The sequence below is a fragment of the Rhizobium leguminosarum genome (genome assembly GCF_004123835.1).
GTDB classification, from domain to species: Bacteria; Pseudomonadota; Alphaproteobacteria; order Rhizobiales; family Rhizobiaceae; genus Rhizobium; species Rhizobium leguminosarum_M.
In genome coordinates this window covers 1-224120 of sequence record NZ_MZMU01000003.1, presented here as the reverse complement: position 1 = coordinate 224120, position 224120 = coordinate 1, and the positions used below count along the sequence as shown (strand labels likewise).

223 protein-coding genes, 1 tRNA gene and 4 pseudogenes (1 of these 228 running past the window's edge) are annotated in these 224120 nt (G+C 61.9%); 135 read left to right on the top strand and 93 right to left on the bottom strand.

Going from position 1 to position 224120, the window contains the following annotated elements; all coding sequences use genetic code 11:
* Nucleotides 1–266, bottom strand: partial view of a globin-coupled sensor protein gene (locus B5P46_RS04795; RefSeq protein ID WP_129417717.1) — the beginning only. The gene continues 1231 nt to the left of window position 1, outside the view; the window shows 266 of its 1497 coding nt (coding positions 1–266); the start codon lies at nucleotides 264–266; its stop codon lies beyond the left edge, outside the window.
* 206 nt (nucleotides 267–472) lie between these two features.
* Here B5P46_RS04795 and B5P46_RS04790 point away from each other — a divergent pair, with 206 nt between their 5' ends.
* The 3 genes from B5P46_RS04790 to B5P46_RS04780 all read left to right on the top strand — a co-directional run bounded on the left by B5P46_RS04790 (nucleotide 473) and on the right by B5P46_RS04780 (nucleotide 5480).
* The gene (locus tag B5P46_RS04790; protein ID WP_129417716.1) at nucleotides 473–1699 is read left to right on the top strand and encodes a DNA recombination protein RmuC; all 1227 of its coding nucleotides are present in this window, start codon (nucleotides 473–475) and stop codon (nucleotides 1697–1699) included.
* A 194-nt stretch (nucleotides 1700–1893) separates the two neighbouring features.
* Entirely contained in the window at nucleotides 1894–2793 is a 900-nt protein-coding gene (locus B5P46_RS04785) for a ribokinase (RefSeq protein WP_129417715.1), read from the top strand.
* A 347-nt stretch (nucleotides 2794–3140) separates the two neighbouring features.
* Nucleotides 3141–5480, top strand: a complete 2340-nt coding sequence (locus B5P46_RS04780; RefSeq protein ID WP_129417714.1) for a methyl-accepting chemotaxis protein — start codon at nucleotides 3141–3143, stop codon at nucleotides 5478–5480.
* A 72-nt stretch (nucleotides 5481–5552) separates the two neighbouring features.
* Here B5P46_RS04780 and ptsN read toward each other — a convergent pair whose 3' ends face one another.
* The 7 genes from ptsN to lptC form a co-directional block, all read right to left on the bottom strand.
* Entirely contained in the window at nucleotides 5553–6017 is a 465-nt protein-coding gene (ptsN, locus tag B5P46_RS04775) for a PTS IIA-like nitrogen regulatory protein PtsN (RefSeq protein ID WP_017995882.1), read from the bottom strand.
* 70 nt (nucleotides 6018–6087) lie between these two features.
* Nucleotides 6088–6663 carry a ribosome hibernation-promoting factor, HPF/YfiA family gene (hpf, locus tag B5P46_RS04770; RefSeq protein ID WP_011650214.1) on the bottom strand — a complete coding sequence of 192 codons (576 nt, stop codon included), beginning with the start codon at nucleotides 6661–6663 and terminating at the stop codon, nucleotides 6088–6090.
* Between the two features lie 292 nt (nucleotides 6664–6955).
* On the bottom strand, nucleotides 6956–7879 hold the full coding sequence (locus tag B5P46_RS04765) for a DMT family transporter (RefSeq protein WP_129417713.1): 924 nt from the start codon (nucleotides 7877–7879) through the stop codon (nucleotides 6956–6958).
* Nucleotides 7880–8006: 127 nt separating this feature from the next.
* The gene (gene rpoN / locus B5P46_RS04760; RefSeq protein WP_129417712.1) at nucleotides 8007–9566 is read right to left on the bottom strand and encodes an RNA polymerase factor sigma-54; all 1560 of its coding nucleotides are present in this window, start codon (nucleotides 9564–9566) and stop codon (nucleotides 8007–8009) included.
* Nucleotides 9567–9739: 173 nt separating this feature from the next.
* A complete protein-coding gene (lptB, locus tag B5P46_RS04750) occupies nucleotides 9740–10516 on the bottom strand; it encodes an LPS export ABC transporter ATP-binding protein (protein WP_003556077.1) in 777 nt (258 codons plus the stop codon).
* 40 nt (nucleotides 10517–10556) lie between these two features.
* Nucleotides 10557–11186, bottom strand: coding sequence for an LptA/OstA family protein (locus B5P46_RS04745; RefSeq protein WP_129417711.1), 630 nt, complete (start codon nucleotides 11184–11186; stop codon nucleotides 10557–10559).
* Nucleotides 11187–11201: 15 nt separating this feature from the next.
* A complete protein-coding gene (lptC, locus tag B5P46_RS04740; protein ID WP_129417710.1) occupies nucleotides 11202–11867 on the bottom strand; it encodes an LPS export ABC transporter periplasmic protein LptC in 666 nt (221 codons plus the stop codon).
* Between the two features lie 225 nt (nucleotides 11868–12092).
* On the opposite strand from lptC, the gene sppA reads away from it, so the two are divergent.
* From sppA to B5P46_RS04725, 3 genes are all read left to right on the top strand, one after another.
* Nucleotides 12093–13043 carry a signal peptide peptidase SppA gene (gene sppA / locus B5P46_RS04735; protein WP_129417709.1) on the top strand — a complete coding sequence of 317 codons (951 nt, stop codon included), beginning with the start codon at nucleotides 12093–12095 and terminating at the stop codon, nucleotides 13041–13043.
* Between the two features lie 29 nt (nucleotides 13044–13072).
* Nucleotides 13073–13372 (top strand): integration host factor subunit beta, encoded by a 300-nt coding sequence (locus B5P46_RS04730; RefSeq protein WP_003544934.1) that lies wholly within the window; start codon nucleotides 13073–13075, stop codon nucleotides 13370–13372.
* 160 nt (nucleotides 13373–13532) lie between these two features.
* Nucleotides 13533–13865: a LapA family protein gene (locus tag B5P46_RS04725; protein ID WP_129417708.1), complete on the top strand. Its 333-nt coding sequence runs from the start codon at nucleotides 13533–13535 to the stop codon at nucleotides 13863–13865.
* 51 nt (nucleotides 13866–13916) lie between these two features.
* On the opposite strand, the gene B5P46_RS04720 is transcribed toward B5P46_RS04725, so the two are convergent.
* Complete coding sequence (locus B5P46_RS04720; protein ID WP_129418830.1) at nucleotides 13917–14351, bottom strand: GNAT family N-acetyltransferase; 435 nt, start codon at nucleotides 14349–14351, stop codon at nucleotides 13917–13919.
* Nucleotides 14352–14388: 37 nt separating this feature from the next.
* Nucleotides 14389–14844, bottom strand: a complete 456-nt coding sequence (locus tag B5P46_RS04715) for an SRPBCC family protein (protein WP_129417707.1) — start codon at nucleotides 14842–14844, stop codon at nucleotides 14389–14391.
* Between the two features lie 112 nt (nucleotides 14845–14956).
* Between B5P46_RS04715 and B5P46_RS04710 the strand changes: the two genes are divergently transcribed.
* From B5P46_RS04710 to B5P46_RS04680, 7 genes are all read left to right on the top strand, one after another.
* Nucleotides 14957–15547: an NUDIX hydrolase gene (locus B5P46_RS04710; RefSeq protein ID WP_129417706.1), complete on the top strand. Its 591-nt coding sequence runs from the start codon at nucleotides 14957–14959 to the stop codon at nucleotides 15545–15547.
* A gap of 185 nt (nucleotides 15548–15732) precedes the next feature.
* Nucleotides 15733–16830 carry a class I SAM-dependent methyltransferase gene (locus B5P46_RS04705; RefSeq protein WP_129417705.1) on the top strand — a complete coding sequence of 366 codons (1098 nt, stop codon included), beginning with the start codon at nucleotides 15733–15735 and terminating at the stop codon, nucleotides 16828–16830.
* A complete protein-coding gene (locus B5P46_RS04700) occupies nucleotides 16827–17687 on the top strand; it encodes a TrmH family RNA methyltransferase (RefSeq protein ID WP_129417704.1) in 861 nt (286 codons plus the stop codon). The genes B5P46_RS04705 and B5P46_RS04700 overlap by 4 nt, the downstream gene beginning before the upstream one ends.
* Nucleotides 17684–18187, top strand: a complete 504-nt coding sequence (gene lspA, locus B5P46_RS04695; protein WP_129417703.1) for a signal peptidase II — start codon at nucleotides 17684–17686, stop codon at nucleotides 18185–18187. Before B5P46_RS04700 ends, lspA begins: the two co-directional genes overlap by 4 nt.
* A 55-nt stretch (nucleotides 18188–18242) precedes the next feature.
* A complete protein-coding gene (locus B5P46_RS04690) occupies nucleotides 18243–20525 on the top strand; it encodes a PAS domain-containing hybrid sensor histidine kinase/response regulator (protein ID WP_129417702.1) in 2283 nt (760 codons plus the stop codon).
* A 108-nt stretch (nucleotides 20526–20633) separates the two neighbouring features.
* Nucleotides 20634–21512: a GNAT family N-acetyltransferase gene (locus tag B5P46_RS04685; RefSeq protein WP_129417701.1), complete on the top strand. Its 879-nt coding sequence runs from the start codon at nucleotides 20634–20636 to the stop codon at nucleotides 21510–21512.
* A 183-nt stretch (nucleotides 21513–21695) separates the two neighbouring features.
* Nucleotides 21696–22328: a bleomycin resistance protein gene (locus B5P46_RS04680; protein WP_129417700.1), complete on the top strand. Its 633-nt coding sequence runs from the start codon at nucleotides 21696–21698 to the stop codon at nucleotides 22326–22328.
* Between the two features lie 32 nt (nucleotides 22329–22360).
* Here the strand turns inward: B5P46_RS04680 and B5P46_RS04675 are convergent, their stop codons facing one another.
* The 3 genes from B5P46_RS04675 to B5P46_RS04665 form a co-directional block, all read right to left on the bottom strand.
* The gene (locus tag B5P46_RS04675) at nucleotides 22361–22750 is read right to left on the bottom strand and encodes a type II toxin-antitoxin system VapC family toxin (RefSeq protein ID WP_129417699.1); all 390 of its coding nucleotides are present in this window, start codon (nucleotides 22748–22750) and stop codon (nucleotides 22361–22363) included.
* On the bottom strand, nucleotides 22747–22989 hold the full coding sequence (locus B5P46_RS04670) for a type II toxin-antitoxin system Phd/YefM family antitoxin (RefSeq protein ID WP_062943825.1): 243 nt from the start codon (nucleotides 22987–22989) through the stop codon (nucleotides 22747–22749). Before B5P46_RS04670 ends, B5P46_RS04675 begins: the two co-directional genes overlap by 4 nt.
* 216 nt (nucleotides 22990–23205) lie before the next feature.
* Complete coding sequence (locus tag B5P46_RS04665) at nucleotides 23206–25488, bottom strand: NADP-dependent malic enzyme (protein WP_129417698.1); 2283 nt, start codon at nucleotides 25486–25488, stop codon at nucleotides 23206–23208.
* A 113-nt stretch (nucleotides 25489–25601) separates the two neighbouring features.
* Between B5P46_RS04665 and mutS the strand changes: the two genes are divergently transcribed.
* From mutS to murJ, 4 genes are all read left to right on the top strand, one after another.
* Nucleotides 25602–28328 (top strand): DNA mismatch repair protein MutS, encoded by a 2727-nt coding sequence (mutS, locus tag B5P46_RS04660; RefSeq protein ID WP_129417697.1) that lies wholly within the window; start codon nucleotides 25602–25604, stop codon nucleotides 28326–28328.
* A 12-nt stretch (nucleotides 28329–28340) separates the two neighbouring features.
* Nucleotides 28341–28616: a hypothetical protein gene (locus B5P46_RS04655; protein ID WP_003544896.1), complete on the top strand. Its 276-nt coding sequence runs from the start codon at nucleotides 28341–28343 to the stop codon at nucleotides 28614–28616.
* Between the two features lie 154 nt (nucleotides 28617–28770).
* Nucleotides 28771–31677 (top strand): [protein-PII] uridylyltransferase, encoded by a 2907-nt coding sequence (locus tag B5P46_RS04650; RefSeq protein WP_129417696.1) that lies wholly within the window; start codon nucleotides 28771–28773, stop codon nucleotides 31675–31677.
* A gap of 24 nt (nucleotides 31678–31701) precedes the next feature.
* The gene (gene murJ, locus B5P46_RS04645; protein WP_129417695.1) at nucleotides 31702–33282 is read left to right on the top strand and encodes a murein biosynthesis integral membrane protein MurJ; all 1581 of its coding nucleotides are present in this window, start codon (nucleotides 31702–31704) and stop codon (nucleotides 33280–33282) included.
* A gap of 27 nt (nucleotides 33283–33309) precedes the next feature.
* Here the strand turns inward: murJ and B5P46_RS04640 are convergent, their stop codons facing one another.
* Nucleotides 33310–33714 carry a nuclear transport factor 2 family protein gene (locus B5P46_RS04640; protein WP_129417694.1) on the bottom strand — a complete coding sequence of 135 codons (405 nt, stop codon included), beginning with the start codon at nucleotides 33712–33714 and terminating at the stop codon, nucleotides 33310–33312.
* Between the two features lie 195 nt (nucleotides 33715–33909).
* On the opposite strand from B5P46_RS04640, the gene B5P46_RS04635 reads away from it, so the two are divergent.
* Nucleotides 33910–34503 (top strand): TetR/AcrR family transcriptional regulator, encoded by a 594-nt coding sequence (locus B5P46_RS04635; RefSeq protein WP_245456105.1) that lies wholly within the window; start codon nucleotides 33910–33912, stop codon nucleotides 34501–34503.
* Nucleotides 34504–34584: 81 nt separating this feature from the next.
* On the opposite strand, the gene B5P46_RS04630 is transcribed toward B5P46_RS04635, so the two are convergent.
* Entirely contained in the window at nucleotides 34585–35013 is a 429-nt protein-coding gene (locus tag B5P46_RS04630) for a YcbK family protein (protein WP_129417692.1), read from the bottom strand.
* 187 nt (nucleotides 35014–35200) lie between these two features.
* Between B5P46_RS04630 and B5P46_RS04625 the strand changes: the two genes are divergently transcribed.
* The 16 genes from B5P46_RS04625 to trmB all read left to right on the top strand — a co-directional run bounded on the left by B5P46_RS04625 (nucleotide 35201) and on the right by trmB (nucleotide 49354).
* Entirely contained in the window at nucleotides 35201–35599 is a 399-nt protein-coding gene (locus tag B5P46_RS04625) for a VOC family protein (protein ID WP_129417691.1), read from the top strand.
* 130 nt (nucleotides 35600–35729) lie between these two features.
* Nucleotides 35730–36794: a tryptophan--tRNA ligase gene (gene trpS / locus B5P46_RS04620; RefSeq protein WP_129417690.1), complete on the top strand. Its 1065-nt coding sequence runs from the start codon at nucleotides 35730–35732 to the stop codon at nucleotides 36792–36794.
* A gap of 107 nt (nucleotides 36795–36901) precedes the next feature.
* Entirely contained in the window at nucleotides 36902–37393 is a 492-nt protein-coding gene (locus B5P46_RS04615) for a universal stress protein (RefSeq protein ID WP_003544884.1), read from the top strand.
* 219 nt (nucleotides 37394–37612) lie between these two features.
* A complete protein-coding gene (locus tag B5P46_RS04610) occupies nucleotides 37613–38179 on the top strand; it encodes a NifU family protein (RefSeq protein WP_012755783.1) in 567 nt (188 codons plus the stop codon).
* A gap of 88 nt (nucleotides 38180–38267) precedes the next feature.
* Nucleotides 38268–38930 carry a tRNA (adenosine(37)-N6)-threonylcarbamoyltransferase complex dimerization subunit type 1 TsaB gene (tsaB, locus tag B5P46_RS04605; RefSeq protein WP_129417689.1) on the top strand — a complete coding sequence of 221 codons (663 nt, stop codon included), beginning with the start codon at nucleotides 38268–38270 and terminating at the stop codon, nucleotides 38928–38930.
* Nucleotides 38927–39427: a GNAT family N-acetyltransferase gene (locus B5P46_RS04600; protein ID WP_003556053.1), complete on the top strand. Its 501-nt coding sequence runs from the start codon at nucleotides 38927–38929 to the stop codon at nucleotides 39425–39427. The genes tsaB and B5P46_RS04600 overlap by 4 nt, the downstream gene beginning before the upstream one ends.
* An 82-nt stretch (nucleotides 39428–39509) precedes the next feature.
* Nucleotides 39510–39938, top strand: coding sequence for a Fur family transcriptional regulator (locus B5P46_RS04595; RefSeq protein WP_003544875.1), 429 nt, complete (start codon nucleotides 39510–39512; stop codon nucleotides 39936–39938).
* A 27-nt stretch (nucleotides 39939–39965) separates the two neighbouring features.
* Nucleotides 39966–40763, top strand: coding sequence for a lysophospholipid acyltransferase family protein (locus B5P46_RS04590; RefSeq protein WP_129417688.1), 798 nt, complete (start codon nucleotides 39966–39968; stop codon nucleotides 40761–40763).
* Between the two features lie 49 nt (nucleotides 40764–40812).
* Nucleotides 40813–42234: a tRNA (N6-isopentenyl adenosine(37)-C2)-methylthiotransferase MiaB gene (miaB, locus tag B5P46_RS04585; protein WP_129417687.1), complete on the top strand. Its 1422-nt coding sequence runs from the start codon at nucleotides 40813–40815 to the stop codon at nucleotides 42232–42234.
* Between the two features lie 18 nt (nucleotides 42235–42252).
* Entirely contained in the window at nucleotides 42253–43302 is a 1050-nt protein-coding gene (locus B5P46_RS04580; RefSeq protein WP_003544862.1) for a PhoH family protein, read from the top strand.
* On the top strand, nucleotides 43302–43817 hold the full coding sequence (ybeY, locus tag B5P46_RS04575) for an rRNA maturation RNase YbeY (protein ID WP_029873916.1): 516 nt from the start codon (nucleotides 43302–43304) through the stop codon (nucleotides 43815–43817). Before B5P46_RS04580 ends, ybeY begins: the two co-directional genes overlap by 1 nt.
* Nucleotides 43814–44959, top strand: a complete 1146-nt coding sequence (locus tag B5P46_RS04570) for a hemolysin family protein (protein ID WP_129417686.1) — start codon at nucleotides 43814–43816, stop codon at nucleotides 44957–44959. The genes ybeY and B5P46_RS04570 overlap by 4 nt, the downstream gene beginning before the upstream one ends.
* 94 nt (nucleotides 44960–45053) lie before the next feature.
* Nucleotides 45054–46658 (top strand): apolipoprotein N-acyltransferase, encoded by a 1605-nt coding sequence (gene lnt, locus B5P46_RS04565; RefSeq protein WP_129417685.1) that lies wholly within the window; start codon nucleotides 45054–45056, stop codon nucleotides 46656–46658.
* A gap of 152 nt (nucleotides 46659–46810) precedes the next feature.
* Nucleotides 46811–47227 carry a helix-turn-helix domain-containing protein gene (locus B5P46_RS04560; protein WP_129417684.1) on the top strand — a complete coding sequence of 139 codons (417 nt, stop codon included), beginning with the start codon at nucleotides 46811–46813 and terminating at the stop codon, nucleotides 47225–47227.
* Nucleotides 47228–47405: 178 nt separating this feature from the next.
* Entirely contained in the window at nucleotides 47406–48644 is a 1239-nt protein-coding gene (gene metK, locus B5P46_RS04555; protein WP_003544852.1) for a methionine adenosyltransferase, read from the top strand.
* Nucleotides 48645–48652: 8 nt separating this feature from the next.
* Nucleotides 48653–49354 carry a tRNA (guanine(46)-N(7))-methyltransferase TrmB gene (trmB, locus tag B5P46_RS04550; RefSeq protein ID WP_129417683.1) on the top strand — a complete coding sequence of 234 codons (702 nt, stop codon included), beginning with the start codon at nucleotides 48653–48655 and terminating at the stop codon, nucleotides 49352–49354.
* Here the strand turns inward: trmB and B5P46_RS04545 are convergent.
* Complete coding sequence (locus B5P46_RS04545; protein ID WP_245456104.1) at nucleotides 49330–49767, bottom strand: hypothetical protein; 438 nt, start codon at nucleotides 49765–49767, stop codon at nucleotides 49330–49332. The genes trmB and B5P46_RS04545 overlap by 25 nt on opposite strands.
* Before the next feature lie 438 nt (nucleotides 49768–50205).
* Here B5P46_RS04545 and B5P46_RS04540 point away from each other — a divergent pair, with 438 nt between their 5' ends.
* Both B5P46_RS04540 and B5P46_RS04535 read left to right on the top strand, forming a co-directional pair.
* On the top strand, nucleotides 50206–50472 hold the full coding sequence (locus B5P46_RS04540) for a DUF2277 domain-containing protein (protein WP_129417682.1): 267 nt from the start codon (nucleotides 50206–50208) through the stop codon (nucleotides 50470–50472).
* 101 nt (nucleotides 50473–50573) lie between these two features.
* Nucleotides 50574–51062, top strand: coding sequence for a GNAT family N-acetyltransferase (locus B5P46_RS04535; RefSeq protein ID WP_129417681.1), 489 nt, complete (start codon nucleotides 50574–50576; stop codon nucleotides 51060–51062).
* Between the two features lie 215 nt (nucleotides 51063–51277).
* Here B5P46_RS04535 and B5P46_RS04530 read toward each other — a convergent pair whose 3' ends face one another.
* Together B5P46_RS04530 and B5P46_RS04525 are read right to left on the bottom strand one after the other, a co-directional pair.
* Nucleotides 51278–51535, bottom strand: coding sequence for a DUF1150 family protein (locus B5P46_RS04530; RefSeq protein ID WP_003544838.1), 258 nt, complete (start codon nucleotides 51533–51535; stop codon nucleotides 51278–51280).
* A 47-nt stretch (nucleotides 51536–51582) separates the two neighbouring features.
* A complete protein-coding gene (locus B5P46_RS04525) occupies nucleotides 51583–52008 on the bottom strand; it encodes an Hsp20 family protein (RefSeq protein ID WP_129417680.1) in 426 nt (141 codons plus the stop codon).
* Between the two features lie 280 nt (nucleotides 52009–52288).
* On the opposite strand from B5P46_RS04525, the gene B5P46_RS04520 reads away from it, so the two are divergent.
* Nucleotides 52289–53233, top strand: a complete 945-nt coding sequence (locus tag B5P46_RS04520) for a nucleoside hydrolase (protein ID WP_129417679.1) — start codon at nucleotides 52289–52291, stop codon at nucleotides 53231–53233.
* A gap of 42 nt (nucleotides 53234–53275) precedes the next feature.
* On the opposite strand, the gene grpE is transcribed toward B5P46_RS04520, so the two are convergent.
* Both grpE and hrcA read right to left on the bottom strand, forming a co-directional pair.
* On the bottom strand, nucleotides 53276–53908 hold the full coding sequence (gene grpE, locus B5P46_RS04515) for a nucleotide exchange factor GrpE (RefSeq protein WP_018244488.1): 633 nt from the start codon (nucleotides 53906–53908) through the stop codon (nucleotides 53276–53278).
* A 110-nt stretch (nucleotides 53909–54018) separates the two neighbouring features.
* Nucleotides 54019–55107 carry a heat-inducible transcriptional repressor HrcA gene (hrcA, locus tag B5P46_RS04510; RefSeq protein ID WP_003556035.1) on the bottom strand — a complete coding sequence of 363 codons (1089 nt, stop codon included), beginning with the start codon at nucleotides 55105–55107 and terminating at the stop codon, nucleotides 54019–54021.
* Nucleotides 55108–55235: 128 nt separating this feature from the next.
* On the opposite strand from hrcA, the gene rph reads away from it, so the two are divergent.
* The 4 genes from rph to hemW are packed head-to-tail and all read left to right on the top strand — an operon-like array spanning nucleotide 55236 to nucleotide 58234.
* Nucleotides 55236–55955, top strand: coding sequence for a ribonuclease PH (gene rph, locus B5P46_RS04505; protein ID WP_011650181.1), 720 nt, complete (start codon nucleotides 55236–55238; stop codon nucleotides 55953–55955).
* Entirely contained in the window at nucleotides 55952–56377 is a 426-nt protein-coding gene (locus B5P46_RS04500; protein WP_129417678.1) for a VOC family protein, read from the top strand. Before rph ends, B5P46_RS04500 begins: the two co-directional genes overlap by 4 nt.
* Nucleotides 56378–57022: an RdgB/HAM1 family non-canonical purine NTP pyrophosphatase gene (gene rdgB / locus B5P46_RS04495; protein ID WP_129417677.1), complete on the top strand. Its 645-nt coding sequence runs from the start codon at nucleotides 56378–56380 to the stop codon at nucleotides 57020–57022.
* A gap of 9 nt (nucleotides 57023–57031) precedes the next feature.
* Nucleotides 57032–58234 (top strand): radical SAM family heme chaperone HemW, encoded by a 1203-nt coding sequence (hemW, locus tag B5P46_RS04490; protein WP_129417676.1) that lies wholly within the window; start codon nucleotides 57032–57034, stop codon nucleotides 58232–58234.
* 67 nt (nucleotides 58235–58301) lie between these two features.
* Here the strand turns inward: hemW and B5P46_RS04485 are convergent, their stop codons facing one another.
* The 5 genes from B5P46_RS04485 to mutM form a co-directional block, all read right to left on the bottom strand.
* The gene (locus B5P46_RS04485) at nucleotides 58302–59384 is read right to left on the bottom strand and encodes a saccharopine dehydrogenase family protein (RefSeq protein WP_003556030.1); all 1083 of its coding nucleotides are present in this window, start codon (nucleotides 59382–59384) and stop codon (nucleotides 58302–58304) included.
* Nucleotides 59385–59521: 137 nt separating this feature from the next.
* Nucleotides 59522–61072, bottom strand: coding sequence for a chromosomal replication initiator protein DnaA (gene dnaA, locus B5P46_RS04480; RefSeq protein ID WP_129417675.1), 1551 nt, complete (start codon nucleotides 61070–61072; stop codon nucleotides 59522–59524).
* 854 nt (nucleotides 61073–61926) lie between these two features.
* Nucleotides 61927–62205, bottom strand: coding sequence for a 30S ribosomal protein S20 (gene rpsT / locus B5P46_RS04475; RefSeq protein WP_129417674.1), 279 nt, complete (start codon nucleotides 62203–62205; stop codon nucleotides 61927–61929).
* Nucleotides 62206–62397: 192 nt separating this feature from the next.
* The gene (locus B5P46_RS04470; RefSeq protein ID WP_017966711.1) at nucleotides 62398–63171 is read right to left on the bottom strand and encodes an enoyl-CoA hydratase; all 774 of its coding nucleotides are present in this window, start codon (nucleotides 63169–63171) and stop codon (nucleotides 62398–62400) included.
* Between the two features lie 38 nt (nucleotides 63172–63209).
* Entirely contained in the window at nucleotides 63210–64115 is a 906-nt protein-coding gene (gene mutM / locus B5P46_RS04465; protein WP_129417673.1) for a bifunctional DNA-formamidopyrimidine glycosylase/DNA-(apurinic or apyrimidinic site) lyase, read from the bottom strand.
* Between the two features lie 149 nt (nucleotides 64116–64264).
* Here mutM and ubiE point away from each other — a divergent pair, with 149 nt between their 5' ends.
* The 10 genes from ubiE (at nucleotide 64265) to B5P46_RS04415 (ending at nucleotide 75094) form a co-directional block, all read left to right on the top strand.
* Complete coding sequence (gene ubiE / locus B5P46_RS04460) at nucleotides 64265–65041, top strand: bifunctional demethylmenaquinone methyltransferase/2-methoxy-6-polyprenyl-1,4-benzoquinol methylase UbiE (protein ID WP_129417672.1); 777 nt, start codon at nucleotides 64265–64267, stop codon at nucleotides 65039–65041.
* Between the two features lie 62 nt (nucleotides 65042–65103).
* Complete coding sequence (gene ubiB / locus B5P46_RS04455) at nucleotides 65104–66678, top strand: 2-polyprenylphenol 6-hydroxylase (RefSeq protein WP_129417671.1); 1575 nt, start codon at nucleotides 65104–65106, stop codon at nucleotides 66676–66678.
* A gap of 89 nt (nucleotides 66679–66767) precedes the next feature.
* Nucleotides 66768–68354 carry an aromatic amino acid lyase gene (locus B5P46_RS04450; RefSeq protein ID WP_129417670.1) on the top strand — a complete coding sequence of 529 codons (1587 nt, stop codon included), beginning with the start codon at nucleotides 66768–66770 and terminating at the stop codon, nucleotides 68352–68354.
* Between the two features lie 123 nt (nucleotides 68355–68477).
* Entirely contained in the window at nucleotides 68478–69857 is a 1380-nt protein-coding gene (locus tag B5P46_RS04445) for a dihydroorotase (RefSeq protein ID WP_129417669.1), read from the top strand.
* Complete coding sequence (locus tag B5P46_RS04440; RefSeq protein ID WP_129417668.1) at nucleotides 69854–71134, top strand: Zn-dependent hydrolase; 1281 nt, start codon at nucleotides 69854–69856, stop codon at nucleotides 71132–71134. Before B5P46_RS04445 ends, B5P46_RS04440 begins: the two co-directional genes overlap by 4 nt.
* A complete protein-coding gene (locus B5P46_RS04435) occupies nucleotides 71115–72212 on the top strand; it encodes a DUF917 domain-containing protein (protein ID WP_129417667.1) in 1098 nt (365 codons plus the stop codon). The genes B5P46_RS04440 and B5P46_RS04435 overlap by 20 nt, the downstream gene beginning before the upstream one ends.
* Before the next feature lie 3 nt (nucleotides 72213–72215).
* Nucleotides 72216–72545: a TfoX/Sxy family protein gene (locus B5P46_RS04430; protein WP_129417666.1), complete on the top strand. Its 330-nt coding sequence runs from the start codon at nucleotides 72216–72218 to the stop codon at nucleotides 72543–72545.
* A 202-nt stretch (nucleotides 72546–72747) separates the two neighbouring features.
* Entirely contained in the window at nucleotides 72748–74409 is a 1662-nt protein-coding gene (locus B5P46_RS04425) for a urocanate hydratase (RefSeq protein ID WP_129417665.1), read from the top strand.
* Between the two features lie 53 nt (nucleotides 74410–74462).
* On the top strand, nucleotides 74463–74705 hold the full coding sequence (locus B5P46_RS04420; RefSeq protein ID WP_129417664.1) for an antitoxin: 243 nt from the start codon (nucleotides 74463–74465) through the stop codon (nucleotides 74703–74705).
* Nucleotides 74702–75094, top strand: coding sequence for a type II toxin-antitoxin system VapC family toxin (locus B5P46_RS04415; RefSeq protein ID WP_129417663.1), 393 nt, complete (start codon nucleotides 74702–74704; stop codon nucleotides 75092–75094). Before B5P46_RS04420 ends, B5P46_RS04415 begins: the two co-directional genes overlap by 4 nt.
* 27 nt (nucleotides 75095–75121) lie before the next feature.
* Here B5P46_RS04415 and B5P46_RS04410 read toward each other — a convergent pair whose 3' ends face one another.
* Together B5P46_RS04410 and B5P46_RS04405 are read right to left on the bottom strand one after the other, a co-directional pair.
* Entirely contained in the window at nucleotides 75122–75508 is a 387-nt protein-coding gene (locus B5P46_RS04410) for a VOC family protein (RefSeq protein ID WP_129417662.1), read from the bottom strand.
* A complete protein-coding gene (locus B5P46_RS04405) occupies nucleotides 75505–76755 on the bottom strand; it encodes an MFS transporter (protein WP_129417661.1) in 1251 nt (416 codons plus the stop codon). The genes B5P46_RS04410 and B5P46_RS04405 overlap by 4 nt, the downstream gene beginning before the upstream one ends.
* A 91-nt stretch (nucleotides 76756–76846) precedes the next feature.
* Between B5P46_RS04405 and B5P46_RS04400 the strand changes: the two genes are divergently transcribed.
* Nucleotides 76847–77725, top strand: a complete 879-nt coding sequence (locus B5P46_RS04400; RefSeq protein ID WP_129417660.1) for a LysR family transcriptional regulator — start codon at nucleotides 76847–76849, stop codon at nucleotides 77723–77725.
* Here the strand turns inward: B5P46_RS04400 and B5P46_RS04395 are convergent.
* A complete protein-coding gene (locus B5P46_RS04395) occupies nucleotides 77720–78631 on the bottom strand; it encodes a LysR family transcriptional regulator (protein WP_129417659.1) in 912 nt (303 codons plus the stop codon). The genes B5P46_RS04400 and B5P46_RS04395 overlap by 6 nt on opposite strands.
* 126 nt (nucleotides 78632–78757) lie before the next feature.
* On the opposite strand from B5P46_RS04395, the gene B5P46_RS04390 reads away from it, so the two are divergent.
* Nucleotides 78758–79522 carry an SDR family oxidoreductase gene (locus B5P46_RS04390; RefSeq protein ID WP_129417658.1) on the top strand — a complete coding sequence of 255 codons (765 nt, stop codon included), beginning with the start codon at nucleotides 78758–78760 and terminating at the stop codon, nucleotides 79520–79522.
* 420 nt (nucleotides 79523–79942) lie between these two features.
* A complete protein-coding gene (gene coaBC, locus B5P46_RS04380) occupies nucleotides 79943–81148 on the top strand; it encodes a bifunctional phosphopantothenoylcysteine decarboxylase/phosphopantothenate--cysteine ligase CoaBC (protein WP_129417656.1) in 1206 nt (401 codons plus the stop codon).
* A 46-nt stretch (nucleotides 81149–81194) separates the two neighbouring features.
* On the opposite strand, the gene B5P46_RS04375 is transcribed toward coaBC, so the two are convergent.
* The gene (locus B5P46_RS04375; RefSeq protein ID WP_129417655.1) at nucleotides 81195–82007 is read right to left on the bottom strand and encodes a class II glutamine amidotransferase; all 813 of its coding nucleotides are present in this window, start codon (nucleotides 82005–82007) and stop codon (nucleotides 81195–81197) included.
* A 522-nt stretch (nucleotides 82008–82529) separates the two neighbouring features.
* Between B5P46_RS04375 and B5P46_RS04370 the strand changes: the two genes are divergently transcribed.
* The 4 genes from B5P46_RS04370 (at nucleotide 82530) to B5P46_RS04355 (ending at nucleotide 86571) form a co-directional block, all read left to right on the top strand.
* Nucleotides 82530–83207 carry a FadR/GntR family transcriptional regulator gene (locus tag B5P46_RS04370; protein ID WP_129417654.1) on the top strand — a complete coding sequence of 226 codons (678 nt, stop codon included), beginning with the start codon at nucleotides 82530–82532 and terminating at the stop codon, nucleotides 83205–83207.
* Complete coding sequence (locus tag B5P46_RS04365; RefSeq protein ID WP_129417653.1) at nucleotides 83204–84496, top strand: CynX/NimT family MFS transporter; 1293 nt, start codon at nucleotides 83204–83206, stop codon at nucleotides 84494–84496. Before B5P46_RS04370 ends, B5P46_RS04365 begins: the two co-directional genes overlap by 4 nt.
* A gap of 101 nt (nucleotides 84497–84597) precedes the next feature.
* Nucleotides 84598–86130 carry a S10 family peptidase gene (locus tag B5P46_RS04360; protein WP_129417652.1) on the top strand — a complete coding sequence of 511 codons (1533 nt, stop codon included), beginning with the start codon at nucleotides 84598–84600 and terminating at the stop codon, nucleotides 86128–86130.
* Nucleotides 86131–86169: 39 nt separating this feature from the next.
* The gene (locus tag B5P46_RS04355) at nucleotides 86170–86571 is read left to right on the top strand and encodes a GFA family protein (RefSeq protein ID WP_129417651.1); all 402 of its coding nucleotides are present in this window, start codon (nucleotides 86170–86172) and stop codon (nucleotides 86569–86571) included.
* 26 nt (nucleotides 86572–86597) lie between these two features.
* On the opposite strand, the gene B5P46_RS04350 is transcribed toward B5P46_RS04355, so the two are convergent.
* The gene (locus B5P46_RS04350; protein WP_129417650.1) at nucleotides 86598–87179 is read right to left on the bottom strand and encodes an Lrp/AsnC family transcriptional regulator; all 582 of its coding nucleotides are present in this window, start codon (nucleotides 87177–87179) and stop codon (nucleotides 86598–86600) included.
* Nucleotides 87180–87206: 27 nt separating this feature from the next.
* On the opposite strand from B5P46_RS04350, the gene B5P46_RS04345 reads away from it, so the two are divergent.
* Nucleotides 87207–87587: a RidA family protein gene (locus B5P46_RS04345; RefSeq protein ID WP_129417649.1), complete on the top strand. Its 381-nt coding sequence runs from the start codon at nucleotides 87207–87209 to the stop codon at nucleotides 87585–87587.
* A 45-nt stretch (nucleotides 87588–87632) separates the two neighbouring features.
* Here the strand turns inward: B5P46_RS04345 and B5P46_RS04340 are convergent, their stop codons facing one another.
* The gene (locus B5P46_RS04340) at nucleotides 87633–88340 is read right to left on the bottom strand and encodes a glutathione S-transferase family protein (RefSeq protein ID WP_129417648.1); all 708 of its coding nucleotides are present in this window, start codon (nucleotides 88338–88340) and stop codon (nucleotides 87633–87635) included.
* Between the two features lie 114 nt (nucleotides 88341–88454).
* Between B5P46_RS04340 and B5P46_RS04335 the strand changes: the two genes are divergently transcribed.
* Nucleotides 88455–89345 carry a LysR substrate-binding domain-containing protein gene (locus B5P46_RS04335; RefSeq protein WP_129417647.1) on the top strand — a complete coding sequence of 297 codons (891 nt, stop codon included), beginning with the start codon at nucleotides 88455–88457 and terminating at the stop codon, nucleotides 89343–89345.
* Nucleotides 89346–89348: 3 nt separating this feature from the next.
* On the opposite strand, the gene B5P46_RS04330 is transcribed toward B5P46_RS04335, so the two are convergent.
* Nucleotides 89349–90932: a peptide chain release factor 3 gene (locus B5P46_RS04330; protein ID WP_129417646.1), complete on the bottom strand. Its 1584-nt coding sequence runs from the start codon at nucleotides 90930–90932 to the stop codon at nucleotides 89349–89351.
* Between the two features lie 95 nt (nucleotides 90933–91027).
* Here B5P46_RS04330 and dut point away from each other — a divergent pair, with 95 nt between their 5' ends.
* Nucleotides 91028–91501: a dUTP diphosphatase gene (gene dut, locus B5P46_RS04325; RefSeq protein ID WP_129417645.1), complete on the top strand. Its 474-nt coding sequence runs from the start codon at nucleotides 91028–91030 to the stop codon at nucleotides 91499–91501.
* Nucleotides 91501–92400, top strand: coding sequence for a GNAT family N-acetyltransferase (locus tag B5P46_RS04320; RefSeq protein WP_129417644.1), 900 nt, complete (start codon nucleotides 91501–91503; stop codon nucleotides 92398–92400). The genes dut and B5P46_RS04320 overlap by 1 nt, the downstream gene beginning before the upstream one ends.
* Before the next feature lie 229 nt (nucleotides 92401–92629).
* Here B5P46_RS04320 and B5P46_RS04315 read toward each other — a convergent pair whose 3' ends face one another.
* Both B5P46_RS04315 and B5P46_RS04310 read right to left on the bottom strand, forming a co-directional pair.
* Nucleotides 92630–92905, bottom strand: a complete 276-nt coding sequence (locus B5P46_RS04315) for a hypothetical protein (RefSeq protein ID WP_129417643.1) — start codon at nucleotides 92903–92905, stop codon at nucleotides 92630–92632.
* 208 nt (nucleotides 92906–93113) lie between these two features.
* Nucleotides 93114–93602, bottom strand: coding sequence for an Lrp/AsnC family transcriptional regulator (locus tag B5P46_RS04310; RefSeq protein ID WP_129417642.1), 489 nt, complete (start codon nucleotides 93600–93602; stop codon nucleotides 93114–93116).
* 99 nt (nucleotides 93603–93701) lie between these two features.
* Here B5P46_RS04310 and B5P46_RS04305 point away from each other — a divergent pair, with 99 nt between their 5' ends.
* Nucleotides 93702–94616: a DMT family transporter gene (locus B5P46_RS04305; RefSeq protein WP_206735308.1), complete on the top strand. Its 915-nt coding sequence runs from the start codon at nucleotides 93702–93704 to the stop codon at nucleotides 94614–94616.
* A gap of 42 nt (nucleotides 94617–94658) precedes the next feature.
* On the opposite strand, the gene B5P46_RS04300 is transcribed toward B5P46_RS04305, so the two are convergent.
* Nucleotides 94659–95177, bottom strand: a complete 519-nt coding sequence (locus B5P46_RS04300) for a Dps family protein (protein WP_129417640.1) — start codon at nucleotides 95175–95177, stop codon at nucleotides 94659–94661.
* A gap of 274 nt (nucleotides 95178–95451) precedes the next feature.
* On the opposite strand from B5P46_RS04300, the gene B5P46_RS04295 reads away from it, so the two are divergent.
* From B5P46_RS04295 to B5P46_RS04285, 3 genes are all read left to right on the top strand, one after another.
* Nucleotides 95452–96069: a LysE family translocator gene (locus B5P46_RS04295; protein WP_129417639.1), complete on the top strand. Its 618-nt coding sequence runs from the start codon at nucleotides 95452–95454 to the stop codon at nucleotides 96067–96069.
* 145 nt (nucleotides 96070–96214) lie between these two features.
* Complete coding sequence (gene cysK / locus B5P46_RS04290; protein WP_097617054.1) at nucleotides 96215–97177, top strand: cysteine synthase A; 963 nt, start codon at nucleotides 96215–96217, stop codon at nucleotides 97175–97177.
* A 275-nt stretch (nucleotides 97178–97452) separates the two neighbouring features.
* The gene (locus B5P46_RS04285) at nucleotides 97453–98520 is read left to right on the top strand and encodes a DUF4037 domain-containing protein (RefSeq protein ID WP_129417638.1); all 1068 of its coding nucleotides are present in this window, start codon (nucleotides 97453–97455) and stop codon (nucleotides 98518–98520) included.
* Nucleotides 98521–98710: 190 nt separating this feature from the next.
* Here B5P46_RS04285 and B5P46_RS04280 read toward each other — a convergent pair whose 3' ends face one another.
* The 5 genes from B5P46_RS04280 to rsmI form a co-directional block, all read right to left on the bottom strand.
* Nucleotides 98711–100243, bottom strand: a complete 1533-nt coding sequence (locus B5P46_RS04280) for a YifB family Mg chelatase-like AAA ATPase (RefSeq protein ID WP_129417637.1) — start codon at nucleotides 100241–100243, stop codon at nucleotides 98711–98713.
* Between the two features lie 178 nt (nucleotides 100244–100421).
* Nucleotides 100422–101369 carry a glutathione synthase gene (gene gshB / locus B5P46_RS04275; RefSeq protein ID WP_129417636.1) on the bottom strand — a complete coding sequence of 316 codons (948 nt, stop codon included), beginning with the start codon at nucleotides 101367–101369 and terminating at the stop codon, nucleotides 100422–100424.
* A gap of 95 nt (nucleotides 101370–101464) precedes the next feature.
* On the bottom strand, nucleotides 101465–101968 hold the full coding sequence (locus tag B5P46_RS04270) for a cupin domain-containing protein (RefSeq protein ID WP_129417635.1): 504 nt from the start codon (nucleotides 101966–101968) through the stop codon (nucleotides 101465–101467).
* Nucleotides 101969–102085: 117 nt separating this feature from the next.
* A complete protein-coding gene (locus B5P46_RS04265; RefSeq protein WP_129417634.1) occupies nucleotides 102086–102454 on the bottom strand; it encodes a YraN family protein in 369 nt (122 codons plus the stop codon).
* Nucleotides 102444–103361, bottom strand: a complete 918-nt coding sequence (gene rsmI, locus B5P46_RS04260) for a 16S rRNA (cytidine(1402)-2'-O)-methyltransferase (RefSeq protein ID WP_129417633.1) — start codon at nucleotides 103359–103361, stop codon at nucleotides 102444–102446. Before rsmI ends, B5P46_RS04265 begins: the two co-directional genes overlap by 11 nt.
* A gap of 259 nt (nucleotides 103362–103620) precedes the next feature.
* On the opposite strand from rsmI, the gene dnaN reads away from it, so the two are divergent.
* From dnaN to B5P46_RS34280, 8 genes are all read left to right on the top strand, one after another.
* The gene (dnaN, locus tag B5P46_RS04255; protein WP_129417632.1) at nucleotides 103621–104739 is read left to right on the top strand and encodes a DNA polymerase III subunit beta; all 1119 of its coding nucleotides are present in this window, start codon (nucleotides 103621–103623) and stop codon (nucleotides 104737–104739) included.
* Between the two features lie 54 nt (nucleotides 104740–104793).
* Nucleotides 104794–105705 carry a DUF72 domain-containing protein gene (locus B5P46_RS04250; RefSeq protein WP_129417631.1) on the top strand — a complete coding sequence of 304 codons (912 nt, stop codon included), beginning with the start codon at nucleotides 104794–104796 and terminating at the stop codon, nucleotides 105703–105705.
* 95 nt (nucleotides 105706–105800) lie between these two features.
* A complete protein-coding gene (gene pmtA / locus B5P46_RS04245) occupies nucleotides 105801–106400 on the top strand; it encodes a phospholipid N-methyltransferase PmtA (protein ID WP_129417630.1) in 600 nt (199 codons plus the stop codon).
* 1 nt (nucleotide 106401) lies between these two features.
* On the top strand, nucleotides 106402–106983 hold the full coding sequence (locus B5P46_RS04240; protein WP_129417629.1) for a histidine phosphatase family protein: 582 nt from the start codon (nucleotides 106402–106404) through the stop codon (nucleotides 106981–106983).
* Nucleotides 106984–106989: 6 nt separating this feature from the next.
* Nucleotides 106990–107697 (top strand): orotidine-5'-phosphate decarboxylase, encoded by a 708-nt coding sequence (gene pyrF, locus B5P46_RS04235; protein ID WP_129417628.1) that lies wholly within the window; start codon nucleotides 106990–106992, stop codon nucleotides 107695–107697.
* 26 nt (nucleotides 107698–107723) lie between these two features.
* Complete coding sequence (locus B5P46_RS04230; protein WP_003544731.1) at nucleotides 107724–108011, top strand: DUF1330 domain-containing protein; 288 nt, start codon at nucleotides 107724–107726, stop codon at nucleotides 108009–108011.
* 218 nt (nucleotides 108012–108229) lie between these two features.
* On the top strand, nucleotides 108230–109210 hold the full coding sequence (locus B5P46_RS04225) for a complex I NDUFA9 subunit family protein (protein WP_129417627.1): 981 nt from the start codon (nucleotides 108230–108232) through the stop codon (nucleotides 109208–109210).
* A gap of 304 nt (nucleotides 109211–109514) precedes the next feature.
* Entirely contained in the window at nucleotides 109515–109667 is a 153-nt protein-coding gene (locus B5P46_RS34280) for a hypothetical protein (RefSeq protein ID WP_003544729.1), read from the top strand.
* A gap of 247 nt (nucleotides 109668–109914) precedes the next feature.
* On the opposite strand, the gene B5P46_RS04220 is transcribed toward B5P46_RS34280, so the two are convergent.
* A complete protein-coding gene (locus B5P46_RS04220; RefSeq protein WP_017962915.1) occupies nucleotides 109915–110712 on the bottom strand; it encodes an undecaprenyl-diphosphate phosphatase in 798 nt (265 codons plus the stop codon).
* Nucleotides 110713–110942: 230 nt separating this feature from the next.
* Here B5P46_RS04220 and B5P46_RS04215 point away from each other — a divergent pair, with 230 nt between their 5' ends.
* From B5P46_RS04215 to B5P46_RS04205, 3 genes are read left to right on the top strand one after another with little or no spacing between them, the layout of a single operon-like run.
* The gene (locus B5P46_RS04215) at nucleotides 110943–111635 is read left to right on the top strand and encodes a glutathione S-transferase family protein (RefSeq protein WP_003544722.1); all 693 of its coding nucleotides are present in this window, start codon (nucleotides 110943–110945) and stop codon (nucleotides 111633–111635) included.
* A 12-nt stretch (nucleotides 111636–111647) separates the two neighbouring features.
* Entirely contained in the window at nucleotides 111648–112805 is a 1158-nt protein-coding gene (gene queG / locus B5P46_RS04210) for a tRNA epoxyqueuosine(34) reductase QueG (protein WP_129417626.1), read from the top strand.
* Nucleotides 112805–113674, top strand: coding sequence for an SDR family oxidoreductase (locus B5P46_RS04205; RefSeq protein ID WP_129417625.1), 870 nt, complete (start codon nucleotides 112805–112807; stop codon nucleotides 113672–113674). The genes queG and B5P46_RS04205 overlap by 1 nt, the downstream gene beginning before the upstream one ends.
* 229 nt (nucleotides 113675–113903) lie before the next feature.
* Here B5P46_RS04205 and B5P46_RS34275 read toward each other — a convergent pair whose 3' ends face one another.
* Nucleotides 113904–114140 (bottom strand): hypothetical protein, encoded by a 237-nt coding sequence (locus B5P46_RS34275; protein ID WP_164986446.1) that lies wholly within the window; start codon nucleotides 114138–114140, stop codon nucleotides 113904–113906.
* Between B5P46_RS34275 and B5P46_RS04200 the strand changes: the two genes are divergently transcribed.
* The 6 genes from B5P46_RS04200 (at nucleotide 114082) to B5P46_RS04175 (ending at nucleotide 121267) form a co-directional block, all read left to right on the top strand.
* Nucleotides 114082–114444, top strand: coding sequence for a septal ring lytic transglycosylase RlpA family protein (locus B5P46_RS04200; protein WP_018244428.1), 363 nt, complete (start codon nucleotides 114082–114084; stop codon nucleotides 114442–114444). The genes B5P46_RS34275 and B5P46_RS04200 overlap by 59 nt on opposite strands.
* A 144-nt stretch (nucleotides 114445–114588) precedes the next feature.
* Nucleotides 114589–115878: an RsmB/NOP family class I SAM-dependent RNA methyltransferase gene (locus B5P46_RS04195; protein WP_129417624.1), complete on the top strand. Its 1290-nt coding sequence runs from the start codon at nucleotides 114589–114591 to the stop codon at nucleotides 115876–115878.
* A 341-nt stretch (nucleotides 115879–116219) separates the two neighbouring features.
* Nucleotides 116220–117497 carry an imelysin family protein gene (locus B5P46_RS04190; protein WP_129417623.1) on the top strand — a complete coding sequence of 426 codons (1278 nt, stop codon included), beginning with the start codon at nucleotides 116220–116222 and terminating at the stop codon, nucleotides 117495–117497.
* Between the two features lie 47 nt (nucleotides 117498–117544).
* A complete protein-coding gene (locus tag B5P46_RS04185; protein ID WP_129417622.1) occupies nucleotides 117545–119083 on the top strand; it encodes a di-heme oxidoredictase family protein in 1539 nt (512 codons plus the stop codon).
* A complete protein-coding gene (locus B5P46_RS04180) occupies nucleotides 119083–120183 on the top strand; it encodes an imelysin family protein (RefSeq protein WP_129417621.1) in 1101 nt (366 codons plus the stop codon). The genes B5P46_RS04185 and B5P46_RS04180 overlap by 1 nt, the downstream gene beginning before the upstream one ends.
* 4 nt (nucleotides 120184–120187) lie before the next feature.
* Entirely contained in the window at nucleotides 120188–121267 is a 1080-nt protein-coding gene (locus B5P46_RS04175; protein WP_129417620.1) for a DUF1513 domain-containing protein, read from the top strand.
* 16 nt (nucleotides 121268–121283) lie between these two features.
* Here the strand turns inward: B5P46_RS04175 and B5P46_RS04170 are convergent, their stop codons facing one another.
* Nucleotides 121284–122360 carry a DUF2252 family protein gene (locus tag B5P46_RS04170; protein ID WP_129417619.1) on the bottom strand — a complete coding sequence of 359 codons (1077 nt, stop codon included), beginning with the start codon at nucleotides 122358–122360 and terminating at the stop codon, nucleotides 121284–121286.
* Between the two features lie 267 nt (nucleotides 122361–122627).
* Between B5P46_RS04170 and B5P46_RS04165 the strand changes: the two genes are divergently transcribed.
* Together B5P46_RS04165 and B5P46_RS04160 are read left to right on the top strand one after the other, a co-directional pair.
* Nucleotides 122628–123077, top strand: coding sequence for a PaaI family thioesterase (locus B5P46_RS04165; protein ID WP_003544704.1), 450 nt, complete (start codon nucleotides 122628–122630; stop codon nucleotides 123075–123077).
* Entirely contained in the window at nucleotides 123074–123712 is a 639-nt protein-coding gene (locus tag B5P46_RS04160; protein ID WP_003544703.1) for a 5'-methylthioadenosine/S-adenosylhomocysteine nucleosidase, read from the top strand. Before B5P46_RS04165 ends, B5P46_RS04160 begins: the two co-directional genes overlap by 4 nt.
* A gap of 261 nt (nucleotides 123713–123973) precedes the next feature.
* On the opposite strand, the gene B5P46_RS04155 is transcribed toward B5P46_RS04160, so the two are convergent.
* From B5P46_RS04155 to B5P46_RS04145, 3 genes are all read right to left on the bottom strand, one after another.
* Complete coding sequence (locus B5P46_RS04155; RefSeq protein ID WP_018069980.1) at nucleotides 123974–124756, bottom strand: ATP-binding cassette domain-containing protein; 783 nt, start codon at nucleotides 124754–124756, stop codon at nucleotides 123974–123976.
* Nucleotides 124749–127004: an ABC transporter permease gene (locus B5P46_RS04150; RefSeq protein ID WP_129417618.1), complete on the bottom strand. Its 2256-nt coding sequence runs from the start codon at nucleotides 127002–127004 to the stop codon at nucleotides 124749–124751. The genes B5P46_RS04155 and B5P46_RS04150 overlap by 8 nt, the downstream gene beginning before the upstream one ends.
* 84 nt (nucleotides 127005–127088) lie before the next feature.
* Nucleotides 127089–128171 (bottom strand): substrate-binding domain-containing protein, encoded by a 1083-nt coding sequence (locus B5P46_RS04145; RefSeq protein ID WP_129417617.1) that lies wholly within the window; start codon nucleotides 128169–128171, stop codon nucleotides 127089–127091.
* Between the two features lie 284 nt (nucleotides 128172–128455).
* Between B5P46_RS04145 and guaA the strand changes: the two genes are divergently transcribed.
* Nucleotides 128456–130018, top strand: coding sequence for a glutamine-hydrolyzing GMP synthase (guaA, locus tag B5P46_RS04140; protein ID WP_129417616.1), 1563 nt, complete (start codon nucleotides 128456–128458; stop codon nucleotides 130016–130018).
* Nucleotides 130019–130520: 502 nt separating this feature from the next.
* Here guaA and B5P46_RS04130 read toward each other — a convergent pair.
* From B5P46_RS04130 to B5P46_RS04110, 5 genes are all read right to left on the bottom strand, one after another.
* Nucleotides 130521–133694 carry a sacsin N-terminal ATP-binding-like domain-containing protein gene (locus tag B5P46_RS04130; protein WP_129417615.1) on the bottom strand — a complete coding sequence of 1058 codons (3174 nt, stop codon included), beginning with the start codon at nucleotides 133692–133694 and terminating at the stop codon, nucleotides 130521–130523.
* Between the two features lie 132 nt (nucleotides 133695–133826).
* Nucleotides 133827–137042 carry a DEAD/DEAH box helicase gene (locus tag B5P46_RS04125; protein ID WP_129417614.1) on the bottom strand — a complete coding sequence of 1072 codons (3216 nt, stop codon included), beginning with the start codon at nucleotides 137040–137042 and terminating at the stop codon, nucleotides 133827–133829.
* The gene (locus B5P46_RS04120; protein ID WP_129417613.1) at nucleotides 137023–137574 is read right to left on the bottom strand and encodes an RNA polymerase sigma factor; all 552 of its coding nucleotides are present in this window, start codon (nucleotides 137572–137574) and stop codon (nucleotides 137023–137025) included. Before B5P46_RS04120 ends, B5P46_RS04125 begins: the two co-directional genes overlap by 20 nt.
* A gap of 773 nt (nucleotides 137575–138347) precedes the next feature.
* On the bottom strand, nucleotides 138348–138947 hold the full coding sequence (locus B5P46_RS04115) for an NADPH-dependent F420 reductase (RefSeq protein WP_245456103.1): 600 nt from the start codon (nucleotides 138945–138947) through the stop codon (nucleotides 138348–138350).
* 215 nt (nucleotides 138948–139162) lie between these two features.
* Complete coding sequence (locus B5P46_RS04110; RefSeq protein ID WP_129417611.1) at nucleotides 139163–139897, bottom strand: SDR family NAD(P)-dependent oxidoreductase; 735 nt, start codon at nucleotides 139895–139897, stop codon at nucleotides 139163–139165.
* Nucleotides 139898–140189: 292 nt separating this feature from the next.
* Here B5P46_RS04110 and B5P46_RS04105 point away from each other — a divergent pair, with 292 nt between their 5' ends.
* Entirely contained in the window at nucleotides 140190–141086 is an 897-nt protein-coding gene (locus B5P46_RS04105; RefSeq protein ID WP_129417610.1) for a LysR family transcriptional regulator, read from the top strand.
* Nucleotides 141087–141165: 79 nt separating this feature from the next.
* Here the strand turns inward: B5P46_RS04105 and B5P46_RS04100 are convergent, their stop codons facing one another.
* The 3 genes from B5P46_RS04100 to B5P46_RS04090 form a co-directional block, all read right to left on the bottom strand.
* Entirely contained in the window at nucleotides 141166–141696 is a 531-nt protein-coding gene (locus tag B5P46_RS04100) for a dihydrofolate reductase family protein (protein WP_129417609.1), read from the bottom strand.
* Between the two features lie 254 nt (nucleotides 141697–141950).
* The gene (locus B5P46_RS04095) at nucleotides 141951–142832 is read right to left on the bottom strand and encodes an AraC family transcriptional regulator (RefSeq protein ID WP_129417608.1); all 882 of its coding nucleotides are present in this window, start codon (nucleotides 142830–142832) and stop codon (nucleotides 141951–141953) included.
* 222 nt (nucleotides 142833–143054) lie between these two features.
* Nucleotides 143055–143897, bottom strand: coding sequence for an SDR family NAD(P)-dependent oxidoreductase (locus B5P46_RS04090; protein ID WP_129417607.1), 843 nt, complete (start codon nucleotides 143895–143897; stop codon nucleotides 143055–143057).
* A 192-nt stretch (nucleotides 143898–144089) separates the two neighbouring features.
* Here B5P46_RS04090 and B5P46_RS34805 point away from each other — a divergent pair.
* A pseudogene (locus B5P46_RS34805) lies at nucleotides 144090–144294 on the top strand (GNAT family N-acetyltransferase); the annotation flags it as partial.
* Nucleotides 144295–144380: 86 nt separating this feature from the next.
* Here B5P46_RS34805 and B5P46_RS04080 read toward each other — a convergent pair.
* Nucleotides 144381–144926 (bottom strand): YbhB/YbcL family Raf kinase inhibitor-like protein, encoded by a 546-nt coding sequence (locus B5P46_RS04080; RefSeq protein ID WP_129417606.1) that lies wholly within the window; start codon nucleotides 144924–144926, stop codon nucleotides 144381–144383.
* Between the two features lie 38 nt (nucleotides 144927–144964).
* The gene (locus tag B5P46_RS04075) at nucleotides 144965–145819 is read right to left on the bottom strand and encodes a helix-turn-helix transcriptional regulator (RefSeq protein WP_129417605.1); all 855 of its coding nucleotides are present in this window, start codon (nucleotides 145817–145819) and stop codon (nucleotides 144965–144967) included.
* 221 nt (nucleotides 145820–146040) lie between these two features.
* Here B5P46_RS04075 and B5P46_RS04070 point away from each other — a divergent pair, with 221 nt between their 5' ends.
* Nucleotides 146041–146316 carry an AbrB/MazE/SpoVT family DNA-binding domain-containing protein gene (locus B5P46_RS04070; RefSeq protein WP_129417604.1) on the top strand — a complete coding sequence of 92 codons (276 nt, stop codon included), beginning with the start codon at nucleotides 146041–146043 and terminating at the stop codon, nucleotides 146314–146316.
* Nucleotides 146303–146692, top strand: a complete 390-nt coding sequence (locus B5P46_RS04065; protein WP_129417603.1) for a type II toxin-antitoxin system VapC family toxin — start codon at nucleotides 146303–146305, stop codon at nucleotides 146690–146692. Before B5P46_RS04070 ends, B5P46_RS04065 begins: the two co-directional genes overlap by 14 nt.
* A gap of 13 nt (nucleotides 146693–146705) precedes the next feature.
* On the opposite strand, the gene B5P46_RS04060 is transcribed toward B5P46_RS04065, so the two are convergent.
* Nucleotides 146706–147602, bottom strand: a complete 897-nt coding sequence (locus B5P46_RS04060; RefSeq protein ID WP_129417602.1) for a LysR family transcriptional regulator — start codon at nucleotides 147600–147602, stop codon at nucleotides 146706–146708.
* A 105-nt stretch (nucleotides 147603–147707) separates the two neighbouring features.
* Between B5P46_RS04060 and B5P46_RS04055 the strand changes: the two genes are divergently transcribed.
* The 3 genes from B5P46_RS04055 to B5P46_RS04045 are packed head-to-tail and all read left to right on the top strand — an operon-like array spanning nucleotide 147708 to nucleotide 149781.
* Nucleotides 147708–148082, top strand: a complete 375-nt coding sequence (locus B5P46_RS04055; protein WP_129418829.1) for an Atu4866 domain-containing protein — start codon at nucleotides 147708–147710, stop codon at nucleotides 148080–148082.
* A 58-nt stretch (nucleotides 148083–148140) separates the two neighbouring features.
* Nucleotides 148141–148989, top strand: a complete 849-nt coding sequence (locus B5P46_RS04050) for an oxidoreductase (RefSeq protein ID WP_206735307.1) — start codon at nucleotides 148141–148143, stop codon at nucleotides 148987–148989.
* A 57-nt stretch (nucleotides 148990–149046) separates the two neighbouring features.
* A complete protein-coding gene (locus B5P46_RS04045; protein WP_129417600.1) occupies nucleotides 149047–149781 on the top strand; it encodes an SDR family oxidoreductase in 735 nt (244 codons plus the stop codon).
* Nucleotides 149782–149865: 84 nt separating this feature from the next.
* On the opposite strand, the gene B5P46_RS04040 is transcribed toward B5P46_RS04045, so the two are convergent.
* The gene (locus tag B5P46_RS04040) at nucleotides 149866–150429 is read right to left on the bottom strand and encodes a methylated-DNA--[protein]-cysteine S-methyltransferase (protein ID WP_129417599.1); all 564 of its coding nucleotides are present in this window, start codon (nucleotides 150427–150429) and stop codon (nucleotides 149866–149868) included.
* Between the two features lie 274 nt (nucleotides 150430–150703).
* On the opposite strand from B5P46_RS04040, the gene B5P46_RS04035 reads away from it, so the two are divergent.
* The 4 genes from B5P46_RS04035 (at nucleotide 150704) to ybaK (ending at nucleotide 153440) form a co-directional block, all read left to right on the top strand.
* Nucleotides 150704–151303: a 2'-5' RNA ligase family protein gene (locus B5P46_RS04035; protein WP_129417598.1), complete on the top strand. Its 600-nt coding sequence runs from the start codon at nucleotides 150704–150706 to the stop codon at nucleotides 151301–151303.
* 103 nt (nucleotides 151304–151406) lie between these two features.
* Nucleotides 151407–152468, top strand: coding sequence for a succinylglutamate desuccinylase/aspartoacylase domain-containing protein (locus B5P46_RS04030; protein WP_129417597.1), 1062 nt, complete (start codon nucleotides 151407–151409; stop codon nucleotides 152466–152468).
* A gap of 117 nt (nucleotides 152469–152585) precedes the next feature.
* Nucleotides 152586–152936 (top strand): ArsC family reductase, encoded by a 351-nt coding sequence (locus B5P46_RS04025; protein ID WP_129417596.1) that lies wholly within the window; start codon nucleotides 152586–152588, stop codon nucleotides 152934–152936.
* Between the two features lie 30 nt (nucleotides 152937–152966).
* On the top strand, nucleotides 152967–153440 hold the full coding sequence (ybaK, locus tag B5P46_RS04020) for a Cys-tRNA(Pro) deacylase (RefSeq protein ID WP_129417595.1): 474 nt from the start codon (nucleotides 152967–152969) through the stop codon (nucleotides 153438–153440).
* 49 nt (nucleotides 153441–153489) lie between these two features.
* On the opposite strand, the gene B5P46_RS04015 is transcribed toward ybaK, so the two are convergent.
* Nucleotides 153490–153933: a MarR family winged helix-turn-helix transcriptional regulator gene (locus B5P46_RS04015; protein WP_129417594.1), complete on the bottom strand. Its 444-nt coding sequence runs from the start codon at nucleotides 153931–153933 to the stop codon at nucleotides 153490–153492.
* 83 nt (nucleotides 153934–154016) lie between these two features.
* On the opposite strand from B5P46_RS04015, the pseudogene B5P46_RS04010 reads away from it, so the two are divergent.
* From B5P46_RS04010 to B5P46_RS04000, 3 genes and pseudogenes are all read left to right on the top strand, one after another.
* A pseudogene (locus B5P46_RS04010) lies at nucleotides 154017–154696 on the top strand (glutathione S-transferase family protein).
* Nucleotides 154697–154822: 126 nt separating this feature from the next.
* On the top strand, nucleotides 154823–156076 hold the full coding sequence (locus tag B5P46_RS04005) for an aminopeptidase (protein ID WP_129417593.1): 1254 nt from the start codon (nucleotides 154823–154825) through the stop codon (nucleotides 156074–156076).
* A gap of 543 nt (nucleotides 156077–156619) precedes the next feature.
* A complete protein-coding gene (locus tag B5P46_RS04000; RefSeq protein ID WP_003544648.1) occupies nucleotides 156620–156916 on the top strand; it encodes a GIY-YIG nuclease family protein in 297 nt (98 codons plus the stop codon).
* A 265-nt stretch (nucleotides 156917–157181) separates the two neighbouring features.
* On the opposite strand, the gene B5P46_RS03995 is transcribed toward B5P46_RS04000, so the two are convergent.
* Together B5P46_RS03995 and xseA are read right to left on the bottom strand one after the other, a co-directional pair.
* Entirely contained in the window at nucleotides 157182–157775 is a 594-nt protein-coding gene (locus B5P46_RS03995) for an NAD(P)H-dependent oxidoreductase (RefSeq protein ID WP_129417592.1), read from the bottom strand.
* A 2-nt stretch (nucleotides 157776–157777) separates the two neighbouring features.
* Entirely contained in the window at nucleotides 157778–159358 is a 1581-nt protein-coding gene (gene xseA, locus B5P46_RS03990) for an exodeoxyribonuclease VII large subunit (RefSeq protein WP_129417591.1), read from the bottom strand.
* 341 nt (nucleotides 159359–159699) lie between these two features.
* Here xseA and B5P46_RS03985 point away from each other — a divergent pair, with 341 nt between their 5' ends.
* Nucleotides 159700–159945 (top strand): hypothetical protein, encoded by a 246-nt coding sequence (locus B5P46_RS03985; protein WP_020052485.1) that lies wholly within the window; start codon nucleotides 159700–159702, stop codon nucleotides 159943–159945.
* 64 nt (nucleotides 159946–160009) lie between these two features.
* On the opposite strand, the gene B5P46_RS03980 is transcribed toward B5P46_RS03985, so the two are convergent.
* Nucleotides 160010–161857 (bottom strand): hypothetical protein, encoded by a 1848-nt coding sequence (locus tag B5P46_RS03980; RefSeq protein WP_129417590.1) that lies wholly within the window; start codon nucleotides 161855–161857, stop codon nucleotides 160010–160012.
* 159 nt (nucleotides 161858–162016) lie between these two features.
* Here B5P46_RS03980 and B5P46_RS03975 point away from each other — a divergent pair, with 159 nt between their 5' ends.
* Nucleotides 162017–163024 (top strand): glycosyltransferase, encoded by a 1008-nt coding sequence (locus tag B5P46_RS03975; RefSeq protein WP_129417589.1) that lies wholly within the window; start codon nucleotides 162017–162019, stop codon nucleotides 163022–163024.
* Entirely contained in the window at nucleotides 163021–163398 is a 378-nt protein-coding gene (locus B5P46_RS03970) for a GtrA family protein (RefSeq protein ID WP_129417588.1), read from the top strand. The genes B5P46_RS03975 and B5P46_RS03970 overlap by 4 nt, the downstream gene beginning before the upstream one ends.
* Here the strand turns inward: B5P46_RS03970 and B5P46_RS03965 are convergent, their stop codons facing one another.
* On the bottom strand, nucleotides 163399–164385 hold the full coding sequence (locus tag B5P46_RS03965) for a Gfo/Idh/MocA family protein (protein ID WP_129417587.1): 987 nt from the start codon (nucleotides 164383–164385) through the stop codon (nucleotides 163399–163401).
* Between the two features lie 178 nt (nucleotides 164386–164563).
* On the opposite strand from B5P46_RS03965, the gene B5P46_RS03960 reads away from it, so the two are divergent.
* Both B5P46_RS03960 and B5P46_RS03955 read left to right on the top strand, forming a co-directional pair.
* Nucleotides 164564–165511, top strand: a complete 948-nt coding sequence (locus B5P46_RS03960) for an aldo/keto reductase (RefSeq protein ID WP_129417586.1) — start codon at nucleotides 164564–164566, stop codon at nucleotides 165509–165511.
* 14 nt (nucleotides 165512–165525) lie between these two features.
* Nucleotides 165526–165969: a GNAT family N-acetyltransferase gene (locus tag B5P46_RS03955; protein WP_129417585.1), complete on the top strand. Its 444-nt coding sequence runs from the start codon at nucleotides 165526–165528 to the stop codon at nucleotides 165967–165969.
* On the opposite strand, the gene B5P46_RS03950 is transcribed toward B5P46_RS03955, so the two are convergent.
* Nucleotides 165959–166576, bottom strand: coding sequence for a hypothetical protein (locus B5P46_RS03950; RefSeq protein ID WP_129417584.1), 618 nt, complete (start codon nucleotides 166574–166576; stop codon nucleotides 165959–165961). The genes B5P46_RS03955 and B5P46_RS03950 overlap by 11 nt on opposite strands.
* A 150-nt stretch (nucleotides 166577–166726) precedes the next feature.
* Between B5P46_RS03950 and B5P46_RS03945 the strand changes: the two genes are divergently transcribed.
* Nucleotides 166727–167224: a ferritin-like domain-containing protein gene (locus B5P46_RS03945; protein WP_072639965.1), complete on the top strand. Its 498-nt coding sequence runs from the start codon at nucleotides 166727–166729 to the stop codon at nucleotides 167222–167224.
* Nucleotides 167225–167258: 34 nt separating this feature from the next.
* On the opposite strand, the gene B5P46_RS03940 is transcribed toward B5P46_RS03945, so the two are convergent.
* Nucleotides 167259–168167 carry a LysR family transcriptional regulator gene (locus B5P46_RS03940; RefSeq protein WP_129417583.1) on the bottom strand — a complete coding sequence of 303 codons (909 nt, stop codon included), beginning with the start codon at nucleotides 168165–168167 and terminating at the stop codon, nucleotides 167259–167261.
* Nucleotides 168168–168296: 129 nt separating this feature from the next.
* Between B5P46_RS03940 and B5P46_RS03935 the strand changes: the two genes are divergently transcribed.
* Together B5P46_RS03935 and B5P46_RS03930 are read left to right on the top strand one after the other, a co-directional pair.
* Nucleotides 168297–169292: an aldo/keto reductase gene (locus tag B5P46_RS03935; RefSeq protein ID WP_129417582.1), complete on the top strand. Its 996-nt coding sequence runs from the start codon at nucleotides 168297–168299 to the stop codon at nucleotides 169290–169292.
* A gap of 92 nt (nucleotides 169293–169384) precedes the next feature.
* Entirely contained in the window at nucleotides 169385–169744 is a 360-nt protein-coding gene (locus tag B5P46_RS03930; RefSeq protein WP_129417581.1) for a nuclear transport factor 2 family protein, read from the top strand.
* Between the two features lie 54 nt (nucleotides 169745–169798).
* Here B5P46_RS03930 and pheT read toward each other — a convergent pair whose 3' ends face one another.
* The 5 genes from pheT to infC form a co-directional block, all read right to left on the bottom strand.
* Nucleotides 169799–172222, bottom strand: coding sequence for a phenylalanine--tRNA ligase subunit beta (gene pheT / locus B5P46_RS03925; protein WP_129417580.1), 2424 nt, complete (start codon nucleotides 172220–172222; stop codon nucleotides 169799–169801).
* Between the two features lie 16 nt (nucleotides 172223–172238).
* Entirely contained in the window at nucleotides 172239–173321 is a 1083-nt protein-coding gene (gene pheS, locus B5P46_RS03920) for a phenylalanine--tRNA ligase subunit alpha (RefSeq protein ID WP_129417579.1), read from the bottom strand.
* A 150-nt stretch (nucleotides 173322–173471) separates the two neighbouring features.
* Nucleotides 173472–173876 (bottom strand): 50S ribosomal protein L20, encoded by a 405-nt coding sequence (gene rplT / locus B5P46_RS03915; RefSeq protein WP_003544622.1) that lies wholly within the window; start codon nucleotides 173874–173876, stop codon nucleotides 173472–173474.
* A 38-nt stretch (nucleotides 173877–173914) separates the two neighbouring features.
* Nucleotides 173915–174118 carry a 50S ribosomal protein L35 gene (gene rpmI / locus B5P46_RS03910; protein WP_003544621.1) on the bottom strand — a complete coding sequence of 68 codons (204 nt, stop codon included), beginning with the start codon at nucleotides 174116–174118 and terminating at the stop codon, nucleotides 173915–173917.
* Nucleotides 174119–174443: 325 nt separating this feature from the next.
* Nucleotides 174444–174980: a translation initiation factor IF-3 gene (gene infC, locus B5P46_RS03900; RefSeq protein WP_075225634.1), complete on the bottom strand. Its 537-nt coding sequence runs from the start codon at nucleotides 174978–174980 to the stop codon at nucleotides 174444–174446.
* Between the two features lie 178 nt (nucleotides 174981–175158).
* On the opposite strand from infC, the gene B5P46_RS03895 reads away from it, so the two are divergent.
* On the top strand, nucleotides 175159–175983 hold the full coding sequence (locus tag B5P46_RS03895) for an alpha/beta hydrolase (protein ID WP_129417577.1): 825 nt from the start codon (nucleotides 175159–175161) through the stop codon (nucleotides 175981–175983).
* Nucleotides 175984–176148: 165 nt separating this feature from the next.
* Complete coding sequence (locus tag B5P46_RS03890) at nucleotides 176149–176748, top strand: transglutaminase-like cysteine peptidase (RefSeq protein WP_129417576.1); 600 nt, start codon at nucleotides 176149–176151, stop codon at nucleotides 176746–176748.
* Nucleotides 176749–177336: 588 nt separating this feature from the next.
* Here the strand turns inward: B5P46_RS03890 and mbfA are convergent.
* Nucleotides 177337–178320 (bottom strand): iron exporter MbfA, encoded by a 984-nt coding sequence (mbfA, locus tag B5P46_RS03885; RefSeq protein ID WP_129417575.1) that lies wholly within the window; start codon nucleotides 178318–178320, stop codon nucleotides 177337–177339.
* Nucleotides 178321–178490: 170 nt separating this feature from the next.
* Here mbfA and B5P46_RS03880 point away from each other — a divergent pair, with 170 nt between their 5' ends.
* On the top strand, nucleotides 178491–178958 hold the full coding sequence (locus B5P46_RS03880) for a group III truncated hemoglobin (protein ID WP_129417574.1): 468 nt from the start codon (nucleotides 178491–178493) through the stop codon (nucleotides 178956–178958).
* Between the two features lie 2 nt (nucleotides 178959–178960).
* Here the strand turns inward: B5P46_RS03880 and B5P46_RS03875 are convergent, their stop codons facing one another.
* From B5P46_RS03875 to B5P46_RS03865, 3 genes are all read right to left on the bottom strand, one after another.
* A complete protein-coding gene (locus B5P46_RS03875) occupies nucleotides 178961–179872 on the bottom strand; it encodes an EamA family transporter (protein ID WP_129417573.1) in 912 nt (303 codons plus the stop codon).
* A gap of 72 nt (nucleotides 179873–179944) precedes the next feature.
* Nucleotides 179945–180520, bottom strand: a complete 576-nt coding sequence (gene recX, locus B5P46_RS03870) for a recombination regulator RecX (RefSeq protein ID WP_129417572.1) — start codon at nucleotides 180518–180520, stop codon at nucleotides 179945–179947.
* A 9-nt stretch (nucleotides 180521–180529) separates the two neighbouring features.
* Nucleotides 180530–181555: a histone deacetylase family protein gene (locus B5P46_RS03865; RefSeq protein WP_129417571.1), complete on the bottom strand. Its 1026-nt coding sequence runs from the start codon at nucleotides 181553–181555 to the stop codon at nucleotides 180530–180532.
* A gap of 133 nt (nucleotides 181556–181688) precedes the next feature.
* Between B5P46_RS03865 and B5P46_RS03860 the strand changes: the two genes are divergently transcribed.
* Nucleotides 181689–182300 (top strand): HAD-IA family hydrolase, encoded by a 612-nt coding sequence (locus B5P46_RS03860; protein WP_129417570.1) that lies wholly within the window; start codon nucleotides 181689–181691, stop codon nucleotides 182298–182300.
* Nucleotides 182301–182315: 15 nt separating this feature from the next.
* Here the strand turns inward: B5P46_RS03860 and B5P46_RS03855 are convergent, their stop codons facing one another.
* A complete protein-coding gene (locus tag B5P46_RS03855) occupies nucleotides 182316–182834 on the bottom strand; it encodes a GNAT family N-acetyltransferase (protein ID WP_129417569.1) in 519 nt (172 codons plus the stop codon).
* A gap of 24 nt (nucleotides 182835–182858) precedes the next feature.
* Complete coding sequence (locus B5P46_RS03850; protein WP_129417568.1) at nucleotides 182859–183425, bottom strand: helix-turn-helix domain-containing protein; 567 nt, start codon at nucleotides 183423–183425, stop codon at nucleotides 182859–182861.
* A 138-nt stretch (nucleotides 183426–183563) separates the two neighbouring features.
* On the opposite strand from B5P46_RS03850, the gene tenA reads away from it, so the two are divergent.
* The 3 genes and pseudogenes from tenA to B5P46_RS03835 form a co-directional block, all read left to right on the top strand.
* Complete coding sequence (gene tenA / locus B5P46_RS03845; RefSeq protein WP_129417567.1) at nucleotides 183564–184262, top strand: thiaminase II; 699 nt, start codon at nucleotides 183564–183566, stop codon at nucleotides 184260–184262.
* A gap of 76 nt (nucleotides 184263–184338) precedes the next feature.
* Complete coding sequence (gene lepA / locus B5P46_RS03840; RefSeq protein WP_129417566.1) at nucleotides 184339–186171, top strand: translation elongation factor 4; 1833 nt, start codon at nucleotides 184339–184341, stop codon at nucleotides 186169–186171.
* 58 nt (nucleotides 186172–186229) lie between these two features.
* Nucleotides 186230–186340, top strand: a pseudogene (locus B5P46_RS03835) (type II toxin-antitoxin system CcdA family antitoxin); the annotation flags it as partial.
* Between the two features lie 34 nt (nucleotides 186341–186374).
* Here the strand turns inward: B5P46_RS03835 and B5P46_RS03830 are convergent.
* The 6 genes from B5P46_RS03830 to B5P46_RS03805 form a co-directional block, all read right to left on the bottom strand.
* Nucleotides 186375–187124, bottom strand: a complete 750-nt coding sequence (locus B5P46_RS03830; RefSeq protein WP_129417564.1) for a ribonuclease activity regulator RraA — start codon at nucleotides 187122–187124, stop codon at nucleotides 186375–186377.
* Nucleotides 187125–187145: 21 nt separating this feature from the next.
* Nucleotides 187146–188309, bottom strand: a complete 1164-nt coding sequence (locus B5P46_RS03825) for a mandelate racemase/muconate lactonizing enzyme family protein (RefSeq protein ID WP_129417563.1) — start codon at nucleotides 188307–188309, stop codon at nucleotides 187146–187148.
* Between the two features lie 33 nt (nucleotides 188310–188342).
* Nucleotides 188343–189440 (bottom strand): ABC transporter ATP-binding protein, encoded by a 1098-nt coding sequence (locus B5P46_RS03820; protein ID WP_129417562.1) that lies wholly within the window; start codon nucleotides 189438–189440, stop codon nucleotides 188343–188345.
* Between the two features lie 10 nt (nucleotides 189441–189450).
* On the bottom strand, nucleotides 189451–190341 hold the full coding sequence (locus B5P46_RS03815; RefSeq protein WP_129417561.1) for a carbohydrate ABC transporter permease: 891 nt from the start codon (nucleotides 190339–190341) through the stop codon (nucleotides 189451–189453).
* Nucleotides 190338–191297 carry a carbohydrate ABC transporter permease gene (locus tag B5P46_RS03810; RefSeq protein ID WP_129417560.1) on the bottom strand — a complete coding sequence of 320 codons (960 nt, stop codon included), beginning with the start codon at nucleotides 191295–191297 and terminating at the stop codon, nucleotides 190338–190340. Before B5P46_RS03810 ends, B5P46_RS03815 begins: the two co-directional genes overlap by 4 nt.
* Nucleotides 191298–191374: 77 nt before the next feature.
* A complete protein-coding gene (locus B5P46_RS03805; RefSeq protein WP_129417559.1) occupies nucleotides 191375–192853 on the bottom strand; it encodes an ABC transporter substrate-binding protein in 1479 nt (492 codons plus the stop codon).
* Nucleotides 192854–193059: 206 nt separating this feature from the next.
* Here B5P46_RS03805 and B5P46_RS03800 point away from each other — a divergent pair, with 206 nt between their 5' ends.
* From B5P46_RS03800 to B5P46_RS03785, 4 genes are all read left to right on the top strand, one after another.
* Nucleotides 193060–193770 carry a GntR family transcriptional regulator gene (locus B5P46_RS03800; RefSeq protein ID WP_129417558.1) on the top strand — a complete coding sequence of 237 codons (711 nt, stop codon included), beginning with the start codon at nucleotides 193060–193062 and terminating at the stop codon, nucleotides 193768–193770.
* Between the two features lie 54 nt (nucleotides 193771–193824).
* Nucleotides 193825–194991 (top strand): mandelate racemase/muconate lactonizing enzyme family protein, encoded by a 1167-nt coding sequence (locus tag B5P46_RS03795; RefSeq protein ID WP_129417557.1) that lies wholly within the window; start codon nucleotides 193825–193827, stop codon nucleotides 194989–194991.
* A 68-nt stretch (nucleotides 194992–195059) separates the two neighbouring features.
* On the top strand, nucleotides 195060–196421 hold the full coding sequence (locus B5P46_RS03790; protein WP_129417556.1) for a mandelate racemase/muconate lactonizing enzyme family protein: 1362 nt from the start codon (nucleotides 195060–195062) through the stop codon (nucleotides 196419–196421).
* 17 nt (nucleotides 196422–196438) lie between these two features.
* A complete protein-coding gene (locus B5P46_RS03785; protein WP_129417555.1) occupies nucleotides 196439–197638 on the top strand; it encodes a mandelate racemase/muconate lactonizing enzyme family protein in 1200 nt (399 codons plus the stop codon).
* A 148-nt stretch (nucleotides 197639–197786) separates the two neighbouring features.
* Here B5P46_RS03785 and B5P46_RS03780 read toward each other — a convergent pair.
* The 4 genes and pseudogenes from B5P46_RS03780 to B5P46_RS03765 all read right to left on the bottom strand — a co-directional run.
* Nucleotides 197787–197936, bottom strand: a pseudogene (locus B5P46_RS03780) (IS6 family transposase); the annotation flags it as partial.
* Nucleotides 197937–197989: 53 nt separating this feature from the next.
* On the bottom strand, nucleotides 197990–198442 hold the full coding sequence (locus B5P46_RS03775; protein WP_129417554.1) for a GFA family protein: 453 nt from the start codon (nucleotides 198440–198442) through the stop codon (nucleotides 197990–197992).
* A gap of 89 nt (nucleotides 198443–198531) precedes the next feature.
* Nucleotides 198532–199080 carry a sugar O-acetyltransferase gene (locus B5P46_RS03770; protein WP_129417553.1) on the bottom strand — a complete coding sequence of 183 codons (549 nt, stop codon included), beginning with the start codon at nucleotides 199078–199080 and terminating at the stop codon, nucleotides 198532–198534.
* Nucleotides 199081–199091: 11 nt separating this feature from the next.
* Nucleotides 199092–199829 carry a type 1 glutamine amidotransferase gene (locus B5P46_RS03765; RefSeq protein WP_129417552.1) on the bottom strand — a complete coding sequence of 246 codons (738 nt, stop codon included), beginning with the start codon at nucleotides 199827–199829 and terminating at the stop codon, nucleotides 199092–199094.
* Nucleotides 199830–199958: 129 nt separating this feature from the next.
* On the opposite strand from B5P46_RS03765, the gene B5P46_RS03760 reads away from it, so the two are divergent.
* Nucleotides 199959–200252, top strand: coding sequence for a SelT/SelW/SelH family protein (locus B5P46_RS03760; protein WP_003544579.1), 294 nt, complete (start codon nucleotides 199959–199961; stop codon nucleotides 200250–200252).
* Nucleotides 200253–200261: 9 nt separating this feature from the next.
* Here B5P46_RS03760 and B5P46_RS03755 read toward each other — a convergent pair whose 3' ends face one another.
* Nucleotides 200262–200684: a BA14K family protein gene (locus tag B5P46_RS03755; RefSeq protein ID WP_129417551.1), complete on the bottom strand. Its 423-nt coding sequence runs from the start codon at nucleotides 200682–200684 to the stop codon at nucleotides 200262–200264.
* Between the two features lie 168 nt (nucleotides 200685–200852).
* On the opposite strand from B5P46_RS03755, the gene B5P46_RS03750 reads away from it, so the two are divergent.
* Nucleotides 200853–200939: transfer RNA gene (locus B5P46_RS03750), tRNA-Leu, on the top strand.
* Nucleotides 200940–201180: 241 nt separating this feature from the next.
* A complete protein-coding gene (locus B5P46_RS03745) occupies nucleotides 201181–201462 on the top strand; it encodes a poly(hydroxyalkanoate) granule-associated protein (protein WP_129418828.1) in 282 nt (93 codons plus the stop codon).
* 474 nt (nucleotides 201463–201936) lie between these two features.
* Here the strand turns inward: B5P46_RS03745 and B5P46_RS03735 are convergent, their stop codons facing one another.
* Both B5P46_RS03735 and B5P46_RS03730 read right to left on the bottom strand, forming a co-directional pair.
* On the bottom strand, nucleotides 201937–202269 hold the full coding sequence (locus tag B5P46_RS03735) for a hypothetical protein (RefSeq protein WP_129417549.1): 333 nt from the start codon (nucleotides 202267–202269) through the stop codon (nucleotides 201937–201939).
* Nucleotides 202270–202430: 161 nt separating this feature from the next.
* Nucleotides 202431–204038: a GumC family protein gene (locus tag B5P46_RS03730; RefSeq protein WP_129417548.1), complete on the bottom strand. Its 1608-nt coding sequence runs from the start codon at nucleotides 204036–204038 to the stop codon at nucleotides 202431–202433.
* A 135-nt stretch (nucleotides 204039–204173) separates the two neighbouring features.
* On the opposite strand from B5P46_RS03730, the gene B5P46_RS03725 reads away from it, so the two are divergent.
* From B5P46_RS03725 to B5P46_RS03670, 12 genes are all read left to right on the top strand, one after another.
* Nucleotides 204174–205223, top strand: coding sequence for a glycoside hydrolase family 5 protein (locus tag B5P46_RS03725; protein WP_129417547.1), 1050 nt, complete (start codon nucleotides 204174–204176; stop codon nucleotides 205221–205223).
* Between the two features lie 2 nt (nucleotides 205224–205225).
* Nucleotides 205226–206518: a hypothetical protein gene (locus B5P46_RS03720; RefSeq protein WP_129417546.1), complete on the top strand. Its 1293-nt coding sequence runs from the start codon at nucleotides 205226–205228 to the stop codon at nucleotides 206516–206518.
* Nucleotides 206519–206677: 159 nt separating this feature from the next.
* The gene (locus tag B5P46_RS03715) at nucleotides 206678–207697 is read left to right on the top strand and encodes an acyltransferase family protein (RefSeq protein ID WP_129417545.1); all 1020 of its coding nucleotides are present in this window, start codon (nucleotides 206678–206680) and stop codon (nucleotides 207695–207697) included.
* Nucleotides 207698–207913: 216 nt separating this feature from the next.
* Complete coding sequence (gene purU, locus B5P46_RS03710; RefSeq protein WP_012759747.1) at nucleotides 207914–208798, top strand: formyltetrahydrofolate deformylase; 885 nt, start codon at nucleotides 207914–207916, stop codon at nucleotides 208796–208798.
* 113 nt (nucleotides 208799–208911) lie between these two features.
* Nucleotides 208912–211833, top strand: coding sequence for an aminotransferase (locus tag B5P46_RS03705; RefSeq protein WP_129417544.1), 2922 nt, complete (start codon nucleotides 208912–208914; stop codon nucleotides 211831–211833).
* Between the two features lie 522 nt (nucleotides 211834–212355).
* The gene (locus tag B5P46_RS03700; protein WP_003544544.1) at nucleotides 212356–212550 is read left to right on the top strand and encodes a hypothetical protein; all 195 of its coding nucleotides are present in this window, start codon (nucleotides 212356–212358) and stop codon (nucleotides 212548–212550) included.
* Between the two features lie 232 nt (nucleotides 212551–212782).
* Nucleotides 212783–213778, top strand: a complete 996-nt coding sequence (locus B5P46_RS03695; RefSeq protein ID WP_129417543.1) for a P1 family peptidase — start codon at nucleotides 212783–212785, stop codon at nucleotides 213776–213778.
* A 109-nt stretch (nucleotides 213779–213887) separates the two neighbouring features.
* Nucleotides 213888–214808, top strand: coding sequence for a LysR family transcriptional regulator (locus B5P46_RS03690; protein WP_129417542.1), 921 nt, complete (start codon nucleotides 213888–213890; stop codon nucleotides 214806–214808).
* Nucleotides 214809–214956: 148 nt separating this feature from the next.
* Nucleotides 214957–216483 (top strand): ABC transporter substrate-binding protein, encoded by a 1527-nt coding sequence (locus tag B5P46_RS03685; protein WP_206735334.1) that lies wholly within the window; start codon nucleotides 214957–214959, stop codon nucleotides 216481–216483.
* A gap of 398 nt (nucleotides 216484–216881) precedes the next feature.
* The gene (locus tag B5P46_RS03680; protein WP_129417540.1) at nucleotides 216882–217829 is read left to right on the top strand and encodes an ABC transporter permease; all 948 of its coding nucleotides are present in this window, start codon (nucleotides 216882–216884) and stop codon (nucleotides 217827–217829) included.
* A gap of 3 nt (nucleotides 217830–217832) precedes the next feature.
* Nucleotides 217833–218696 carry an ABC transporter permease gene (locus B5P46_RS03675; RefSeq protein ID WP_129417539.1) on the top strand — a complete coding sequence of 288 codons (864 nt, stop codon included), beginning with the start codon at nucleotides 217833–217835 and terminating at the stop codon, nucleotides 218694–218696.
* A gap of 36 nt (nucleotides 218697–218732) precedes the next feature.
* Nucleotides 218733–220124 (top strand): amidase, encoded by a 1392-nt coding sequence (locus B5P46_RS03670; RefSeq protein WP_129417538.1) that lies wholly within the window; start codon nucleotides 218733–218735, stop codon nucleotides 220122–220124.
* On the opposite strand, the gene B5P46_RS03665 is transcribed toward B5P46_RS03670, so the two are convergent.
* The 3 genes from B5P46_RS03665 to B5P46_RS03655 form a co-directional block, all read right to left on the bottom strand.
* Entirely contained in the window at nucleotides 220125–220982 is an 858-nt protein-coding gene (locus tag B5P46_RS03665; protein WP_129417537.1) for an NlpC/P60 family protein, read from the bottom strand.
* 11 nt (nucleotides 220983–220993) lie between these two features.
* Nucleotides 220994–221344: a MarR family transcriptional regulator gene (locus B5P46_RS03660; protein WP_129417536.1), complete on the bottom strand. Its 351-nt coding sequence runs from the start codon at nucleotides 221342–221344 to the stop codon at nucleotides 220994–220996.
* 162 nt (nucleotides 221345–221506) lie between these two features.
* Nucleotides 221507–222898: a leucyl aminopeptidase family protein gene (locus B5P46_RS03655; protein ID WP_129417535.1), complete on the bottom strand. Its 1392-nt coding sequence runs from the start codon at nucleotides 222896–222898 to the stop codon at nucleotides 221507–221509.
* A gap of 144 nt (nucleotides 222899–223042) precedes the next feature.
* Here B5P46_RS03655 and B5P46_RS03650 point away from each other — a divergent pair, with 144 nt between their 5' ends.
* Nucleotides 223043–223879, top strand: a complete 837-nt coding sequence (locus B5P46_RS03650) for a tetratricopeptide repeat protein (protein WP_129417534.1) — start codon at nucleotides 223043–223045, stop codon at nucleotides 223877–223879.
* Nucleotides 223880–223988: 109 nt separating this feature from the next.
* Here the strand turns inward: B5P46_RS03650 and B5P46_RS03645 are convergent.
* The coding region (locus tag B5P46_RS03645) for a transposase (protein ID WP_164986452.1) at nucleotides 223989–224120 on the bottom strand (132 nt) is incomplete at its 5' end.

Sequence of the window (224120 nt, the reverse complement as noted above, 5' to 3'; positions counted from 1 at the left end):
ACATAGCTCTCGTCGAACGCGCCGCCGGCGAGATTGGCCCAATGGTCCTGCTGGCGCTTCTTGGCATGGCCGACATGGTTTTTATCGGCGAAGAAGCCTGCGACAGCCGGGGTCTTGGCGATCTTGGCGTAGAATTTATCGAGGGCGCCGCCGATCAGCTCTGATATGACAGGGCGCAGATCCCGCATCGACTTGCGCGCTGCCTCATCCAGTTCGATGAAATCGAGGCGCTGCCTGAGGGCACTGTCGGTCTGCTGGGCGGTCATGGAGATCTCTGTACTTGGCGCGACGCACGCGGGAAGGAATTTCTGCGCCGCAGGTTTTGGCCAATATGGTTGAGCAATCGTTAAATCGGACGGCGATTTCTTCTCCCCGAGCGAGGAAGAGCGATCGCTTGGAAGGATATTGAGGGCGGCTCATTCCGTTCACGTTTTGATCTATATCTCACCGTTTCTTCTGTTATGCTTGCGGCATGACCATTCATGCCGAATCGCTCGCCCTTGCCCTTGCCTCAATCAGCCCGGCCATGCTGGCGCTTGTCGGCGGCGTTCTCGCCGCCCTCGCCCTGCTGGTGATCGTGCTTCTGCTGCGCGGCGCCAGCCTTCGCCGCGAGCAGGCGGAGGAAGCGAGCTTTCGTGCTCAGGAAAACGAAGCGCGCATGGCCGAGCTTTTGAAGATCCAGGCGGAGATGCAGGGCCGCATCGCGGCGATGACCGAGGTCTTCGGGGCGCGGCAGAGCGAACTCAACCAGACGATCAGCCAACGCCTCGACGGTATGTCGCAGCGCGTCAGCTCGACGATCACCGAGCAGACGAAGTCGACGTATGAGAACCTCCAGCGGCTGCAGGAGCGGCTGGCGGTCATCGATGCCGCGCAGAACAATATCCAGACGCTCGCGAGGGATGTCGTCGGGCTGCAGGCCATTCTGTCCAACAAGCAGACGCGCGGCGCCTTCGGCCAGTCCAGGATGGAAACGATCGTCGCCGACGGTCTGCCGATGGGCGCCTACGCCTTCCAGCAGACGCTGTCCAACGGGTCGCGGCCGGACTGCACGATCCGTATGCCGAACGGCGCGCCGCCGCTTGTCATCGACGCGAAATTTCCGCTCGAAGCCTGGAACGCGATCCGCGACGCCGGCAGCCCCGAAGCCGGCAAGATAGCCGGCCAGCAGTTCCGCCGCGACATGGAGGTCCATATACGGGACATTTCCGAGAAATATCTGATCCAGGGGGAAACCCAGGATACGGCCTTTCTCTTCGTGCCATCCGAATCGATCTTCGCCGAGATCCACGAGCACTTCGAGCCGGTGGTGCAGAAGGCCCACCGCGCGCGCATCGTCATCGTCTCGCCGTCGCTGCTGATGCTGTCGATCCAGGTCATCCAGGCCGTGCTCAAGGACCAGCGCATGCGGGCGCAGGCGCATCTGATCCAGGGAGAAGTGGCGTTCCTGATGGACGATCTCAGCCGCCTCGACGAGCGGGTGCGCAAGCTGCAGGGCCATTTCGCCATGGCGCAGAAGGACATCGACATGGTGGTCACGTCAGCCGACAAGCTCACCAGGCGCGGCGCCAAGATCGAAGCGCTGGAATTCGAGGCAGGCGGCGGCGATGCCAAGCCCGCCCGCGACAGCGAAGCCGCGGCCAAATCGGTGGAAAGCCGCACCGGTCTTCTGAAGCTCCGGGTGGTTGACGAGGAGTGACCGCTTCGGGCAGTGTCTCGCCGGCATGAAACATGCAGGAGCATGATGTCACTTGCAGGCTCTAGAACAGGATGATTTTAGGCCGGATCGACCTAAAATCTGAATCCTGTTCTACATTATATAGTTAGAGCATGATGTCGTCCGAAAACCGATCACACTTTTCGGCATCATGCTCTAGAAGACGGGACACATTCATGATCACGGTTTTCGGGTCCATCAACATGGATCTCATCGCCACGACCGAGCGCCTGCCGAAGCCCGGCGAGACGGTGGCCGGCAACGGCTTTGCCACGGCCGCCGGCGGCAAGGGCGCCAACCAGGCGCTGGCAGCGCGCCGCGCCGGCCGCTACGTGCATATGGCCGGCGCCGTCGGCAAGGATGCTTTCGCTGCGGAGGCGCTGGCCCTGCTCGATGATGCAGGTACCGACCTTTCTCTGATCAAACATGTCGACGGTCCCACAGGCACGGCGCTGATCCTTGTCGGCGGCGACGGCGAAAACATGATTGCCGTCGTTCCCGGCGCCAATGGCCAGGTCACGCCTGCCGATGCCGAGACGGCGATCGGCCGCATGAATGACGGCGATATCCTGATGCTGCAGCTCGAAGTGCCGGCTGCCGCCGTCGAAGGCGCGCTGTCGGCCGCCCGCGCCAAGGGCGTCACCAGCATCCTCAACCTCGCGCCGCTGATCCCCGATGCGCCGCGTCTCGGCCGGCTCGCCGATATCGTCATCGCCAACGAGACCGAGTTCGAGCGGCTCGCCGGGCAGGAGGGCATGGACGCGCAGGCGCGCGAGGCAGCCCTTGTGCACCTGCATGCGGAGACGGGCCAGACGCTGATCGTGACGCTCGGCGCCGACGGGGTCATCGCCATTCGCGACGGGTCGATTTCGAGGGCGCAGGGTCTCAAGATCGAACCTGTCGATACGGTCGGCGCCGGAGACACTTTCTGCGGCTATTTCGCTGCCAGCCTCGACGACGGCCTCGATTTTGTCTCGGCGCTGCGCCGTGCGGCGGTTGCCGGTTCGCTCGCATGCCTCAAGGCCGGAGCACAACCTTCGATCCCTTTGAGCGAGGAAGTCGCAGACAGGATATAGTTCGCGTCTCTTTGCGAAGCCGCCGGCAAAACTCTCTGTAATTCAGGGCGTTCCGGCGATTTTCCTTGTCTTGATCGATCGAGTTTCATTCAAATTTAAGAGATCTCCGGCGATGTTGCCCGTGGTCGCTGGTTCCTTGCGCTTTTGGAATCCAGCTGTCCTCTGCATAATTCCTTAAATCGGAATCGATTTAAGGGGGAAAATTATGCAGCCATTCAAAGTGCTACAGCGTCCTTTGCGCGTCTCACAAAGACGCGCGGCGCTGTAGGCGGCTGCCTCATGATGGGGCGAGCCTTTGCTCCTGCGCCGGAGAATGCCCGTTCGGCGCATCCTTGCCCGAGGACCCCATGTTCATTTTTCGCATGAAATCGCTTGCCGCGAAACTCATCGTCATCACCGGCATCGCCATCGCGCTTGTTCTTATCGTCTCGAACTTTTTCCTCATCGGCCAGACCCGGGATCGCGTCCAGACGCTGACGATGGATCAGGCCAACCTCGAGGCAAAATCGATCGCCAATGAAATCGCCGCCAATGTCGGCGAACTCGCCAGCGCCGCACGCACCATGTCGGGCGTCATCGGCCGCGGCCATGAAGGCAAGTCGCTCGATCGCAAGGGCATGATCAACGTGCTGAAGGCCAATCTCGAGCAGAATGCCTTCGCCTTCGGCAGCTGGTTCTGCGAGCAGCTCGGCGCGCTTGACGGCAAGAGCACCGAGATCGCCAACAACAATGACGAAGGCACGAACAAGAACGGCGCCTTCACGCCTTACTGGTCGAAGACCAAGGACGGCGGCATCCAATATTCGACCTTCGACAATGATTATACCGCCGCATGGTGGAAGCTCGCCGCCGACAGCGGCAAGGGCGCGATCACCACGCCCTATATGGCCGAAGGAACCGACGTGCCGACGCTGCTGACCTCGATTGCCTATCCGGTCATGTCTGATGGTAAGATGATCGGCGTCGGCGGCGTCGACATTTCGCTGAAGTCGCTGACCGACAAGCTGCAGGCGCTGCATCCTTTCGGTTCGGGCCGCGTCACGCTGCTGTCGCAGGCCGGCAACTGGATCGTTGCGCCGATCCCCGACCTGATGACCAAGGAATATGACGGCGAGGGCGCCGACATCGTCAAATCGGCGCTGTCGAGCAAACAGCCTGGCCTCGTCCGGAACCTTACCTATGACGGCCTCGATCCCTTCGATCGCGTCGTCTATCCGTTCGCGGTTCCCGGCGTCAACGCCACCTGGGTCGTGCTCGTCGACGTGCCGCACGCGGCGATCAACGCGCCGGTGCGAGACCAGACCTACATGATGATCCTCAACGGGCTGATCGTGCTTGGCGCCGTCATGCTGGCGCTCTATTTCGCCGTCCGCTCTTTCGTGCAGCGGCCGCTCGGCGGGCTGGTCGCCAGCGTCAAGGCGCTGAGCGACGGCCAGTATGGCGAACCGGTCGCCGCCCAGGACCGCAGCGACGAAGTCGGTTCGGTCGCCAAGGCGCTGGAAGGCTTCCGCTTCACCCTCGCCGACAGCCGCCGCCTCGAAGACGAGGCCGCTGACCAGCGGCGGGCCGCCGAGACCGAGCGCAGCCGCTCGGAATCGGAGCGCCAGGAATCGGTGTCGCTGCAGCGCCATATCGTCTCGATCGTCGGCGCCGGCCTTTCCGAACTGTCGCAGGGCAATCTCAGCCACCGCATCACCGACGAGTTCCCCGGCGAATACGGCAAGCTGAAGCAGGATTTCAACGCCGCGCTCGCGAGCCTCGAAGAGACCATCAACACGATGAACCTCAGCGTCGCCAATATCGGCTCAGGCACCGGTGAAATCAGCAACAGCGCTTCCGACCTCGCCAAGCGCACCGAGCAGCAGGCTGCCAGCCTGGAAGAGACGGCGGCCGCGCTCAACGAACTCACCGCGCAGGTCGATTCCAGCGCCGAGAATGCGCGCACGGCGGCCGACAACGTCAACCTCGCCTGCCAGGACGCCGAAAAATCCGGCGAAGTGGTGCAGAAGGCGATCGCCTCGATGCAGGGGATCGAACAGTCCTCGACGGAGGTTTCGCGGATCATCGGCGTCATCGACGAGATCGCCTTCCAGACCAACCTGCTCGCCCTGAACGCCGGCGTCGAGGCGGCCCGTGCCGGGGAAGCCGGCAAGGGTTTTGCCGTCGTCGCCCAGGAGGTGCGTGAACTCGCACAGCGTTCGGCCAATGCCGCCAAGGAGATCAAGACGCTGATCAACAGTTCGGCCGTCCAGGTCAAGGAAGGCGTCGATCTCGTCGGGCGCGCCGGCGGCACGCTGCACAAGATCGCCGAACAGGTGATGGGCATCAACGAACTCATCCGGCAGATCTCGGCATCGGCCAGCGAACAGGCTGTCGGCCTGAAGGAAATCAACCAGGCCATGAACCAGATGGACCAGGTGACGCAGCAGAATGCAGCCATGGTAGAGGAAGCGACCGCTGCCAGCGTCGCACTCAACGACGAGGCACAAACGCTGAAGGCGCTCGCCACGCGCTTCAACGTCTCGGGTTCGGGCAACGCCGCGGCCCTTGCCTCCGTCGCGCAAAAGATGCGGGCACCGGCGACTTCAGCCCTTTCGCATCGCACGGCCGCCCCGGCGGTCCGCCGCGCGGCTGTCCCGTCGCGCGGATCCGCTGCCGTGGCGCAGGACAGCTGGGAAGAGTTCTGATCGTTCAGCCCCTCATAATGCAAAAGGCGCCTGGGATATCAGGCGCCTTTTCACATTCGGGGATAATACAGCTCAGGCAGCGTTCGACGTCTGCTCTTCGTTGAGGAAGGCGTAGATCGCCGAGGCGGAATCGGTGGCGCGCAGCTTGGCGACCAGATCGTGATCGCGCAGCACGCGGGCGATACGCGACAGAGCCTTGAGATGATCAGCGCCCGCGCCCTCCGGCGCAAGCAGCAGGAACACGAGATCGACAGGCTGGTCGTCCAGCGCCTCGAAATCGACCGGCTGCTCCAGCCGGGCGAAGATGCCGACGATCGAATGGATGTTTCCCAGCTTGCCGTGGGGAATGGCGATGCCGTTGCCGACTCCTGTCGAGCCCAGGCGTTCGCGCTGCAGGATGACGTCGAAGATCTCCCGTTCGGAAAGCCCGGTGATCCTGGAGGCTCTTGCAGCCAATTCCTGAAGCAACTGTTTCTTGGAATTTACTCTGAGGGCGGGAATGATCGCATCCTGATGGAGCAAATCTGCCAATGCCATTTCTTTTTCCTTCTGTCGCCGGGATCAAATGCAAGGAGCGGCGGCAATACCGCCGCTCTCCACCCTGATCTCAGCCTTTGATACTGGCTGAATCGATCCAGCCAATATTTCCGTCGTGCCGACGGTAAACGATGTTCAGATGTTCCTTGCCGGGGCTGCGGAACAGGAGAAGCGGCTCGTCGGTCATGTCGAGCGCCATCACTGCGGTGGCGACCGACATGGTCTTCAGCTGCTTCGTGCTTTCAGCGACGATCGCCGGAGCGAAATCGTCAGCGATTTCATCATCGTGATCAGGAACGGAATCCATGACCGTGTAGGAGACCTCTGCAAAACCATTCAGATGGCTTCCGGCGTGATGGTCCTTCAGCTTGCGCTTGTATCGCCGCAGCCGCTTTTCGATCCGCTGGGAGGCGGCGTCGAAAGCCAATTGCGGGTCGGTCGCCTCGCCGGCCGCATGCAGCACCACCCCGCTGTCGAGATGCAGCTTGCAATCCGCCGAGTAACGAGAACTCGCCTTTTCCACGGTCACCTGGCCGGAATATCCCCCGTCGAAGTATTTCGTGATGGCCATACCAATTTGGTCCTCGATCTTTTGACGGAACGATTCACCAATTTCCATATGTTTCCCGGATACACGCACACTCATGGAGTTTCCCTTCTTATGGTCGTTTGCGGGTATCAGTTTACGCCAAGCCTCAGGTTCATCCAAGCACTTCGCACAATCTCAAGCAAGATCGGCTTAGGCCTGCGGGTCCTTAGTGCCCTTCTGATGCTGGGGATAACTCCAGACGCCGTTCACGGCATCGATTGCGGCGGGCTTCTAGCCAGAGCTTGCCGAAAAGTCAATAGGGCGCCGAATCACCCTCGGCGGTACCCGGTCAACGTGTGCCGAACATCTTGTCGGGCAAGGCATGCCGCCGATCGCCGCCCCATCCACTTTACGCGTTTCGCGCTTGCGTTGCGCCCCTTCTTGCGGGGATCGTCATGGCGGCGACACCTGATATGACGCAGACGAGTCCGATCCAGGCCGTCGGGCTCAGTCTTTCGCCGAGAAAGACGATGCCGATCGCAACACCGATCGGCACTCTGAGATAGGCTTGCGCGGTGGTTCCGACCGAACCCAGCGTCTGGACGAGACGGAAATAGATCACAAAGGCAAGCGCCGTCGAAAAGGCGGAGAGGGCCAGCAGCGCCAGCATCGATGCCGCCGAGGGATCGAGTTCCCACGGCCGATCGACGACGAGGCTCGTCGGCAAGAGAATGACCGCGCCTGAGATCAACGAGCCGGCCGCCGGCACTGCGGGATCGAGCCCCTTGAAGTTCTTGCTGAAAATCGCGGCACCTGCATAACAGATGGTCGCCAGGATGATGGCAAGCTGCGCCATCAGATTTTCACCGAGACCACTGAGCGCTTCGACGCCGATAACGAGGCAGATGCCGGCAAGCCCGGCCATGACGCCGAAAAGCCTTCGCAGCGTCACCTGCTCATGGCGGGTGATCAGCACGGCCAGCAGGAAGGTGAAAATCGGCGTTGCCGAATTCAGGATCACCGCCAATCCAGCATCGACGGACTGTTCCGCCCAGGCGATCAGCGTGAAGGGGACGACGCTGTTCAGGCAGGCCTGAACGAAAAACCGCCGCCAGGTGGCACGATCGCGCGGCAGACGGACACGCCGGTGGTGCAGGACGGCCAGCAGAATGCCGCCGGCAATCAGCGTGCGGGCGGCGATCAACGTTATCGGCGGGATCGTCTCGACGCCGATCTTGATGAAGCTATAGGAGGAACCCCAGAGGGTCGCCAGCACCAGCAGCAGGAAAAGTTCCCTGGCAAGATTGGAATTTTGCGGCGTCATCGTCGGCATTTCGATTTTCGTTGAAGACAATTCAAAGGGTTGCAGCCGTTGCGCGTCTGAAAAGACGCGGGACGCTGGAGAGGAATAACGGGATTTGCGGGCCGGATGCTTCGATCGAGGTCGAAGCATTGCCGCGTCAGAAGCCCGCGACCTTGGCGAGCGCCCGCTTCTCGCGGCGCCGCTGGACCGAAGAGGCGATGTTCATTGCCTCCCTGTATTTCGCAACGGTGCGGCGGGCGAGATCGACGCCGCCCTTCTTCAGCATGTCGACGATATCGTCATCGGAAAGCACCGCCTCCGGGCTCTCCTGCAGGATCAGCGCACGGATCTTGTGACGCACGGCCTCGGCCGAATGGCTGTCGCCGCCGGCGACGGCGCTGATCGAGACGGTGAAGAAATATTTGAGTTCGAAAAGGCCGCGTGGCGTCAGCATATATTTGTTCGACGTGACGCGGCTGACGGTGGATTCATGCATCTTGATCGCCTCGGCGACCGTTTTCAGGTTCAGCGGGCGCAGGTGATCGACGCCGTGCAGCAGGAAGGCGTCCTGCTGGCGGACGATTTCGCTTGCCACCTTCATGATGGTTTTTGCCCGCTGATCGAGGCTGCGGGTCAGCCAGTTGGCGCTCTGCAGGCAATCAGAGAGGAAGGCGTGATCCTCTCCATTCCGGGTCACGCGGGAAAAATAGGACTGGTTGACCAGCACGCGCGGCAGCGTATCCGGATTGAGCTCGACCAGCCAGCCGCCATCCGAGGCGGCTCTGACGACCACATCGGGCATGATCGCTTCGGAAACACCCGCCTCGAAACCGCTGCCGGGCTTGGGATTGAGCTGGCGGATCTCGCCGAGCATGTCGAGAAGATCTTCCTCGTCGACGCCGCAGAGCCGCTTCAGCGTGGCAAAATCGCGCCGCGCCAGCAGTTCGAGGTTTTCGACCAGAGCCTGCATGGCCGGGTCGTATCGGTCCTTCTGCCTGAGCTGGATCGCGAGGCATTCGGCCAGGCTGCGGGCGAAAACACCCGGCGGATCAAGGCTCTGAAGGGTGGCGAGCACGCGCTCGGCCTGTGCGAGACTCGTGCCCAGCCTCTCGCCCGCCTCGACGATATCGGCCTGCAGATAACCGCAGTCGTCGAGCTGGTCGACGAAATTCTGCGCGATCAGCCGGTCGGCCATGTCAGGCAGGACGAAGGGGATCTGCTGGGCGAGATGATCGCGCAGCGACACCTGGCCGGCGACGAAATCGTCGAGATCATAGTCGGCGCCCTCGCCGCTGCCCGGCATCGACTTCCACTGGCTGAGGAGCTCCGGCGCATCGAGGCGCTGCGGGGCACCGTCATCAGGAAAGACATTGGTGTAATTGGCGTCGAGTTCGTCATTCAGCCGGCTAGTGCTGGCGCTGCCGCCGTTGTCATACCAGTCGCTGGAGAGCGCCTCGGCGCGGTTGTCATAGCCATCGTCGGAGCCGGCATCCTCGGGCTGATGAGCATATTCTCCATCTTCGGCATCGCCGCGTTCGCCGCCCGCCTCACCGTCATTCGACGGAAATTCGAGCAGCGGGTTCTTCTCCACTTCCAGGGCGATGAACTGGTTGAGTTCGAAATGCGTCATCTGCAGCAACTGGATGGATTGCATCAGTTGCGGTGTCATCACCAAAGACTGGGTCTGGCGCAGGAAAAGATTGGCGGACAGTGCCATGACGGACGCGAAACTCCCCTCGATTCCTCCGGGAAACCGCGTCCGATCAAGGCTTCAGGCCACGGAAATCCAAGTTGGCCCAAAAATTGCTTTTTTATTGTATTTGGTCAAGCGGAACTATGATGGCACGGTGAATTTCTGCCGATCCGGCCTAAAATCATCCGGATCCGGCGTCAGAGGCTGAAATTGTCGCCGAGGTAGAGCCGGCGCACTTCCGGATTGTTGACGATGTCGTTCGCCCGGCCATGGGTCAGCACCTCACCGGCATGGATGATGTAGGCGCGGTCGATGAGACCCAGCGTCTCGCGCACATTGTGGTCGGTGATGAGCACGCCGATGCCGCGTGCCGTCAGGTGGTGAACGAGATTCTGGATGTCGGCGACCGAGATCGGGTCGACGCCGGCAAAGGGCTCGTCGAGCAGCATGAAGGTCGGGTCGGTCGCAAGCGCACGGGCGATTTCGAGGCGGCGGCGCTCACCGCCGGACAGGGCGACGGCGGCACTCTTGCGCAGCTTCTGGATATGGAATTCCTCCAGCAGCTCATTCAGCTTCTGCTCGCGCTCGGCCTTGTCCTTCACATGCACTTCGAGGACGGCGCGGATATTCTCTTCCACCGTCAGGCCGCGGAAGATCGAGGCTTCCTGCGGCAGGTAACCGACGCCGAGGCGCGAGCGGCGGTACATCGGCATGGTCGTGACATCGTTGCCGTCGATCTCGATCGTGCCTTCATCGACCGGCACCAGGCCGGTGATCATGTAAAAACAGGTGGTCTTGCCGGCGCCGTTCGGGCCGAGCAGGCCGACGGCCTCGCCACGGCGCACCACCAGCGAGACGCCGTTGACGACGCGCCGCGTCGCATAGGTCTTCGTCAGACCCCGTGCGATCAGCGTTCCCTGATAGCGGCTCTTGTCGGCGGCGCCCGCAGCTTGTGGCCCGGGCTTGCCGAACATGGTGGATAGCGATGATAATTTCACGTGGGAGGCCGGCTTCTCAGTTCTGCTTCTGCTGCTGCGATTTCGGATCGAGCTGAATCTGGACACGCCCGCCGCAGCTTTCAAGCTGCGCCTGGCCGGTCTGCATATGAACCGTCAGTTTGCAGCCGGTAAAGACGTTCGGCCCGTCCGACAGAATAACCTTGTTCCCCTCATTCGCCGTGAGGATGAATGTCTGCGAGGCCATGTCGAAATTGCCATCATCGGCAGTCGCCGTCTGCGTGCCCGAGCTCAGGAAGACCTTGTCCGTCACCAGGATCTTGTCGATATCGGCGCTTCCCGATGCCAGCGAGGCCGACTGCTCCGGTTGCGCTGCGGGCTGCGCGCCGTCAGCGGCCGGCTTTGCCGCCTTATCCTTGTAATAGACGGTCATCTTGCCGGACTGCATCGTCGTCGTGCCCTGGACGACCTTGACGTTGCCGGTGAAGAGCGCGGTGTGTTCCTGGTCGTGGATCTCGAGCTTGTCGCTTTCGATCTGGATCGGCTGGTCGTTGGACAGCTTCATGCCCGGCATCGTGGCCGACGCCTGCTGCGCGCCGGCGCCCGTGGCCGTCAGAATAAGGGCAAATGCGCCGGCAATGAATGCCATGCCTGTCTTGCAAGTGGAAATGCGACAATCTTTTGTCATGGATGACCCGGCTGGTTAAGTGCCCTGTTTATGGATGGTGGATGGATCGACATTCATGCGAACATTCCCCTCGAATGTGATCACCCGTCCCTTATCGGTTATCTGAAGCGTCTTCGCAACAATGGAGGCATTGTCCTTGGTGATGGTGACAGGGTCGTCGCTCCGCATGTTTCCGCCCTTGATGTCGAGTTGCGCGGACTGGAAATTCGCATTGAGGCCGCTGCTCAGCACCAGGGTGAAGGGGGCCGTCATATGCAGGTTGTCGGTGGCGCGGTTGTAATCGGCGGTCGAGGCGACGACGCGGGCGATCAAACCGTCATTCATCGGCACCGCGGCCTTGATGGTCTCAAGCGTGATGAGATCGGGATTGCGGATATCCTGCAGCGCCCTTTCGGCCAGCATCGAATAATTGATGCCGTCGGAATTGCGACCTGATATCGCCGGCTTTTCCATCACGACCTTGCCGTTCTCGATCTTGGCGCCTTCCATCTTGATGTTCTCGGGCAGATAGATGCTGACCAACGCCACCGCGGTGAGGCTCGCCGCGATGATGAGGGCCGCCACCGGCAGCAATATCTTCAGGCGCCGCACGCGGGCGGAATGGAACAACGCATCGCCATAGGCATTCTTGCCGGACCCTGAATAGGCGGCATGTCCGTTGTTCTTCAGGGTATCGAGCATAGGCCTCGTCCATGTGCGGTGATCGCCGCGCCTTCATAACAAAGCCGGCCGCCAATCACAGTTCGTTTCGCATTATTACATTGGCTTGCCAATATGGAATTTTTTCTGCAACAAGCAACAAAACGGAAAAACATTGAAAAGTGGCATTCGTACGGGCCGCTGCCACCCTATTTCACCGGATCGATCGGCGGCATGCCGAAGCCGGTGCCAGCGCTGGAGGTTTCTATGGACAGTTCGATCATCTCGGATCGCCGGCGGCTGCGCCGCAAGCTGGGCTTCTGGCGCCTCATCGCGGTGGCCCTCATCGTGGCACTTGGTTTCGCCTTCTACCGCTTCGCCCTCGGCGATGCCGGGACGCAGCGCCCGCACATCGCCCATGTGACGATATCCGGACTGATCGTCGACGACGACGAGCTTCTCGAGCGGTTGAAGAAGGTCGAGACCAGCGACCAGGTGAAGGCAGCGGTGATTTCGATCTCCTCGCCCGGCGGCACGACCTATGGCGGCGAAAAAGTCTTCAAGGCGATCCGTGCGATATCAGCCAAGAAGCCTGTCGTCTCCGACGTGCGCACGCTTGCCGCCTCCGCCGGCTACATGATCGCCACCGCCGGCGATACGATCATTGCCGGCGACAGCTCGATCACCGGTTCGATCGGCGTCATCTTCCAGTATCCGCAGATCCAGCCGCTGCTCGACAAAATCGGCGTCTCGCTGCAGGAGATCAAGTCCTCGCCGCTGAAGGCCGAGCCCTCGCCCTTCCACGAGGCGAGCGAGGAAGCCAAGGCGATGATCCGCAACATGGTGGTCGACAGCTATAACTGGTTCGTCGACCTGGTCGCCGACCGGCGCAAGCTGCCGCGCGACGAGGTGCTGAAACTGGCCGACGGCACGATCTATACCGGCCGCCAGGCGCTAAAGGTGAAACTCGTCGATGCGATCGGCGGCGAGGCCGAGATTCGCGCCTATCTGACGTCACGCGGCGTTAACGCCGATCTGCCGATGGTGGACTGGGACAAGAAGAGCAATACGCCCTTTCTGCTCGCTGGGGCTGTTTCGCGGTTGATTACGATCTTCGGTTATGATGATCTCATGAAAACCCAGGATATCAATGGAATCCTGCCCCCAAAGTTGCTTCTTGACGGGCTGCTTTCAGTTTGGCAGGTTGGCCACGATTGATAAGAAATCAATAATTTAAGGGGGCGAAAGTGATCAAGTCCGAATTGGTGCAGATTGTTGCGGCACGCAACCCGCATCTCTATCATCGCGACGTCGAGAATATCGTCAACGCGGTTCTCGACGAGATCACGGATGCACTGGCTGCGGGTAACCGAGTCGAATTGCGCGGCTTTGGCGCCTTTTCGGTCAAGAACCGCCCTTCGCGCTCCGGCCGCAACCCGCGGACCGGCGATACCGTCTTCGTCGAGGAGAAGTGGGTTCCCTTCTTCAAGACCGGCAAGGAGCTGCGCGAGCGGCTTAATCCCGGCCAGGCCGACGAAGAGGATTGAGCCGTCGCTGCCTGCGGCGAAACCGCACTTGAACTCGAGGGCCGTTTTCCTATTCTGGTAATGCATCGTGCTTTACACGTCTTACAAGGACGCGTGGCGCTGCAAGCATGAAACGCGCCCTTCAAAAAAACTGGCGCAATCTGCCGCGTGGAGACCTCAAATGGCCAAGAAGATCGTCAACCTGTTGATTCTGCTGCCGCTCGGCGTCATTCTCATCGTCTTCTGCGTCGCCAACCGGCAAAGCGTTACGCTCGCCTTCAATCCGTTCCGGCCGGAAGACCAGGTGCTTGCAGTGTCCGCACCCTTCTTCGTCTTCCTGATCATCGCGCTGATATCAGGCATGCTGATCGGCGCGGCCGCCACCTGGTTCAGCCAGGGCAAACACCGCAAGCGCGCCCGCACCGAGGCCAAGGAAGCCATTCGCTGGCAAAGCGAGGCCGACCGCCACAAGAACCGCGCCGAGGAAATCGCCGGGCAGCTGCCGGCGCGGTAAAACCTGATTCGCTATTTCGATTGGCTCGATATTTCGACGGCCGGCTGCCCGTCAAACCGGAAAAAAGCTCAGTTCCTCATAGTCGCCCTCGGGCGAGGCGCCGTTGCCGGTCACCTGGAAACCGTGGGCAAGGTAGAACGCCTTAGCCCGCCGGTTCTTCACCAGACATTTCAGGCGGTACCGGTGTTGCGGCCATTCCGGCAGGGCGTGCAGCAGCGCCGTGCCTGCTCCCTGGCCCTGGAACTCCGGTTTTAGGTACAGCATGTGGACGAAATCGTCCTCCGGCCAGAGCGACAGGAAGCCGGCGACGCTGCCGCTTTCATGCGCGCAGACGAAGACCGTCTCGCCATGGGTATGGGCGGCGAAATCCTCGCGGTGGAATTTGCCCGGATCGACCCAGACGAATGTTTCGCGGCGCACGGAAAGATAAATCTCCGCGAGCATTTCCTGATCTTCCGCCCGCGGCGGCCTGATAGTCCACGTCATCATGCCGATTTAAACGAAGCTTCAATCTGCGCCAAGCCTAACCCGCTGCCATCTTCGCGACGACCGCGGCATTGAAATCCGAAAAGAAACCTTCGGCAAGCTTCTGCGAGGTCGAATCGAGCAGGCGGGCGCCGAGCTGGGCGAGCCTGCCGCCGAGTTCGGCCTTCGACCGGTAGTGCAGGATGGTCTCGGCACCCCTTTCCTCAAGCACGATATCGGCACTGCCCCTGGCGAAGCCGGCAAGACCGCCCTTGCCTTCGGCCGACAGCGTGTAACTCTTCGGCGCATCGACATTGGAAAGCGTCAGCAGCCCGTGGAAGGTGGCAGACAGCAGGCTGAACCTGACCTTGATCGTCGCCTCGAAGACATCAGGCGACAGCCGCTCGATGCTCTGGCAGCCCGGAATGCAGCCGCGCATGATCTCGGGATCGTTGAGTGCTGCCCAGACGATGTCCCGCGGCGCGGCGATGCGTTCTTCGCCGGTGAAATCCATTCGATGGCCCCATCTTCGATTCGCTCATCTTATCCTAGCGGGAAAGCGCTTTGCCAAGGCGGGACGGAATGTTATCTGCCGGGTTCCGATCTGGCAGACAAGGGATGGGCCGATGAACGACGAACTGAAGCCCTGGAGCGTGACGGCCAGCCGCATCACCTATGAGGACCGGTGGATCCGGGTCCGGAGCGACGATTGCGTCACCGCCGATGGAATCGTCGTCGCGCCCTTCCATGTGCTCGATTATCCCGACTGGATCAACGTCATCCCTGTGATGCCTGACGGGCGCCTGCTGCTGACGCGGGAATACCGGCACGGCCGCGGCGAGATCGTGCTCGGTCTGGTCGCCGGCAGCGTCGAACCCGGCGACAGCAAGACCGGCGATGCGGCGACGGCGGCGGCCAAGCGCGAACTCCGGGAGGAGACCGGCTATGAAGCCTCGACCTTCGTCAAGCTGCTCACCTCCTATCCGAATGCCGCCAGCCACAGCAACGTGGTGACGAGCTGGCTGGCGCTCGGCCTCAGCCGAGCCGGCGAACCGTCTTTCGACCCCGGCGAGAAGGTCGAGCTGCTGTTTGCGGATCTTGCTGCCATCCTCGGCGAGCTGCAGTCCGGCGCGGTCATTATGCAGTCGATGCATGTCGCAGCCCTCTATGCGGCGGAAAGCTGGCTTCGCACACAGGCCTCCGAGGGCCTGAAATAGGCGCCGCGCCAGGAAAACCTCTCCTCTTGCCCAGGCTTGCCCGGCGGCGCAGTTGATCCGCCCGGCTTTTCTGGGCTACTGCATATTCAAAGTGCCGCAGTGTGCTTTGCGCGTTTCAAAGACGCGCGGCGCTGCAGCGGACGCAACGCCGATAAGACACCCCGACAGAGACGCGGAAGAGCACGTTGAAACAGAGAGAAGGCCGGCCGGGCCAGAAGAAAACATCGGGTCCTTCCGGTGAAAGCCGCAGGGACGATCGGGCAGGCCGGCCGCCGAAGCCGGTCGCGCGGCCCGCGGCAACCCGTGAGGCGGCAAGCGAGGCTGCTGTGCCTGCCGCCGGCGTGCGTCCTCTGATGACACGCAGCGGCGAGCGTCCGACCGAGCGCGTGCCCGTCATCCTCGAATCGCTCGGGGCCGGCGATTTCCACCTGATCGACAGCGGCAACGGCGAAAAGCTCGAGCAATACGGCCCCTATCGCATCATCCGTCCGGAAGCCCAGGCGCTGTGGCGGCCGTCTCTGGCGCCCCAAGTCTGGGAAAAGGTCGATGCCGCCTTCACCGGCGACACCGACGAGGAAGGCACCGGCCGCTGGCGCTTCCCGAAGGAGGCGCTCGGCGAAACCTGGCCGCTCAATCTGCTCGGCGTCGATTTCCTCGGCCGCTTCACCTCCTTCCGCCATGTCGGCGTCTTCCCCGAGCAGATCGTCCACTGGAGCTGGATGAAAGAGCAGGTCGAAAAGGCCGGACGACCGCTGAAAGTGCTGAACCTCTTCGGTTATACCGGCGTCGCTTCGCTGGTTGCCGCCGCAGCCGGCGCCGAGGTCACCCATGTCGACGCCTCGAAGAAGGCGATCGGCTGGGCGCGGGAAAACCAGGCGCTCGGGCGCATGGAGAAGCTGCCGATCCGCTGGATCTGCGAGGATGCGATAAAATTCATCCTGCGCGAGGAACGCCGCGGCAGCCAGTACGACATCATCCTCACCGATCCGCCGAAATTCGGCCGCGGCCCCAATGGCGAAGTCTGGCATCTTTTCGAGCATCTGCCGTTGATGCTCGATGTCTGCCGCGAGATCCTGTCGCCGAAGGCAGTGGGCCTGGTGCTGACGGCCTATTCGATCCGCGCCAGCTTCTATTCGATCCACGAGCTGATGCGCGAGACGATGCGGGGCGCCGGCGGTGTGGTCGAATCCGGCGAGCTGGTGATTCGCGAAGCCGGCACCGACGGCAGGACGCAGGGCCGCGCGCTTTCCACCTCCCTCTTTTCCCGCTGGGTGCCGAAATGAGCAAGGACTTCCACGATCAGGGGCCGCGCAGGGTCGGACAGGTGAAGGAAGTCACCTCGCTCGCCAATCCGATCATCAAGGACATCAAGGCGCTGACGAACAAGAAGTCGCGCGAGGAAAGCGGGACTTTCCTGGCCGAAGGACTGAAGCTCGTCATCGATGCGATCGAACTCGGCTGGGCGATCCGCACGCTGGTCTATGCCAAGGCCGCCAAGGGCAAGCCGCTGGTCGAGCAGATGGCGGCAAGGACCGTCGCCTCGGGCGGGCTGGTGCTCGAGGTCAGCGAAAAGGTGATCGCCTCGATCACCCGCCGCGACAATCCGCAGATGGTCGTCGGCATCTTCGAGCAGCGCTGGACGCCGCTCAAGAGTATCCGACTGAGCGAGGGCGAGACATGGGTGGCGCTCGACCGGGTGCGCGACCCCGGCAATCTCGGCACCATCATCCGCACGGCCGATGCGGCTGGGGCTTCCGGCATCATTCTTCTCGGAGAAACGACCGATCCCTTCTCGCTCGAAACGGTGCGGGCCACCATGGGCTCGGTCTTTGCCGTTCCGGTCGCGCGGGCGACGCCTGAGGAATTCATTGCCTGGCGGAAAACGGCCGGCGTTTCCGTCGTCGCGACGCATCTCGCCGGCGCGGTCGATTACCGGACGATCGACTACCGGAAAAAGCCCGTCGTGCTGTTGATGGGCAACGAACAATCCGGCCTGCCCGAGCAGCTGGCCAGGGAGGCCGACGCGCTTGCCCGTATTCCGCAGCAGGGCCGCGCCGATTCGCTGAACCTCGCCGTCGCCACCGCCGTCATGCTTTTCGAGGCACGCCGCCATCTCCTCTCACTTGCCGAGGGCAAATGACCGAACAGACGCATGCGCGCCCGGCGCTGTTTTCGCGCCCGGCACCAATCCTCTTCTTCATCGTCGTCGCCGTTCTCATCGACCAGGTCGTCAAGATCGCCGTCGATCATTATCTGCCGCTGCAGCAGGTCGTGCCGGTCATTCCGATGCTGGCGCTCTACCGCACCTACAATCTCGGCGTCGCCTTTTCGATGCTGTCCGGCATGGACGGCTGGTTCATCGTCGGCATGCGGCTCGTCATCGTCGCCTTCGTCATCTGGCTGTGGTACCGCACGGCGAAGGATCGCTGGATCGCTCATCTCGGTTATGCGCTGATCATCGCCGGGGCGATCGGCAATCTCGTCGACCGCTTCGCCTATGGACATGTGATCGATTACATTCTTTTCTACACCGAGAGCTGGTCCTTCGCGGTCTTCAATCTCGCCGACAGTTTCATCACCATCGGGGCCGGCTGCGTCATTCTCGACGAGCTGCTGCTGCCGAAAAAGGCAGGCCGCTAAAATCTTATCGAAATCCTGAAGGCATTCGGAACGGGCCTCATGTTAGCCAGATAGCATGCAGAACCTGGGACAGTTGCAGGAAAGATTGTCCGCCGCCTTCGGTGGACCCGCCGCCAAGCCGCATGAGAAGCGGATGGAGACGGCCTTCTCACGGCCGAACTCAGCGGCACCGCGGGGCACCGATGACCGCCAGGGCGGACCTGCACCGACACGGCGCCTGCTGTTCTACTGGCTGGGCGGCGCCGGCCTTCTGGCCGCAACGATCCTGATGCTGCTAGCCCATGCCGGCGATCCGCTGCTGCTTTCGGGTGGCCTCGTCATTCTTGGCCTTGCCGTCATCGCCAGTTATGCCCTGCTGATGGTTCGCTCGCGCAGGGCCGGGCAGCGTCCCGGTCAACCCATGCCGGATTGGAACGCCGGCGCAAAGCTGTTCGCCGACGTGCACGACGTGCTCGGCGACATCACGGTCGGCCGCACCATGGACCGGCGCATCATCTCCGCCAACGATACTTTTCGCCGTCTGACCGGACGGCTGCGTCCGGAAGGACGCACCTGCGAGGAGATCGGGCTTGCCTTCCGCCCCGGTCCGGTACCGCATTGCTACGATGTCGAGATTTCGACGCCGGAGGGCCAGCGCATCTTCCTCTGGCGCGATGTCGTTACCCGCGACCCGGCGAACGGCCGCCTGCTGCTGCAGAGCGTTGCTCGCGACGTGACCGACGAGCGGCTCATCGCGCAGGGCCGCGAGGAGGCCCGCCAGAAGGCCGAATATAACAGCGCCGCCAAATCGAGGCTGCTTGCCACCGTCAGCCACGAGGTGCGCACGCCGCTTTCCGGCATCCTCGGCATGACGCATCTGCTCGCCGAGACGCGGCTGACGCAGGAACAACAGAACTATCTCGCGAGCATCCGCCAGTCCGGCCATGCATTGACGCAGCTCGTCGAGGATCTGCTCGATTTTTCCACCATCGAGGTCGGCCGCTTCGCGCTGCACCCGCGCTCGGAATCGCTGCGCAAGCTTCTGGAAAGCGTCGTCGAGATGCTCGCCCATCGGGCGCATGAAAAGGGTATCGAGATCGGCGCCACTGTGTCATCCGACGTGCCCGAAAATATGAGCTTCGACCCGGCGCGGCTGCGCCAGGTTCTGTTCAACGTCATCGGCAACGCCGTAAAGTTCACCCAGGTCGGCGGCGTGTTCATCCGCGTGTCGCTCGACGGCGACCACCTCTCGATCACCGTGACTGACAGCGGTCCCGGGATGACGGCAGAGGAGCAGGCGCGCGTCTTCGGCGAGTTCGAGCAGGGCGGGAGCGTTGCCGACAAGAGCAGCGGGACCGGGCTCGGCCTTGCCATCTCCGCCCGCATCATGCGTGAATTCAACGGCGCGCTGACGGTTGCCAGCGAAAAGGGCAGAGGCAGCGAATTCACCATCCGCTTCCCTGTCGATATCGGCAGCGAGCGCCCCGACCGGCGAAACACGCTGCTTGCCGGCAACAGCGTCGTGTTGCTGGCGCCGGCAGGTGCGGCGCGCACTGCCATCGCGGAAACGATCACTGCGCTCGGCGGCCTCTGCCATCTCGTCGGCGACGGCGAGACGGCGCGGGCAACACTGCTCGAGCTGGGGAAGGGCGGACGGCGGCCGACCGACATCATCATCGACCACCGGATGTCGGCGGAATTTTCCGCTCATATTGCCGATCGCGCCGAAATCGCCGCACTTGGCCTGCGCAAGGTCCTGCTCGTCAATCCGGAAGAGCGCAGCGCCCATCCGCTCGACCTCTTCGATGCCTGGCTGATCCGGCCGCTGCGCGAACAGTCGCTGATCGACGTGCTGCGCGGGCGCATGCGCGGGATGGAGAAGCGCGACGCACTGAACGACAACCAGCCGGGCTTCGGCCTTTCGGTGGCGGAGACGCTGATTGCCGCCAGCGGGCTCAGCATCCTGCTCGGCGAAGACGATCCGATCAATGCCATGCTGGTGCGTGTCGTTCTGGAAAAGGGCGGGCATAAGGTCCGCCATGTCGAAGATTTCGAGACGCTGCTCGACTGCGCGCTCTGCGAGGCCAATGCCCGGCCCGATATCATCATCAGCGATCTCTCGATGCCTGGCGGCAACGGTATCGAGATGCTGGGACGCCTGCGCGGCCACGAGCGGCGGCTCGATCTCGCTTCGGTGCCGGTGATCGTGCTGACTGCCGACAAGAGCGACGAATCACGCCGCCAAGTCTTGCTCAACGGTGCCAATCGCGTCATGATAAAGCCGGTCGATCCGGTGCGGCTGCTGACCGAAGTTCAGGCGGTTGCCGCCCTTTCCGCCCGCCGGGCAGAGGCGCGGTGAGCGCCTCAGAAACCGGCACGCTTCTTGCGCTTGGAAATTCAAAATGTCACTTTCCTGTCGTAGAGAAGTGTTTTATGGCGTCGATAAGCCGGCAACGGGAGAATCGTCATGTCCGCCATCGACATCCTGAATCGTGACACCACGGCGGAGGCTGCACGGCCCTCGACGGCTGCTGTACAGAAGGACGGCGATATCCTCGGCCGCATCGGCAATCTGGAGACCCGCCTTGCCCGCACGGCACGCGAGATCGATGCGGCACAGGCCGTGCGCTACCGCGTCTTCGTCAACGAAATGAAGGCGCAGCTACCGCTGGACGCCATGCGCCGCCAGCGCGATGTCGACGCCTATGACGCTGTTTGCGATCATCTTCTCGTTCTCGACCGCTCGATCGAGGGTGACCCGGAAGACCAGATCGTCGGCACCTACAGGCTGTTGCGCCAGGATGTCGCCATCGCCAATGGCGGTTTTTACTCGGCTTCCGAATTCGAAATCGAGGGCCTCATCGCCAAACATCCGGACAAGCGCTTCATGGAACTCGGCCGCTCCTGCGTGCTGCCGGAATACCGCACCAAACGCACCGTCGAGCTCCTGTGGCAGGGCAACTGGGCCTACGCGCTGAAGCACGGCGTCAGCGCCATGTTCGGCTGCGCCTCGTTCCCCGGCGTCTATCTCGAAAGCCACGCGCTGGCGCTGTCCTTCCTTTACCACAATGTGCTGGCGAAGAACGAATGGGCCGTCGGCGCCCTGCCGCATCTGGCCCGCAACATGGACCTGATGCCGGTCGAGGCCATCAACCCGAAGCGGGCGCTGATGGCCCTGCCGCCGCTGATCAAGGGCTATATGCGCCTCGGTGCGATGGTCGGCTCCCACGCGGTCGTCGATCATGCCTTCAACACGACCGACGTGCTGATCGTGCTGCCGATCTCCAGCATTTCGGACCGCTACCTGAATTATTACGGCGCCGACGCCGGCCGCTTCGCGAGCTAAACGCCGAGGACCGCCGGCAGTTCAAAGTGTTGCAGCGTCCTTTTGCGCGTCTGAAAAAACGCGCGGCGCTGTAAAGCTTGACGATCCCCCGCCATCCCTTCATCCTGACATCGCGTTTTCCGTGGGGCGCATCGGCATTGTGCCGGCTGGGCTATGCCCGCCCACACATCTCAACCATGCGCCATGTCGAATTTCGAAAACCTCCGCAAGAGAGCCAAGCTCTATAAACGTTGGCATCAGAACAGGTATCATCCTGTCGCCGCCGAAATCCGGCGGTGGCTCCCCCGTTACGGCGGCCTGAACGATCGGCAGATTCTCGACTGCGCGTTCAAGCTCGCCGATGCGCAGGAGCTCGTTGCGGCAAAGGAAGGTTTCGAAAGCTGGACGGCGCTGAAACAGGGACTGACCTTGATGAACATGCCTCAACAATCGAAAGCTTCGACACCGACATTCATCGACGCGCAACCGCAACTCTTCGTCCGGGACATCGGCAGCTCCTGCGATTTCTATATTGGCAAGCTCGGCTTTGAGCTTGCCTTCACCTATGGCGAGCCCGCCTTCTATGCTCAGGTCTTCCGGGGTGCGGCGCGGCTCAATCTTCGCTCAGTCGACATGCCTTTTCTCCATCCGGATTTCCGGCTTCATGAGGAAGACGCGCTTTCGGCGACCATCACGCTTGACGACGCCAAAGCACTGTTCCTGGAATATACGAGAGCTGAAGTCCCGCTCCATCAGGGGTTGAGAATCGAGCCATGGGGTGCCCAGACCTTCATTGTTCGCGACCTCGACGGCAACCTGATCGCCTTCGCCAGCTGAGCGGTACGCCGTCCGGCCGGACTGGACGGGCGCTAACGGAAGAGCCGGATCGAACCGGGATAGAGCGCGACGGTCTCATCCGTCGTCAGCAGCTGAATGCCTTCGACGATCGACTGTGCGACCAGGATCCGGTCGAAGGGGTCGGCGTGGATCGTCGGCAACCGATGCACCGCCAGCGTATGCATGACAGTGATCGGCAATTCGGAATAGTCGTTGTCGATGAGGGCACGGTAGAAGAGCAGCGGATCGAGATTGAAATCGTCGCGGCCGACGGCGTGCTTGGCGCTGAGTTCACCAAAGCTTGCGGGACTGAAGAAAAGCTGGTTGAGCGGATCGGCGACCAGCTCCCTTGCCGCAGTCGGCAGTTTCGGCGAATCCTCCGCAAGCCAGATCAGCAGCAGCGTGTCGAGAAGGAGCTTCATCGCGGCTCTGAAAACCTTGCGACGTCCTGCAGATCCATGCTGTCGAAATCATCCGGCACGGAGATCCGCCCCTTCAGGAAACCGACGCGGCGGATCTGCTGCGCACCGCCGGCATCGAGCGGCACCACCTTGACCAGCGGCTTGCCGGCCTTGGCGATCACGAAGACCTCACCGTTCGCGGCGTTTTCGACGAGCCGCGACAGATGAGTCTTTGCCTCATGGATGTTGATGATTCGCATCTCGCTTCGGCATCCATAAACTTAGTTCAATCAACTTAGTTTATGGATGCCGATTTCGCAAGAAGCAATAAGGACGCTGAATCACTTCATTATCAGCAGTTTAGCCTAAACCGCCGCCTATGAGAAGCCGGGTAAGGATAATCCACAAAAAGTGCCCGACCGACGCACGGTCGACCGGGCACAAAATGCCGTCTCATAATGTCGGCCCAGAGGAGTTTACGAACCGCCGTAGGCGGCGATCGCCGCCATGTTGACGATGTCGGAATCCTTGGCGCCCATCGAGGTGATCTGCACCGGCTTGTCGAGGCCGACGAGGATCGGGCCGATCACCGTGGAGCCCCCGAGCTCCTGCAGCATCTTGGTTGAGATCGAGGCCGAGTGGAACGCCGGCATGACCAGCACGTTGGCCGGGCCGGAGAGGCGGCAGAAGGGATATTGCTCCATCACCTTGCGGTTCAGAGCGACATCGGCCGCCATCTCGCCGTCATATTCGAAATCGACGCGGCGCTTGTCGAGGATCTTCACCGCCTCGCGCACCCTCTCGGAACGTTCGCCCGAGGGATGGCCGAAGGTGGAATAGGCCAGCATGGCGACCCGCGGCGGATAACCCATGCGCCGCGCCAGACCGGCGGCCTCTTCGGCGATATCGGCAAGCTCCTCGGCCGTCGGCATGTCGTGCACCGCCGTATCGGCGACGAAGACCGTGCGGCCGCGGCAGAGCGCCAGCGACACGCCGATGACGCGGTGACCGGGCTTTTCGTCGATGCAGCGGCGCACATCCTCGAGCGCCGTCGAATAGTTGCGGGTGATGCCGGTAACCATGCCGTCGGCGTCGCCCAAGGCCACCATGGTGGCGGCGAAGTGGTTGCGGTCGTTATGGATCAACCGCTGGGCGTCGCGATGGAGATAACCATGCCGCTGCAGCCGGGCATAGAGATAATCGATATAGGCCTCGACGCGGGTCGAGATACGGGCATTGACGATCTCGAAGCCGGGCCGGTTGAGGTCGATGCCGGCGCGCTCCGCCGTCGCCCGGATCAGGTCCTCGCGGCCGAGCAGGATGGCGGTGCCGAGTTGCTGGTTGGCGTAGGACATCGCCGCACGCAGGACCTGTTCTTCCTCGGCCTCGGCAAAGACGATGCGCTTCGGACGGCGGCGGACGCGCTCGTAAAGGCTGGCGAGCGTCGAGGCGATCGGATCGCGGCGCGCCGAAAGCTCGCGGGCGTAACCGGCCATGTCGGTGATGACCTTGCGGGCGACGCCGCTTTCGATCGCGGCTTGCGCGACTGCCACCGGGATCGCCGAGATCAGCCTGGGATCGAAGGGAACGGGGATAATGTATTGCGACCCGAAACGCGGCCGGTTGCCCTGGTAGGCGGCAACGACGTCATCAGGCACGTCCTCGCGGGCAAGGTTTGCCAGCGCGTTAACGGCGGCGATCTTCATTGCGTCGTTGATTGTGGAGGCGCGGACATCGAGAGCGCCGCGGAAGATATAGGGAAAGCCGAGGACGTTGTTGACCTGGTTCGGATAGTCCGAGCGGCCGGTCGCCATGATGGCGTCATCGCGGATGCGGGCCACCTCTTCCGGCGTGATCTCCGGATCTGGATTGGCCATGGCGAAGATGATCGGCCGCTCCGCCATCGAGCGAATCATCTTGGCCGAAAATGCGCCCTTCTGCGACAGGCCGAAAACGACGTCCGCGCCTTTCATCGCCTCTTCCAGCGTGCGCGCGTCGGTCTTTGCCGCATGCGCGGATTTCCACTGGTTCATGCCCTCGGTGCGGCCCTGGTAGATGACGCCCTTGGTGTCGCAGAGGATGACGTTCTCAGGCGCAAAACCCATCGCCTTGATGAGTTCGACGCAGGCGATCGCCGCAGCACCCGCACCGTTGCAGACGAGCTTCGTCGTTTTCAGGTCGCGGCCGGTCAGCTCCAGCGCATTGATCAGGCCGGCGGCGGCGATGATCGCCGTTCCATGCTGGTCGTCATGGAACACCGGAATGTCCATCAGCTCGCGCAGCCGGCTTTCGATGACGAAACAATCCGGCGCCTTGATATCCTCGAGGTTGATGCCCCCGAAGGAAGGACCGAGGAAGCGCACGCAGTTGATGAACTCGTCGACATTTTCCGTATCGATCTCGAGGTCGATGGAATCGACATCGGCAAAGCGTTTGAACAGCACCGCCTTGCCTTCCATGACGGGCTTGGACGCCAGCGCGCCGAGATTGCCGAGGCCGAGGATCGCCGTGCCGTTGGAAATGACGGCAACCATATTGCCGCGCGCCGTATAATCGTAGGCGGTCTGCGGATCGGCGGCGATTGCCTTCACGGGCACGGCAACACCCGGCGAATAGGCAAGCGAAAGGTCACGCTGCGTCGCCATCGGCTTGGTCGGGTTAATCTCCAGCTTGCCGGGCCGGCCCATTGCGTGAAATTCGAGCGCCTCCTGGTCGGTAACCGAGGTCACCGGCCGGTCCTTCTTATCGATATCGGGCATAAATCCTCCAACGTCCTGTGGGCGACGCTTTGCTCTTCCTCAAATGCTGTTGTCATCTATAGCGGCGCGCGGATAGGGTTGGCACCTGTTTTTTTGGGAAAAACTCCACCTCCGTGAACGCACGAATAGACACAGGGAATGAAGCCTTTTCGGCTGCCGAGCTCGCCACGGCGGAAAGCCGTGCCTCGGCGACGCCGATGATGGAGCAATATATCGAGATCAAGGCGAACAATCCGGATTCGCTTCTGTTCTATCGCATGGGCGATTTCTACGAGCTGTTCTTCGAGGATGCGCTGGAAGCCTCACGCGCACTCGGCATCACGCTGACCAAGCGCGGCCAGCACATGGGCCAGGATATCCCGATGTGCGGCGTTCCGGTGCATGCGGCCGACGATTATCTGCAGAAGCTGATTTCGCTCGGCTTCCGCGTCGCCGTCTGCGAGCAGATCGAGGATCCGGCCGAAGCAAAGAAACGCGGCGCGAAATCCGTCGTCAAGCGTGACGTCGTCCGCCTCGTCACACCCGGCACGATCACCGAGGAAAAGCTGCTTTCGCCCTCGGAATCCAACTATCTGATGGCGCTGACCCGCATTCGCGCCAGCGGCGAGGTCTTGCTGGCGCTTGCCTGGATCGATATTTCCACCGGCGTCTTCCGGCTTGCCGAGACCGAAGCCTCGCGACTGCTTGCCGATATCCTGCGCATCGATCCGCGCGAACTCATCCTGCCTGACACGATCTTCCACGATCCCGAACTCAAACCGGTCTTCGACGTGCTCGGCCGCACAGCAGTGCCGCAGCCTTCCGTGCTCTTCGACAGCGCCAGCGCCGAAGGCCGGATCGCGCGGTATTTCGGCGTCGCGACGCTCGACGGCTTCGGCACCTTCTCGCGCGCCGAGCTGGCGGCAGCGGCCGCCGCCGTCGCCTATGTCGAGAAGACGCAGATCGCCGAGCGGCCGCCGCTTGGAAAGCCGGAGCGGGAAAGTGCCGCTTCGACGCTGTTCATCGACCCCGCCACCCGCGCCAATCTCGAACTTGCCCGCACGCTATCCGGCGATCGCAACGGTTCGCTCTTGAAGGCGATCGACCGCACCGTTACCGGCGGCGGCGCCAGGCTTCTTGCCGAGCGGCTGATGTCGCCGCTGACCGACCCCGCCCGCATCAATGCGCGGCTCGATTCGATCGGCTTCCTGATCGACGAACCCCTGCTCTGCGGCAATCTGCGCGACACGCTGAAACATGTGCCCGACATGCCGCGCGCTCTGTCGCGCCTGGCGCTCGACCGCGGCGGCCCGCGCGATCTCTGGGCGATCCGCCAGGGCCTCGAAGCGGCGGGCGGAGTTGCGGCCATGCTCGGCAAGGCGATGCTGCCCGAAGAGCTCGGCCAGGCGCTGTCCGGGCTGCAGGCCCTTCCCGCGGCACTGGAAAAGCTGCTTGCCGAAACGCTCGCCGACGAATTGCCGCTGTTGAAACGCGATGGTGGCTTCCTGCGCGACGGCGCCAGCGCCGAGCTCGACGAGGTCCGGGCACTGCGCGACCAGTCGCGTCGCGTCATCGCCGGCCTGCAATTGCAATATGCCGAGGAAACCGGCATCCGGTCGCTGAAGATCAAGCACAATAACGTCCTCGGTTATTTCATCGAAGTCACCGCCGGCAATGCCTCGCCGATGACGGAGACGGCGGACGCGAAGGCCCGCTTCATCCACCGCCAGACGATGGCGAACGCCATGCGCTTTACCACGACCGAACTTGCCGACCTCGAAAGCCGCATCGCCAATGCCGCCGATCAGGCGCTGACCATCGAACTCGAAGCCTTCGACAGGATGACGGCCGCCGTCGTTGCAGAAGCCGAGGCGATCAAATCCGGCGCCCGGGCGCTTGCCGTGATCGACGTCGCCGCAGGCCTGGCGCTTCTCGCCGAGGAGCAGGCCTATTGCCGCCCGCAGGTCGACGGCTCGAAGATGTTTGCCATCGAGGGCGGGCGCCATCCGGTCGTCGAGCAGGCGCTGCGGCGGCAGGCGGGCGGCCCCTTCGTCGCCAATCATTGCGATCTCTCGCCAAAGACCGGCGACCGGGACGGGGCGATCTGGCTGCTGACCGGCCCGAACATGGGCGGTAAGTCGACCTTCCTGCGCCAGAACGCGCTGATATCAATCCTGGCGCAGATGGGCTCCTTCGTGCCGGCGGCATCGGCCCATATCGGCATCGTCGACCGGCTTTTCTCGCGCGTCGGTGCCTCCGACGATCTGGCGCGCGGGCGCTCGACCTTCATGGTCGAGATGGTGGAAACGGCGGCAATCCTCAACCAGGCGAGCGACCGTTCGCTCGTCATCCTCGATGAGATCGGCCGCGGCACCGCGACGTTCGACGGTCTTTCGATCGCCTGGGCTGCCGTCGAGCACCTGCATGAGGCCAATCGCTGCCGCGGCCTCTTCGCCACGCATTTCCACGAACTGACCGTTCTTTCGGAAAAGCTTGGCCGGCTATCGAACGCGACGATGCGCGTCAAGGAATGGGACGGCGACGTGATTTTCCTGCACGAGGTCGGGCCGGGTGCGGCGGACCGCTCCTACGGCATCCAGGTCGCGCGTCTTGCCGGACTTCCGGCCTCGGTCGTGGCGCGCGCCCGCGACGTGCTTACCCGTCTGGAAGATGCCGACCGCAAGAACCCGGCGAGCCAGCTGATCGACGACCTGCCGCTTTTCCAGGTGGCGGTGCGCCGCGAGGAAACGGCCCGTGGGGCCTCCAAGGTCGAGGAGGCGCTAAAGGCGATGAGCCTTGACGACATGACGCCACGCGAGGCAATGGATGCGCTTTACGACCTCAAGAAAAAGCTGAAATAGGAGCGGCGCGCCATGTTCATGGAAAAACTGGTTCGCGAAACCGAGCGCCTCTCGCTCATCTGCTCCATGCTCGATACGATGCGGCGCGCCGATAAGGACCGCAATGCCCGCGGCTGGACTTCGCCGATCGGCATGCTGAAAATCACCCGCTGCTGCGCCGTGATCTCAGAGCTCGGCACGTCGATTGCCAAGGCCGGCTATCGCGAATGCGACAGGCAGGCGCTCGAGGAGATCATGCGCGAGACACGGCAGGTGCTGCATTTGCTGAATGCGCGGGCCGCCGGCTGAAGATTTCGGGAAAGCCTGGGGATTTCCGAGAAAGCCGGCGCCTTGTGTCAAAGCGCCGTCGCCTCTTGCGGCGAACCAACACCATTTCGCCAAATTTAAAGGTTCTTGCAGTATGAAAGCCCGTGTCAATCGCCGGGCAAAGGGGCTATAGCGCATGCAGACGAAACAAGCGGCAGGCCGTGAACCGGCAGTCCGGCATGAACAGGAAACCGCCCCGGCGACAGCGATGCGCGACCTCGATTTCTCCAATATCCTCGACGTCGAGCTCTTGCAGAAGCAATGTGACGCCATTGCCGAGGCCAACCGGAACCGGCCCGACGTCCTTCGCGCCGATCTTCTGGCGGTACTGAAGAAGGCGAGCACCGAAGGCCGGCAGAAGGCACGCGAGGCACTGATGGCCGACGGCGGCGGGCTCAACTGCGCCTACCGGATTTCCTGGCTGCAGGACCAGATCACCACCGTCCTCTACAATTTCGCCACCGCCCATATCTTTCCGCAGCAGAAGGACAAGTTCGCGGTCACCGCCGTCGGCGGCTACGGCCGCGACACGCTGGCGCCCGGCTCGGATATCGACCTGCTGTTCCTCTTCCTGCCGAGGCCGGCGGAAGAGACGCACAAGGCGGTCGAATTCATGCTCTACGTGCTCTGGGACATGGGCTTCAAGGTCGGCCATGCCACCCGCACGGTGGAAGAATGCATTGCGCTTTCCAAGTCCGACATGACGATCCGCACCGCCATCCTGGAGATGCGCTACATCTGCGGCCTGCAGCGGCTGGAAACCGAGCTCGAGACCCGCTTCGACAAGGAGATCGTCACCGGAACCGGTCCCGAATTCATCGCCGCCAAGCTTGCCGAGCGCGACGAGCGCCACCGCAAGGCGGGCGACACGCGTTATCTCGTCGAACCGAACGTCAAGGAAGGCAAGGGCGGGCTTCGCGACCTGCACACGCTGTTCTGGATCTCGAAATATTATTATCACGTGCGCGACCAGGCGGAACTGGTCAAGCTCGGGGTGCTCTCCAAGCACGAATACCGCCTGCTTGAAAAAGCCGATGATTTTCTCTGGGCGGTGCGCTGCCATATGCACTTCCTGACCGGCAAGGCCGAGGAACGTCTGTCCTTCGATATCCAGCGCGAGATCGCCGAAGCCTTCGGCTATCATAGCCGCCCGGGCCTTTCGGCCGTCGAGCGCTTCATGAAGCACTATTTCCTCGTCGCCAAGGATGTCGGCGATCTCACGCGCATCCTCTGCGCCGCGCTTGAAGACCAGCAGGCGAAGTCGATCCCGGGCCTCACCGGCGTCATCAGCCGCTTCACCCACCGCAACCGCAAGATCGCCGGCAGCGTCGAATTCGTTGAAGACCGCGGCCGCATTGCGCTGGCCGACCCCGAAGTCTTCAAGCGCGATCCCGTCAACATCATCCGGCTCTTCCACGTCGCCGACATCAACGGGCTGGAATTCCATCCGGACGCGCTGAAACGGGTTACCCGTTCCCTCGCCTTGATCGACAACAGCTTGCGGGAAAACGACGAGGCGAACCGGCTGTTCATGTCGATCCTGACGTCGAAGCGGGATCCGGCGCTCATCCTGCGCCGGATGAACGAGGCCGGCGTGCTCGGCCGCTTCATCCCCGAATTCGGCAAGATCGTCGCGATGATGCAGTTCAACATGTATCACCACTATACGGTCGACGAACATCTGATCCGTACCGTCGACATTCTCTCCGAGATCGACAAGGGGCGCGCCGAGGATCTGCATCCGCTCGCCAACAAGCTGATGCCCGGCATCGAGGACCGCGAGGCGCTTTATGTCGCCGTTCTCCTCCACGACATCGCCAAAGGCCGCCAGGAGGATCATTCGATCGCCGGCGCCCGCGTCGCCCGCAAGCTCTGCGCCCGCTTCGGCCTGTCGCAGAAGCAGACGGAAATCGTCGTCTGGCTGATCGAAGAACATCTGACCATGTCGATGGTGGCGCAGACCCGCGACCTCACCGACCGCAAGACGATCACCGATTTCGCCGACCGCGTGCAATCGCTCGACCGGCTGAAGATGCTGTTGATCCTCACGATCTGCGATATCCGCGCCGTCGGTCCGGGTGTCTGGAACGGCTGGAAGGGCCAGTTGCTGCGCACGCTCTATTATGAAACCGAGCTGCTGCTCGCCGGCGGCTTTTCGGAGGTCTCCCGCAAGGAACGCGCCAATGCCGCCGCCGAGGCGCTGCATTCAGCACTCGCCGACTGGAGCCAGAAGGACCGCAATACCTATACCAAGCTGCACTACCAGCCCTATCTGCTCTCCGTGCCGCTGGAAGACCAGATCCGCCACGCTGATTTCATCCGCCAGGCGGATAAAGCGGGCCAGGCGCTCGCCACCACGGTGCGCACCGACAGTTTCCACGCGATCACCGAGATCACCGTGCTGTCGCCCGACCATCCGCGGCTGCTCGCCGTCATTGCCGGCGCCTGTGCCGCGGCCGGGGCCAACATCGTCGACGCGCAGATCTTCACGACGTCGGACGGGCGGGCGCTCGACACGATCCATGTCAGCCGCGAATTCACCGACGATGCCGACGAACTGCGCCGGGCCGCGACGATCGGCCGGATGATCGAGGACGTGCTGTCCGGCCGCAAGCGGCTGCCCGAGGTCATCGCCACGCGCGCGCGCAACCGCAAGAAAAGCAAGGCCTTCGTCATTCCGCCGTCGGTCAACATCACCAACAGCCTGTCGAACAAGTTCACCGTCATCGAGGTCGAATGCCTCGACCGGCCGGGGTTGCTGTCGGAGATCACCGCCGTACTTTCCGATCTGTCACTCGACATCCAGTCGGCCCGCATCACCACTTTCGGCGAGAAGGTGATCGATACCTTCTACGTCACCGATCTGGTCGGCCAGAAAATATCAGGCGACAGCAAGCGCGCCAACATCACCGCCCGGATGAAGGCCGTCATGGCCGAGGAAGAAGACGAGCTGCGCGAGCGCATGCCCTCCGGCATCATCGCACCCGCCGCCACCGCCCGGACCCCGCCTGCCAGCGAAAAGAAGGCTGGTTCCCCCATATGAGCCTGAACGCATGAGCCCAAACGCATGAGCCTCGTCAAGAAATTCGCGACCGTCGGCGGCGCCACCCTCGGCAGCCGCATCTTCGGCTTCGCCCGCGAAACACTGATGGCGGCGGCGCTGGGCACCGGACCGATGGCCGACGTCTTCTACGCCGCCTTCCGCTTTCCGAATCTCTTCCGCCGGCTGTTTGCCGAGGGCGCCTTCAACGCCGCCTTCGTGCCGCTCTTTGCCAAGGAGATCGAGGCGAACGGCACCGATGGCGCCAAGCGCTTTTCGGAAGAAGTCTTCGGCGTGCTGTTTTCGGTGCTGCTCCTCATCACCATCGTGATGGAGCTTGCCATGCCGCTGCTGGTGCGCTTCGTCATCGCGCCGGGCTTTGCCGACGATCCCGAAAAGTTCTCGATCACGATCCGCATGGCCGCCGTGATGTTTCCCTATCTGATGTGCATGTCGCTGACGGCGATGATGAGCGGCATGCTGAATTCGCTGCATCATTTCTTCGCCGCCGCCATCGCGCCCGTCTTCCTCAACGTGGTGATGATCGGGGCGCTGTTTTATGCGCTTTACACCGGCGCCGATCCGTTGACGACCGCTTGGTATCTCTCCTGGGGCGTTCTTGCCGCCGGCGTCCTGCAGCTCGCTGTCGTCTATGTCGGCGTGCTTGCGGCCGGCATGAGCATCGGCTTCCGCTTCCCGAAGATGACGCCGAACGTCAAGCGGCTGCTGATCCTGGCGGTACCGGCCGCGGTGACCGGCGGCATCACCCAGATCAACCAGCTGATCGGCCAGGCGATCGCCTCGTCGCGCGACGGGGCGATCGCCGCGCTGCAATATGCCGACCGCATCTATCAGCTGCCGCTCGGCGTCGTCGGCGTCGCCGTCGGCGTGGTGCTTCTGCCGGAACTTGCCCGGGCGCTGAAGGGCGGCAACCTGCGCGAGGCCGGAAACCTGCAGAACCGCTCAATCGAATTCGTGCTGTTCCTGACGATCCCCGCCGCTTTCGCGCTCTGGATCCTCTCCGACGAGATCATCCGCGTGCTCTACGAGCGCGGCGCCTTCCATCAGGAAAACACCGCCGTCGTCGGCTCGATCCTGGCGATTTACGGCATCGGCCTGCCGGCCTTCGTGCTGATCAAGGCGCTGCAACCGGGCTTCTATGCCCGCGAGGACACCAAGACGCCGATGCGATTTTCGGCCATCGCGGTTGCGACCAACTGCGCCACGGCCCTGACCCTTTTTCCCTATATGGGCGCGCCCGGCATCGCCGTTGCCGAAGCCACCGCCGGCTGGATCAGCACCGTGCTGCTGTTTGCCACGCTTTTGCGCCGTGGCCACCTGACATGGGAATGGGCGCTGGCAAAGCGCACCGCCCTGCTGATCATCGCCGCGGCCGTCATGGGTGCGGCCATCGTCTTCCTCAAGCAATATTGGGCGCCGTGGCTTGCTTCCGGCGCGCCGCTTCTCACCAAGATCGGCACCCTTGGGCTGCTGATTGCAATCGCCATGCTGATCTATTTCGCCGCCGCCTTCCTGGTCGGCGGGGCAAATCTTGGCATGATCCGACGCAATCTGAACCGAAAGCCGGCGCCGGCAAAGGACGGGTGAGGCCAGTCGTAACCACCGTGACGCTGGCTACTTTATGGCTGTGGCTTGCGACCAGATAACCATCCATCGTTCGTCATGCCGCTCATACGTGTCAGTGTGCCAGTAATCGTTGAGGGCGACTTTGTGGCCACCGAAGACAACCTCAAGCTGAGCGCGATATCGAAGAACGGCAACCCCGTCATAAAGGCGCACGACAATGTCGGCCGGCTGCCAGGTCAGGTACTTGATCTGCCCGGAGGCGATCGCACCGAGATATTCTTCCTTTGAAAGCGCGGCACCGATTGGCGTGATCAGCTGGAAGTCCGGAGCGTGAAGCTGATGTGCCCGAACAATATCGGCGTTGACCAGGGCACGCAGCCTCGCGCGCTCCGTTTCGCGAAGAAGGTTGGCCTCACTGGCCGGTGAGGATGCGTCGACGGTCGGGATGGTCATGTCCGTTCTCCAATTGAAAGCCAAGGATCAATCAATTCGGGATAGGCGGCGACGTGGCATCGTTAGAATTATCTGACGTATAGTCACGGGTATCTCCTGACTGCGCACCGATGCGCCTTCATCGACTTAGACAGATAAACACTATTTGTCTACTCGTCTTTTGACAGAATGGTCATGAAGTGTCAGCGTGTCCTAATGATGCAGAATGACCGGAAAATCGCTCAAATCCTGGATGCTGCCCTGCCGGTGTTCGTGCGGTTTGGCTTTCGCAAGACTTCCATGGCCGACATTGCGCGCGCCGCAGGAATTTCGCGAGCATCGCTCTATCTGAGCTTCAACAGCAAGGAAGAGCTTTTCCGAGCCGGTTCCATGCGAGCGCATACTCGCGCACTGGATGAGGTGGGAGCGGTTCTGGCAGGACAGGGGAACACGTTTGACCGCATGGAAATGGCCATAGCGGTGTTTCAGCGGGAGTTAATCGCCCCTTTTGGCGGCAGTTCCGATGCAGAAGAACTGTTTGCCGCCAATATGGCCTTGGCTGCGGATATCACCCTCGACGCGCGGACACGGCTATTGACTATGCTGACACAGACGCTGAATGCCGCTGCGGAAACCAAGGAAATCGATCTCGAACCACTGCAGGCCTCGCCTGTTCAACTGGCCAATATCATGATGGCTGCAATGGATGGGATCAAACACGCGCAATGGAATGGTTCCAGCCTCGATGACGATACAAAACTATTCATGCGCCTCCTGCGGGTGGCGGTGACGCCGCGGAGCGGCCAATAGAGGTGGTCGCGGTAGGTCTTTTCGCCGCCACTGAATCGGCGATCCTTAAACCGGAATGGGAAAGGCGGGCCGGATGATTCCTCAGCAGTCGACCCATCGTCGCTGCGGTCCGACGTCGACATGAATGATGCCGTTGCAATAGCTGCCGATGCCGCCGATGCCCGGCGCGCTCCTTGCGGCAGCAATGATCGTGCGCTCCGACAGGCCAGGTATCCTGATATCGGCCGCCAGACATTTCCCGTGCAGGGACCCATGGCGGCGGGGATGCGGCCTGTGGCCCGAGGTTATCACAGGGCGGCGGCCGGTCTTCGCAGCAATATGCGACAGGACCGCTCGCAGGCGCCCTGGAAAGCAGCCGGCACGAACGCTGACGGTCTGGACCGTGTAGGCGAGACGTGCCTGATGTTTTGCAAGATGAACAGCATGCCTTTTCATGTCTTGACCGACGGCACCCGTTGCTGATTGAAAGGCGAAAAGGCCTGCCATGGCGAGCAAAATTGCGTTCTGCATGGTCGCTCCGATCGGCTATCCAGCGACCCCAACGGCGCCGGCACCAGGCGCAGGATTTTCGGTTCAAAAAAAGCTTTTTTGTGAAATTTTATACTCAATTATGAGTAAGGCGGTTGATCAATTCGGCTTAAAATCCTGGGAATTGCCGTTCAAAACTGGAATAAACATCTCAAACGCGAGGCAGTACATGACGATCCAGTCTCTTTTCCTCGTCACCCTCGTGGTCGACGACTACGACCGCGCCAAGGCTTTTTATTGCGATGGTCTCGGTTTCGATTGCCTTCAGGACGAGCTGCAGCCGGAGGGCAAGCGCTGGGTGGTGGTGAAGCCGAGGGGCGGGGATGGAGCCGCCTTTCTGCTGGCGCAGGCGGCAGGCGAGACGCAGCGCGCGGCCATCGGCAATCAGACCGGCGGGCGTGTCGGCTTCTTTCTGAGGACCGACGATTTCGCCCGCGACCATGCCGCGATGCTGGCAGGTGGCGTGCGTTTTCTGGAAGAGCCGCGTCACGAGGTTTACGGCACGGTGGCGGTGTTTGCGGATCCCTACGGCAACACTTTCGATCTGATCCAGCACACTGCCGCCTGAACCCCTTGATTGCGACCGGTTGCCCGTGCATAAGCCGCGGCGTTAACAACATGGGCGAAAAGCCCTGCTGCATTCTGCAGCAATTTAAACTGTGACAGCGTGGGCCCTCCACCAGCCTATTGAGGACGACATGAACGAATTCAAGAAACTCGTATTCTCCGGCGTGCAGCCGACCGGCAATCTGCATCTCGGCAATTATCTCGGCGCGATCCGCCGGTTCGTGGCGCTGCAGGAAGGCAATGACTGCATCTACTGCGTCGTCGACATGCATGCGCTCACCGCCCAGCTCGTGCATGAGGATATGCCGAGCCAGACGCGCTCGATCGCCGCCGCCTTCATCGCCGCCGGCATCGATCCGGAAAAGCATATCGTCTTCAATCAGTCGGCGGTGCCGCAGCATGCCGAACTCGCCTGGATCTTCAACTGTGTCGCCCGCATCGGCTGGATGAACCGGATGACGCAGTTCAAGGACAAGGCCGGCAAGGACCGCGAGCAGGCCTCGCTCGGGCTCTACGCCTATCCGAGCCTGATGGCTGCCGACATTCTCGTCTATCGCGCCACCCATGTGCCTGTTGGTGAGGACCAGAAGCAGCATCTGGAGCTTGCCCGCGACATCGCGATGAAGTTCAACCTCGATTATGCCGAGCATATCAGCAGGACCGGCTACGGCGTCGACATCACCGTCGGCAACGAGCCGGTGCATGCCTATTTCCCGATGGTCGAGCCGTTGATCGGCGGACCGGCACCGCGCGTCATGTCGTTGCGCGACGGCACCAAGAAAATGTCGAAGTCGGACCCCTCCGATCTCTCGCGCATCAACCTGATGGACGACGAGGACGCGATCTCGAAGAAGATCCGCAAGGCCAAGACCGATCCTGACGGCTTGCCGAGCGAGATCGACGGGCTGCAGGGCCGTCCGGAAGCCGACAATCTGGTGGCGATCTATGCCGCACTCGCCGACAAGTCGAAGGCGGACGTGCTTGCCGAATTCGGCGGCCAGCAATTCTCCGTCTTCAAGCCGGCGCTGGTCGACCTGGCGATCAACGTGCTCGCGCCGATCACCGGCGAAATGCGCCGGCTGATGGACGATACCAGCCATATCGACGCGATCCTGCGCAAGGGCGGCGAGCGCGCAAGGGGACGCGCAGAGGTGACGATGCGCCAGGTGCGCGACGTCATCGGCTTCCTCTATTGAGATAGATCTCCCCTTTTCCCCGCCAGGGGAGTAAGGGGATTTCTTCTGGGGCATCAGAGCAAAACTGGACTTGCAAATTTTCCGCTTCGGGTGTCAGAGTCCGCGCCATGGTATCGAAGCGACTCTCACGGCTCGAAGGTCATCGCCGCAAATTCATGGCGGTGATTGACGGCACACCCGAATGCCAACGCGCCGTTCATTATGCCGGCCGGCGGGCGAAGAATTCCAATGGCGGGCTGGTGCTGCTCTATGTGATCCCCGATGGGGATTTCCAGCAATGGCTCGGCGTCGAAGAGATCATGCGGGCCGAAGCGCGTGAGGAGGCCGAGGCGGTCGTTGCCAAGATCGCCCAGATCGTGCGCGAGACGATCGGCATCGAGCCTGAGGTCGTCATCCGCGAGGGCGGTGCTGCCGAACAGATCAACGCCGTGATCGAGGAAGACCGCGATGTGGCGATCCTGGTTCTGGCCGCCGGTTCGGCGAAGGAAGGTCCAGGGCCGCTGGTCTCCTCGGTCGCCGGCCGCGCGGCGGCGTTTCCGATCCCGGTCACCGTGCTGCCGGATACGCTGACCAACGAGGAAATCGACGCCCTCTGCTAGAGCATGATGCCGAAAAGTGTGAGCGGTTTTCGGACGACATCATGCTCTAACTATATAATGTAGAACAGGATTCAGATTTTAGGCCGACCCGGCCTAAAATCATCCTGTTCTGGCTTTTCTTGAGTGCAAGTCTCTTGATTAGAGCCGTCAATCGGCTTATCTTCTTTTGAAGCATTCTAAAGACGGCCGAGACCATGGGCCGGCCGCATGGAGAACCAGATGTTCATTCAGACCGAAGCCACACCGAACCCCGCCACGCAGAAGTTCCTGCCGGGCAAGGTGGTGATGGAAAACGGCACCGCCGAGTTCCGCAGCACTGAGGAGGCTCAAGCTTCGCCGCTCGCTGCCCGCCTGTTCGAAATATCAGGCGTCACCGGCGTCTATTTCGGCTATGATTTCATTTCCGTCTCCAAGGACAATGCCGACTGGCAGCATCTTAAGCCGGCTATATTAGGCTCGATCATGGAGCACTTCATGTCCGGCAAGCCGGTCATGGGCGATGCCTCCATCCTTTCCGAAGACGCCGATGCCGGCGACGAATTCTTCGACGAAGGCGATGAATCGATCGTGCTGACCATCAAGGAGCTTCTGGAGACCCGCGTGCGCCCGGCCGTTGCCCAGGACGGGGGCGACATCACCTTCCGCGGCTTCAAGGATGGCAAGGTCTATCTGAACATGAAGGGTTCCTGCGCCGGCTGCCCGTCTTCGACGGCAACGCTGAAGCACGGCGTCCAGAACCTGCTGCGCCATTTCGTTCCGGAAGTGCAGGAAGTGATTGCCGCTTAAAAATCCTGAATTCGTCCAGCCGTTCATCTCAGGTTCGGCCGAACGGATTTATCGATAGGCGACACTGGTTTATTCGGAAATTGATGGCATGATCATTCTGGCGCTCGACACGGCGGGTGTGGACTGCGCTGCCGCCGTCTATGACAGCGGCGGGGATACGATGCTGGGGGAGGCATCGGACATGATCGGCAAGGGGCATGCTGAACATCTGATTGGTATCGTCGATCGTGCACTCGATCAGGCGGGACTGGCCCTTTCGGATATTGATCGCCTTGCCGTCACCATCGGTCCCGGCTCCTTTACCGGTATCCGCGTCGGCGTTGCCGCAGCCCGCGGTTTTGCGCTTTCCCTCAATGTGCCGGCCGTCGGCGTCACCACGCTCGAAGTCATGGCATCAGCCCAGCGCGACAAGACGCCTCATCGCGCCGTGCTGGCGGCGATGGATGCCAAGCGGGACGAGATCTACCTCCAGTCCTTCGCGGCCGACGGTTCGCCGCTCGACGCGCCACGGGTAGTCAGCGTTGCGGAAGCGCAGGCATATGCTGCCGGCTTCGACGGCGAGATCACCGGTTCGGCGACGCCCCTTCTCAAGGCCGACGCCCTCGGCGATCACACCAACAGGTTCCCGATCTCCGTCGTGGCGCGCCTGGGCGCTGCCGCCTCCCCCGATGCCGGAAAGCCAAAGCCTCTTTATCTGCGCGGACCCGATGCCAAGCCGCAGGCCGGATACGCGATGGCGCGACGAGTATGACGATGCTGGAAGCCTATCTGACGCTGAAACCGGAATTCGAGATCATCGCCATGGAGCGCGAGGATTGCCGCGATGTCGCCGTCCTGCACGGTGAGCGGTTCGCCCGGCCCTGGGGCGACGGTGAATTTCACGGACTGCTGATGCAGGATACCGTCTTCGGCTTCGTCGCGCGCCAGACCAATGCCATCCTGAAAAAGCCGCTTCCGGGGTTCATCCTCGCCCGCCATGTCGCCGGCGAGGCGGAGATCCTGACCATTGCCGTGCAGGCGAAGGTCGCCCGTGCCGGGCTTGGCTGGCGGCTGATGCAGGCGGCGATGCGGGAAGCGCGGTCGCGCGGCGGCGAGAGCATGTTTCTCGAGGTCGACAACGGCAATACGGCAGCGCTTGGCCTCTACCGCAAGCTCGGCTTCGAAAAGGTCGGCGAACGTCAGGGTTACTACAAACAAGAAAACGGCGCCCTCTCCACGGCGCTTGTCATGAAGCGCGTTCTTCGGTAGTTCCCTGGCAGCGAGATAACATGCAGGCCGGCGCAAATGCCGTGCGGCGTTGTCGAAACACGAATATCTCTATAGGCCGGCGATGACTGATGTAGCCAAGACCCTTGAGGAGCTTTGCACCGAACGCGGCATGCGCATGACCGAGCAGCGCCGCGTGATCGCGCGCATCCTGGAAGACTCGGAAGACCATCCCGACGTCGAAGAACTCTACCGCCGCTCGGTGAAAGTCGATGCGAAGATCTCGATCTCGACCGTCTATCGCACCGTGAAACTGTTCGAGGATGCCGGCATTATCGCACGCCACGACTTCCGCGACGGGCGCTCGCGCTACGAAACGGTGCCGGAAGAACATCACGACCATCTCATCGACCTGAAGACCGGCACGGTCATCGAATTCCGCTCGCCGGAGATCGAGGCGCTGCAGGAGCGCATCGCCCGCGAGCACGGCTTCCGACTGGTCGACCACCGGCTGGAGCTCTACGGCGTTCCGCTGAAGAAAGAAGATCTCTGAAGCAATGGCAGCCCGGGAGACCAGCATTTGATCGCCTGGCTGCGCATCGCCTTCGCCGCGGTCGTCATCCTCGCCGTCAGCATCGTGCTCATGCCGCTGCAGGTATTGGCGCTGCGGTTCGACTGGCGGCTGCGCCGCCGGCTTCCGCGCGCCTGGCACCGGATCGTCTGCTATTGCCTCGGCATCCGCGTCCGCGTCACGGGCAAGCTGGAAAATCGCCGGCCGCTGATGCTCTGCTCCAACCATTCCTCCTGGCTGGATATCATGGTGATGTCGGCCGTTGCCGACGTCGTCTTCATCGCCAAGATCGAGGTCAGCGACTGGCCGATCTTCGGCACGCTTGCCAAGCTGCAGAAGAGCGTCTTCGTCGTGCGCGAGGAGCGGCGCAAGACCGGTCATCAGGCAAACGAGATCGCCGGGCGTATGGCAGACGGTGAGATCGTCGTGCTCTTCCCGGAAGGGACGACCTCGGACGGCAACCGGCTGCTCGAGGTCAAGTCCTCGCTGTTCGGCGCCGCGGCGATGGCGGTGCCTTATTCGCCGACGGGAACCGTCGTGGTGCAGCCGGTGGCGGTTGCCTATACCAGGGTGCACGGCATCGCCATGGGGCGCTATCACCGGCCGCTCGCCGCCTGGCCGGGTGATATCGAGCTGCTGCCGCACCTCCTCGACATCGTGCGCTGCGGCGCCATCGACGCCGAAGTTTCCTTCGGCGAGGCGGTGGATTATCGCAGTGAGACCAGCCGCAAGGAGGTGAGCGCGACGATCGCCTTGCGCATCCGCAACCTCCTGAACAGCCGCTTGCGCGGGCGGGAAATCTCCTGAAACAAGATTTCGATTTTCTCGGGCGGCAAAAACCACTAAATAGCGCGCCATGACACAGGACAGCGCCCTTCTCCAGGCCCCCGAGGCAATTCCCAGCGACAGCCTCCGAGACGGCAGCAACAGCCGCAAGGTCTTCATCAAGACCTATGGCTGTCAGATGAACGTCTACGATTCCATGCGCATGAGCGATGCGCTTGCCCGCGACGGCTATGAGCCGACTGAAGATATGGAAGAGGCGGACCTCGTTCTCCTCAATACCTGCCATATCCGCGAGAAGGCGGCCGAGAAGGTCTATTCGGCGCTCGGGCGGCTGCGCGAGATGAAAAAGAAGAAGGCGGCGGATGGCCGGGAGATGATGATCGGCGTTGCCGGCTGCGTCGCCCAGGCCGAAGGCGAGGAGATCCTGCGCCGCGCACCCGCCGTCGACGTCGTCATCGGCCCGCAGACCTATCACCGCCTGCCGGAGGCGCTGCGCCGGGCCAAACAAGGCCAGCGCGTCGTCGATACCGAATATGCGATCGAGGACAAATTCGAGCATCTGCCGATCGCCGAGAGCCGAAGGATCCGCGCCCGCGGCGTCACCGCCTTCCTGACGGTGCAGGAGGGCTGCGACAAATTCTGCACCTTCTGTGTCGTGCCCTATACACGCGGCTCGGAAGTGTCGCGGCCGGTTTCCCAGATCGTCGAGGAAGCTGAAAAGCTTGTCGACAGCGGGGTGCGCGAGATCACCCTGCTCGGGCAGAACGTCAACGCCTGGCACGGCGCCGGGAGCCAGGGCGAGGCATGGAGCCTCGGCGACCTTCTCTACCGGCTGGCCGAGATCCCCGGCCTTGCGCGGCTGCGCTATACCACAAGCCATCCGCGCGACATGGACGACCGGCTGATCAATGCCCATCGCGACCTCAGCGCGCTGATGCCCTATCTGCACCTGCCGGTGCAATCGGGCTCCGACCGCATCCTGAAAGCGATGAACCGGCGCCACACGGCGGCCGAATATCTGGCACTGATCGAGCGCATTCGCACGGTGCGGCCCGACATTGCGCTGTCGGGCGATTTCATCACCGGCTTTCCGGGGGAGACAGATGAGGATTTTAAGGATACATTGAGACTTGTGGAGGAGGTCCGTTATGCACAGGCCTTCTCGTTCAAATACTCGACACGGCCGGGCACGCCCGGCGCGGAGCTGAAGGACCAGGTGCCGGAAGAGATCAAGGCAGAACGGCTGGAACGCCTGCAAATGCTTCTCATGAAGCAGCAGCAGGAATTTGCCGAATCCTGCATCGGCAAAGAGATCGACCTGTTGCTCGAAAAGCCCGGTCGCATGCCGGAACAACTAATCGGACGTTCTCCCTGGCTTCAATCAGTGAATGTTGATGCAAAAGCATCGCAAATCGGTGACATTATTAAAGTGCGAATCACAGGGACCGGAACAAACAGCCTGTTTGCCGAACGCGCAGAGGCTGCGGTCTAACCCAAGGAGCCCGACCGCTTGAACGGACAAGAATTGGTTTCTTCTTCACCGCGCCACCCCCGCACGCCGAGCGATACCAATCACTTCGTCCTGACGTTCGAGAACAACCGGTTCGCCAGCGAGCTCTTTGGTCAATTCGACCAAAACCTCAAGCTGCTCGAGCAACGGCTGAACATCGATGCGCGGGCACGCGGCAATTCGGTCGTCATCACCGGCGATATCGTGACCACCAATCAGGCGCGGCGCACGCTCGACTATCTCTATGAAAAACTTCAGAAAGGCGGCAGCGTGGAACGATCCGACGTCGAGGGTGCAATCCGCATGGCGGTCGCTGCCGACGATCAGCTCAGCCTGCCGACCATGGAGCGCAAGGCCAAGCTGACGATGGCGCAGGTTTCCACCCGCAAGAAGACGATCATCGCCCGCACGCCAACCCAGGACGCCTATATCAGGGCGCTGGAACGCGCCGAGCTTGTCTTCGGCGTCGGCCCGGCCGGCACCGGCAAGACCTATCTCGCCGTCGCCCATGCCGCCCAGCTCTTGGAGCGCGGCGCTGTCGAAAAGATCATCCTGTCGCGCCCGGCCGTCGAGGCCGGCGAGCGCCTCGGCTTCCTGCCCGGGGACATGAAGGAAAAAGTCGATCCCTATCTTCGCCCGCTCTATGACGCACTCTATGACATGATCCCTGCCGACAAGGTCGACCGGGCGATCACCGCCGGCGTCATCGAAATCGCGCCGCTCGCCTTCATGCGCGGCCGCACGCTCGCCAATGCCGCCATCATCCTCGACGAAGCGCAGAACACGACGTCGATGCAGATGAAGATGTTCCTGACGCGTCTCGGCGAAAATGCGCGGATGATCGTCACCGGCGACCCGAGCCAGATCGATCTGCCGCGCGGCGTCAAATCCGGCCTCGTCGAGGCCTTGCAGCTTCTGAACGGCGTCGAAGGCATCTCGATCGTGCGCTTCACGGATACCGACGTCGTCCGCCACCCGCTGGTCGGGCGCATCGTCAGGGCCTATGATTCCACCTATGCCGTCGCCGAAGACGTCAGCCGGCAGGGCTAATGGCCGAACTCGACATCCAGATCAGCGTCGAGGACATCGGCTGGCCCGGCGAGGAGACGCTGCTGTCGTTTTGCGAACGCGTGCTCGGCGCAGCAGTGGTCTATCTCCGCGACAGCGAGAAGCAGCCCTTCCCGACGATGCCGCCCGAGGTTTCGCTTGTTTTCACCGACGATGCCTCGATCCAGGATATCAACGCCGAGTGGCGCGGCAAGGACAAGGCGACCAACGTGCTCTCCTTTCCGGCCTTTCCGGTTCAGCCCGGCAAGATGCCCGGCCCGATGCTCGGCGACATCATCATCGCCCGGGAGACGCTGGAGCGGGAAGCGGCCGAGCTCGAAAAGAGTTTCGACGACCACCTGACCCATCTTCTGGTGCACGGTTTCTTGCATCTTCTCGGCTACGACCATATGAATAGTGCCGAAGCCGAAATTATGGAGGGGTTGGAGACTCGCATTTTGGCGCAGCTCGGCCTATCTGATCCCTACGAGGGTCAAGACCTTAAAATGGAACCATGAGCGACTTTACGACGAAGCCGGCGGCAGACGCCAAGGACTCCGAGCCATCCTCCTCTTCGGACGAGGCAGGCAGTAGTAGTCGGCCATCCGGCCGATCACAATCCTTCTGGTCGCGCGCCGCGCGCATCCTTCGCCCGCAGCAGGGCTCGCGACTGCGCGAGGATCTCGCCGACGCGCTGATGACCGATGCGGCCGGCGACGACGCCTTTTCGCCCGACGAACGGGCGATGCTCAACAACATCCTGCGCTTTCGCGAAGTGCGCGTCGCCGACGTGATGGTGCCGCGCGCCGATATCGAGGCGGTCGACCAGAACATCACCATCGGCGAACTGATGATCCTCTTCGAGGAATCCGGCCGCTCGCGCATGCCTGTCTATGCCGATACGCTCGACGATCCGCGCGGCATGGTGCATATCCGCGACCTGCTCTCCTATGTCGCCAAGCAGGCGCGCAACAAGCGCCGCGGCCCGACGAAACCGACCGCCGTCGTGCCGGCGATCGAGGTCGCGCCCGAAAACATCCAGAAGACCACGCGTTCGGCCAAGCAGAATTTCGATCTCGCCCGCGTCGACCTGCAAAAGACGCTGGCCGAGGCCGGCATCATCCGCAAGATCCTGTTCGTGCCGCCGTCGATGCTGGCGTCCGACCTGTTGCGCCGGATGCAGGTGAACCGTACGCAGATGGCGCTCGTCATCGACGAATATGGCGGCACCGACGGGCTTGCCTCGCATGAAGACATCGTCGAAATGGTGGTCGGCGACATTGACGACGAACATGACGACGAAGAGGTGATGTTCAAGCGCGTCGCCGAGGACATGTTCATCGCCGACGCCCGCGTCGAGCTGGAAGAGATCGCCCAAGCGATCGGGCCGGATTTCGACATCAGCGAGCAAGTCGACGAGGTCGATACGCTGGGCGGCCTGATCTTCTCGGCACTCGGCCGCATCCCGGTGCGCGGCGAGGTCGTCCAGGCGCTGCCGGGCTTCGAATTCCACATCCTCGATGCCGATCCGCGCCGCATCAAGCGGCTGCGCATCACCCGCAAGCGCCACGCGATCCGCCGCCGCGCCAAGGCGGATGGCGACTCCGCTCCCGGCTCCGAGGCCGGCGACGACCGGCCGGCGGAATCGACCGCCAACTGACAGGCCCCAACTGACGGGACCCAACTAACGGGACAAGGAGCCGCTTTTTTGAAAGACTGCGAATGGGTTGATTCGCGGTTTGATGGGAGTGCGCATGGAGCGGCTTGCGGACAGGGTTATCCTCGTCTGGGGGTTCAAACGGTCGCTGCTGGCTATCGCCGCCGGGGCATTCGCGGTTCTGGCGCTGCCGCCTATCGGCTTTTTCGCGGCGATGTTCGTTTCCTTCACCCTGCTCGTCTGGCTGATCGACGGGGCGGCGGCTTCGCCTGAAAGCGGCCTGATCGGCAGGCTGTGGCCGGCGTTTGCCACCGGTTGGCTGTTCGGCTTCGGCTATTTCGTCGCCGGCCTCTGGTGGCTCGGCCATGCGCTGCTGGTCGATCAGGAAGAATTCGCCTGGGCGCTGCCGCTGGCAATCCTCGGGCTGCCGGCCTGTCTTGCGATCTTCTACGGCCTGGCGGCCGCTCTTGCCCGCATCGCCTGGTCTGATGGCATGGGGCGGATCGCCGCGCTTGCGGCAGGCTTCGGGCTGATGGAATGGCTTCGAAGCGTGATCCTCACCGGCTTTCCCTGGAACGCCATCGGCTACGGCATCATGCCGGTTCCGCTGATGATGCAGTCGGCGCATGTGATCGGGGCGATGGGCGTGACGGCCCTTGCCGTCTTCGTCTTTTCTGCGCCTGCCCTTGCCGGGACGCGGCAAGGGGCACGGACGGGCATCGCGCTCGCCGTCCTGCTATTTGCTGCCCATCTCGGTTATGGCGCTTATGCTCTCCATCTCGCGCCGCGGCCGGACACATTGCCTGAGGACAAGCGGCAGGTGGTGCGGCTGGTGCAGCCGGCGATCGACCAGACAGAGAAAATGGATAACGACGTCGACCGCGCCGCGATCTTCGAGACGCATTTGAAACTCTCGGCCGAAGCGCCGAAGAATGGCGGGCGCAAGCCCGATATCATCGTCTGGCCAGAAACGTCGATCCCCTTCATCCTGACCGACAATCAGGATGCGCTGACGCGGATTGCCGATACGCTCGACGACAATCAGATCCTGATCGCCGGCGCCGTACGCGCCGAGGAGATGGGACCAGGCACGCCGCCGCGCTACTATAATTCCATCTACGTGATCGATGGCCGCGGGCAGATCATCGCCGCGTCCGACAAGGTGCATCTGGTGCCCTTCGGCGAATATCTGCCCTTCGAGGACGTGCTCACCGAATTCGGCATCCAGAACGTCGTCGAGATTCCGGGCGGCTTTTCGGCCGCGGCAAGCCGGCACTTGCTGACGCTGCCCGGCGGGCTCAATCTCTATCCGCTGATCTGCTACGAGATCATTTTTCCCGGCGAAATGACCGGTGACATAAAAGACGCCAACGCGATCCTCAATATCACCAATGATGCCTGGTTCGGCTCGACGCCCGGCCCCTACCAGCATTTCCAGCAAGCGCGCGTGCGGGCTGTTGAAACCGGCCTGCCGCTGATTCGCGACGCCAATAGCGGCATTTCAGCGCTGGTGAATGCGCATGGGGAAATTATTGCGGGCCTCGATCTTGGAGAAACAGGCTTCGTCGATGCAACGCTCGATAGCATCAGCGATGGAGTCGGAACGACATTCCCCCGGCAAACATACTTCTGGTTGACCGAGGCGCTGCTGATTTTGATTGCGCTAATTTCTCGCAGAGGTTTTATTTCCGGGTTGAATTGACCAAAAACCCCTAAAATTGCATAGTGATGTCAATCGGCGTTCTTAACGTATGTTTGAAGGCGGGTTCCTCACCGCTTGCAACGTGGCGTTTTGGGATGGATCAGGGGCATGCCGGTTAGAAACAGGTTGAAATTCTTAGCTAGGGCACGACCATGATTGAAAACAAGAAGAAGCCAAATCCGATCGACATCCATGTTGGCAGCCGTATTCGCCTCCGCCGTACAATGCTGGGCATGAGCCAGGAAAAGCTTGGTGAAAGCCTTGGCATCACCTTCCAGCAGATCCAGAAATACGAAAAGGGCACCAACCGCGTCGGCGCAAGCCGCCTGCAGAATATCTCGAACATCCTCAATGTTCCGGTGTCGTTTTTCTTCGAGGACGCGCCCGGCGAACATTCCGGTGCCGGCGGCGGCATGGAAGCCTCCAGCTCGAATTACGTCGTCGATTTCCTGTCGTCCTCGGAAGGACTGCAGCTCAATCGCGCCTTCGTCAAGATTTCCGATCCCAAGGTTCGCCGCAAGGTCGTGGAGCTGGTGAAAGCCCTGGCCGCTGAAGCCGACGCCGACTGAACCAAGACCAGCGCAGAATTCGAAAGGCGGTCGAAAGGCCGCCTTTTTTGCGTTTTTGGGGCAAAATTTGTCACTTTGCCGCGGATATAAAGATATATTTATGTCCTTCTGCGCTTGTCATCGGCCCTCGAACTGAGTACCTACTAGCTGGCTTTTATTCTTTGAGGGGAATCCCGAAATGCGCGCGAATTATCTCTTTACCAGCGAGTCTGTTGCCGAAGGTCATCCGGACAAGGTCTGTGACCGCATCTCCGACGAGATCGTCGATCTGGTCTACCGCGAAGCGGCCAAGACCGGCGTCAATCCGTGGGGCGTGCGCATTGCCTGCGAAACGCTGGCGACGACCAACCGCGTCGTCATCGCCGGCGAGGTCCGCCTACCGCCGAGCCTGATGAAGAAGGACAAGGACGGCAAGGACGTCATCAATCCTTCAAAGTTCAAGGCCGCCGCCCGCCGCGCCATCAAGGATATCGGCTACGAGCAGGACGGCTTCCACTGGAAGAAGGCAAAGATCGACGTGCTCTTGCACTCGCAGTCGGCCGACATCGCGCAGGGCGTCGACAGCGCCGCCGACCAGCAGGGCGACGAGGGCGCCGGCGACCAGGGCATCATGTTCGGTTATGCCTGCCGCGAAACGCCGGACCTGATGCCGGCCCCGATCTATTATTCCCACAAGATCCTGCAGCTGCTCGCAGTTGCCCGCAAGAAGGGCGACGGCGAAGTCGCCAAGCTCGGCCCCGACGCCAAGAGCCAGGTGACCGTGCGTTACGTCGACGGCAAGCCGTCGGAAGCAACCTCGATCGTGCTTTCGACCCAGCATCTCGACGAGAGCTGGGATTCGAAGAAGGTCCGCGCCGTCGTCGAGCCCTATATCCGCGAAGCGCTCGGCGAGCTGAAGATCGCCGACGATTGCAAGTGGTACATCAACCCGACCGGCAAGTTCGTCATCGGCGGACCGGACGGCGATGCGGGCCTGACCGGCCGCAAGATCATCGTCGACACCTACGGCGGTGCCGCTCCGCATGGCGGCGGCGCATTCTCCGGCAAGGACACGACGAAGGTCGACCGTTCGGCCGCCTATGCCGCCCGCTATCTTGCCAAGAACGTCGTCGCCGCCGGCCTTGCCGATCGCTGCACGATCCAGATCTCCTACGCGATCGGCGTCGCCCAGCCGCTGTCGATCTATGTCGACCTGCACGGCACCGGCAAGGTCACCGAGGATCAGATCGAAGCGGCTATCCGCAAGAACATGGACCTTTCGCCGACCGGTATCCGCCGCCATCTCGATCTCAACAAACCGATCTATGCCAAGACCTCTGCTTATGGCCATTTCGGCCGCAAAGCCGGCCGCGACGGCTCGTTCTCCTGGGAGCGTACCGACCTCGTGAAGGCGCTCAAGGAAAGCGTGAAGGCCTGAGATAAAGCATGACGGATATGGAACGCCGCGGCCGGGCGACCGAAGCCTTCTTCGGTCGTCGCAAGGGCAAGGCCCTGCGCGAACAGCAGGCCGAGACGCTGAACAGTCTGTTGCCGGCATTCCTGATCGATCTTGCAGCGGCTCCGCCGGAGCCGCTGACATCCCTCTTCGCGGTTCCTGTCGAGAGATTGCGGCTGGAAATCGGTTTCGGCGGCGGCGAGCACCTGATCCACCGCGCGTTGGAAGCGCCTTCGACCGGCTTCATCGGCGTTGAACCCTTCGTCAACTCCATGCAGAAGCTGCTGTCGCGCATCGGCGAGACGGGCGCCTCCAATATCCGCGTCTATAATGACGACGCGACGCAGCTGCTCGACTGGCTGCCGGACGGCTCACTCGATCAGATCGACCTGCTTTATCCCGATCCCTGGCCGAAACGGAAGCACTGGAAGCGGCGGTTCGTCTCGCAAACCAATCTCGACCGCTTTCATCGCGTGCTGAAACCCGGCGGCCGGTTCTGCTTTGCCTCCGACATCGATACCTATGTGAACTGGACGCTGATCAAATGTCGCGGCCATGGCGGTTTCGACTGGATGGCCGACAATGCAGCGGATTGGCTGACCCCCTATGAGGGCTGGCCGAGCACACGTTACGAGGCCAAGGCGCGGCGCGAGGGCCGGTCTTCGGCCTATCTGACATTCAGGAAAGTCTGAGGCTGCCGGCAAGTCGGCGAACGCGCCCATGATGTTCCTCGGCGCGAGCAATCGCGTGGGACGCTGGCCTGACGGATTTCCGTGCCGAAGGACGGCCTACCGCGTTTAGCCGTGGTTGGAGCCGATGGATATACGGTCAGATAGCTGGTTGGAACGCGATCGCTGGCCACCCCTGGGCCTTCCATCTCTGCTGGGTCATAGAACAGACCGCTTTCCGCGTCGTAAAGCATGAAGTGATCCCCCTGAACGTGGACGATGGCGACCCCCTGGATATCGCTCCATCGACTGGTTTTGATCGGGGCTTCGATAGACAATCCGATCGCCGCTAACACGCCGCAAAGATCGTTCCAGGTTGTATAATGCGCCGATTTATCGCCCCAATCGATCATGGCTGCCACATCGTCGTAGCTCATGCCGGTGAGCATCTGCAGGACAAAGACCCCGCATCCATCGTCTCTCGGGCATTGTGTGTGAAATGGAAATCGATTTGGCTGCGATTGGTTCAATGCAAGCTCCTTTCGTCGCCGGCCATGAACAAGCCAACGCGGAATACAGGCACTCGTCTGTAGCATGAAAAGGCACCCGTCTCGAACAGATGACCGCTATTGGCGGCGTAAACGAGACGTCGCCCCACGGCAGCTTCTGATGAAGAGACGCGTTCAGATTTCAGATCGATTGATCTGAAATCATCCGGCTCTAGAGCCGACAACAGACCGGACTGAACGAGCTGCGCCCTCACTTGCGGCGCGCAGAGTTCCGCCGAGGGACCGGTTGCCATTAGCGCTCACGCGACTATTTTCTGTGCTGGCCACCCTCCTCTCAAATGGAGAGACAATGACCGGGAGCAAGTCATGTGCCGAAATATAAAACCCCTGTTCAATTTCGATCCGCCAGCGACGGACGACGAGGTCCACGATGCCGCGCTCCAGTTCGTGCGCAAGGTGAGCGGAACGACCAAACCGTCGAAGCGCAACGAGGTCGCATTCGAGCGCGCGGTCAGTTCGATCGCGTCATGCGCCCGTGAGTTGCTCGATTCGCTGGAAACGTCTCAACCTCCTCGTGATCGCGAAGAGGTAGCGGCAAAGGCCCGCGCGAGAACGGCGGTCCGGTTCGCGTAAGAGAGCCCGTCACGCGCAGGAGATCTCAATCAAGCCTCGAGTGACCTACCTGACGGCTTTCGGCCCATACTCACCGTCGCACAATCTGCTAGAGTGATCTCATGTTCGCGACCAATCCGTACGAGTTTCGCAGAGCAACCCTGGATGATCTGGCTCTACTGAAGGCGTGGCGGTCGAACCCGCATGTCCTGGAATGGTGGGGTTCTGGTGAGCCGTATGGTGAAGCAGAACTGGTTGATCCTCGGGTGGCTCGCTGGATCATTTCAATGAACCAACGGCCATTTGCGTTCTTACAGGACTACACGGTCCACGGATGGGAAGATCACCATTTTGCCGGCCTTCCCAAAGGGTCGCGGGGAATTGATCAATATATCGGAGACCCCGAAATGGTCGGCGTTGGACATGGTTCAGCGTTTATCGGAATGAGGATGCAGGCTCTTTTCGATGAGGGCGCACCTGTGATCGCGACCGATCCGCATCCAGACAATGAACGGGCGATAGCCGTCTATAAGAAGTTGGGGTTCGAACCTTCTGGACCACCCCAAGAGACCGGATGGGGTTTGATCTTACCAATGCTGGCGACGCGGTAAGCAGAATGGATGCAACGGCAGCAAAGTCTGCATAGTTGCTATAGCTCTATAAGGCTGGTGCAGTTGCTGCCGAATCCTGGAATTTTCAACGTCATCGCACATAAGGCGTCGAAAGAGCTACGCGCATATGCCGCGACATCCGTCCCGACCGCAGTGAAATCGAATAGAGCGACCGCGCACCGCAAGCAGTGAAACGCGACAGACGGTCTTGACGGTCAGTGCAGGCTGACCGTCTTCAATTCGTCCTCGGCAGCCTTGAAAAAGGTGCTGGAGCGGTTGTCCGTCAAAAGGATCGGCGTGCCGTCGGCGCCGAAGAGTGCCCAGAGATCGACGTTCGGATCGATATCCGGCGCCTCGGGAAAGCACTTGGCGACCTCATCGGTCCGCATTTTTCTGATATAGGCGACCTCGCCGTTGCCGATGTGGGCAAGCTCGGATTTGGTCAAGTGAGACGTGGCTTCTTTCATCAACATTCCTGTTCCTCCGGGAGAAGGGACCAACGGTTCGACAAACCGTTGTGCTACTGTGAGACCGAAATGTTAATTTTCTTGACCATGCGCGCGGGTTCCGGACGAATTAGATCGACGGAGAGCAGACCGTTCTTCAGGGCCGCGCCCATCACCTGCATGCCGTCGGCAAGAACGAAAGTACGCTGGAACTGACGGGCGGCGATACCGCGATAAAGATAGTCCCGTTCACCCTGTTCGACCTGGCGGCCGCGGATCAGAAGCTGGTTCTCCTCAATAGAAACATCGAGTTCCTCCTCGCTGAAACCGGCCACGGCAAGGGTGATGCGCAGACGTTCCGGCGCACCGGTGTCGGCGGCGATGCGTTCGATATTATAAGGCGGATATCCGTCACTCGCCTTGGAAATGCGCTCCAGCGTCTTTTCCATGGCATCGAAGCCTAAAAGCAGCGGGCTGGCGAAAGGGGTAATGCGGCTCATCTCTTTTCAAGTCCTTGATGCAAGCGACCATCCCGGACCTTAACGGCAGCATCCGGATGCCGCTAATATGGGGAGAGGAGCCCGGCGCTGCAAGGCATCGGACGCGACGTGCCGGTGTCACCTCTCGATTTTAAGGCGATGGCGTCAGGCTCTTTCCTTGACAAAGCGCCTGACGCCATCGCATCAAAACATGCCCGCGCGGATTGTGCTGATTTGTGACGGGACGTGAAGAAATCGGTGCATGCCCGATAACGCGCAGTGCGAGGATGGAACGATCGGAATGGCAAGCGCAAGAAAGATCATCATCGACACGGATCCCGGCCAGGATGACGCGGCCGCCATCATGCTTGCCTTCGGCAGCCCTGATGAGCTGGAGGTTCTGGGGATCACGACGGTCGCCGGCAATGTGCCGCTTTCGCTGACCAGCCGCAATGCGCGCATCGTCTGCGAGCTCTGCGGCCGGACGGAGACGAAGGTTTTCGCCGGCGCCGACACGCCGATCGTCCGCAAGCTGGTAACCGCCGAACATGTGCACGGCAAGACCGGCCTCGACGGTCCTGATCTCAGCGAGCCGACGATGGCGCTGCAGCCCGGCCATGCCGTCGACTTCATCATCGAGACGCTGCGCCGCGAGCCGGAAGGCACGGTGACGCTGTGTACGCTCGGGCCGCTCACCAATATCGGCATGGCCTTGCAGAAGGCGCCCGACATCGTCCCCCGCATCCGCGAACTGGTGATGATGGGCGGCGGCTTCTTCGAGGGCGGCAACATCACGCCGGCGGCCGAATTCAACATCTATGTCGACCCGGATGCGGCCGATATCGTCTTCCGCTCAGGCGTTCCGATCGTGATGATGCCGCTTGACGTGACGCATCAATTGCTGACCCGCAAGGACCGGGTGAAGCGCATGGCCGAGATCGGCACGGCGCCGGCAAAGGCCATGGTCGAGATGCTGGAATTCTTCGAACGCTTCGACATCGAGAAATACGGCTCCGACGGCGGGCCGCTGCACGACCCGACCGTTGTCGCCTACCTGCTGAAGCCGGAACTTTTCAAGGGCCGGGACTGCAACGTCGAGATCGAGGTCCAGTCCGAACTTACCGTCGGCATGACGGTCGTCGACTGGTGGCATGTGACCGAGCGCAAGCGCAATGCGAAGGTCATGCGCCATGTCGATGCGGACGGCTTCTTCGATCTGCTGATCGAACGCTTCGCCCGCATCTGAAGCTTTGGTTCCCTTCCTCCCTGAGCAGGAAGGGAAACGACCTTAAGCGTCTTTCTCGTCGAAGACGGAATTGGTTTCGGCTTCGGCCGGCTTCGGGCCGCCCTTGGCAACGCCGACCATGGCCGGGCGCAGCACGCGCTCGCCGATGGTGAAGCCTGCCTGCACGACCTGGACGACCGTGTTGTTCGGCACGTCCGGGTTCGGCACCTCGAACATCGCCTGATGGAAATTCGGATCGAACTTCTGGCCAACCGGCTCCAGCTTGCGAACGCCGTGGCGCTCGAGAGCCGACAGCATGGCACGCTCGGTCATCTCGACACCCTCGATCAGCGTGCTCAGGCCGGCATCGGCAGCAGCCTTGGTCTCCGGAGAGATGGCATCAAGGGCGCGGCGCAGATTGTCGGAGACGGCGAGCATGTCGCGCGCGAAACCCGCGACGGAATAGGACTTGGCGTCCTTCACCTCGCGCTCGGTGCGCCGGCGCAGATTGTCCATCTCGGCAGCAAGGCGCAGATAACGGTCGCGCAGTTCGCCGTTTTCGGCTTTCAGAAGCTCGATCGGGTCCGGCTGGGCGGGCTCTTGCTGCGCAGTTTCGTTCTCGACGTAGGCGGCAGCGTCGGCTGCGGCATCGGCCGCAGTTGCGTCAGGTCCGTTTTTCGTCGTGTCATCGGTCATGACGGTCTCCGGTTGGTGTCTTCAGATGCGCCCGATATCGAGGTTTGACCGAAAAAAATCAAGTCTGCGTGACAAAGAAGCGAAAATTCCGCGCACTTGGTAGCTGCGCGTCAAAGCTGATTGCGCGAAAGGCGGGAGACGAGCTGGGCTGTATAATCCACCATCGGCACGATGCGGGAATAATTGAGGCGCGTCGGGCCGATGACGCCGACGGCACCGACGATGCGATCGTCGTCGTCACGATAGGGCGCGACGATGAGCGACGAGCCGGACAGCGAGAAGAGCTTGTTTTCCGAACCGATGAAAATGCGCACGCCCGAACCGCTTTCGGCGAGATTGAGGATCTCGATCAGGCTGTCCTTCTTCTCGAGATCGTCGAACAGCAGGCGCAACCGGTCGAGGTCCTCGGCGCCGGCGAGACCTTCGAGCAGGTTGGCGCGGCCGCGGATGATCAGCTGCGTCGGCTTTCCCTCGTCCGGGCTCCCGGCCCAGACAGCAATGCCGCGCTCGACCAGATCGCGCGACAGGGCATCGAGCTCGTGACGGACGTCGTCCTTCAACCGGCTTAATTGTTTGCGAAGCTCAGGCAGGGTCTGGCCGGACATATGGGCATTGAGAAAATTCGCCGCCTCGGTCAGCTGTGAGGAGGTGACGCCCGCCGGCAGCTCGATGATGCGGTTTTCCACCTGATCGTGATCGCCGACGAGCACGGCCAGCGCCTTTGTCGGTTCGAGCCGGATGAACTCGACATGTTTCAGCACCGGATCGCTTTTCGAGGTGATGACGAGGCCGGCGCCGCGCGAAATGCCTGACAACATGCGGCTTGCCTCGTTCATCATCGATTCGACGGGATTGCCGCCGCTTTCGGCCCGCACCTGGCGGTCGATGTTGGCGCGTTCCTCGGCGGAGAGATCGCCGACCTGCATGAAGGCATCGACGAAGAAGCGCAGGCCGATCTGGGTCGGCAACCGACCGGCGCTGACATGCGGCGAATAGATCAGGCCGAGCTCTTCGAGATCGCTCATGACGTTGCGCACCGAGGCCGGCGACAGCGACATCGGCAGGATACGGGACAGGTTGCGCGAACCGAGCGGCTCGCCGCTTTCCAGATAACCTTCGACGATGCGACGAAAAATTTCCCTGGAGCGCTCGTCCAGCGCAGCTACGGCATCCGAAACCGACGTCGACCTGATGCCCATGAAGCTTTCGAACCCGTGCTGATGATACTTCCCGAAAAGTAAGTCAAACTAACACCCGTGGCAAAAGGGAATTTGCAAATGAGCGCCGCCAATCGTAGAAGCGGTCAAATAAACCCCAGGAGATAAGAATGCGGCCTTCAGGCAGAAAAATCGACCAGATGCGCAAGGTCTCGTTCGAGCGCAATTTTTCCAAGCATGCGGAAGGCTCCTGCCTGGTGAAGTTCGGCGATACGCATGTGCTCTGCACGGCGAGCCTCGAAGAAAAGACGCCGCCATGGCTGCGCAATACCGGCAAGGGCTGGGTCACGGCCGAATACGGCATGCTGCCGCGGGCGACCGGCGAACGCATGAAGCGCGAAGCCGCCGCCGGCAAGCAGGGCGGCCGCACCCAGGAAATCCAGCGGCTGATCGGCCGGTCGCTGCGCGCCGTCGTCGACCTGCAGGCGCTCGGCGAACGGCAGATCACGCTCGATTGCGACGTCATCCAGGCCGATGGCGGCACGCGGACAGCCTCGATCACCGGCGGCTGGATCGCGCTTTACGACTGCCTGAAATGGATGGAAAGCCGCAACATGATCAAGGTCGACCGGGTCCTGAAGGATCATGTCGCCGCTATCTCCTGCGGTATCTTCGCCAGCCAGCCGGTGATCGATCTCGATTACCTCGAGGATTCCTCGGCCGAGACCGATGCGAACTTCGTCATGACGGGCACCGGCGGGATCGTCGAGATTCAGGGCACGGCCGAAGGCACGCCGTTCAGCGAGGGCGAATTCACCTCGCTGATGCAGCTTGCCAGAAACGGCATCGGCGAACTCGTGGCGCTGCAGAAGCAAGCCGTCGAAGGATGAACCCCATGCTGGAAGGCATGTTGGAAACGGCGCTCTATGCGCGGGATCTCGACCAGGCCGAGACGTTTTACGAAGACGTTCTCGGGCTTGAAAAGATCGCCCGCGCCGCCAACCGGCATGTCTTCTTCCGCTGCGGGCCGGGCGTTCTCCTGGTCTTCAACCCTAAGGAAACGGTGAAGCCGCCGGCGCCTGAAGCACTGCAGGTGCCGCCGCACGGCACGAGCGGCCAGGGCCATGCCTGTTTCCGGGTGTCTGGACGCAATATCGATGCCATGGCCGAACGGCTGACGGCGGCCGGTGTCGCGATCGAGTCCGAAGTGCACTGGCCGAATGGCGGCCGCTCGATCTATTTCCGCGATCCGGCCGGCAACAGCCTGGAATGCGCGGAGGCTAAAATCTGGGGCATCGAACAGGATATCTGAATGCGCAAGCTTGAAACGAAGACCATCGTCGTCGCCAGCCACAATGCCGGCAAGATCCGCGAGATCCAGGAATTGATCGGGCCGCTCGGCTTCACCGCCAAGTCGGCCGCCGAGCTGAACTTCGTCGAACCGGATGAGACCGGCACGAGCTTCGAGGAGAATGCGACGATCAAGGCGGTCGCCTCGGCCAATGCCGCTGGCATGCCGGCGCTTTCGGACGATTCCGGGCTGGTGGTCGATGCACTCGGCGGCGATCCCGGTGTCTACACCGCCAATTGGGCGGAAAGGGCGGACGGCACGCGCGATTTCGACATGGCGATGGCCAAGGTGGAAAAGGCGCTGCAGGATGCCGGCGCGACAAAGCCGGAACAGCGCACGGCGCGTTTCATCAGCGTGCTCTGCCTCGCCTGGCCGGATGGGCATACGGAGCTGTTCCGCGGCGAGGTGGAAGGCAGCGTCGTCTGGCCGCCGCGCGGCACGCAGGGCTTCGGCTACGACCCGGTCTTCCAGCCTGAGGGCTACGACATCACCTTCGGCGAAATGAGCGGCGAGGAAAAACACGGCTGGAACGTCGGCAAGCCGCAAGCGCTGTCGCACCGGGCCCGCGCCTTCAAACTCTTTGTTGAAACCTGCCTGGAGGCATAAGGTCGGTCCGTGGGCAATTTCGACACGCCAAGCATCTCGCGCGACGCGGCTCTGCTGCCAGATACCGGCGAGCCGGGCTTCGGCGTCTATGTGCATTGGCCCTTCTGCGCGGCGAAGTGTCCCTATTGCGACTTCAACAGCCATGTGCGCCACCAGCCGGTGGATCAGGAGCGCTTTACGGCCGCCTTCCTGAAGGAGATGGCGGCGGTCCGGGCGATGAGCGGGCCGAAGACGGTGACGAGCATATTCCTCGGCGGCGGCACGCCCTCGCTGATGAAGCCGGAAACGGTCTCGGCCATTCTCGACGGCATTGCACGGCACTGGCATGTGCCTGCCGGCATCGAGATCACCATGGAGGCCAACCCTTCGAGCGTCGAGGCCGAACGCTTCCGCGGCTACCGGGCAGCCGGCGTCAATCGCGTCTCGCTCGGCGTGCAGGCGCTGAACGACCGGGATCTGAAATTCCTCGGCCGGCTGCATGATGTCGCCGACGCGCTGAAGGCGATAAGGCTGGCACGCGACATCTTCCCGCGCATGTCCTTCGACCTGATCTATGCCCGGCCGGAGCAGACGGTCGAGGAATGGGAAAAGGAACTGAGGCAAGCGATCTCCTATGCGGTCGACCATCTTTCGCTCTATCAGCTGACCATCGAGGAAGGCACGCCCTTCTACGGCCTGCACAAGGCCGGCAAACTGATCGTACCGGACGGCGAGCAATCGGCATTGCTCTACGAAGCGACGCAGGAGATCACCGCGCGCGAGGGCATGCCGGCCTACGAGGTTTCCAATCACGCCCGGCCGGGGGCTGAAAGCCGGCATAACCTGACCTACTGGCGTTACGGCGATTATGCCGGCATCGGCCCGGGCGCCCACGGCCGGCTGACGCGTGGCCCGGAGAAGCTCGCCACGGCGACCGAGCGCAAGCCGGAAGCCTGGCTCGACATGGTCGAGCGCGACGGGCACGGCATTCTCGACGAGGAGCGGCTCGGCTTCGAGGAGCAGTCCGACGAGCTGCTGCTGATGGGGCTGCGGCTGAGAGAAGGCGTCGATCTCGCCCGCTGGCAGCAGCTTTCGGGCCGCGACCTCGACCCGAAACGCGAGGAATTCCTGCTCGAACACAAATTCATCGAGCGGATCGGCAATTCACGCCTGCGATGCACGCCGTCGGGCATGCTGATCCTCGATTCCGTCGTCGCCGATCTCGCCTGCTGACACCCATACGATGCGTGGATTTGCGGCGCGGCGGCATTGACATCACCGCCGCGCAGGAAGGCATGTCTCAGCCGTGGCTGGTGGCACCCGCCTTGAAGAGGCTGCCGGTCGGCGTTTTCAGGAACATCTCCAACGGAATATGCTCCTGGTGCAGGAAGCCGGTCGCCGGCAGCAGACCGTCGCGGACCATCTCGATGACGGCGACGACGGAGGCTGACGTCGTCCAGGCGATCGCCGTGCGGCGCGCCCCGGCAATCTCGATCGGGTAATAGGCGCGCACGAACTCCTTGCGGCGCAGGCTGCCATTCTCGGTGCCTTCGGCGGCGACATGGACATAGACGACATCGTCTTCAACCGGCGGCTTGGCATTGGTCAGGATCTCGCCGGCGAGCTTGCGCTTGTCGCGCATCAACAGCTCGTGGAAGAAAAAGTTCATCAGCTCCATATGGCCGGGATAACGCATGGTCTTGTAGTCGAGATTGTCGATCTTGCCGAGCATCGTGTCGCACATGGTGCCAAGGCCGCCCGACGTCGTGAAGGCTTCGAGCTTGACGCCGCCGACATAGACGGTCTCGTGCCATTCCATCGGCGAGACGAGCTTGCGCACACCGCCCTCGATGACCTCGCAGTCGTTCAGATATTCGTTGACGACGCCCTCAGGCGACCAGTTGAAGGCATAGCCAAGCAACCCGGTCGGATGCTGCGGCAGGGCGCCGACGCGCATGCGGATCGACCGGCAGCGATCGAAGCCGTCGGCCAGGCTTGCGCCGACGATGCCGACGAAACCCGGCGCCAGGCCGCATTGGGGCGCCATCAGGCCGCGGGCGGTCTTCGACAGTTCGATGATGAAATTGGTGGTCGGAACGTCTTCGGTCAGATCGAAATAATGAATGCCGGCAAGGTGGGCGGCGCGCGCCAGCTCGATGTTCAAGTGATAAGGCAGGCAGGACAGCACCGCCTCGACATTCGAGAGCAGTTCTCCGATCACTTGCGGGTCGGAGATATCGCCGGTGCGGCACTTGAAGGGGACGTCGCTCAGCGGCAATTGCGCATCGACGCCGATGACCTCGAAGCCGCCTTCATGCAACAGCGTAGCCGCCAGCCGTCCGACCTTGCCCAGGCCGAGAACGGCGATCTTTTCAAAACTCATTCATTCCTCCCACGCGCCGTTTTGGCGCTTCAGTCTTTGACATGCACGTAATGCGCGGGAGGTATAGAATAAAAAACTTATAAAGGAAAACGGCCGGAATCGCTTCCGGCCGTGGATTTTTCGGAAAAACTAGTCGATTATTCGTTGATCAGTCGCTTCAGAAGCTCGACTTCGTGCGAAAGCTTGGTGTCTCCCGAAATCAGCTCCTCGATCTTGCGCACGGCGTGCAGCACGGTCGTGTGATCGCGCCCGCCGAAACGGCGGCCGATCTCCGGGAAGGAGCGCGGCGTCAGCGTCTTCGACAGATACATGGCGATCTGGCGCGGCTTGACGATGACGCGGGTGCGGCGGTTCGACACCAGTTCCTGGCGCGAGACGTTGTAATGCCTTGCGACGATGCGCTGGATATCCTCGATGCGCACACGGCGAGGCTCGCCGGAGCCGACCAGATGGGCGAGCAGTTCGTCGACGCGTTCGATCGACAGGTTCGGCTCGAAGGAGCGGCGGAAGACCAGCTGGTTGAAGGCGCCCTCGAGTTCGCGGCCGCTGGCCGTGACGTTGCGAGCAACGTGCTGGAGCAGTTCGGCCGGAATTTCGAGCGACGGATCTTCGAGCCGGGCGACGGCCAGGCGACGCTTGAGGATTTCGAGACGCATCTCGTAATCCGGCGCGTCGAGTTCGATCGCCACACCGCCCTGCAGGCGCGAGCGAACGCGGGGATCGAGCGACTCCAGCTCCCAAGGCGCACGGTCGGCGGCAACGACGACCTGCTTGGCGCTGTCGAGCAGCATGTTCAGGAGATGGCAGAATTCATGCTGGATCATCTTGCCCTGCAGGAACTGCATGTCGTCGATGATCAAGAGATCGATGTTGCGCAGCGAATCCTTCAGCGTCAGCGCATCATTGTCGCGGATCGCGGTGGCGAAGCGCCACATGAAATATTCGGCCGTCAGATAGACGACGCGCAGCGCCCGCGGGTTCTGCACCGCCGCATTGGCGACCGCCTGCAGCAGGTGGGTCTTGCCGAGACCGACGGTCGAATGGATAAAGAGCGGGTTGAAGCGCACGGCGCCCTGACCGGCTTCCGCGATCGTCTTTGCAGCCGCAAGTGCTACCCGGTTCGAGCTGCCTTCGACGAAGGTGTCGAAGGTAAAGCGGCTATCGAGCGGCGAACCGAAGAGCGGCGAGCCAAAGCTTGCAGGCCTTGCGGCGGCAACAGCCGAAACCGCCTGCTGGACGGCCTGACCGGCCGGCTGCGCGCTTGTCGGGCGGCGCATCTGCGTGGGGGCGGCTGGTTCCGGCGCGACCGCCTCATCGAGCGCCTTCGTGCCGTGGCGCGTTGCCGTGCGCACCAGGACTTCGATTTTCAGAATTTCCGGATCCTCGGCCTGGAACAGACCGGTGATGAGATCGAGATAACGATTGTTGATCCACGACTTCAGGAAGGTCGTGGGGACCGAAAGGCGAACGACGCTCTTCGATATCGAATGCAGCTTCAGCCTGGCGAACCAGCTGGCGTAGACATCCTGACCGACCTGAGCCTTCAAGCGCGCACTGACGCGCTCAAACAATACGTTCTGCTTCATATCCGCCTTTACTTCCGCCGCTTCCAGGCGAATTGAGCCGAACGCCTGCGGTGCCGCATCCCCATTGTTGAGCCCGCCCGTCGTCATCGTAGTCATCTGCATAATGCCGCCTTTCAATTCCACCGGGCGGCATCCGCTAAAACGGCCGCCCGATCATTCCCCGCTTTGGCGGGCTGGCGGATCCTCATGAGCCGCTCACCTGCCGGTTCACTCAAACAATGGCCCCTAAAGACCGGCACAGAAGTCCGTTGCAGGTGCCGCGTTCATGCGGCAACCTTCATCGGCTTTCCGTGCCAGGCTGGCGGTCGAACCTCGTTTTCGGCCGACCAGCCCGAACGCAATATTACTTTACCTTCTCCGGTGGCCTCGCCTTAAACGTGTGGCCGCTGAAGGCACAAAACATCCGCGCTCCGTAACAGCCACGTTACGGCTCAAATCCGTCGAGTGCTTGAAAAAACGGAAGCGCAATGCTCCGTAACAAACGGCACAAACTTATCGCCCTGCCGACGTGGCAGTTAAAACCGAGCTTCTGCAGGTGATGTCCGCGCCCTTTGTTGAAAGCCATTTAGGCAGGATCAAAAGGCAATATCAACGATGAATTTTACGCAAAATTAACAAGCGGCCATTGACTCCGCCTGCCCTTTTCGGGCGTCACACCAGCGTCAAAAAAGAATCGCAGTTGAATCAAAGAGATTCCCCGTTCGGGCTATTTTGACACGCATTGAAAGAAAAAAAAATAAAATCCTCTTGACTCGCCTGTGGTCCCGGAAGCTTGGGGCAGAGTCGCGCAGTGCAAAAGCATCCTTGCGCAAGTCATTGTTTTTACACAATTTTTCCTGTCATGGCGCTGACACGAAACAGTCGTGAGATTAACCATGCAGGGGCTGATCGGTTGAATCGAAAAAGCCCGGTAAAATTACCGGGCTAATCATAAAGAAGAAGTCGTTAACGGAAGATTACGCGGTCGTGGTGACCGAAAGAGCCTTCACACGAGCGGCCAGACGCGAGACCTTGCGCGATGCCGTGTTGGCATGCAGCACACCCTTGCTGGCGGCGCGGGCAAGCTCGGGCTGAGCAGCCAGGAAAGCTTCCTTCGCCTTGGTGGCGTCACCGGATGCGATGGCCTCTTCGACCTGGCGAACGAAAGTACGAACGCGCGAGCGACGAGCCTTATTGACGTCGGTACGGCGGGCGATCTTGCGGGTCGCTTTTTTCGCCGAAGTTGTATTGGCCATGGATGCCTCTCTCAAGAATTCGAACAAACTCCGCCATTACCGCGGGCCCTGCGGCCACAAAATCCAGCAATGCGGGAGCAATCGCGGAAAACCAAACCGGCTTTCCGAACCGTGGGCGGGCATATAACTCTAAAGCCGGCCCACGTCAACGCGGATTTTCAAGCTTTACCACCGGTAAGCGCCTAAAAGCATTCAACGGTGCGTAAAAGCCGGTTTGCGCTTCTCGACGAAGGCCGCCATGCCTTCTTTCTGGTCGTCGGTGGCAAAGAGACTGTGAAACAGGCGGCGCTCGAAACGCAAGCCCTCCTCCAGCGTCGTCTCGAATGCGCGGTTGACCGCCTCCTTGGCCATCATCACCGAGGGGCGCGAAAGCGAAGCGATCTTTTCGGCCGCGGCAAAAGCCTCGTCGAGCAGACGCTCGGGCGCCACCACACGCGAAACGAGTCCCGATCGTTCCGCCTCGGCCGCATCCATCATGCGGCCGGTCAGGATGAGATCCATTGCCTTCGCCTTGCCGACGGCGCGCGTCAGCCGCTGCGAGCCGCCCATGCCGGGAATGACGCCGAGGGTGATTTCCGGCTGGCCGAACTTCGCCGTCTCCGAGGCGATGATGAAATCGCACATCATGGCGAGCTCGCAGCCGCCGCCGAGCGCAAAGCCGCTGACGGCGGCGATCACCGGCTTGCGCGCCTTGGCGACCTCATCCCAGCCGCTGATGAAATCACTCTTATAGATATCGGCGAACTCAAGCGGCTGCATCTCCTTGATATCGGCGCCGGCAGCAAAGGCGCGCTCGGAACCGGTCAGCACGATCGCCCCGACCGTCTCGTCGGCGTGGAAGGCGGCATAGGCCTCTTTCAGCTCCTTCAGGACGGTGGAGTTCAGCGCGTTCAGCGCCTGCGGCCGGTTCAGCGTGACGAGGCCGACATTGCCTCGGGTTTCGACGATCAGAGTCTCATAGGCCATGCTGTTCTCCCGGTTTCTCACTCTTACTTCTGGCAGGCTTACTTCTGGCACGTGGCACAATAGAAGGTGGAGCGACCCGCCTGGACGATGCGGGCGACCGTACCGCCGCAGCCGGGTGTGCGGCAAGCCTGACTTTCGCGATCATAGACGGAGAAGGAATGCTGGAAATAGCCGAGCGATCCGTCGGTCTGGATATGGTCGCGCAGCGACGATCCGCCGGCGGCGATCGCATCGGCGATGACGTCGCGGATCGAGGCGACGAGCAGGTCGAGCTGCGCCTTCGGCCGGCCAGTCGCCGTCACCAGCGTGCCGGCGGCGCGGATGGGTGAAAGATGCGCGCGCCACAGCGCCTCGCATACATATATATTGCCGAGACCGGCAATATTCTTCTGGTCAAGCAGCGCGCTCTTCAGCGGCTGCGCCTTGTCCCGAAAGCGTTCGGCCAGATAGGCGGCGCTGAGCTCGTTTCCCGTCGGCTCCGGGCCGAGATCGCGGAAGAAGGGATGGGCGGCGAGATCGGCGCGTCCCACCATATCCATGAAGCCGAAACGGCGCGGATCGTTATAGACGACGCGGCGGGGGCCGCTGGCCGCTTGCAGATGGAAGACGACGTGATCGTGCTTCTCGTCCTTCGAGCGGGCATGGTGGAATTCGCCCGGCATGCCGGAGGCAGCCCCCTCCTCGATGCGGCCCTCCTCAATGCGAAAAGAACCGGACATGCCGAGATGCGAAATCAGCGTGTTGCCGTCGTCGAGATCGACCAGCAGATATTTGGCGCGGCGGCCAAGGCTGACGATGGTGCGGCCGGAAACCCTGTCGGCGAAAGCGTCGGGAAAGGGGAAGCGCAGATCGCCGCGGCGCAGCTCCAGCCTGGTGACGCGCGTGCCCTCCATCGCCGGCGTCAGGCCGCGTTTCACCGTTTCGACTTCTGGCAATTCCGGCATCTTAACCCATCTATCTCTAACGTGTTTCAACCGACGACGATGTGCGCTATAGCGCCAGTGTGCCGCGGAAAACGCGGCCCATAGATAACGTCGCGCGCGGTCTTTCGCTATGGCCGTCGCGCCCGAATCTTCAGGAACGGAGCAGTCTGATGTCAGAAAGCCGCACTTCCGCCGATGGCGGTATGGAGACCTCCTACGGCTTCCGCGAGGTGCCTGATGGCCAGAAGCAGGGCCTGGTCAACCAGGTGTTCCACAAGGTCGCCAAGCGCTACGACATCATGAACGACGTCATGTCGATGGGCATGCACCGCGCCTGGAAGGATGCGATGATCTCGGCGCTGAACCCGCGCAAGGAGCCTGGCTACAAGGTACTCGACGTTGCCGGCGGCACGGGCGACATCGCCTTCCGCATCGTCGAAGCTTCGGGCAGACAGGCGCATGCCACCGTGCTCGACATCAACGGTTCGATGCTCGACGTCGGCGCCGAGCGGGCGGAAAAGAAGAAGCTTTCCGGCAATCTCACCTTCGTCGAGGCGAATGCCGAGGAACTGCCTTTCGAGACAGGCAGCTTCGACGCCTATACGATCGCCTTCGGCATCCGCAACGTGCCGAGGATCGATGCGGCGCTGTCTGAGGCCTATCGCGTCTTGAAGCGCGGCGGGCGGCTGCTGGTGCTGGAATTTTCCGAAGTCGATATGCCGCTTCTCGACAAGATCTACGACGCCTGGTCGTTCAACGCCATTCCGCAGTTCGGCAAGGCGATCACCGGCGATGCCGAACCCTACCAATATCTGGTGGAATCGATCCGCAAGTTCCCGAACCAGGAGAATTTCGCGGCAATGATCCGCCAGGCCGGCTTTTCGCGCGTCACCTTCACCAATTATACCGGCGGCATCGCCGCACTCCATTCCGGCTGGAAGCTCTGACGCATGACGCCGAAAAGTGTAGAGCGGTTTTCGAATAGCGTCGCGCGAGAATCAAACAGAACATGAGTACTTTCGGCGCATATTTCCGCCTTTGGCGCGTCGGCTGGGTGCTCGTGCGTGAGGGTGTCGTGTCGGCCCTTCCTTCCGAAGGGCTGCCGCCTCCGGTCGTGCTCGCCAAATCCTTCGTCACGATTTTCGAGCGAAGCAAGGCGCGGCATCAAAAGCGCAGCGACCGGTTGGCCCAGGCTGTCGAGCGGCTCGGTCCCTCCTATGTGAAGATCGGGCAGTTCCTGGCGACGCGGCCGGATGTCGTCGGCGTCGAATTCGCCAATGACCTGTCGCAGCTTCAGGACCGGATGGCCTTCTTTCCCTCGGCGGCCGCCAAGGCGAATATCGAAGGCTCGCTCGGGCGGCCGATCGGCGAGCTCTATGCAAGCTTCGGCGATCCGATCGCCGCCGCCTCGATCGCGCAGGTGCATCCGGCCGAGGTCGAGAGCGCCGAAGGCCGGAAAAAGGTCGCCGTCAAGATCGTGCGGCCCGGCGTGCGCCAGCGCTTTGCCCATGACATCGAGGCGATGTATCTCGTTGCCCATATGCAGGAGCGTTTCCTACCATCCAGCCGGCGGCTGCGGCCGGTCGAGGTGACGAAGACACTGGAGCAGACGACGAAGGTGGAGATGGATCTTCGCCTGGAGGCGGCCGCCCTTTCCGAGATCGCCGAAAATACCGAAAAGGACCCGGGTTTCCGCGTGCCGAAGGTCGACTGGGAACGCACCGGGCGCGACGTCATCACCATGGAGTGGATCGACGGCACGAGGATGTCCGATGTCGACGGCCTGCGGGCGGCGGGCCACGATCTCAACCTGCTTGCCGATACGCTGATCCAGTCGTTCTTGCGCCATACGCTGCGCGACGGCTTTTTCCATGCCGACATGCATCCGGGCAATCTCTTCGTCGATGCAGGCGGCATGATCGTCGCCGTCGACATGGGCATCGTCGGGCGGCTGGGCAAAAAGGAGCGGCGGTTCCTCGCCGAAATCCTCTATGGCTTCATCACCCGCGACTATATCCGGGTTGCCGAGGTGCATTTCGAGGCCGGCTATGTGCCCGGCCACCACAATGTCGAGAGCTTCGCCCAGGCGATCCGGGCGATCGGCGAGCCGATCCATGGACAGCCGGCCGAGACGATCTCGATGGGCAAGCTGCTGACGCTGCTGTTCGAGGTGACCGAACTTTTCGACATGGCGACGCGGCCGGAGCTGGTGATGCTGCAGAAGACCATGGTCGTGGTCGAGGGCGTGTCGCGCATGCTCAATCCGCGCTTCAACATGTGGAAAGCCTCCGAGCCTGTCGTCGGCGACTGGATCCGCACCAATCTCGGGCCGAAGCGGATCGCCACCGATATCAAGGACGGGCTGAAGGCGGCAGTGAAGCTCGCCGAAGCCGTGCCCGAAATCGCGGCGAAGACCGAAAAGTTCCATCACCAGCTGCTGCATATGAGCGAGCACGGCTTACGTTTCGACGCTGAGACGGCGGAGGCGATCGGCAAGGCCGAAGCGCGGCACAACCGCTCGGCCAAGATTGCTTTGTGGGTCATCGCATTGACGCTTCTCTATATTGCCTGGATGCTGAGCTGACCGCCTGCCAAAAACATGCTGTGTTCGGCATTTGGGATATCCCATGTGACGGATGGCTCGCTTAGTCTCACTTTTAAGGAGATAGGCACATGAAGCACGAACGCCTTGGCATCGAACTTTCCGGACGACCGCTCGGTTTTGCCGAGATGGTAACGATTGGTGCGGGCAAGGCTGCGATTTCCGCTTCGGCGACAGGCATGGCCCGCATCGCGATCGCCCGCGAGATCGTCGAGGATGCCATTGCCTCCGGCATGCCGGTCTACGGCTCGACGACAGGCGTCGGCGCCATGAAGGATGTGGAGTGGTCGGCCGACGAACTCGACACCTTCAATCTCGGCCTGGTGCGCGCCCATCATTTCGGCACCGGCACCCCCTTTTCCTGCAATATCGTGCGCAATGCCATGGCGATCCGTATCAATACGGCGCTGACCGGCCAGGTCGGCTGCACGCCGGAGCTGATCCAAGCCTATATCAGGATGCTCGAAGCCGATCTCATCCCGGTGGTGCGCCGCACCGGCTCGATCGGCTGTGCGGATATCGGCCTGATGGGACAGATCGGCGCAGTGCTGACCGGCGTCGGCGAAGCAATCTATCGCGGAAACCGGATGCAGGCGGCCGAGGCTTTCCAGGCGGCCGGGCTGGAACCGATGCGTATGGCGCCGCGCGACAGCCTCGCCTCGCTCAGCATCAATGCGGTGAGCTTTGCCTCGGCAGCGGAAACGACGCGCAACGCCGCTGCCTCGATCCGCGTCCTGCTGGCGACGGCGATGATGGCGGCCGGCGCGCTTGGCGCTTCCCGCGATCCCTGGAAGGCGGTCCGGCATGTCGGAACGGCGCGCGAAGCGCTGATCGGCGCCTGGCTCTGCAATGCCTCCGACGAATGGAACTGGCCGGTGGCCACGCATGTGCAGGATCCGCTCAGCCTGCGCATGATCGCGCAGGTGTTCGGCGCAGTGATCGAAAACCTCTTATCGACCGGCCACAAGATCCTTGCCGCCACCGGGCGCTCGGACGACAATCCCGTCGTGGTCGAAGGCCGGGTGATGACGTCAGGCGGCTCGCTGCCGCTCGATGTGACGATCCTGCTTGAATCGGCCGCGCTCTGCATGGCGCATGCGGCGCGCAACGCCTTCAACCGCTGCGTCATTCTCGGCAATGGCCAGCGGCGCGACCTGCCGGTCAATCTCGTGCCGCCGGGGCGGATTGCCACCGGGTTCGGGCCGATCATCAAACTTGCCGGCGAGATCTTCTCGCGCGTGCTGTCGATGTCCAATCCTGTGTCGGCCCAGTCGCTGGTCGTCGCAGCCGGGCTGGAGGATGAGGCGGCCTTCCTGCCGCTCGTCATCGAACGCTTCGACCGGCAGATGCGGGCGCTGAAGCGGCTTGCAGCACTCGAGGCGCTGCTGTCGGCCCAGGCGATCGATATTCTCGGCGATGAACCGAAGGGTGTCGCCGCCATGCTTTACGAGGTCGTGCGCAAACATGCGGATTTCTATACGGTCGACCGACCGCTTTCGGCTGAAGTGGAGGCGATCGAGGAGGAACTTGGTTCGGACGAATTCGTTACGAAGCTGACCGAGCAGGTTCCGATCGCCTCCTTCGACGATTTCTTCGCCCTCGGCTCGCTGGAGCGCATAGAGGAACGGTTAACCCATCACGAGCCGGCAGCAGTCTGATTTCCAGCTTGCTGCATAACCCCTTAAGTCGAGATGGACTTAAGGAATTATGCAGCAATTCAAGGTGTTACAGCGTCCTTTACGCGGCTAGAAAGACGCGCGGCGCTGTAGGGAGGAAGCAAAATGGACTTCGATCTCGTTCTGCAGGGCACAGTGGTGCTGCCGGACCGCATTGTCGAAGAGGGCTATGTCGCCGTGCGCGACGGCAAAATCGCCGAGGTCGGCCTCGGCGTGCCGCCTGCGGGCCGCGAACGGCATCTGCTCGGAAAAGCGCTGATCCTGCCCGGGGCGATCGACGCCCAGGTGCATTCGCTTTCCCAGAAAGACCAGGAAGATTTCATCTGGTCTACGCGTTCGGCGGCGGCCGGCGGCGTGACGACGATCGTCGACATGCCCTATGACGAAGGCAATCTCGTCTGCTCGGCAGCGGCGGTGAAGCGGAAGATCGACCATGCCGGCCCGCAGGCGCGCGTCGACTTCGCGCTTTACGGCACCATCGATCCGGAAGAAGGACCGGCGCGGATCCGCGAAATGGTGGAGGCAGGCGTTGCGGCCTTCAAGTTCTCGACCTTCGGCACCGACCCCAAGCGCTTTCCGCGCATTCCGCCGGCCCTGCTCGACGCCTGCTTTGCGGCAATCGCGCTGACGGGACTGACGGCGGGCGTGCACAATGAAGACGACGAGGCGGTGCGCACTTACATGGAACAGGTGAAGGCGAGCGGCATCACCGACTGGCGGGCGCACGGCCTGTCGCGGCCGCCGATCACCGAGCTGCTGGCGATGCATACGATCTTCGAGACCGGCGCCAATACCGGCTGCCCGGCGCATGTGGTGCACTGCTCGCTCGGGCGCGGCTACGACATCGCGCGCGCCTATCGCCGCGATGGCTTTGCGGCGACTGTGGAATGCTGCATCCACTACCTGATACTCGACGAGGAAAACGACGTGAAGCGGCTCGGCGGCAAGGCGAAGATCAATCCGCCGGTGCGGCCGCGAGCCGAGGTGGAGACGCTCTGGCGGAAGGTGGCCGAGGGCGATGTCTGGTTGGTTTCGACCGACCACGTCAGCTGGTCGGAAAACCGCAAGACCAATCCCGACATGCTTGCCAACGCCTCCGGCGTTCCCGGCCTCGAGGTGATGGTGCCGCTTTTCGTCAAAGGTGCCATCGAACGCGGCATTCCTTTGACATGGGCCGCCAGGCTGATGGCGGAGAACCCGGCGAAGCATTTCCGGCTCGACCATATCAAGGGCGCACTGACGCCTGGCAAGGACGCCGATATCACCGTGCTCGAGCCGCGCGATAGCGTCTATGATGCCGCAGCCAGCGGCAACAACGTCGTCGGCTGGAGCCCCTATAGCGGCATCCGCCTGCCCTGGACCGTCTCGGCCACCTATCTGCGCGGCGAAAAGATCGCCGAGGGCGCGAAGGTGCTGGCCGGGCCCGGCACCGGCCGCTTCGTGCGGCCGCTGCCGCGCCAGCTTATTGCGGGAGCTGAAGCATGAGCCGCAATCTTCCCGTCAATGCCGGCCGGATCGCTGGAGATATCGAGGCGCTGGCCGGGATTACCGAGCCGGGGCATCCCTGGACGCGGCGAGCCTTCTCGCCGCTCTTCCTCGAAGGGCGGGCCTATATTGAAGCGCGGATGAAGGCGGCGGGACTGGAAACGCGGATCGATGCTGCCGGCAATCTGATCGGCCGGCGCACGGGGCGGAAACCGTGGCTCGGCACGATCATGGTCGGCTCGCATTCCGACACCGTACCGGACGGCGGCCGCTTCGACGGCATCGCCGGCGTGATCTCGGCGCTGGAGGTGGCGCGCGCGCTGCGCGATCAGAATATCGAACTCGATCACGATCTCGAAATCGTCGATTTCCTTGCCGAGGAGGTGAGCATCTTCGGCGTGTCCTGCATCGGCAGCCGCGGCATGACCGGCCAGCTGCCGGAGGCCTGGCTTTCGCGCGTCAGCGACGGGCGCGACCTGGCTGAGGGCATCGCCCAGGTCGGCGGCAGACCCGATGTGCTGATGCAGCAGAACAGACCAGATATAGCGGGCTTTCTCGAACTCCATATCGAACAAGGCCCGGTGCTCGAAGCCGAAAAGGAGGATATCGGCATCGTCACTGCGATATCGGGCATCACCCGCATCGAGATCACCGTCGAAGGGCGAGCCGACCATGCCGGCACGACGCCGATGGACCGGCGGGCGGATGCACTGGTCGCGGCATCGCAGCTGGTGCTCGACATCCGCAACGCCGCTGCAGAACTTGCCAAAACGCCGGGCCATTTTGCAGCAACGGTCGGGGAATTCAGGATCGAGCCGAACGCCGCCAATGTCGTGCCGTCGAAGGTGGTGCTGCTGATCGATGGCCGCGCCGAAATCCGCGCCGACATGGAGGCATTCTGCCGCTGGCTCGACGGCCATGTCGAAAAGCTGGCAGGCGCTTACGGCGTGACGATCAAGACGCCGAACCGGGTTTCCGACAATCAGCCGACGCCTGGCGATGCCGGGCTGCTGTCGACCCTGGAGGCTGCCTGCGAACGGGTCGGCGCAAAACATCGGCGCATGGCCTCCGGCGCGGGACACGATACCGCCTGGATCGCCAAGGTGGCGCAGGCGGCGATGATCTTCGTGCCCTGCCGGGACGGCCGCAGCCATTCGGCTGACGAATGGGCTGAAAACGACGATATCGCACTCGGCGCCGCCGTGCTTTTCGAAGCTGTGCGCGAGTTGGACAAGAACTCGAAAGAGGAGAAGACCGATGGGACGCATACTGGTTGAGAAGGACGTGGAAGCTGCCGTCAAAGGCGGCTCCGTCTATGCCGCCGGCGGCGGCGGCTGGGCCGATCACGGGCGGATGCTTGGGCTTGCCGCCGTCAATGTCGGCAAGCCGGAGCTGGTCTCGATCGACGAGTTGAAGGACGAGGACTGGATCGCCACCGCAGCCGCGATCGGCGCGCCGGCCTCCACCACCCCCTGGGAAATGCAGGGCATCGATTATGTGAAGGCCGTGCAATTGCTGCAGGAGGCGCTCGGCGAAAAGCTTTCCGGGCTGATCATCGGCCAGAACGGCAAATCCTCGACGCTGAACGGCTGGCTGCCGTCGGCGATCCTCGGCACCAAGGTGGTCGACGCGGTCGGCGATATCCGCGCGCATCCCACAGGCGACATGGGCTCAATCGGCATGGCCGGTTCGCCCGAGCAGATGATCCAGACCGCCGTCGGCGGCAATCGCGCCGAGAATCGTTACATCGAGCTGGTGGTGAAGGGGGCGACGGCGAAGATCTCGCCGGTGCTGCGGGCTGCGGCCGACCAATCCGGCGGCTTCATCGCCAGCTGCCGCAATCCGCTCCGGGCCTCCTATGTCCGCGCCCATGCGGCGCTCGGCGGCATCTCGATGGCGCTTGCGCTCGGCGAGGCGATCATCGCGGCGGAGAAGCGCGGCGGATCTGCCGTCATCGACGCGATCTGCAATACGACGGGCGGCCATATCCTTGCCAAAGGCGTCATCACCCGCAAGGACGTGGTCTACACCAAGGAGGCGTTCGACATCGGCACGATCACCGTGGGCTCGGGCGAGCAATCGGTGACGCTGCATGTGATGAACGAATATATGGCGGTGGACGATGCGGATGGCAAAAGGCTTGCCACCTTCCCCGCCGTCATCACCACGCTTTCGCCGGAGGGCGAGCCGCTCAGCGTCGGCCAGCTCAAGGAGGGTATGCATGTCTTCATTCTGCATGTGCCGATGGAGATCATTCCGCTGTCGGCAAGCGTGCTCGATCCGACCGTCTATCCCGTCGTCGAAAAGGCGATGGGGATCGAGATCGCACGCTATGCACTGGCGACGAAGGCCTAAGCCATGGCGCGCGATCCCGGTCTCGAAGAACTGATGCGTGAGGAACTCGTCGATCGGCCGGGCCTTACTGAAAAATCCATGTTCGGCGGCTGGGCTTTCATGCTGAACGGCAATCTTCTCTGCTGCGCGCGCCATGACGGCATGCTGATCCGTCTCGGCAAGGGCAATGACGGCTGGGCCCTGGCACTGCCGGGCGTGATCCAGATGCTGTCGGGCGAACGTGTCATGCATGGCTGGGTACGAGGCGGTGCCGAGGTTTACGGCGACGATACTCTCAGACGGCGTCTGCTTGATGCGGCGCTCGCCTATGTGGAATCGCTGCCCAGCAAGTGACGAATGATGCCATTCCCTCTTCTCCCCAGCGGGGAGAAGATGTCCGAAGGACAGATGAGGGGGGAGCGGCAAGGCCGCGAGTGCACTGAGCGCTAGCGAAGGGCAATGAATGGTGTACCGTGCGGCCCCCTCATCCGGCCCTTCGGGCCACCTTCTCCCCGCTGGGGAGAAGGGAAAAGAAGAACCAAGCGAGGAACCCACGATGCCGAAGGCCAATCCACGTCATCCGAAATTTCCGATTCCCGGCGGGCCGGAACTGCGGGCCAAAGGCTGGCGGCAGGAAGCGCTGCTGCGGCTGCTCGAAAACGTGCTCTCCGTCGGCGAGGATCCCGACAATCTGATCGTCTATGCCGCGCTGGGCAAGGCGGCCCGCAACTGGGCGGCGCACAGAGGCATCGTCAAGGCGCTGACCGAGATGGAGGAGGACCAGACGCTGCTCATCCAGTCCGGCAAGCCGATCGGGCTCGTTCGAACGCATGCCAAGGCGCCGCTCGTCATCATGGCGAACTGCAATATTGTCGGGCAATGGGCAAAGGCCGAAGTGTTCTATGAGCTGCAGCGCAAGGGACTGATCTGCTGGGGCGGGCTGACGGCCGGCGCCTGGCAATATATCGGCAGCCAGGGCGTCATCCAGGGCACGTACGAGATCTTCATGCGCATCGCCGAGCGGCGCTTCGGAGGCGACCTTCTCGGCCGGTTCGTGCTGACGGCCGGTCTCGGCGGCATGGGCGGAGCGCAGCCGCTCGCCGGCCGCATGGCAGGCGCTGCGATCCTCTGCGTCGACATCGATCCGAAACAGGCCCGCAAGCGCCAGCAGATCGGTTATCTTCAGGAAATCGCGCCCGATCTCGATACCGCGCTTCGGATGATCGATAAGGCGGTGAAGGACAAGCGGGCGCTTTCCGTCGGGCTCGTCGGCAATGCGGCGGAGGTTTATCCCGAGATCGCCCGGCGCGGCATCGTGCCCGATATCGTCACCGACCAGACCTCGGCGCATGACCTCGTCTATGGTTACGTGCCGAAGGGCATGAGCCTCGATCAGGTCAAAGGTCTGCGCGACGATGGGCAGGGACAATTGATGGCGGCAAGCCGCGCCTCGATCGTCGAACATGTGACTGCGATGCTGGAGTTTCAGAAGAAGGGTTCCGAAGTCTTCGACAACGGCAATCTGATCCGCACGCAGGCCAAAGAGGGCGGCGTCGCCAATGCCTTCGACATCCCGATCTTCACCGAAGCCTATCTCAGGCCGCTGTTTGCCCGGGCGATCGGCCCATTCCGCTGGATGGCTCTGTCAGGCGAGGAGAGCGATATCGCCCGCATCGACGACCTGCTGCTCGAAATGTTTCCCGACAACAAGATCATCACCAACTGGATCCGGCTGGCGCGCGAGCATGTGCCCTTCGAGGGGCTGCCGGCCCGCATCGCCTGGCTCGGCCACGGCGAACGCACGGCACTCGCAAGGCGCGTCAATGCGCTGGTTGCGAGCGGCGAACTCAAAGGCCCCGTCGCCTTCTCGCGCGACCATCTCGATGCCGGCGCCATGGCGCATCCGAATATCATGACCGAGGGGATGAAGGACGGATCCGACGCGATCGCCGACTGGCCGCTGATCGATGCGATGATGCTCTGCTCGTCGATGGCCGATCTCGTCGTCATCCATTCCGGCGGCGGCGGCTATGCCGGCTATATGACGAGCTGTGGCGTCACCGTCGTCGCCGACGGCACGGATGCCGCCGACGAACGGCTCGACCATGCGCTGACCAACGATACGGCGCTTGGCGTCATGCGTTACGCCGATGCCGGTTACGACGAGGCGCTGGACGAGGTGGCGAAGAAGGACGTGCCCTATATCCGGCTTGGTTGAAATGGACCACGATCTGCTATATATCATTGTCATATCCTGCCGAGGACGATGACATGGAAACAGCAAAGATCTTCTGGTCGGGGCGTTCCCAGGCCGTCCGACTGCCCAAGGAATTCCGCTTTGATGGCGATAGCGTCACCATTCGACGGCAGGGGCGTGCGATCATTCTCGAGCCGATTTCCGATGATTGGGACTGGCTTGCCGACGTGGCCGGTCCGGTTGATCGGGACTTTGCGACAGCGGCGGAAGAGAAACCTGCCGGGCAGGAGAGACCCGAACTCGACTTCTTCAAATGAAGTACCTGCTCGATGCGAATGCCGTCATTGCCCTCATGAAGGTCAATGAGCGCCTCATCGCCGAACTGCGCAAACACAGACCGCAAGATTTCGCCATACCGGCAATCGTTGCGCATGAACTCTTCTACGGTGCTTACAAAAGCCTCCGTACCGATGAGAATCTGGTGCGGATCGATGCGTTGCAATTCAATATCCTGGAATTCGACCGGAGCGACGCGCGCAAGGCGGGAGAAATCCGCGCGGCGCTGCAGGCATTGGGAAGGCCAATCGGACCCTATGACGTCCTGATTGCCGGACAGGCCGCCGCACGCGGCCTCATCCTGATCACCCGCAATCTGCGTGAGTTCGAGCGCGTGGCTGATTTACAAACCGAGAACTGGGAAGGTTAGCTTCGATCAAGTCGTCTGGGCAACGCATCAAGCGATCAGATTGGAGACTTCGAGGAGATTGCCGTCGGGGTCCCTGAAATAGACCGAGCGCAAACGCCCGGTCGCACCGGTGCGTTCGACCGGACCCTCTTCGATCGTAACGCCCGCGGCCTCTAGATCAGCGATGACATCGGCAAGTGGCGTCTCGGCGATAAAGCAGAGGTCGCCTGAGCCGGGTGTGGGATGTCTCGCCTTGGGATCGAATTCGTGGCCGGCCTGGTGCAGGTTGATCTTCTGCCGGCCGAATTTCAGCGCCTTGCGGCCCTCTGCAAAGGTTTCGACCGACATGCCGAGGATGCGGGAATAGAAATCGCAGGTGATGGCGATATCGGCGACGGTCAGCACGAGATGATCGAGACGGTCTATGCGGATCATGCTTTTCTCCTCGCGAAGTGCTGGGCAAAACAGGCGGAGACAAAGGCCAGCGCCAGCATGGCAAGCGTGAAGATAATGACAGCGGCCCAGCCTTCAACCGCGAAGAACCAGCCGCCCGCCGAACCCATGAGGCTGGAGCCGACATAATAGGCGAGCATATAGAGCGATGAGGCATGCCCCTTGGTTCCATGCGCCAGCTTGCCGACAAGGCCGCTGGCGATGGAATGGCTCATGAAGAAGCCGGTCGTGAGCACGATGATACCGATGATGATGACCGGGAGAGAGGCTGCGAGCGTCAGTGCGCTGCCGGCGGCGGTGAGCGCCAGACCGAAGAGAAGCACGGAAAAATGCCCGATCCGGTCTCCGAGCAGACCGCCGATCGAAGAGGCGCCGATGCCGAAGAGATAGACGGTGAAGATCAGCCCGAGTTCGGTCTGGTTGAGGTCGTAAGGCGGCGCCACAAGGCGGAAACCGGCATAATTGTAGATCGTCACGAAGGAGCCCATCGCCAGGAAGGCGATGGCGAAGATGAAGGGCAGCGCCGGATTGGTGAGATGGCCGAGCCAGGCTTTTGCATGAAAGCGCGGATCGAAGCCCGGCCGGCGGACGAAATTGCGTGACGGCGGCAAGAGGGCGATGAAGCCGATCGCGGCGGCAAGGCCGATGGCGCCGATGATGAAAAGCGCCGGGCGCCAGGTGAGGTATTCGGCGAAGATGCCGGTCAACACGCGGCCGGACATGCCGCCGAAGGCCGTGCCGCCGACATAGAGGCCCATGGTGGCGCCAAGGCCGCGCGGATCGATTTCCTCGGCGAGATAGGCCATGGCGACGGCCGGCACGCCGCCGAGAACGAAGCCCTGCAGCGCGCGGATGACGAGCAGCAGATGCCAATTCGGGGCAAAGGCGGTGGCGATGGTCAGCAATGCCGCGCCGACCAGCGATATCGACATCAGGCTGCGGCGGCCAAGGCCTTCCGAGACGGCGGCGGCACAGACGATGGCAACCGCCAGGAAGCCGGTGGAGAGCGACAGGGATAGCGAGCTTTCGGCCGGGCTGACGGAGAATTCCTGCGAGAAGATCGGCAGCAGCGGCTGCACGCAATAGAGCAGCGAGAAGGTGGAGAAGCCGGAAAGGAAGAGCGCCAGGCTGGCGCGGCGATAGGCGCCGGTGCCACGGGTCAGGTATTGCTTCTGCCCTGGGATCGCGTTTGTCTCGGAGGTCTTCATTGCATGCGCCGACGTCGGCATATCTTCATCCTTCCCGTCTCCGATCTAGTCGACGCCCCTCCATTTGTCCAATATATGACACTGGCGATTTCGATAGGTTTTGGAGATGGCGATGGAGTTGCGGCATTTGCGATATTTTCTCGCGGTGGCGGAAGAAGGCAATTTCACCCGTGCCGCCGGCAAGCTCGGCATCGGGCAGCCGCCCCTCAGCCAGCAAATCCGCGATCTGGAGAGGGAAGTGGGTGCAGCGTTATTTCACCGCGTGCCGCACGGCGCCGAATTGACGGCGGCGGGCGCCGCATTCCTCGGCGAGGCAAAGGCGTCGCTGGCAGCTGCGGAGAAGGCGAAGCTTGCGGCGCAAAGCGCCAATCGCGGCGAGACCGGCCGTCTGTCGCTCGGCTTCACCGCGTCCTCCGCCTTCAACCCCGTCGTCAGCACCACGATCCGCCGGTTTCGCGCGCGCTGGCCGGAGGTGCAGCTGTCGCTGACGGAAATGAATACGCTGGCGCTGATGCAGAAGCTGGAACGCGGTGAGCTGGACGCCACCTTCATGCGTCCCAGCCTCGACGATCCCGCCGGCATCCGGCTGCGGCGGTTGCCGGATGAGCCGATGGTGATCGCCCTGCCCGCCAGCCATCCCTTGACACAGCACCCCAGCCTGCCGCTTGCGGCGCTGGCGGACGAACCCTTCATCCTCTTTCCCCGGCTCGTGGGCTTGAGCCTTTACGACGATGTCGTGCTTGCCTGCCGCAAGGCGGGATTCGAGCTGACCGTGGCGCAGGAGGCGCCGCAGATTTCCTCGGTCGTCAATCTGGTGGCGGCCGATCTCGGCGTCTCGATCGTGCCGGCCTCGATTTCGCAGATCAAGCTCGAAGGTGTGGCATACCGGCCGATCGAAGGGCCTCCGGCCGTGGCGCGCCTGGCGCTGGCAATGCTGAAAACACACCGCTCGCCGGTCACCGAGAACCTGATGAGCCTCTTGAATTCATGAATAACCCGCCGGATCCCAATAGGGCGGATCGCCGAAGCTCTTCTTCAGATGGTCGGCGATGGCGCGGAGCTTGGCGGAGGGATTTCGGCCCTCGGGATGGGCCATGTAGATGAATTCGGCCTCCGGCCTATGGCCGACATCGATTTCTGCAAGCCGGCCCTCGCGGATGGCCGGGCCGGCGATGAAGGCTGGCAGCAGCGCGATGCCGAGCCCGGCAATCGCGGCGTCGCGGAGCATGTCGCCATTGTTGATGCCGAGCGCCAGTTTCGCGCGGACGACGATCGCGCCGTCAGGCGTCTGGAAGCGCCAGTCGGCAACACCGCGATTGGTGTAGAAGATGCCGCGATGGCTGTCGAGATCAGCCAGCGAGGACGGAATTCCCTGGCGGGCGAGATAATCCGGCGAGGCGCAGAGAAGACGGCGGCTATGCGCGAGCTTCCAGGCGACCAGCCGGCTATCGGCGATCGGACCATTGCGAATGATGGCATCATAACCGTCCGAGGCGGCATCGACGCGCCGGTCATCGATATCGAGGGTCAGTTCGATCTCAGGATGTTCGGCAAGGAAGGGATAGAGCGCCGGGCCGAGATGCATGCGGCCGAAGGTGACCGGGGCGGCGATGCGGATCGGGCCGGACAGCGTTCCGCGCCGCTCGGCCATATCGGCCGCGGCTTCCTCGATCTCCCGCACGATGCGCGCGGCGCGCTCCAGGAAGACCATGCCATCCTCCGTCAAAGTGAGCTTGCGGGTCGTTCGGTGCAGCAGCATGCCGCCGAGCGACTTCTCCAACTCCGCCAGCCTTTCGCTGACGACGGATTTGGACAGCCGCAGCCGCCGGGCCGCCTCGCTGACCGAGCCCGCCTCGACCACGGCGACGAAAGCCGCAATACCTTCGATCCTGATCATCGTTCGGCTTTTCCGAATTCGAATTCCCCAATCTGGAGACTAATCCGAACGAAAGGAAAATGCCATCTTTCATTCATCGAAAGGGACGGCAGGGGCCGCCTCACCTCAAATCTAGGATATGGAACCATGAACCGCTTGAACAACAAGGTCGCGATCGTCACCGGCGCAAGCTCCGGCATCGGCCGCGCCACGGCAAAGCTCTTCGCCGCCGAAGGCGCCAAGGTCGTCGTCGGAGCCCGCCGCCAAGGCGAACTCGACAGCCTCGTCGCGGAAATCAAGGCAGAGGGCGGCGACGCCATCGCCATCGCCGGCGACGTGCGCTCGGAAGACTATCACAAGGCGCTGGTCGCAGCCGCCGTGACGAATTACGGCAAGCTCGACATTGCCTTCAACAATGCCGGCACGCTCGGCGAAGCCGGTCCGAGCACCGCTGTTTCGGAAGCAGGCTTCAGCCAGGCGCTGGCGATCAACCTGACGGCCTCCTTCCTCGCCGCCAAGCATCAGATCGGCGCGATGGTGGACAATGGCGGCGGCTCGGTGATCTTCACCTCGACCTTCGTCGGCTACAGCTTCGCCTTTCCCGGTGTTGCCGCCTATGCCGCCAGCAAATCCGGCCTGATCGGCCTGACGCAGGCGCTTGCCGCCGAATTCGGCCAGCAGGGCGTGCGCGTCAATGCCATCCTGCCAGGTGCGGTCGATACAGACATGTATCGGGACATGAACGATACGCCTGAGAAGCAGGCCTTCGTCACCAATCTGCATGCGCTGAAGCGTGTCGCAAACCCCGAAGAACTTGCCCGCTCGGTCCTCTACCTCGCCTCCGACGATGCAAGCTTCGTCACCGGCACGGCCTCGCTGGTCGACGGCGGCGCCTCGATCACCCGCACCTGAGACGGCGCGGCGCGGTTATCCGCTGCGGGTTGGGGCGGAGCTAAGGGATATGCCGGAACGTCTCGATTCCCTCTTCTCCCCTCGGGGAGAAGGTGCCCGTAGGGCGGATGAGGGGGCCGGCAAAGCCGGTCTTTTCAACAACGCCTATGCGAGCTTCGGCCGCGCTGGCGTCGTCTCGACCGTGTTCAGCGCGCTTGCCGTTGGCGTGACGGGGATAGGTGATGACGGGAGGGGTGTGCCGTGCAGCCCCCTCATCCGCCTGCCGGCACCTTCTCCCCAAGGGGAGAAGAGATTTGCGGCAACCTTCCGTTCCCCGCCATCTCCCAAAGGGCCGGCCCTCTCGCTCACCCTCGCGATTGCATGTTCTCCGCCAAAGGCTTAGGGTCGAGGGCGGTCAGAAAAGGCAATGGGAAGAAGGCCATGGCTCTCAGCGGCAAACGCATCCTCCTCATCATCTCAGGCGGCATTGCTGCCTATAAGAGCCTGGATCTGATCCGCCGGCTGCGCGAGCGCGGCGCGAGCGTGCGCCCTGTGATGACCAAAGGCGCCCAGGAATTCGTCACACCGCTTGCCGTCGGTGCGCTGGCGGCGGATCATGTCTATCTCGATCTGTTTTCGCGAGACGACGAACAGGATATCGGCCATATCAGGCTGGCGCGCGACTGCGACCTCGTGCTGATCGCCCCTGCGACCGCCGATCTGATGGCGAAGATGGCGAACGGGCTTGCCGACGATCTTGCCTCGACCGTGCTTCTGGCGACGAACAGGCCGGTGCTTGCCGCACCGGCGATGAACCCCGCCATGTGGGCGCATCCGGCGACGCGGCGGAATGCCGCGATGCTCAGAGCCGACGGCATCCGCTTCATCGGGCCGATGGCCGGCGAGATGGCGGAAAGCCGGGAGGCCGGACTCGGCCGGATGGCGGAACCGCTGGAGATCGTCGCCGCTGCCGAAACCATGCTCGATGATGGAGAAAAGCCGCTCAAGGGACGCAAGGCAATCGTCACCTCAGGACCGACGCACGAGCCGATCGATCCGGTGCGCTATATCGCCAACCGCTCCTCCGGCCGGCAGGGACATGCGATCGCCGCAGCCCTTGCAAAGCTCGGAGCGGAGGTGACGCTGGTATCGGGGCCGGTGACGATCGCCGACCCCGTCGGCGTCAATGTCGTGCATGTCGAGCGGGCCGAGGAAATGCGCGATGCCGTGCTTGCGGCGCTGCCGGCAGACATCGCGGTGATGGTCGCGGCGGTGGCTGACTGGCGTGTGGCCTCGGCCGCCGACCAGAAGCTGAAGAAACATCCCGGCGAATCCATTCCGACGCTGGCGCTGACCGAGAATCCGGACATCCTCAAAACCGTCGGCCATCACACGATGCGGCCGAAGCTGGTGATCGGCTTTGCCGCCGAGACGCAGGACGTGGAAAGCAATGCGAAGGCGAAACTCGAGAGAAAAGGCGCCGACCTGATCGTCGCCAATGACGTCTCTCCTGCGACCGGCATCATGGGCGGCAGCCGCAACAGGGTCAAACTCGTTCGCCGCGACGGCGTCGAGCAATGGCCTGACCTGACGAAGGAAGAGGTTGCCGAAAGGCTGGCGGCACTGATCGCCAAGCAGCTCCGCTGATCGCCAGCGGCTCGGCTGACGTCGCGCGGCTCAGCTGCGCCAAGCGTTAGGCAGGAATAGCCACGCGCTGCGGCTTGGCGGCACCTCGCTTCTCCGGCCGGAAGTCGGCGACGTCGATGCCATCGTTGCCGATAGTGACCGCGCTGCCATCCGGAATTTCCGCCCAGGCATCGACATCATCGTTCAACGGCTCGGAGACGAGGCAATAACCGGCGCTGACAGGTGACGCATAGAGCGTCGGCGCCTTGCGATCTGTGGCATAACGGATCGCATAGAGCGTGTTGCCGTCGGAGAAGGCGGCGGTAAAACGCAGGAGGATCGAGCCGATGACGCTGTCGGCAAGCTCTTCGACGACACCGATCATATCCGCCATCGCGGCGACCGGCGCCTCGCGCAGGCCGAACTGCAGCGCCAGCAGGAACATCAGCTCGGAATCGGTCGTGCCGCCGCGGGCATTGAACAACTCGTCGTCGAGCATCGCCTCCATCGGCCGGCGCAGGCGTTCGAAGCCGGAGATCTGGCCGTTATGCATGAAGGACCAGGTGTCATGGGTGAAGGGATGGCAGTTGTCGCGGCGCGTGCCGCCGCCTGTGGCAGCGCGGACATGGGCGAGGAAGAGCGGCGAACGGATCTGCCGCGCCAGGCTCTTCAGATTGCAATCCGACCATGCGGGCAGGATATCACGGTAGCGGCCGGGTTCGGGCCTGTCACCATACCAGGCGATGCCGAAGCCATCGCCGTTCGTTGCCGTCTTGGCGCGGGTGGCGCAATGCGACTGCTCGATCAGCGAGTGGGCGGGCGAGGATACCAGCTCCTCGAGATAGAGAGGGTCTCCGCGATAGGCTGCCCAGCGACACATGGCTCTTTGCTCCGGAACCCGCCGCCGCACCGGCGGGAATGCTGAAATTGTCGAACGACGCAGCTAACAACAGCTTAACGCGGGGCCGGTTTGCAAGCCAAACATGACGGTTTCTTGACGTATAGCCTCTTCAAATTTGGCAAAACACTGTGTTCTCTCGTGAACACCCGTGTTTCCCAAAGCAGGGCATGCGTGCATTTTTGCTTGCATCTCGAAAGAATCAGCCTAACTTTAAGCCATCAGCAACAGAACGAAAGGAAGGTGATCCAATGTCTAATGAGATTTCGGACCTCGTAACGGGCATGGAAGAGGTGACGAAGGCGAGGCAGCCCTCGCTCTAATCCCCGCCTTCCTGGGGCTGCATAGACAGTCCAGGCCAGTTTGAGGCCAAACTCATGGAAAGGGTCGCTGAGGCGGCCCTTTTTTATTGTCTCCATGTCTTTATTGTCGTGATGTCGGCGTTGACGAAAGATCGAAATCCCACTACTCATAAAGTCATCTGATGACTTTATGAGTAGTGGGATGCGAGCGCTCAGCAAGACCAATCTCGCCGACGAGGCGATCGAGGCGATCCGCGGCGACATTCTCGGCAAACGCTGGGCGGTCGGCGAAAAATTGCCGAATGAAGCCTCGCTCTCGGCCATGCTTTCCGTCAGTCGCGGCACGGTGCGTGAGGCGGTGCGGGTTCTCGTCTCCCAGGGTTATCTCGAAACAAGGCAGGGTTCGGGCACCTATGTCCGCGCCACCAGCGATGCCGGCCGGCCGCTGACGATGGCGCGGCGCGCCAGCCTGCGCGACCAGTTCGAGGCGCGCCTGGCGCTCGACGTCGAGGCAGCCCGGCTGACTGCGATCCGCAAGACGCCGGAGACGGTTGCCGGGCTTCACCGGCTGCTTGCCGAGCGCGGCAATTACGATGGCGGCAACCAGGCCGCCTTCATCGAACGCGACCTCGCCTTTCACAAGGCTGTCATCGCCGCTTCGGGCAACCGGGCGATGATCGAGATCTACGATTTCTTCTCGGCCTCGATCGCCGATACCATCGCGGCGACGCTCGGCAAGGACATTCCCGAGCCGGACATGCAGGCGCATGCCGATATCGTCGACGCCATCGAAACCGGCGATCCCGACAAGGCGGATGCGGCGGTGCGCCGCTTCATGGCGCCGGTTCTTGCCGCACTCGAGCGGATGATCCTGTCATGAACACGCCTGCCAACGATGCCGCCAGCGCGCTCGACGCCGCCGACGAACTGCTTGTAGACGCCGAGGCCGGCAGCCTTCCGCCGCCGCAGGCAACGCCGGTGCGGGGAGTTGCGGATCGTTTCCTGCTGGGCGCAAGCCTGGTGCTGATCGCCTTCAACCTGCGCCCGGTCTTCTCAAGCGCCTCGGCGCTGCTGCCGGAAATCCGCTCGGAACTGGGCCTCAGCGCGCTGGGCGCCAGCCTGCTGACGACGCTGCCGGTTGTCTGCCTCGGCGCCTTCTCACCGCTTGCGCCTCGTTTTGCCCAGCGCCTCGGCACCGAACGCACGCTGCTCGGCGTTCTCCTGCTTCTGGCACTCGGCACTGCATTGCGCGGGCTTTCCTCCGTGCCGCTGCTCTTCATCGGCACCGCCCTTGCAGGCGCCTGCATCGCCGTCGGCAACGTGCTGCTGCCGGGGCTGGTGAAACGGGACTTCGGCGGACGTGCCGCGCTGATGACCGGCTTCTACACGATGGCGCTCTGCGCCGGGGCGGCAAGTGCGGCCGGGCTGACACTGCCGATCGAGCACGCGCTCGGCGGCTCTCTCGAGGGCGCGCTCGCTATCTGGGCGCTGCCCGCCCTCATCGTCAGCCTGCTTTGGCTGCCTGAGGTTCTTCGCAGCGGCAGACAGGCAAGGCGAAACGGCTTCCACGTCAAAGGCCTCTGGCGCGACCGGCTCGCCTGGGAGGTGACGCTGTTCATGGGGCTGCAATCGGCACTTGCCTATTGCGTCTTCGGCTGGCTGGTTCCGATCTTGCGCGAACGCGGGCTCGACGGCGTCACCGCCGGAGCAATCGTTTCGCTGTCGGTGATGGTGCAGGCGGCATCCTGCCTGATCGTGCCGCATATCGCGGTGCGTGGCCGGGACCAGCGGCTGATCAATGCGAGCCTCTGCGGCGTCGCCGTCATCGCCCTGCTCGGCCTGCTCTTCGCGCCGCTCTCGACCGTCTGGCTGTGGGCGGTGCTGCAGGGCATTGGTCAGGGCGGACTGATCGCGGCGGCCATGACGACAATCGTGCTGCGCTCGCGCGATCCCGATGTCGCCGCCCATCTTTCCGGCATGGCGCAATGCGTCGGTTATCTGCTCGCCGCCATCGGCCCGCTCATCGTCGGCCTCATCCACGGCTGGACCGGAAGTTTTTCCTGGTGCGCCGCCCTGTTCGTTGCGCTCGGACTGGGCGCGGCGATTAATGGCTGGAAGGCCGGCCGGGCGGTGGAGATCAATGTCCATGCGGTCGAAAAGGACGGCTGAGCCCTTCGCTCACCTGTCCATCACCATCTCTTGATGCCGGTCGTCGGCCGCGGATGTTACGCTATCTCAGCCTCTCATTCCCGACCGCCGGAGGAGACATCTTGCGCATACGAACCCTGTTTCTGCTCGCCGCGTTTATGGCGTCGCTGGCGCCTGCCCTTTCCCATGCGCAGGAAAGCGATCCACCGAGGGCGAATGTCCAGAGCGGCGCACGCGACGGCGTGCTGAAGCTGCTGCCGGCCGATTCGGTCACCGAGCACGCGTTGACGATCGGTGGCCGGAAGATTGCCTATACCGCCACTGCCGGCACGCTGGATCTCTTCGGCCAGGACGGGGCGAAGACCGGCGCGATCTTCTACACCGCCTATGTGGCAAGGGATGGCGGGGCGAACCGGCCTCTGACCTTTGCCTTCAACGGCGGGCCGGGTGCGGCTTCCGCCTTCCTGCATCTCGGGCTGGTCGGGCCGAAGGTTCTCGACTTCGGACCGAACGGACGCGACGGCGCCAATGCGAAACTCGTCGACAACCCGCAAAGCTGGCTCGATTTCACCGATCTCGTGCTGATCGATCCGATCGGCACCGGCTGGAGCCGAACGGCAAAGGCAGACGACGCCTCCAACTATTACAACGTCAGTGCCGACGCCCAGAGCATTGCCAAGGCGATCGCGCTCTATGTCGCGCACAACAACCGTTCCAACTCGCCGAAATATCTTCTCGGCGAAAGTTATGGCGGCTTTCGCGCCGCCAAGGTCGCCTCGGCGCTTCAGGAAAGCCAGGGCATCATCGTCGCCGGTGCGGTGATGCTTTCCCCCTTGCTCGAGGGCCAGCTGATGTTCAATGCCGACCAGTTCCCGCTCGGCGCAGCGCTGGAGCTGCCGTCGCTGGCGGCGGCCGAACTCGACCGGCACAAGGCTTTTGACGAAGAGAAACAGAAGGAGGCGGAGACCTTTGCGCTCGGGGACTATCTGACGACACTGGCCGGGCCGCCGCCGACGGGCGCCGAGGCCGCCGCCTTCTATGGCAGGATCGCCGCATTGACCGGCATTCGCGAGGATATCGTCACCCGCAACCGCGGCTTCCTCGGCAGTTCCTTCGTCAAACATTCAGATGAGGGCAGCGGCGAGGTGATGAGCTCTTACGACGCCTCCTTTGCAGCACCCGATCCCTATCCGGAATCGGATTACGATCGCGGCGACGACGCCATCCTCGACGGTTTCACCCGCGCCTATGGCGGCGCCTTTGCCGATTACGCCCGCAACGAACTCGGTTTCAGGACCGAGATGACCTATTCGCTGCTTGACAGCGATATCAGCCGGCGCTGGGAATGGGGCGGCGGGCGCGGCGGCGGATCGCGCTTCCAGGCCAGCGCCACTGACGACATCAGGCAGCTGCTCGCCGCGAATCCGGCCTTCCATCTGCTGATCGCACATGGCTATAGCGATCTGGTGACGCCTTATGGCGTCAGCCGCTACGTGGTCGACCATCTGCCGCCCTCGCTCGCCGGCGGCCGTGTCGGACTGAGGCTTTATCGCGGCGGCCATATGTTCTATACAAGAGCTGATCAGCGGGCCGCCTTCACGGCCGATGCAAAGGCCTTCTACGCCACACATTTGGCCGCTCAGCCGGCGGACTAAACCGCTGTACATTGCGCGACATGCTTTGGGGATTTGCCGATGCATATTACCGGAGGATGCCACTGCGGCGCGATACGCTATCAGGCGGAGATCGACCCGGAGCGGGTGTCGATCTGCCATTGCACCGATTGCCAGCGGTTGACGGGCTCGGCCTATCGCATCACCGCGCCGGCGCGGCCGGGACGTTTCACGCTCACTTCAGGTGAGCCAAGAGCCTATGCAAAATATGGCGAGAGCGGTGGTCTCAGCCGGCAATTCTTCTGCCCGAATTGCGGATCGCCACTCTACCGCACGGACGGCGACGGCGGCGCGTTCGGCATCCGTGTCGGCAGCATCGACCAGCGGCGAGAACTGGTGCCGAAAAAGCAGATATGGTGCCGGTCGGCCTTGCCTGGGGTGGAGAATATCGAAGCGCTGCCGCGCTTCGAGGGCGAGGATTAGGCTGGCGCCGGCCTAACATCCCGCCTTTATTCCGGTAGAGGCATGTCCGGCCAGCTATCGGTGACGCTGGCCTGTACCGGACGCTCCAGATAGGTGGAAAGCGCAATATAGCTGCGGGTGCCGGTGACACCGGGAACGGCATGGATCTGCGCCAGAAAAGCCTCCAAGGCCTGTGGGCTGGCGGTGCGGACCTTGAAGAGAACGCTGGCGTCGCCCGCGACCGAATGCATCTCCTCGACCTCGGGAAACTGCAGGACCTGCATCAGCCGCTCGCTCTTGCCCCAGCCGGCCGCCTCCACATGCACGAAGGCAAGCAGCGGTTTGCCGAGGGCTGCGCCATCGAGTGCGGCATGCACGCCCTTGATGGCGCCGGATTGTCTCAGACGGCGCACACGCTCATGCACGGCCGGCGCCGACAGGCCGACCGCTTCGCCAAGCCTAGCATAACTCTGGCTGCTGTCGGCGGCGAGCGCGGCTAATATTCTTCGGTCGAATGCATCGATGACAGCCTGCTGCCTGCGTCCCTGCCGAAGATCGTCTGTATTTTTCACCATTCCGCAAACTCCCCTTTCGGCCGAAGGATAATCGCCGATACTGACATTCTTCAATAGGATATTCGGAGGAGGAAAAAACTCGTGGAGATGATCGCGCACAATCCGGGGATCTATGCAGCGAGCCCTGATTACATCCATGCGCTGGAGGTCAGGCATCCATCCCGGCTGCTCTTCGTCAGCGGTACGATGGGTCTCGATCGACAGGGAATGGCGGCGGCCGATCTGGAAGGCCAGTTGGAGCTCATCTGGTCCAATCTGCGCGCCATCCTCACCTCCGCTGATATGACGGTGGACAATGTCGTGCGGCTGACGAGCTATCTCAGCGACGGCGTTTTTATGGAGGCGAACCAGAATGCCCGTCTTCGGGCCCTTAACGGCCGCGCCGTGCCGACCACGGCGATCATCGTCGAAACGCTGCGCGACGACTGGCTCGTCGAGATCGAGATCATCGCTGCCGGCTGACAGCAGATCGGCCGCCGCGCCGCAGGGGCGCGACGGCGGCGGCGATCAGGCCGCTCGTTTCAACAGGCCGAGCGCTTCGGCCAGATTGACCTCGCCGCGGAAACCGCCGCTGCTTTTCGCCTCCTGCCGATGCTCGATCGCATGGGCAAAACGCACGGCCGGCTCCTGCTGCATGCGCTCATAGAGGCGATGCAGGCCGGAAAACTGCCGGCGGTCGACGACCTTATGAAAATCGTTCCAGCGGGCGATGCCGACGAAATAGGCGTCCGCCAGGCTTGGGCCGTTGCCGAGAAGCCATTCGCGGCCATCGAGCAGACGCTCCAGCGTATGATGCGCCTTTTCAACCGCGGCGATGCCATAGGCCGTGAGGGCCTGCTTCTCTTCCGGTTCCAGCGGATGCTCGATCGCATACCAGAGCGGGCCGAAGGCCTGGAAGAAGGTGGTGTTGAGAAAGGCGAGCATCTGGTTCAGGCGATCGAAATCCGCCGACCCCTGCGCAAAACCCAGACCGTTGCCGATCGCGCGAGCGCCGATATGGTGGAGGATCGCCATGCTTTCGCTGATCGTCCTGCCATCTTCGAGCAGCAGCGACGGCGTTTCGCCGACCATATTGATCCGCTTGTATTCTTCGCTGGAGACTATTTCCGGCATCTCGACGCGGCAGAGCCGATAAGGCAGGCCGGACCATTCCAACGCGACGACCGAGCCGAAGGAGCAGCCCTCCGGAACGCCGTAAAACAATATGGGTGACATCAATCGTTCCTTTCAGAATTGAACCCGTTTGGACACGTTGAATGTGAGGATGTGGACGATGGTGCGGTAGAGGCTATAAATGCATCGCAATGTCCACATATCTGGAAGCTGACGATGACGCTTTTCAACCTCAACGATCTCCATCTTTTCGTGCAGGCCGTCGACAGCGGCAGCTTTACCGCCGCCGCAAGGCATCTCGGCATTCCAAAGTCGACGGTGAGCAAGCGGGTTGCGGAGCTGGAGGCACGGCTTGGCGTCCGGCTGATCCAGCGCACGTCGCGAAGCTTCGCGCTGACCGAGCTCGGCCGGGAATTCTTTCAGCATGCCCAGGCCTCGATCATCGAGGCGGAGATGGCAGAGGGCATTGTGCGGCGGCATCTAGCCGAACCGGCCGGCAGCGTTCGCCTCACCGCCTCGGTGCCGACGGCGCAGTTTACCCTGGCGGAACATCTGCCGGCGCTGGCGGCGCGTTATCCGAAGCTCCGGCTCTCCGTGCACGTGACGGACCGTTTCGTCGATATCGTCCAGGAAGGGTTCGACATCGCGCTGCGCAGCCACCGCACGCCGCTGCCGGATTCGGCGCTGGTGCAGCGGAAGCTTGCCAGCCACCCTTTCTTCGTCCTCGCCTCGCCGGATTATGTGAATGCCCGTGGCGAACCGCGGCGGCCGGAGGAGCTGGCACGGCATGCGACGATCATGACCAGCCTGACGGAGGACCAGTGGCGGCTTTATTCGGGCAGCGACGAGGTTCTCGTCACGCTGCATTCCGTCATGGCCGCGGATGAGCCCTATGTCTTGATGGAAATGGCCATGTCGGGGCTCGGCATTACCTGCCTGCCGACATCCGTCTGCCGCAAGGCGCTGGCAGAGAGGCGGCTGGTGCGGGTGCTGCCGGAATGGACGGCCGGCAGCATCGAGACGACGATCCTGATGCCGCACCGGCGCGGCCAGCTGCCGGCGGTGCGCGCCGTCGTCGATTTCCTGGCGGAACGGCTTGGCGGTTAGCTATCACGCCGCCTTGGCGGCGTGATATTCCTTGATGGCGACCATCTTGATCGCCGGATGGCGCTCGGATTCGTAACGCAGGGAGAAACCGTCCTGGGCGAGGAAGACCGGATCGCCGTCGAGATCGCGGGCGATATCGCCGCGCTTGACGATGAGGAATTTTTCGAGATCGGCCGGCTGATCGGCCGAGATCCAGCGGCAGACGGAGAAACGCGACATTTCGAAGGAGACCGGCAGGCCGTATTCGGCCATCAGCCGCTCCTTCAAGACGTCGAGCTGCAGAGCGCCGACGACGCCGACGATCGCCGGCGAGCCGTCTTCCGGCGAAAACAGCTGGACGACACCCTCTTCGGCCATCTGCTGCAGGGCTTCCTTCAGCTTCTTCGCCTTCATCGCGTCTTCCAGGCGCACGCGGCGCAGGATCTCCGGCGAGAAGTTCGGCACGCCCTGGAAGACCAGCGATTCACCTTCGGTCAGCGTATCGCCGATCCGGAGCGTCCCGTGGTTGGGAATGCCGACGACGTCGCCGGCATAGGCGGTGTCGGCCAACTGGCGCTGCGAAGCGAAGAAGAATTGCGGCGCCGTCAGGCCGAGCTGCTTGCCGGTGCGGGCAAGCCTTGCCTTCATGCCGCGCTCGAGCTTGCCGGAGCAGATGCGGGCAAAGGCGATGCGGTCGCGGTGGTTGGGGTCCATATTGGCCTGAATCTTGAAGACGAAGGCCGTCATCTTGTCGTCGGTCGCATGCACGGTCCTGGTATCGGCGACCTGGTCTCGCGGCGGCGGCGCAAAATCGCCGAGCGCGTTGATGAGATCGCGAACGCCGTAATTGCGCAACGCCGAGCCGAAGAAAACCGGCGTCATATGGCCTTCCAGGAAGGCCTGACGATCGAACGGACGGCAGGCCTCGATCGCCAGCTCGGTCTCCTCGACGAAGACCTGGCGCTCGTTTTCCGGCAGCCTGCCGGCCACGCTTTGCGGGCCATTGACCGGCGTCCCCTCGATTTCGGTGTCCGAACCGCGCACCGTGTTGGCGGCGATATTATACGAGCCGCAGAAGGTCTTGGAGCGGCCGATCGGCCAGGTGATCGGCGCGGTATCCAGCGCCAGCTTCTCTTCGACCTCGTCGAGGATCTCGAAGGGATCGCGGCTTTCGCGGTCCATCTTGTTGATGAAGGTGATGATCGGGATATCGCGCATGCGGCAGACTTCGAAAAGCTTCAGGGTCCGCGGCTCGATACCCTTGGCGGCATCGATGACCATGACGGCGGCGTCGACGGCGGTTAGCGTGCGATAGGTGTCGTCGGCGAAATCCTCGTGACCCGGCGTGTCGAGGATGTTGAAGACATTGTCGTTATATTCGAAGGTCATCACCGAGGTGACGACGGAGATGCCGCGTTCGCGCTCGATCTTCATCCAGTCGGAACGCGTCTGCATGCGATCCTTCTTCGCCTTGACTTCGCCGGCAAGCTGAATGGCGCCGCCGAACAGCAGCAGCTTTTCGGTGAGCGTCGTCTTACCCGCGTCCGGGTGGGCGATAATAGCGAATGTGCGGCGGCGGGAGACCGCCTCGGCGAGACTTTCGGCCATACTTCAATCCTTTGAGTTGCCGCGTATCTAACGTCTCCGTGGATAACTTTCAATTCATGTTTGACGGCCTGAGCGGACCGAAGGTTAATACCTCCATGAATATTCAGAACAGCCACAATCGCCCGACGCTGAACCTCATCCGCCTGCCGAACGGCGAAGGCCTCGACCTGCCCGTCTATGAAAGCAAGGGAGCAGCCGGCATGGACCTGCGCGCTGCCGTCGACGAGGCAGCACCACTGACACTCCTGCCCGGCAAGCGGGCCTTGGTGCCGACTGGCTTTATCTTCGAGATCCCCGAAGGTTTCGAGGGACAGGTGCGGCCACGCTCCGGCCTGGCCTTCAAAAACGGCATCACCTGCCTGAATACGCCGGGCACCGTCGACAGCGACTATCGCGGCGAAGTGAAGGTGCTGCTCGTCAATCTCGGCGAGGAAGCCTTCGTCATTTCGCGCGGCATGCGCATCGCCCAGATGGTGATCGCGCCGGTAACCCAGGCGCGGGTGGCCGAGATCACCGCCGCAAGCGAAACGATGCGCGGCGCAGGCGGCTTCGGCTCCACCGGCGTCTGATGGCACAGCGCCTCGACAGCACGGGCCTGACCTTCCGGCAGGACTATTTCAGCGATCCCGCCGGATGGGCGGCTCTGGTCTGTCTGCTCAAGGATATTTTCGGCATCGATATCGGACCGCTGCAACAGCTCGGCGGACCCGACCCCACCAGCATGCCTTTCGGCTGGTTTGATGCCGAGGGTGAGGTTGCGGCCAATATCTCAGCCTTTGCGCTGCCCTTCGTCCTCAATGGCAGGATCGTCCATGCCGCCGGGCTGCAATCCGGCGCGGTGCGGCCGCCATGGCGCGGCCGCGGACTCTATCGCGACGTGACGGTGAAGGCGCTCGACTGGTGCGATCGGCAGGGTTTTGAAGCCGTCATCCTCTATACCGACAAGCCGTCGCTCTACGAAGCCTACGGTTTCCGCGCGATACCGCTGCACCGATACGAGGGAACGGCACCCGCCCCTTCGACACCAGCCGCACTTGCCCGGCCGCTTTTACCGACGCACGCGGAGGATCTTGCCCGGCTGCAATCGCTGCTGAAAGGCCGCAGCCCGATTTCGACCTCGCTGGCGGTCACCGTCAATGCGGCGATGTTTCTCATCAATACCCGGCTCGATCCCGATATCCGCATCAGCGTCCTCGAAGACCGGCAGGCGGTCATCGCCTGGAAGATCGACGAGGCTGGCCGCTTCAGCCTCCTCGACGTGGTGGCGGCGGAGATACCGCCGCTTGCAGCGATCCTTAGCGGGCTTAAGATCGCGCCCGCCTTCGTCGAGGTGCTTTTCCGTCCCGACAAGCTCGGCTGGGAGGGTGCTCCACAACCGTTGGAAAGCGGCACGAGGCTGATGCTGCGCGGGCTCGGCGATGCCACCCCGATTTTTCCGGCGATGCTGTCGCCGATGGCGGAATTCTAGAGCAGTTCAGCAAAAGTGCGCGGCGGTTTTGCGTACGGAATGCGCAATAACAAAAGGCGTTTCGCCGCCCAGCCCCTAACCGAAATGTGGAATACTTTCTGTCGCAAATATCCGTCGCGAAACTCCGACTTTTGCGAGTGAATTTTGCGACAGATTTTCCCCTGATAAATCGGCGATCCCGATTTTGTCGCGAAAGTGCGAATGATGTCCGCTTTGCGGGACGAGGAGATCAAGCCTTCGGAATTATTGTGACCAGGCATTCATCATTTGTATCTAGCCCAGCCTTCGTGCACTGAGGGGTGGTCAGGTTGAAAAAGAACACGTCCGAACCCTTCCCCCAAGGTCGGATATTTCGGGCGAACGGACCCGCTTCGTTCAGCATAACATCGGCAGAAAAAGCTCGGGTGCGACCGGGTACATATTTGGGTTTAACAACGATATATCGGGGCAGGAAATCTTCCTTGCGCAGTATTCTGGCGGAAAACTTCACCTTGTCTTGATCCATCCAATCAACTCCCTCGATCACCGTCGCAAAAATCCCAATTAAAGCGACAGTTTGCGACTGAATTTTTCGACGTCGCAAAAATCAACGTTTCGCGACGGGTGAGAGCGCAGAATGCTTCACGAAGATATTTCCAGCAAGATAAACCGTCCGAAACGCCCATACCACAAGGCGATTCGGCACCAGTATCTATTTGGATTCCACATTTCAGTTAGGGGCTGGGTTTCGCCGCCCCCTGTTTCCGGCGTGAAAGCGGCGGCAGGCGGCGTTTGACGGGCGAGGCTTTGATCATCGCGGTGTTGGTCTCCGCCCTTTCGGCAACCCGGTCCAGGATGCCGTCGAGATCGGCCATCGAGCGGATGACCAGGCGGGCGATAAAACAATCATCACCCGTCACCTTGTCGCATTCGATGATTTCGGGAATTTCCTGGATGATGCGCTCGACGATGTGCAACTGTCCCGGCAGCGGACGCACGCGCACGATCGCCTGCAGGGGATAACCGACGGCGGCGAGATCGAGATCGATGGTGAAGGCCTTGATGACGCCGCGCTCCTCCAGTCGGCGCAGGCGCTCGGCGGCACTCGGCGAAGAGAGGCTCACCTGCTGCGCCAGTTCCTTCAGCGAGATCCGCGCATTCCCGGCCAGCGCCTCCAGAATGGCCTGATCGATTTCGTCGATCGATTGCACATCATTAGCCACGGCGAGACATTCTCCTCGTATGATTAGGCGATATCGATCATCGTCCTTTTTATCCTTATATAAAACCGCCCCTCGCCGCAATATTCTTATGCCACAGAAATGGAGGCGATCATGGGCAGCGACATCAGACGAGGCACGGCGGAAATGACGGCAGCGATGCTGATCTCGGGGACGATCGGCTGGTTCGTCGTCATGTCGGGCCAGCCGGTCAGCGGCGTGGTCTTCTGGCGCTGCCTGTTCGGCGCGCTCACTTTGCTTATCATTTGCGGCGCTCTCGGGCTGCTGCGGCCCAGCATCATCACGCTGCGCGCCTTCGGCATTGCGATTTTCGGCGGCATCGCCATCGTCTTGAACTGGCTGCTGCTGTTTGCCTCCTATTCGCATGCGACGATTTCGATCGCGACGACGGTTTATAACACCCAGCCTTTCATGCTGCTCGTGCTCGGCGCGCTCTTTCTTGGCGAGAAGATCACCGCCACCAAGCTGTTCTGGCTGACACTCGCCTTCGCCGGCATGATTGCCATCGTCGAGGCAAAACCGGAGACTGGCGGGGCGACATCTGACGGCTACGGCCTCGGCATCCTGATGGCGCTCGGTGCCGCCTTCTTCTACGCGCTCGCAGCGCTTGCCGCGAAATGGCTGAAGGGCACGCCGCCGCACCTGATCGCGCTCATCCAGGTCGCAACCGGCATGCTGATGCTGGCGCCGATGACGGATTTTTCCCATCCGCCCGGCGATGTTGGGTCCTGGGCGATCCTCGTGACCGTCGGCGTCGTCCATACCGGGCTGATGTATGTGCTGCTCTACGGTGCGATCCAGAGGCTGCCGACGCATCTCACAGGCGCCCTGTCCTTCATCTATCCGATCGCGGCGATCCTCGTCGACCGGCTTGCCTTCGGCCACGCACTGCAGCCGATGCAAATCGCAGGCGCGGCGATCATTCTCCTTGCCGCCGCCGGCATGAATCTCGGCTGGACGCCGCGATGGCTGCGCCCGCGGGCGCTGGAGAGCTGAGAACCGGGCGGGCATGGCAAGCACGCCCGGGAGATGCCGATGTTATTTCTGCCCGCGCGTCGTTTCGAACAGGAACCAGGTGCGGCGCTCGGCCTCGTCGATCCAGTTTTCGATCAGGCTGGCGCTCGCGACATCATTGTGCTCGTCGCAGAGGTCATGCACCTCGCGCAGCAGCGAAACGAGCTGAGCATTGTCCTCGCGCAGTTCCGACAACATGTCCTCGGGCGTGACGAAATCAGCGTCATTGTCCGCGATGCGCTGCTGGCGAGCGATCTGGCCGATGGAGCGCAGTGTCGTGCCGCCGATCTTGCGGGCACGCTCCGCAATGTCGTCGGTCATGGCGAAGATCTGCTCCGCCTGTTCGTCGAGCAGCAGATGATAATCGCGGAAATGCGGGCCGGACATGTGCCAGTGGAAATTCTTGGTCTTGAGATAGAGCGCGAAGACATCGGCAAGCAGCGGGGTCAGCGCCGCCGAGATATCTGTGATGGCGTTGGTCGGCAGATCCGAAGGCGTCTTCAGGGGCGCAAGTCTGGTCTTCTCGGCCTGTGTGGGGGACATCCGTTTTCTCCTTGGGGTGACGAAGCGATATTGGGGACCTGATAGGGCGGCGATGACATCCTGATGAAGACGAGGTGACGATGGGTGCCCGTCTGAGATCTTCCCGCTAGAGATACGGGAGGCTCGCGGTTCTTCAAGGTCATGGGCAGCCGGCGGCCGGGCATTCTTTCCGGTACGGCCACGCATTCTTGCCGCTGATGCATCCATCAATGCCGGCGGATTGATGGTTGCAGGCACCGGGATATAAAACAGCGGGAAAAGAAGGGAGCGCATCATGAGCCTTGCCGCCTTGATGACCTATGCCGGAGCACTGTTCATCGCCGCAGCCATTCCGGGACCGGGGATCACCACGATCGTCGCACGGGCGCTCGGCTCGAATTTCCGCGAGACCTTCTTCATGGGCCTCGGCCTGGTGCTCGGCGACATGACCTATCTCACGGCGGTCATTCTCGGCCTTGCCTTCGTGGCGCAGACCTTTACCGAGGTGTTCATCGCCATCAAGATCGCCGGCGTCCTCTATCTCGGTTACATCGCCTGGAAACTCTGGACGGCGGGATTGTTGCCGCAGGATATCGCGGCGCGGAAATCCACCAATATCGGCATGTCTTTCCTCTCCGGCCTGCTGGTGACGCTCGGCAATCCGAAGACGATGCTCTTCTATGTCGCCCTGGTGCCGACGCTGATCGATATCGGCAATATCGGCCTGCGCGACCATGCGCTCCTGCTCACCACCACCTTCGTCGTGCTGATCGTCGTGCTCGTGCCCTATATGCTGCTTGCCTCGCGGGCCCGCACGATGCTGAAGCAGCCGCGGGCCTTGCAGGCGCTGAACCGGGTTGCGGCCGGCATCCTCGCGGGCACCGCCGCCTTCATCGCCACGCGGGCGGCCTGAAATAAACATTCGGCAAGAAACGGTTTTCAAAGGTTTTTTTCTCTCCTGATCGCTCCTCCAGGTCGAACGCGGTCTGGCCTAGACGGGCCTTTGACCCTATTCTCCCCCTCGATTTCAGGAGCAGGATTTCAAAGGGAGAGCACCCATGTCGCACAAGCCCGGCCGCGGCCGCATCTATTCCTCGATCACCGAGACCATCGGCGACACGCCACTCGTGCGCTTCGACAAGCTGGCGCGGGAAAAGGGCGTCGTGGCGAACCTGATCGGCAAGCTTGAATTCTTCAACCCGATCGCCTCCGTGAAGGACCGTATCGGCGTCGCGATGATCGAGGGCCTCGAAGCGCAAGGCAAGATCACCCCCGGCAAGACGGTGCTGATCGAGCCGACCTCCGGCAACACAGGCATCGCGCTCGCCTTTGCTGCCGCCGCCAAGGGTTATCGGCTGATCCTCACCATGCCGGAGACGATGTCGGTCGAGCGCCGCAAGATGCTGGCGCTGCTCGGCGCCGAGCTGGTGCTGACCGAGGGCCCGAAGGGCATGAAGGGCGCCATCGCCAAGGCCGAGGAACTGGCGTCCTCCCTTCCCGATGCCGTCATTCCGCAGCAGTTCGAAAATCCGGCCAATCCCGAGATCCACCGCAAGACGACGGCCGAGGAAATCTGGAACGATACCGACGGCACGGTCGATATCGTCGTCTCAGGCATCGGCACCGGCGGTACGATCACCGGCGTCGGACAGGTGCTGAAGAGCCGCAAGCCCGAGATCAAGATCATCGCCGTCGAGCCGGCCGATTCGCCGATCCTGTCCGGCGGCAACCCCGGCCCGCACAAGATCCAGGGCATCGGCGCAGGCTTCGCGCCGAAGATCCTCGATACCGGCATCTATGACGAGGTCGTCACCGTGACCAATGACGAGGCCTTCGAACAGGCGCGCCTGGTCGCCAGGCTCGAAGGCGTGCCGGTTGGCATCTCCTCGGGTGCGGCACTGACGGCCGCAATCAAGGTCGGCGTCCGTCCCGAGAACGCCGGCAAGAACATCGTCATCATCATCCCCTCCTTCGCTGAGCGTTATCTTTCGACGGCGTTGTTCGAGGGGCTTGGGAGCTGAGATCGGGCTTTGGCCAGGCTTTTCCGGTCACTCGTCTTCGCAGATATTGGGCCGCTTCGGCGCTCCGTGAGCTGCTGATAAAGTCGGCCCACCCCTCTTTCGTCATGCTCGGGCTTGTGCAGCAGATCCTCGGCACAAGGCCGAGGATGACGCCGAGCAATGAACGAGGTTGTCAACGAACTGCCGGAGCGTCTTCGGCGCTGCCCATTTTACGTTGGCCCTCTGGGGGCGGCTGTGTTCCAATCGTGATGACATCAAGACGACGGTAAGAAGTCATGCAGGGGATCGAGTTATCACGCGGTTTCTATACCGATATCGTTCGGCCCTGGCTGAGCAAGATCGCGCCAGAGCTTCGCTATTCCGCAGCACTGATTGGCTATGGCTCGGAGCTAATCGGCTTTGACGATGACGTTTCCAAGGACCACAACTGGGGGCCACGCGTCCATATCTTCCTAGGTCGAGATGACTTCGGCAAATATGCACGGCGACTGGTCGACGATTTTTCCAAAGTCGCACCGGCTACTTATCTTGGGGAGCCTATTGGCTGGCGCAGCCGACCGCATCCGCCGGCAAATGGCGTCGAAACGGTAGGAGCGCTTGAACACGGACTGGAGTTTCATACGCTCGAAGCACGGTTGGAAGACCACTTCGCCGTTCGATCAGTAGAAAACCTCAGCGCTCTTCAATGGATGGGCTTTGCAGAGCAAAAGCTTCTCGCCTTTACGTCAGGCGCCGTCTTTCATGATGACGATAGCCGCTTGAGCCAGGCCCGTGATCGCCTGGGGTACTTTCCGGATGATGTGTGGCTCTACAAGATTGCATGTCAGTGGCGGCGCATCGCCGAAGAGCAGGCATTTGTCGGTCGCGCGGGACAAGTCGGAGACGACCTGGGTTCGCGGATCATCGCCGCGCGGCTGGTGCGGGACGTGATGAGAATGGGGTTCTTGCTCGAGCGACGATACGCCCCCTATTCAAAATGGCTCGGCAGTGGCTTTGCCAGGCTCCCCGTCGCAGAGCCCCTCTCGCGCCACCTGAAGCGGGCCTTACTTTCGAGTGAATGGACGGATCGAGAGGACGCACTCGCTTCGGCTTACCTTGAACTGGCGCACAGGCAAAATACGATCGGTATCGCCTCCTTCGAGCCGATCGTGGGGCCATATCATGACCGGCCATTTACAACCATCAATGCTGACGATGCGGTAGAGGCCGCGCGTTCAGCGATAGCGGACGCGTGGATCAAACAGCTGCCGATTGTCGGCTCTTTGGATCAGATCAGCGACCTTACGCCCCTGCTTGAGGACGCCAAGCTCTCTCAAAGAATGATGAACCAGTTGCGCAGCTGATCGCTCTGTCATTCGGAAAGCCATTCAGCCCTCCTACCGAACTTATTAGCGCCAACTTCTCTTTCGTCATGTTCGGGCTTGTCCCGAGCATCTACTACGGTTGATGGGTAGCAGATCCTCGGCACAAGGCCGAGGATGACGCCGAGTAAAGGACGAGCTGCCAACAACTGTCGGGCGCGCTTCGCGCCTCTCACGCCGCAGCCGTCAGTCTCTCACCAGCGATCCTGTAGGAAATCGCTTCGGCGAGATGGATGCGGCCGACCGTCGGCTTGCCGTCGAGATCGGCAAGGGTGCGGGCGACCTTCAGGACGCGGTGGTAACCGCGGGCGGAGAATTTCATCTTTTCGGCGGCGTCGCGCAGCAGCTGCAGGCCGCTGGCATCTGGCTCGGCCAGTTTCTCGATCATCGCGGTGGAGCAGCGGGCATTGGTGCCGACGCCCTTTGCGCCGGTGCTTTCGAAACGCTCCTGCTGGATCTCGCGGGCGCGGGCGACGCGGCGGGCGACGTCGGCGCTGGTTTCTGCCGCCATCGGCCGGATCAGATCGGCGGCGGAGACGGCCGGCACGTCGATGCGGATATCGATGCGATCCATCAACGGGCCGGAGATGCGAGCCTGGTAATCGCTCATGCAGCGCGGGCCGCGGGCGCAGCTATGGCCTGGCTCGCCGGCCATGCCGCAGCGGCAGGGGTTCATCGCCGCGATCAGCTGGAATTTGGCCGGATAGGAGACGCGGTGATTGGCACGCGCAATGACGCATTCGCCGCCTTCGAGCGGCTGGCGCAGCGCATCGAGCGCCTGCGGCGTGAATTCGGGAAACTCGTCGAGGAACAGCACGCCGTGATGGGCAAGCGAGGCTTCGCCCGGACGGGCGCGTATTCCACCGCCGACGAGGGCTGCCATGGTGGCGGAATGATGTGGAGTGCGGAAGGGCCGGCGATCAGAAAGCTTGCCGCCGGAGAGCTGGCCGGCGATCGAATGGACCATCGACACTTCCAGCAGCTCGGCGGCCGAAAGCGGCGGCAGGATCGATGGCAGCCTGGCCGCCAGCATCGACTTGCCGGAGCCTGGAGGGCCGACCATCAAGAGATTATGGCCGCCGGCGGCCGCCACTTCGAGCGCGCGCTTGGCGCTTTCCTGGCCCTTGATCTCGGCGAGATCCGGCAGGTTGGCGGCATTGGCGCGGATCGATGCCTCCGGCCTGGATAGGACCTGCGTGCCGCGGAAATGATTGGCAAGGGCAATCAGGCTGCGGGGCGCGAGGATATCGACCTCGGCGCCCGCCCAGGCGGCTTCGGCACCGCTTTCGGCCGGGCAGATCAGCCCCTTGCCGAGCGCATTGGCGCCGATCGCGGCAGGCAGCGCGCCTGATATCGCCGCAATCGTCCCGTCGAGATTGAGCTCGCCGACGACGACAAAGTCCGACAGCGCATCGGCGGGAATGGCGCCGAGGGCTGCCATCAGGGCAAGCGCGATCGGCAGATCGAAATGAGAACCTTCCTTCGGCAGGTCGGCCGGCGCCAGATTGACGGTCACGCGCTTCGCCGGCAGCGCCAGGCCGGAGGCGTGGAGGGCCGCCTGCACGCGCTCGCGGCTTTCGGCTACCGCCTTGTCAGGCAGGCCGACGATCTGCATGCCGACCTTGCCGGGTGCGACCATGACCTGGACCTCGACCGGCACACCTTCGATGCCCTGAAATGCAACCGTACTGACACGCGCGACCATATGCCCATCCCTTGTCCCGCAAACTCTACCATACCGCCCTCCGACCCTTGAAGGCTAGCGGTTGTAATCTGGCATGGAAGCAGGAATAAAACAAGAACAATCAAAGAACATAGTCAAGCATCCGCTGTGACCTTGGTTGTACTCGGTCGCGGGACCAAAACGGTCATGGGCAGCAGGCTCAACCGCGCTTGCGCTCGATCGCATCCCAAAGCAGGGCTGCTATATCGGCGCCGCCGAATTTCTTGACCTCGCGGATGCCGGTGGGCGACGTGACGTTGATCTCGGTCATGTAATCGCCGATCACATCGATGCCAACGAGCAGGAAGCCGCGCTCCCTCAGCGCCGGGCCGATGCGGGCGCAGATTTCCTGTTCGCGCGGCGTCAGCTCGGTCGCCTCGGCGCGGCCGCCGACATGCATGTTGGAGCGGCTGTCGTGTTCGGCCGGAACGCGGTTGATGGCGCCGGCGAATTCGCCGTCGACGAGGATGATGCGCTTGTCGCCCTTGCGCACGTCGGGCAGATATTGCTGGGCGATGAAGGGCTCGCGGAAAAGCTGGCCGAACATTTCGAGCAGCGAAGAGAGATTGCGGTCGTCGCGGGTCGAATGGAAGACGCCGGCGCCGCCATTGCCGTAGAGCGGCTTCAGGATGATGTCGCCCATCTCGTCGCGGAAACGGCGGATCTCGGCGGCATCCTTGGTGATCAGCGTCTTCGGCATCAGGTCGGAGAATTCGGTGACGAAGATTTTTTCCGGCGAATTGCGCACCCAGGCCGGATCGTTGACGACGAGCGTCTTCGGGTGGATGCGCTCGAGCAGATGCGTCGAGGTGATATAGGCCATGTCGAAGGGCGGATCCTGGCGCAGCAGCACGACATCTATGGTCGCGAGATCGACACGCTCCGGCGCGCCAAGCTCGTAGTGATCGCCCTTGACGTCGCGCAGCACCATCGGCTCGACGCTGGCATAGAGCTTGCCGTCGCGGAAGCTCAGGCGGTCGGGGGTGTAGTGGAAGAGCCTGTAGCCGCGCGCTTGGGCTTCCAGGCTCATGGCGAAGGTGGAATCACCTGCGATATTGATGCCTGCGACATGGTCCATCTGGACCGCTACATTGGTGATCTTGGCCATTTCCATCCCTCGCTGAATGCCGGACAGATGTAGGTCGGCCAGATATCAAACGCAACGGTCAATCAAGGGCTTCCAGCGGGTGCCTGCGGCGAAAATCAGGCGGCGATACCCTGGTTGCCGTTGTTGCGCAGCATGTTGCGGAGACGGTAGGCGATCGCCAAGGGCTTCGGGAAAGGCTTGCGCAGGAAGGCGACCTTGCGGACGTAATTGTCGACCCGCCAACTCGCCCAGGTTCCACCGGCGAAAAAGGCGACGTCGCCGGCACGCAGGGTTCGTTCGGTGCCATCCTCGGCGGTGATATGAACCTCGCCTTCGAGGATCATCACCGTCTCGTCCCAGCCGAAGCGCCAGCGGAATTCGCCCGCCGTGCAATCCCAGATCGCCGTCAGCGAGGCCTCGTCATGGCCGCGCGAATGTTCGGCGGTGCGGGCCTGCGGATTGCCGCTGACGATCCAGTCCGGATTGATCGGCGTGGACTTCAGCGGCAGCAGATCGCTCGCATGCGCCACGAAGGATTTTCCGGCCGGCTTCGCCACGGCATACGGCACCGAGCGCGCGGCCATGGCGACCGCACTTGCAAGCATCAGCTTCCAGGCCATGAAACAACCCCCAATTGTTATCCCTACCGAGATTTGACATAGCAGAGAGTCGTAAGGACCTGGTTCAAGCGGGAACTAAAATTTTAACGATTTGGAAATCCGATGGGTCGAAAGAGGTCAGAAGGCATCAATAAAGTGCCGCGGCAGCCGGCCCGGCATGATCGCGACAATATCATAGCGCTGGGAAAGGCGAGCCTGGTCCCTCTGGCGGGCGAGCCAGAGATCGCTTGCCGCCCGGATCCGCTTCTGCGCGGCGACAGAGACGGCATCGATCGCCGCCGCCTCGCCATGGCGGGCCTTGACCTCGACGAAGACGGCAAGATCACCCTTGCGGGCGATGATATCGATCTCGCCGAGCCTAGTGCGGTGGCGCAGAGCCAGGATGCGATAGCCCTTCAGCATCAGGAAGGCGGCCGCGACATATTCCGACATGCGGCCCCGGCGCAGCGCCTTCCTTCTGATCGCGGTGAGATCATTATCGCCCATCGGCGTTCTTGATCTCCAGCAGGCGCTGGTAGAGCACCTTGCGCGGCAGGCCGGTGAGGCGGGCGGCCTCGGTCGCGGCGCCTGCCGTCGGCATGGTCTTCGATAGGTCGGCCAGCATGGCTTCGACATCGGCCTCATCAGTCTCGACCGGCTCCGGCGGGCCGATCACGAGGACGATCTCGCCCTTGACGTTTTCCACCTGCTGATAATGGGCCGCGAGGTCGGCAAGCGTGCCGCGGCGGAACTCTTCAAAGGTCTTGGTCAGCTCGCGGCAGACGGAGGCCGGCCGCGTGGGCCCGAGCACATCGGCGGCAGCCAGAAGCGTTGCGCCGATGCGGTGCGGCGATTCAAAGAAGATCAGCGTCGCGGGTACTGCTGCAAGTTCACCGAGACGGTCGCGGCGGGCCTTGTCCTTGGCCGGCAGGAAACCGGCGAAAAGAAAGGCATCGTTCGGCAGGCCGGAGCCGACAAGGGCTGCGAGCGGCGCGGAGGCGCCGGGAATGGGAATGACGCGGTAACCTGCCGTTATCGCCTGCTGCGCCAGCCGATAACCGGGATCGGAGACCAGCGGCGTGCCGGCATCGGAAACCAGCGCCACCGAGCGCCCGGCTTCGAGCGCCTGGAGCAGCCTTGGACCGGCCTCATCGGCATTGTGCTCGTGATAGGCGAAGGGCCGGTTCTGGATGCCGTAGCGGTCGAGCAGCACGCGGGTGACGCGCGTATCTTCGCAGGCGAGCACATCGGCGCCGGCCAGCGTTTCCAGCGCCCGCAACGTGATATCGCCGAGATTGCCGATGGGGGTGGCGACAAGATAGAGCGCCGGCTCCAGCGGCCGCGCCGGCACCGTTGCATTGTGCAGGCGGAAGCTTCGCCGGCTGGCGGCGTCCGCTGTCGTTTCCTCATTCATGCCATTTGCTTTCGTCCCGCCGGCTCGTCGCCGGCATCGAACCCTTATGGGCGAGCCGCACCGCTTCGGCAAGGGTTCGGATTTCTGTGAGCATTGCTCTGGAAAACCGCAAATGCAGGGGTGCCGACGTCCATGCCTCTTGCAAAGCAATGCTGAAGTCTGCCATTTTGCCCGTCCACTCCCCCGGCCTCAAGCCGGGACAGCATTCTTCGGGTGCTCGACGCGCCCGGACAGTCACGGTCGAAAGCGGTAGCATCCCATGCGTATTACTATTGAGCGGTCAAACCTGTTGAAATCGCTGAACCACGTCCACCGCGTGGTCGAACGTCGCAACACGATCCCGATCCTGTCCAACGTATTGCTCAAGGCCGACGGCCAGAAGCTCGACATGAAGGCGACCGACCTCGACCTCGAAATCACCGAGGCGACACCGGCAAGCGTCGAGCAGCCCGGCGCCACCACCGTTCCCGCGCATCTTCTCTACGACATCGTGCGCAAGCTTCCCGACGGCTCGGAAGTGCTGCTTGCCACCAGCACCGATGGCGGCGCGATGACCGTGCAGTCCGGCCGCTCGAAATTCTCGCTGCAGTGCCTGCCGGAATCGGACTTCCCTGATCTCACAGCCGGCACCTTCACGCATTCCTTCAAGCTGAAGGCGACCGATCTGAAGATGCTGATCGACCGCACCCAGTTCGCGATCTCGACGGAAGAGACGCGTTATTATCTCAACGGCATCTTTTTCCATACGATCGAGAGCAACGGCCAGCTGAAACTCAGGGCGGTTGCGACCGACGGCCACCGGCTGGCGCGCGCCGATGTCGACGCGCCGTCCGGCTCCGAGGGCATGCCCGGCATCATCATTCCGCGCAAGACGGTCGGCGAGCTGCAGAAGCTGGTCGACAATCCCGAGGTGATGGTGACCGTCGAGGTCTCCGACGCCAAGATCCGGCTGACGATCGGCTCGATCGTCATGACCTCGAAACTGATCGACGGCACCTTCCCGGATTATCAGCGCGTCATCCCCACCGGCAACGACAAGGAAATGCGGGTCGACTGCACGAGTTTCGCACAGGCCGTCGACCGCGTCTCGACCATCTCCTCCGAGCGCGGACGCGCCGTGAAGCTGGCGCTTTCCGAGGGGCAGCTGATGCTGACCGTCAACAATCCCGATTCCGGCAGCGCGACGGAAGAAGTTGCCGTCGGCTACGACACGGATGCGATGGAAATCGGCTTCAACGCCAAATACCTGCTCGACATCACCGCCCAGCTTTCCGGCGAAGAAGCGATCTTCCTGCTTGCCGATGCCGGCTCGCCGACGCTGATCCGCGACACGGCGGGCGACGATGCGCTCTACGTGCTGATGCCGATGCGCGTCTGACGGGAACGAAGGCCGCTTACCTCCGTTTTTCCTCCTGTCAAAATGGAGGATCTCATGACCAAAAAGACGGGGACGGTGCGCATCGGCATATCCGGCTGGACCTATGCGCCCTGGCGCGGCCAATTCTACCCGGAGGACCTGCCGCAGAAGCAGGAGCTTTCCTACGCCGCCCGGCACTTCCGCTCAATCGAGATCAACGGCACATTCTACAGCTTGCAGCGTTCCGAAAGCTTCGGCCGCTGGCGCGATGAAACGCCGGATGATTTCGTCTTCGCGGTCAAGGGGCCGCGCTTTATCACCCATATGCTGCGGCTGCGCGATATCGAGACGGCGCTCGCCAATTTCCTCGCCTCCGGCCTTTTGCGGCTTGGCCCCAAGCTCGGGCCGATCCTCTGGCAATTCCCGCCGAACATGGCCTTCGATCCTGATCTTTTCGAGAATTTCCTGGCGTTGTTGCCGCATGACGGGGAAACGGCGGCAGACCTGGCCCGGCGGCACGATGGACACGTCAAGGGACCGGCCTGGCTTGAAAGCGACGGGCACCAGCCGATCCGCCACGCGCTCGAAATCCGCCACGAGAGCTTCCGCTCACCTGCCTTCATCGAGATGCTCAGGCGTCACAAGGTCGCGCTCGTCTGCGCCGATACGGTGAAATGGCCGCTGTTGATGGATATCACCGCCGATTTCATCTACTGCCGCCTGCATGGCTCGGAAAAGCTCTATGTCAGCGGCTACGAGGACGAAGCACTCGACATATGGGCGCAACGTATTCGCGCCTGGGCAACGGGCGGAGAACCTGAGAATGCGACGCGGGTGCTGGCGCCCGTAGCGGCGCGCAGCAAGGGCCGAGACGTTTATCTCTACTTCGACAATACCGACGTGAAGCTGCGCGCGCCTGTCGACGCCGATCACTTGGCCGAAAGGCTTGCCGATCTCATGCCGGGTTCAGCGCCGAAAGCCGCATGAGCTGTTGATGTCGATGTCCTTGTTGCGAAAATCCTTGTCCCTTAAGCGACAAGCGGCATATTAAGGCATTCGATCAATATGCGGATGGGTGGAGAATGAGCTTACGGGTCAAGGTGAAGGAACGGTTCGGGAAGAGGTTCGACGACGAGATCCGCTTCTTCCGAGGCATGATGCAGGGGCCGAAGACGGTGGGCTCGATCGTGCCGACCTCTTCGATCACGGCAAAGCGCATGGCAAGCGTCATCGATATCCATTCCGGGCTGCCGGTGCTTGAACTCGGGCCGGGCACGGGCGCCATCACCAAGGCCATTCTCGGCCGCGGCGTCCGTCCGGAAAATCTCGTCGCAATCGAATATTCGACGGATTTTCATAAACATCTGCAGCGGACCTATCCCGGCGTGCACTTCATCAACGGCGATGCCTTCGATCTTCAGGCCACCCTTGGTAATTTCAGCGGTCTCACCTTCGATTCCGTCGTCTCGGGCATTCCGCTTTTGAATTTCCCGATGGCGAAGCGCATCTCGCTGCTCGAAAGCCTGCTCGATCGACTGCCGGCCGGCCGGCCGGTGGTGCAGATTTCCTACGGGGCGATCTCGCCGATCGCCGCCAATCCCGACCGCTACCATATCCAGCATTTCGACTTCGTCATGCGCAACATTCCACCGGCGCAACTCTGGATCTACAGGCGCGGCTGAGATGTTCGGGATCTACATCACTCATCCGCAGGTCAGGATCGACGCCAACGTGCCGGTGCCTAAATGGGGGCTTTCCGATGTCGGCGCGGCACGCGCCCGCAAAGCGGCAGAGAGCGGCTGGGCGAGGCAATTGCAACGCATCGTCTCCAGCGACGAGACGAAGGCGATCGAGACGGCCGAAATCCTGGCGGAAGCTTCCGGCGTGACGATCGAGATCGTCCACGGCATGCACGAGAACGACCGCACGGCCACCGGCTTCCTGCCGCCGCCGCAATTCGAAGAGGCGGCCGACTGGTTCTTCGCCCATCCGGAAGAAAGCTTCAAGGGCTGGGAGCGCGCCGTCGACGCGCAGGCCCGCATCGTCGAGGCTGTTAACGCCGTTCTCGCCACGCATGATGCGACGGCGCCGATCGCCTTTGTCGGCCATGGCGGCGTCGGCACGCTGCTCAAATGCCATCTGGCGGGCAGGCCGATCTCCCGCGACCGCGACCAGCCCGGCGGTGGCGGCAATCTCTATGCATTCGGTCTTGCGGATCACCGCCTATCATGCGACTGGACACCCATCGAAGACTGGCAGGGGTAACTTCAGATGGACGCACGCGAGCGGTTGATCGTCGGCCTGGATGTTCCAACGATCGGCGAGGCGGAAAGACTGGTTTCCACGCTCGGCGACGACATTCTCTTCTACAAGATCGGCTATCAGCTGGTCTTTGCCGGCGGCCTGGAATTCGCCCGCGATCTTGCCGCAAGCGGCAAGAAGATCTTTCTCGACATGAAGCTGCTCGACATCGACAACACCGTGGCTTCCGGCGTCGAGAACATCGCCAAGATGGGCATGTCGATGCTGACGCTGCATGCCTATCCGAAAGCCATGAAGGCGGCGGTCGAGGCAGCGGCCGGCTCAGGCCTCTGCCTGCTCGGCGTGACCGTGCTGACCTCGATGGATGCCGACGACCTTGCCGAGGCCGGCTACAGCCAGGATCCGCACAGCCTGGTGCTGCGCCGCGCCGAACAGGCGCGCGCGGCCGGCATGGGCGGTATCGTCTGTTCGGCAGAGGAAGCGGCTGCGGTGCGCGAGATCGTCGGACCCGATTTGGCGATCGTCACCCCCGGCATTCGCCCTGATGGTAGCGACAAGGGCGACCAGAAGCGGGTGATGACGCCTTTCGACGCACTGAAGGCGGGAGCGACGCATCTCGTCGTCGGCCGGCCTGTCGTCAAAGCGCCGGATCCCCGAGATGCCGCGCGCGCGATCCTCAGCGAGATGGTGAGCGCACTCTGGCCGGCAAATCGCTGACAAGTTCACTGTAAAGGGAAAAGACCATGGCCAAAGGATACTGGATCGCCCGCGTCGACGTTCGCGATGCCGAGCGCTACAAGGATTACGTGGCGGCGGCCAAGCCGGCCTTCGAAAAATATGGCGCGAATTTCCTGGCGCGCGGCGGCGCCTTTACCGAACTCGAGGGCAAGGCGCGCGTCCGCAACGTGGTGATCGAATTCCCGTCGATGCAGCATGCGGTCGACTGCTATAATTCGCCGGAATACCAGATCGCCGCGAAAATCCGCCAGGAAGTCGCGGATGCGGAAATGGTCGTCGTCGAAGGCGTCTAGAGCGCCGCGCGTCTTTCGGACGCACAAAGGACGCTCTAGCACTTTAAATCTACGCATCGTGCCTTCCGAAAATCGATACCGATTTTTGGAAGGCACGATGCGTTAGGCGCCCTCGCATTCGCAAAAAACTGACGGCGTGATGGGCCTTCCCGTCGCGCAGGGATTCGGCTAAGACGGAGCCAATCAAGCATTCCGCAAAGCCTTTCGAGGAGCCTGCCATGACCCTTGCCAACCTGCCGCCGCTCGTCACCGTGTTCGGAGGGTCGGGCTTCGTGGGCAGGCACGTGGTTCGGGCGCTGGCCAAGCGCGGCTATAACATCCGCGTCGCCGTGCGCCGTCCCGATCTCGCCGGCTTCCTGCAGCCGCTCGGCAATGTCGGCCAGATCTCCTTCGTGCAGGCGAACCTGCGCTACCGCGGCTCGATCGATCGCGCCGTCGACGGTGCGAGCCACGTCGTCAACTGCGTCGGCATTCTGCAGGAGACCGGCCGCAACACTTTCGACGCCGTGCAGGAATTCGGCGGTCGTGCGATTGCTGAGGCGGCGCGCAGCGTGGGTGCGACGCTGACGCATATTTCGGCGATCGGCGCCGACGCGAAATCCGATTCGGACTATGGCCGCACCAAGGGTCGCGCCGAAACGGCCATCCTCTCGGTCAAGCCCGATGCGGTGATCTTTCGTCCGTCGATCGTCTTCGGACCGGAGGACAGCTTCTTCAACAAGTTCGCCCAGATGGCGCGCATGTCGCCGATCCTGCCGCTCATCGGCGGCGGCAAGACGAAATTCCAGCCTGTCTATGTCGAAGATATCGCCGAGGCCGTCGCCCGCGCCGTCGACGGAAAGGTTGCCGGCGGCAAGGTCTATGAGCTTGGCGGGCCTGAGGTGCTCAGCTTCCGCGAATGTCTCGAGACGATGCTGAAGGTAACGTGCCGCAAGAACCCGCTGGTATCCCTGCCCTTCGGCATCGCTTCGATGATCGGCAGCATCGCCTCGCTGATCCCCTTCATAACGCCGCCGATCACGCCGGATCAGGTGCGCATGCTGAAGCGCGACAATATCGTCTCCCCGGAAGCCGAGGCGGAAGGCCGCACGTTGAAGGGCCTCGGCATTGCGCCCACCATGGTGGCATCGGTGCTCGGCTCCTATCTGGTGCACTATCGTCCGCACGGCCAATACACCGGCACCGGCAAGGCCGCCTGACCATCTTTTCCAGCTGATGAGACTTTTTCCAACCGATAAGACTTGGCCGTCTGCGGAAGCCGCGGGCGGCCTTTTGGCATTGCCGTGTCCCGCAAAGCCCGGCGCAAGTTTGCAGTGTTCTGGTGCTCGGCATATTCAGCAGCGTTGCATAAAAGACGCATCGGAAATTTTGTGGAATTAACGCCAAATTTAGCAGGAACGTTTATTGCTATTTGCCATTCCACTGACTACCAAACCCGCGCGTCTTCCAACGGACTCAACGCCTGCGGTCGCGCGCGGCAATCACTGTGAAAGGCAATTCTCAATGGGCAAGTCAATCGCGCTCCTGTTTGCGTGTGCGGCGCTGGTTATCCTTGCAGGCTCTTTCGTTGCGCCCGGTTCGGTCGCGGCGGTAAAGGGCGATTGCTCGCCGGCCTACGGCGTCGATCCCTGCTCTACGGCTTCGATCATCCATTGACGAAAGGCCCGGCCTTGGCGCCGGCATCCTGCTCCAAGCAAGCAGCCGATCGGAACGCCTCAAACAAGGCGTTTCAAGATCATCGCTCAGTCTCGCCTGCTCAAAACGGCGGCTGGAGCGTATCCCCTCAATATTGACTAACTGAAAGATCGGCGCCTTGCCGGTAGTCGAGTGCCTATTCGCGAAATCCAATGGGCATTTGCATTCGCGCCGGGAGTTGCGCGAATGCAAATACAAGACAGATGTCTCAGGCAATCAAGCCGGTCGCGGCCATGCCGAGCAGCAAAACACCGAGAATGATGCGGTAGATGGCAAACAGCGTAAATCGGTTGCTTCTGATATAGGCCAGCAGCCATTTGACGGCGATGAAAGCGACGATCGTGGAGACGACGAAGGCGATGCCGAGCGCCGTCCAGTCTTCGCCCGCCGCTCCGCCATCCCTGAACGTCTTCAGCAATTCATAGCCGCTTGCGGCGTACATTGTGGGTATGCCGACGAGAAAGGCGAATTCGGTCGCCGCTGCGCGGTTACCGGTGCCTGCCAGCATGGCGACGAAAATTGTGGCGCCGGAGCGCGAGGTTCCCGGGAAGACGCCGGCAACGATCTGGGCGATGCCGACCAGGATGGCGACAAGCCAGGTGATCTCTTTATGGGGCGGCCTGCGGGCGGCGGCCCATTCGGCAAAGATCATCCAGATACCGCCGATGATGAGCGCCCAGGCGATCGGTGTTGCGGTCTCCGGCAGTTCAAAGCCGAGTCTCTTGACGACCAGTCCGAGAATGGCGGTGATCAGAAAGGCGACGATCAGCTTGGCGGCATAATCGCGATTGACCGGGTCGCGCCAGCCGAGCACCAGATCCACCAGACGACGCCAGTAAATGATGGTGACGGCGAGGATGGCGCCTGCCTGAATGACGATGTTGAACATGTCCGATCGATGGCCGAGCCATTGCTCCGCAATGATCAGGTGGCCGGTGCTCGAGATCGGCAGAAACTCGGTGATCCCCTCTATGATACCGAGAATGATAGCACTTATATAATCCATACATTGTCTCCGGTTTAAAGTTCGGCCGGGCTTGAACGCTTGGGTCGATCAGGCCGCCGTTTCTAATCATTCGTTAGACCGTGTTTCGCCATTGTCAGATGGGGTAAAATCCGATTCGCTTGTATTGGCGGGGCCAAGCTCCTATAGCTTCAACCAATGAGTCATGACTAGGGCGCTATAATCGAGCTGCCACACAGTCCTGTAACAGCAATCACAAAGCCCGAGTATCGATGCCCACGCTTTATCATCATCCCATGTCATCCGCATCTCGCTTCGTCCGGCTGATCCTGGCGGAATACGGCTATCAAGCGGATCTGATCGAAGAGCAGACATGGGAGAAACGCCGGGATTTCCTGGCGCTCAATCCGGCCGGCACGCTGCCGGTCTATGTCGACGACAGCATGCGCGCGCTTTGCGGCGCGAGCGTCATTTCCGAATATCTGGACGAGACGCATGGCGTCTTGAAGCGCGACCGGCGGCTGCTCGCCGAAGACCCCTTCCAGCGGGCGGAAATCCGCCGGCTGACCGAATGGTTCATGCAGAAGATGGAAAACGACGTGACGAAGCCGCTCGCGCGCGAGCGTGTCTATAAGTTGCAGATGACCGCCGATCAGGGCGGCGGAGCGCCGGATTCGAAGGTTCTGCGCACGGCCCGCGCGAATATCCGCCAGCATATGCGCTACCTCACCTGGCTTGCCGGCTCGCGTCAGTGGCTGGCGGGCGAGCGGATGAGCTATGCCGACCTTGCCGCCGCGGCCTCGATCTCGATCCTCGACTATCTCGGCGAAATCGAGTGGGCGGATTCGCCCGTCGTCAAGGACTGGTACCAGCGGCTGAAGTCGCGTCCGTCCTTCCGGCCGATGCTGACCGAGCGCGTGCGCGGCCTGACACCGGTTTCACACTATGCCGATCTGGATTTCTGACGAGGGCTCTTCATGCCCGAACCGAAGAATGACGACAAAGAGCGCCGCCGCCGCGACAATTTGACCGAGTTCGTCCGGGCGGAATCTGCCGCCAAGGGCTTCGATCTTTGCCGCATCACGCGCCCGGATACGATCCCGCAAGCGAAAGAGCGTCTCGGCCAGTTCATCGATGCCGGGCGCCACGGGACGATGGACTGGATGGCGGAGACACGCGACCGGCGCGGCGATCCCCGCACACTCTGGAGCGCGGTGCGCTCCGTCGTCGTCTTCGGCCTGAATTACGCCCCGGAAGAAGATCCCCGCGGCATTCTCGACAAGCCGGACAAGGCAGCGATTTCGGTCTATGCCCGCAACCGCGATTATCACGACGTCATCAAGGGCCGGCTGAAGGAAATCGCCACGCGCTTTGCGGTGCGGGCGGGCGCCGATGTGAAGGTCTTCGTCGATACGGCGCCTGTCATGGAGAAGCCGCTGGCCGAGGCAGCCGGACTCGGCTGGCAGGGCAAACACACCAATCTCGTCAGCCGCGTTCATGGCTCCTGGCTGTTCCTCGGCACGATGTTCACCACCGCCGATCTTGCCGTCGACGCGCCGGAGAGCGATCATTGCGGCTCCTGCCGCGCCTGCCTCGACATTTGTCCGACGGCTGCCTTCCCGGCGCCTTATCAGATCGACGCGCGGCGCTGCATCTCCTATCTCACCATCGAGCACAAGGGACCGATCGACGCCGATTTGCGCGTGCTGATCGGCAATCGCATCTATGGCTGCGACGACTGTCTTGCCGCCTGTCCCTGGAACAAGTTCGCAAGCTCCGCCTCCGAGATGAAGCTCAAGGCGCGGGAAGATCTGAAGGAACCGTCGATCGCCTTTCTGCTGACACTCGACGATGCCGCCTTCCGTGCCTTCTTCAGCGGCTCGCCGGTGAAGCGGATCGGCCGGGACCGTTTCGTCCGCAATGTGCTGATCGCGGCCGGCAATTCCGGCGACAAGGTGCTCATCGGGCCATGTCGCCTGCTTTCGGAGGATCCCTCGCCCGTGGTGCGCGGCATGGCGGTCTGGGCGCTTTCGCGGCTAATGGAGGCTGGCGAATTCTCGGCCTTTGCCGCACAAAGGGCGGATGAGAGAGATGACGACGTCCTGAACGAATGGCGATTGGCAGGAGTGGGCTGATGCATGTGATGATCTTTGGCTGCGGTTATTCCGGCACGGCGATCGCCAAGGCCTTTGCCGGCGACGGCGTGCGTGTTTCCGGCACCACGCGTTCGCCAGACAAGATGGAAGCGCTCCGCCAGAACGGCATCGAGGCATTCCTCTTCGACGGCGAGAGCATGGAAGACGGGCTGCGCCGGGCTTTGGAAGGCGTCACCCATCTGGTGCAGTCGATCGCGCCTGGGAAGGCCGACCCGCTGCTGCGGCTGCTTGACCAAGATGGCGCAAGCCTGCTGTCGAAGCTCGAATGGATCGGTTATCTCTCCACCGTCGGCGTCTATGGCGATCACAAAGGCGCCTGGGTGAGTGAGGAAACGCCGTGCCTGCCCGTTTCCGGGCGGTCGACCGAGCGGCTCGAGGCGGAAGAGGGCTGGCTGGCGATGGGCAGGGCGCGCGGCGTGCCGGCGGCGGTGCTCCGCCTTTCCGGCATTTATGGGCCGGGCCGCAACGCCTTCTGCAATCTGGACAAGGGCACGGCGCGACGGCTGATCAAGAAGGACCAGGTGTTCAACCGCATCCGCGTCGAGGATATCGGTGCGGCGACACGCTTCCTGTCGGAGCACGCCCTCGGCGGTATCTATAATGTCACCGACGACCGACCCGGCCCGCCGCAGGATGTGATCGTCGAGGCAGCCCGCCTGATGGGCGTCGAACCGCCGCCCGAGCAGGCGTTCGAGACCGCCGAACTGACGCCGATGGCGCGCTCCTTCTACGGCGAGAACAAACGCATCTCGAATGCGAAACTCAAGGCCACCGGCTTCGAATTCTCCTTCCCGAACTATCCAATGTCGCTTGCGCAATTGTGGCAGGACGGGCGCTGGCGTGGCTAGAAACTCAGTCCTGTTTGCGACGGATGTGCTCACCCAAAATGAGTAGGAAATTCCAACTTTCCCGCTTTGGCCGGACAATTTTCGCCGCATCTTATGGTTAACAGCCTTTAAATTTGCCCAAATGTGGCAGCAAATATGGCGAAATCGGAAAAATATTTTCGCGATTTTCGTGAACGCCAAGGCGTTAACTATCCCTCCGGAAAATTCGTTCGGATTTTAGCTGATTTTATTATGTTTTTTCCACATTTGGCGGCGGCATGGACTCCTGAGATTCCATCACCACGCTCACGAATGTTACAGATTGTAATATTCCGTGAACTCGTCCGGCACTTTTTCGCCACTTTTTCACAGATTTAAGCCCCGCCGCCTGCAAGGGCGTTAGTTCAATAGTTGAGGGATACTCTGTTTTGAAGAAAATACGTCGTTCTATTATCGTCGCCGCAACTATTGCCGCCTGTTCTTCCATGCTTCCGGCGGAAGGTTTTGCTGCAAATGGCTGTGGCGGTGCTTCATGGTACGCACTTCGCTCCAAAACTGCTTCCGGGGAACGTATGAACCCTGCCATCTTGACTGCCGCACATCGTTCGCTTGCTTTCGGCACCAAGGTGAAGGTCACCAACCGCAACAATGGCCGCACCGTCGTCGTTCGCATCAACGATCGTGGTCCGTTCATCCGCGGTCGTGTGATCGACCTGTCGCGCGCCGCCGCGCAGAATATCGGCATGGTGAGCTCCGGCACTGCGAAGGTCTGCTACCAGGTCATCAGCTGAGGCCACCACTGACTGCGCCGGAAGCGGCGCTTGCTCTTGCCGTCGATCGCGGTTACCACCCGGTTGAGACTTGTGAACAATCCGCTGCGTGACTATCGCGTTTGCGCTGATCGTTCACATGCCACGGCAACAGGAGACATGTGAATGCGTCTGGGCGGCCGCCTCGAAGGGGCGATTTCTGTGCTCGCGGACATCGATGCCCGCAAGCGGCCCGTCGCCGACGCGCTGAAGGACTGGGGCCTCGCGCACCGCTTCGCCGGCTCCGGCGATCGTGCTGCGATCGGCAACATCGTCTATGACGCACTGCGCATGCGGCTTTCCCATGCCTGGCTGATGGATGACGACAGCGCTGCAGCCATTGCCCATGCCGTCATGTTCCGCCAATGGGGTTTCACACCCGACAGTCTTGCCACTGAGCTGGCGGATGACAAGTTCGCGCCGCCGCCGCTTTCGGCCGACGCTGTTACGGCCTTTCAAAGCCGCTCGCTCGACGATGCGCCGCCGCATATCCGCGGCGATATTCCCGAATGGGTCCAACCCTCCTTCGAACAGGCCTTCGGCGCCGGCTGGCTCGCCGAGGCGCAGGCACTCGCCGCCCGCCCGACGCTCGATCTGCGCGCTAACCTGCTCAAAGCCTCCCGCGACAAGGTCGTCAAGGCGCTCGAAAGAGCCGGCGCGCATGCCGCGAAGATCGCCCGCTACGGCATCCGGATTGCCGCTGGCGAAGGCGCCTCGCGTCTTCCCAACGTGACAGCCGAGCTTTCGTTCCAGAAAGGCTGGTTCGAAGTTCAGGACGAGGGATCGCAGATCGTCGCCGACCTGGTGCTCGCCCATGATGGCGAACAGGTTCTCGACTATTGCGCCGGCGGCGGCGGCAAGACGCTCGCCATGGCGGCGGCCATGCAGAACAAGGGACAGGTTCACGCCTATGACGCCGACCGCAAACGGCTGGCGCCGATCATCGAGCGGCTGAAGCGGGCCGGCACACGCAATGTCCAGGTGCATGACGACGCCAGGGCGCTCTCCGCCCTTGCCGGACGTTGCGACAAGGTGCTGGTCGACGCGCCCTGCACCGGCACCGGCACGTGGCGCCGCCGCCCCGATACGAAGTGGCGGCTGACGGCCAAGAACCTTGACGAGCGCACCGCCCAGCAGCAGGACGCGCTGGCGCAGGCGAGCGGCTTCGTCAAGCCCGGCGGCGACCTGATCTATGTAACCTGCTCGGTCCTGCCCCAGGAAAACGAGGAGCAGGCGCGCCGCTTCACGGCCGATAATCCCGACTTTCAGCTCGTCAGCGCCCTGCCCGCCTGGGAAGCCCTGTTCGGCAAGGATGCCCCGCGTCCGCACTCTTCCGACGGCCTGACGGTGACGCTGACGCCCGCCTCCACCGATACCGACGGCTTCTTCTTCTGCCGCATGCAACGCAAGGGCTGAGGCGATTTAGCCGAGGCCCGCACCGGAGTGTGACGCCGCGGCAGAGTGACGCTGCGCTTGACGCGTGAGATGGCGCGGTTGCCGCCGGTTTTTCAAGCAGATGCCGTTCAAAAAAGGCAGCGCGGGCACTGCCTCCGCATCCTTAAAATCATTCCAAACTAGAGCGTTTGACACAAGTTTGCTTTTGCGCGAAGAGACGAAGCCCGATTACAGTGCCGCGCGTCTTATCAGACGCGCAAAGGACGCTGTAACACTTTGAATCGACGCATCGTGCTTTCCGAAAATCGATTCCGATTTTCGGGCCGATGCGGTAGACGGAAAATCCGTCACAGGAGAGGATCATGAAGCTCAACCGCAAATTCCGTGCAGCCGTGCTGGCGATCGCCCCCGCAGCCCTGCTCGCCCTTCCCGCGCATGCCGAGACCGATGCTGCCGCCGTGGTGAAACACTATGCCGATGTGGCACATGCGAAATACGAGGATTCGCTGACGACGGCCAAGGCGCTCGACGCCGCGATTGACGCCTTCCTGAAGGCGCCGACCGACGCGACGCTCAAGGCGGCCAGGGAGGCCTGGATCAAGGCGCGCGTCCCCTACCAGCAGACGGAAGTCTATCGCTTCGGCAATCCGATCGTCGACGACTGGGAAGGCAAGGTCAATGCGTGGCCGCTCGATGAAGGCCTGATCGACTACGTCGATGCTTCCTACGGCACCGAAAGCGACGAAAATTCTCTCTATGTGGCAAATGTCATTGCCAACAAGACGATCAAGATCGACGGCAAGGATGTCGACGCCTCCAAGCTGACACCGGAATTCCTCTCGGGCACGCTCGCCGAGGCCGGCGGCATCGAAGCCAATGTCGCGACCGGCTATCACGCCATCGAATTCCTGCTCTGGGGTCAGGATCTGAACGGCACGGGTCCCGGCGCCGGCGACCGCCCGGCAACCGATTACGACCTCAAGAATTGCACGCACGGCAATTGCGACCGCCGCGCCGAATATCTGAAGTCCGCCTCCACCCTGCTCGTTTCCGACCTGCAGGAAATGACCGACAACTGGAACCCGGATGGTGCAGCGACGAAGAATGTCGAAACCGATCCGAAGGCTGGCCTCGTAGCGATCCTGACGGGCATGGGTTCGCTTTCCTACGGCGAGCTTGCCGGCGAGCGCATGAAGCTCGGCCTGCTGCTGCACGATCCCGAGGAAGAGCATGATTGCTTCTCGGACAATACCTATAACTCGCATCTCAACGACGCGATCGGCATTGCTGCCGCCTATACCGGCAACTATACCCGCGTCGACGGCACCAAGCTCAGCGGCCCGTCGCTGCACGATCTGGTGGCCGCCAAGGACAAGGCGCTCGATGCCGAAGTTGAAGGCAAGCTCAACAAGACGCTTGATGCGATGAATGCCATGGCAAAGCGCGGCGAGACGGTCGAAAAGTACGACCAGATGATCGGCGAAGCCAACAAGGAAGGCAACGCCGTCATCCAGGCCGCCATCGACGGGCTGATCGACCAGACGAAATCGGTGCAGCGCGTTATTGCCGCACTCGATCTCGGCACGGTTCAGCTTGAAGGTTCCGACAGCTTGGATAATCCTAACGCCGTCTTCAAATAAGCAAAAAGGCGGGCCGCTTCGACAACCGGAGCGGCCCGGACCCTGAAATGTCGCATGCCCCGGCCCGCCGATTTTTTGCCAGCGTAGCGCTCTGCGCCACGCTTGCCGGTTTTTCCGTCAGCATCGCCGCCGGTTTCGATCTGCCGAGGAAACGCACCGACCTCTCCGAGGCCGATCTGAAACGTGTCGCCGATGTGACGCGGCCGACGGCGGATTTTTCCAAGGCCGAACAATACGAAGCCATGCAGGCGGGTGCTGCGACCTCGATCGACCCTGTCACCGAGGACAGCTTCTCGCATATTTCGGCCAACATCCCGTTCGAGGAAGAGCAGAATTTCAAGCTCGGCAATGCGCTCTTCCGCAAGCTCTGGGTTTCCGCTCCCTCCTCGACGCAGGCTTCCGATGGCCTCGGCCCGCTGTTCAACGCCCGCTCCTGCATGAGCTGCCATGTCAATGACGGCCGCGGCAAACCGCCGGAGGGAGGCCCGAGCGCCACCTCGATGTTCCTGCGGCTTTCCCGCGCCGCCACGACGCCGGAGGAAGAAAAGGCGGTCGCGAGTGCCAATGTCGTCAATTTTCCCGATCCGGTCTACGGCCATCAGCTGCAGGACCTTGCCGTTCCCGGCCTTGCCGCCGAAGGGAAGATGGCGATCAGCTACCGCGAAGAGAGGGTGACGCTCGGCGACGGCGAGACCGTGTCGCTGCGCCGGCCGAGCTATGCGGTGACGAACCTTGGCTATGGGCCGCTCGACCCCGCGACGACGATTTCGCCGCGGGTCGCCTCGGCGATGATCGGCCTCGGACTGATCGAGGCCATTCCCGAAGCCGATATCCTTGCCCATGCCGATCCGGACGATGCCGACGGCGACGGCATTTCGGGGAAGGCGGCGATCGTGCGCGACCATCGCAGCGGCAAGATCGCGCTTGGCCGCTTCGGCCGGAAGGCGCAGAACGCCACGGTGCGCGACCAGAGTGCAGATGCCTTCGCCAATGATATCGGCATCTCGACGCCCGATCACCCGGATGCGCAGGGCGACTGCACCAAGGCGGAAGAGAAATGCCTTGATATGCCGACCGGCGTGCAGAAACGGCTGGGCCCAGAAGAAGCGCCGGGTCCCATTCTCGACCTCGTCACCTTCTATTCCGGAAATCTCGCCGTTCCGGCACGGCGCAAGGCGAGTTTCCCCGAGACGCTGCAGGGCAAGCGGATCTTCTACGAAAGCGGCTGCATTTCCTGCCACGTGCCGAAATTCGTCACCCGGCGGGATACGCCGGACAAAGCGCAGTCCTTCCAGCTGATCTGGCCCTATTCCGACTTTCTTCTGCACGACATGGGCGACGGGCTTGCCGACGGGCAGCAGGTCGGCCTTGCAAGCGGACGTGAATGGCGCACGCCGCCGCTATGGGGTATAGGACTGACCCGGACTGTCAGCGGACACAGCTTTTTCCTGCATGACGGCCGTGCGCGGAGCCTCACCGAAGCGATCCTCTGGCATGGCGGCGAAGCTGAAAAGGCCCGCAACGCTTTCTCCTCCCTGTCGACAGACGACAGGGCGGCCCTGATTACATTCCTGGAGTCACTTTGATGCGCCTTTGGCACCCCCTGCTCTGCCTTACTCTGATCGGCCTCGCTACATCCGCGGCCGCCCAGACCGCCGCTCCCCCGGCAGGGCTGAACGAGGATGCCGTTCCCGCCGTCATGCAGCGCGCCGTCGACGAGGTGATCCGTCCCGGCTATCGCAACATGCAGCAATCCGCCGCCCGGCTGACGACGGCGATGAAGGATCTTTGCGCCGACGGCACGCAGCAGACGCTCGACAAAGCGAAGTCCACTTTCGACGACACGATCCGCTATTGGTCGATCATCGAGATCGTCCAGACCGGGCCCGTTATCCAGGACAATCTCTTCGAGCACATCCTGTTTTATCCCGACCGCAAGGGCGTCGGCCTCAAGCAGGTGCAGGCGCTGATCGCCAAGGCCGATCCGAACGATGCGACCGTTGATGCGATCGCCGGTAAGAGCGTTGCGTTGCAAGGCCTGACGGCGCTGGAATACGTGCTTTACGGCAATGGTTCCGACGATCTCGTCGGGCAGAAAGGCAGTTTCCGCTGCCTTTACGGCCAAGCGGTCGCCGGCAATATCCAGCGTGAGGCCGGCGAAGTCGTCGCCGCCTGGGAAAAACCCGACGGCGTGCAGGCGAGCTGGAAACATCCAGGCCCGCAGAGCAACGATTTCATGGACAACAAGGAAGCGGTGACGGCGCTCCTCGGCATTCTCGTCCATGGCGCGGAGAATGTCCGCGACCAGCGGCTGGAGCAGTTCTACAAGGGCAAGGACACCGCGCCACGGCCGCGCATGGCGATCTACTGGCGCTCCAAGAATACCTGGAAATCGATGGCCGCCAATCTGGAGGGTCTGCGCACGCTCTGGCAGAAGGCCGGCATGGCCGAACTTCTGCCGCCGGACAAGCAGCCGATCGCTGCCTCGATCGACGAGGACTTCAAATCGCTGCTCGACAGCGTACCGAAGCTCAATCCCGACATCGACGTCGCCACAAGCGATGCGGAGAAGGCCAAGCTCGATACGCTGCTTGCCGAAAGCCGCGACCTGATCACCCGGATCAGCGACGAATATGGCGCAGCCATCGGCCTTTCGGCCGGCTTTTCCTTTTCGGACGGAGACTGAGACGATGATGCAAAGTGCCGCGATCGACCGACGCAACTTCGTCAAGGCGGCCGGCCTTGGCTTCCTTGCTTCTTTGGCGCCGAGGTCGCTGATGGCACTCGAGCGGACTGAGGCGGTCTACGCCTCGGGCATTCGGGCAGCCGACGGCTCCTTTGCCATTGCGACCGTGACCGAGCGCGGCGAGATCGTCGATCAGGTGGCGCTTCCCGCCCGCGCCCACGGCATGGCGTTCAGCGCCAGCACCGGCAAGACTGTCGCCTTTGCACGCCGGCCCGGCACCTATGCGATGATCTTCGATCCCTGGAACAAAAGCGAGCCAATCGTCATCAGCTCCAGGGAAGACCGGCATTTCTACGGCCACGGCGCCTTCTCTCCTGACGGCCGCTTGCTCTACGCCAGCGAGAACGACTTCGACGGCAATCGCGGCATGATCGGCCTCTACGACGCCACCAACCGCTTCACCCGCATCGGCGAATTCGAAACCTACGGCATCGGTCCGCACGACATGACCGTGTCCGACGACGGCCGCCTGCTGATCGTCGCCAATGGCGGCATCGAGACGCATCCGGATTTCGGCCGCACCAAGCTCAATCTGGGAGAGATGCAGCCGTCGCTGGCGCTGATCGATGCGGCGACCGGGGCGTTGGTCGAGAAACATGTACTGCCGGCGGAATGGGCAGAACTCTCCACCCGCCATGTCGATCTCGACGGCGCGGGCCGCATCTGGTTCGCCTGCCAATACGAAGGTCACCGCAAGGATTTGCCGCCGCTCGTCGGCCATTTTGCCAAGGGCGAAGATCTTTCCTTCATCGACCTGCCCGAGGAGACGACGCGCAGGCTCGCCAATTACGTCGGAGCGATCGCCGTCAATCGCAGCGAGGGCCTCGTCGGCATCACCTCGCCGAAGGGCGGCGCCTCGGTGACCATCGACGCAAGGACGGGCAAGATGCTGGCCGAGACTTCCGTTCGGGATGCAGCAGGCATCGCACCGGCAAGAAGCGGCTTTGCCGTCTCCTCCTATGACGGCGATTTCCTGTCGACCCGCAGCGACGTCGCCTGGGATCAGCACATCGTGCGGATCTAATCACGGAAGCAGAGTTTTAGCCGCCACGCGAATAGGCTTTCTGCTCGGCGCTGACGCTCGATGCCGCGGCCCTTGCCGCCTCGTGCAGCCATTCGTTTCCCCGCGCCGCCAAATCCTTCAAGATCGACGCAACCGCCGCCGCATCGTCGGAATGGCAATTGGCGATCTCGAAGCCCATCAGTTCGAGCATCGTCGGCGAAAGCAGGATTTCGGGATGCCGGTCGATTTCGATCTTGCAGCTGTTCGGCGAGAGCCGGCGCACGAGGATGCGGCCGGAGACCTGGTAGTGAGGATCGGCTGAGCGCGCCCGCCCATTGGCGATCTCGCTTGCATGGATCGCCACATCCTGCGGCCTGTGGCGAAGCGACCAGGCGGACGGGACCAGCGCCTTTGCCTCGCGCAGCACCGGTCCACCTTGCCATTCGGCATAGGCGACGAAACGCGGCCGGCCGAGGCTGCCGGTGCCGCCGCTGCGCGGCTTCGCCACGAAAGGTCCTGATCCCAACGGCAGCGCGTCCGCGAGCGCCTTGACATAGGCTGATGGTGCCGGCTTCTTGCCGGGCTGCAGCATTTCGTATTTCTCCCAGAATTCCCGGCGTTCGGAATTCGGCAGCAGCAGCGCCTTGCGCAGCCATTTGTGGTCGCGCTCGAGGATGACGGGCAGCGGATTTTCAAGGCCTCTGCGATAGCCGCTCAAGATCAATTCGCCGATCATGCGAACCGAGGGACCGTCGCCGCCGCGGGCCAAAACGGCGCTTGCCGCAAGGCGAACGAGATCCAGCGCATAGGGCATCACCGCCGCGTCGTCGAAATCATTGACGCCCCAGACGAGCCGACCCTCGACATCGCGCCAGGTGCCGAAATTCTCCAGATGCGTATCGCCGATCGCCAGCACCACAGGCGCGCCCATAAGTTCCGGGCAGATATCGAGGATGATCTCGCACCAGCGCCAATAGGTGGCGCGCAGGAAGACGAAATCGTCGCTTCGCATCTTCTCGTGCTTCTCCCGCAGATCGTCCTTGACGAGATCGTCGCCGAGTTCGCCGGCCAGCCAGGTCTCGAAATTCCGCACCGATTGCGATATCGTCGTCATGCCGGCGCTCCATCATTTCGCGACCCGGTGCGGAGAATACGCGCACCGCGCGAAGCTGCAATCGTCTTCGCATCGGATCGCCACAATCCAGCGGTACTGGCCAGCGGTACTGGTCAGCTGTACCGGCTTGCACGGCGGCGGAAAGGTGAAGGGTTGCCCCGGCGACACGGTCCCGGGTTTCCATCGCCGCCCGGACCGATTTCAGCAATGTCCAGCTTGTCGAATGCGGCGCGCCATGCCACTTTCGCGGCTGCAAGAGGGGCAGACATGAGCGAGACTGACAGGGGCGATTTCCGCGCGCGAATCCGCCGCAATTTTGCGCGCCAGGCGGCGATGGAAACGATCGGCGCAGAGCTGACGCGCGTCGAGCACGGCGTCGTCGAGATCGAGCTTCCCTTCGACGTCAAACTGACACAGCAGCACGGCATCCTGCATGCGGGCATCATTTCCGCGGCGCTCGATTCGGCTTGCGGCTTTGCAGCCTATAGCGTCATCGACCCGGAAGCCTCGATCCTGACGATCGAGTTCAAGGTCAATCTCATGTCGCCGGGGCGTGGCGATCGTTTTCTGTTTCGCGGCGAAATCACCAAACCCGGCTCCACCATCATCGTCGCCGACGGACGAGGCTACGCGATCAGCGACGGGCCGGCGAAACTCATCGCCTCCATGACCGGAACGATGATGGTGATCCGCGGTAGAGAGGGCATTACGGGATGAAGTTCGAACTGAAATCGGTCGCCGGGAAATCCATCCTTTTCGTCATGGCGGCGGAGGCCGAATACGGTCCCTTCCTGCGCTCGCGCATCGAACCTTTGATGACCGGCGTCGGCCCGGTCGAGGCGGCCATCGCGCTGAGCAAGACATTGGCGCGGCTGGATGCCGTCGACGACCTGCCCGATCTCGTCGTGTCCCTCGGCTCGGCCGGCTCCGCGAAACTGGAGCAGACCGAAATCTATCAGGTGACCTCGGTTTCCTATCGCGACATGGACGCCTCGCCACTCGGCTTCGAAAAGGGCAAGACACCCTTTCTCGATCTGCCGGCAACGCTCGAGCTGCCGCTGCGCATTCCCGGCATTGCCGAAGCAAGCCTTTCCACCGGCGGCAACATCATTTCGGGCGCCGCCTATACAGGCATCGACGCCGACATGGTCGACATGGAGACCTATGCGGTGCTGCGGGCCTGCCAGGGCTACAAGCTGCCGCTGATCGGGCTTCGCGGCATTTCCGACGGCGCCGTCGAGCTGCAGCATATTTCCGGCTGGACCGAATATCTGCACATCGTCGACCGCAAGCTCTCTTACGGCGTCGACAGCCTGTTCACGGCGCTGGAGGACGGGGTTTTCTGGTTCTGAGCCTTTGAATGGATAATGTCCCGGCAGGTGGTGTAGGTGGCGGGAGATAGCAAAGCCGAGTGCCGGGGTTTCTGACCGGCGCTTGCTCAGGAACGTGTTTGCACTGTGAACCTCTTCAGGGCCGCGAGCGTTTCCGGGCTGACATGATGCTCCATCGGCGCCTGTCGTGACCCCACCTGCGCGTCGAATTACGATTGACAATCAACATGATGCGTTTCACCAGACCGGGGTCAACCTTCGCTTCTGATTCACAATGGCTGTTCAAATGGATCTTGCCTCATCGGCTGTCAGCGCATTCTCACGCGTGCCTGAAACGATGATCTCCAGCACTTCATGCTCGTCCGTGTTCCTGATGTAGCGGTCGCCGACATACTCACCGCGCTTGAGAACCATGACGCGATCACCCACGGCAAAAATGTCGACGAGGCGGTGTGAGATGATGATCTGGGCAACGCCTTGCTTCTTCAGCTCCAGCATGGTTTCGAGCAGCCGTTCGGTCGCCATCACGGAAAGGTTGGCGGTCGGCTCGTCGAGGATCACGACGCGCGGCTCGAACGAGATCGCGCGGGCAATCGCAACAGATTGTTGGCGGCCGCCCGACAGGCTTTCGACCTTCTGATAGACGGAGTTCACGTCGACCTTGAGCCGTTTCAGCACGCTGTCGGCTTCCGAATACATCTTCCGCCGATTGACGAAGGGGCCTTTGAGCGGCCAGCGGCCAAGGAAGATATTCTGGCCGACATCCATGTTGCCGCAGAGCGCGAAATCCTGGTAGATCATCTCGATGCCGACATCGCGGCTCTCGTGCGGGCTCTTGAACCGCACCGGTTGCCCGGCAACGAGGATATCACCCGCATCGCGTTGATAGGCACCGGTCAGGATCTTCATGAGCGTCGATTTGCCGGCGGAGTTGTCGCCGACCAGGCCGAGGATCTCACCGGGATAAAGCGTGAGATCGACCTTGCGAAGCGCCTGCACGGCTCCAAAGGCTTTTTCGATGCTCCGCATTTTCACGATCGGCTCGGATGGTGTCGCGTCAGCCATGACTACTGTCCCGTGTTGGCGCGCGCCTTGCGAGGCGGGTTCGCAGGCGTCCGAAAATGTTGGTCTGGCGCACCCATATGTCGATCAGCACCGCCACGATCAGGATGATGCCGATAAAGACATTGATCCAGTGCTGCGGCATGCTGAATCCCTGCACGTTGAGTTGCAGGAGTGCCCGGACGAGCGTGATCGAGGCCGCTCCCGCAAGCGCGCCGATCATGGTGCCGTAGCCACCGAAGATCGATCCGCCGCCTATGATCACGGAGGCGATAGCGTCGAGCTCGCGAAACTGGCCGGCAACGGGGTTGAAGCTGCGAAAGTAAGCGACGTTGATGATCCCCGCCATGCTCGCGCAGAGCGCCGACAGCATGAGCGAGATGAAGCGCACGCGGTTGGTGTTGATGCCGGCATAGGCAGCGGCGCGGACGTTGCCGCCGGCGGCGCAGACCTTCAGCCCGAACGGTGTATAGGCGAGCACGATGCCGGCGATCACGGCAACGAAAAACATCCAGATCGTCTGGATGCTGACGACCTCGGCCACCGTGCGAATGATCCCCGACGGTAGCGAAAGGCCGAAATGAAGGAGGACGTCGTTCACCTTGCGTCCGAGCAGGTTGTAACCCTCGGACCAGCCGGTCAGCTGTTGCCCTGCGACGAGCCAGGCGGCGAGGCCCCGGGCAATGTAGAACATGCCGAGCGTGGCGATGAAGGCAGGCAGTTTGAAGCCGACTGTGACGGCGGCGTTGACGGCTCCGGCGGTCATCCCCGCGAGCAGGCCCATCGTCACGGCGGTGAGCGGGTCGGCGCCGAGCACCTTCAAGAAATAGGCTGCGGTGCTGCCGGCAAGGGCGAGCACCGCGCCTACGGAGAGATCGATATCGCCTGCTGCGATGACATAGGTGAGCCCGACCGTGATGAGGGCCAGTTCCGTATAGTTGAGCAGGATAGCAAAGGTGTTGGGCAGGTTCCACCAGTAGTCCGGCCTCAGCGCGAGCCCCGTCAGCCACAACACGGCGGTCAGGACGATGGCAAGTGCGTCGCGACGGGCGAGAAACTTGCCAAGCCCGGCGGCAGACAGCGCCGTGTCGGTCACCATCGCCCCCTTGGTCTGGACACCTTCAATCGCCACGCCGCCGATCTCATAGGCCGGCGGCGGCGGCCGGCCGCGGAGCCAAGCCCATAGCCGGGCCGCAATCTGGCGCCGAATGAGGAAGGGCTCGATAAGCACGGCGATGACGAGAAGGAGGCCCAGGAAAACCAGCACGGCGCCTGCGGGCAGGGTGAACTTGGCGCCGACTGCGATGCTTTCACCGTCGATCACGACGATGCGCGTGATCGGCCATCCCTCGCGCAGCACCTTGTCGATCAGGACGACGACCGCAGCACCTAGGCAAGACCCGATGACGCGACCGCGCCCGCCAAGGATCGATGCTCCGCCGATGACGACAGATGCGATAACGGTGAGTTCCCAGCTGACACCATAGAGAGGGGTCACGCCTTTGTCCTGCGCGGCCGACAGGAGAGCCGCCAGGGTTGCGCAAAGCGAGGAGAGCAGATAGGCGCGAATGCGCACCCAGCGTGTGCGAATGCCGGCATAGGCCGCCGCCTGCTCGTTTCCGCCGGTGGCGAAAGTCTCATAGCCCCAGCGGGTCTTGGCAAGCACATAGGCCCCAACGATGGCGATGAAGAAGAATATCGCGATCTGGTTGTTGAAGCCGAGACCGTTCGTCTCGCCCAGGTGGAAAAACAGCGGATGGTCTTTGGCCTTGTCGGAGTAATAGATTGCCTGACCATGCGTCAGCGCGAGCACGAAGCCGCGACCGATGAAGAGGATCGTCAGCGTCGCAATGAAGGCCGGCACTTTCAGGACGGTGACGAGCACGCCGTTGACGAGGCCGATCACCGTGCCTAACAGCACACAGAGGATCGCCGACTGGATGACGCCGAAATCGAGAAAGCTCGGGGCAACAAGCCTGGCGAAGACCACGGCGACCAGACCGTAGGTCGAGCCAACCGAAAGATCGAGATCCCTGTTGGCGATCACGAAAGTCATTCCTACCGCGATGATCCCCACACGGGAGGTATCGCGCAAGAGCGCGTGAAGGGCCTCTGTCGATCCGAAGAAGGTCGGATTGACGAAGGCCCCGCCGAAGTAAAGCAGCATAAGGAACAGAAGCAGCCCAGCCTCCCAGCCGCCGACGAGCTGGGGCGGTGCACGGCCGAGCGATGTCGTCGTGGTGAGCGCCATGGATTTCTACCGGCCGGTTCCTGCTGTCGCGATGCGGGATGGCTCGCGCCCTCCCGCCTTGATTTCAGACGTTTTGAACGGCAGTCAGTTCTCGAAACGCTTGCCGACGTTCGCGACCGTTTCCTTCGTCACGAGCTGGGCACGCGTGTCGAGATTGGCAGCCGCGATACCGCGATCGATCTGGAGATAGAGCTGCATGACAGGCCAGAAGCCCTGCAGGAAGGGCTGTTGGCCGAGCGAGCCGGTCAGATTCCCTGATGCGATGCCTTCCTGCTGTGCCGGGCCGAGATCGAAACCATAGGCGCAGAACTTGCCGGTCCGCCCCATCTGGGCTACCGCCTTGACAAGCGGCGGCGTAAAGACGTTGTTGGCTGTGAAGGCGCCGACCACGTCTCCACGGGACTCGAAGAGCGAAACAAGTGCGTTGACAGGGTCGTTCGGGTTCGTGTCGATGCCGACGTTCTCCGGACCGGCGTCAACCTTGAAGGCATCGAGCTTGCCGGCGTCCTTCAACGTCTTGACGATGGCATTGAAGGCGGCGGTGACACGGTTGTTCACCTCGATGTTGCCCATCGCGGTGGAGGACGGCAGCACGATCGAGCCGCTGGTCGCGCCACTGGCAAGCACGCAATTCGCGAGCGCCTCGCCGCCGATTGCCGCGGCCGACGCGTCCTGGCCGGTATGGCTGATCGCGCTCCGGCGCAGTATGGTGCCGTCGAACGAGTTGGTCGTCGCGATCGGGATGCCGGCCGCCTCGGCAGCCTTGACGATGTCGTTATAGGCGCCGACCTGCGGCGTCGTCATGATGATGCCGTCGATGGTCGGGTCCTGAACGATCTGGTTCAGGATTTCGATCTCGCGGGCGGGGTCGTCCACAGGCGATTCCGAACCCAGCAGCAATATTTTGGCACCGATCATATTGCCGGCGACGGTCGCGCCGACATAGACAGGGTCAAAGAAGCCATTGCCTGCCGTGTGCGTCACGATCGCGAAGGTCAAATGACCGTCAGCCGAATGGAAATCCTTCGTGCCGACGGCCTCCTTTGCGGCTTCCTCGAAGTTGTAGCCGCCAACCGCTTTCTCGACGCTGCCCGACTGCGCAAATGCATGCGAGACACCGAGCGATAGTACCGCGGCCGATGCCGCGGACAACAATATCCGCCTCATGATTGGTCCTCCCTTGAAACCAAGGGAGGAAAGCCGTTCGAGCGCAATCTATCGAGAGTGGGGCCGAAGGCTTCCTCCCATTCTCTAATATTCCGCGCAATTCTGGTTCAAGTAAACCGCAAACCCATCGTACTTGTGAATTTTTTCGCTTTTGGAAGCGTCCGATAACCGTTTTTGAATGGCAGGTGACAGGTTGGAGGGGGCGGGACAATTGGAACAATAAAAACCCGACGCCACCGATTTCCCGGATTGCCAGGCGAAGCGCTTTTCATTAAAGCCTCGCCATGACCCAGACAGCACATCCCGACTCCGTTCTCATCGTCGATTTCGGCAGCCAGGTGACCCAGCTCATCGCACGGCGTGTGCGCGAGGCCGGCGTCTATTGCGAGATCGTCCCCTTCCAATCGGCCGAAGAGGCCTTTCGGCGCCTGCAGCCGAAGGCCGTGATCCTGTCCGGCAGCCCGGCTTCCACGGTGGACGAGGGATCGCCGCGAGCGCCACCGATCATCTTCGACAGCGGCCTGCCGGTGTTCGGCATCTGCTACGGTCAGCAGACGATGTGCATGCAGCTCGGCGGCAAGGTCGAGAGCGGCCATCACCGCGAATTCGGCCGCGCCTTCCTCGAGGTCGACAGGGACTGCCAGCTGTTCGAGGGCCTCTGGTCCTCCGGCTCGCGCCATCAGGTCTGGATGAGTCATGGCGACCGTGTCACCGCGCTGCCGGATGGTTTCGAGGTGGTCGCCACCTCCTCCAACGCGCCCTATGCCTTCATCGCCGACGAGAAGCGCAAATATTACGGCGTGCAGTTCCATCCCGAGGTGGTGCATACGCCCGACGGCGCCAAGCTGATTGGCAATTTCATTCACAACATTGCCGGCATCAAGGGCGACTGGTCGATGTCGGCCTATCGCCAGAAGGCGGTCGAGCAGATCCGCGCGCAGGTGGGCGACAAACGCGTCATCTGCGCGCTTTCGGGCGGCGTCGACAGTTCCGTCGCAGCCCTCTTGATCCACGAGGCCGTCGGCGACCAGCTGACCTGCATCCTCGTCGACCACGGGTTGATGCGCAAGGACGAGGCGGCCGGCGTCGTCGCCATGTTCCGCGAGCACTACAATCTACACCTGCTGCACGTCGATGCCGCCGATCGCTTCATCGGCGAACTCGAGGGCGTCAGCGACCCGGAAACCAAGCGCAAGATCATCGGCCGGCTGTTCATCGAGACCTTCGAGGAAGAGGCCAAAAAGCTCGGCGGCGCCGATTTCCTCGGCCAGGGCACACTCTATCCCGACGTGATCGAGAGTGTTTCCTTCACCGGCGGCCCGTCGGTGACGATCAAATCGCACCACAATGTCGGCGGCCTGCCGGAGCGCATGAAGATGCAGCTCGTCGAGCCGCTGCGCGAGCTCTTCAAGGACGAGGTGCGCGCGCTCGGCCGCGAGCTCGGCCTGCCCGACAGTTTTATCGGCCGCCACCCCTTCCCGGGCCCCGGCCTGGCGATCCGCTGCCCCGGCGGCATCACCCGCGAAAAGCTGGAGATCCTGCGCGAGGCCGATGCGATCTATCTCGACGAAATCCGCAAGGCTGGCCTCTACGACGCCATCTGGCAGGCCTTCGCCGTGCTGCTGCCCGTTCAGACCGTCGGCGTCATGGGCGACGGGCGCACCTATGAATTCGTCTGCGCGCTGCGCGCCGTCACCTCCGTCGACGGCATGACGGCGGACTTCTACCACTACGACATGGAATTCCTCGGCCGCGCCGCGACCCGCATCATCAACGAAGTGCGCGGCATCAACCGCGTGGTCTACGATGTTACGTCGAAGCCACCCGGTACGATCGAGTGGGAGTGATTTTTGCTCCTCCTGCGGCATCCGAAACTACGCCAAGGTACGCCATAACACCCTGATAAATAACAAAAATCACCTCGGCATCTATCGGTGAGCAGAGATAGGGCTTGACGGGCCTCGCCCATATTGATCAGCTCCAAAATTCGAAGTGCCGTCGAGGCAGATGAGTTCCTTGACGGTACTTTTTTGATGTAAACATCTGAAAAGGCGAATTATTTTCCGCCAAGGCACGCCAAAAACCGCATGATGGTACTTTTGGAGGACGCGCGGAAATGCTGACGGATGCTGCACTCAAGGCGCTGAAGCCCCAGAGCAAAATGTACAAGGTCTCGGATCGCGACGGCGTTCGATGCGGGGCTTGTGACATTCGATCAAGATGGGAAGGCCTTACCCTCTTCTCATTTAGACGCGGCGGCGCGTGCAGAATTGAATGTCGACGCCATCAAGCACCTATCTCTGCTTGATGAGCACCGGGTCTATCCGGCCCATTGGGGTGCTCGCGACTTCATTTGACCTCAACGGGCACGGTCGTGTCGTCGACTGTCACGGAGATGATTGTTCGCAGATCGTCGAGATGGACCTGAACAAAACGAACTGCCGTTGCTTCTCCCGCGAGCGTCACCAGAATCTCTGGCGTCTGCGCCGCTCGCAGCTCGGCGATCACGTCTGCATCCGAGCTGGAGCGAGCGTGGCGCCACTTCGCGCTACACGTCGGACAAAGCGCGAGATGATTCTCAACCAATTCCGCCGAGGCCTCAGGGAGCAACTCAGCGGCCTCGAAATAGGGCGACCCGTCGGGAAGATTGAACGGCATAGTTTGATGGCAGGCTTGGCAGATCATCTCGTCCGCGGCATTCGTGTAGAGGTCGAGTAGATACGGTCGTGCCAGCTGCCGGGCGTCCCTGTCACTCGTCCTTACACTGCGCTCGCGAACTTCGTAGGTCTTTGGCGCCGCTGCCTGCGTGCGCTCAGCCATGCGTTCGGCGCGACGGTAAGGATTCGGTGACACGCGCTGCGGAAACTCAGGCGTGCTGGATGCTGTGCGTTCTTGCCGTTGCCACTTAACAAGGATCCGTTTCAGCTCATCTTCCGGGATTTCCGCAAGCTTTCGAGCGGTCTCAGCGTCCGGAAAGCCGAGGGCCTTGGCAGCCTCTTGCTGCCTGCGTTGCTGCTCGAGGGTGGCGGCCGCTTCCGCTTGTGCGCGTGCATTCTGCAACTGAATGCCTTTGCCGAACTCGATTGCTTTGATCCATGGCCAACCCGGATCGAACGTGAATCCATCAGGAAGCAGCTCGACGCGGGCCTGTGCCGGACGCACGAACTCACCAGTGCGTTGTGGGATCCAGGCGTCAGCACGAAGCTGATGGATCAACTGTGAGTCCGCAAAATGAGCGCCGCCTCGTTCGTTCTTGCGGTAAACAGCACGTAGCGGGTTTTGATGATGCGTGGAATCGTAACTGTGCGCGGCGTCGGATAGAGAACACATTGTATTCCAAATCAGTTTAGCGAGCTTCTCCGACTTCTTCGCCGCCAGCAAATGAAAGCGGTTGATTATGTAGTCGCGGTCGATTGGACTGGTGTGTCGTTCACCCGAAACGCTGCGTAGATAGTTCCATCGAGGGTTCTTGCCACATGAGGTTCTAGCCACCGCAATCTTGGTAAGACAGCCTAGCTTTTCAGCGAAGCGCGTGAATTTTTGAGTATCGATTGGCAGTGATTGATAGAAATCCGCCAACGGAGACGGTGGGTTTGAGGTGCCAATGATGCCGAGATATTCGCTTAAACCAGTGCCAAGATATGGATCGTCAAGATAGATTTCGGCTGGCTTGTGCCATCTATTGTCCTTTCCCATGAAGAGGTGGAAGGTCGAGAGTAGCGATCCGCACGACGGATCCTCGTCCAGGAGCTTTATGAACCGGCGCATATGCGAAAGATATTCGCGCTGGTTCAGTGTGCGGGCGGAGTTCACGTAGGTGCTCTTGAGTATCGCTTCGACGAGTTGGCGTTCGCCAACCTTTGTTGCCCCGATATCTTCCAGAAATTTTCGTGCGCTTTCCTGCTGCGCCTTGCTCTTGCCCGCCGTGTAGACCGCCGGATCAACACATCGCACGCCACGTGTTTTCACGTCGTGATTGTCTAAGAAGTGACACTTTGGGCCGCATTCATAAGCGCCTTCGGAGAGGCGTACGATTTTGCAGCGCTTCAGCCTGTACAGCTCGTCCTGAGCTTCGCTATCCTTTGCAAGCAGGGCATAGAACTGCTGGTGCCATTCCATACTCTTCCCGGCGAGCCATGCCATGAACTCAGTATTTACGCCACGCCAGTTGCCTTCGGAGGCCTTCTGGTCAATGCAGTCGACAAAGGAGGCAATGTCCCAATCCTTGATCGCGAGACCATTCATGAATCTTTCGACGTTGGTCCCTTGCAGGGCGCGACTGGCAGCCCATTGTGGGGGCGCTTCGTCGTAGTCGATTAGGAATTCGATGTCGTCGGAGCTGAGCAGCTCCTTGAGGGACGACTTGGCCTGAATCAGCGTTTGTGCCGGCGCGTGTCCCTTCACGTACGTAGGCATCAAGGGTTCTGTGTTTATCGCTCTGCAAATAGAATCGCGTATGCCGAAATAGCGGGGGGCCAATTGGTCTTGCGGGTTTGGCAGTACGGCAAGGAAGTCAGTTGAAAGCAGCCCCAAGTCACGAATTTTGTGAAGGGAAGAGGCGGCCAATACGGCAAGCTGTTCGAACAGAGGCTTGTTGGCTGGCGTTTCCTTGATGCTAGCGCGGCTCAACTCTGGGACAAAAGGGGCGTGGAGATGGAACCTCAGTCCCGAGGTCTCCTTGCCCGCGGGGAAGAAAACAGCAACCTGGCCCGGCACCGATACGATCTTGAGCTGCTGCGAGAGCGGCTTGTCACTAGAGAACATCTGAGCGTTCGGAAGGAAGTCCAGAGCGAACGCAACTGCGACTCGTTGCTTCTCCAGGCCTGCCACGGGTTGATCGAATTTCAGGAAATGGGAGCTGGTCGTCGTCTGTCCGTTGATCTGTTTCATCACCTCTAAATGGGAATCAGTATGGGCGATGCGCAGAATTGCACCCGACAGATCGTGCCCAACTCGCCATTTGATCGACTCGATGTTTGGCAGAAACAGCAGGGTCGTCTCTGCCAATTCGCTCAGGCCCGCTTTGATTTCGGAGAAGGCCGCTTGGGTCGCTTTGTTCGGATTGTTGAACGGCAGCCAGAATTTCGTTTTCCCGCCGATCGACGGATCACTGGCGACTGGCTCCGGCATCACCAATCGCGAAATTTGAAATGAGAAATCGGCCGAGTAAATTGTGGGTGTGAGCGTGTAGACGAATACAGATTTGAAGCCAACACCGAACTTTCCGATCTGATCGGGCGATTTTTTCTTGGTGCTGTTGTGGATACCGGTGATGGCCCGCACATCAGGTTCAGTGAAAGCGCGCGTGCCATTGTGCTCGAACCAACAGCCTTTCTCAGTCAGGAAGAACGCAACATCGGTCGCACCAGTATCTTCAGCATTTTGCAGCAACTCGAATACGAAGTGCGCCTGGTCCGGGTAGAAGTCCTCGAAAATATCGAGGTTGATATCCCCTTCATTCGCGTCAAGGCCGTCGAGAAATTTTCGACGTTGCGCCATCAAAGCGTCAAGGAACGCACTCATGCCAAGGCCTCCTTAGTCGCGGCCGTTCCAAGGACGACTGATTCCTCGCTGCGCTGCACGTTAGATTGCCCATGTAGCCGTGGAAGTTTTCGCGTCCCTCTGCCTTGCGTTGTTTCGAAGCATTGCACGACGTCAGCCCTCCAACTCAATCACACCGGCGACGACGCGCCGGGCAAGGATGTCAGCACGTGCCTCATCGCGGGCTAGGCTCGCCAATGCCTCCAGGAAATCCGCTGCCGCGCGCGAGATTTGAGCAGTCCGCATGCGCCGGATCCGCTCTTCGCTCGCAAGGGCGGCTTGCTCCTCCAACACGGCCAGGCGAGCCCGATGACTAGCGTTCAGGCTGTCGCGGCGAAACCGCGCGATTTCGGCTGCCTGGGCGATGTGCGCCGCGCGACGTTCGAGCCACAGATCATGGTGCCAGCTATCCAATGCCTCCAGCATCGACATGGTCGGAAGTGTGCCCGACGGGGCGTCCCGCGCCGATAGAAGGAGATCCATGAAGACGCGTGCGATCTCGGCGTCGGCGACTACCGGTACCAGGATGGCGTCCTCCTTCAGCCCGACGAGTTGCCACTGGTATATCGCGAACGGATGGCAGCCAGGCGGCAGGCCAGGTGCCTGCACTGCGAGCGAAACATGAACCTCCTCATCGCCTGCCAGGGCACGAGCGGCGGCCTGAGTAAGCGGGTGTACTGGCGTTACGAATGAGAGCTTCCGATCAGTGTTGGCGGTAGCGCGATCGAAAGTTAGGCCTAGCGTCTGCTGATCCCCGCGCAGCCAGCCCTCCCATTCGCGATCGAGAAGGTTTGGGCGCACTCCGCGTGTTCGCTGTGGCACCAGCCGCCGCCGGGCTTCGGTCGAAAGACGCAAGGTCTTGGCCGGCCCTTGGCCCGAGATGGGTGTGCGGCCAACCTCGAGCGTGCGCTCCAGATAGAGACCGATGAGGCGCTCGAGCGCTTCGGGTTCGAGCCAGCGGCTCGATGCCTCCGCGATCTCGTCGTCGATGCGGCGCGAGACGCGTACACCGAACAGTTCGGCTTCGCGCTCTTCGAGCGCTTCGGTCTCGGCGATCTGGCGTATCTCGTTGTCGGCAAGCTGCTGGAGGCGGACTTGACGCTCGCTCGGTGTGAGCGAAAAGTCCTCTGCCACTTGCTGCAGCCGGGTCGCGATCTCTCCGAGGATGGCCTCGCTACCGCCGATCGCCCGCTCGAAAATTCCTATGCGCAGTAGGCAACGCTCATAGATGTCGAAGTCCACCGTACCCGGCGTGACCAGATTGTAGATCGCCACCGTTTCGCTGGTCTGGCCGTAGCGGTCGATGCGGCCGATGCGTTGTTCGATCCGCATTGGGTTCCAGGGGATGTCATAGTTCACCAGCGCGTCGCAGAACTGAAAATCCAGCCCCTCGGAACCGACCTCCGATGAGAGCAGCACATCGATCGCATCGGGGTCGTCGGGTTCCAGTGCAAAGGCGCGACGAAGCACGCGGCGATCGTCGTCACCAACGTCACCATGGATCAGCCCCACGCGCACGCCTTGTAGACGCAGGGCCGTCTCGACGTAGGCGAGCGTATGGCGGAAGGCGCTAAACACGAGCAACCGCCGGTTCGCCATCATGCCCTTCTCGGCGACGATAGTGAGCAGACGCTCGAGCTTCGGATCGGTCGGGGCCAGCAGACGCGCTTGCGCCAGAACCGCAGCGATCTCGTCACGAATTGCGTCGATGCCGTTGTCGAGCACGTCGACAGCTTCGTCATCGATCTCGACGCGTTCTATGTCCGTCAGGCGCCGAGTAAGGATCGTCTCTAGGAATGGCACGAGACCATGCAATGAACTCGCTGCCTGCCGGCGGATCGTCGTCATCAGGAAACCGAGCGGGCCGGTGCCGTGCGTCCGCTGATAAACAGCGCGCTGCACCTCAAGGATCGCATCATGGACGGTTTGCTGTTCGGAGGTGAAGGGGACAGCCACGGTCTGCGGCTTGCGTGTCGTGAACTCGCCGATGTCGCGGCGGCGCGTGCGGCTGATCATTGAGGCAAAGCTATGAAGCGCTTCCACGCGCTGGATAAGGCGTACGCGGCCGTCGTCGTCGCGCGTTTCGCCTATCGCCGCCATTACGGCGCGATATTCAGGTGACGGCGCGAGCATGACGCGTCCCCAATCTGTCGCCGCCGCCCGGCGAAGATTCTCCAACGCCTTTTCCTGCCAGTCCAGCTGACCGCCCCGGACTGCCGCAACGGCGGCATTGATCTCGCTGTTGGGCGCGGCCATCCGCTCGAATGTCGGTCGGTCAATGACGAGGTCGGGTCGGAGCAGGTTCAGCAGCGAGAATAAATCACCTGTACCAAGCTGGATGGGTGTCGCGGTCACGAGGACGACTGCCTCGGCATTGTCGGCGAGGATTCGGAGGCCTTGGTGAAGATTGGTGTCGGTGTTCCGCGCGTTGTGTGCCTCGTCAACAATGAGCAGGTCGAACCGCGGCGGCGTGTCGAGTGTGGCCAGTCCCTTCGACCGAGTGCCGCCACGGCGCATCGGATACCCGTGCAGTAGGTTCTCATTAATCAGGGAGAAGGGAAGGATTGCGCGGGCGTGGCGTTCCGGCCATTCCCCGTCTAGGTCCGTTTGATCGAGGCAGTGACGGAGGTCTGTCCCAGATAGCGTCACGAATTCCTCGTCGAAACGTCGCATCTCGCGATGCCATTTCTCTTCGACCACCAGCGCCTTTGAGCAGACTACCAAGACTGAGCGCAGCGGTCGGCGCGCCTGCAACTCGCGCAGCAGCAAGCCTGCCTCGATGGTCTTGCCGACGCCGACCTCGTCGGCGACGAGAAGCCTCGGGCGATCGGCGCGGATGAACTTCAGGACCGGGCGGAACTGATAGGGGATGAAGTCGATCCGGCCGGATTGCAGCGAATAGAGATTGGCTAGACTAGGCGCGGCGAGCTGCAGCGCGGTCAGTCGGGCATTCAACTCGTTGACGGTCGCGCCCATCGCCGCGGGCGCGATGTCGGCTGGCAGCAGTTGGCTCGCATAAAGTGTCTCCACCCGACGGTCGATGAACACGCTGTAACGCGTCGCGCGGTTGCTTGGCGCGATAGCAGTGACCACTCCGACCCGCTTCGGATCGGAGCGCAACGCCACGGTCTCGCCAACCGAAAAATCGGTTCGTTCCGACTGCGCTGCTGCAGCCACGCGTGCCTCGATCATGGCGCGCACTTTCGTTTCGAGCGCGGCCACGTCGACGCCATTGTCGATAGCGACGCGCACGATCTCCTCGGGGCTCGCATCGAGAACGCCTTCCGCCAGAAGCGCTAATGCATGATCGTCAGTGACGCGGGGACTCATGATTCCATCCTGAATGAAAGGCCTCGAACAGTTGGCGCATCATTCGTCGACGCGCCGTGTCATATTGGGTTGTGTTCATGCGGAGAGCGGCCTGAGCATCCTCGCGGTCGCTGTCTGCAAGGATGTGCTGGAATACACCCAGTGCCGGCGGATCTGCGCCGAGCGCGCGCTGCATTCGAGAGACTAGGTCTGCCATCTCGTAACAAGCCGCTGGGTTGTGGCTCTCCTCCTCGAATATTTTATCCTCATCTTCCTTGAGCGGTTCGCGGCGGTCTTCCTGCCTCCACTGGCTGGCGATGCTCCGCATCACCTGCGAAAGGAAGGCAGGCAATGGCACGTCACTTGGCCATGGCCGGCGACCGGACAGCACGCGGTCGAGTGCCTCGTTGAGCAGATCGTCCGCACCGTGCTGGCGCAGCCCAGTCGCCCAGACGCGAGCGAGCGCAGCAAGACGCAGGAGATCCGGCCTGCGCAACCGGCCTATGGTGCGGCGAACCTCGCCGGGGGTAAGATGCGTCGCCTCATCGTCCATTAGTCGCCGACCAAGCCCTCACTGAAGAGTCTTGCGCCGCTGGCGGGGAGATTGGGAAAGCAGGTCAGAAAAAAATTCAGAAACTACTGATCCGGAGGCCCCAAGTGGTTCAAAGGCGCAACGCCACCTTAACGACGACTATCAGTGAGCGGCAGTGGGAAATCGGAGGTCCGATCGCGCCAGCAGCAGAATAAAAGGCGATTGCGACTCACACGTCTGCATCTGCGATATGTTATACTGAAATGGCTGGCAAGGACTCGTCGCGGGTGGTGCCTGAATGAGAAATCCGATAAGGCTTGACGGTACTTTTCTACAGGCCGGGCATTGTTCAACGCGCCGGCTCGATGCAAGAAGATCGTCGACTGACACCGATAGTTGGCGAAACCACGAAAAAATTCCGACCAAATTTTCCTGCAAAATCAAAAGCGTAACTTTTGACGGCCCGAGTGTCGGAATTCTCGGATCTGCACGAAAAAATTTGCAGTGATTTCAATTGGTTATGAGATGATTAAACAATCGAGTGGGAGTGAAGGGAGTACCGTGGAGTAGTATCGAGCGAATCCTAGGCTATCGATAGCAGTCGATAGATTCTGGGCGACCCGCAGATCCGCCGCTCTGTCGGGCGTCTCCTCGCTCTTCGAACGGCGCCCATACGCCGTCAGGCCACCCCAACCTTCGCGACTTTGTGGCCTTCAAATATTCGGTCGCGCGCTGCTCGAAGACGTTAGCGCGCGCGACCAGTTCTCGGCGTCGATCACACGGTCGTCGATCGATTACTGCTCCTTCTTGAACAAATCCTGGAAGATGAGCTGGCCCCAAGTGCGGCCGCGTGCGTGCACCAGCGCGCCACCCTCGTTGAGCTTTCCCAGGTTGACGGGTGCGAACCCGAGTTGTTTGGCCAAATCCGCCACGGGAGCGGTCGCGTCCTCGTCGTCGCTCGACAGAAAGACCACCCGGTGGCCGCCCTCGACGATCGGATCGGCGGCCAGGGTGGCCGCAATCAGGTGATTGAACCCTTTAACGAGCTTGGCGCCGGTGAACGCCTTGGCGACGAAGGCGGAGGACGTGAGGCCGTCCAGCTCCTCAGGCACTGGAAACGCGTTCGTCGCGTCGATGACTGTCTTGCCTTCCCAGCTCGGCAGGGCCTTTGCAACCTCGCGGTGTTCCCCGAACGGGACTGCCAAGATGATCGTGTCGGCCTCGAGCGCATCCCGCAGCGACCTGGCGACGACCGTGGGTCCAATCGCCCGAGCCTGCGGCGCCAACGCCTCGGGCGGCCGGCGGCTCGCGACGGCCACCTCGATGTTTTTACGGGCGAAGGCGTGGGCGAGGGCCTGACCTATCTTGCCGAATCCTACAATTGCATAGCTCATAATACTTCTCCGATTTGTATTGATATTCATTCCCCGGCCTTCAACGGCGCTGGGTTATCCGTTTCGCTGCATGGCGACTTCGCGAGATCTTCGGACCGCCACCGCAAGCGATGCGCGTCAGCGGTTCGAATTCTTGAATTGACTCGTAGACCTCCTGCCGTGAACGACTTCCGCGCGGCCGGACGGTCAGCCACGTCCGGCGATCCGGCGCGATTTCAGATGGCCGAGAAGCCGCCGTCGACAGACAATTCCACCCCATTCACGAAGCTCGAATCGTCTGAAGCAAGAAACAGCGCGACCGCCGCAATTTCCTCAGGACGGCCCATCTTTCCCCGCGGGATCAGGGATTCGAACATCCGCTTCGCCTCCTCTGTGAGAACTTGGTCCTGCATCGGTGTGGCGATCGGCCCCGGGCTCAGCACGTTCACCCGGATATTCCTGCCCTTCAGCTCGTTGAGCCAAGTGCGTGCGAATGAGCGCAACGCCGCCTTGCTCGCCGCATACACGCCGTAACCAGGAAAACCTTTCACCGAAGCAACTGACCCGGTCATGAAGATCGATCCGCCATCGTTGAACAGCGGCAGCGCCTTTTGAACCGTAAACAGCGTGCCGCGTGTATTTAGGTTGAAGGCCGCATCGAAATGCTGCTCGGTAATCTCGCCCAGTGGGACGGTTTCGCCCATGCCGGCGCTCGCGTACAGGACGTCGATCCTGCCCTTTTCCCGCTTGACCGTGTCGAACAGACGGTCGATGTCGTCGAGATTGGCCGCGTCGCCGCGCACGCCGGTCACGTTCCGGCCAATCAGCTTGACGGCCTCGTCGAGCGCCTCCTGTCTCCGGCCCGTGATGAAAACATAGGCGCCTTCTTCAACGAACCGCTTGGCGCTCGCCAGCGCCATGCCGCTCGATCCACCCGTGATGACTGCAACCTTACCCTCAAGCTTTCCCATGACTTCTCCTTCCAGGCTCCGCCTTTGATCGTTCGGGGACGCCCCCGAGACCCTCAAAATAGGTCCGCCGGACTCAGGCGTTGAGTGCGGAAGCGCGCATATCGGTGGTGCAAAATCGATCCGGCTGGATGACTGACGCCAGCCGCGACGATCGGTGTCCGCCGTTCGGAATTGGGCCGCGCTCGGCGACATAAGCTATGATGACCGCCCGTTCTGCTATACGAATGCGTTCGATACGGGCTTTGGAAGGCGCACCGCGCGGTGCCGGATTGCACCATGATCGACTGGCACCATGATCGACTGGGATGACATTCGCTACTTTCTTGCCGTGGCGCGCGGAGGCTCAGTGCGGGCTGCCGCCGAGGGCCTCGGCGTGTATCACTCGACCGTGCTGCGACGCATCGCACAGCTCGAGGAACGCCTCGGGGCGCAGATGTTCGAAAAGCTGCCTTCGGGCTACCGCCTCACGGCTGTGGGCGACGAGGTCCTCGAGCTCGCGAACCAGATGGAAGCGTCGTCGCACCAGCTGGAGACGCGCGTCTTCGGGCGCGACCAGAGCGTGCGCGGGCTTCTGCGGGTGACGTTGGCACCGACCCTTGCGACACACCTGCTCATGCCGGACCTCGCCGATTTCGCGCTTCTGCATCCGGATATCGAGATGGAAATCGTGTCGTCCGGCGAGCTGGCAAATCTGACCAACCGAGAGGCCGATGTTGCGATCCGCGTCGTTTACGACCGCAAAACCCTGCCGCTCAATCTTCACGGCCTGAAGGGACCGGAGCTGTTCAGCGGCGTCTACATGTCTCGCGATCGACTGGCCGCGTGGCATGCGGGCGCGCCGGATCCCATCCGGTGGATCGTCATAAGCATTCATGGAATTCCGGATTGGGCCAGCGAGGGTGAGGTTCGCACCACGGGGGTTCCATTCAGGACCACGGACGGCGAGGCGCAGATCGTTGCAGTACGGCAAGGGCTCGGGATGACGACACTGCCGTGCTTCGTCGGAGATGCCGACCCCCTATTGGTGAGGGTGCCGGGCACCGATCTGCACATGCATGGAACGCTCTGGCTTCTCACGCAGGGGGAGACACGCAAAACGAAGCGCGTGCGGCTCTTCACGGAGTTCGTATCCCGCAGGCTCGCCGCATACGCTCCGCTTCTCGCCGGGCTGTCCATATCGCGCGACTGACGCCCGGCAGGTCGCCGGCGACGCCTGCCGTCATCCGGTCGGAAGCCGCGCTGCGATTTTCATCTGGCGAGTCGCGAGATCAAGCCGGAACGTAGGTCAACCTGATCACATCCTCGCCAATCCGGTCATGTGCCATCAGGCGGAGCGGCGGCCGGGGTCCGGCGAAATATGGCTTGCCGTGACCGAGCACGACGGGGTGCAGGTAGATTCGATACTCGTCGATCAGGCCAAGTTCGGTGAGGCTTTGCGCCAAATCCGGGCCGGCAACTTCGATCTCCCCGTCGCGTTCCGCCTTCAGCTCGCGGATCGCGGCCGCAAGATCTTCCCCAACAAGCCTGGCGTTGGGACCGACCGACGTCAACGAGCGCGAGACCACCCATTTCGGCTGGTTCCGCCACGCCGCCGCGAAAGCCTGTTTCTCTGCATCCCATTCAGGATGTTCGTCGTCCCAGTAACGCATGACCTCATACATCTGGCGACCGTACACACTGCCCGCCTGCCGCTGAGCCTCTTCGATGAAGTGGCGGAAGAGCGTTGGGCTTGGCCCGAACGCCATATGATCGACGTAGCCGTCCAGGGACTGGTTCATTCCGAACACAAGCTTAGCCATGCTCACTTCCTTTCCTTAAACGGCATATCCGCGCGCAGGCCTGATTGCATTATGCAATCGGTTGCAAGTTAGTTCAACTGGTTTTATTTCGCAATTGGTTTTTGAAGTGTGCATACATCCCCGACCTGATGGTCGCCAACCGCCATGCGAGTTGCTGACCGGTCAGCCTCGAACATGCTGGCCAACCGGCCTGGGGTGGACAACGGCCTGTCAGCTTCCGGCGATCAGAATGGATAGGCCGCCGTCAGAGGGCGCTATTTCACCGGCAAAAACAGCTCCGCCACCGCCTCATGCTCCACCACCTCCGGGAAGAAGCTCAGCCGCTGGCAATAGATCGGGAAGTCGCGTGCTTCCTCGCCGCTGGCCGGAAGCCAGTCGCGATAAAGGTAGAGCGCGGCAGGCTCCAGATTGTCGGTGTTGCCGACCACACGCAGCACCGCACAGCGTCCGCCAGGGATCTCGCCGGCTTTGATCTCCCCGCCGTTCGCCTCGATCGGTTGGTCGGTCCCGACACAAAGGTCCACGCTATAATCGGCAGGCGACTGAGGACGCCTCTCTGAACGCCAGACATTGAAGGTCGGACTTGTCTTGGGGTGCAGGCCAGCGGCCTTGCGCCAGGCGATGAACCGCTGGATGGTGGCGCCGAGCGTCGCCGGGTCGCCCCGATGCTCCATAATCGCCACCGGCGTGGTGGGCACATTGCGAATTATCACGTCGTCAGTGGTAAAAGTCTTCTGCATGAGCTTGCTCCTTGCATTGTCGAGAGGCCCGAAGGCGGCAAGCCACGGCTCCCAGTCGGGAGACTTCCGGAACGACGAAGGCGATTGCCCGAACCGTTGCCGAAAGGCGCGGGCGAAGGCATCCGGTGCATCGTAACCGGCATCCATCGCTATATCAGTGACGCTTTGGGCGTCCCTGTAGGCCAGCCGGTGCGAAGCACGCTTCAGACGGGCAAGCTGGACATAGCGATGCACGGACAATCCGAAGGTCGCCGTAAACTGCCGGTGGAAATGAAATTTCGAAAAGGCCGCAACACGGCTCACCGTTCCCAAGTCCAGGTCACTATCAAGATGCCGGTCGATATAGTTCAGCACCCGCCGCATCCGGGCCTGATAGTTTTGAACCGCCGCCTTCATCGTCCCTCCTCCGTGGCGGCTCCATCTAGTCGCTGACGGCCATAACCTGCTCGACCGATCTTGCGGTTTGGCATGGATCAGCCGGACACGAAAACCGCATCCGCGCAGATACTCGCCGAGTGCATTGATAGACGGCCTCCTGCCCGGTAATCGAAGTGCCACGCGGCCCCGTACGCGGGAGGGGCGCCCCCCTGATCTCACACGCGCCAACAGGGGGAGTATTCAACCGCTCGCAAAGTTCGCGGCTGTGAGGGGAACAGGCCTGTATCCGTCGACGTCAGCAATGTCGTATTCCGCAGCCAGCTCTGCCGCGACCAAGACGTGCCCGGATTTTGACATCAGTGCAGGGTCTCGCCAAAGTCCGGCGATGACGTGGCCGATGAATTCGGGGGATTCGGAATTGGACAAGTCGAAATATTCAGCGTTCTGCAAGACGGCTTCGGTGCGGACGAGACCCGGATAGAGTGAGACGGCCGCAACATTATGTGGACGCAGATCATGTGCGAAGTCTGCAGCCATCTTATTGGCTGCAGCTTTGGCGACACCATAGATCGCGTTCCCCTCGTAGAGTTGAGCCGCCCAGAACGAAATGTTGACGATGAGACCGCGCTGCGTCGAGATCATCATTGGCGCTACTGCGCGCGACATCATGAAAGCCGCCCTCAGCGCCGTGCCGATCATTGCATCCCATCGCCACGCAGGCTGATCCCAGAAAGCTCGAGGCCAGGTAAATTCGCCATCCTCTACCATGTTTTCATAGCCGGGCCATGCATTGTTCACCAGAATGTCCAGCCTGTTGCCGGCTCGAATCTCTTCGGCCACCCGCTCGGTCTCAGTGTCGTTGCTGTGGTCACAATGATGAATGACCACTCGTCCAGGCAATTTCGCAGCTTCAAGCTCAAGCCCCTCCAGCGAGCCCACGCGCTTACCTCCTAGGTTTGCCTCTGCCTCGGAACGCGTTCTGCCCGTAACATGTACTGTGGCTCCTTCAGCAAGCAGAGCAAGCGCAATCCCGCGGCCGACACCGCGGCTTCCGCCGGTTACCAAAGCGACGACGTCTTTCATGTTGGTAGCCTCCTGGATGATGGTTATGCATCGGCACGGCAGAAGGGAGTGTATTTGGCTGCGACTTGCCTGGCCGGCAAAAATACGGCGCCACCGATCCATTGTGAAGACCGACGGAACAGCGATGCTCCCGGCCCCCCCATCGGAACTAACCACTCGTGACTTCGAAGCGCTGCTGAAGGGCATCGCGCCCGGGGTCGCGGATGCACCACACGGGCCATAGGGCAGCTGCTGGAGTGGGCGCGAAACGATCCTCGCGTGGCGCTGATCTCCGCAGAAACCGGGGCGGCGAATATCGCCTCAGCGTGTCCTTGAACGCAATGGCTTCACCCGCGCCGGCGAGCGTATCGACGCCGAAGACGGTCCGTTGATTTGCTGGGAAGCAGTGACCGTGTAGGCTGGAAGCCCGCACAGGAAACGGCCGGCCGAGGTTCAGTCACCTTGGCCGGCCGTTATCATGAAAGAGACGACTCCGTTCCGGCTTCAGCGGCCGTAAGTGACCTCGACGGAGGCCTTGGCGAGCGTATTGGCCCTGACATAGAAGCCGACCATGGCGGCCGGCGCGGTATCGGGAAGCGGGAGCTTGTCGACCGAGAGCGCATAAACGGTGAACTGGTAGTGATGCGGCTGATCGCCGGCCGGCGGGCATGCGCCGCCATAGCCGGATGTACCAAAGTCCGTGCGACCTTCGACAGTGCCTGCGGGAAGCTTTTTGTCCCCGCTGGCGCCGGTGGCGATCTCCGCGGTATCTGCGGGAATGTTGAACACCGACCAATGCCACCAGCCCGAGCCGGTCGGCGCATCCGGATCGTAAGCCATGATGGCGAAGCTCTTGGTTCCCTCGGGAGCACCCGACCAGGTCAATTCCGGCGAGATGTTCTTGCCCGAGCAGCCGAAGCTGTTGAAGACCTGCGCATCGGCCATCGCCTTGCCGGCGGCCAGATCCTTCGAGGTGAGCTTCATTTCGGCCTGTGCGGCCGTGGCGCCGAAGACGGACGCGGCGAGAAGTGCTGCTGTGATGAAACGCATTCGGTTTTCCTGCGGTTGATGATGCAGGAGAACTATCGTCAGCGCTGGAGCATATCTGCCCCGGTCTGCTCAACTTCTGCCCCGATTCGCTCAAAACGCTCGAAGCCGCCCCGCACATGGCGTGGATTGACGCCAAACCGCTCCTTAAATCGCGCCGCGAATTGAGATGGTGAATCGTAACCGACCTCAAGGGCAACCTGCGCCATCGGCAGGGTTGTGGTTTGAATGAGGCCCAGGGCGCGATTCATCCTTGTATCGCTCAAGATCTCACTGAAGCCGGTATTCTCGGCGGCGAGCTTCCGCCTCAACGTCGCTTCGCTCATGTTGAACGCGCGCGCCGCCTGCCCCAGCGTCCAATCAAAGGCCGTATCACCTTCAATCATCTGCCGCAGCCGATCCTCGAGCCGAGGACTTTGGCATTGGCCCAACACTGCTCCGCAGAGCGCAAACCAGGTGATCAGTTCCATCAAACGAGCCTTGGCAATGGCGCCGGGAAGCTTCGTCAGATTGCCGGGCTTACAGCAATAGTCAAACAATGCCGCGGCTTCCTCCGGCAGCTTCGAGGTGCCCGCCGGGACGGGCCTCGCCGGAACGGCAATCGATCCCATCCTGCTATAGGCTTCCTCGAAGAGCAGGCGTGGAACAGGCAGCGCCAGGGTCTGATACTTCTGCGGCGCCTTGGGAATATTCTCCATCGTCAAGGGACGATAGTCGGGCAGCAAGCCAAAGGCGCCCGCTTCGAGGCGCAAAGCCCTATCATCCGCCATGACGATCTTCGTGCCCGATTGCACCTGGATCAACAGGGGGCTGGTATTGACGAGACGATAAAAACAGGCGCGCCCGCCCTGGCGGATCAAGGCTCTGGTCGGAATGGGAAAGGCGTCGTCGAGCATATGTTCTCCGGCAATGGGATAGAGCGGCGACCGGCAGAGCTGGCATGAAGACGACCGCTGATCCGCGAGGCTCGGGAATACCAAAACCCGGTGCCGTGGGCAATCTTCAGCCACAGGCTACTGACTACGTCTCCCGTCTGTCCGGACGGCTGCCCTCTGGCACCAGCGATAGTTCTTGAATAACAAGATCGGCACGCCTATCTTACTTTCGTCTTACCAAAGTGGCGCGTGCTGAAAGCCTCATTACCACCGTCTCCACAAAGGGACAGGTCATTCTTCCCAAAGCCGTGCGCCAACGACGGGAGTGGGCGGCTGGAACACGCCTGATTGTCGAGGAGACCGCGGAAGGGGTGCTGCTGAAGCAAGCGCCTGCCTTTGCGCCGACAGAGCCAGGCAATGTCTTCGGCATGCTTCCTTTCAGCGGCGAGCCCAAAACTCTTGATGATATGGAAGCCGGCCTGTTGGCCGAGGCCCGCCGCCGTCATGATCGCGATTGATACCGATCTCGTCGTCCGATATCTGACCGGCGATCATCCGGAACAATCTTCCCGCGCCCGTGACATCATTGACGGACAGGCCATTTTTGTCGCCGTGACAGCGGTGCTGGAAGCCGAATGGGTGCTGCGCAGCGTCTATGGCTACAGCCGTTCAGAGGTCGCGCGCGCACTTCGCGCCTTTGGCGGGCTGTCCACGGTGACGATCGAGGACTCGGCAGTCGTTGCTCTTGCTTTCGACCTCGCCGAGAACGGAATGGATTTTGCCGATGCGTTGCACCTTACCAAAGCGGCCCATTGCGAAGCGTTCGTCACCTTTGACCGCATATTTCTGAAAGCAGCCCAAGCCGCAGGCTTTGAGACCGTGCGGGAAGCCTGAGGGGCGTAGAACGCTACCGCCTACGGGAACGGCTGATATAATCGACCAAGGCGCGCAGCTTCAGCGGCTGCCTCTGGCGCCTGGGGTAGTAGAGATAAAAGCCCGGGAAGGGCGGGCAGAAGTCCTCCAGCAGCGGCATGAGTTCCCCGCGGTCGATATAGGGCTGGAAGGTTTCCACCATGCCGAAGGTGATCCCGGCTCCGGCGCAGGCCATGCGGATCATCATGCCCATGTCGTTGGTCGTGACGGCGGGATCGACGGAGACGTCGAAGTCGCGATCGTTCTCGGTGAACTCCCAGCGATAGGGCGCCGTATCCGGGCGTGGCCGCCATCCGATGCAGGCGTGGTCCTGCAGTTCGCGCGGATGGTGGGGATGGCCGCGGCGCTCGAGATAGGCGGGGGATGCGGCCGCGCATTGTCGCTGCTCTTCGGAGACTGAAATTGCGATCATGTCCTGTTCGATCACTTCGCCCAGCCGGACACCCGCGTCGAACCCGGCCTCGACGATATCGAATTCGTCATCGGTGATGGTGATATCGAGTTTGATATCAGGGCAGGCTTCCATGAAGCCGGCCAGCAAGGTACCGGAGAGGAAGTTCTCGGCGATCGAGGAAACGGTGATCCTGAGCCAGCCGCTCGGGCGCGCCTGCATTTCCCGCACCGTCTGCATCGCATCCCTGACCTGGCGGACCGATGGGCGAACCGCGTCGAAGAACGCTTCGCCGGCTTCGGTCAGGCTGACGCTGCGCGTCGTGCGTTGGACCAGGGCGACGCCGACCCGATCCTCCAGGCGTTGCAGGGCCTGGCTAACGGCGGAGCGGGTGACGCCAAGCCGCTCGCCGGCGAGCCGGAAGTTGCGCGCCTCCGCCACCGCAAGAAAAACCGAAATACCTTCGAGATCGTCGACCATTGGTTAGCACTTCTAACCAAGTCATCCTGGATTGGCAACTTAATCGCTCTGGCTCCCCGTATTATCTTTCAGTCGAGGTCAATGAAGGCTTCGAAAGGCAAGGCAATGCGAAGGATTTTCAAAAGCCCCGTCCTGCAGTTTTTCACGGCGGTCACCCTGGCTGGCGCGGCGATCAGTTCGTCCGCCGCCGATGCCGTGAACGACCGAGAATCTCAGCAGCAACAAACAAGCGAGAACAGAATGCAGCAACATCCCTATGTCGGCATGTGGGTTACGGATGATGGCCGCGTCCGTCACGAACTTCTGCCCAATGGCCGCTACGACGAAGCCCGCGGCAGCCGGGAAAGCGCCTACCGAGGACGCTACGAAGTCACCGGAAGCCACATCGAATATTGGGATGACACGGGCTTCACGGCCGACGGCGATTTCGTCGACGGCAATACCCTCCATCATGGCGGCATGGTGCTTCGGCGCAAATGATGTGCCGCCTGAAAGGCAACACCACACAGGAGAAGGCCGCGTTTGCCGGCCGGAAAGGATGACGATCATGTCTTCCCCAACACCCCTCTGGTTCATCACCGGCGCATCATCCGGCCTCGGCCGGGCACTCGCCGAAGTCGTTCTGGCCCGTGGCTGGCGCGCCGCCATGACGGCACGGAGACCCGAGACCCTAGCAGATCTCACGGCAGAGCACGGGGACCGCGCGCTTGCCCTTGCCCTCGATGTGACGGACAGCCGCTCCATCGCCGATGCGGTTCATGACGCCGAAACGCATTTCGGTGCGATCGACGTCCTCGTCAACAATGCCGGCTACGGCTACCTCTCGGCGATCGAAGAGGGCGACGATGCTGAGATACGCGCCCAGTTCGAGACCAATGTCTTCGGATTGATCGCCGTCACCAAGCGGGTCCTGCCGGGCATGCGCCGACGCCGGCAAGGGCATATCTTCAACGTCTCCTCGCTCGGCGGGCTCGTCGCTTTTGCCGCAACCGGCTACTACCACGCCACCAAGTTCGCGGTCGAAGCCCTGTCGGAATCGCTTTCCCATGAGGTCAGGCCGCTTGGCGATGTGACGATCCTCGAACCCGGCGCCTTCCGCACGGATTGGGCCGGCCGGTCGATGGTCGAATCCAACACGATCATCGAAGACTATGCCGAAACATCCAGCAAGCGGCGCCAGGCCACCCGCGCGATCTCCGGCAACCAGCCGGGCGATCCCACGCGCGCGGCCACCGCGATTATCTCGGCGTTCGAGGCGGACGCGCCGCCGCTGCGCCTGCTGCTCGGCGCGCCCGCCCTGAAGATCGCCCGCGAACGGCTGGATGCGCTGCGCGCAAACTTCGACGCCTGGGCGGAGACGACGCTCAGCGCAGATTTTCCCACCTGACCACCAAAAAATCCTCAGCCGCATCGCCAGGCGAGCGGCGTGCAAATGGAGCTTGAAATGTCTGATATCAAAGGAAAAGTCATTGCCATCACCGGAGCCAGCAGCGGCATCGGAGAGGCTGCGGCAAAGGTACTGGCTGCTGCAGGCGCCCATATCGTGATCGGCGCGCGCCGCACGGAGCGCCTGGAGGAACTCGCCGGCGAAATCGCCGCAAAGGGCGGGACGGTGCGCCTTCGACAGCTTGACGTCACCGACCGTTCCCAGGTGGAGGCTTTCGCGGGCTTTGCCAGGTCCGAATTCGGCCGGCTGGATGTCATCGTCAACAATGCCGGCGTCATGCCGCTCTCGCCGCTCGAAGCTCTCAAGGTCGACGAGTGGGACCGGATGGTCGACGTCAACATCAAGGGCGTTCTCTACGGCATCGCAGCGGCGCTCCCGATCATGAAGGCGCAGGGATCAGGACAGATCATCAACCTGTCTTCGATCGGCGGCCACAGCGTCTCTCCGACCGCCGCCGTCTATTGCGCGACGAAATTCGCGGTGCGGGCGATCTCGGACGGATTGCGGCAGGAGACCGATCGTATCCGCGTGACCGTCATCTCGCCCGGCACGACGACATCGGAACTGGCCGACACCATCACCGATCCGACGGCGCGGGACGCCATGAAGGCTTTCAGGGCGATCACGATCAGCCCCGAGGCCATCGCCAATTCGATCCTCTACGCCGTCAGCCAGCCTGATGACGTCGATGTCAGCGAGATCATCATCCGGCCGACAGCCAGCCCCTATTGATCCGCTGAGACTGCTGCCAAATTCCAGCAAAAGTGTAGAGCGGTTTTGCGTCCGGAATTGCGGAAAACGAAAAGCCTCCGTCGCCTAAAAACCCAGCGATTGCTGGGCAGGCGGCGGCGGTGCGAGGTTGACGCCTTCGAGCTCCAGCATGCGGGCCTTCGACGACGAGCCGCCGGGAGCGGAGAAGCCGCCGATCTTGCCGCCGGCCGCAAGCACCCGGTGGCAGGGGATGATCAAAGCGACCGGGTTCTTCGCCATTGCCTGGCCGACGTCGCGGGCGGCTTCTGGCCCGACGCCGAGTTCCTTGGCCAGCGCGCCGTAAGTGGTGGTGCGGCCCCAGCCGACGCGCCTTGCCGCCGCATAAATATCCCTGAAGAAGGCATCCTGGCCGGCAAGATCGAGTTCGACGCCGGAAAAATCTGTCTCCTCGCCCTGGAAATAGCGCTTCACCGCCGCGACCGTCTCGAGCACAGCGGGCGTCGGCGCGCCGGGTTCGGCATCCGGCAGGCGGCGCAGCAAGAGCCGTTCGGTCGCTTCTGCTGCTTTGGTCGGCAGTTGGAAGCGGGTGATGCCGGCATCGCTCCAGGCAATGCCGCAGAAACCGCCCGCGGTTTCGAAGATGAGATAGTGGTGCGTTGTCTCAGCCATGACACAGCCTCCGCGTTTTCGATGACCCTCAAAATCGTATGGGACGGCCGCTGTTTCAACCCGTTTCTTGCGCGCGCCGGGCTTTCGGGAAAGATCGCGATCCCCCCAGGAAACGTACACTCCATCCGGCCCCCGGGGTGATGGATCTGATTAGTTCGACGGCCAGCATATTGGGAGATTATGTTCTCTTTTTGTTCTTGATTTTTCTTTCTTTCGGGAATATCCTGCTTGCTTTTTGGAGACGACGAGGTGGGTCATGACGACCTGAAATTCTATGAATCAGATGCTCCTCGACTTCGGAGACGACAAAAAAGGGCGCGGACGGCCGGGCAAGAATCACGACGCTGAACACCGACTTTTCTTCGCCCTCTATCCTCCTGACGCCATTGAGCAGCAGGCGGCGTCGATCGCCCATGACTATCGTCGAACCTTCTCCCTTTCCGGCAAGCCGCGGCTGACGACATTGCATGTGACGATCATCTGGGTCGGCGACTATGCGAGGCTGCCGGAGGATGTGGTCTTCGCAGCGCTACAGGCCGGCGCCGCAGTCGAGAGTGCCCCGATCGCAATGAGCTTCGATCGGATCATGCGATTCCCGCAGGCCCGAGCGCTTGTGCTTTGCGGCGAAGGCGGACGAAAACCGCTCACCCGACTGCGTGTCCAACTCGGCGTCAGCATGCACAATGCCGGATTTCCGCACAATATCGGCGGCAATTTCAAGCCGCACATGACACTGCTCTACGACCGCAAGACCGTGCCGCCGGCGACCCTCGACACACCCGTTTCATGGACGGCGTCCGAATTCCTGCTCATCCACAGTGTTCTCGGAAAAACCGAACATCGGATCATCGATCGCTGGCCGTTGCTCGGCTGAGGACAGCGAGATCCGCGGATCTCGGCTTGCGCTTGCCTGATTTCCGCGCATAAAGCTCCGAAAGCCTGTTCCGGCATTGGTGCAAACGGGGAGCGAAATCAGCATGGACGTTTCAGAGATCATCATCCCTGGAGATACGCCGGGAACGGAGTGGCGGTTGCCGGTGCTGCGCTTTAACGGCCGCGATCCGAAGGCGCCGAAGACCTATATCCAGGCGGCACTGCATGCCGGCGAGCTGCCTGGAACGGTGCTGCTGCATTTCCTCTGCGAGCGGCTGCGGCAGGCGGAAAGCCAAGGCGAGATCGCCGGCGATATCACCATCGTTCCGCAGGCCAATCCGATCGGTGCGGCGCAGTCGCATTTCGGCGAATTGCAGGGCCGTTTCGACCTGGGCTCACGCACCAATTTCAACCGGGATTTTCCGCTGATCTCCGTTGCCGATCGCGCCACGCTGATCGAAGACCTCGATGATTACCCGGCTACCGACAGATTGAAGCGGCAGCTGCTGCATATGGCGCTTGGCGCCGATCTCGTGCTCGATCTGCATTGCGACGACGAATCCCTGCAATATGCCTATATCGACGAGGCCTTTTGGCCGGAGGCGGCCGATCTCGCCGCCGCGCTCGACATGGAGGCCGTGCTGCTTTCGGATGGCGAAAGCTCGGCCTTCGAGGAGGCCGTCGGCTTTGCGTGGAAATATGAAGTGCCAGGCGAACGCCGGCCCCGGCTGCCCGGCAAACTCTCCGTCACCGTCGAGCTGCGCGGCAAGCGCGATGTCGATCCGATGCTGGCGAAAAAGGATGCGGACGGGCTCTGGCACTTCCTCGCGGCACGGGGGATCGTAGGCGACGAAAAGTCGGCGGCAACGGCATTTTCCGGTCCGGCCGTGCCGCTCGACAATGTCGAGATCATCCGCACGCCAGAAGGCGGCGCCGTGCTCTTCCACCGCGATATCGGCGAGAGGATTGCGGAAGGCGACCGCCTAGCGACGATCGTCACCCGGCCGGGGCAGCCGGGCGGCAGCATCGAGCTTACCGCGCCGCAGGACGGGCTGATCCTGACCCGAACCTCCGACCGGCTGGTGCGGCGGCGCGGCGACCTGATGAAGATCGCCTGCGACGAACCCAGCAAGGCTTCGCGCAAGGCCGGCACGTTGGAGAATTGAGCTGGCCAGTTTGTCCTGCTGCGATTGTCGACGCGCTCGGGGATAAAAGGTCGCACGGCGTTTGCGCCGGCCTTCGTGCATGTTATCTCGCTGTCATCACAGGGAGATCGATCGGGCATGGCCGTCACCATCTATGGCATCAAGAATTGCGACACGATGAAAAAGGCCCGCAGCTGGCTGGAAGAACACCGCGTCGCCTATGAGTTTCACGACTACAAGGCGCTCGGTATCGACCGCGCCCATCTCGAAGCCTGGATCGACCAGGCCGGCCTCGATACCGTCCTCAACCGCGCCGGCACCACCTTCCGCAAACTGCCCGATGCCGAGCGCGAGAACCTCACCCGGGAGAAGGCGATCGCCCTGATGCTCGATCAACCGTCGATGATCAAGCGGCCGGTGCTGGAGGCGAAGGGGAAGCTGCTGATCGGCTTCAAGCCGGAGATTTACGCCGGTGCGTTCGGAAGCTGACAGCCGCCGCTGAACTCACGAGGGGAAGAGATGTCCAAGACCACGCGCGCGACACAGGTTCTTTCGCAGGCAGGCGTCGCCTTCACCGTTCATGCCTATGACTACGACCCCAATGCCGAGCGCGTCGGGCTGCAGGCGGCCGAAGCCCTCGGCGAGGTGCCGCATCGGGTGCTGAAGACGCTGATGGCAGAGGTGGACGGCAAACCGGTCTGCGTCGTCGTGCCGTCGGATCGCGAAGTCAGCATGAAGAAGCTTGCCAGCGCCTTTCACGGCAAATCGGCCAACATGATGAAGCCTGCCGATGCCGAGCGGCTGACGGGTTATCATGTCGGCGGCATCAGCCCGTTCGGCCAGAAGAAGACCGTGCCGACGGCGATCGAGGAAGCCGCCCTTGCCGAACCGCTGGTCTATATCAATGGCGGGCAGCGCGGGCTGCAGGTGCGGCTCGATCCGAAGCATGCGTTGACGGTGCTGAAAGCTGTGGCTGCGCCACTGATTGCCTGATCAGAGCAGAATGCCGAAAACTGCAAGCGGTTTCGGCATCATGCTCCTACTATAAGAAGCGGTCGAGCAGGCCGGCGATCGCCTTCGCCTCGTTTTCGGCAAGCTTGCAGCCGATATGGGTCTCGATGGATTTGGCATACACGATCCACATGCGCTCGCGAAGCTTTCGGCCGGCATCTGACATCACCACCCAGCGGCCGCGTCCATCCTCGGCGAAGACCTCACGCCGCACCAGACCCTCTTTTTCCAGCCGGTCGAGCAGGCGAGAAAGATTATACTGGGCCAGCAATGTCCGCTCTTCGATCTCGTAGGGGCGCAGCTTGCCGTCTTGCGAGCGCGCCAATTCCCACAACACGTCATACCAGGCAAGCGGCGGCATGCCGGCCGCCTTCAGGTCGGCTTCGATGGCAGCGAACAGCCGCTCGCGGGCGCGCATGATACTCGTCCAGGCAGAGGTGACCGCTTCGCTTGGATTCGATGGTTTTTCGGACATAAATGCAGTTACATCTATCTTGAATTCCGCCGCAAGCGGTATTAGATGCATTTACATCTATCATCCTTGCCAAGGAGAGCGCCATGAGCAAGCTTACCCTCGTCAGCCATCATCTGTGCCTGTGCAGCGCGCCGCGATCGCGCTGCTCGAAAAGGGCGTGCCCTTCGAACGCATCAACATCGATCTTGCCGACAAGCCGGACTGGTTCCTGAGGATCTCGCCGCTCGGCAAGGTGCCGCTGCTGCGGATCGAGGAAGAGGATGGCAGCCAGGCCGTGCTGTTCGAAAGCAGCGTCATCTGCGAATATCTGGAGGAAACGCAACCAGGCGTCGCGCTACATCCGAAAGACGCGCTGACGCGTGCCTGCCATCGCGGCTGGATGGAATTCGGTTCCTCCGTGCTTTCCGATCTCTGGGGTTACGAGACGGCGCAGGATGTCGCGCAGTTGGAGGCTAAGCGTACGGCGCTCATCTCCAAATTCGCAACGCTCGAGAAGGTGTTGACGGATGGCCCCTATTTCGGCGGCAACGACTTCAGCCTCGTCGACGCCGTGTTCGCGCCGGTCTTTCGGTATTTCGATCTCTTCGACACGCTCGGCGACAGCGACATCTTCGAAGGGCTCGAGCGGGTGGCGCGCTGGCGCAAGGCGCTTTCCGAGCGGGCGAGCGTCAGGGCCGCCGTTGGCGCGGACTACCCGCTGCGGCTGATGGAATTCCTCGACCGGCATAACTCGATCCTGCTCAGGCAGCCTGCTGCCGCCTGAAGCACGCCCGGCGGCCGGACATATATCCGGCCGCTTGCAATTCAGCGGCAATACGCTTCATTTTCGCCGCAAACGGGTCTAAGTCTTCCAGCCTCCCACCGTCGATGACAGAAGGCAGGTTGAACCATGACTTTCATGCCCCAGAGCCAGAACACCGTTGATCCCGTCAAGCTGGAAAAGCTTGCGGAGGTCGCCATCAAGGTCGGGCTGCAGCTGCAGAAAGGTCAGGATCTGGTGATCACCGCGCCTGTCGTGGCGCTGCCGCTGGTTCGCCTGATCACCAAACATGCCTATCAGGCCGGCGCCGGGCTGGTCTCCGCCTTCTATTCCGACGAGGAAACGACGCTGGCGCGCTATCAATACGGCAGCGACGAGAGCTTCGACCGCGCCTCCGGCTGGCTCTACGAGGGCATGGCCAAGGCCTATGCCACCGGGGCGGCCCGTCTTGCGATCGCCGGCGACAATCCGATGCTGCTGTCCGAGCAGGATGCCGGCAAGGTCGGCCGCGCCAATCGCGCCAATTCCACCGCCTACAAGCCGGCGCTGGAAAAAATCTCGAATTTCGACATCAACTGGAACATCGTCTCTTACCCGAACCCGTCCTGGGCCAAGGTGGTCTTCCCCGACGATCCGGAACCGATCGCGATCGCCAAACTCGCCAAGGCGATCTTTGCCGCCTCGCGCGTCGATGTCAGCGATCCCGTCGCCGCCTGGACCGAGCACAATGCCAATCTTGGCAAACGCTCCGCCTGGCTGAACGGCGAGCGCTTCGCCTCGCTGCATTTCCGGGGACCGGGCACCGACCTGACGGTCGGCCTTGCCGACGGACATGAATGGCACGGCGGCGCTTCCACCGCCAAGAACGGCATCACCTGCAATCCGAACATCCCGACCGAGGAAGTCTTCACCACGCCGCATGCGCTGCGCGTCGAAGGCCATGTGTCGAGCACCAAGCCGCTCTCGCACCAGGGCACGCTGATCGACAATATCCAGGTGCGTTTCGAGGGCGGGCGCATTGTCGAAGCCAAGGCCTCGCGCGGCGAAGAGGTCTTGAACAAGGTGCTCGATACCGACGAGGGTGCGCGCCGGCTCGGCGAGGTGGCGCTGGTGCCGCATTCCTCGCCGATCTCGGCCAGCGGCATCCTGTTCTACAACACGCTGTTCGACGAAAACGCCTCGTGCCACATCGCGCTCGGCCAGTGCTATTCCAAATGCTTCCTCGATGGCGCGACACTGAGCCAGGAGCAGATCAAGGCACAGGGCGGCAATTCCAGCCTGATCCATATCGACTGGATGATCGGCTCTAACAAGGTCGATATCGACGGCATCAAGCCGGATGGTTCACGGGCTCCGGTGATGCGGCAGGGCGAATGGGCCTGAGCGGCATCGTCGTGCGCTGACTGGAATGAAGCGCGCTGGTGTGGCCAGCCCCGTCCTTCGAGGCCCCTGCGGGGCACCTCAGGATGAGGCTGGAGAGAAGCTAGTGCCAGAAGGATAGCGGCAGGCTCATGCCTGGGATGCCTTGAGCCTGATCAGCCCACCAACCACACGGCACCACGACCAGCCCTCATCCTGAGGTGCGCAGGCCGAAGGCCGAAGCCTCGAAGGACGAGGGCGGGTGGCTCAGCGCCCACCGCGGTGCCGGCATTGTTGGATGGGACGGCCGGCGGCCAACCCCGTCCTTCGAGCCCCCTACGGGGCACCTCAGGATGAGGCTGGAGAGAAGCCCGTGCCAGAAGGATAGCGGCAAGCTCATCGGCCTGGGATGCCTGGAGCTTTGACCAGTCCACCAGCGTCACGGCACCACAACTAGCCCTCATCCTGAGGTGCGGAGGCCGCAGGCCGGAGCCTCGAAGGACGGGGGCGGGTGGCAGACACCCAGCATTATTGCCGCCCGCCGACCCACCATGCTAGCCTCCCGCCATGGAAGTCACCGTCTATATTCTCCGCTGCGCCGATGGCTCATATTATACCGGCCTCACCAAGCAGGAGATCGAGGCGCGTGTCTGGGAGCATAATGCCGGGACCTATGACGGCTATACCGCCAAGCGCCGGCCGGTCGAACTCGTCTTCACCGAAACCTATGACCGCATCATCGACGCCATCGCCCGCGAGCGCCAGATCAAGGGCTGGTCGCGCCGCAAGAAGGAAGCGTTGATGGCAATGGATTACGAGGCCCTGCCTGACTTGTCGAAGCGCGGGCCGGTTAAAGCTGGATGAAGCGCCGGTGGCCAGCCGCGTCCTTCGAGGCCCCTACGGGGCACCTCAGGATGAGGCTGGAGGGAGGGCGTGCCAGCCCCACCGCACCACAACTAGCCCTCATCCTGAGGTGCGAAGCCCACAGGCCGTAGCCTCGAAGGACGAGGGCGGGTGGCTGCACAGCACGCGACATTGTCCGAGACGCAACATGCCCCAGCATGCATGCTCTAACTTTTGTTTTACGCAATCCGAACACAAACCCACTGCACACTTTTGCTGGAATTGCTTAGCGGATCGCCGATAGCAGCTTACGCACGCGATCGAGATGCGCCCTGCGTTTTGCATCCGTGGCCCGATCCATGTCGTGCAGGCTGAGCATCTTGAAATTCAGCCGCTTCGAGCAGAAGGCGGCGATGCCGCGCTTCAAGAGCCGGCGCACTGGATCGCCCATATAGAGACGCACCAGCCACCAGGGCGAGCCCGTCGTCGTCAGCGCATAGAGCAGCCTGATATGGGTCAGCTGCGGTACGATACGGCCGCCGGCGGCATCATGGCTGAAGGCAACACCGGGGGCGAAAACACGGTCGAAGAAACCCTTCAGGATGGCGGGGAAATTGAACCACCATTGCGGAAAGACGAAGACCAGGCCGTCGGTGGCCTTCAGGCGGGCAACGATATCGGCAACGGCTGACGTATCGTAGGGAATGTCGAAATAGCCGCCGCGCTCAGCCTTCGAAAGGCGCGGATCGAAATTCTCGGCGTAGAGATCGAGTAGATCGACGACATGGCCGGAGGCTTCCAGCGCCTCACGCGCGGTCCTTGCCACGGCGGCGGCGAAACTGTCCTCCAACGGATGGGCAAGCACCAGCAGGATCCGCATTGTCAGAACAGGCTTCCCTGCTTCGGCGGTTCTGCGGGTTTTGCGCTGCGCTTCTTGGCACCGGCCGGCGGTGTGCCGCCTTCCGTGGTCATGGCGCCGACACGACCGTCGGCGAATTCGATGGCGATGCCCATGCCGGCGGAGAGTTGAGCAGCCTGCGAGACTGGCCTGTTATCCTCATCGCGAATGACGGCGTAGCCGCGCTTCAGCACATTCTTATAGGAGAGCGACTGCAGCACGCGGTCCTGCGCGGAAAGCTCGGCGCGCGCGCGGGTCAGCTGGTGGCGGACCGCCGTATCGGCATGGCGCGAAAGATTGCCGAGGCGTTCGCGGCCGCGGTCGGTCTGGGTCTTCAGCCGGGCCGGCAGCGAGGCGAGGATGGCTTCGGCGCGATCAACGCGCGACTTCGAGCGGTCGATCAGCCGCTCGACCATACGCTCGGCCCGGGTCATGCGCTCGTTCAGTGTCTGACGGCGCTCGGCGATGCGGCCGGCGAGCAGATCGGGGCGCAGATGCGCGGCGACGCGCTCGAAACCGCGGCGCTTGTTGATGGTGTTGAGCTCCAGCCCGCGGCCGAGACCGGTCGCCGCCTCGTCGAAACGGCGGCGCGGCAAGGCGAGAAGCTGATCGAGCGACGGCAATGCCCGCATCAGGGCGCGGACCGACTGGCGGCGCTGATCCATCTGCCGGTTCATGCAACCCTGCAGGCGCGCGGCAAGAGCGGCGGCCTGCGCATCGAGCTCCGCCTTGACGGGAACCGCCATTTCCGCTGCCCCCGTCGGCGTTGGCGCACGGACATCGGCGGCATAGTCGATCAGCGTCCAGTCGGTCTCATGGCCGACGGCCGAGATGAGCGGTATCCGGCTTTCAGCCGCAGCACGCACAACGATTTCGTCGTTGAAGCTCCAGAGGTCTTCCAGGCTGCCGCCGCCGCGCGCGACGATCAGCACATCCGGGCGCGGGATGGCGCCTGAAGGTTCCAGCGCGTTGAAGCCGCGGATGGCGTTCGCCACCTCCTCGCCGGAGCCCTCGCCCTGGACCTTCACCGGCCAGACGAGGACATGCACGGGAAAGCGATCGGAGATGCGGTGAAGGATATCGCGGATCACGGCGCCGGTCGGCGAGGTGACGACGCCGATCACGCTGGGCATGAAGGGCAGCCGCTTCTTGCGGGCGGCATCGAACAGGCCCTCGGCGCCGAGCTTGCGCTTGCGCTCCTCGATCAGCGCCATCAGAGCGCCGGCGCCGGCCGGCTCCAGCGTCTCGATGACGATCTGATATTTCGAGGAGCCCGGAAAGGTGGTGACCTTGCCGGTGGCGATGACTTCCATGCCCTCTTCCGGGCGGAACTTCAACCGTGAGAAAGTTCCCTTCCAGATGACGGCGTCGATGCGGGCGCGGTCGTCCTTCAGCGCGAAATAGGCATGGCCCGAGGAATGCGGCCCGCGATAGCCGGAGATCTCACCGCGCACGCGAACCTGGTCGAAGGCGGTTTCGACGGTGCGCTTGATCGAGCCGGAAAGCTCCGAAACCGAATATTCGGCAAGGTTGGTCGGCGAATCGCCGTCGAAGACGTTGCTCATCCCCTCTTTCTATGTCCATCCGCTGGAAACAGGAAGGGTGGTATGGGCTTTGGGATCGGTTTTCCCAGCCGTTGAAATCGTTGTGAGGAGGGTTCGTCGCCATTGCATCAAGCGCGCTCATCTCCTGGCATCCTGCACATGCATGCGTTGCAGCCAGGTGGACAAACAACAAAATCGCGTAAATATGTTTTGGTGCGGAACGGATAGTTAGAATACGCGTTTTACCCGAAAGGGATTGCTAACCACCGCAATACAAAGGCTTTTCGGCGAAGATCGCCGGTAAATCTTTGTTAGTTGGCGCTTCCTATGCTTCCCCTCGTTCTCTCTGGGAAGGTGCTGAAATGATTATTCTCACAGCAGCAGCATTGGGCGTCAGCGCCGGGCAGACGCGTTCGGCTGGCGTGATCGCGCTGGTCGCCGCGCTGATTGGAATGACATTCGCGTTGGCGGCGATAACCTCGCCCGGGCCGGTGTCTATTCTAGCATTCGTCTATGCCGTGCTCGGCTATAATGGCGGCCTCATGCTCTTCGTGCTCGGACTCTATGCCAGTCAGCGCCTTCGTCGCGCCATGCGCGTCTCAAACTGAGCGCGTCGCGATCTTTCAGATCGGCTTCCCGCGCTTGCTTATTCCGTCCTGAAGATTGCTGGCGTCAATTCGGCGTCGGCCGATAGCGAAAGAACTGAACGCCCACGTCCGCCGCCTTCGGAAGCGGTTCAAGATAGGGCGGGATATTGCCCTTGCCGAGCTGCGCATAGAGCCCATCCGGCTTCAGCTTGGTGATCTCGCGTGTCTGCAGGTCGCCGGGGCAGAAGGCAAGTACGGTCACACCAGTCCCCTTCAGGAAGGCTTCCGCCTCCTGCGGCTCGGCCATGCCGATATGCAGCTCCGTCAGCATGCCGCCCTGATTGCGATGATAAGGCGCGGAGAGAACCCGGTTCGCGGTGAAGCGGAGGATGGGCACGCCCATTTCCGACGGCGCCGAGATCAGTCCGGCCGGTAGCGCGGCGAGCGGCGCCAGCGCCGCTTGCGATGTGCAGGAAATCTTCTTTGCCGGCTCTGCCCCCTTCTTCTGCGCAGCATTCTCCATCTGCAGCGAGACAAATCCGCCGCCGACGGCCCAGGCGGCCGGAGCGCTGGCGAGCACGGTCACGATATAGACGAAGGCGGCCGCGACATTCTCGCTGTCGCCGTTGGAGATGCGGCGGACATCTATAATCAACAGGGCAAGCGGCAGGATGGAGATCAGGTTCGAGAAGGTGGAACCGCGCACCTGAACCAGCGCGATTGCCCAGCTCGTCATCAGCAGGAAGAGCAGGATCAGATGGATTTGCACGCGGTCACGCTGAACGACGCGGAAGATGCAGACGGCGATGCCGAACAGGCCGGCCGCATAGAAGCCACCGATCGAGAAGAGATCGGTGCGCCCGAGAGCGAAAATCGACTGCGCTTCCGAAACATTTCTGAGCCAGAGCTCGACCAGCATCGGGTCGAGACCGGCCAGCGGATCGCTCAGGCATTGCGGTGCGATCACGATCGCCGAACCGAGAACGCCGGCGCCGACGACGGCGAGTGCGGCAAAGCGCAAGGGCCGGCGCAAGCGGCTGGCAAAAACCGCCGAAAACAACAGTAACCCGCCGCCGATCGCCGCCAGGCTGTAATAGCCGAGCGAGAGATTGTCGCAGGTGACCGTCGAATAAAGCCGGGGCGGCACCGTTGCGAAGAAAAGGATGCTGATCGCAATCGCCAGCGCCAGCCCGAAGGCCTCGGCGGCGGCGGCGAAATTTTCGCCCTCCCATGCCCAGAGCAGGGCGATGGTCAGGCAGACGGCGGCGACGAAGGGGGTCGTCTCGGCGCCGATGGCAATGGCGATGGCAGCCGCGATGCCGGCAATCGCATAGCTCCGGGCGCGACGCTCTGGATCCAGCAGCATCGCGATCATCGTCGCGACCAGCGCCAGCTGCGCATTGTGATGATCGATGGCGCCCGGCGCGAAGCGGTTTCCGGTGTAGATCGCAAGACCGGTCAAGCCGAGACTGATATGCATGGCGGCAACACCGCCGATGCGCCGGCCGGCAACCGCCATGGCGAGCATGGCGGGCAGGATGAGCGATACCGGCCAGACGGCGAGCGCCAGCGCTTCGGCCGTCTCGCGGGGCGCAAACAGGCCAAAGAACCAGATCAGCGAGGCGATCGGCAGATCGATCAGCCGCGACCAATGCATCAGCGTGCCGCCGTCGAGGCCGAGACGATATTGCATCAGATCGAACCAGCCCTGCCCGGCCAGAAAATCGCGAACCTCGACGAGACGCATTCCGTCATCATTGTCAGGCCCGACATAGTCGGTGGCGCCGGAGAGCTTGGTGATGAGGATGGCGGCGGCAAGGATGACGCAATAGGCGATGACGGTTGGCCAGAGACGCGTCAGCAGGTCGCGCAGCCCGCCCCTGGGAGCGTCGATCGCGGAGGATGCATGAGGGATCGGCTGCACAGCGTTCATTGTGGTTAGCGGTTCGTTTCGATACCCGAACTTTAGCCGCCGCCGATCAAGAAAGTGTAAAGCCGTTTGTGGCAGCCGCTGATTTTGCCTGCGTCATAGGGTCTTATTAACGGCGCATGATTTAGGCTGAGCGCGGCTTTAAGTGTAACGAGTAGAGTCATGGCCCGATCGCGTACCGATAATCTGAATATTGCCGTCCTGCTCCCCTGCTATAATGAAGCCGCGACGATCGGCGCTGTCGTGCAGGGTTTCCGGGCGACGCTGCCCGATGCTGCGATCCACGTCTACGACAATAATTCCACCGACGGCACCGCGCTGCAGGCAATGCTTGCCGGCGCGCATGTCGTGCGCGAGCGCCGTCAGGGCAAGGGCCATGTCGTGCGCCGCATGTTTGCCGATATCGACGCCGACATCTACATCATCGCCGACGGCGACGGCACCTATGCGCCTGAGGATGCCGAGGAACTGGTGCGCACGCTTCTGACCGAGCGCGCCGACATGGTGGTCGGGACCAGGCGCGGTGTGCACGCCGATGCCGGTCGTCAGGGCCATGCGCTCGGCAACCGGCTTTTCAACCTGCTCTACCGGATGATCTTCGGCCCCGACTTCACCGATATCTTTTCCGGCTACCGCGCGTTTTCGCGCCGCTTTGTCAAAAGCTTCCCGGCGGTATCAGGCGGCTTCGAAATCGAAACCGAGATGTCCGTGCATGCCTCCCGGCTGAAGCTGCCGGTCAGCGAGCTGGAGCTCGACTACGGCCGCCGGCCGGAAGGCTCGCATTCCAAGCTTTCGACATTTCGCGACGGCGCCAAGATCCTCTGGATGTTCGCGATGCTGATGAAGGAAACCCGGCCCTTCGCCTTTTTCAGCGCGATCAGCGCCACCTTCATGCTGGCGAGCCTCGGCTTCATGGCGCCGGTGCTGGCGGAATATTTCGAAACGGGTCTCGTCAGCCGCATGCCGACCTGGGTGCTGTCGACGGCGCTGATGATGATTTCCTTCATGCTGTTTACCGCCGGCGTCATCCTGGATTCCGTCGCGCGCGCCCGCGCCGAACAGCTCCGTATCCATTATATGGGCCTGGAGAGGCCGAGCGCGTTGAAGGCGCCGCTCAGCGACGCAGGGCCGGTCTCTCGCGCGCGTCCCGGCAAGGCGGATGCGGCATGAGAAAGCTCATCCGCTTCGCCATCGCAGGCGGCATCGGCTTCCTCGTCGATGCCGGCATCCTGTTGGCGCTGCTCGCGCTGACGCCGCTCGGGCCTTTTCTGGCACGGCTCATCGCGATCGCCTTCGCGATGGCCGCGACCTGGGCTTTCAACCGCCGCTTCACCTTCGATCGCTCCGGCCGTTCGCTTGCCGCCGAAGGCTTCCGCTACGGCTCGGTCGGGGTGACGGCAGCGCTCGTCAATTACGGGCTCTATTCCGCGCTGCTGCTGTCGCTGCCGGCGCTTCAGCCGCTGGCGGCCATGGTGATCGCCAGCATCGCCTCGATGATCTTCACCTTCTTCGGCTATTCGCGCTTCGTCTTCCGCGCCGAGTGATCAAACTGCCTCCCAGCCGTCCTTCTCGCTGGCCCGGTAGATCGCATCGATCACCTTCTGGTTCAGCTTCGAATTTTCGAGCGTGACGATCTCTTCCTTGCCGTTCGTCACCGCCCGGGCGAAGGCCTCGACCTGCCGCTTGTACTGGCGGCTGTCCTGGAAGCGGAAGATGCGCGATTCAGTGTGGCTGCGGTCGGCAAGCTCGATCTCTTCCGGCCCCCAGCGATTGGCGTTGAACGGCGATTTGACCTCGATGTACCCTTCGGTGCCGTGGAAGACCATGACCTGGCGGTTGGCCATCTGCGTCGAGATATAGAAGCTCAGCTCGAAATCGCCGAAATCGGCCTTGACGCTCGAATAGATATCCGTGCCGAAATCCGGATCGCGCTCGGTGATCGCCTGGATCCAGAGCGGCTCCTTGCCGGTGGAAAAACGCGTGCCCATAACGGGATAGACGCCGATATCGGGAAGGCCGCCGCCGCCGAGCTCGGGGACGTTGCGCATATTGGCGGGGTCGCGGTTGAAATAGGTGAAGGCGCCCTGCACATGCCTGAGCGAACCGATAGCGCCCTCGTCGATCAGCGAGCGCACTTTCTGCCAGACCGGCGAATAGGTGATCATATAGGCTTCGGTGACCACCACCCGGTTGCGGTCGCGGGCGGCGATCAGATCGTCGATATCGCCGGCCTTGAGCGCTAAGGGCTTTTCGCAGAGCACGTGCTTGCCGGCACCTGCCGCCTTGATCGACCATTCGATATGCTGCGAGGTCGGCAGCGGAATGTAGACGGCATCGATGACGTCGGAGGCCAGCATCTCCTCGTAGGAGCCGAAGGCATGTGGCACCGAGAAGCGGTCAGCCATCTCCCTTGCGCGCGCCAGATCACGGCTGGCAATCGCCGTGACGACGCAATTCTCCGCATCCTGGATCGCCGGAACGACATTGTCGCGGCCGATCTTCGCCGTTGAAATGATACCGAAACGTAGCATGATCCAAGTCTCCCGAACTGATTTCCGCGAACCATATTCAGGCCTTAGCTGCGGCGCAATGGCGCGGCCTGAAATCACGCAAGTTTGCCTTCCCGGATGCGCGGATCGCACTAAGTTGGTCAGGGCGGCGTTCTGCCGTATCCGCGATTTCAATTCTTTCACACTTCTGGAGAGCGTCATGGAAATGCGCCGGCTTGGAAAAACAGGTCTTTCGGTCGCGCCGATCGTCATCGGCGGCAATGTCTTCGGCTGGACGGCTGACGAGAAAACATCCTTCGCCATTCTCGACGCCTTCTTCGAAGCGGGCATGAACACGATCGATACGGCCGATGTCTATTCCTCATGGGTTCCGGGCAACAGGGGCGGCGATTCCGAGGAGATCATCGGGCGCTGGCTAAACCAAACCAAGATCTCCCGCGACAAAGCCGTTATCGTCACCAAGGTCGGCTCCGACATGGGGCAGGGAAAGACGCTAAAGGAGACTTATATCCTGAAAGCGGTCGAGGATTCGCTACGCCGGTTGCAGACCGACTATATCGACCTCTATCTCTCGCACTGGCCGGATGAAGATACGCCGCACGAGGAAACGCTTGGCGCCTATGCCAAGCTGAAGCAGCAGGGCAAGATCCGCGCCATTGGCTGCTCGAATTATGATGCTAAACTCCTTCAGGCTTCCTTCGACGCTGCCGAAGAAGCCGGATTGCCGCGTTACGATGTGTTGCAGCCGGAATATAATCTCTATGAGCGCGCGAGCTTCGAGGGGCCGCTTGCCGATCTCTGCGTCAAAGAAGACATCGGCGTCATCACCTATTTCAGCCTCGCCGCCGGCTTCCTCACTGGTAAATACCGCAGCAAGTCCGATACGCAAGGCCGCGCACGCGAAGGCCGGGTTTCGAAATATCTCGACGACAAGGGCCTGCGAATCCTGGCCGCGCTCGACAGGGTTTCGGCCGAGACCGGTGCAGCGCCGGCAGAAATTTCGCTCGCCTGGCTGCTGCGCAAGAAGGGCGTGACGGCGCCGATCGCCAGCGCGACCAGCCTTTCGCAGCTTGAAAGCCTGGCAAAATCGGCGACACTTGCGCTTTCCGGTGAGGCGATGGCGCTGCTTGACGAAGCCGGCGCCTGAAAGAAGGAGACACCATGACCGTGACGATACGTGATGCCCGCCCTGAGGACGAAGCCCGCTGGCGCGAGCTCTGGGCGGCCTATCTCACCTTTTACGACGTCACGGTCGATGCCGATATCACCGATTCCACATGGCGCCGAGTCTTCGATCCGGCGTCGGCAATCGCGATGCGTGTCGCCGAAATCGACGGCAGGACCATGGGATTTGCGCTCTATCTCACCCATGAGGGCACGTGGATCCGCGGCAGGGACTGCTATCTCGAAGACCTGTTCGTCGATGCCGATGCGCGCGGCAAAGGCGTCGGGCGGGCGCTGATGGACGATCTCGTTTCGACCTGCAGAGCCAAGGGCTGGTCGCGGCTCTACTGGCATACGAGTGAGCAGAACAGAACCGCGCGAGCGCTCTATGACAGCTATGTCGAGAGCGACGGCCATATCCGCTATCGGATCAGCTTCTGAACTTGGGAAATCCCTCATACCATTCGGAATGATCACCCTGCCAGTTCGCCATACCCGCCTTGGTCAGGATGCCGCGCGGACTGATATAGCTCTGGATCAGCCGTTTCGGCCGTTCGTGCCACTGGATATTGAAGGCCCAGAGCTTCGGGAAGAAGCAAAGCGAGGCATAAGGCAGGTGGTCGTGAACCCACCAGGCGAGCCGCTGCCAGTCGCTTTCATCGTGGTAATGGTCGACCATCCACGGCACTGCGATGCAGACGGCTGCACCCATGCAGCCGTCAAAATCCCTCATATCCCAGATGTGATGCGCGGCGGTGGCGGCGTTGGTCGAGCAGTTCAGTTTGTTCTCGTTGCCGAACCTGTTGACCGCGGGCGAACGATAGCCGGAACGGATGTGCAGACGCCCGAACGTCGCCTGCAGCGGCTCCAGCAAGTCCTCGCAGAGCCTTTTGCCCGCCTCGATCGCCAGATCCGGATCCTCGGGGATATTGGGGATGCGATAGAAATCGGCGATTTCGGAATGCAGGAAATCGCGAAGGAAGAAGTTTTGCGACAGCCGCACGCGGCCGAGATCCTCCAGACCCTTCATCGAATTCGGCTTTCGCATGACTTTATCTTCTTCCCATATCCACGGCAGGAATCATCGCCCGGAGCAGATTTCCAGTCCACCCGAAATCGATCGGGAACAATTAGCGCGATCTTCGCTTCTTAATGTGTCGCCGCATTCGCGGTTTTCCCCAGAACAAGGATCGAGAAAATGGCCAAGGAAAAGACGTTGGAAGATCTATTCCACGATACGCTCAAGGACATCTACTTTGCTGAACGACAGATATTGCGCGCTCTGCCGAAGATGGCGCGCGCCGCCCAATCCCCCGAACTGAAGAAGGGCTTCGAAAAACACCGCGAGGAAACCGAAGCTCAGGTCGAACGCCTGCAGCAGGTTTTCGAGCTGATCGGCAAACGCGCCCAGGGCAAGACCTGCGAGGCGATCCAGGGCATTATCGCCGAGGGCGAGGAAATCATGGAGGAATTCAAGGGCACGGTGGCTCTCGATGCCGGCCTGATTTCGGCTGCCCAGGCCGTCGAGCATTATGAAATCGCCCGCTACGGCACGCTGAAGACCTGGGCCGCGACGCTCGGCCTCAAGGATGCCGTCCGCCTGCTCGATCAGACGCTGCAGGAGGAAACGGCCACCGACAAGACCCTCTCCCAGCTCGCCACCACGGCGGCGAACCAGAAGGCAAAGGCTGCCTGATCAAATAATGCGAACGGGCGGCCTGTCCCCATTCCTACCGGCCGCCCGTATCCTGCTCGCTGTATCTAAAGAAATCGATGAAGGCGCGTAGCGCCGGCCGCATCTGCCGCCGGGTGGGATAATAGAGAAACGGCCCGGAATAGGGTGCGCACCAATCCTCCAGCACCCGCACCAACTTGCCGCTCGCCAGTTCGGCGTAAACGCGCATGTCGAAGAGATAGGCAAGGCCCGCGCCGTTCATCGCCGCAAGCAGGGCCAGCCGGTCCTCGCTGACGATCAGCGGCCCGTCGACCGAAACGACCAGTTCCTGCCCGTCCTTTTCGAACTCCCAGCGATAGATCGAGCCATTGGTAAAGCGCCGCTTGATGCAGCGGTGATGGACGAGATCGCGCGGATGCTCGGGTTTCGGATGACGCTCGAAATATTCGGGCGAAGCAGCGATCACCGTCGTCAGATTGGGCGAGACCCTGACTGCGATCATATCGGCTTCCAGGCTCTCCTCCAGCCGGATACCGGCATCGAAACCCTCCTTGACGATATCGGTGAAGCCGTCCTCATTGGCGATCTCCAGTGTGATATCGGGATAGAGGTTGAGAAACTCGCCGAGGCGCGGGGCGAGCAGCAGATCGGAGGCGAAGCGCGGCGCGGTGATGCGCAGGTTTCCGGCCGGTTTGCCGCGCGTATCGCGGACGGCCTCCAAGGCAATATCGATCTCCTCGAGTGCGGGACGAAGTCTTTCAAGCAGCAGCCGGCCCTCCTCCGTCGGCGCGACGCTGCGGGTGGTGCGCGCCAGAAGCCGCACTCCCAGACTTTCCTCGAGGCTCGATATCGCATGGCTGACGGCAGACGGCGCGACGAGGAGTTCCTTCGCCGCCGCCCGGAAGCTGCGATGCTCCGAGACAGCGGCGAGAACGGCGAGTTGCGAGAGCTGTGTTCTGTTCATTGATCGAAATGATAGAACAACCTGTTAGAAACTGCATGTATTTTCTGATTGATGCGACAGCGATATGGTCCGCCGGTACCGCAAACAACCGATCAAGCGGTTCAAAATCAGCTCAAAAAGGAGCGCATCATGAAAACCCGGAAACTCGGAAACGATCTGACCGTCTCTGCCGTCGGTCTTGGCTGCATGGGCATGAGCTTTGCCTATGGCGCCAGCGACGAGGCGGAATCGATCAAGACACTGCATCGCGCCATCGATCTCGGCGTGACCTTCTTCGACACCGCCGAAGTCTATGGTCCCTTTACCAACGAGGTTCTTCTTGGCAAAGCGCTGAAGCCGTTCCGCGACCGCGTGGTGATCGCCACCAAATTCGGCTTCAAGATCGATGCCAGCAAGCCGGGTACTGCCGCCATCGCCGGCGTCGACAGCCGCCCCGAGCATGTGCGTGGGGTGGCCGAGGCCTCGCTGAAACGCCTCGGCATCGAAACCATCGACCTCTTCTACCAGCACCGGGTCGATCCCAACGTGCCGATCGAGGAAACGGTCGGCGTCATGGCAGAGCTGGTGAAGGAAGGGAAAGTCCGGGCGCTCGGGCTTTCAGAAGCCGGCAGCGCCACCATTCGCCGCGCCCATGCGGTCCATCCGATCGCAGCCCTGCAGAGTGAATATTCGCTCTGGACGCGCGATCCCGAAGAGGAGGTGCTTGCCACCTGCCGCGAACTCGGCATCGGCTTCGTGCCTTACAGCCCGCTTGGGCGCGGCTTCCTGACCGGGGCGATCCGCAAGGCGGAGGATCTCGACGCGGACGATTTCCGCCGACAGGTGCCGCGTTTCCAGGCGGAAAACTTCGACGCCAATGCCGCCCTCGTCGCGACTCTCGAGCGGCTTGCCGCCGAGAAAGGCGTGACGGCAGCACAGCTGGCGCTCGCCTGGGTGTTGAACCAGGGCGACGACATCGTGCCGATCCCCGGCGCCCGCAAGCTTCACCATCTCGAACAGAATGCGGCCGCTGCCGATATCGTGCTGAGCCCGGCGGAACTCGAGCAGCTCAGCGAAGCGATCCCCGCCGGGCAGGTTGCCGGCAAGCGCTATTCGGACGCCTCGCTTGCTATGACGAACATCTGAACCTGAAAAAGCCCGGTCGGCCACAACCGGCCGGGCTTGCCTTCGGGGCCGGCGAAACTATCTAACGCCATCTCGAAGAACGGGATGAAAATATGTCGGACAGGCAGGCAGTCGAACAGACGGTTCATCTCTATGTCGAAGGCATGGCCTTCGCCAATGAGGCAGCCTTGAAAAAGGCCTTTCACCCGAAAAGCTCGATCATCGGCCATTACGAAAATGCCGTCGAATGGCTGACGCGGGACGAGTTCATCGCCGCGATCCTGGCGGAGGAGCCGGCGCCACCCGGCACGCAGCCCTACATGGACATTCAGAGCGTCGATGTCGAAGGCGAAGCGGCAAGCGTCAAGGTCACCGACGACTTTGCCGGAATGCGCTTTACCGATTATCTCTCGCTGCTGAAGATCGACGGCCGCTGGACGATCGTGAGCAAACTCTTCCATCTGCACCTGTGAAAAGACCGGCCGCTATTCGCGACCGGTCCATGACTTGACGATGTTGGGTGAAGCTCAGCTTCTGAGGACACCGCCGGTGAATTTCGTGACGCTGGCGACGATCTTCTGCGTCAGCGCCTCGAAATCCTCGTCCGTCAGCGTGCGTTCGACCGGCTGGATCTGCACCTCGATCGCCACCGATTTCTTGCCGTCGCCAACCGATGCGCCCTCGAAGATGTCGAAGACATTGACGCCGGTCACCAGCTTGCGGTCGGCGCCGGTCGCGGCCTTGACGATCGCGCCGGCTTCCACCGTCTTGTCGACGACGAAGGCGAAGTCGCGCCGCACCACCTGGAAGGGCGACAGCTCGAGCGCCGGCTTGGTGCGCGTCGCCTTGCGCTTGGCTTCCGGCATGGCGTCGACATAGACTTCGAAGCCGCAGAGAGCGCCGGAGACATCAAGCGATTCCAGCGTCAGCGGATGGAATTCGCCGAAATAGCCGAGCACGACCTTCGGCCCCATCTTGATCGTGCCGGAGCGGCCGGGATGATACCATTCCGGCCCGCCCTGCTCGATCTGGATATTGCCCATCGGCAGGCCGCAGGCTTCGATGACGGCAAGCGCGTCGGCCTTGGCGTCGAAGACGTCGACTGGCTTGCCGCCGCCCTTGGCGGGGTTCGACCAGGCGCGACCGGCGCCGGCAAGCGAGGCCGTCCCGCGGCGAATGCCGCCGGCCACGCGGCGCTGACCCTCAGGCCTGTCGTTCTCATAAGTGCCGGAGACCTCGAAGAGCGCGACGTCACCATAACCCTTGTCGGCATTGCGCTGGGCTGCGGTCAGCAGGCCCGGCAGAAGCGACGGGCGCATATCCGACATTTCGGCGGCGATCGGGTTGGCAAGCTTGAGCGTCGGCGAACCGCCGCCGAACAGCTTTGCCTGGTCTTCCGGAATGAAAGACCAGGTGACGGCTTCGAGCATGCCGCGCGCGGCGAGCGCCCGCTTGGCGAGGCGGCTGCGGATCTGCAGCGTCGTCAGGATCTTGCCGTTGACGGCCGCATGGCTTTCAAGCGGCGCCGGCTTGATATTGTCGACGCCGTGAATGCGCATGACCTCCTCGACGAGATCGGCCTTGCCGTCGACATCGGGACGCCAGGAGGGGACGGCGACGGAGACGCGCTCGCCGGAACCGGAGATGGTGAAGCCGAGGCGCGTCAAAATCGTGTTGCTTTCCTCATTCGAGACGTCGAGGCCCGTCAGACGCTTGACCTCCGAATAGGGGAAATCGACGGTCTTTGGTTCGTAACCCTGGTAGCCGACGATCTCGGCCTTGGCCGCCTTGCCGCCGCAAAGCTCCAGCACCAGTTCGGTCGTGCGTTCGAGGCCGGGGACCATATATTCCGGATCGGCGCCGCGTTCGAAGCGGTAGCGGGCATCGGTGATGATGCCGAGGCTGCGGCCTGATTTGGCGATGTTCATCGGATCCCACAGGGCGGATTCAATCAGCACGTCGACGGTGTTCTCGTCGCAGCCGGAATGTTCGCCGCCCATGATGCCGCCGATCGATTCGATGCCGTTTTCATCGGAGATGACGACGTTGTTCGGCGACAGCTTGTATTCGCGCTGGTCGAGCGCCAGCACCGTCTCGCCTTCGGCGGCACGGCGGACGGTCAGGTTGCCGTTGATCTTGGCGGCATCGAAGACGTGGATCGGCCGTCCCTGATCGAAGGTCATGTAGTTGGTGACATCGACAAGCGCATTGATGGGGCGCAGGCCGATGGCGATCAGCCGCTGCTGCATCCAGCGCGGGCTCGGGCCGTTCCTGACGCCCCGCACGAGGCGCAGCGCAAAACCCGGGCAGAGTTTTTGATCGTCGAGATCGAGCATCAGCTTCACCGGCGTCTCGCCCTCGACGGCGAAGGACGGGGCGGGCCGCGTCTTCAGCGTGCCGAGGCCGGAGGCAGCAAGATCGCGCGCGATGCCGTGGATCGAGGTGCAATCCGGCCGGTTGGGCGTCAGGTTGATCTCGATGAGGGGATCGTCGAGATGAGCATAAGCGGCATAACTCTGGCCGACCGGCGCATCCTCCGGGAGATCGATGATGCCGTCGTGACTGTCGGAGATCTGCAGCTCCTTTTCGGAGCACATCATGCCATGGCTTTCGACGCCGCGGATATTGCCGACGGCCAGCGTCACGTCGATACCGGGAACATAGGTTCCGGGCGCCGCGAAGGCGCCGACGAGACCGGCGCGCGCATTCGGGGCGCCGCAGACCACCTGGACCGGTGCGCCGGACCCGGTGTCGACCATCAGCACCTTCAGGCGATCGGCCTGCGGATGTTTTTCCGCCGAGACGACCCTGGCGATGACGAAGGGCTTGAACGCCGCCTTGTCGTCGACATCCTCGACCTCCAGCCCAATCTCGGTGAGGCGCGTGCAGATTTCATCGAGGCCGGCATCCGTTTCCAGATGCTCTTTCAGCCAGGAGAGCGTGAATTTCATCGTCCCAATTCTCCGTTCAAGCGCTGAGGCCGCCGAACAGCGTCGGCATGTCGAGGGGGCGGAAGCCGTAATGCGTCATCCAGCGGACGTCGGCGTTGAAGAAGTCCCGCAGGTCGGGCATGCCGTATTTCAGCATGGCGATGCGGTCGAGGCCCATGCCCCAGGCAAAGCCCTGATATTCGTCCGGATCGAGCCCGCCGTAACGCAGCACATTCGGGTGGACCATGCCGCAGCCGAGGATTTCCATCCAGTCGGTGCCCTCGCCGAACTTGACGATCGGGCCGGAGCGGTCGCACTGGATATCGACCTCGAAAGAGGGCTCGGTGAAAGGGAAGAAGGACGGGCGAAAACGCATCGTCACGCTGTCGACCTCGAAGAAGGTCTTGCAGAATTCTTCCAGCACCCAGCGGAGGTTGGCGACATTGGCCTTCTTGTCGACGACCAGGCCTTCGACCTGATGGAACATCGGCGAATGCGTGGCGTCCGAGTCCTGGCGGTAGGTCTTGCCGGGAATGATGATGCGGATCGGCGGTGTCTGCGCTTCCATGGTGCGCACCTGCACCGGCGAGGTATGGGTGCGCAGCACCTTGCGCTCGCCATTCTCATCCGGGTTGAAGAAGAAGGTGTCGTGCATCTCGCGGGCCGGATGGCCTTCGGGGAAATTCAGCGCGGTGAAATTGTAATAATCGGTCTCGATGTCGGGACCTTCGGCGATCGAAAAACCCATGTCGGCGAAGATCGCGGTGATCTCGTCGACGATCTGGCTGATCGGATGGATGCGGCCGCGCTCGGCCGACGAAGAGCGCACCGGCAGGCTGACGTCGACCGTCTCGGCCTTCAGCCGCGCATCGATTGCCGCTTGCCGCAGCGTCGCCTTGCGGGCGGTGAGCGCCTCGGTCACCGCGTTCTTCAGAACGTTGATCGCAGCACCCTTGCTCTGGCGCTCTTCGGGCGTCATGGCGCCGAGCGTCTTCAACAGTTCGGAGACGGAGCCCTTCTTGCCAAGGGCGGAAACGCGCACGGCTTCCAGCGCCGTCTCGTCATCGGCGGCGGCGATTTCGGCGAGCAGCGATGCATTGAGCTGGTCGATATCTGACATTGTCACTTCTTTCCGTCCAGTATCAGGCGGGCGATCGGGAGGCAGGCGGCGCCGGCCGGCGCCAGGAATATAAAGAAAGAAAAACCCGCGCTAGCCCAAACCAGCGCGGGTTTCCCAAAATCATAAATTCAAAAGCTTGGGAAGCGCTGGTTACTTGACCGCGCCTTCAAACTCGTTCGCCGTGCCGGCTTCCTTGAGGTATTCAAGAGCCTTCTTGGCAGCACTGACCAGCGCGCCGAATGCTTCCGGCTCGTGGATCGCCATGTCGGAGAGAACCTTGCGGTCGACTTCGATGCCGGCCTTGTTCAGGCCGTCGATGAAGCGGCCGTAGGTCAGGCCGAATTCACGCACAGCGGCGTTGATGCGCTGGATCCAAAGCGCACGGAAGTTGCGCTTGTTGACCTTGCGGTCGCGGTAGGCGTACTGCTTCGAACGATCGACAGCAGCCTTGGCGGTACGGATGGTGTTCTTGCGGCGGCCGTAAAAGCCCTTTGCTGCCTTCAGAACCTTCTTGTGCTTGGCATGAGACGTGACGCCTCTTTTTACACGTGCCATATCATGATCTCCTTAAATCTAGCGTTCGCGGACGAGTCTCAGAGACCGTTCGGCAGGTAATTCTTGATAACCTTGCGGCCATCCGGTTCTGCGAGAACCATGGTGCCACGTGCATCGCGAATGAACTTGTTGGAACGCTTGATCATGCCATGGCGCTTGCCGGCAGCGGCAGCCTTGACCTTGCCGGTTGCGGTGATCTTGAACCGCTTCTTGGCAGAGGACTTCGTCTTCATCTTGGGCATTTTGCTACTCCTTCTGTCCTCCCTGCGCGCTTTATCAAAAAAGCCCTCCTGCGAAGTCCGGTTCTCCGGCCGTCGCAACAAGGTGCGGGAGCGTTTGTTGTTGATCTGCGGCATCGGCGACGAACCGTTCCGCAAGCATTCGAAACTGCCACGGCATGCCCTGCCGGTCAGTTCGGACGGGCGCTTATAACCGCAGCGTCATGAAAGTGCAACGGGGCGGCGGAGGAATCTTCGCGCCTCCCAAAATACAACGGCGCAAAGCAAAATGGCAGAAAGCACAAAAGCCGCCCTTGCGGACGGCCTTGGGCGAAAAACTGCCTGGCGCTTATTTCGGCGCCAGCACCATCATCATCTGGCGGCCTTCGAGCTTGGGTTCGGCTTCGACCTTGGCGAACTCGATCGTATCGGCCTTGACCTGCTGCAGAAGCTTCATGCCGAGTTCCTGGTGGGCCATTTCACGGCCGCGGAACTTCAGCGTCACCTTGACCTTGTCGCCTTCGTCGAAGAAGCGACCCATCGCCTTCATCTTCACCTCATAATCATGAGTGTCGATGTTCGGGCGCATCTTGATTTCTTTGACTTCGACGATCTTCTGCTTCTTGCGCGCCTCGGCAGCCTTCTTCTGGTTGGCATATTTCAGCTTGCCCAGATCGAGGATCTTGCACACCGGCGGCTCGACATTTGGGGAAATTTCGACGAGATCGAGGCCGGCTTCTTCCGCCATTCTCAAGGCCTGGTCGGTAGGCACGACGCCCATATTCTCACCGTCAGCCCCGATCAGCTGAACTTTGGGAATGCGGATTTCACGGTTCGAGCGCGGTCCGTCCTTCACGGGCGCGTCGGTTTTAAAAGGTCTGCGAATGGTCGTATTCTCCTCGCGTTGTTTCGGAACGTTGCAGCATCGCGCTCCCAATCAGGGGTGCACAAACGTGTCGCGTCATCGCTGCAACGGAGTCAATATCATCCTTTAGCGGAAAAATCACCCGCTGTCAGCCTGCCAAGAATCTGTTTTATAGGCCAAAACAACAGGAGTTTCGCCGATGTCCGATCAGATGTCCAATGCCCAGCCGCAGTTCCTGACGGTCGGCGAGGGTGAGGCGGCGCGTGAGATCGCCATGCTCGTCCGGCCGGCGCAGGCGGGCAATGGCGCACCGGCACTGGTCTGGCTGTCCGGCTACCGCTCCGACATGAGCGGCACCAAGGCGGTGGAACTCGACGGGCTGGCGGCGGAACTTGGGCTCGCCTGCATCCGCCTGGACTATTCCGGCCACGGACTTTCCGGCGGCAGCTTCGGCGACGGCACGATCTCGCGCTGGCTGGAGGAGGCACTTGCCGTCATCCGCCATGTCGCGCCCGATCGGGTTATCCTTGTCGGCTCGTCGATGGGCGGATGGATCGCGCTCAGGCTGGCGCAGGAGCTTGCGCGGCAGGGCGGCGTGACGCTCGCAGGGATGGTGCTGATCGCGCCCGCCCCCGATTTCACTTCCGAGCTGATCGAGCCGAACCTCAAGGCCAAGGAGCGCAAATCGCTGGCCGAGCGCGGTTATTTCGAAGAGCGTTCGCAATACAGCCCGGAACCCAACATCTATACGCGGGCGCTGATCGAGGACGGCCGAAAGAACCGGGTGCTCGACGGCATCATCGAAACCGGCTGCCCGGTGCACATTCTCCAGGGCATGAAAGACGCCGACGTGCCGCATGCGCATGCGATGAAACTGGTCGAACATCTTCCCGCCGACGACGTTGTGCTGACCTTCATTCGCGACGGCGACCATCGCCTTTCCCGCCCCGGCGATATCGCGCTTCTCCTGAGTGCCGTCAAAGGCATCATCCGTTCATCAACAAATAGGCAGATGCCCGTTTGAGCGGCAGAGGCGGATAAATTCGCCTGATGCAAGTCCCCCAACCCGTTGCATTTTAACCATATCGGCGGGTCGTAAGGTTCTCCCAAGAAGTAACGATTGACTCTTTTGGGCCCTCTCCATTAACACTTTGTTAATAAATAAGGGCGATGCAAGGAAAGAGCGGGCGTGCGGATCAAGGGTATCTTTGTGGCCATGATGGCCATGTTTGCGATGGCGACGGCCGCCATACCAGCCCCCAGCAGAAATGCTTCCATGGTGACAGGCAATGCCACCTCACAGCCGATCGGGCACTACGATTTCTGTCAGACCCACCGCAGTGAATGCGGCGCAAACCGCAACGCGGGCCCGGTCGCCATGAACCCGGGGAAGTGGTCGCTCGTGCGTTCGGTCAACGCCGCTGTCAACCGCACGATCACGCCGATGACCGACAAGGAAATCTACGGTAGGGATGAGGTCTGGGCCTATCCGACCACCGCCGGCGACTGCGAGGATTTCGCGCTGCTGAAGCGCCGCATGCTGATCCAGCGCGGCTTTCCGGCTGCCGACCTGCTGATGACCGTCGTGCGCAAGCCGGATGGCGAAGGCCATGCCGTGCTGACGCTGCGCACGGCCGAGGGCGATTTCGTGCTCGACAACCTCGCCTCCGACGTCAAGCCATGGTTCGGGACCCCCTATTCCTTCGTCAAGCGCCAGTCGAGCTACAATGCCGGCCGCTGGGTCACCATCGAGAACGGCCGCGACGTCCTGGTCGGCGCGCTACGGTAAGGGTTGCAATAGAGAATGTGGAAAGGGCCGGCTGTTTGCCGGCCTTTTTCGTTTTGCCGGGTGGTTCTTTATACAGGGAGGGCTGTCTTTCGCTTACGCTCAAGGCGTTCGTCGCTTCCGCTCCTCACCCCCCTCATCTGCCCTGACGGGCATCTTCTCCCCGCTGGGGAGAAGGGGGAGCAATCCGCGCGGGTGTCATTCCCAAACCAATGTCGCAAGGGAGCGAGGCGCCGCCACGAGTCCCCTTCTCCCCAGCGGGGAGAAGATGCCGGCAGGCAGATGAGGGGGGTGAGCGGCGAAGCCGCGAATGCACTGAGCGCAAGCGAAGTGCAAGAATGCAGTCGTGCCGCCTCTTGAGCCTTCGCAAACGCGGCCGGGGCCAAATAGTTTGCCGTCTCCCGGCCCTTCGCTTTGGGCTCAGGGCGTTCGTCGCTGCAATCGATTCACTGGATCGATTGCTCGGGCTATGCCCGACCGGCTTGATGCCGAGGATGACGCACCGTCTCCCGGCCCTTCGCTTTGGCTCAGGGCGTTCGTTGCTGCAATCGATTCACTGGATCGATTGCTCGGGCTGCGCCCGACCGCTCCTCACCCATTCCCGATCAGGATACCGGCGCCGAGCACCAGGCCGCCGCCCAGCACCACCTGGAAGGCGGCGCGCAGGAAGGGGGTTTCCATGTAGCGGTTCTGGATGAAGGCGATTGCCCAGAGTTCGAAGAAGACGACGATGGCGGCGGTGATCGTCGCTGTCCAGAAATGCGGGATCAGATAGGGCAGTGCGTGGCCGAGGCCGCCGAGCGCGGTCATGATGCCGCAGGCAAGGCCGCGCTTGACCGGCGAGCCTCTGCCGGAGATCTTGCCGTCGTCATGGGCGGCCTCGGTGAAACCCATCGAGATGCCGGCGCCGACGGAGGCTGAAAGGCCGACGAGGAAGGTCTGCCAGGTATCCTGCGTGGCGAAGGCGGCGGCGAAGATCGGCGCCAGGGTCGAGACCGAGCCGTCCATCAGTCCGGCAAGACCCGGCTGCACATAGGTCAGCACGAATTGCCGATGCACCGTCGCGTCCTCGTCGTGCTTGACATCTGCGGGCGTATGTTTGTCGCCCAGCATGCGGGCGATATCCTCATGCCCCTGTTCGGCAAGCGCGAGATCGCCGAGAAGCTCACGGGTCGAGGCGTCCGAGGTCCGTTTTGCCGCCTCGACATAGAAACGATAGGCCTGCTCCTCCATCGCCTCGGTTTCCTGCCGCATCGCATCCAGCGAAAGGTTTGCCCTGAGCCAGTCGGGCTTGCGCTCGTAGAAGCCCTGCACATGCTCGCGCCGGATCAGCGGGATGCGCTCGCCGAAACGCTGGCGATGAATCTCGATCAGCGACTTGCGATGCGTATCCTCGACTTCGGCCATATCCTCGAAGACCTTGGCCGAGGCCGGAAATTCGCGGCGCAGCCTGTCGGCATAGGCGAGATAGATGCGGGCATCGTCTTCCTCGGAGGCGATCCCAAGGGCAAGGATCTCCTGCTCGGACAGCGACTCGAAAGATCGTTTCGAGGATCTGAAAAACCGCGCCAGCATGACTTTCTCCAAATTTTAGAATTATTCTAAATCTAAAGAAGCTGGCAGTGACGGTCAAGTGAATGGGGAGGCAAGCTGACAGATTGCCGCAAGCAACACGGGTGACTTTGGCTCGCCGCCATAAACACCTATATGGAGGCTGCCGCATCACGCGGCGCCGGGGTTTTGGAATGGACAATGACATTCAGGGCCGCCCCGCCCATGTCGCGGCGATCCGCGAAAGGGCGGAGGCCGAAATGCAGGCGATGGGCGTCGACGAGGCCTTCATCGACAGGCTGGTCGAGACCTTTTACGGGCGCGTGCTAACGCATCCCGATCTCGGCCCGGTGTTTGACGCGAAACTATCCGGCCGCTGGCCGGAGCATATGGCGAAGATGAAGAGCTTCTGGTCGGCCGTCGCCTTCCGCAGCGGCGCCTATGGCGGCAAGCCGGTGCAGGCGCATACGAGTGTCCAGAATCTGACGCCCGATCTCTTTCCGAAGTGGCTGTCGCTTTTTGCCGCGACGCTCGACGATATCGCCCCGTCGCCGGAGGCCAAGGCCTGGTTCATGGCGACGGCGGAACGGATCGCCAAGAGCCTGACGCTGTCGCTGTTCTACAATCCGGCGCTCGACGATCCCGCGCGCAAACCCGCCTGATCTCAGGCCCTTTCCGCCGAGGCGGTGGCGCCGGCGCTGGCCGCCACCACGAGCGCCGTACCCAGCATCTGCAGCGCGGTCATCGGCTGGGCGAGGATCAGAAAACCGGCGAGAGCACCGAGCGCCGGTTCGAGGCTCATCAGGATGCCGAAGGATGCCGACGGCATGCGCCGCAGCGCCACCATCTCCAGCGCATAGGGCAAAAGCGGCACGAGGATGGCAAGGCCGAGAACCTCCGCCAGTCCCTCCACCGTGAAGGCGCCCCCTGTCTCGGCCAGACCGAAGGGTGTCGCGACGAGGCCGGCAACGATCAGCGACATCGAGAGACCTTCCAGCCCCTTGAAGGCAGCGCCGACCTTCTTCGTCAGCAGGATATAGACCGCCCATCCCACAGCCGAGCCGAGGGCGAAGAGGACGCCTGAAGAATTGCCGACCCAGCCTTCGCCGTCATGGGCGAGGAAGAGAATGCCGGCCGCAGCGATCAACGGCCAGGTAAGCCGCCAGCTCAGGCCATAGCCGAAGACGGCGACCGAGAGCGGCCCGAGGAAGTCGATGGCGATCGCCAAGCCGAGCGGCAGCCGCTGGATCGCCGCGAAGAAGCACAGTGTCATGGCAGCCGTCGTCGTGCCGAGCAGCAACGTCGCCCGCCATTGGGCGCCGTTATAGCGCAGCACCGAAGGCCTGACGACGGCGGCAAGGATGATCGCCGCGAAAGCAAGCCGCAGCCACGTGGCGCCGGCAACGCCATAGGTGGCAATGGCTGACGAAGACAGTGCCGCGCCGAACTGGATCGACGACATCGACATCAGGCACATGGCGACACCGGCCGCCAAGCCGCCCGAAGTCGGCGATACGCCCGGCTGCGCGATCAAGGCTGCGCCGTCCGTCCCCGTCTCGATATTCTTGATGTCCATGTGGCCCCCGATCCTGGCGCGGTTTTAGGCCGAAGACGGGTGAGAACCAAATTCAAACTTTTCATGCCGGGATCAAGAGCGCTGATGCTGAGGCGCCAAAGATCGGCCGGCGAAGATGACCTCTTCAGCGTCTTCGAAGCTCATTTCGAAGACCTTCCTGCCGATGTCGAAGCTGAAGCCGTTGCGGGCAAAAGCCGAAAGCTCTTTCGCCTTTCGCTTTTCGTCGAACTCGACCCGGCGGAAGGGACCGAAAGCGCGCTTGCGGGCAAAAATCGCTGCGGCATAGAGATCGTCAGCCTCCTCAAGTGCCACTTCGACCTTGTCGCTGGAGACGCCCTTGGCAGCAAGCTTCTGGGCGATCGCGCGCTTCGATTTACCGCCGCGCACGGCAGAGCGCGTGCTGATCTCGGCATAGGCGTGATCGTCGAGCACCTTGTTGTCATAGGCAAATTTGACGGCGAAATCGGCAACGGCCTTGAGTTGTGCCGCGCTGATCCCCTCGAATTTCTCCTTCGCCTTGCGGGTGATGGCGTCAAACAGCTGCTTTTCCGTCATCATCCGCCGCTCCAGGCGATAGACGGTGGAGTTGCGCGCCCAGCTCAGCATGCGGGATGTCGGAATGTCGGATGGAACGGTCTCGTCGGTCATCGGCAGTGATCAGGCTTCCAGACCCTTGAGGACATTGGCGACGTTGAGGCCGATCTCCGGCACGCCGTAGCCGCCCTCCATGCAGGCGAGCACCGGTAGGCCGACGGAAGCGATCATCGCGCCCATGCGGGTGAAATCGTCGGAGGTGAGGCTGAAGAAGGAGATCGGGTCGCGCTCGAAGGTATCGACGCCGAGTGCCACGACGATCGCCTCGGCGCCGAAGGTCTTGATGCGGGCGAGCGCATCGGCAAGGGCCGAAGACCAGACATGCCAAGGCGTGCCCGGCGGCATCGGATAGTTGCGGTTGCTACCTTCGCCCTCTCCCTCGCCTTTCTCGTCGGCATGGCCGAGGAAATAGGGAAAGGCATGCATGGGATCGCCGTGCAGCGAGGCGGTGAAGACATCGCCGCAGTGATAGAAGAGATCCTGCGTGCCATTGCCATGGTGGAAGTCGACATCCAGCACCGCGACTTTGCTCGCACCATGGTCGAGCAGCCGCTGCGCGGCGACACCTGAATTGTTGATGAAGCAATAGCCGCCGAAGAGATCGATGCCGGCATGGTGGCCGGGCGGGCGGCAGAGCGCGAAGGCGAAACGATTGCCTGCTGCCAGCCAGTCGGCGCCGGTGACGGCACAGCGCATGGAAGCGACCGCCGCCTCGTAGGACCCCTTGGTGATCGAGGTATCGGCGGCATTGGCATAGTGGCCGATCGCGCCGACGATATTTTCGGGCACGCGCTGGCTGGTGCGGCGAACGGCGAAGGAATTGGCGATCGCCTCGCCGGTGAAACCGGCCGCCACCCAGCGGTCCCAGACGGTGGCGAGGAAATCCAGATAGGCGGGATCATGCACTTTTCGAGCCGTTTCCAACCCGTGCGCATCAGGCGCCACGACATCGGTAAAACCCGCCTCCTTGACCGCCGCGAGGATCCATTCGGCACGGAACGGCGCCTCGAAGGGCGTCACCAGTTGGCCGGCGTGCAGCTCGGTCCTGGCATCGCGCAGCTTGTGATCTTCGGAATAGATGACGCGCATTTCAAATCCTGCCCTTGATTGACAATGGAGATTTACACGGCTCGGCCCTGACAAAAAAGCGGCGCGGGCCCTTGATCGTCTGGAATAACGACGCCACCTTCGCCGGTGTTTTGAGAACGAGGAAATTTCCCGCATGAAAGTGCTGATGGTCGATGTCGACGGCGTGCTCATTCATGGTCGCCCGGTGGACGGCCTGCCTCTCTTCACCTATCTGGAGCGCGATCTCGGCCTGCGTGTCGACCTGCTGCAGCAGGAATTCTTCCAAACTCACTGGCGCGATATCATCATCGGCCGCGAGGCGCTGGAGCCGAAGCTCGCCGGCGTTCTCGCAAAGATCGCGCCTCACCTCAGCGCCGAAACACTGATCGATTACTGGTTCGAAAACGATTCCCGCCTCGATCTCGATCTGCTGGAAGAGCTCGCTGCTCTCAGGCAAAGCGGCATGACTCTCTTGCTGGCGACCAACCAGGAGCATAGGCGGGCACACTACCTGATGGAGCAGATCGGCCTTAACGCGCATTTCGACGACATCATCTATTCTGCCGCACTCGGGCACAGCAAGCCTTCTCCCGATTTCTTCCGGCTGGCAACCGAGCGGGCCGGCGTGCTGCCCGGCGAGATCGCCTTCATCGACGATATGGCGGTGAATATCGAAGCGGCGCGGCAATTCGGCTGGAATGCGGCGCAATGGACGGCGGGCGCGACGCTTGGCGGCGCGCTTCCGGTCTTCGCCAGGCCGGCATGAGCGGGGCCGGCGCAATCAGGCGAGCCGTTTGTAGAACAGGGTGGTGGCGCAGAAACCGCCTTCCGGCCACAGCGCATAATCGGGGATGACGCCGACGCGCTGCCAGCCCAGGCGCAGATAGATCGCCTCGGCATCGCTGCCGGTTGCCGTGTCAAGCACGAGCAGGGACTTGCCGCGGCTTGCCGCCTCGCGCTCGGCGGCATCCATCAGCAGCCGGGCGAGCCCCTTGCCGCGGGCGGAGCGGTGCACCAGCAGCTTCTTCAGATCGCCGCGATGCGGCTGGTTCGGCATCTGCGCCGCACCCACCTGCACCGTGCCGACGATCCTGCCGTCGAGTTCAGCGACCAACAGCAAGTTGCCGCCGGTGGCAACGGCATCGGCGACATCGCGCCAATAGGACTCGGCATCCTCGGGCCCATAGGGCTGCATGAAGCCGACGGAGGCACCGCCCGCGACGCAATCGACAAGCACTTGCGAAAGGGCGGGAATGGCGGCGCGGGCCTCCTCGGCGGAAAGGGTACGAATAGCAGGCATGCTGTTCTCCTGAAATGAAAGCTGTTATCGGCTGCCGCGATCGAGCACGACGCAATAACGCGCCGGAGCGTTGCCGGGGTTGTGGAAGACATGGCCCTCGCCGACCGGCATGAACAGGCAATCGCCCGGGCGCAGCCGGTAGACGATCTCAGCCGCCGTCATCTCCAGTTCGCCGTCGAACAGCCAGATATGCTGCGTCATGCCATGGGCGCTCGCATGTGGGGGAAAGCTGACACGGGCGCCGGCCGGGGATTCGACCTCGACGATATCGACATCGGAAGCCGTGCCCGGGGGTGAAACAGACCGTCTGATATAACCGGTCTCCGGATCGCGCCAGACCTGCTGTTCCTGCCGGCGGGCGAGCGGCGATGCCTGCCCCTCTTCCGCGAAGAAGGCCGACAGCGACAGGCCGAGCGCAGCGCAGATCCTTGCCAGCAGCGAGGCGGTCGGGCTCGCCTCCGCCCGCTCGATGCGCGAGATCATCGCCCGGCTGACGCCGGAGGCCGCAGCAAGATCATCGAGCGTCAGAGCCTTTTCCTGCCGCAGCGTGCGGATGCGGATGCCGATCGCCTCTTCGAGTTCCGGTTCCATTTTTCCGTCTACCGATTCCACTATAAGAGAAATACATTATCCGATGATGGAATCAAGTGCCGACGAAAAGCGGCCAAACGCGCCTTGCTTTCGCCGCTGCTCCGTCCATATATGGCGGCGTAATCCGAGGAGAGAGTGATGGACGCAAGCACGCAGAGCACGGAACTGACGGAAAGCTTCACGGCAGCCGCCTGGGACAGGATCGCGCCGATCATGGCTGAAATCGAGGCCTTGCCGCTGCTGCAGCGCCTTTCGGACGGCACGCTGCCGCCCGAGGTTTTCCGGCATTACATCCTGCAGGATGCGCTCTACCTCAAGCATTATGCACGATGCCTGGCGATCGTCGCGGCCAAGGCGCCCGACAATGCGCAGGTCCTGCGCTTCCTCGGCTCGGCGCAGAAGGCGATCACCGTCGAGCAGGGCCTGCATGCCGGCTTCCTCACCCAGTTCGGCATCACGTCTGCGGATGTCGCATCCGCCGAACCCTCGCCTGCCGGCTTTGCCTATACGAACTTCCTGCTCGCCACCGCCTATCACAGCTCCTACGCGGTGGCGCTGTCCTCCATCCTTCCCTGCTTCTGGATCTACTGGCACGTCGGCGAAGCGATCAAGAACCGGCCGGCAATCGAGGGCAATGCCTTCCAGGCCTGGATCAACACCTATGGCGATCCGCAATTTGCCGCCGGTGCCCGCGAGGTGATCGCGCTGACCGACATCGCCGCCCGCGCCGCGTCACCGGTGGAGCGGGCTCAGATGACCGATGTCTTCGTGCGCGCCTCGCAATATGAATGGATGTTCTGGGATTCGGCCTGGCGGCTGGAGACGTGGCCGGTCTGATACGCGTCCGACACAGGACGAAATAGCGTAAACAGCGGGATAATTACCGCTTTGCGGCAGGGGGCGGCGCTGCTATATGGCGCGCATGAGCACCAATTCCACCACTCCGCTGTCCCATATCCGCAACTTTTCGATCGTGGCCCATATCGACCACGGCAAATCGACGCTGGCCGACCGCCTGATCCAGACGACGGGCGGCCTTGCCGAGCGCGAAATGTCCGAGCAGGTGCTCGACAATATGGATATCGAGCGCGAGCGCGGCATCACCATCAAGGCCCAGACCGTGCGCCTGCACTACCAGGCGAACAACGGCGAGAAATACATTCTCAACCTGATCGACACGCCCGGCCACGTCGACTTCGCCTACGAAGTCTCGCGGTCGCTGTCGGCCTGCGAGGGCTCGCTACTCGTCGTCGATGCCAGCCAGGGCGTCGAAGCGCAGACGCTCGCCAACGTCTACCAGGCAATCGACAACAACCACGAGATCGTCACCGTCCTCAACAAGATCGACCTGCCGGCGGCCGAACCCGACCGCATCAAGGAACAGATCGAGGAAGTGATCGGCATCGACGCTTCGGAGGCGGTGCTGATTTCGGCGAAGACCGGCCTCGGCATTCCCGATGTGCTGGAAGCGATCGTCCACAAGCTGCCGGCGCCGAAGAGCCCCGGCGGCGAAAAGGCGCCGCTGAAGGCGCTGCTCGTCGACAGCTGGTACGACGCCTATCTCGGCGTCATGGTTCTGGTCCGCGTCATCGATGGCGTGCTGACCAAGGGCCAGACGGTGCGGATGATGGGTACCGATGCGAAATACCAGGTGGAGCGCGTCGGCGTGCTGACGCCGAAGATGGTCAATATCGACAGCCTCGGCCCCGGCGAGATCGGCTTCATCACTGCCTCGATCAAGGAAGTGGCCGATACCCGCGTCGGCGATACGATCACCGAGGACAAGCGGCCGACGGCCCAGGCGCTGCCGGGCTTCAAGCCGGCCCAGCCGGTGGTGTTCTGCGGCCTCTTCCCGGTCGATGCCGCCGATTTCGAGGATCTGCGCGCCGCCATGGGCAAGCTTCGCCTCAACGACGCCTCCTTTTCGTTCGAAATGGAATCGTCGGCGGCACTCGGCTTCGGTTTCCGCTGCGGCTTCCTCGGCCTGCTGCATCTCGAAATCATCCAGGAACGGCTGGAGCGCGAGTTCGACCTCGACCTCATCGCCACAGCACCCTCCGTCGTCTACAAGATGTACATGACCGACGGCACGGAGCGTGAGCTGCACAATCCGGCCGACATGCCCGATGTCGTCAAGATCTCGGAAATCCACGAGCCCTGGATCCGCGCGACGATCCTGACGCCCGACGATTATCTCGGCAGCATCCTGAAGCTCTGCCAGGACCGGCGCGGCATCCAGATCGAGCTTACCTATGTCGGCACGCGTGCGATGCTGACCTACGACCTGCCGCTCAACGAAGTCGTGTTCGATTTCTACGACCGGCTGAAGTCGATCTCGAAGGGCTATGCCTCCTTCGACTACACGCTGAGCGACCACCGCGAGGGCAACCTGGTGAAGATGTCGATCCTCGTCAACGGTGAACCGGTCGACGCGCTGTCGATGATGGTGCACCGGACGGCGGCCGAAAAGCGCGGCCGCGACATGTGCGAGAAGCTTAAGGAGCTGATCCCCAAGCACATGTTCAAGATCCCGATCCAGGCGGCGATCGGCGGCAACGTCATTGCCCGCGAGACGATCTCGGCACTGCGCAAGGACGTGACCGCGAAATGCTACGGCGGCGACGCCACCCGCAAGCGCAAGCTGCTTGACAAGCAGAAGGCCGGCAAGAAGCGCATGCGCCAGTTCGGCAAGGTGGAGATTCCCCAGGAAGCCTTCATCGCGGCGTTGAAGATGGGCGACGAATAACGCCTCTCAACAGCATCTTATGCGCATATGATCTGCGCATAAGATCAAGGAGATCGTTATGGCTCAACTTGATGAAGGTCTCGTCTCCCAGGCGCACGAACTCAAGATCAATATATCTCGGGCGGCGGAAGATGGTATCGCACAGGCCATAAAGGCGGAGCGCAAGCGCGCTTTCACGTCCATCGCCTAGGGTAATCCATAGGCTAAGTTCGGTTCTCCAGGCGGTTTGCTTTGCGCCACTCTTCGTACTCTCCGCGGGCATCGTCATGCAGCGGATAGTAGCGCTGCAACGACCCGCCCTCCATAAGCCTCGCTCGCGAGAACTCCTCCCAATCGTGATGCTTTTGCGATTCTTCGATTACCTTCGAGGCCATTGCGACTGGAAGCACCACCACCCCGTCGTCGTCGGCGACGATGATGTCGCCGGGGATTACCGTGACACCGCCGCAGGCAATCGGAACGTTGACGGCATTGGGATAGATGCTGGTCTGCACATGGTAGTTGGGAGTCCAGCCACGTAGCCATAGGGGGAGATCTAGCTTCTCGACATTGGGTCGATCGCGCATGCACCCGTCGATTACGATGCCAGCGCCGCCTCTGCCTTTGAAATACGTCGACATCATATCGCCAAAGACGCCCGAGCTCATGTCGCCGCGCGCGTCGACCACGACCACATCGCCCTCCTGCGCGTGATAGAGCACGTGCCGGTGCAACTGCGTCTCCGGATCGGCATATTCTCCCTCGGTGAAGAGGTCCGGCCGCTGCGGCATGAACTGGAGCGTCAGCGCCGGCCCGACGATCGACTTCCCGCGGTTCTGCGGCACGGGACCGACCATGTGCGGATTGCGGAAGCCCATGTGGCCAAGCGTGCCGGCAACCGTCGCGGCGCCGATTTCCTTCAGTGCGTCGATCAGCTCTTTGGGCGGTCGCGTAATGTCGGGAGTATGCGTCATTTTAGACTCCGGTGGATGAAACTACCAGTTCGTAACAGAACCGTCGCGGCGCTTCAGGTGAGGCGCTTCCCAGAAACGAAAGCTCTCCGTCTTGACCGCCTCTTCGTTGACCTCGATGCCGAGCCCCGGCAGGTCGCTGACCGGATAGTCGGGACCGTCGAGCCGTGGTTGCACGGGGAAGAAATCGGAATTATCGAAGCCGAGCTTCGCTTCGGGCGCCCTGGTTTCGAGCCAGGCGAAATTCGCCACCGCGGCGGCAAGATGGATGGTCGCGGCCGTGCAGACCGGGCCAAGGGGATTGTGCGGCATCAGGTCGACATAATGCGCCTCGCTCCAGCCAGCCACCTTCATCGCTTCAGTGAGCCCGCCAACATTGCAAACATCGAGCCGATTGAACTGATGGATGCCGCGTTCGATGTAGGGAAGGAACTGCCACTTGCTGGCAAATTCCTCGCCGATGGCGAACGGTATGTCGGTCATCGTGCGCAGGGATTCGTAGGCCTCCGGTGTCTCGTCTCGTATTGGCTCCTCGAGGAAATCAAGCACGCCACGGCCGAGCTTGTTGCAGAAGCTCGCCGCCTCTGCCACCGACAACCGATGATGATAGTCGATGCCGAGGACGACGTCGCCGCCCAGCGCCTCGCGCGCCTTGTTTAGCATGCTTGCGGTAGCGCCGATCGATTCGCGCGGCTCAAAGATGTCCTTGCTGTTTTGCCCGATGGGAAAGAAGCGGATCGCCTGCCACCCCTGTGCGCGTAGTTCGCGGGCTCGCTCGATGGCAACATCGCCCTCGGCCTCGTCACCGGTCGAGGCGAAGGTAGGAATGCGGTCGCGCTGCTTGCCGCCCAACAGTTCGTAGGCCGGCACCCCCAGCGCCTTGCCCTTGATGTCGTGAAGGGCAATGTCGATGGCGGAAATCGCCGCCTGCAGAACCCGCCCGCCTTCGAAGTATTGGCTACGATAGGCTTCTTGCCAGATCCGACCAATCTGCATCGGGTCGCGGCCGATGAGAAACTCGCGATAGTGCTCGATCGCGCCGGCCACGGCCTTCTCGCGACCGCTCAAGCCGCTCTCACCCCATCCGAAGATGCCGTCGTCGGTCTCGACCTTGACCAGCATCTGGTTGCGTGTTCCTACCCATACTGGATAGGGCTTGATATCGGTGATTTTAAGCTTCGTAGTCATCCACACCCTCGTTCCAGACGCATCGGCTCTGTCTCAGTTGGCCTTGAGGGCCATTTCTGTTTCGCCGTCGAACAGATGCATCCGCTCCTGGTCGAACTCGAGCCAAATCTGTTCATCGGGCGCGACGGCAATGGTCGGCGGCACGCTGACGTTGACGATGGCGCCAGACAGGAACGCCTGTACGAAAGTGACGTCTCCGGTCGGCTCCACCGTATAGGCCTTGGCAGGAATGCTTCCTGGCACCGCACTCTTGTGCAGCTTGATCGTCGAGTGACGTGCACCGAGCACGACTTTCTTGGTGGTTGCCCTCGCGACCTTCTGGGCGTTGTGTGGCGAGAGCTCGAGGCGCCAGCCCTCCGCGCTGGTCAACACAGTATTGCCGCTTGCCGTCGATGCCTCCAGCGGAACAAGGCTCATTGCCGGGCTGCCGACGAAACTGGCGACGAACATGTTCACCGGATGGGCAAAGACCTGCGCCGGTGAATCGTATTGCTGGAGGTAGCCGCCGTTCATCACCGCCATCCTATCGGCCATGGTCACGGCTTCGAGCTGGTCGTGCGTCACATAGATGATCGTTGCCTTGAGGTCCTGGTGGAAGCGCTTGATCTCCGACCGCATCTGCACGCGCAGCTTCGCGTCGAGGTTGGAGAGTGGTTCATCCATCAGGAATACCGCCGGATCGCGAACGAGGGCGCGGCCCAGGGCCACACGCTGCTGTTGCCCGCCCGAAAGTTCGCGCGGCTTGCGCTCGAGCAGCTGCGTCATGTCGAGCACTCGCGCTGCTTCCTTGACCTTCTTGTCGATCTCGTCCCTTGGCAGTTTGCGCATCTGCAGCGGGAACGCCAGATTTTTATAGACCGATTTTTGCGGATAGAGCGCGTAGTTCTGGAAGACCATTGCGATGTCCCGGTCCTTGGGGTCGAGGTCGTTGACCACCCGGTCCCCGATGACGATGTCGCCCGATGTGATGGGGATCAGCCCCGCCACAAGATTGAGCGTGGTTGTTTTGCCGCAGCCTGAAGGGCCGACGAGCGCAACGAATTCGCCGTCATTGACCGTCAGCGAAACATCGTTGACAGCTTTGAAGCTGCCATAGGTCTTGACAAGATCTTTGAGGACCACGTGGGCCACCGGCAACTCCCTAGTGTTTAACTGCGCCTTCTGTAAGGGCGCGTACGAAGTATCGTTGCAGCAGGAGGAACAGGACCACGACGGGCACGCTCATCATAAAGCTGGCCGCCATCAGGCCCGGAAAGTCCGTCGTATTTTCCGAGAAGAAGCGCTGGATGCCGACCGGCAGTGTCAACTGCTCGTTCTTGGAGAGGAAGGTGTAGGCGTAGATGTACTCGTTCCACGCGCCGATGAAGGAGTAGATCGCCGTGGCGATGATTCCTGGCGCCGAGAGCGGCATCACGATCAGGAGAAAGGCCTGGAACCGCGTCGCTCCGTCGATGCGCGCCGCCTGCTCGAGCTCCACCGGGATGTTGTCGTAGAAGCCTTTGAGGAGCCAGATTGCCAGCGGCAGGCCGAATGTGAGGTAGGTGAGAATGAGCGACGCATGCGTGTTCACCAGCCCGATCGCGCGCATCAGGATGAAGAGCGGCACGAGAAAGATCACCGCCGGGAACATATTGCGAAGCAAGACGGCGAAGAACAGAAAATTCCGGCCCGGGAAGGTGAAGCGCGAAAACGCGTAGGCCGCAGGAACCGCCACGATCACCGAAAGGATGGTCGTGGCAGTGGAGACGAAAAGGCTGTTCCAGAAGAAACGAAGGAAGTCCTGGCCGACGCTGTTTTGCGGGTCGAGCAGCTTCTGGTAGCTGTCAAGGGTCGGTTGGTCAGGCCACCATTGCGGCGGGAATTGCATGGCCGCGAAGCCGGACTTGATCGAGGTGATCAGCATCCAGATCATCGGCAACGCGGTGTAAAGCAGCATGAACGCGAGGAAGATGCGTCCGCCCCACCGCCATCCGTCGATGCGCATACGGCGACGGGCCCGGCCTCGAGGAGCAGTCTCGGCAATCGTGCTCATGCGGTCCCATCCTTCCGCTCGTTGCCGCTTAGCGCACGGACGTAGAAGTAGCCGAGCGACATCAGGATCAGGAACAGCAGCACCGAATAGGCCGATGCCACACCCCAGCGCTGGCGGCCGAAGGCGAGCTCATAAATGTGGGTGATCCAGATGTGCGATGCGTTCGACGGCCCGCCGCCGGTCATGATCCAGGGGATGATGAAAGAATTGAAGTTGGCCACTGCCAGCAGAAGGATCGTCACCGTCGAGACGTTTCTCAAGTGGGGGAAGGTGACGTGCCAGAACCGCTGCCATGCATTGGCTCCGTCGACTCTTGCGGCGCGCAGCAACTGGTCGGGGACTGTCTGCAGGCCAGCCATCATCATGATCATGGCAAACGGAAACTCCCGCCAGATATTGACGACGATCAGGGACGGCAGCACTGTGCTGACGCTGTCGATGAAATTCGGCGGCCGGTCGGCCAATCCGAGGCCGACCAGCACCGCGCCGATGATCCCAAAGTCCGAATGGTAGATCCACTTCCAGATATAGGACGCGGCGACCGCGCTGATGACCCAGGGAATGATCAGGACGGCGCGCAGGAGGCCGCGGCCGACAAAGTCACGATGGAGCGCCAGCGCGCAGGCAAACCCCAGGACAAATGCGATGAAGGTGGATCCCAGTGTCCAGATAAGAGTGTTTGAGGTGACCTTCCAGAACACCGGACTTGTGAGGATGGCCGCGTAGTTGTCGAGGCCGATGAAAATCTTGTCCCGGAGCTGCAGGCCAGGCGGCGTATTAAAGAACGACAGCTCGATGGTGTAGTAGATCGGATAGGCTATGACGATGAGCATCACGGCGATCGCAGGGAGCACGTACGCGTAGTCAGCACGATGCTCCCAAATCTTTCGCAGCACGCCGGACCTATCGGGTTGCAGTCTTCGGCGAGCCTCAGCCTTGCCGGTCAAGATCGTCACGGTGGCGTGCCCTTATTTTTTGGGAACAAACCGGCTGCAGTCTCGGCGCAGCCGGTCAGATCGTGGCCAGGCTTAAACTAGAGTCCGCCGTCCATCAGGTCTTTTACCTTCTTGGCCGCGTCGTCCGCTGCCTGGTCGACGGTCATGGCTCCGGTCAGGGCATTCTGCAGCATGTCCGGCACGATGATATTCATGATCTCGGGGGACTGCGGCAGCGCCGGGAACGGGATGCCGTATGGCAGCATCGAGGTCGTGACATCGAGGAACTTGATGTTGTCCAGACGCTCCTTCATCCATTTGGTCTTGAAGCCGTTAAGGTTTCCCGGGTTCGAGCCGGCGTAGGCCATCTTCAGCGACCATTCGGGGCTCGTCCACATGCAGATGATAGCCTTTGCAGCCGGCTCGTCTACCTTGCCGCCCTCGACATACTCGGGTTTCAGGATGTGAATGTTCGAGCCGCCAAACACGACGGCACGCTTGCCGTCGGGGCCGGTCGGAATCAGACCGTAGCGCATGTTGTCGATGACGGTCTGCGCCTTGTCCTTGTCGGGGCCCGTCGCCTTCTTCTGTAGGTCGAGCATGACGTTGTAGTCGGATGGGTGCGAGACCATCATGCCGAGCTGGCCGGCGAGGAAGAGGGGCTGGTTATCTGCCTGCTGGTTGGTAAGTGCCGAAACCGGAACCGACTTGTCGCGAACATACATATCGTACGAGGCTTGCAGCGCCGCCTTGCTCTGCGGGCTATTGAGCTCGACCTCCTTATAGCTCGGGTTCGCAGTGGCTTCGTCGAAGACGCCGCCGCCATAGGCCCACAGCTGCGGCATGAAGCGATACGGCGTGTTGCCGGCATTCTTGCGAGCCACGAGGCCGTAACCGGCAATGCCGAGCTTGTCGTGGATTTGCTTGGAATACTTGACGACGTCGTCCCAGGTTGCCGGAGCCTTGTCCGGATCGAGGCCTGCGCGCTTGAAGACGTCGGCGTTCCAGATGAACGCCATCGTTTCATTGTTGGTTGGAAGCCCGTAGGTCACCCCCTCCCAGGTCACGGCCTTCATTGCGCCGGGCCAGAAGTCTTCCGTCGAATACCCTATATCCTCGGGTTTGAGCGGCTGCAGATAGCCCTTTGAGGCGAACTCGGTGCCACCCAGGATTTGCAGCCGGACCGCCATGGGAGCTGCATTGCCCAGGAGCGCAGTCCGGAACTTGTCCAGAAGGTCGTTATAGGTGAGGGCTTGTTCCTCAAGCTGGATGTTTGGATAGGTTTTGCGGAAGGTCTCGAAGAACTCCTTGTAGTACTGGCGCAGGAGGTCGGGGTCGCCCTCGAACACGCCCTGATACCAGAAAGTCAGTCGCCCCTTGTAGTCGAGCGGAGTGACCTTGGCGCAATCGCCCGCCGTGTCAAAATCCTGTGTGCCGGCGATGGAGCGCACATATTCCGGCGACCACTGGCTCAAGTCGACCGGCGCAGCCAGCGCCGACGCGGACATCAACGATACCATCAAAGCAGTGGAGACAGTGCCGCGCAGGACGGCACCGCCGAGTGAAATCCTCGTCATAGGGTATCCTCCAGGTTCTCCCATGCCGCTCTGCGTCGAGGCGAGCGGTCGTTCCTCCCGGTCGCGGGACTTTCCACCCAATGTATCCCTTTGACCTGATCATACGTTTTCAGATCGCAGATTGCCTGTCAATAAGAGAAATCGTACATTGTTTACCGAAACCTCGCGTGATATCCGAGCAATGTATGTATTGATTGGGGACAGCCTTGGCCGAAACAAGCGATTTTAAAGCACAGCCACCCGAAGGGATCGACGCTATCGGGGCCTCCAGCGAGGGCGCCTCGCTTTATCAACTGATCAGGGAAGACATCATCGAAGGGCGGCTCGCTGCCAACGAACGGCTTGTGGTCACCGATCTCGCCCGGCGCCACGGCACTTCGACCAACCCCGTGCGCGAGGCTCTGCAACTGTTGCGCGGGGAGGGCTTTGTCACCTTAGTCCCCAACCGCGGAGCGCGCGTGCGGCCCATAGATCAGGATTTTGTTCGCGACATCTACGAGATCGGAGTCTTGATCGAGCCAGCACTGACGCGATGGTTCGTGAATATGGCCACCGTCGAGGACATTGCTGAACTCGAACGCATCCAAGGCCTGATTGAAGAGAACGACTTCGCCGACACGTTGAGGCACAGCGAGCTGGACACCGCCTTTCACACCGTCATGTACCAAAAGCACTACAACCGCCATGCCGCCGAGCTTTGGTGGAAGCATCGCGAAGTGCTTCGAGCCGTGAGCCGGCGGTTCAACTTCACGCTCGCCCGGCGTGCCGCGATCCTTAGCGAGCATCGCGAGCTCATCGCGCATGTAAAAGCGGGAAATGCGAACGAGGCAGCCGACCTCATTGCACGCCACGTCGAGGGCTCCGGCCGGCACATCCTCGAACACATGCGTGCGCGTAGCGCCGCTCGGGCAGGATAGAATACGTAGCCTGGAGTATCATTATCCCGACCACTTCAATCAAAGGCAGTTGAGATGAAAATCACCAGCGTTCGGCCGTGGCTCATCAAATCCGATGCTTCTTATTGGGGAGAGTTCCTGTTCGTCGAAGTGACGACCGACGAGGGGGTGAGCGGCTGGGGCGAGATCACCACCACGACAAGGCTCGCCAATCGCGCCCTCTGCACGATCCTGCGGCAGATCGGTGCCGCAATTACCGGCGAAGACGCGGCGCGGATCGAGTATCTGTGGCACAAGATATTCCGCAGCTTCACCTATATGGGCAGTCGCGGCGCGGCAGTCGAATGCGTAAGCGCCATCGACATAGCCCTCTGGGACATCCGAGGCAAAGTTCTTGGTAAGCCGATTTACGAGCTGTTGGGTGGACCGGTACGCGATGAAATTGCGCTCTACACCCATCCCAACCAGGCCAAATTTACCAGCAGAGAGGCTGTGGTCCGCGAAATTCGAGACATCGTCGAGTCCGGTCACACTGCGCTCAAGTTCGATCCTTTCCCCCACCAAGGCCGCACCGCCGATGGACAGCCTCGCGAACAGCGGGACGGCTACCTCGACGGCAGCATGACCCGCAAGGATGAGCGCGAAGCCGCCGAACTCACGGCTCTGATCCGCGAAACGGCAGGCCCTGATGTCGACATCCTCATCGATGCGCATGGCCGGTTCGACGTTCCCACCGCCATTCGCCTTTGTCGGAGCCTCGAGGAAGCTGGTCAGATCGACTGGTTCGAGGAGCCTTGTCCACCGGAGAGCCTCAACGCTCTCAGACAGGTCCGCGAGAAGGTCAGCGCCGCTATTTCGTGGGGCGAGCGCGGCCACACGAAGTGGGATTTCGTGCCGGTGCTCGAAAACAAGCTCGCCGACTACATCATGCCTGATGTCACCTGGACCGGCGGCATCACCGAACTCAAGAAGATTTCTGCCCTATGCGAAGCCTACTACATCCCGGTCTCGCCACATGACGCCGCAGGACCCATCAACGTGGTTGCGGGAGCGCAGGTGATGATGACCGTTCCTAATTTCTACAAGCTTGAAACATCAGAGTGGAACCTGGACAAATACGATCACCTCATCGACAGACCACTCGATGTTTCGAACGGGAGCCTCAAGCTTACGCCCAAGCCTGGTCTCGGCGTCGAAATGAACCGCGACTACCTTCAAAATCACGAGATAGAGCTGGATTAGCTAGCAACGCTCTACGCCGCCTCAGCGTGCGCGACGACGAGCCTCTCCGACCACAACGAGGATAAATCATGCCAGAGGCAGATGGAGCCGACGAGGCGCTCAATCGGGTGAACACGCATTCCAAGCCATCCGACCTTCGCATCACCGACATGCGGGTAGCCGAAATTGTCGGCGCGCCGTTCACCTCAGTGCTGCTCAAGATTTACACGAACCAGGGCATCGTCGGGCTTGGCGAGGTGCGCGACGGTGCCAGCGCCACCTACGCGCTGATGCTGAAGAGCCGGTTGCTTGGCGAGAACCCTTGCCACATCGATCGACTGTTTCGCCGGATCAAGCAGTTCGGCGGGCACGGCCGGCAAGGCGGCGGCGTGTCGGCGGTTGAAATCGCGTTGTGGGATCTTGCCGGCAAGGCCTATGGCATCCCCATCTACCAGATGCTCGGCGGCCGTTTTCGGGAGAAAGTGCGCGTCTACTGCGATACCGACGCCACCGTGCCGAGCGGCACCGAGACCGGCAAGCGCCTCAAGCAGCGCATGGAGCTCGGCTTCACCTTCCTCAAGATGGATTTGGGACTGATGCAGATTGCGGATGTGCCCGGTGCGGTCGTGTCTCCTGCCGGCTCACTTGAAGGGTACCGCGACCATCCCGGCCGCGGCCCGCTGAAGACCATTGAAGAGCGGCGCGTCCGCAACGCTGCGTACGATTTGCATAACGTCCCGCACCCGTTTACCGGCCTCCACTTCTCCGACAAGGGCCTCGACTTCCTTGAGCAATACATTGCCGAGGTTCGTGAGGTCATCGGCATGGATATTCCGCTCGCCATCGACCACATCGGCCACATCTCAGTGCAGAACGGCATTCGCCTTGCCAGGCGAATTGAAAAATACGTGCCAGCCTGGCTCGAGGATGTGATCCCATGGCAGTATAGCGAGCAATACCGACAACTGCAGGACTCCACCACGGTGCCGATCTGCACTGGCGAGGACATATACCTCAAGGAGGGCTTCGAGCCTCTGCTCAACAGCGGCGGCGTCTCCGTTATCCACCCGGACCTGCTCACCAGTGGGGGCATCCTCGAGACCAAGAAAATCGGAGATATGGCCCAGGACCATGGTGTCGCCATGGCTATCCACATGGCAGAAAGTCCAATCGCCGCAATGGCCGCCGCACACGTCGCGACGGCGACCGAAAATTTCATGGCGCTCGAATACCATTCCGCCGATGTCGACTGGTGGGACGATATCGTCACGGGCCTTCCCAAGCCGCTGGTGAAGGACGGGTTTATCACTGTTCCGGACAAGCCGGGCCTGGGGATTGACGACGTTGTCGACGAGGTGATCTCGCAGCATCTGCAGCCGGGTGTCACCAGCATCTGGCAGCCCACGGATCACTGGGACGACGAATATTCCTGGGATCGCACCTGGAGCTGAGGCGAAAAGGAACGAAGATGAAGATCACCGATCTGCGCTGCGCCGTTATCGGCAGACATCCGATCGTCCGCATCGTTACGGACGAGGGCCTCTATGGCTTGGGCGAAGTCGAATTCACCAAGTCCTACCTCAAGCCCTTTGTGCTGCATTTCCGCGAAGCACTGATCGGCGAGGACCCGACCGACGTCGAGCGAGTAATGCTGAAGATCCGCCAACGCGGCTCTTTCAAGCCGTACGGCGCGGCGGTGAGCGCTATTGAGCATGCGCTGTGGGATATTGCCGGCAAGGCCGCGGGCGTGCCCGTCTATAAGCTGCTCGGCGGCAAGGTGCGGGACAAGGTGCGCGTCTACAACGGCTCGATTCGCCAGAAACTCACGGGCGACCGGCCGGAAGATTACGCCGCGGACGTCAAATGGATGATGGAGCAGCCGCAGAACTTCTTCATGGTCAAGCAAGGAATCTCTTTCCACTCCAACATGAAGGACACCATCGAGGGCTTCCACTACGGCGTGACGCAGAAGAAGGCCGACTATCACGGTGCCATGGATCAGGGCGTGATCAGCGAGCGCGGTTTCAATCACATGCTCGACTGCGTGATCGCGATGAAGGAAGTGCTGGGCGACAAAGTCAGCCTGGCGCTCGACTGCGGCCCGGGCTGGATGCTGCCCGATGCGATTAAGTTCGCTCGCGCGGTCGAGAAGTACAATTTGATGTGGCTCGAGGACATGCTGACTGGCGACTACGTGCCGTGGGTCAATCCGCAGGCCTATCGGGAACTGACAACCTCCACCTCGACGCCAATCCACACTGGTGAGCAGATCTACCTGCGGCACAATTTCAAGGAACTGATCGAGACGCAGGCGGTGCGCGTCATCGGCCCCGATCCAGCCGATATTGGCGGCATTGCCGAGCTCAAATGGGTCGCCGAGCACGCCTACATGCACTCGATCCTGATGGCACCGCACGGCGTCGCTAACGGCCTGCTGGGCCTCGGGGCGTTGATCAATGTCTGCGCCACGTTGCCGGCAAATTACATCGCGTTCGAATATCCGAGCGCCTCCGACCCCTGGTGGGAGGATCTGGTAATCGGCTTGCCGCCGCAGATTGTGAAGGACAGCATGGTGGACCTACTGGAAGCGCCGGGGCTGGGCCTCGATATCGACGCCGAAGCGGCCAGGAGATATCTCAGGGAAGAGGATGCGGGCTTTTTTGACTGAACCTCCCCCACCTGCATGACGTGAAATCGTCTACGCGAATTACTGTCCGGCATGACACGTTTCGGGTCATGCATCATACAAGCGGGAAGTCTCGGGCTTGTTGCAAAGATTTTTGTGGACCACGATTATCCCTTTGGCGGTGTGGATTTCAGACTTTATTAACCTTTTGCAGTCCGAAGAGGCGGGCAAGCAGATCGTACTGATTGTTCACGGTCCAGCCTCCGGATAAGCCGAAGCCTTTCCTCAGCCACAGCATCGCCTCGAAACCGGCGATGGTTCGCCGCGCTATGTTGAAGGACAAAGCGATATCATCATCGGCGCGCTGGACTTTCTCTTCCAAGGCTTCTGAGATCAACTTCGCGCCATATACTCCTTCACCAGTCCCTCATACGCGTCCATCTCAGGCAGCGCCTCGTAGCTGTGCACAGCGCCGGTCTCGGCAAATGCCAGCTTCTCGCTTGTCCATGTCTCAATGAAGGGCGTGAACCAGCTGGGGTCGTCGAGCATAGTCGCGCGCAGATTGACGAACCAGTCCATGCCTTCCGGCCGGGTGAACATCCAGCTCATGCAATGCGGGCAGAAATAATGCTTCGTGACGCCATGCAGGCCGCCGATCACCGGCTCGCCTTGCGTCACCTCGAAGCCTTCGCTGGGGATGGCCGCACTCAGCGAATAGGCGCTTGATGTCATCTTCTGGCACCCCGTGCAATGGCAGGCCATGGTGAGCAGCGGTGGGGCGCTGATCTTCAGCCGCACCCGGCCGCAACGGCAGCCGCCTTCCATGGGTAAAGTTCGCTCGCTCATGATGTCCTCCGGTTTTGCCTTCTGATCTAGCGGAACTTTCGTCGCTGTCGAGGTGGCGAGGTCATCGCGGAATGGCAGCCTTGCCGGCGTTATCGGATGCGGGCCGGATTGCCGACCACGGTTGCGCCGGCCGGCACATCCCTGGTCACCACCGCGCCGGCGCCGACGATCGCACCGTCGCCAATGGTGATGCCGCCGAGGATGATGGCGCTGCCGCCGATCCAGACGTCGTTGCCGATCGTGACCGGCCGGGCGATCTCGATGCCTGTGCTGCGAAGTGCCGCATCCTTGTGATGCTCGGCGCAATAGATCTGCACGCCCGGGCCGAACATACTGCGGTCGCCAATGGTCACACGGCCGGAATCGAGAATGGTGCAGCCGGCATTGAAATAGACGCGTTCGCCGAGAGTGATATTGATGCCGTAGGAGCAGTGAAACGGCGCTTCGATGAAGACATTAAGTGCTGCCTGCGGAAAGAGTGCCCTCAGGGCAGGTGCCATCGCGCCGCGCTCATCCGGCGGCAGCGTGTTGTGCGCATGGACGGCTATGCGCGCCTGCCGGCGCAAGAGATCGAGCTCGTCATCGAGGCAGCAATACCATTCGCCTGCCGCCATCTTTTCGCGTTCGCTCGCCGGCATCGCATCACCTCTCACGCCGAGGCCTGCGACAGCATTTCGACTTCTTGCCGATCGATCAGGCTGACCCAGGCGCGCGCAATGGCAAGGCCCGCGGTATCGGCGGCGGCGGCATGCCTTGCCGCCAGTTCGGCATGGTTCTCCAGCCAGCCGGGGGCAATGCACGCGATCGTATCGGGGAATTCGGCCTTCCATTGCTCGACGACCGCTGCATTGGCCTCGAAATGGAACTGGGTGCCATAGACGGCGCGGCCGATGCGGAACGCCTGGTTCTCGGCAACAGGGCTCGAGGCAAGACGCACGGCGCCCTCAGGCAGGGAGAACGTGTCGGCATGCCATTCGAAGATGGTGAATTCGCCGCCAAGCGCCGACAGCAGCGGATCGGCCCGGCCCTCGGCGGTGACGCCGATCCCGTGCCAGCCGAATTCGCAGGCGGCGCCCAAGAGATTGTCGGCGCCATAGGCACGGGCGAGGATCTGGCTGCCGAGGCAGATGCCGAGCACGGCCTTGCCGGCATTGCCAAAGCGGCGCGTGAGCCGGACGAGCTCCGGCAGATAGGGGTGGGTTTCGTCATCCAGCGCGCTCTGCTCGCCGCCGAGAACGACAAGTGCGTCATGGCCCGCAATATCCCGCGGCAGGATGCCATCCTGCCACACCCGGAACCACTCGATCTCTGCTCCGGCCTCGTCGAGGGCCGCGGCAAGCGCGCCGAGGCCGGTATTCCGCATGTTTTCGATGACTGCGACGCGCATAGGCTCTTCCTAGTATGGCCGACCACGGGAAGAGATCATGCCGGAGCGCGGCGCGCAAGGCGCTTATGCGAGGGCGATTGCGTGCGCACGCCACAGGGCTTAAATCTCAGCAAACGAAAGGACCTCGCCATGACCGAGAAAGCCCGTGTCACGATCCTCTACTGCACCCAGTGCAACTGGCTGCTGCGCGCCAGCTGGATGGCGCAGGAGCTGCTGCATACCTTTTCCGACAGCCTCGGTGAAGTGGCGCTGATCCCCGCCACCGGCGGCAATTTCGAGATCCGCGTCAATGGCGATCTCATCTGGGAGCGCAAGCGCGACGGCGGCTTTCCCGGGCCGAAGGAGCTGAAACAGCGAGTCCGCGACATCGTCGAGCCCGGCCGCGATCTCGGCCATGTCGACCGCGCCTCGCTCGAAAGCTGACGACGACGATCAGCGATAGGGCGAGCGGCAGGTCTTGTAGATGCCCTCATAGGTGAGGAAACGATCGGTCCTCGGATTGTAGGAACGGTACTCATTGCTGCACCAGGCGGCATGGCTGTTCATGTCACGCGGCTTCGGCTGCACCCTTTGCACCGGCGGCGGATCATAGGTCAGCTGCGGCCGGCCGGCAGCCCCCGGCTGGTAATAAGTCGGCCCCGTCGCGCCGCGCGGACGGTAATTCGGCTGGACATAGGCGGGACGATGCCATTGCTGCGGCCCGAAACCGAAGCAGCCGCGAAAGTCGCAGAGCGTCGAACCCGTGTTGAGCGGCCCGACTCCCGGCTTGCCCAGCTTCAGCGAATCGGCTCCGGCGATGGCGGGCGTGAGAATGGCGAGAAGGCCGGCGAGCAGAAGCGTGCGGGGAGCAAGCATGAGGCATTCCTTTCGATATTTCCTTTATATAGGGCGCGACCACCGAAGCGCTATGGCCGCCTCAGGCCACTCCCACCCATGTGATCGGCAGCTTTCTCGCCAACTGTCAGAAAAACTTCAAAAACCCAGTTGACAGTCAGGAGCCACCCCCTTACATCGCTCTCCGTCGCCCAGATGGCGGAATTGGTAGACGCGCCAGCTTCAGGTGCTGGTACCCGAAAGGGTGTGGAGGTTCGAGTCCTCTTCTGGGCACCATTCCATTCTTGATCGCTACCAAGATCAAGGAGTTAAGCCTTTTCAACTGTTGTGCAGCTGCCTTGCAACAAAGACGGCCAGTCACGATGCGCTCAAAGGCTTGTTTCGCTCAATAGCTCCCAAGAACTCTCCGAAGCCCTCATTTCTAGACGCTTATTCCCGCCGCTCTTGATAGCTGGCCTGCATTGACTCCTCCGCTCCCAAATGCGAACATAAAGCGAACAAAATGGAGTCTTTGCTGATGATCCGATACGCCACATCCGCAGCCAGCAACCCCGAGCCTATAAAGGTCCGCGAGGTATCAGCTGCCAAGCCGGCCATTGAAATGCCGCCCCCGAAGCCGGTCATTGAGGTAGTCGCTGCGCCGGATGCGGCCGGCCTGCTGCTCAGCTCCGAGGCCGACGAGCTCGGCTCCGACACTCGACCGAAAAAAACCAAGCCAGCACGCCGTGCGGCAACAAAGCGTAAGTCCAAAGCCGTCGAGGCAGACGACACTTCTCTCCAGCTTAGTCTAGATTCCTAGTCCGATGATGCCGATGCCGGAAGCCAAGCCGGCGCAGGAGACCTCGCTGTTGCGACCGAAGGCGCGACCGCGAGGGTAATCGCTCTCCTTTGATCTGCCGGAAACTATCGAGCCCGAGGACTTTCGTACCCCGATCATGGAACTCCCACCATAATCTATATAGCGCTTCGGAATCCCGAAATTGGCTGCGGGATTGAAATCATTGAATGTTTCTCCGCGACGACAGTACGCGAAAGGCGTCGAATTTCGGGATCCCGAAGCGGGGGAATTTCGGGATTCCGAAGTGGGATTTTTTCTTTCTGCCGGACGCACCCGCCTTTGTTGGCAGCCATCGGCCGGGGGAATGGGATCCGGGCCGTCCTGTCCAGATCAGCCGCTGTCTGTGCCGTCAGCCGCTGGAGTCTACCACAACAACACGACATTGCAGCAGTCGGCCTGAGCGGGCGTCATCTGACGCCGTCTACTCGAAGCCTCTCACCGCACCGGCTGATAGTGGCCGCGCAGGGGAACCTTGTCGTCCATCGAGATGAAGCCGTCGCGTTCGCAGACATACATCAGCGTCGGCATGCCACCCGAACGGAAGATCTCGTCATAACGACGGCGGATCTGAACGGTTTCGGTGCGGCAATTGTAGGATTCCTCTTCCTTCTTGTCCGGCTGCGCCTTGACGCCGGGAAGACCCTTATAGGGATAGAGGGGTTGAACGCCCGAATCGACGGATTTCGTCCAGTCGACGGCAAGGGCGGACGCCGGGGCGAGGCTCGACACGGCGACGAGCGATATCAGAAGCATCATCAATAGCCGCATGGCTACTCTCCTGCCGGCTAAAGCGGTTCAGCTTTTCACGGAAACGCTGAACCGCTCTAACTTTTTTGTTTTACACAATTCCGGACGGAAAACCGCTTCGCACTTTTCCTGGAATTGCTCTATAGGCCGCTTCCCGGATGTAGGAAAACCGACGACCGTCATCAAGCGGCCGCAGCGGGCGACTTCCTGAAATAACTTCTGATGACGGGATGGCCAATGAGGCCGGCGAGGATCGCAAAGCCGGCGCCGACAACAAAACCGGCGAGAAAGCCGCCGATGACGCCGGCAACCAGCAGGATTTTCTTTCCCGGACCGTCGGCCTTGACCGGCGGTTCAGCCGGCGAGATGACGCGAATGTTACTCTGGTTGAGGTTCTGCTCCTCGCTCGTCTGGCTGGAGCGTTTCAGCACCGTCTCGTAAATATCGCGCGCCGCCGTCGCCTTGCGCTGCAATTCGTTCAATTCCACCTGCTTGTCCGATGAACTGGCGTGCAACGCCTTCTGCACGGCAAGCTCCTTGGCGATGCTGTCCTCGGCGGACTTGGCCTGCTCGTATTCGCCCCTTGCCGAGGTGGCGAGACGCTGCAATTCGCCCCTGATTTCGCCTGATATGCTCTGCAGCGAGGAGCGGGCCGCCTGCAGGCGCGGATGACGCGTGCCCATCTGGCTTTGGAGGCTGCCGACAGCGGCGGCCTGGGTGGCATATTGCTGACGCAGGCTGACGAGCGGCGAGGTGACGCCGCCCTCCGTCTGGTTGCCGGCGACGATGTCCTCGACGCGGAGATTGGCGACGGCATCGGCGCGCGTCTTCGCCTGGATGGTCTTTTCCTGCGCCGTCACCAGCATCGTGTTCAGCGAGACCAGCCGCTGGTCGGAGATCAGATTGCCCTCGGTCGCGGCCATGTCATTGTCGGCGCGGAAGGTCTCGACGGCCTGTTCGGCCTCCAGCACCTTCTGGCGCAAATCGTTGAGGCGTCCGTCGAGCGTCGTGGACGTGTTTTCGTAAATGCCGTTCGAGGCATTGTTCTCCTCCTCGGTGAAGGAGGTGACGACCTGGTTGGCAAGCCTTGCGGACTTTTCGGGATCGTTGGTCGTGGCAGCAAGCGAGACGACATAGGTGCTGGCCTCACGGGTGATAACCAGCGCCTTCTGCAGAGTGCCGATCACGGCGGCGCCATCCGTCCGGCCGCCGGTGAATTCGGGATCCTGGTCGAGCTTCATGGCCTCGGCGACGCGCCGCAGCACATTGCCCGAGGTGAGGATCTGCACCTGGCTGTCGATCAGCGCCGAGATCATTTCCGGCGAAGGCCCCGACGATTGCGTGCCGGCATCGGCCAGGCCGATCTGGCGCGGATCGAAATAGAGGCTGCTGACGGCGGTGAATTTCTGGGCGATGAGCGGCGCCACCGCCCCGCCGGCGAGGGCTCCGAGAAGCGCCAGGCCAAACACGATCAGCCGCCGGCTCCAGATCGCGGCGATACTCGAGCGGAGGTCGAGAAGCGGTGCGGCAGGCGCGGACTCTGCCTTCGGCGGCGCGTCCACGACAGGCTGTTTTTCAGGCGGAGGCGCCGGGCGCTCATATTGGCGGGTTTCCGCTATGCTTGCCGGCGGCACGAAGGGCGGCGGGGCGGGTTCGGGCGATGGCCGGACGAAATCATCCGGGCGGATGACAGGACTGCGCATGCGCACGCCTTCCGGCGCAGTCTGAGATGGCTCAAAACTGCGCCAGCCAGGGAGCCGGCTTACCCTGTTCCTGTCATACTGGTTCATACGCGCACTCGTGTCCTGCCCAGCGTGAAAGACTGAAGCCGAGGTGCCGATACTTTAGAAATTCTTAGCTAACGGACCGTTAAAATAAGCTCAGCGACGCCGATGTTGCGATTTGCCGCGATAGCGAGGATGCCCATGAAGACGACACGACATCTGACAGCGCTGCTGCTTGCGGCCGCTCTGATCCCGTCGCCGGCCCTTGCGGCTGAGGCGCCCTGCTATCGCGGCGTCAATTTGTCCGGCGGCGAATATGGCGAGCGCGGCGGCATCTACGGCACCAATTACACCTATCCGAGCGAAGACACGATTGGCTATTTCGCCGAAAAAGGCATGACGATCATCCGGCTGCCCTTCCGCTGGGAACGGCTGCAGCCCGCACTTGGCGGGCGGCTCGACGACGACGAGCTCAAGCGGATCAGAGATACGATCGGCCTGATCCGCAAACACGGCATGGCGGTTCTGCTCGACCCGCATAATTTCGGCTATTACGACAAGACCCAGGTCGGCACGGCGCCGGCGACGGATGCCGCCTTTGGGGATTTCTGGGCAAGGCTCGCCGTCGAATTCGCCAATCAGGACGGCGTTCTCTTCGGCCTGATGAACGAACCGCACGACATCAAGGCGACGGACTGGCTGGATGCCGCCAATGCCGCGATCCGCAGCATCCGCGCCGTCGGCGCCCGCAACCTCATCCTGGTGCCGGGCACGGCATGGAGCGGCGCGGGCACCTGGGAAAAGGATGTGATCGGCGGCGCCAACGGCACGGTGATGCTCGGCGTGCGCGATCCGCTCGACTTCTACGCCTATGAGGTCCACCAGTATCTCGACGCCGATTCCTCCGGAACCCATCCGACCTGCGAAGGTGCCGGCGCCGCAGTCGCGGCGATCAACGGCGTCACCGCCTGGCTGAAGCAGAATCACAAGCGCGGCTTTCTCGGCGAATTCGGCGCCTCCGCCGACAAGGACTGCATGAGCGGGTTGACCGAAATCTACGCCACCATGTCTGATAATAGCGACGTCTGGCTCGGCTGGTCCTATTGGGCCGCCGGCGATTGGTGGCCGGCGAACGAGCCGTTCAACGTCCAGCCGCGCAAGGGCCCTGAGCGGCCGCAGATGCGGCTTCTTGCCGAGGTGGCAAAAGCCGGTGCCGGCACTTGCGCCGCCGCCAAGCCTGCGGGGAAATGAGCATGGCGGTCGTCGATCAAAGGGCAGCAACATTCACTGTAGCCGGCCCCGTAGCCGGCAACGGGCTCGATGCTGCCCACGAGGCGTCGCGCACCGATCATCTGGTGCTCTGGCTCGGCCTGCTCTCCGTGCTCTACAACGGCATTCTCGCCTTCATCAACCACAACATCGTGCCGCTCTCGATGACGCATGTCGCCGCCAGCGAAGGCCTGATCATGGCGAGCGCCATCATCTATATCCTGCACAAGGGGATCTACGAGACCGACCTTCCGGCCTTCCTGTTCCTGCTGTTCACACTCATCGTGACCATCTATGTCAGCGTGCTCAACCGCATGCTGTTCATCGATCACTTCCGTAACGTGCTGATCATCTTCTGCTTTACCGGGCTCGGGGGCTGGAGCAATGAAAAAACGATGAAGCTCGCCTTTCGCTGGGCAAGCCTTGCCGTCATGATCTTCCTGATCTTCGAGATCGTCAGCGTGCCGTTCTATGTCAGTATCGTCCACCCGTCCGATTATTTCGCCAATACGCGCGGACTGCTGCCGCTGAGCTACAACACGACGGGCCTGTTCCAGAACGCGCTCGGCTTTCCCGAGCGCTTCTCCTTCGGCATCATCGACCACCGTTCCTCGTCGATCTTCCTCGAGCAGGTGTCGCTTGCCAATTTCTGCGGCGTGATCGCCGTCTACCTGATTTCGATGTGGGAAAAGCTCAGCCGCTGGGACCGGTTGCTGATGATCGGCACAGCCGTGCTGATCCTGGTGACCAACGACACGCGCACGATGCTGATCTTCTGCTTTGCCTGCATCGTCGGCTATTTCGTCTTTCCGAAGATCCCGAAGAATTTCAATCTGGCGCTGATGCCGCTGATCGTCGCCGCGGGCTTCCTCGTCTACGTCCTGAAACCCAATGCGACCGGCGACAACTTCACCGGCCGCATCAACCTGACGATGAAGAAGATCATGGAGCTCGATCCGCTCGCCGTCCTTGGGCTTTCGGTCGACCGGGTCGCCGAATTCGCCGACAGCGGCTATGTCTACCTTATCTACGCGGCGACAATCTTCGGCGTCATCGCCTTATGGCTGTTCGTCTGCCTCTTTCCCGCCGGGCGCACGGCGGCGCAGCGGCGCTGCGCCCATTCACTTTCTCTTTTCATTTTTCTGAATATGATGATCGGGGGAACCGCGGTCTTCTCGATGAAGATCGCCGGTCTCCTCTGGTTCGTCGTCGGATATATGCGTTTCCACGACAGCCCGCGCATCCGGCAGGGTCGTCCGGCAGATGTATTGAGTTGACCGCAGCGGCACCTCGCCGCGTGAGCCCTAGAACAGGATGATTTTAGGCCGGATCGGCCTAAAATCTGAATCCTGTTCTAAATCAAAGAAATAGAGCATGATGTCGTCCGAAAACCGCCCACACTTTTCGGCATCATGCTCTAGGGAGCAAGACGCTCGATGCTTGTCCAGCTTCAATATCTGCGCGCCATAGCGGCGCTGATGGTCGTCTATTTCCACGCGGTATTGCAGCTTGCCAAGGTCAATCCCGCAGTCGACGCCACCGCCTTCATTTATGGGGAAACCGGCGTCGACATCTTCTTCGTCTTAAGCGGTTTCGTGATGTGGCTGACGACGAGCGGACGCACGATGAGCCCGATCGATTTCGCCCGCCGGCGCATCAAGAGGATCGTGCCGCTCTACTGGCTGGCAACGCTGTTTTCGGCAACAGTGGCGCTGGTCGCTCCATCATTGCTGAAATCGACGGTGTTCGACCTGCCGCATCTCATCGCCTCGCTATTCTTCCTGCCATGGAGCAATCCCGCCGATCCCAGCACGATCACGCCGGTGGTCGTTCCCGGCTGGACGCTGAATTACGAAATGTTCTTCTACTTCGTCTTCGCGCTGCTATTGCCGCTACAGGAAGTTCGGCGCATCCCGGCGATGTTTGCCGTCTTTGCCGTCATCCTGATCGCCTGCCGGCTGCTGCCGGAAACGACTATGACCCGGTTCTACCGCGAACCGATCATGCTGGAATTCCTCGCCGGTGTCGTGCTCGGCTGGCTCTATGGGCAGAAGGTGCTGCTGCCGAACCGCTGGGCCTGGGCGGCTCTTGCCATGGGCTTTGCGTTTCTCGTCATCAACGAGGCGCTGATGCCGCCGGAAAGCCGGTTCTATGCCTGGGGAATCCCGGCGATCTTCATCGTCTACGGCGCGATCTCCATCGATTTTTCCAAGTTGCCGCTGATCGGATGGCTGAACTATCTCGGCGACTGCTCCTATAGCATCTATATCACCCACGCCTTCACGCTGGCTTTTCTCAGGGTCGCCGCCGACCGCCTGCCGATCGGCATCCTGCAGCAGCCGGTGCTCTTCGTGATCCTGTCGCTGGTGCTCTCGTCGATCGGCGGTGCGGTTATCCATGAGATTACCTCGCCGCGCCGCCGGAAGGTTGCGGTGACGAGCCGGCCGCCGGCCTAAAGCGCGTCGAAGGCGAGAATACGCATCCAAGCGGCGCTGACGGTACAGTTTTTCGCGCAACTTCTCCTAAGCTTCAGACTGAGCAATGAGAGAACTTGCACGAACGTGATGGTTTATCTTGCAATTTGTCGCATGAATGAAAGTGCGCCGGCCTATTCGCGGTCCGGGCTTTGATCTAAGCACAGCGGCGGCCTTGGAGAGGGAAGAGGGAAAGACATGACAAGTTACGTATTGACGGTATCCTGCAAGTCGACGCGCGGCATCGTGGCGGCGATTTCGAGCTATCTGGCCGACAAAGGCTGCAACATCGTCGATAGTTCCCAGTTCGACGATCTCGATACCGGCAGGTTCTTCACACGCGTCAGCTTCATCTCCGAGGAAGGCGTGCCGCTTGCCGAACTCAAGGAAGGCTTCGAGCCGATCTGCAAGCGGTTTGCCATGGATGCCGAGATCCATGACGGCAGTGCCCGCATGAAGGTGCTCTTGATGGTGTCGCGCTTCGGCCATTGCCTCAACGACCTGCTTTACCGCTGGAAGATCGGCGCACTGCCGATCGATATCGTCGGCGTCGTCTCCAACCATTTCGATTACCAGAAGGTCGTGGTCAACCATGACATTCCCTTCCACCACATCAAGGTAACGAAGGAGAACAAGCTGCAGGCCGAAGGCCAGATCATGGATATCGTCGAACAGACGGGCACCGAACTGATCGTGCTGGCGCGTTACATGCAGGTGCTTTCGGATGCGATGTGCCAGAAAATGTCCGGGAAGATCATCAACATCCACCATTCCTTCCTGCCGAGCTTCAAGGGTGCCAACCCCTACAAGCAGGCCTATCAACGCGGCGTGAAGCTGATCGGGGCGACGGCGCATTACGTCACCGCCGATCTCGACGAAGGCCCGATCATCGAGCAGGACACGGCGCGCATCACCCACGCGCAGTCGCCCGACGACTATGTCTCGATCGGCCGCGATGTCGAAAGCCAGGTGCTGGCGCGTGCCATCCACGCCCATATCCATCACCGCACCTTTCTGAACGGCAACCGCACCGTGGTCTTCCCGGCCAGCCCCGGCGGCTACGCCTCCGAACGCATGGGCTGAGCACAGCCCTGCATCTCTTTTGCTGGCAAACGACAATCCCCGTTGCCTGCCAGCGGCAAGTACTTGATTATCTCGTTCAATAGGTAATCGAATCATGCTGCGGGAGGGGTGTCATGACCGACGAGGCGCTTGTTGATCGCATGGCGCTGCCGCGCCCCGACGTGACCGCCACTGATGCGGAAGAGATCCTCCTTGCTCATTACAGCCTCTCCGGCACGCTTGCCGAACTCGGCAGCCAGCAGGATCGAAACTATCGCGTCGATAGCGACAGGGGTCGCTACGTCCTGAAGATCTGCCATGCCGCCTACGAGATCCGCGAGCTCGAAGCACAGAATGCGGCGATTCATCACCTCAAAAGCAGGCAAGGTGCGCCGCGCGTTCCAAAGGTGATCGCCACCAATGACGGGCGGGAGATCGTCGTCCTTACCGTGCGTGGGCAGGGCTATCAGGTCCGGCTGCTGGAATATCTGGAAGGCCATGGGCTGACGGAGCTGACCTATCTGGCGCCGGCTTCCGTTGCAGCCCTCGGCGCGCTCTGCGCCAGGCTGGCGCAGGCGCTTGCCGATTTCGACCATCCCGGTCTCGACCGCAGCCTGCAATGGGACCTCAGACGGGCAGGTCCCGTTGCCGTGCAGCTGCTTTCGGCCATCACCGACAGTGCGGCGCGCGACCGGATCGCCAAGACCATGGTGATGGCCGTTCGCCGCATCCAGCCGTTGGCGCCATCGCTTCGGCTGCAGGCCGTGCATCACGACGTTACCGGTGACAATGTCGTCGGCCACCGTGACGCCCGTGGCCATATCATCCCCGACGGGGTAATCGATTTCGGCGACATCATCCGTGGCTGGCTGGTCGGCGACCTCGCCGTCACCTGCGCTTCGCTGCTGCATCAGGCAGATGGCGACCCTTTTCATATCCTTCCCGCCGTCACCGCCTATCAGGCGATCTATCCGCTGAGCGACGAGGAACTGAAGGCGCTCTGGCCGCTGATCGTCGCACGCGCGGTCATTCTCGTCGCCAGCGGCGAACAGCAGATTTCAGTCGATCCCGACAATGACTATGTCCGCGACAATCTCGACCGCGAGCGGGCGATCTTCGATACGGCGATGGCGGTTCCCTTCGATCTCATGGAAGCGGCGATACTCAAGGCAGCCGGCGCAGATGTCTCCGAGCCGGAAACATCGGGATGGCTGCCGTTGCTGCCCGACATCGATCCCGCCGGGATCGCCTATGTCGATCTTGGAGTGCGGAGCCCGCATTTTTCCGCCGGCAACTGGCTGAATACCGACATGGACTGGCGGCTGCTTGCCCGCGTGGCAACCGAAAACGGTACGGCAGCGACGCGTTACGGCGAATATCGGCTTTCCCGCGCGGGAACCGCGAAGGGACAGGCGACCTGCGCCCTGCATATCGACATATGCCTTGCCGCAGGTAGCGCGATTGCCGCGCCCTTTGCCGGCCGCATCGGCTGGAAGGAGCAGCATCTGACGCTCGCCGGCGACAACATGACCCTGCATCTCGATGGGCTCGACCTCTCGGTCGAGGATGGAGCCGAGATTGCCGCCGGCGATTCGCTCGGCACGGTTTTCGGAGAGGCGTCGTCGCTCGGCGGGCTGCGCGTCCAGCTTTGCAGCGTCGCCGGCCTCGAACCGCCGCTCTTTGCCACGCCGCGCGCGGCGGCGGCCTGGTCGGTGCTCTGCCCTTCGCCCTCGCTGCTTCTCAGCCCGCAAGCGGATGCGCCGCAAGCTGAAACCGCCGAGCTCTTCGCCAGGCGGCGGACGCATCTCGCAAGGCCGCAGAAGAATTATTATGCGGCGCCGCCGCAGATCGAGCGCGGCTGGAAGGAGCATTTGTTCGATGTCGAGGGCCGCGCCTATCTCGACATGGTCAACAATGTCACCATTCTCGGCCATGGCCATCCCAAGCTCGCGGCGGCGATCAGCGCGCAATGGCTGCGGCTCAACACGAATTCGCGCTTTCACTATGCCGCGATCACGGAGTTTTCCGAACGCCTCGCCGCCCTGTCGCCGGATGGGCTGGACGTGGTCTTCCTGGTCAACAGCGGCTCGGAGGCGAACGATCTGGCGCTTCGCCTGGCGCAAGCCCATAGCGGCGCGCGCAACATGCTCTGCCTGCTTGAAGCCTATCATGGCTGGTCGGCGGCGAGCGATGCCGTCTCCACCTCGATCGCCGACAATCCGCAGGCACCGACCACCCGGCCGGACTGGGTGCATGCCGTCGTTTCACCGAATACCTATCGCGGCGCATTCCGTGGTCCCGATACGGCGGCAAACTATCTCAGCGCGGTAACGCCGGTGCTGGAGGCAATCGACGCCAGCGGCAACGGCCTTGCGGGCTTCATCTGCGAATCGGTCTACGGCAATGCCGGCGGCATTCCGCTGCCGGACGGTTATCTCAGGGAAATCTATGCGCAGGTGCGCGCCCGCGGCGGCCTTTGCATCGCCGATGAGGTGCAGGTCGGTTATTCCAGGCTCGGACATTATTTCTGGGGCTTCGAGCAGCAAGGGGTGGTGCCTGATATCATCACCGTCGCCAAGGGCATGGGCAACGGCCATCCGCTCGGCGCCGTCATCACCACGCGGGAGATCGCGCAATCGCTGGAGAAGGAGGGCACCTTCTTTTCCTCCACCGGCGGCAGCACGGTCAGTTGCATCGCCGGCATGACGGTGCTCGATATCATGGCCGAGGAAAAGCTGCAGGAAAATGCCCGGACGGTCGGCGATCATCTGAAGGCACGGCTCGCCGCGCTGATCGACCGCCATCCGATGGCAGGCGCCGTGCACGGCATGGGCCTCTATCTCGGCCTCGAATTCGTCCGCGACAGAACGACGCTGGAGCCGGCGACGGAAGAGACGGCTGCAATCTGCGACCGGCTTCTCGAACTCGGCGTCATCATGCAGCCGACCGGCGATCAACAAAATGTGCTGAAGATCAAACCACCACTCTGCCTCAGCATCGAAAGCGCGGATTTCTTCGCGGACATGCTGGAGAAGGTGCTCGAAGAGGGCTGGTGACCCAGAGGCTCCCGGCATTAACCAAATCGGTCATTTCGAGGCATTTCGATTTTTAATGAAACGGGCCATTGCCGGAATCGGCAAGGCTTCCTATGTCTGCCGCGGTGATCGATCGAAGTTCGATTCTGTCATGTGAATTTTACGAAGAGCTGATATGTTTCTTTCTGTAAGTTCGGGCTGCGACGGAATGAATTTTTTCGGATCGTCGATATTTTGACACGTTTCGGAATATGTTTCTGACAGGCTATCGGGTAATCTCTACCAAGTTAGTGGATTATTGAAGACGGCCTTCACCGGCCCCGGGCTCTACCGGGACCTCTCAAGTGCAACGCCAACACAAGGAACGAGCATGATAGACATCGATATTCTCGCCGATCTCCTTGGGCGATCTGTGCTTGGCAATGACCGTCCGGGCGCCCTCTCCCGCCCGAACTGTCGAATGTGACGTTCGTCCTCCTTTCAACGGTACCAGACAAGTCAATTCGCCATGGCTGCGCATGTCGCGCGGCAGGAGTTCTATCTATGAAGAAGCAAGTTATCGAATATGCAGGCGTTCCCGTTGGGATCGTCATTCCCGATGAAGACCGGCTGAAGTTCATCGCCGTGAAATTTCATGTCCACGACCTCGACGAGCAGCGTTTCGGCTCGCCGGACGAGGTGCGGCTGGCCATCCACGACCTGATGACCCGCCGTCATCCGAAGCCGCTTCATGCCTGAGGGCATGAGGCCGCGATTAGAATTCACGGCTTTTCCCGATGTCCGACCGGTCCCGCCAAATGGGGCCGGTCTTGTTTTTTGAGGGCATTACAGCGCCGCGCGTCTTTATCAGACGCACAAAGGACGCTGTAACACTTTGAATTGCTGCATAATTTTGTCCTTAAATCGATTCCGATTTAAGGAATTATGCAGTACAGTCCTACCGGCCGCCTTTCCGCATAAGGATCCGCCCTTGCCCGATCTTCTGAACCTCATCACCGACATCGAAGGCGTTTCCGTCGGCCATGCGACCGACTTGGCGCTCGGTTCCGGCGTCACCGTCATCGTCTTCGACGAACCGGCCGTCGCATCCGGCACGGTGCTTGGCGGCGCGCCCGGCGGCCGCGACACCGGCCTGCTCGATCCGTCGATGACCGTCCATGCCGTTGATGCCTTCGTGCTCTCCGGCGGCTCGGCCTTCGGGCTGGATGCCGCCGGCGGCGTGCAGGCGGGCCTGCGCGAGCTCGGCCGCGGTTTTGCAGTCGGGTCGGTGCGCATTCCGATCGTGCCGCAGGCAATCCTGATGGACCTGCTGAACGGCGGCGACAAGGATTGGGGCCTTCACTCGCCCTATCGCGACATGGGTTATACGGCACTGCAGGCTGCGGCCAAGGGCACATTCGCGCTCGGCACAACAGGTGCCGGCACGGGAGCGACGACGGCAACCGTCAAGGGCGGGCTCGGCTCGGCCAGCGCCGCCAGCAGCGCCGGGCATCGTGTCGCGGCGATCGTCGCCGTCAATGCGCTCGGTTCGGCAACGATCGGCGACGGGCCGCATTTCTGGGCGGCACCTTTCGAAAAAGACGCGGAATTCGGCGGGCTCGGCATGCCTGATGTGGCCGACCACCGGATGCGGCTCAAGGGCATGAACACGCCGGCAACGACGATCGGCGCGGTGGTGACCGATGCGCAGCTGACGAAGGCCGAGGCGCACCGGCTTTCGCTCGCCGGCCATGACGGGTTTGCCCGAGCACTGCTGCCGGCGCACCTGCCGCTCGACGGCGACACCGTCTTTGCCGCTTCGACGGCCCAGCATCGAAGAGACGACATGGCGAGCCTGATGGAGCTGTGCCACCTCGCGACCATCGTCATGGCGCGGGCGATCGCCCGTGGCGTCTACGCGGCGACCGCCCTTCCGGTCGAGGGTGCGCAAAAGGCATGGCGCGACCGCTATCCGAATGGTCGTTGATTGAGATTTTTGTTTTATGCATGTCGCCCAAACCGCTGCGCACTTTTGGGCGACATGCATTAGGGTCGGAACCGGAACCCACAACATGCCGAATGGCGGAGAGACGTGAATGCAGATCCGGGCGCTGATGTATTTCGACGAGCTGGTCAGGACCAATTCGATGCGCCAGGCGGCCGAGAACCTGAATGTCGCGCCGACGGCGATCAGCCGGCAGATCGAGAACCTCGAATATCATTTTGGCGCGCCGCTCGTCGAACGCAGCGCCCGTGGTGTCAAGCTGACGGCCGCCGGCGAGCTGCTTGCCGCCCGCGCCGGCCGGACGCTGCGCGAGCTCGACCATGTGCAGCAGCTGATCGAAGACCTGAAGGGCCTGCAGCGCGGTCGTGTCAGCATCTATGCCAATGGCGCCACCGTCGCCAATCTGCTGGCGCCGGCGCTTGCCGAATTCAGCCTGAAATATCCGAAGCTGCGTTTTACCGTGACGATCACCAGCGCGCGGCAGGCGATCGATGCCGTCAACAGCGCCGAGGCGGATATTGCGGTGACGCTGTTTGCGCCACCGATGTCCGGCACCAAGGTACGGCTGCGCTCCGAGATCGGCTATGATCTCATCGCCACGCCGCAGCATCCGGCCGCCGCGCATGCCGAGATCCCGCTGAGGACGCTTGCCGACTATGCATTGGCGCTGCCCGATCAATCCTTCGGCTTCCGCCAGGCCTTCGACGCGCTGTTTGAGAAAGAGGGGTTGAGCCTCGACCCCGTCTTCGTCACCAGCTCGCTCGAAATGCTGAAGGAGCTCGTGCTCAGCGGGGCTGCCGCCACGCTGCTGCCGGCGTTGACTGTCCGCCGCGAGATCGAAGCGGGTCAGCTCCTTGCCATTCCGCTGGCCGGCAAAACCGGCATCCGCACCCATGTCGATCTCTGCGTCGCGCCGGACCGGCAGCTGTCCTTTGCCGCGACGAAACTGCTCGACTTCATCGAGAGGTTCATGCGCGAGCGCACGAACCCTCGGACCGATACGAAAGACTGACGCTTCGAGCTTGCATTGCCCGCAGATTTACGGTGTAGCTTTTTCGGCTACACTGAGCACACAAAATCGTCATTGTGTGTGCACTGGCATAGTGCCACTTTATTCGCAAAAGGCCTTCGCCATCGAGCATGGCCAGACAGGGGACATGATGATCAAGCTTTCGTTTGCGCCTTCGCGTTTCGTCAGGCGGCTTTCCCTCGGTGCTGCGCTTTCGGCCGGCCTAGTGATGACGGCGATGACGCCGGCCGAGGCGGCGAAGACCACCCTCAATCTCGGCATGAGCGTCGAGCCGACCGGTCTCGACCCAACGATTGCAGCACCGGTCGCAATCGGCCAGGTGACCTGGCAGAACGTGTTCGAGGGCTTGGTGACGATCGACCAGGCCGGTAAGATCCAGCCGCAGCTGGCAAAAAGCTGGGAGATCTCTCCCGATGGCCTGACCTATACGTTCAAGCTGCAGACTGGCGTCAAATTCCATGACGGCGAGGTCTTCGATGCCGCTGCCGCCAAGTTTTCGCTCGACCGCGCCCGCGGCGCGGATTCGGTCAATCCGCAGAAGCGCTTTTTCGCCTCGATCGCCTCGATCGATACACCTGATGCCGAAACGCTAGTGCTGCATCTCTCAGTACCGACCGGCAGCCTGGTCTACTGGCTCGGCTGGCCAGCCTCGGTGATGGTCGCACCGAAGACGGCTGCCGACGACAAGACGACGCCAGTGGGCACCGGCCCGTTCAAATTCGCCAGCTGGGCGAAGGGCGACAAGGTCGAACTCGCCAGGAATGCCGATTATTGGAACAAGGATGCGGCCGCCAAGCTCGACAAGGTGACCTTCCGCTTCATCGCCGATCCGCAGGCGCAGGCAGCTGCGCTGAAATCCGGCGATCTCGATGCCTTTCCGGAATTTGCCGCGCCTGAGCTGATGAGTTCGTTCGACGGCGATGCGAGGCTCGTCACCAGGATCGGCAATACCGAGCTCAAGGTCGTTGCCGGCATGAACAATGCCAAGAAGCCGTTCGACGACAAACGCGTCCGCCAGGCGCTGATGATGGCGATCGACCGCAAGACGGTGATCGACGGCGCATGGTCCGGCCTCGGCACACCGATCGGCAGCCACTACACGCCGAACGATCCGGGCTATCAGGACATGACTGGCGTGCTGCCTTACGATGTCGAGAAGGCGAAGGCGCTGCTCGCCGAAGCCGGCTACCCCAACGGCTTCACCTTCACGATCAAATCGCCGCAGATGGCTTATGCGCCGCGCAGCGCTCAGGTGATGCAGGCGATGTTTGCCGAGATCGGCGTGACGATGAATATCGAGCCGACGGAATTTCCGGCGAAATGGGTCCAGGACATCATGAAGGACCGCAACTTCGACATGACGATCGTTGCCCATGCCGAACCGCTCGACATCGACATCTATGCCCGCGATCCCTATTATTTCAATTACAAGAACCCTGCTTTCAACGCGCTGATGAAGAAGGTCCAGGAGACGGCCGATCCTGCCGCGCAGAATGCGATCTATGGCGAAGCGCAGAAGATCCTCGCCGAGGACGTGCCGGCGCTCTACCTTTTCGTCATGCCGAAACTCGGCGTCTGGGACAAAAAGCTGAAAGGGCTGTGGGAGAACGAGCCGATCCCTTCCAACGTGCTGTCCGGTGTTTCCTGGGACGAGTGAGAGAGGTAGGTCGGGGCGGGATGTGATGAGGTGATGGCCTTGGAGAGATCCGACATGTATTTGGCCGATGTAGTGCGCAGCCCTGTCCATTCGTCACCAGGTCAGTTCAGTCCGGGCCGGCATTATTTGGTTTTCTTGGCGTATGGCATTCCTGACGCAAGCGCCTGCGCCATGAATGGTTGCTCGCGCCAACCCCACACTCCGTCATGCTCGGCCTTGAGCCGAGCATCCACACCGCATCCATCAACAGCCACGGGCATGGATCCTCGGCTCAAGGCCGAGGATGACGGAGAGCGGGGGCGGCGTTCGCGCCAAACTCGCCCTGGCGCGTCGGGTGCTCCGCGTGAGGGCAAAGGGGGCGTGCCGCGTTCGGTTGCCGCCGCGGTGCTCGACCCGATATGATCCCACTCCTCGCCCGCCGCTTCGCCGGTCTCCTCGTCACGCTCGTCGTCGTCTCGCTGCTGATCTTCGCCGTCATGGACCTTCTGCCCGGCGATCCCGCCTCGATCATGCTCGGCACCTCGGCAACACCGGAAACGCTTGAAGCGCTGCGCCACAGTCTCGGCCTCGACCAGCCGCTGCTGCTGCGCTACGGGCAATGGTTAACCGGCGTGCTCTCCGGCGATCTTGGCAATTCCCTAACCTATGGCGTGCCGGTGGCGGGGTTGATCGTCGAGCGGCTGACGGTGACGCTGCCGCTGGCACTGATGGCGATCGTACTTTCGGTGGCGATAGCCTTGCCGCTCGGCGTGCTGGCCGCCTCGCGCCGCGGCGGTCTCTTCGACATCATCGCGACGCTGTTTTCGCAGATCAGCATCGCCGTGCCCGCCTTCTGGGTGGCGCTGCTGTTGATCATCCTGTTTTCGACGATGCTCGGGCTGATGCCGGCCGGCGGTTTTCCGGGCTGGAGCGCCGGCCTGCTGCCGGCATTGCAGGCGCTTGTTATGCCCGCCGTCGCGCTGGCGATGCCGCAGGCGGGCGTGTTGACGCGGGTGGCGCGTTCGGCGGTGCTCGACACAATGCATGAGGATTTTGCGCGCACGGCTGTGGCCAAAGGGCTGTCTCGTCGTGCGGTGCTGTGGCGGCATATCGTGCCGAACGCGCTGATCCCGATCCTCACCATGATCGGGCTGCAATTCACCTTTCTCGTCGCCGGCGCAGTGCTGGTGGAAAACGTCTTCAACCTTCCCGGCCTCGGGCGGCTCGCCTTGCAGGCGCTCTCCCAGCGCGACATCATCGTCATGCAGGATGTCGTGCTGTTCTTCGCAGGCCTTGTCATCGTGATGAATTTCATCGTCGATCTCTCTTATCTGGCGATCGATCCCAGGATGAGAAAGGCGGCCTGAGACATGGTACCGATCGCATCCACTGCCATCACCAGCCGTCGTCGGGTCTTTAGACTTAGCCGGCGAATGAACCTGATTGCAGGGGGTGTCATCATCGGCCTGCTGGTCGCCGTTGCGCTGCTCTCGCTCGTCTGGACGCCGCTGCCGCCGGCGAAAATGCAGATCATCCACAAATTGCAACCGCCGCTTGCCTTCGGCCTGCTCGGCACCGACCAGTTCGGCCGCGATGTGCTTTCGATGCTGATGGCGGGATGCTGGAATTCGCTGTCGATCGCCATCACAGCGGTTACGATCGGCGGGACGCTCGGCTCGATCGCCGGCATTTCGGCGGCGGCAATCCGCGGTCCTTTCGAAGCGCTGCTGATGCGCATCTGCGACGTCATCTTCGCGCTTCCGCCGATCCTGTCCGCCATGGTGCTCGGCGCCTTTCTCGGGCCAGGGCGGTTCACCGCGATCACCGCGATCGCCGTCTTCATGATCCCGGTCTTTGCCCGCGTCACACTCGCGACCTCGTTGCAGGCCTGGAGCCGCGACTATGTGACGGCGGCCCGCGCGATCGGCAATACGCGCCTGACCATTTCGCTGCGCCATGTACTGCCGAATATCATCAGCCAGATCATCGTGCATGGCGCGATCCAGCTGGGGCTGGCGATCCTCACCGAAGCGGGTCTCAGCTTCCTTGGGCTCGGCATGGCGCCGCCGGCGCCGACCTGGGGCCGGATGCTTGCCGATGCGCAAACCTATCTGGCGCTCGCTCCCTGGCTGGCGATCCTGCCCGGCCTTGCCATCGCGCTCACCGTCTTCGGCTTCAACATGCTCGGCGACGGTTTGCGCGATCTGCTCGACCCGCGCGAGGCGAGCCGCTGATGTCCTCCCAAGACGAAAAGCCCGAAAGACCATGCCATGACCGAAACCGACATTACCATCCGCGAACTCAGGCAGCGCTTCGCCGATAAAAGCCTCTCCCCTCTCGACTACTGGCTCGCCCTCGAAGACCATATCGCCGCCTGGGAGCCGTCGATTTCGGCGCTCTACCTCTACGATCCGGAATCGGCGCGCGCCCAGGCGAAAGCGTCGACGGAGCGCTGGGCGAAGGCAGAAACGCTCGGTGTTCTAGACGGCATCCCGGTGACGCTGAAGGAACTGATCGCCACGAAGGGCCAGCCGGTGCCATCAGGCACAAGGGCAGTGGAACTCAAACCCGCGGACGCCGATGCGCCCGCCGCTGCCCGGCTGCGGGAAGACGGCGCGGTGATCTTCGCCAAGACCACCTGCCCCGATTACGGCATGCTTTCCTCCGGGCTTTCGAGCTTTCATCCTCTCAGCCGCAATCCCTGGAACACCGCGCAGAATCCCGGCGGATCGAGCGCCGGGGCTTCCGCAGCGGCGGCGGCCGGTTACGGACCACTGCATATCGGCACTGACATCGGCGGCTCGGTGCGCCTTCCCGCCGGCTGGACCGGCATCTTCGGCTTCAAGCCGAGCCATGGGCGTATTCCAGCCGATCCCTATTATGTCGGGCGCTGCGTCGGGCCGATGGCGCGCACGGTCGAGGATGCGGCCTTTTCGATGGCGACGCTGTCACGGCCGGACTGGCGCGACGGCACCAGCCTGCCGCCGAACGACTTCAACTGGATGGATCTCGACATCGACCTGTCGGACATGAGGATCGGGCTGATGCTCGATGCCGGCTGCGGGCTTGCGGTGGACGACGAGATCAGGGCCGCGGTCGAAGCAGCGGCGAAACAATTCGAGGCGGCCGGCGCGACCATTCTATCGGTCCAGCCGGTGCTGACACGCGCGATGCTGGATGGGCTCGACAATTTCTGGCGATCCCGGCTCTGGGGCGATATCGCGGACCTCGACGAAGAGCGGCGCGACAGCATCCTGCCCTATATCAGGGATTGGGCGATGGGTGGCGCCGACATCAGCGGTGTCGATGCGGTCAGGGGCTTCAACCAGACGATCGAGATGCGCAAGAGCTGCGGACGGCTGTTCGCGCAAGTCGACGCCCTGCTTTCGCCGACCAATCCGATCATCTCCTATCCGGCCGAATGGGCATCGCCCACGAACGATCCGGCCCTGCCGTTCGAGCATATCGGTTTCACCGTGCCGTGGAACATGTCGGAGCAGCCGGCCGCCTCGATCAATTGCGGTTTCTCCCGATCGGGCATGCCGATCGGCCTGCAGATCGTCGGGCCGCGTTTCGACGACATGCGGGTGCTGAAACTGTCGAAAGTCTTCGAGGACTGGACGGGCGGAGTGAGATCCTGGCCGCAGCCTCCGATCGGCTGATCAGCTGATCGGGCGGCGATAGCCGGTCGGTTGCTCGTAGAGCCAGCCGATGCGCTCGACCGCAGCCGCGAAATTCTCGCGCGCCACCGTCATGCTATGGCCGTTGGCATGGAGGATGGTTTCCGGATCCTCGAAGATGGCGACATGACCCTTCCAGAATACCAGGTCGCCACGGCGGATTTCGGACCGATCGATCGGCTGGCCGAGGCCCGCCGCCTGCATATCGGTATCGCGTGGCGCAGCTCTGCCCGTCATCAGCATCGCCAGCTGGACGAGGCCGGAGCAATCGATGCCGAGGCCGGAACGTCCGCCCCAAAGATAGGGCGTTTCCATAAAACGGGCGACGATCTCCACATAATCGTCGCCGTCGAGAGCGCCGATTGGCTGGACATGCTTGGCAAAGATCGCCGTTCCGTCCTCGAGCACGACATAGCGATTGCCCCGCGCTTCCGCCTCGCCGGCGACATGAAGGCGGCTTCCCATCGACAGGATCGCCTGGTGGGGCCTGCGCAGTTCCGGTTCGGGATAGACGAAGGTGCGCTGCACGGTGACGATATGGGTCGGCGCCGGCCTGCCTTCCAAGAGCGCGTCCGCCGCGACATAACCGACATAACCGTCCGAGGCGGCCTTCACCCAGCACCAGCCGTCGGCGCGATCGAAAACCGTCACATCCTCGCCGAGAAGCAGCTCCGTATCGATGCCGCGGGCAAGGTCCGGTTCAGGGCGCACGGCCAGGACAGGAACGGCGACACGCGCCGGCGCGCCTTTCACAAAGCGCAACGCCTCGACCTTGCCTTCGAGGCCGGCTTCCGCGAGATCGGGCCGGTAGGCATGCAGGCGGCGGTCGAGCATCGTCATTCGCATTCCTTTCAGATCGGCAGCCGGCGGGCCTGATCTCGTATGAGATCGCCGAGCTTTTCCAGGTAAAGCGCGCCGCCGACGGTGCGCTTGATGATCACGTTGCGCCGGTCGGCATCGTCACGCACACGATCAACGAGGCCCATCTCGCCCATCGTATCCAAGGCGCGGGTGATGACCGGCTTGGTGACATCAAGCGTGGCGGCAAGCCCGCGCACCGTGTGCGGCGGCGGCACCAGATAAATATGCAGCAGGATCGCCATCTGGCGCAACGTCAAATCGCGGTCATCGAGGCGGACCTGATCGAGCGCCACGCCATGCCAGAGCCCCAGCGCCTGCGAGGCGGTCAGTTCGATCGGCACGGCCCCTCCGGAAGATCGTTACGCTAACGTTCCATTTTCCGGCAGTTGCCATGCACATGCAAGGGGCGGCAGAAATTGCCGCCCGGCAGGGTGAATAAAATTTTAACGATCGGCAGCGAGGCGCATCGCGTGAACAGAGATCACGCGATGCGCCTCATAGCATCAGCGCAGGCTCTCGCGGATATGGTGAAAGAGCGCACGGATCGCCTGTGCTTCGCCGCCGCCCGGCGAATGCGGCCGTTCGGACGGAGCCCAGCCGTAAATATCGAAATGCACCCAGCTCTTCGCCTTGCTGACGAAACGCTTGAGGAAGAGGGCCGCGGTGATCGCCCCCGCCATGCCACCGGCCGGCGCATTGGTGAGATCGGCGAATTTGGTGCGGATATCCTTTTCGTAACCGGAATAGAGCGGCAGGCGCCAGAGCGGATCATCGGTTTCCAGGCTCGCTTCGGTCAGGTCATGCGCCAGATTGGCGTCGTCGGTGAAGAAGGGCGGGAGATCCGGGCCAAGCGCAACGCGGGCAGCGCCGGTCAGCGTCGCCATGTCGATCAGCAGATCGGGCTCTTCCTCGTCGGCATAGGCAAGCGCATCGGCAAGGATCAGCCGGCCTTCGGCGTCGGTATTGTCGATCTGGACGGTCAGGCCCTTGCGGCTCCGGTAGATGTCGCCGGGCCGGAAGGCATTGGACGAGATCGCGTTTTCGACGACCGGAACGATAACGCGCAGGTCGACCTTCAGCTTGGCGTCCATGATCATCAGGGCAAGCCCCATGACATTTGCCGCCCCGCCCATGTCCTTCTTCATCAGCAGCATGGAGGCGGCAGGCTTGATATCGAGACCGCCGGTATCGAAGCAGACGCCCTTGCCGACGAGCGTCACCTTGCGATGACCCTTCTTGCCCCAGCGCAGCTCGAGAAGGCGCGGCGCATCGGCGCTGGCGCGGCCGACGGTATGGACCAGCGGAAAGTTCTGCTTGAGCAGGTCGTCGCCCGATATAACCGATATCTCCGCCTTGTAATGTTCGGCCAAGCCACGGAAAACAGCCTCGAGCTGGTTCGGCCCCATGTCATTCGTCGGCGTATTGATCAGGTCGCGGGCGAGAAAGACGCCAGCAAGCTGGCGCTTGATGTCGGCGGCGTCGGCATCGCGGGGGATCATCAGCGTCGCTGCCGGCGATTTTTCGGATTTGTAGCGGTCGAAACGGTAGCTGCCGAGGCCAAAGCCAAGGGCCAGGCGATTTGCCGTCAGCGGCGCGGTCTCGATGTGCCAGTCGCCGGCCGGCAGCGCACGGGCGAGCCTGCCGGTAATGTAGGGCTGCTCGGATGGATTGGTGCCGAGGCCGTAAAGCGCGCCGCCGAGATGCCCTTCGGCCGTCGGGATCAGCAGCAGCGATCCGCTTTCGGCCTTGTAGCCTGCCCTGCGCGCCCAATTGAGCGCGATCGGATCGATCGTGCCGGTCTCGATATGGGCAGGTGTGACGGCAAAGATCGGCAGCGTCGAACCGCCCTTCGTGTTGAAGGGGGTCGGTCTCTCGATGAACTGATAGGGGGCCATGATTGTCCTTCGGCGGTCGCAAGGAATCGTTCCTTAACGGTCTGTTAGGGTTAACAGACTATTGCTGGAGCGAAGATTACGCGTCAAACCTTTCCCTGTTCCGCTTCGAGGTCAGGCGCCGATTTCGGAATCCAGGAACGCGTCATGCCTGCCTCGCTCACCACCACATTCACCAATCGCATTCTGCAGGGCGCTGCGGCATCGCTGCTCGTCCTGGCACTTGCAGGTTGTTCGACGACCAAGGACCGGATGACAACGGGCTCGGTGCCGAAACTCACCAAGCCGGTCGAAGAGATGGACGCGACCGAGCTGCGCTCGGCGACGGACCGGCTCGGCCAGGCCTATGAAAAGAACCCGCGCGATCCCGTCACCGGTGTCAACTACGCCAATCTGCTGCGCATGAACGGCCGCGACACACAGGCGCTCGCCGTCATGCAGCAGGTGGCGATTGCCAATCCCGGCGACCGCAACGTGCTGGCCGCCTACGGCAAGGCGCAGGCGGCGGCCGGCCAGTTTCAGCAGGCGCTCGACACGATCGGCCGCGCCCAGACGCCGGACCGTCCAGACTGGAAGCTGATCTCGGCCCAAGGCGCGATCCTCGACCAGATGGGCCGGGCAAGCGATGCCCGGCAGCGCTATCGCGACGCGCTCGACATCCAGCCGAACGAGCCCTCTATCCTTTCCAACCTCGGGATGTCCTACGTGCTGACCGGCGATCTGCGCACGGCCGAAACCTATCTGCGCTCCGCCGCCAGCCAGCCGACCGCCGACAGCCGCGTCAGGCAGAACCTTGCCCTGGTCGTCGGTCTGCAGGGACGTTTCCCGGAAGCCGAGCAGATCGCTAGGCGCGAACTTTCGCCGCAGCAGGCCGATGCCAATGTCGCCTATCTTAGAGGCATGCTCTCGCAGCAGAATTCCTGGCAGAAACTCGCCGCCAAGGACAAGACGCCGCAGGCAGCAGGCGACAGCAACACCAATTGACCGAATGATGTCGTCGAAAGGCTTACGCCTTCGGTGAGATCATGATGTAATTTAAAGAGTTAGAGCATGATGTCGTCCGAAAACCGCGCACACTTTTCGGCATCATGCTCTAGCTGTGGAGCCTCAACAGGTTGTCTCGGTTGAGACCGAGGCGACCGATGGGTGTTTTTGATTTCAGGCTACCATGAGGACGATGCCAATTGTACATGTGGGTCCAGTTTGGCAGATGGGCTTTTCGGTG

Bases quoted from the DNA above. Each gene is read 5' to 3' on its own strand.
- B5P46_RS04790 (WP_129417716.1), top strand. From the start codon at position 473: ATGACCATTCATGCCGAATCGCTCGCCCTTGCCCTTGCCTCAATCAGC.
- B5P46_RS04785 (WP_129417715.1), top strand. From the start codon at position 1,894: ATGATCACGGTTTTCGGGTCCATCAACATGGATCTCATCGCCACGACC.
- B5P46_RS04780 (WP_129417714.1), top strand. From the start codon at position 3,141: ATGTTCATTTTTCGCATGAAATCGCTTGCCGCGAAACTCATCGTCATC.
- ptsN (WP_017995882.1), bottom strand. From the start codon at position 6,017: ATGGCATTGGCAGATTTGCTCCATCAGGATGCGATCATTCCCGCCCTC.
- hpf (WP_011650214.1), bottom strand. From the start codon at position 6,663: ATGAGTGTGCGTGTATCCGGGAAACATATGGAAATTGGTGAATCGTTC.
- B5P46_RS04765 (WP_129417713.1), bottom strand. From the start codon at position 7,879: ATGCCGACGATGACGCCGCAAAATTCCAATCTTGCCAGGGAACTTTTC.
- rpoN (WP_129417712.1), bottom strand. From the start codon at position 9,566: ATGGCACTGTCCGCCAATCTTTTCCTGCGCCAGACCCAGTCTTTGGTG.
- lptB (WP_003556077.1), bottom strand. From the start codon at position 10,516: ATGTTCGGCAAGCCCGGGCCACAAGCTGCGGGCGCCGCCGACAAGAGC.
- B5P46_RS04745 (WP_129417711.1), bottom strand. From the start codon at position 11,186: ATGACAAAAGATTGTCGCATTTCCACTTGCAAGACAGGCATGGCATTC.
- lptC (WP_129417710.1), bottom strand. From the start codon at position 11,867: ATGCTCGATACCCTGAAGAACAACGGACATGCCGCCTATTCAGGGTCC.
- sppA (WP_129417709.1), top strand. From the start codon at position 12,093: ATGGACAGTTCGATCATCTCGGATCGCCGGCGGCTGCGCCGCAAGCTG.
- B5P46_RS04725 (WP_129417708.1), top strand. From the start codon at position 13,533: ATGGCCAAGAAGATCGTCAACCTGTTGATTCTGCTGCCGCTCGGCGTC.
- B5P46_RS04720 (WP_129418830.1), bottom strand. From the start codon at position 14,351: ATGACGTGGACTATCAGGCCGCCGCGGGCGGAAGATCAGGAAATGCTC.
- B5P46_RS04715 (WP_129417707.1), bottom strand. From the start codon at position 14,844: ATGGATTTCACCGGCGAAGAACGCATCGCCGCGCCGCGGGACATCGTC.
- B5P46_RS04710 (WP_129417706.1), top strand. From the start codon at position 14,957: ATGAACGACGAACTGAAGCCCTGGAGCGTGACGGCCAGCCGCATCACC.
- B5P46_RS04700 (WP_129417704.1), top strand. From the start codon at position 16,827: ATGAGCAAGGACTTCCACGATCAGGGGCCGCGCAGGGTCGGACAGGTG.
- lspA (WP_129417703.1), top strand. From the start codon at position 17,684: ATGACCGAACAGACGCATGCGCGCCCGGCGCTGTTTTCGCGCCCGGCA.
- B5P46_RS04690 (WP_129417702.1), top strand. From the start codon at position 18,243: ATGCAGAACCTGGGACAGTTGCAGGAAAGATTGTCCGCCGCCTTCGGT.
- B5P46_RS04685 (WP_129417701.1), top strand. From the start codon at position 20,634: ATGTCCGCCATCGACATCCTGAATCGTGACACCACGGCGGAGGCTGCA.
- B5P46_RS04680 (WP_129417700.1), top strand. From the start codon at position 21,696: ATGTCGAATTTCGAAAACCTCCGCAAGAGAGCCAAGCTCTATAAACGT.
- B5P46_RS04675 (WP_129417699.1), bottom strand. From the start codon at position 22,750: ATGAAGCTCCTTCTCGACACGCTGCTGCTGATCTGGCTTGCGGAGGAT.
- B5P46_RS04670 (WP_062943825.1), bottom strand. From the start codon at position 22,989: ATGCGAATCATCAACATCCATGAGGCAAAGACTCATCTGTCGCGGCTC.
- B5P46_RS04665 (WP_129417698.1), bottom strand. From the start codon at position 25,488: ATGCCCGATATCGATAAGAAGGACCGGCCGGTGACCTCGGTTACCGAC.
- B5P46_RS04655 (WP_003544896.1), top strand. From the start codon at position 28,341: ATGTTCATGGAAAAACTGGTTCGCGAAACCGAGCGCCTCTCGCTCATC.
- B5P46_RS04650 (WP_129417696.1), top strand. From the start codon at position 28,771: ATGCAGACGAAACAAGCGGCAGGCCGTGAACCGGCAGTCCGGCATGAA.
- murJ (WP_129417695.1), top strand. From the start codon at position 31,702: ATGAGCCTCGTCAAGAAATTCGCGACCGTCGGCGGCGCCACCCTCGGC.
- B5P46_RS04640 (WP_129417694.1), bottom strand. From the start codon at position 33,714: ATGACCATCCCGACCGTCGACGCATCCTCACCGGCCAGTGAGGCCAAC.
- B5P46_RS04635 (WP_245456105.1), top strand. From the start codon at position 33,910: ATGATGCAGAATGACCGGAAAATCGCTCAAATCCTGGATGCTGCCCTG.
- B5P46_RS04630 (WP_129417692.1), bottom strand. From the start codon at position 35,013: ATGCAGAACGCAATTTTGCTCGCCATGGCAGGCCTTTTCGCCTTTCAA.
- B5P46_RS04625 (WP_129417691.1), top strand. From the start codon at position 35,201: ATGACGATCCAGTCTCTTTTCCTCGTCACCCTCGTGGTCGACGACTAC.
- trpS (WP_129417690.1), top strand. From the start codon at position 35,730: ATGAACGAATTCAAGAAACTCGTATTCTCCGGCGTGCAGCCGACCGGC.
- B5P46_RS04615 (WP_003544884.1), top strand. From the start codon at position 36,902: ATGGTATCGAAGCGACTCTCACGGCTCGAAGGTCATCGCCGCAAATTC.
- B5P46_RS04610 (WP_012755783.1), top strand. From the start codon at position 37,613: ATGTTCATTCAGACCGAAGCCACACCGAACCCCGCCACGCAGAAGTTC.
- tsaB (WP_129417689.1), top strand. From the start codon at position 38,268: ATGATCATTCTGGCGCTCGACACGGCGGGTGTGGACTGCGCTGCCGCC.
- B5P46_RS04600 (WP_003556053.1), top strand. From the start codon at position 38,927: ATGACGATGCTGGAAGCCTATCTGACGCTGAAACCGGAATTCGAGATC.
- B5P46_RS04595 (WP_003544875.1), top strand. From the start codon at position 39,510: ATGACTGATGTAGCCAAGACCCTTGAGGAGCTTTGCACCGAACGCGGC.
- miaB (WP_129417687.1), top strand. From the start codon at position 40,813: ATGACACAGGACAGCGCCCTTCTCCAGGCCCCCGAGGCAATTCCCAGC.
- ybeY (WP_029873916.1), top strand. From the start codon at position 43,302: ATGGCCGAACTCGACATCCAGATCAGCGTCGAGGACATCGGCTGGCCC.
- B5P46_RS04570 (WP_129417686.1), top strand. From the start codon at position 43,814: ATGAGCGACTTTACGACGAAGCCGGCGGCAGACGCCAAGGACTCCGAG.
- lnt (WP_129417685.1), top strand. From the start codon at position 45,054: ATGGAGCGGCTTGCGGACAGGGTTATCCTCGTCTGGGGGTTCAAACGG.
- B5P46_RS04560 (WP_129417684.1), top strand. From the start codon at position 46,811: ATGATTGAAAACAAGAAGAAGCCAAATCCGATCGACATCCATGTTGGC.
- metK (WP_003544852.1), top strand. From the start codon at position 47,406: ATGCGCGCGAATTATCTCTTTACCAGCGAGTCTGTTGCCGAAGGTCAT.
- trmB (WP_129417683.1), top strand. From the start codon at position 48,653: ATGACGGATATGGAACGCCGCGGCCGGGCGACCGAAGCCTTCTTCGGT.
- B5P46_RS04545 (WP_245456104.1), bottom strand. From the start codon at position 49,767: ATGAGCTACGACGATGTGGCAGCCATGATCGATTGGGGCGATAAATCG.
- B5P46_RS04540 (WP_129417682.1), top strand. From the start codon at position 50,206: ATGTGCCGAAATATAAAACCCCTGTTCAATTTCGATCCGCCAGCGACG.
- B5P46_RS04535 (WP_129417681.1), top strand. From the start codon at position 50,574: ATGTTCGCGACCAATCCGTACGAGTTTCGCAGAGCAACCCTGGATGAT.
- B5P46_RS04530 (WP_003544838.1), bottom strand. From the start codon at position 51,535: ATGTTGATGAAAGAAGCCACGTCTCACTTGACCAAATCCGAGCTTGCC.
- B5P46_RS04525 (WP_129417680.1), bottom strand. From the start codon at position 52,008: ATGAGCCGCATTACCCCTTTCGCCAGCCCGCTGCTTTTAGGCTTCGAT.
- B5P46_RS04520 (WP_129417679.1), top strand. From the start codon at position 52,289: ATGGCAAGCGCAAGAAAGATCATCATCGACACGGATCCCGGCCAGGAT.
- grpE (WP_018244488.1), bottom strand. From the start codon at position 53,908: ATGACCGATGACACGACGAAAAACGGACCTGACGCAACTGCGGCCGAT.
- hrcA (WP_003556035.1), bottom strand. From the start codon at position 55,107: ATGGGCATCAGGTCGACGTCGGTTTCGGATGCCGTAGCTGCGCTGGAC.
- rph (WP_011650181.1), top strand. From the start codon at position 55,236: ATGCGGCCTTCAGGCAGAAAAATCGACCAGATGCGCAAGGTCTCGTTC.
- B5P46_RS04500 (WP_129417678.1), top strand. From the start codon at position 55,952: ATGAACCCCATGCTGGAAGGCATGTTGGAAACGGCGCTCTATGCGCGG.
- rdgB (WP_129417677.1), top strand. From the start codon at position 56,378: ATGCGCAAGCTTGAAACGAAGACCATCGTCGTCGCCAGCCACAATGCC.
- B5P46_RS04485 (WP_003556030.1), bottom strand. From the start codon at position 59,384: ATGAGTTTTGAAAAGATCGCCGTTCTCGGCCTGGGCAAGGTCGGACGG.
- dnaA (WP_129417675.1), bottom strand. From the start codon at position 61,072: ATGCAGATGACTACGATGACGACGGGCGGGCTCAACAATGGGGATGCG.
- rpsT (WP_129417674.1), bottom strand. From the start codon at position 62,205: ATGGCCAATACAACTTCGGCGAAAAAAGCGACCCGCAAGATCGCCCGC.
- B5P46_RS04470 (WP_017966711.1), bottom strand. From the start codon at position 63,171: ATGGCCTATGAGACTCTGATCGTCGAAACCCGAGGCAATGTCGGCCTC.
- mutM (WP_129417673.1), bottom strand. From the start codon at position 64,115: ATGCCGGAATTGCCAGAAGTCGAAACGGTGAAACGCGGCCTGACGCCG.
- ubiE (WP_129417672.1), top strand. From the start codon at position 64,265: ATGTCAGAAAGCCGCACTTCCGCCGATGGCGGTATGGAGACCTCCTAC.
- ubiB (WP_129417671.1), top strand. From the start codon at position 65,104: ATGAGTACTTTCGGCGCATATTTCCGCCTTTGGCGCGTCGGCTGGGTG.
- B5P46_RS04450 (WP_129417670.1), top strand. From the start codon at position 66,768: ATGAAGCACGAACGCCTTGGCATCGAACTTTCCGGACGACCGCTCGGT.
- B5P46_RS04445 (WP_129417669.1), top strand. From the start codon at position 68,478: ATGGACTTCGATCTCGTTCTGCAGGGCACAGTGGTGCTGCCGGACCGC.
- B5P46_RS04440 (WP_129417668.1), top strand. From the start codon at position 69,854: ATGAGCCGCAATCTTCCCGTCAATGCCGGCCGGATCGCTGGAGATATC.
- B5P46_RS04435 (WP_129417667.1), top strand. From the start codon at position 71,115: ATGGGACGCATACTGGTTGAGAAGGACGTGGAAGCTGCCGTCAAAGGC.
- B5P46_RS04430 (WP_129417666.1), top strand. From the start codon at position 72,216: ATGGCGCGCGATCCCGGTCTCGAAGAACTGATGCGTGAGGAACTCGTC.
- B5P46_RS04425 (WP_129417665.1), top strand. From the start codon at position 72,748: ATGCCGAAGGCCAATCCACGTCATCCGAAATTTCCGATTCCCGGCGGG.
- B5P46_RS04420 (WP_129417664.1), top strand. From the start codon at position 74,463: ATGGAAACAGCAAAGATCTTCTGGTCGGGGCGTTCCCAGGCCGTCCGA.
- B5P46_RS04415 (WP_129417663.1), top strand. From the start codon at position 74,702: ATGAAGTACCTGCTCGATGCGAATGCCGTCATTGCCCTCATGAAGGTC.
- B5P46_RS04410 (WP_129417662.1), bottom strand. From the start codon at position 75,508: ATGATCCGCATAGACCGTCTCGATCATCTCGTGCTGACCGTCGCCGAT.
- B5P46_RS04405 (WP_129417661.1), bottom strand. From the start codon at position 76,755: ATGCCGACGTCGGCGCATGCAATGAAGACCTCCGAGACAAACGCGATC.
- B5P46_RS04400 (WP_129417660.1), top strand. From the start codon at position 76,847: ATGGAGTTGCGGCATTTGCGATATTTTCTCGCGGTGGCGGAAGAAGGC.
- B5P46_RS04395 (WP_129417659.1), bottom strand. From the start codon at position 78,631: ATGATCAGGATCGAAGGTATTGCGGCTTTCGTCGCCGTGGTCGAGGCG.
- B5P46_RS04390 (WP_129417658.1), top strand. From the start codon at position 78,758: ATGAACCGCTTGAACAACAAGGTCGCGATCGTCACCGGCGCAAGCTCC.
- coaBC (WP_129417656.1), top strand. From the start codon at position 79,943: ATGGCTCTCAGCGGCAAACGCATCCTCCTCATCATCTCAGGCGGCATT.
- B5P46_RS04375 (WP_129417655.1), bottom strand. From the start codon at position 82,007: ATGTGTCGCTGGGCAGCCTATCGCGGAGACCCTCTCTATCTCGAGGAG.
- B5P46_RS04370 (WP_129417654.1), top strand. From the start codon at position 82,530: ATGCGAGCGCTCAGCAAGACCAATCTCGCCGACGAGGCGATCGAGGCG.
- B5P46_RS04365 (WP_129417653.1), top strand. From the start codon at position 83,204: ATGAACACGCCTGCCAACGATGCCGCCAGCGCGCTCGACGCCGCCGAC.
- B5P46_RS04355 (WP_129417651.1), top strand. From the start codon at position 86,170: ATGCATATTACCGGAGGATGCCACTGCGGCGCGATACGCTATCAGGCG.
- B5P46_RS04340 (WP_129417648.1), bottom strand. From the start codon at position 88,340: ATGTCACCCATATTGTTTTACGGCGTTCCGGAGGGCTGCTCCTTCGGC.
- B5P46_RS04335 (WP_129417647.1), top strand. From the start codon at position 88,455: ATGACGCTTTTCAACCTCAACGATCTCCATCTTTTCGTGCAGGCCGTC.
- B5P46_RS04330 (WP_129417646.1), bottom strand. From the start codon at position 90,932: ATGGCCGAAAGTCTCGCCGAGGCGGTCTCCCGCCGCCGCACATTCGCT.
- dut (WP_129417645.1), top strand. From the start codon at position 91,028: ATGAATATTCAGAACAGCCACAATCGCCCGACGCTGAACCTCATCCGC.
- B5P46_RS04320 (WP_129417644.1), top strand. From the start codon at position 91,501: ATGGCACAGCGCCTCGACAGCACGGGCCTGACCTTCCGGCAGGACTAT.
- B5P46_RS04315 (WP_129417643.1), bottom strand. From the start codon at position 92,905: ATGGATCAAGACAAGGTGAAGTTTTCCGCCAGAATACTGCGCAAGGAA.
- B5P46_RS04305 (WP_206735308.1), top strand. From the start codon at position 93,702: ATGGAGGCGATCATGGGCAGCGACATCAGACGAGGCACGGCGGAAATG.
- B5P46_RS04300 (WP_129417640.1), bottom strand. From the start codon at position 95,177: ATGTCCCCCACACAGGCCGAGAAGACCAGACTTGCGCCCCTGAAGACG.
- B5P46_RS04295 (WP_129417639.1), top strand. From the start codon at position 95,452: ATGAGCCTTGCCGCCTTGATGACCTATGCCGGAGCACTGTTCATCGCC.
- cysK (WP_097617054.1), top strand. From the start codon at position 96,215: ATGTCGCACAAGCCCGGCCGCGGCCGCATCTATTCCTCGATCACCGAG.
- B5P46_RS04285 (WP_129417638.1), top strand. From the start codon at position 97,453: ATGCAGGGGATCGAGTTATCACGCGGTTTCTATACCGATATCGTTCGG.
- B5P46_RS04280 (WP_129417637.1), bottom strand. From the start codon at position 100,243: ATGGTCGCGCGTGTCAGTACGGTTGCATTTCAGGGCATCGAAGGTGTG.
- gshB (WP_129417636.1), bottom strand. From the start codon at position 101,369: ATGGCCAAGATCACCAATGTAGCGGTCCAGATGGACCATGTCGCAGGC.
- B5P46_RS04270 (WP_129417635.1), bottom strand. From the start codon at position 101,968: ATGGCCTGGAAGCTGATGCTTGCAAGTGCGGTCGCCATGGCCGCGCGC.
- B5P46_RS04265 (WP_129417634.1), bottom strand. From the start codon at position 102,454: ATGGGCGATAATGATCTCACCGCGATCAGAAGGAAGGCGCTGCGCCGG.
- rsmI (WP_129417633.1), bottom strand. From the start codon at position 103,361: ATGAATGAGGAAACGACAGCGGACGCCGCCAGCCGGCGAAGCTTCCGC.
- dnaN (WP_129417632.1), top strand. From the start codon at position 103,621: ATGCGTATTACTATTGAGCGGTCAAACCTGTTGAAATCGCTGAACCAC.
- B5P46_RS04250 (WP_129417631.1), top strand. From the start codon at position 104,794: ATGACCAAAAAGACGGGGACGGTGCGCATCGGCATATCCGGCTGGACC.
- pmtA (WP_129417630.1), top strand. From the start codon at position 105,801: ATGAGCTTACGGGTCAAGGTGAAGGAACGGTTCGGGAAGAGGTTCGAC.
- B5P46_RS04240 (WP_129417629.1), top strand. From the start codon at position 106,402: ATGTTCGGGATCTACATCACTCATCCGCAGGTCAGGATCGACGCCAAC.
- pyrF (WP_129417628.1), top strand. From the start codon at position 106,990: ATGGACGCACGCGAGCGGTTGATCGTCGGCCTGGATGTTCCAACGATC.
- B5P46_RS04230 (WP_003544731.1), top strand. From the start codon at position 107,724: ATGGCCAAAGGATACTGGATCGCCCGCGTCGACGTTCGCGATGCCGAG.
- B5P46_RS04225 (WP_129417627.1), top strand. From the start codon at position 108,230: ATGACCCTTGCCAACCTGCCGCCGCTCGTCACCGTGTTCGGAGGGTCG.
- B5P46_RS34280 (WP_003544729.1), top strand. From the start codon at position 109,515: ATGGGCAAGTCAATCGCGCTCCTGTTTGCGTGTGCGGCGCTGGTTATC.
- B5P46_RS04220 (WP_017962915.1), bottom strand. From the start codon at position 110,712: ATGGATTATATAAGTGCTATCATTCTCGGTATCATAGAGGGGATCACC.
- B5P46_RS04215 (WP_003544722.1), top strand. From the start codon at position 110,943: ATGCCCACGCTTTATCATCATCCCATGTCATCCGCATCTCGCTTCGTC.
- queG (WP_129417626.1), top strand. From the start codon at position 111,648: ATGCCCGAACCGAAGAATGACGACAAAGAGCGCCGCCGCCGCGACAAT.
- B5P46_RS04205 (WP_129417625.1), top strand. From the start codon at position 112,805: ATGCATGTGATGATCTTTGGCTGCGGTTATTCCGGCACGGCGATCGCC.
- B5P46_RS34275 (WP_164986446.1), bottom strand. From the start codon at position 114,140: ATGGAAGAACAGGCGGCAATAGTTGCGGCGACGATAATAGAACGACGT.
- B5P46_RS04195 (WP_129417624.1), top strand. From the start codon at position 114,589: ATGCGTCTGGGCGGCCGCCTCGAAGGGGCGATTTCTGTGCTCGCGGAC.
- B5P46_RS04190 (WP_129417623.1), top strand. From the start codon at position 116,220: ATGAAGCTCAACCGCAAATTCCGTGCAGCCGTGCTGGCGATCGCCCCC.
- B5P46_RS04185 (WP_129417622.1), top strand. From the start codon at position 117,545: ATGTCGCATGCCCCGGCCCGCCGATTTTTTGCCAGCGTAGCGCTCTGC.
- B5P46_RS04180 (WP_129417621.1), top strand. From the start codon at position 119,083: ATGCGCCTTTGGCACCCCCTGCTCTGCCTTACTCTGATCGGCCTCGCT.
- B5P46_RS04175 (WP_129417620.1), top strand. From the start codon at position 120,188: ATGATGCAAAGTGCCGCGATCGACCGACGCAACTTCGTCAAGGCGGCC.
- B5P46_RS04170 (WP_129417619.1), bottom strand. From the start codon at position 122,360: ATGACGACGATATCGCAATCGGTGCGGAATTTCGAGACCTGGCTGGCC.
- B5P46_RS04165 (WP_003544704.1), top strand. From the start codon at position 122,628: ATGAGCGAGACTGACAGGGGCGATTTCCGCGCGCGAATCCGCCGCAAT.
- B5P46_RS04160 (WP_003544703.1), top strand. From the start codon at position 123,074: ATGAAGTTCGAACTGAAATCGGTCGCCGGGAAATCCATCCTTTTCGTC.
- B5P46_RS04155 (WP_018069980.1), bottom strand. From the start codon at position 124,756: ATGGCTGACGCGACACCATCCGAGCCGATCGTGAAAATGCGGAGCATC.
- B5P46_RS04150 (WP_129417618.1), bottom strand. From the start codon at position 127,004: ATGGCGCTCACCACGACGACATCGCTCGGCCGTGCACCGCCCCAGCTC.
- B5P46_RS04145 (WP_129417617.1), bottom strand. From the start codon at position 128,171: ATGAGGCGGATATTGTTGTCCGCGGCATCGGCCGCGGTACTATCGCTC.
- guaA (WP_129417616.1), top strand. From the start codon at position 128,456: ATGACCCAGACAGCACATCCCGACTCCGTTCTCATCGTCGATTTCGGC.
- B5P46_RS04130 (WP_129417615.1), bottom strand. From the start codon at position 133,694: ATGAGTGCGTTCCTTGACGCTTTGATGGCGCAACGTCGAAAATTTCTC.
- B5P46_RS04125 (WP_129417614.1), bottom strand. From the start codon at position 137,042: ATGAGTCCCCGCGTCACTGACGATCATGCATTAGCGCTTCTGGCGGAA.
- B5P46_RS04120 (WP_129417613.1), bottom strand. From the start codon at position 137,574: ATGGACGATGAGGCGACGCATCTTACCCCCGGCGAGGTTCGCCGCACC.
- B5P46_RS04115 (WP_245456103.1), bottom strand. From the start codon at position 138,947: ATGAGCTATGCAATTGTAGGATTCGGCAAGATAGGTCAGGCCCTCGCC.
- B5P46_RS04110 (WP_129417611.1), bottom strand. From the start codon at position 139,897: ATGGGAAAGCTTGAGGGTAAGGTTGCAGTCATCACGGGTGGATCGAGC.
- B5P46_RS04105 (WP_129417610.1), top strand. From the start codon at position 140,190: ATGATCGACTGGGATGACATTCGCTACTTTCTTGCCGTGGCGCGCGGA.
- B5P46_RS04100 (WP_129417609.1), bottom strand. From the start codon at position 141,696: ATGGCTAAGCTTGTGTTCGGAATGAACCAGTCCCTGGACGGCTACGTC.
- B5P46_RS04095 (WP_129417608.1), bottom strand. From the start codon at position 142,832: ATGAAGGCGGCGGTTCAAAACTATCAGGCCCGGATGCGGCGGGTGCTG.
- B5P46_RS04090 (WP_129417607.1), bottom strand. From the start codon at position 143,897: ATGAAAGACGTCGTCGCTTTGGTAACCGGCGGAAGCCGCGGTGTCGGC.
- B5P46_RS04080 (WP_129417606.1), bottom strand. From the start codon at position 144,926: ATGCGTTTCATCACAGCAGCACTTCTCGCCGCGTCCGTCTTCGGCGCC.
- B5P46_RS04075 (WP_129417605.1), bottom strand. From the start codon at position 145,819: ATGCTCGACGACGCCTTTCCCATTCCGACCAGAGCCTTGATCCGCCAG.
- B5P46_RS04065 (WP_129417603.1), top strand. From the start codon at position 146,303: ATGATCGCGATTGATACCGATCTCGTCGTCCGATATCTGACCGGCGAT.
- B5P46_RS04060 (WP_129417602.1), bottom strand. From the start codon at position 147,602: ATGGTCGACGATCTCGAAGGTATTTCGGTTTTTCTTGCGGTGGCGGAG.
- B5P46_RS04055 (WP_129418829.1), top strand. From the start codon at position 147,708: ATGCGAAGGATTTTCAAAAGCCCCGTCCTGCAGTTTTTCACGGCGGTC.
- B5P46_RS04050 (WP_206735307.1), top strand. From the start codon at position 148,141: ATGACGATCATGTCTTCCCCAACACCCCTCTGGTTCATCACCGGCGCA.
- B5P46_RS04045 (WP_129417600.1), top strand. From the start codon at position 149,047: ATGTCTGATATCAAAGGAAAAGTCATTGCCATCACCGGAGCCAGCAGC.
- B5P46_RS04040 (WP_129417599.1), bottom strand. From the start codon at position 150,429: ATGGCTGAGACAACGCACCACTATCTCATCTTCGAAACCGCGGGCGGT.
- B5P46_RS04035 (WP_129417598.1), top strand. From the start codon at position 150,704: ATGAATCAGATGCTCCTCGACTTCGGAGACGACAAAAAAGGGCGCGGA.
- B5P46_RS04030 (WP_129417597.1), top strand. From the start codon at position 151,407: ATGGACGTTTCAGAGATCATCATCCCTGGAGATACGCCGGGAACGGAG.
- B5P46_RS04025 (WP_129417596.1), top strand. From the start codon at position 152,586: ATGGCCGTCACCATCTATGGCATCAAGAATTGCGACACGATGAAAAAG.
- ybaK (WP_129417595.1), top strand. From the start codon at position 152,967: ATGTCCAAGACCACGCGCGCGACACAGGTTCTTTCGCAGGCAGGCGTC.
- B5P46_RS04015 (WP_129417594.1), bottom strand. From the start codon at position 153,933: ATGTCCGAAAAACCATCGAATCCAAGCGAAGCGGTCACCTCTGCCTGG.
- B5P46_RS04005 (WP_129417593.1), top strand. From the start codon at position 154,823: ATGACTTTCATGCCCCAGAGCCAGAACACCGTTGATCCCGTCAAGCTG.
- B5P46_RS04000 (WP_003544648.1), top strand. From the start codon at position 156,620: ATGGAAGTCACCGTCTATATTCTCCGCTGCGCCGATGGCTCATATTAT.
- B5P46_RS03995 (WP_129417592.1), bottom strand. From the start codon at position 157,775: ATGCGGATCCTGCTGGTGCTTGCCCATCCGTTGGAGGACAGTTTCGCC.
- xseA (WP_129417591.1), bottom strand. From the start codon at position 159,358: ATGAGCAACGTCTTCGACGGCGATTCGCCGACCAACCTTGCCGAATAT.
- B5P46_RS03985 (WP_020052485.1), top strand. From the start codon at position 159,700: ATGATTATTCTCACAGCAGCAGCATTGGGCGTCAGCGCCGGGCAGACG.
- B5P46_RS03980 (WP_129417590.1), bottom strand. From the start codon at position 161,857: ATGAACGCTGTGCAGCCGATCCCTCATGCATCCTCCGCGATCGACGCT.
- B5P46_RS03975 (WP_129417589.1), top strand. From the start codon at position 162,017: ATGGCCCGATCGCGTACCGATAATCTGAATATTGCCGTCCTGCTCCCC.
- B5P46_RS03970 (WP_129417588.1), top strand. From the start codon at position 163,021: ATGAGAAAGCTCATCCGCTTCGCCATCGCAGGCGGCATCGGCTTCCTC.
- B5P46_RS03965 (WP_129417587.1), bottom strand. From the start codon at position 164,385: ATGCTACGTTTCGGTATCATTTCAACGGCGAAGATCGGCCGCGACAAT.
- B5P46_RS03960 (WP_129417586.1), top strand. From the start codon at position 164,564: ATGGAAATGCGCCGGCTTGGAAAAACAGGTCTTTCGGTCGCGCCGATC.
- B5P46_RS03955 (WP_129417585.1), top strand. From the start codon at position 165,526: ATGACCGTGACGATACGTGATGCCCGCCCTGAGGACGAAGCCCGCTGG.
- B5P46_RS03950 (WP_129417584.1), bottom strand. From the start codon at position 166,576: ATGCGAAAGCCGAATTCGATGAAGGGTCTGGAGGATCTCGGCCGCGTG.
- B5P46_RS03945 (WP_072639965.1), top strand. From the start codon at position 166,727: ATGGCCAAGGAAAAGACGTTGGAAGATCTATTCCACGATACGCTCAAG.
- B5P46_RS03940 (WP_129417583.1), bottom strand. From the start codon at position 168,167: ATGAACAGAACACAGCTCTCGCAACTCGCCGTTCTCGCCGCTGTCTCG.
- B5P46_RS03935 (WP_129417582.1), top strand. From the start codon at position 168,297: ATGAAAACCCGGAAACTCGGAAACGATCTGACCGTCTCTGCCGTCGGT.
- B5P46_RS03930 (WP_129417581.1), top strand. From the start codon at position 169,385: ATGTCGGACAGGCAGGCAGTCGAACAGACGGTTCATCTCTATGTCGAA.
- pheT (WP_129417580.1), bottom strand. From the start codon at position 172,222: ATGAAATTCACGCTCTCCTGGCTGAAAGAGCATCTGGAAACGGATGCC.
- pheS (WP_129417579.1), bottom strand. From the start codon at position 173,321: ATGTCAGATATCGACCAGCTCAATGCATCGCTGCTCGCCGAAATCGCC.
- rplT (WP_003544622.1), bottom strand. From the start codon at position 173,876: ATGGCACGTGTAAAAAGAGGCGTCACGTCTCATGCCAAGCACAAGAAG.
- rpmI (WP_003544621.1), bottom strand. From the start codon at position 174,118: ATGCCCAAGATGAAGACGAAGTCCTCTGCCAAGAAGCGGTTCAAGATC.
- B5P46_RS03895 (WP_129417577.1), top strand. From the start codon at position 175,159: ATGTCCGATCAGATGTCCAATGCCCAGCCGCAGTTCCTGACGGTCGGC.
- mbfA (WP_129417575.1), bottom strand. From the start codon at position 178,320: ATGCTGGCGCGGTTTTTCAGATCCTCGAAACGATCTTTCGAGTCGCTG.
- B5P46_RS03880 (WP_129417574.1), top strand. From the start codon at position 178,491: ATGGACAATGACATTCAGGGCCGCCCCGCCCATGTCGCGGCGATCCGC.
- B5P46_RS03875 (WP_129417573.1), bottom strand. From the start codon at position 179,872: ATGGACATCAAGAATATCGAGACGGGGACGGACGGCGCAGCCTTGATC.
- recX (WP_129417572.1), bottom strand. From the start codon at position 180,520: ATGACCGACGAGACCGTTCCATCCGACATTCCGACATCCCGCATGCTG.
- B5P46_RS03865 (WP_129417571.1), bottom strand. From the start codon at position 181,555: ATGCGCGTCATCTATTCCGAAGATCACAAGCTGCGCGATGCCAGGACC.
- B5P46_RS03860 (WP_129417570.1), top strand. From the start codon at position 181,689: ATGAAAGTGCTGATGGTCGATGTCGACGGCGTGCTCATTCATGGTCGC.
- B5P46_RS03855 (WP_129417569.1), bottom strand. From the start codon at position 182,834: ATGCCTGCTATTCGTACCCTTTCCGCCGAGGAGGCCCGCGCCGCCATT.
- B5P46_RS03850 (WP_129417568.1), bottom strand. From the start codon at position 183,425: ATGGAACCGGAACTCGAAGAGGCGATCGGCATCCGCATCCGCACGCTG.
- tenA (WP_129417567.1), top strand. From the start codon at position 183,564: ATGGACGCAAGCACGCAGAGCACGGAACTGACGGAAAGCTTCACGGCA.
- lepA (WP_129417566.1), top strand. From the start codon at position 184,339: ATGGCGCGCATGAGCACCAATTCCACCACTCCGCTGTCCCATATCCGC.
- B5P46_RS03830 (WP_129417564.1), bottom strand. From the start codon at position 187,124: ATGACGCATACTCCCGACATTACGCGACCGCCCAAAGAGCTGATCGAC.
- B5P46_RS03825 (WP_129417563.1), bottom strand. From the start codon at position 188,309: ATGACTACGAAGCTTAAAATCACCGATATCAAGCCCTATCCAGTATGG.
- B5P46_RS03815 (WP_129417561.1), bottom strand. From the start codon at position 190,341: ATGAGCACGATTGCCGAGACTGCTCCTCGAGGCCGGGCCCGTCGCCGT.
- B5P46_RS03805 (WP_129417559.1), bottom strand. From the start codon at position 192,853: ATGACGAGGATTTCACTCGGCGGTGCCGTCCTGCGCGGCACTGTCTCC.
- B5P46_RS03795 (WP_129417557.1), top strand. From the start codon at position 193,825: ATGAAAATCACCAGCGTTCGGCCGTGGCTCATCAAATCCGATGCTTCT.
- B5P46_RS03790 (WP_129417556.1), top strand. From the start codon at position 195,060: ATGCCAGAGGCAGATGGAGCCGACGAGGCGCTCAATCGGGTGAACACG.
- B5P46_RS03785 (WP_129417555.1), top strand. From the start codon at position 196,439: ATGAAGATCACCGATCTGCGCTGCGCCGTTATCGGCAGACATCCGATC.
- B5P46_RS03775 (WP_129417554.1), bottom strand. From the start codon at position 198,442: ATGAGCGAGCGAACTTTACCCATGGAAGGCGGCTGCCGTTGCGGCCGG.
- B5P46_RS03770 (WP_129417553.1), bottom strand. From the start codon at position 199,080: ATGCCGGCGAGCGAACGCGAAAAGATGGCGGCAGGCGAATGGTATTGC.
- B5P46_RS03765 (WP_129417552.1), bottom strand. From the start codon at position 199,829: ATGCGCGTCGCAGTCATCGAAAACATGCGGAATACCGGCCTCGGCGCG.
- B5P46_RS03760 (WP_003544579.1), top strand. From the start codon at position 199,959: ATGACCGAGAAAGCCCGTGTCACGATCCTCTACTGCACCCAGTGCAAC.
- B5P46_RS03755 (WP_129417551.1), bottom strand. From the start codon at position 200,684: ATGCTTGCTCCCCGCACGCTTCTGCTCGCCGGCCTTCTCGCCATTCTC.
- B5P46_RS03745 (WP_129418828.1), top strand. From the start codon at position 201,181: ATGATCCGATACGCCACATCCGCAGCCAGCAACCCCGAGCCTATAAAG.
- B5P46_RS03735 (WP_129417549.1), bottom strand. From the start codon at position 202,269: ATGCGGCTATTGATGATGCTTCTGATATCGCTCGTCGCCGTGTCGAGC.
- B5P46_RS03730 (WP_129417548.1), bottom strand. From the start codon at position 204,038: ATGAACCAGTATGACAGGAACAGGGTAAGCCGGCTCCCTGGCTGGCGC.
- B5P46_RS03725 (WP_129417547.1), top strand. From the start codon at position 204,174: ATGAAGACGACACGACATCTGACAGCGCTGCTGCTTGCGGCCGCTCTG.
- B5P46_RS03720 (WP_129417546.1), top strand. From the start codon at position 205,226: ATGGCGGTCGTCGATCAAAGGGCAGCAACATTCACTGTAGCCGGCCCC.
- B5P46_RS03715 (WP_129417545.1), top strand. From the start codon at position 206,678: ATGCTTGTCCAGCTTCAATATCTGCGCGCCATAGCGGCGCTGATGGTC.
- purU (WP_012759747.1), top strand. From the start codon at position 207,914: ATGACAAGTTACGTATTGACGGTATCCTGCAAGTCGACGCGCGGCATC.
- B5P46_RS03705 (WP_129417544.1), top strand. From the start codon at position 208,912: ATGACCGACGAGGCGCTTGTTGATCGCATGGCGCTGCCGCGCCCCGAC.
- B5P46_RS03700 (WP_003544544.1), top strand. From the start codon at position 212,356: ATGAAGAAGCAAGTTATCGAATATGCAGGCGTTCCCGTTGGGATCGTC.
- B5P46_RS03690 (WP_129417542.1), top strand. From the start codon at position 213,888: ATGCAGATCCGGGCGCTGATGTATTTCGACGAGCTGGTCAGGACCAAT.
- B5P46_RS03685 (WP_206735334.1), top strand. From the start codon at position 214,957: ATGATCAAGCTTTCGTTTGCGCCTTCGCGTTTCGTCAGGCGGCTTTCC.
- B5P46_RS03680 (WP_129417540.1), top strand. From the start codon at position 216,882: ATGATCCCACTCCTCGCCCGCCGCTTCGCCGGTCTCCTCGTCACGCTC.
- B5P46_RS03675 (WP_129417539.1), top strand. From the start codon at position 217,833: ATGGTACCGATCGCATCCACTGCCATCACCAGCCGTCGTCGGGTCTTT.
- B5P46_RS03670 (WP_129417538.1), top strand. From the start codon at position 218,733: ATGACCGAAACCGACATTACCATCCGCGAACTCAGGCAGCGCTTCGCC.
- B5P46_RS03665 (WP_129417537.1), bottom strand. From the start codon at position 220,982: ATGACGATGCTCGACCGCCGCCTGCATGCCTACCGGCCCGATCTCGCG.
- B5P46_RS03655 (WP_129417535.1), bottom strand. From the start codon at position 222,898: ATGGCCCCCTATCAGTTCATCGAGAGACCGACCCCCTTCAACACGAAG.
- B5P46_RS03650 (WP_129417534.1), top strand. From the start codon at position 223,043: ATGCCTGCCTCGCTCACCACCACATTCACCAATCGCATTCTGCAGGGC.